The sequence below is a fragment of the Neorhizobium sp. P1_A6 genome (assembly GCF_056406795.1).
In genome coordinates this window covers 115,344-340,748 of record NZ_JBFTZM010000005.1, presented here as the reverse complement: position 1 = coordinate 340,748, position 225,405 = coordinate 115,344, and the positions used below count along the sequence as shown (strand labels likewise).

Below are 225,405 nucleotides of genomic sequence, written 5' to 3'. Positions count from 1 at the left end.
TGTTCTGGCAAGGGCCTTCGCTCGGCATCGATTACGGCGGCCAAGGCACACGAGCGATGATGCTCGTCTACGACCTTCCCTCGGTCAACAGCCTTTATGCGCGCTTCGGCGGCGTGTCCGGCTCCGCCTTTGTGGTCGCCGGCGTCGGCATGACGGTGCTGCGCAACAACAATGTGATCCTGGTACCGATTCGCACCGGCCTCGGCGCTCGCCTCGGCATCAACGTCGGTTATCTGAAGCTCACCCAGTCGCCGACCTGGAACCCTTTCTGAAATTTGCCATTATCCTCCCCGGACACCGGAGAGGATTTGATGTTTTTCACCGCAGCGCCCCATAATCCCGCCTTCTGCCTGAAGGGCGCTTGCCGGTTGAATACGGCCATGCTTAAACAGCCAGCGCATTTCCATCCAGACCGCGAAACGGCCGCATCGTGATTCAGTTTGCTCTTCTGTTCGGCTTGGGTTTCCTGAGCGCCGCACTTGCAGTGATGCTGATTGCCCCGGCGGTCCATAATCGCATCGTGCGCTACACCGAAAACCGTATCAAGGCGACGCTGCCAATCAGCCCGCAGGAAGTCCGCGCCCAGCGAGATATGGCCCGCGCCGTCTATGCCGCGGAGAACGCGCGTACCAAGCAGGAACTCGTCCAGGAAAGAGACAAGGCGGTCGCGCTGCAGATCAGGAGCGAAAGCCTTGCCGAGGAAACCAGGCAGCTGCTATCCGAAATCACCGACCTGCGTACCCAGATCGACACCATGGATGTCGAGGCCGCCGACGCCCGCTCGCGGCTGCGCCAGGAGGACAGCTATATCCAGCAGTTGAAGGCAGCGCTCGAAACCGCCGAGCAGACCATCGCTGCCAAGGATCAGGAGATCGAGAAGCTGCAGCAGCGCGAGCTTTTGATGATAGCCGACGCCGACAACTTCCGGATCGACCTTTCCACCCGCGACACCGAGGTGGAGAACCTGAAATTCCGGATCACCGCCTTGCGCGACGAACGGGACACGTTGCGCAACGACGTCCGGCTGCAGACCTCCCGCGCCAAGGACGCCGAGGCCCGGCTCGCCCAGGAAGAGCATCGCGTCCAGCGACTTGAGGACAAGCTTGCCAAGGAAATTGCCGACCGTGCCGACAGGGAGACGACGCTGGAGCGCCGGCTTGCAGAGATCGGTCGGTTGCGGGACAAGCTGAAAGGCGCCAATGCCGAAGCGCGGGATTCCAGTCGCGCCCTTCGCGATTCGGCCGTCGTCCGCCCGGTGATAAAGGCGGGGCCGAAAAAGAAGATTACTCCGGAGGACATCAACCTGCGTGAAATTCCGCATGCTCCGCCTCCGCGACAAGCCCGGATTTCCGGACAACCCGACGTCGATCCCGTCGTGGCCAGAATGGCTGAGGATGCCCGCAGTAGAGCAATGGCGCTCTCCGAGCGCCTGCAGAACGACAGCGGCAGCGACGAAGCGATTCGCCAGGAGCTCGCCGCGATCGCCGCCAGCATGGTGGCGATGACGGCGGCGTCCGAAGGTTCGTCCTCACCGATCCACAAGATCCTCTCCGGCAAATCCGGAAACGGCAACCGGGAAAGTCTGGCAGCGAAGTCGAAGAAGACGCTCGCTACCGCCCAGGACGCGAATACCTGAGACTTCTATAACCTGCCCTGAGCCATGGCGATCTCGTAGAGCGCGATCCCCGTCGCCGTCGCGGCATTGAGGCTGTCGAGACCTGGCGCCTGAGCGATGCGCGCCGATCGGATGCGGGCAAGCACCTCTGCCGGCAGCCCCTCGCCCTCCGTGCCGGTGATCAGCACCATCCGATCCGACGCCGGCACATCGCGGATTTCCACGAAGCCCGTCGGAGAAAGCCCCCAAACGGCAAAACCGTTCTCCATCAGCACCGCCAGGATATCGGACATCGTGCCGTGCCGCGTATAAGGCACCGAAAGCACCGACCCCACCGAGACGCGCAGCGCCTTGCGGTAGAGCGGATCGCAGCAACTCTCATCGAGCAGCACCGCATCGGCGCCGAAAGCTGCAGCATTGCGAAAGATCGAGCCGATATTGTCGTGATTGGAGATGCCGAAGGCGGCGACTACCAATGCCTTCTCCGGCAGCCTCGCAATCAGTTCGGAAGCGCTCCTCTCCTGCCGGCGGCGGCCAAGCGCCAGCACCCCGCGATGGAGGTGGAAACCGGCGATCTGATCGAGCACGGCAGTGGACGCCACATAGACCGGAATATCTGCCGGAAAACCTTCAAGGATCTCGGAAAGCCCCGCAACCCGGTTTTCAAGCAGCAGGATCTTCTCGGTCAGAAAATCGCCACCCGAACCATGCGCGGCGGCGAGCATCCTGAGCACCACCGTGCCCTCGGCTATGAACCGCCCTTCGCGTCCGGTCAGGTCCCGCTCGCGGATCGACCGGAATTCGGCGATCCGCGGGTCGTCCGCGTCTTCGATGCGAACCGGCGCCATTATTGCGGAACGGCCACCGTCACATCGGCAACGATGCGGCCGGCGGCGATATCGTAGATGAAAATCTTCTGGTCGCCGGTCAGCAGGCCGTAGAACAGGATCTGGCTGCCGGAGAGCGATACGCCCTGCACCACGAAGCCGGCAGGCAGTTCCGCGGTGGCAGCAAGCGGCTGGCCGGCCGGCACCGAGAACCCGCCTGTCGAGGCGATCGTCTCTGGCTTGGCAGGCCGCTGCGCGACCTTATAGACAATGGCGCCAAGGACCGCCATAAAGCAGACGAACAAGATCCCGCCCGAAACGAGTATCAGAAGCACCATTTTCCGGCGGATTCTCTCCATTGCCGGATCAAGCGGCTCTTCCTTTTCCTCGATCTCGGGTTGGGGCATGGGACGTCCTTGTTCTTGTCGAATGCTATCGGAATGATTGAATGAACGATCCCTTTAAAGAAGCCGAGCGCCCAAGGAAAGTCCTCACCGCCTCCGACGAGGCCGAAGGACGGCTGGACGCCTGGCTGACTTCGGTGCTCGAAGGCGAGTTTTCGCGAAACCGCATCAAGGCCCTGATCGAACAGGGCGCCGTCAGCCTGAACGGCAAACCGGTTCTCGAGCCGAAGAAGAAGATCAATGCCGGCGACACCGTCGAGATCGACCTTCCGGAACCCGAGGACCCTGAGCCCAAGGGCGAGGATATCCCGCTCGAAGTGCTCTACGAGGATGCCGACCTGATCGTCATCGCCAAGCCCGCCGGCCTCGTCGTCCATCCGGGCGCCGGCAACTGGACCGGCACGCTGGTCAATGCGCTGATCCATCATTGCGGCGCAAGCCTCTCCGGTATCGGCGGCGTTAAGCGTCCCGGCATCGTCCACCGGCTCGACAAGGATACGAGCGGCGTTATGGTCGCCGCCAAGAACGATATCGCCCATCGCCACCTCGCAGACCAGTTCGCCGACCATGGCCGCTCGGGTCCCCTGGAGCGCGCCTATCAGGCCGTCGTCTGGGGCCGTCCGCGCGGGCTGAAGGGCACGATCGACGCGCCGCTCGGACGCGCCGGAGACCGCACCAAGCGCGCCGTGCAGAAGGAAGACGCAAGCGACGCCCGCGAGGCCATCACCCATTACCAGGTGATCGAACGGTTCCACGAGAAGCCGGATGCGACCGCGCTCGCCGCGCTGATCGAATGCCGGCTGGAAACCGGCCGCACCCATCAGATACGCGTGCACATGGCCCATATCGGCCACCCGCTGATCGGCGACCAGGATTACTCCGCCGGCTTCAAGACCAAGGCTAACCTGCTGCCGGATTTCGCCAAGAGCGTCGTCAACCGCTTTCCACGTCAGGCGCTGCACGCCTTTCTGCTCGCCTTCGAACACCCCCGCACCGGCGAGGTAATGGAATTCAAAGCACCGATGCCGGACGACATGGCTGAACTTATCGAGGCGCTGAAGGCATGAAACGGGTGGCCTGACGGGCTGCCGGAGAGTATATACCTGACGACATCCACGAGGTATCCCAAGGTCCTCCATGAGCCAGCTCGCCGTCACAAAGCTCCTCGATACTGACCTGATCAAGGTCCGCGACGTCGTGTGTGGCGGTGAATGCCGGCACCGGAGCGGCGAGGAATGCTCGCATGCAACCAGCCTCGTCTTCCCCTATCGCGGCGTGTTCATGCGCCATGTCGGCCGCGACGACACCGTCGCCGAGGCCAACCAGGTGCTGTTCTTCAACTGCGACGAGGCCTACCAGATCAGCCATCCGGTCGAAGGCGGCGATTCCTGCCTCAGCATGGACGTGCCCGAGGCGATGCTGGAGGAACTGGTTCCGGCCGAGCACCGCAATCCCAAGGGATCGCGCATCGTCTTCAACATGCAGCGGCTCAGGATCGACGAGCGAGCCCAGGCGCTGGTGGCGCTGCTGCGTCACAGCCTGATGCGTGGCACCGCCGAGACGCTGGAAGCCGAAACGCTGGCCATGACGCTGGTGCGCCGCTCCGTCGGCGTGCGCACCGCCCGCGCCGCGACCGCCAGCGCCGGCCGCCAAAAGCTGGTGGATCGCGCCAAGCTCGCCCTCTCCTCCGATCTCGCCCGCCGCTGGACGCTTGCCGAGATCGCCCGGGAGGCCGGCGTCTCGCCAGTCTACCTGACCCAGGTTTTCCAGCAGGTTGAGGGCACGCCGCTCTACCGCTATCAGCTGCGTCTCCGGCTCGCCCGCGCACTCGACCTGCTCGGCACTTATGACGACCTGACGGAGCTCGGGCTGGACCTTGGCTTTTCGAGCCACAGCCACTTCTCCTCGGCTTTCCGGCAGGCCTATAGCCGGACGCCGGCAGAATTCCAGCGCTTTGCGGGCTTGAGATAACACGGCGCAAAGTCGCTAAAGATTCTGACAGCGCAAGACCGGCCAAAAGTGCTTTTCTTCTTCCCGTAAGGTCAACATCGGGAGATGCCATCATGAAAGAGAATACCTGCGCCGCCTGCGACTGCGAACTCGATGCAACGCGGATTGCGGTGAAGATCGGCGGCAAGACGGTCGAGGTCTGCTGCGAGGAATGCGCCGAAGCACTGCGCGAAGCGGAAGCTGCGACCCGCACGGCCCAGGCAGCCAGTAAGTAAAATGACAGCCAACACGTAAACGACCGACATCGAGACGGGCGCCAGACGCCCGCCTCCCAAACACCGGCCGTGCATCGGCCACACCCTTCTGGAGAAAGATCATGAAAAACGAGAACCGGGCGGTCTTCGACCGCGCATCGGAACGCTATCACCTTGTCCTGGAACTGCCGCCCGCAGCGGAGCACCAGCCACCCGCAGCGGACGTTCCATCGGCCAAGCCGTCGCTCCTGCACCGCTTGGTCGCCGTCATCGTCGGAACATTCCGCCGATACCGGAACCGGCTGGCGCTGCTCGAGTTGACCGATGATCAGCTGAAAGATATCGGCGTCTCCCGCAGCCAGGCTTATGGCGATATCAGCCGCTACCGCCGCAGCAGCGCGCACAGTCTGGAACGCAAATGCCTCTGACCCGGCAGAAATAGGTGAGGCAAAAAAAACGCCAAAAACCCCGCTTCCCAGCGGGTCCAGCGGAGCGCCGTATATTACGACATTGTAATGATATAACGCTTCTGTGATGACTTGAATCACTGTTCTGCCGTACTTATCTGTCACTTGGGTCGGTGCGGGGTCGAAAATGACCTGCGCCGCTTGGCTCGCCTTCAGCATGTACAGCAAGATCAAAAAGGGAGCCGATACATAGATCGGAAAGGGGTGCTTTATGGCCCGCAATACTCTGCCTTCCATTACTGCCGGTGAAGCCGGCCTCAACCGCTATCTCGACGAAATCCGCAAGTTTCCCATGCTGGAACCGCAGCAGGAATACATGCTGGCGAAACGGTATGCCGAACATGCCGACCGGGATGCGGCCCACAAGCTGGTCACCAGCCATCTTCGCCTAGTGGCAAAGATCGCCATGGGTTACCGCGGTTATGGCCTGCCGATCGGCGAAGTCGTTTCCGAGGGCAATGTCGGCCTGATGCAGGCCGTCAAGAAGTTCGATCCGGAACGCGGATTCCGCCTGGCAACATACGCAATGTGGTGGATCAAGGCCTCGATCCAGGAATATATCCTGCGGTCCTGGTCGCTCGTGAAAATGGGCACCACCGCCAACCAGAAGCGGCTGTTCTTCAACCTGCGCCGGTTGAAGGGCAAGATCCAGGCGATCGACGAAGGTGATCTGAAGCCCGACCAGGTGGCCGAAATCGCCACCAAGCTGAACGTCTCCGAAGAGGAGGTGGTTTCCATGAACCGCCGCCTTTCGGGCGACGCCTCGCTGAATGCGCCGATCCGCGCCACCGAAGGTGAATCCGGTCAGTGGCAGGATTGGCTGGTGGACGACCACGAAAGCCAGGAAGCCGTACTGATCGAGCAGGACGAACTCGACACGCGCCGCCGCATGCTGGCCAAGGCGCTGAGCGTGCTGAACGACCGCGAACGCCGCATCTTCGAGGCCCGTCGTCTCGCCGACGATCCTGTAACCCTCGAGGAACTGTCGTCCGAGTTCGATATCAGCCGCGAGCGAGTCCGGCAGATTGAAGTCCGCGCCTTCGAAAAGGTGCAGGAAGCGGTTCAGAAGGAAGCGCTCGCCCAGGCGAACGCTCTGCGCGTCGTCGACGCATAGTCCGCCGCGACGCTGACGATATAAAGGGGCTGCTTCGGCGGCCCCTTTTCTTTATCTTGAGCATCCATCTACTGGAAAGGGAGAAGCAGGGATGGCACCGCGCATCACACTCAGGGAACTTGCCGGCAGCTACGCCATTGCCAGGCTTGACGCTGCCGACCGTATTCCCGCATGGACCGACGGCGACGGTTTCGTCAGCATCAATCGCACCGACGACGAACTTTCGATCGCCTGCCGCGAGGAGCGCGTGCCTTCCGACATCAAACAGGATGGCGGCTGGACCTGCTATAAATTGCAGGGGCCTTTCGCATTCGGAGAAACCGGCATCGTGCTCTCGGTGATCCAACCGCTTTCGGAAAACGGCATCGGCATTTTCGTGGTCTCCACCTTCGACGGCGACTATCTGCTGATCAAGACGACCGACAGACCGAAGGTCCGCGAGCTGCTGCAGGCGGCCGGTCACACGCTTGTTTAGGTGATACAAAGCCACCTGAAACCTAATCTTTCTGGCATGGGAGGTTCGGCAACCGGATTTGCACGGATCAAGAGGCATCGCGACAGCAAAAAGCCGGCGATGTCACCACCGCCGGCTGCCGTATTCCTATTGGGTGACAGCTGTCACTGTCCGCTGGCGGTCGCTCCGAGCGTGCCCCATTCGCGGATAGCATCGTTGAAGGCGCGTTCCCCGTCCGGCCCCTTCTGGAGTGTCAGCAGCGCACGGCGCCCATTGCGATAGGCTATCGGAATGTCGATCCAGTTGCGGTTGCGCAGGAGTTCCAGATTGGTCGAGCGTGCGTCCGGGAAATCGTTGAGTGCGATCATGTGGAAATCGTCGGTGATCTTGGCAGGCACCGCGATCAGTGCGTTGCCGCGATCCTGCTCGCTCGACTTCATGGCGATACGCTGCACGCTTTCGATCGCGCCGCCTTCGAAATCCGGCGGCACGGCGAAAACGATCTCGATCAGGTGGCTTGCCGGCAGCGATGGGTCGCTATTGCGCTTGAAGGTCATCAGCGCCGTCAGTCCCCTGCCCGGCACGTTGATCCGCCCCTGAACGACAGGCTCCTGCCGGCCATTCGCACCGGCTTCGCGTTGAAGCGACCAGGACACCGTGCCGTCGATGGCCGTCGGTGCCGTCTGGCCGATCCGCTCCTCGTAGAGGAACATTTTTTGGCCTGCGAGCGCCGGAGCCTCCGCCGGGTTCGCCGGCGGGGTGGTGGCGGGCGGGGCGACGTTATTCGGCGTGGGCACCGCCGGTGGCGTTTGAGCCGGTGCCGCGCTGGTGCTGCCATTCGGAGTCCGCGGAGCCGCGGCCGGCGCACTCGGAGTGGGCGCTGGCTGCGCCGGAGGATTAGCGGGCGGCGCGTTGAGCTGGGCTACCGACTGCCCTTCGGCATTCTGCGCCAGGCCGGCGGTGACACCCGGTCCAGCATCGACCTCGCTTCCGTCGGCCATTAGCCGCTGCGTAAATTTGGTCCCGGCCGCCGATCCGTCCGCGGCGCGGGGCGTCGCAGGTGCCTGCGTATTGGCCGCACCGTTCGGGGACGGCGTTGCCGGGGTGGAAGGTGTCGAAGGGGTGCTGCGGTTGGGCTGCGGTGTGGCGGGCGCGGGTGCAGGCGCCGGCGTCTGCTGCGCTGTCTGGCTTCCCGGCAGGCTCGACTGGATTAGGCCATCGACCATGTCGTTCAGCGAGTCGCGGTTCAGCCAGATTGCATAACCACCGCCGCCGACAAGCGCCAGGCCGACGATCGCCAGCACGATCCCGGCATAGTTACGCTTGCGCACCGGGGTGACCCGATAAGGCCTTGCCGGCGCATGCATCAGGTCGTCCGCATCCGCGTCGGTGTGAAGCGTACTGCGCGCGCCGCCGCCTGAAGAGGACGACGTGTCCTTGTTGAAGCCGATCAGTTCCTCGAGATCACCCCACGGATCGTTTTCGACCGGTTTCGCGGGCGCGGCAGTGGCCTTCTGGGGCTGCTGCTGGTCAAGATATTCGGCGAATGGATCGATCCCGGCAGCCTCGTCCCCCTCTGCTGACGCTGCCGTACCCTTTTGCTGCGCGAGTTCGGGCACATCGGCGACCGACGGCATGCGGACATAAGCGGCCGCCACGTGGGTCTCCGGATCGAAATGGGCCGCGGCCGCGGCTGCGGTTCCGTGACCATGGCCAATCGGTTCGACAGGACCGGCCGTGACCAGTTCGGGCACATCGTTCCATGCCGCGGCAGCGACCGTTTGCGGGCTCGGCGCCGGCGGCTCGGGCGGAGCCGGCACCTCCCAGCCCCAATCCTCGTCTACCGGCTTGGCCGGTTCCGGCGGCTGATGCTCCTCGGCTGGCTGCTCGACCTCCATCCGGTCCTCGACCGGATGCTGATCTTCGAACGGATGCGGTTCGCTGTGCCATGACTCCACGAACTCCGGAGCGCTCTGCTGAACGGTCTGGTCGCCACGCGTCGGATAGGGGAAATCGTCCTCGGGCGTTTCGTTCCCGGCGGCATCGTTCTCAATGGTATCGACCGGTTCGGCGGCCACCGATTCGACATTGACCGGTTCCGGCACAACCGGCTCGGACGCCGGCAGCGGTGCCGCCGTCGGAAACTCGATCGTGCTCTCGTCGAAAGCCTGCGAAGCCTCGGGCGCCTGCTCGGTATGATCGTAAGGGTGAGTTTCGGATGACGGCGGTTCCGACGGTACGTCGTCCCGCCAATCGCCATATTGCTGGACGGCGGGCTCCTGCTGATCGGCAACTGGCGCTGCCTCTTCCTCCTCGTGGAGGACGGCCGGCTCGGAGACCGGAGGCTCAACGTAGGCGGGTTCTTGCGCAACCGGCTCCGGCTCGGCGGGCTCGGCCTGAACGACGGCTTGTCCCGGCTCTTCATAACCGTCTTCGTAAAAGACGGGCCGCTCTGCGCGAACGACGGGGGCTGATTCGGATGCGGCCGGCGTCTCTGCCGGCTCATGGCTTTCCGGCACCTGAGCCGGTTCGGCAGCGGACTGCTGGTCGTCCTGGTACTCGGAAACCCGCTCGACGGGAGGCGCCCCCTCGGCCGGCTGGGCATCCACAGCAGTTGCGTCGTCGGCTATCGGTCCCAGCGCTTCGGCATGTTCGCTCTCGACGTCGACAATAGCGGCTTCGAGCTTGTCGAGCTGCCGCCGCAGCATGTCTTCAGGCGGACGCGGCTTCATGTTCTCGAGTTGCCGCTGGACGGCGCCACGAGCCTTTTCATAAACCTTCGCACGCATCTCCGGCGTATTGTTCGCCAGACCGTCAACGGCGCGGCGGATCACCGCTACAAAATCAGCCATCAGCACTTTCTCATGTAAGCCGGCCCGAAGGCCGGCCGAATGGTAATCAATTCTTGACTTTAATCTTCAAACGGGTCGGTCACAAGTATGGTGTCGTCCCGCTCCGGGCTGGTGGAAAGTAGGGCAACCGGCGCACCGATCAATTCCTCGACCTGGCGGACATATTTGATCGCCTGGGCTGGCAGATCCGCCCAGGAACGTGCCCCGACCGTCGATTCCTTCCAGCCTTCGAGGGTGACATAGATCGGCTCGACGCGAGCCTGGGCGCCCTGGCTTGCCGGAAGATGGTCGATCTGCTCGCCGTCGAGCATGTAGCCGACGCAGATCTTCAGCTCGTCGAGACCATCGAGCACGTCGAGCTTGGTGAGCGCGATGCCGGTGATGCCGTTGGTGGCAACCGACTGGCGCACGAGCGCTGCGTCGAACCAGCCGCAACGGCGCTTGCGGCCCGTGACCGTACCGAATTCATGACCCTTCTCGCCAAGGAACTGGCCGATCTCGTCCTTGAGCTCGGTCGGGAACGGGCCTTCGCCGACGCGAGTCGTATAGGCCTTGGTGATGCCTAGGATGTAGCCGAGCGAGCCCGGCCCCATGCCGGAACCGGCAGACGCCTGGCCGGCCACCGTGTTCGACGAAGTGACGAACGGATAGGTGCCGTGGTCGATATCGAGCAGCGAGCCCTGGGCACCTTCGAAGAGGATGCGCGCGCCCTTGCGGCGCTGCTTGTCGAGCAGTTCCCAGACGGTTTCCCGGAAGGGTAGCACACGGTCGGCGATCGAGGTCAATTCCTGCATGATCGCCTCGTGCGAAACTTCCTTCTCTCCGAGACCCCGGCGCAACGCGTTATGGTGGGTGAGAATACGATCGACCTTGCCCGGCAGCGTCTCCATGTCGGCAAGGTCCATGACGCGGATCGCGCGGCGGCCGACCTTGTCTTCATATGCCGGGCCGATGCCGCGGCGGGTCGTGCCGATCTTGGTGCCGCTGTTGGAGGCGGCATCTTCGCGCATGCCGTCGAGCTCGCGGTGCAGCGACAGAATCAGCGTGGCGTTATCGGCGACGCGCAGGTTCTCAGGCGTGACCTTCACGCCCTGCGCGCCCAGCTTTTCGATTTCGGCCAGCAGCGCATGCGGGTCGAGGACAACGCCATTGCCGATCACGGCGATCTTGCCGGGACGGACGATACCCGAGGGCAGCAGCGAAAGCTTATAGCTGATGCCATCGATGACGAGCGTATGGCCCGCATTGTGACCGCCCTGGAAACGCACCACGATATCGGCACGTTCAGAAAGCCAATCGACGATCTTGCCCTTGCCTTCGTCACCCCATTGCGAACCAACCACGACTACGTTCGTCATCTGCGTTTCCTGTATTGCGGGCAAAGCCCCACGCGACCACACGCGCACCTTCCGTAGATCAATATTGATATACGGTCGATGCGCCAATTTGATTTTGCATGCACTGCCTTTGGCGGATGGAACCTGCTCAGAGGCATTGCAAACGGCCGCATCTATAAAGCCTCGTCAGACGGAAAGCGACCTGTTTGTCACTCGGCCGTGGTTTTTACGTGACAAAAGCGTGGACCGCACGCTATTTCCCGGGCCGCTACCCCTGAAACCACCGTCATTTTCGGCGCCGGAGACCATCTTGCATAAAAAGGCCTATCTCTCGCTCGTCATTGCAACCCTGGCCTGGGGCGGCAATGCGGTAGCGGGCAAGCTCGCCGTCGGCCATGTGAGCCCGATGATGCTGACCTTCTGGCGCTGGTTTTTCGCCGTCGCCATCATCTTCGCCGTCTCCGTGCCGCAACTCATCAAGGACTGGCCGGTCGTCAGGAAGAACCTGCCGATTCTCCTCTTCCTCGGCGTCGTCGGTTATGTCGTCTTCAACGGCGCGCTCTATACCGCCGTCAACTACACGACGGCGATCAACGTGACGGTCGAGCAGGCGGTCATCCCGATGCTGATCTTCGTTATCAACTTCGCCCTCTTCCGGATGAAGGTCTCCTGGGCGCAGATCCTTGGCTTCACCCTGACGCTCCTCGGCGGCATCATCACCGCCATCCACGGCGACTTGAGCGCGCTGGTAACGCTGACCGTCAACTTCGGCGACGCGATCATGATGATCGCCGTCGTTGCCTATGCAATCTACACGGTGGCGCTCAGATGGCGCCCGAAGATCGACTGGCGAACGCTGATGGCGGTCCCGGCTTTCTTCGCAATGGTCTTCTCGCTGCCGCTGGTATTCTGGGAATATTCGGCCGATCGCGTGATCTGGCCGGATGCGAAAGGCTGGGTCGTGGTGCTCTATACGGGCATCTTCGCCTCGCTGATCGCGCAGGTGCTCTACATCAAGGGCGTCGAGGAGATCGGCGGCAACCGGGCCGGGCTGTTCATCAATCTCGTGCCGGTGTTCGGCACATTGCTCTCGGTCGCCATCATCGGCGAGAGCCTGCAGCTTTTCCATATCGTCGCGCTGGCGCTCGCACTCGGCGGCATCGCCATCGCCGAATGGGGAAAACCCCACCTGGACCGGTAGTCTTGCTGGAAAAGTAAACCGCCGGCTCTTGCAAACGAGCCGGCGGTTTTCAGAGCCTCGATCGATGCCCCCTCGCCTGCAAAGGCACCAGGCGGCATGTCGGGCGCGCTTCCTTAGCTGGCCATGGCCAGCCGTCCGGGAGCGAACGATCGCTGATCGCGCCCGTTGTTTCGGCTCACTTCGAAGCGCGCCAGCAGTTCGGAAAGGCGGCTGCTTTCCTGCGCCAGAGTAGCGCCGGCCGCATTCATTTCTTCGACCATGGCGGCGTTCTGCTGGGTCATCTGGTCCATGTGGTTCACGGACGTGTTGATTTCCGAAAGGCCTAACGCCTGCTCGTTTGCCGCGATGGCGATCGCCTCCATATGCTGGTTGACCGCCGCGACAAGCTTGGCGATCTCCTTGAGACCGTCGCCGGTATCGTTGACGAGAACCACGCCCTGGTTGACGGCGGCTTCGGAATTGCCGATCAGCGTCTTGATCTCCTTGGCGGCCTTGGCCGAGCGCTGCGCCAGTTCGCGGACTTCCTGGGCAACGACTGCAAATCCCTTGCCCGCCTCGCCTGCGCGGGCGGCTTCCACGCCTGCGTTGAGGGCAAGCAGGTTGGTCTGGAACGCGATCTCGTCGATGACGCCGATGATCTGGCTGATCTGGTTCGACGCCATCTCGATCTTCTGCATCGCATTGACGGCATTGGAAACGACGGTGCTGGAGTTTTGGGCGCGGGAGCTCGCATCGCGGACGATTTCCCGTGCTTCGCTCGCCCTTTCGGAGGTCTGCTTCACGTTGGTTGTCACCTCTTCCAGCGCTGCCGCTGTCTGCTCCAGCGATGCGGCCTGCTGTTCCGTGCGCTTCGAAAGCTGGTCGGAAGCAGTCGAGATTTCGTCGCTGCCGCTGCGAACACCCTGGGCGGTCAGGTTCACGCCTTCGAGCGCTGTGCGCAACTGGCGGACCGAGCTGTTGAAGTCATGACGCAAGGATTCGAACTGCGCGGAAAATTGCCTGTCGATCTCACACAACAGATCGCCGGCGGCAAGACGCTGCAGGCCGGAGGCGAGTTCTGATGTGGCCTGGGTCAGCCGCTCCTCGGCTTCGGACTCTGCCCTGCGCTGGAATTCGGCGCGTTCGGCTTCCGCCGCCTTGCGTGAGCTTTCCGCATCCGCCTCGAGCTGGCGGTTCTGCTGCGCTGCCTCGCGGAAGATTTCCACCGCGCGTGCCATGTCGCCGATCTCGTCGGTGCGAGCAGCACCCGGGATTTCGACGGAAAGGTCGCCGCCGGCGAGCGTGCGCATCACACCCGTCAACCGGCTGATCGGGTTGGCGATCCGCACGATGACCGTGTAGATGCCGAGAAGCGAAAGCGCAAAAGCGATGAGGGTCGCAACGCTGTAGATGGTGATGGACTGCTTTGCGGAAGCAACCTCCTCCGCCGTCAGCCTCGTCATCTCGTCGAGCGCGGCGGAGGCCATATCGGCAATCGAAGCCTGTGCGGGCGCGGCGGGCTTGCGCCAGTCGTCGACCGCCATATCGAAGGGCTTGCCGGCTTGAAACGCCTTGAGGGCGCCATTGCGCTGTTCGGCATAAGGTCCGGCGAAATAAGTCGTTTGTGCCGTCCGGTAGAGCGTCTTGATTTTTTCAGGCGTCGTCTCCGCGTTGGAGAGCTGGGTAATGACATCCCATGCCGTTGCCACGCGTGCATCCTGAACCGCGATTTCCGTCAGCTTGTCAGCGGCAAGCGGCTGCTTGGCAATCAGAGCACTGACGAAGGTGGAGTTGGCGGTGCCGAGCTGCGTGCGCGCCGTCCAGGCAAGGGAGCGGATCTGTGTGAACATGATCATCCCCGGCCCGCGCGCATTGATGGTGGCCTCGACCTGATTGGCGGCCTTTTCGAGATCGGCCAGCATCGTATCGGCAAGTCCGAGCACGGCCTTGCCGAGTGCCGGATCGCGATCCTTGACTGCCTGCATCAGCGCGGTGTCGACAGTCGCACGATAACCCGCCCACTGCGTGTAGGCGTTGAGGACGGGAGAGATCGTGTTGCGCAGGCTCGCCTGTTCGACGTTGGCGGTCAGGGTCTTTACCGCCGAGAAGGCCTTGTCCATCGACTCGCGGCCGGTATCCATGTTCTTGCGGCTGGACGCGACCTCGGCAGGTTCCATCTTGATGGCCGAAGATATGCCGCCGCGCTCGCCGCGTAGTCCGATCAACGCATTGAAAAGTGCTTCGTCGAGCTGTGCTAGTTCCGAGAGCCGGGTGGAGTTCCGGTAGCGGTCTATCTCCTGAGACAGCATTTTGCCCACGAGACCCAAAATGCCGAGGCTCAAGACAACAAAAGCCAATATCAAAGTATGCTTGATCGAAATCCGCACCTGCATCGCTCCTTATTTCAACAACCGCCGCGGGGGTTGGCTGGTTCGGCGGCTTTCCGGACTTGGACGGGAAAGATGGCCTAACCTCGCGTAGAACGTTAAATATTCAATTAAATACAACGCGTTCCGGAAGCCTGCGGAATCATTTTGCAAACCTGCAGCATCGCAATTGCCGAATGGCGAAAACCCGCCTCCCCATGGAAGGAAGGCGGGCCGGTCCGTCGTGCTGCAACGGACGGGAGCGAGGAGAGTCGCTCCGGATCAGATATGATGATGGGTCGGAATGACCGCAGGACGTTCACGGATCGGGCTCTGCGCCTGATCGCCGGATAGCAATCTATCTTTCATCGCGCCTTCATGGCGCTCGGTTGCCACATTCTCGGACAGCACACGAACGAAACCGCCGACACCCGCTGCCCGCGATTCCTTGCCGACAATAAGCGCCGTCAGGACGATTGCGGAGATAATGAGCTTCTTGATCATGGCTCTGCACCCTTTTCTTCGGACGGCTTGGATGCCGTTTCTTGAATGGCTTCATCCTATCCAGACGCTATTTCGGGCCGCTTAAACCGAAAGATGCAATTTTAGTGAAATCAGCTTTTTTCCCAACTTGGCACAGAAGGCTCGAAACAGCGCACTCAAAAAGGCAGCAGACTAGGCGGAAATTGATGCTTTTCGAGATGTGCCCGATCTCCTACCCCTCAAAAACAAGATGCAGAAAGGCAGGACAGCATGGGCAAGCCATTTTACTGGAACGAACTCAACACACTCGATTTCGCCGGCCTTTCGCCCGACAAGACCATCGCCATCCTGCCGATCGCTTCCACCGAGCAGCACGGTCCTCACCTACCAATCGCAACCGATGTGGCAATCGCCAACGGCATGCTGGCCGAATTGAAGACGCAGCGCCCCGAAGACCTCGATTTCCTCGTTCTGCCAACCCAGGAAATCGGCAAGGCGAACGAACACGTCTACGGTCCCGGCTCGCTATCCTTCGGGCCGGAAATCCTGATCCCCGCCTGGACCGCGATCGGCGCCAAGGTGGCGGAAGCAGGCGTGAAGAAGCTCGTCTTCGTCAATTCGCATGGCGGCAATGTCGATATCATGAGCATCGTCGGCCGCGAGCTGCGTGTCCGCCACAAGATGGCGGTAATCGGCACGCAATGGGGCCGCTTCGGCAATCCGCCCGGCCTGATCAGCGAGCACGAGCAAAAATACGGTATCCATGGCGGCGAAGTCGAAACCTCGCTGATGTTACATTTCCGCCCCGAACTGGTGCGGATGGAGAACGCGCAGAACTTCGTCTCCAAGGCGGAAAGCCGCTCGAAATACATGCAGCCTGCCCCCCCGCACGTGCTGTCCTGGGTGGCCCATGACCTGAACCTCCACGGCGTCGTCGGCGACGCCTCGAAGGGCACCGCCGAAAAAGGCGCGGCTATCTGCCGCCATCAGGTCGCGGGCTTCATCGAGATGCTGCGGGAATTCGAAACATTCCCGCTCGACGAACTTTATTCCCGCTAACCCTCGTCGCGCTGCGCGTCCCGGCCATGCGGCTGGAGCGGCAGATGGCCCTTGGCCTGCAGCTCGGCGACCATCGCGGCAAGCTCCGATAGCAGGAATTCCACGAACAGACTGGTCGCCGTATCGAGCGTCGTGCGCGCACGGGCGAAAAGCTTCATCGGCTGATGGCGCGCATGCAGGTTGACGATCGGCCGGAAGATCAGCTCGCCCCGCCGACATTCCGGCAGCACGTCGAGCGGATTGAGCAACGTCAGCCCCGTGCCGGCCTTGACCAGCTTCTTCAGCATTTCCGAGGCATTGCTTTCCACCAGCGGCTCCACCGCGATCGACAGCGGCGATAGCGCCAGGTTGATGATGTTGCGCAAACTGGTGCCCGACTGTGCAAGCACCAGCGGTTCCTGCACGACATCCGCAAGATCGACCGGCCCCTCTTCCACCGCCAGCCGATGCCCCGGCGGCATCACCACCCCGATCGGTATGTCGAAATTGGCAAGCGTGCGGATGCCGGGCGTCGCCGGGATGTTGAAGCCAAGCCCGAAATCCACCTCCCCCGTAATCACCGGCTGCATCGTGTTCGACGGCCCGTCATTGCGCAGATGAACCCGCACGCGCGGATGCTGCGCGACGAAGCGGGCTATGATCTCGGGGAGCGGCCCTGCGGCGAGCCCGACGGTCGAGACCAGTGTCACCTTGCCGGCCTGCGGCATCTTGAGACCGCGGATCCGCGCTTCCATCCGCTCATAGGTCTTCAGCACCTCCCGGATGTGCTCGATACAGAGCTCGCCAGCTGCGGTCAGCTTCAGCCCACGCGGCATCCGCTCGAAGAGCGGCGCCCCGAACTCTTCTTCCAGAGCCAGAATCTGCCGGTTGATCGCCGACGACGCGACGTTCAGCCGGGCCGCCGCCTTGCGGATCGACCCGCAACGGGCGATCTCGTCGATATATTGAAGTTTTCGCGAGTGCAGCATTTTCTCCGAAGCCCCTCATTGCATGTTTTTTGATCATGCACCACAATTTGGCAGGTTAAAATTCGAGCGCTGCCCTAAAGGCATCAATGTGAACGAATTTTGATGCTTTTCAAAGAGCAACGCAACCGTACAAATGTCCATCATAAGCTGCTCTCACGATGCCGCACGGTTTAACAGGGGAACAAAGCGACATGTCCAAATCATTGATGATGAAGAGTTTTCTGGCCGCGCTCGGCCTTTCGGCGATGGCGCTCGCCGCTCAGCCGGCTGCAGCTCTCGACGAAGTCTCCTACGGCACCAACTGGCTCGCTCAGGCCGAACATGGTGGCTTCTACCAGGCGGTCGCCGACGGCACCTATGAAAAGCATGGCCTCAAGGTGAAGATCGTGCAGGGCGGGCCGAATGCCGCCAACCGCGCGCTTCTGATCGCCGGCAAGGTCGATTTCTACATGGGCGGTCCGCTCGGCGACATGGATGCCGTCAAGCAGGGCATCCCGCTGGTCAGTGTCGCCTCGATCTTCCAGAAGGACCCGCAGGTCCTGCTCGCCCATCCCGATGCCGGTGTCGAGACCTTCGCGGACCTGGCCAAGATGAAGACCATCTTCATGGGCAAGGAAGGCTACACCACCTATTTCGAGTGGATGAAGAAGAACTTCAAAGGCTTCAAGGACGAGCAGTTCAAGCCCTACACGTTCAACCCGGCCCCCTTCATCGCCGACAAGGCTTCCGCACAGCAGGGTTACCTGACCTCCGAACCCTATGAGATCGGAAAGCAGGCCGGCTGGACGCCGAAAGTGTTCCTGATCGCCGATGCCGGTTACGGCCCCTATTCGACGATGATCACCACCACGCAGACGATGATCGACAAGAAGTCGGATGTCGTGCAGCGTTTCGTCGACGCTTCGCTCGAAGGCTGGTACACTTATCTCTATGGTGACAACAAAGCCGCCAACGACTTGATCAAGAAGGACAATCCGGAAATGACGGATGGCCAGATCGCCTATTCCATCGCCAAGATGAAGGAATACGGCATCGTGGTTTCCGGCGACGCCGAAACCAAGGGCATCGGCTGCATTACCGACGAGCGCTACAAGAAGTTCTTCGAGTCCATGGTCTCGATCGGCGTCGAACCGGCCGACCTTGATTACAAGAAGGCCTATTCGACCAAGTTCGTCTGCAAGGGCGTCGGCATGGCGCTGAAAAAATAGTCTCGGAAGAGCACAATGGTTCATTCCCTCTTTGCTGTGCCTGTCACGGCAAAGAGGGAATTGCCGCCCTGTCCCGACGAAGTTCAAGGCCCGTAATGAGCATGTCCCAAGCCCCGCTGATACCCGCCCCCGGGGAGACACGCAGACGCCCGCTGGTCGTCATGCGCTCCGTCTCGAAAATGTTCTCCAGCGGCACGCTGGCGCTCTCCGACATGTCGCTGACGGTCGAGGGCGGCGAGTTCGTCAGCCTGCTCGGGCCTTCCGGCTGTGGCAAGTCGACGGCACTGCGCATCATCGCCGGGCTTGGCGACGTCTCGACCGGGACGATCGATTGGCCAAGTTCCCGCATCAATTCCAAAGGCCTGCCGGAAGGCGACATCTCCTTCGTCTTCCAGGAGCCGACGCTGATGCCGTGGCAGACGGTGTTCGGAAACGTCTACCTGCCGCTGAAACTGCGCGGTGTTTCCAAATCCGCCGCCCGCGATGAAATCATGAAGACGCTCGCGACCGTAGGCCTCCAGGATTTCGCCGACGCCTATCCGCGCGAACTGTCGGGCGGCATGAAGATGCGCGTTTCGATCGCCCGTGCGCTGGTCACCAAACCGAAGCTGCTTTTGATGGACGAGCCCTTTGCCGCGCTCGACGAAATCACCCGCCAGAAACTCAACGACGACGTGCTGCGGCTGTGGCGCGAGACAGGTATCACGGTGATCTTCGTCACCCATTCCGTATTCGAGTCCGCCTATCTTTCCAACCGCATCGTGGTGATGAAGGCGCGACCCGGCCGGGTGCATGCGGATTTCCCGCTGGTGACAAGCCTCGAGCGCGATGCACGTTACCGCACCTCGGAAGAATACCGCCAGGCCTGCGAAAAGGTCTCGACCATGCTCATCGAAGCAATCGGCGGGGAGGAACATTGATGGCCGACACCGATACCGCCCTGATGCCGCCAAAGCCGGGCTTACTCAGCCGCAACCGCGATACGCTGCTGCGCACCCTCGTCCCGATCTGCGTGGTGGTCTGCCTCGTCCTCCTCTGGCAGTTCATCATCACCGTCAACAGCATCCCGCAATACATCCTGCCGGGGCCGCTGGCGGTCGCGAACTCGCTCTACAACGACTGGGGCACGCTCTCGCCCGCTCTCTGGGTGACGACGCAGATCACCATGCAGGCGCTGGCGCTGGCGCTGATCGGCGGCGTCGGCATTGCCGTCTTTCTCATCCAGTCGAAATGGATCGAGACCGCCTTCTATCCGATCACGGTCATCCTGCAGGTAACTCCGATCGTGGCGATCGCGCCGCTGATCCTGATCTATGCCCCGACGACCCAGGTGGCGCTTTTGATCTGCGCCTTCCTCGTCGCCTTCTTCCCGATCCTGTCGAACATGGTCCAGGGCCTGAAGAGCGTCGACCATAACCTGCTCAACCTCTTCGATCTCTACGGTGCCTCGCGCTGGCAGACGCTGCTCTACCTGAAACTCCCCTCGTCGCTGCCCTATTTCATGACGGGCCTCAGGATCGGCGGCGGCCTGGCACTGATCGCGGCGGTCGTTGCGGAGTTCGCGGCAGGCTCGGCAGGCGCCGGTTCGGGCCTTGCCTTCCGGCTGCTGGAATCCCAGTATCGCCTCAACATTCCGCGCCTGTTTGCGGCATTGATTTTGTTGTCGCTGCTCGGCGTGGTGATTTTTGCGATCACCTCCTTCATCTCCTGGTTTTTCCTGCATCGCTGGCATGAAAGCAGCCTGAAAAGAGAAAACTGATGACTGCCTTCATGACGCTTCCCGACGCCCGCCGTTTCGCGCTCACCAATGCGACGCTGCCGGCGGTTCTGGTCAAGGGCCTGCCGGCTGTCGCAAAAGACGGCCTCATGGAGGCCGATCTCGTCATCGCGGACGGGAAGATCGAAGCGATCCTGCCAAGGGGTTTCGCACCCGCCGATCTGGTCTCCGCCGATATGCGCGGCGGCATGATCTGGCCCTGCTTTGTCGACATGCACACCCATCTCGATAAGGGCCATTTCTGGGACCGACGCCCCAACCCGGACGGCACGTTCGAAGGCGCATTGATGAATGTGCGCGAGGACCGGATCGCCAACTGGACGGCCGAAGACATCCGCGCCCGCTTCGAATTCTCGTTGAAAAGCGCCTATGCCCACGGCACCAAGCTCATCCGCACCCATCTGGATTCGATCCCACCGCAGCCGGATATCTCCTTTCCGTTGTTCGACGAGCTTCGCGCCGAATGGAAGGATAGGATTGCGCTGCAGGCAGTCGCCCTGCTGCCGCTGGAATGCGTGCTCGACGAAAGCGTCTTCGGCGGCATCGTCGCGACGGCGAGGCGTTATGGCGGACTACTCGGCGGCGCCACCCGCATTCTGCCGGATTTCGAACGGATCCTCGACACGCTCTTCGAGGCGGCCGCCGACAACGGCCTCGATATCGACCTGCATGTGGACGAGACGGAAGACAAACAGGTCCTCACGCTGGAAGCCATTGCCGAGGCAAAACTCCGCAACCGTTTCGAAGGCTCGGTGACCGTCGGCCATTGCTGCTCACTAGCCCGGCAGGACGGCGAGACCGCAAGCCGCGTCATCGACAAGGTGGCCAAAGCCGACATCTCGGTCGTCTCGCTGCCGATGTGCAATATGTACCTGCAGGACCGCCATGCCGGCCGCACGCCCCGCTGGCGCGGCGTCACGCTGTTCCACGAACTGACGGCGGCCAGTGTGAAAACCGCCGTTTCCTCCGACAATACCCGCGATCCGTTCTATGCCTATGGCGACATGGACCCGGTCGAAGTTTTCCGCGAGGCGGTCCGCATCCTGCATCTCGACCACCCGCTCGACACATCCGCCCGCGTCGTCACCTCGACGCCCGCCGAAATCCTTGGGCGGCCGGATATCGGCGTCATTGCCGAAGGTGGCCCCGCCGATCTCGTGCTGTTCAGCGCAAGGCGCTGGAGCGAATTCCTTTCCCGTCCGCAGGCCGACCGCATCGTGATGCGGAATGGCATGGGCATCGACCGTCGCCTGCCGGATTACCGTGACCTGGACCCGATTTTGGACAAGTGAACATGCCGGATTACGCACAGATCAAGAAAGAACTCGAAGGCCTCGCGGTCGAGGACAATCCGGCGCTGGTGCGCCAGAAGAGCCGCGATTTCTACTGGTACTCGCCGATCCTCAAGGAAGAACTCGAGAGCGTCACCGCCGATCTCGTCGTCTCGCCGAAAAGCGAGGAAGAGGTGATCCGGGTGTTGAAGGTGGCCTACGCGCATGGCGTGCCGGTCACCCCGCGCGGTGCCGGCACCGGCAATTACGGCCAGGCCATGCCGCTCTCCGGCGGTATCGTGCTCAACCTCATCAACATGAACAAGGTCAAGGAAATCCATCCGGGCCGCGTCATCGCCGAGCCCGGCATCGTGATCGCCGAACTCGACCGCCAGACAAAGGCCCATTCCGGCCAGGAACTGCGCTTCCATCCCTCCACCGCCCAGACGGCGACGATCGGCGGTTTCGTCGCTGGCGGTTCCGGCGGCGTCGGCTCGATCCACTGGGGCGGTTTGCGCGACCTCGGCAATATACTGCGGCTGCGCGTCATCACCATGGAGGCTGAGCCGCGCGTGCTCGACCTGACGGCCTGGGATCTGCAGAAGGTCACCCATGCCTATGGCACCAATGGCATCATCGTCGAGGTCGAGATGCCGCTCGCACCCGCATACGACTGGGTCGACGTGCTGGTCGGTTACGACGACTTCATGGATACGGTGCGCTTCGGCGATGCGCTGGCCCACAAGAACGGCCTGCTGATCAAGGAGATCGCCCCGATCGCGGCGCCGATCCCCTACGACTATTTCCCGCGCCACAAGCCGTTCCTGCGCGACCGCAACCAGTCGATCGTCGTGCTGATGATCGCACCGCATTCGATGGATGCCTTCACCGCCTTTGCCGAGCGCCAGAAGGGCGAAATCCTGTTCCGCTCCGACAAGGTCGAGAGCATGAAAGGCATCCCGCATGCCTATGAACTCGCCTGGAACCACACGACGCTGCGCGCCCTGAAGGTCGATCCCGGCTTTACCTATCTGCAGGTCCAGTATCCGGGACCGGACCATGTCGCCAAGGTCGAGAAGATGACAAAACTGTTCGGCGACGAAGTGCCGGGCCATCTGGAATTCATCAAGTTCGACGGCCGCATGCAGTGCTCCGGCCTGCCTCTCGTCCGCTACACGACCAAGGAGCGGCTGGAGGAGATCATGCAGATCCACCGCGACAACGGTTGCCCGATCTTCAACCCGCACCGCTATACGCTGGAAGAAGGCGGCATGAAGCAGACGGACACCGTCCAGCTCGCCTTCAAGAAGGAGACCGATCCGAAGGGGCTGCTCAACCCCGGCAAGATGATCGCCTGGGACAATCCCGATTTCGATTTTTCCGCCGGCAAGAACTACCTCTTCCCGGGCCTTGCGGCAGCAGGTGGCTGATGCGTGTCCTGCTCGTCCATTCGCATCCGGTCGAAGAAAGTTATGGCGCAGCGCTGCACAGGCAAGCTCGCGAAAGCCTGACCAAGGCCGGGCACGAGGTGGATGACTGCGACCTCTATGCCGAAGGTTTCGATCCGGTCATGTCGCGTCATGACCGGATGACCTATCACGACTACCCCAACAACCTGTCGCTGGTGAAACCCTATGTCGACCGGCTGCAGGCGGCGGAAGGGCTGGTGATCGTCACGCCGGTCTGGAATTTCGGCTGGCCGGCCATGCTGAAGGGTTATTTCGACCGCGTCTGGCTGCCGGGTATCACCTTCGAGCTGAAAGACGGCAAGCTGACGCGAAAACTGCATATCGACAAGGTGGCGGTGGTCACCACCTACGGCGCCACCCGCTGGCGCGCCTTCCTCGCCGGCGACCCGCCGCGAAAGCTGTCGAAACGCGTGCTGCGGGTGCAGACCAACCCTGCCCGGCCGGTGACGTTTCTGGCCCATTACGACATGAACAACTGCACGCCGCAGACACGCGCTGCGTTCCTCGACAAGGTCCGGCGCGAGATGGAGCGGTTCTGACAGTTAGATCGGCTTGCCGATGGCAATCCATTCGGTCATCGACGACATAAGCTCTTTCGTCGGGTAGTCTTGAATATCGTCATCGGAGAAGCCTGCCGCCAATTGCCTCTCGTAGTGCCATTCTTGAAAATCCGCGTAGGCATCCAAAATCTTTCGCGGCCCTATGACCTCGGCATCCGCTTCATTGACCAGCCAGTTACGAACTTTGCGAACTGCTTTTTGGAATTCGGCCTCGTGTACGTCGAGATCGCACCCAGCCAGATCCGAGATCGCAATCTGATGACGATATCGCTTTTCCTCCAAAATCAGGATTTTCTTGCCACTCCGTTCGTCCAAGTGGAACTGACGGCACCCATAGTCGATTCCGAGTTCGAACGGCATATTCATCCTGGCGTGTTCGCCAGCGGCGTTTGCCTGTGCTCTGCTCAGGTCGTGAATGGAGAATTTCGAGTTTCGGATCAGATCAATGATCTTTTCTAACCGATTTTCTCCACCGTCGATCCGCTCCGTTGCCAACCGAGGCGCAAAGCCAAGATATACGACACAGAACAGCATCGCTTGCAAAATTGGCTCGTAATCTTTGTCAAAAGGGCAGTTTATAAAAACGGATTTTTCGAAAGGCGGATTGGGCAAGTCTCATCCCTTCGGCGGAAACGGATCCCCGCCATAAGAATTTCGCTCTCTGATCCTACCCTCACGGTCATGGATGTAGAGTTCCGTTCTCTGGTTTCGCGCAAGATCACGGGCCTTTTCGATAGCCTCTTGCTGGGTACCAAACGTACCAGATGCTCGGGATGCGCCTGCTTTCCGAACGCTCCATTTGTCACCGTTCGGGACGACGTGCTGACCTTTCTTCGACATCACAGATCCTTCAACCCATCATTGCAAATCAATATATATTGTAGTTATCGGTCCAAGCAAATGAGTGGCCGAAAATTATGTGTAGGTACAAGCCATATTCGCGATATGTTTGCCCGCACTTGCGGAAACGGCGCGGACTTTGTCATGAGGCTACCTTCGCCGCAAAATCGAAGCCGCCGCCTCCACCATTGCGACCCGCGTGGCCGCATCCGGTTCGTCTGCGTCCGGCGTATTCCGCTCGGAGATGAACAGAAACCGATCCACCTGCGCCCCAGCGGCCGTTACCGTCCGATAGATTTCCCAGCGCTGATGGATTCTCGCCGCAACCCGGAGCGACGGTATATTTTCCGGGCTGACGATCGAGACGATCCGCTCGAAACCGAGGCCGCCGAGACCAAAATCACGGCAGGCGGCGGCCGCCTCAACGGCATAACCACGGCCGAGCCATTCGCGCCGGAGATGATAACCAATCTCCGGCTCCAGGCCGTGGGGCGTCGGCTGAAGGGTAATGCCGCAATCACCAATCAGCTCGCCGGCTGCCTTCTCGACGATACCCCAGAGACCGAAACCGTTTTTCGCATAACTCCGGAAAGCAAGCTTTTCGAACCATGCTTCGGTTTCTTCGAGGCTCTTGGCGCGCGGATAAAAGCGCATGCTCTCGGCATCGCCGAAGATGCGAAACAAGATCGGCAGGTCCACCCTGGTAATTTCCCGCAATACCAGCCTTTCCGTTTCAACAACGTCACGCATCCCAAGCCTCGATCGTCGCGATATGGCCCGCCACTCTTTACTTGAACACGCTTTTTTGCGCTATTTCCCTCGATCGCGAATCTTCATGTTCAGGGACAGACAGACAATGACCGAGGCTTCACCACTCGCCACTATCCTGCGTCCCTTGCATCCCCGCGATCCGAACGAACATCACCGGGTTGCAACCCCGCTCGAACTGCTGTTCGACCTCGTGTCGGTGATCGCGATCGCATCGGCCGCCGCCGGGTTGCATCATGCGATTGCCGAAAATCATGCGGCGCAGGGGGTGATGACCTTCATCATGGCCTTCTTCGCCATCTGGTGGGCCTGGATGAACTTCACCTGGTTCTCGTCTGCCTATGACAATGACGACGTCGTTTATCGGTTGCTGACCATGGTGCTGATGGGCGGTTCGCTGACGATCGCCGCCGGCATTCCGGCTCTCTTTACAGAGGCACCGGATTTCACGCTGGTGATCTATGGCTACGCCGTCATGCGCATCGCCATGATCATCCTGTGGCTGCGCGCGGCCTATCACGACCCGGGCTGCCGGCCCACTGCGCTCGGTTATGCGATCGGGATCTTCCTCGTCCAGCTTCTCTGGCTGAGCTTCCTCTTTCTGCAGCCCCTCACCTTCGGCGTATCCTATATCCTCTGGGCGCTCGCCGTAGTTCTTGAACTTGCGGTGCCCGCCGTCGCCGAACGGCTGACCGCCAACACGCCCTGGCATCGCCACCACATCGTCGAACGTTACGGCCTGCTCAACATCATCGTCCTCGGCGAGACGCTGCTCGCCGGTTCGACCGCACTTCGCCAGTTCGCCGGCGAGGTCAACATCATGCTGGTGCATACGGCGCTTTCGGCGCTGGTCATCGTCTTTTCACTCTGGTGGGTCTATTTCGCCCGCGAGGAACAACTGAGCAGCCATCATTTGAGGCGCTCGCTTCTCTGGGGCTACGGCCATTTCTTCATCTTCACATCGGGCGCCGCGGTTGGCGCCGGTTTTGCCGTGCTCGTCGACATCATCACCCACCATTCCGAAGTCTCCATCCTCGTTGGAGATTATGCAGTGGCGATCCCGGTCGCGATTTATCTGGCGAGCCTGTGGTTCGTACGCGACCGTTACGTCTGCATCGGCCCGGCGCGTTTCACGCTCGCCGTGTTTGCCGTCCTGACGCTGCTTGCGCCGGCAATCGGGCTTGGGCTCGAAGGCATTGCGGCCACGACTGCGCTCGGCGTCATCGTACGAAACCTGTTTGCCGGACGCGCCTATTTAGCGTCACCTACATCTCATCCCAACCATTAAACTTTTCCTTAAATTTTACCGGTTATTAATCTCTGGAAACCGAGAGATTAAGCGATGCGTATTGCGTTTTTCATCGCCCTCCTGACCGTGTCCCTGTCTGCCTGCGCATCTGCGCCGAGCCGGGTCACCAATGCCTGCGCGATCTTCGAGCAGCGCGACGGGCTGTTCAACAACTGGGCGCGCGACGCCAAGAAGGCCGAGCGAGAATTCGGCGTGCCTGTACCGATCCTGATGGCGACGATCTATGTGGAATCGGGCTTCCAGCCCTATGCCCGGCCGCCGCGCACCAAACTGCTAGGCTTCATCCCGTGGACCCGCGCCTCAACGGCCTATGGTTACGCCCAGGCGCTCGACGGCACCTGGCTGACCTACAAGCAGGATACTGGCCGCTGGAGCGCCAGCCGCACCGATTTCGGCGATGCTGTTCATTTCGTCGGCTGGTATCACAACCGCAGCCATCTCAAGAACGGCATTCCGCTTACCGATAGTTATAATCTCTACCTCGCCTACTACACCGGCCAGGCAGGATATGCGCGCGGCGAGTTCGGCAACGGGGTCAAGCAGACCGCCCAGAAATCCGCCGGCATGGCCGCCAAATACGAAGCTCAGCTGAGGAGCTGCGGCTACTGAGCCATAACTCAGCGGCGGAACTCAGCGGCTGACGACGATGCGGGTGTTCGACAGGCCGTATTGGCTGGTGAGCGTGAAGAACGTCGCAGCGTTTTCTGGATGCAGGCGGATGCAGCCATGCGAGGCCGGACGGCCGAGCCGCCTTGTCTCGAAGGTGGCGTGCACGGCATAACCGCCATTGTAGAACACCGCAAACGGCATCGGCGCGTTGTCGTATTTGCGCGAACGATGGTTCCTGGACAGCGACTTGGCGCCCCAGTTTCCTGTCGGCGTCGAATAGCCTGGCCGAGCGGTCGAGACCTTCCATTCGTAAACCACGACGCCGTCACGCTCGACGGTCATGGTCTGTGACGACAGGCTGACGCTGGCAACGAGACCTGCGGAAAAGGCAGCGGGCGCGAGAAATTGCGCAGACAGAAGTGCTAAGGCACCCATTACAACAGGACGCATGGAAAAACCCCCGAATAACCTTGATCAGAACCCCACGGCTCACTGATAGCCCAATCAGCTCAAGGAATATTTAAAGAGGGGCCGTGATTTTTCTGCAAATGAAAAAATGCAGCACTTTGCTTCGCAATAGAAACAATCATGTGATCAATAAAAAATAAATCCGCCTCGTCCGACCATGCTCGGCATCAAAGATATAAAGCCTTTATTTATTTGAAGGCGGCGTCAGAACACCTTCGCCGCCGTCACTTCCACTTCCACCAGGAATTCGGCCCGGGTAAAGCCGCCGACCACGATCAGCGTCGAGGCCGGTTTCGGGTCGAGCGTATAGCGGTCGCGCACCGCCATATAGGCCGGAAAATCCTCCCGGCTGGTGACGAAGCCGGAAATGCGGATGACGTCCGCATAGGTCATGCCCGCCTCCTCGAGGATCGCGCCGATCGCCTTGAAGCAAAGTTCGGCCTGGCCGGCTACATCCGGCGGGATCCTGTCCTCGGGCGAAATGCCGAGCTGGCCGGAGGTGACCAGCAGGCTTGCGCCCGGCGGCACCAGCAGGCCGTGATTGTAGCCGCCGAACGGCTTGCGGACGGAGGAAGGATTGAAGGTCTTAAACGCCATACCCAACGATACCCTTGATTTCGAGGAAGTCGTGAATGGCCCAATCGGCATATTCGCGGCCGTTGCCGGATTGCTTGAAGCCGCCGAAGGGCGCGAAGAGATCCCATTCGGGATAATTGATGAACACCGAACCGGCGCGTAGACGCGCCGCCACCCGGCGGGCATGAACGAGGTCGCCGGACTGGACATAGGCGGCAAGCCCATAGGGCGTGTCGTTGGCGATCTCGACCGCCTGCTCTTCTGTCTCATAAGGGAGGATCGACAGGACCGGCCCGAAGATCTCCTCTCGCGCGATGGTCATGTCGTTGCTGACGTTTCCGAACACGGTCGGGCGGATATAATAGCCGCGGTTGAGGTTTTCCGGCCGGCCGGGGCCGCCGGTGACCAGCGTCGCACCTTCCGCGATGCCCGCCTCGATCAGCCGCTGTATCTTGTCGAACTGGGTCTGGCTGACCACCGGGCCGAGATCGATGCCATCGGCGCGCGGATCGCCGGTCTTCAGTTTCTCGGCCGCAGCCTTCGCAATTCGAAGCGCCTCGTCATGGCGTTTGGCCGGCACCAGCATGCGGGTCGGCGCATCGCAGGATTGGCCGGAATTGCCAAAGCAGGCGGTCACGCCGTCCGCCACCGCCTTTTCGAATTCCGCATCAGCCAGGATGATATTGGGCGACTTGCCGCCGAGTTCCTGCGCCACCCGCTTCACGGTATCGGCGGCGGTTTTGGCGACGATCACGCCGGCGCGGGTGGAGCCGGTGAAGGACACCATGTCGACATCCGGATGGCCGGCCATCACTTGGCCCACGTCCGGTCCGGTGCCGTTGACGAGGTTGAAGACGCCCTTCGGCGTGCCCGCCGCCTCCATCACTTCCGCAAAGATGATGCCGCTGATCGGCGCGATCTCGGAGGGTTTGAGCACCATGGTGCAGCCGGCGGCGATCGCCGGTGCCACCTTGCAGACGATCTGGTTGAGCGGCCAGTTCCACGGCGTGATCAGCGCGCAAACGCCGATCGGCTCTTTCACGATGGTCGTCGTACCGCGCGTCTCCGTGAATTCGTAGGCTTCGAACGCCTCGATCGTCGCCTTGAGATGCCCCTGCCCGGCAGCGGCCTGCGCGTCCCTCGCAAAGCCGATCGGCGCACCCATTTCCTGGGAAACGGCTTGCGCGATATCCTCGTAGCGCTTTTCGTATTCGACAAGAATCCGACGGAGCAACGCCAGCCGCTCCTCCTTCGACCATTGCGAGAAGGCCGGGAAAGCAGCCTTGGCCGCCGCAACGGCCTTGTCCACATCCGCCTTGGAGCCGAGCGCGATGCGCGTATAGGCCTCTTCGGTGGACGGGTCGATGACATCCAGAGCGACCGGAATGGCCGGCCCCACCCAGACACCGTCGATGAAGAATTTCAGGTGGTTACTCATGGGAGACCTCCGGGCAGCCAGAAACGTGATCGAGCCACTATCGGCCATCGTTATTTGCCTCGCAAGCCCGAAGGAGGCGTTTGCATGTGGAGCTTTGCCCCTCATCCGGCTGCCGCCACCTTCTCCCCGTATGGACGGGGAGAAGAGATATGCCGCACCACCTTGCCCAGCCGAAACCCCGATCCAGAGGGACGGGGATCACGCGGCTTGCGTCCTTCTCCCCGTCAGAACGGGGAGAAGGTGGCGGCAGCCGGATGAGGGGCAATTCCATGCCCCGGAAGGCCGATTATTCCATCGCCACGCTGTGATCCACAGCCGGTGCCTTGGCCGGCTTGCGCAGCACGAACAGCAGCGGCATCACCGCAAGCGACATGATCATCAGCAGCTTGAAATCATCCACATAGGCGATGATCGTCGACTGCAGCGTGATGATGCTGTCGAGTGCGCTGGCGCCGGCAACCGTCGTCGGGTCCAGGCCCGCCGCAGCCTTTGCCTGGAAGGCGTGGTTGAACGGCGTCACGTAGCTGACGATGTCCGCATGATTGCGCTGGACATTTTCCACCAGCAGCGCCGAGACGACGGCGATGCCAACGCTGGAGCCGATATTACGCGACAGATTGTAGAGACCGGTCCCGTCGCCGCGCATATGCGCCGGCAAGGTCGCGAACGCGATCGTCGTCAGCGGCACGAACAGGAAGCCGAGGCCCGCACCCTGGATGAAACCGACATAGACGATCGTCCACTGCGAGACGTCAGGCGTCCAGCCCATCATGTCATACATCGCCCAGGCGGTGATCGCGAGGCCAAGGAAGATCAGGATGCGCGTATCCACCTTGCCGATCAGCCGTCCGACCAAGAACATGCACACCATCGTGCCGAGACCGCGCGGCCCCATGACGATGCCGGCGGTAATCACCGGATAGCCCATCAGCGATTGCAGGTACGGCGTCATCAGCGCAAGCGAGGCGAGATAGGTCACCCCGATCACGAAGATGAAGATCATGCTGACGGTAAAATTCTGGTCGAGGAAAAGGCGCGGATTGATGAACGACTTTTCCGTCGTGAACGTGTGCACCAGCAGCAGGTAGAAAGCGGCGGCGCAGACCAAGGCTTCGACGACGATCTCGCTCGAGGAGAACCAGTCGAGCTGCTGGCCGCGGTCGAGGAAGAGCTGCAGCGACGCGATAGCGAGACTGAGCATGCCGAAGCCGAACCAGTCGAGCTTCGCCTGCGCGTCGATCTTGGTCTCCTTGACGAAGACGCTGATGCCCATGAAGGCCAGGATGCCGATCGGCACGTTGATATAGAACACCCAGCGCCAGCTGATATTGTCAGTCAGCCAGCCTCCGATGACCGGGCCGAGCACGGGGCCTACCATGACCGAGACGCCGAACAGCGCCATCGCCGAACCGCGCTCCTCGACGGAATAGATGTCGAGCAGGATGCCCTGCGACAGCGGCACGAGCGCTGCGCCGAAAAAGCCCTGCAGCAGGCGGAAACCGACGATCTGCGGCAGCGACTGGGCCAACCCGCAAAGCACGGAGGCGGCGACGAAGCCGAAGATGGCGACGAGCAGCACGCGCTTGCGGCCGAACTTGGCGGCCAGGAAGCCGGACGGCGGCGTCATGATTGCCGCGGCGACGATATAGGAGGTCAGCACCCAGTTGATCTGGTCGGCGGAAGCCGAAACGCTGCCTTGGATATAGGGCAGCGCGACGTTGGCGATCGTCGTATCGAGCGCCTGCATGATGACGGCCAGAATGACGCAGGCGGTGATCGCACCACGATTGGCGACCACCGACGCTGCCGATGAAACGACGTTGCTCATGATCGTTTACTCGTGCGCGTAGGCGGTCGACTGGTTGAGGAGCTTCTGGGCGAATTCCGGCAGGCCGCGCTTGTGGCCGGTATCGACATCGACCACCGTGCTCATGCCGGCGCGAAGCGGCGGCTTGCCGGCCGTGTCATCGATCGTCACGCGCATCGGAATGCGCTGCACGACCTTGACCCAGTTGCCGGACGTGTTCTGCGCCGGGAGCAACGCGAAACTGGAGCCGGAGGCGGGGCTGACGCTCGCGACCTTGCCCGTCCACTGGACACCCGGATAGGTATCGACGCTGATCGTCACCGGCTGGCCGGGCTTGATATAGGTAAGCTCGGTTTCCTTCGGATTGGCGGCGATCCACATGTTCCTGGTCGAGACCAGCGAGAAGCCCTGCTGAGCGGCTTCGAGATAGCTGCCGACCTGCAGCGCGCTGACATTGGTGACGATGCCGTCGAACGGCGCCCGCGCGACCGTGTTGTTCAACTGGCGTTGCGCATCGTCGACCGCGGCCTGGGCTTCGAGATAGAGCGGGTTCTGTTCGATGGGTTGGTCGGCATTGCCGCCGAGCTGGGCAAGCGTCGCATCGGCCTGCGCCTTGGCGACCGCCACCTTCTGGTGGGCGGCGTCGAGATTGTGCTTGGCGTCATCCAATGCCGTCTGCGAGGCGGCCGAACCGGAGATCAGCCGTTCCTGACGTTCGACAACGGTCTGGAAATAAGGAATGTCGGCTTCCGCCTGAGCGATCTGTGCGAGCGATTCACGGTAGGAGGCCTGCAGGTTGAGGAGCTGGTTGCGTGCGGCCCCGAGCTTTGCCTTGGCCCCGTCAAGCGCGATGCGGAAACTGTCCGGCTTCAGCGTGAAGAGAACCTGGCCCTGGCTGACCTCCTGGTTCTCGTGCACGTCGACGGACGCCACGGTGCCGGCGACATCGGTCGTTACGCCGATCATGTCCGCCTGGAGATAGGCGTTGTCGGTCGACAGGATCTGGCCGCCTTCGACGTAATAATAACCGCCGATGACCAGCGCGATCGGCAGTAGCGCGAAGAGCACCGGGCGCTTGAGGCTCCGTCGCTTGCGCGCCCTGCTGTGTTCGGCGGCTGCCGGAGCGGGTGTTTCGAGAACGGTGACGTTGCTGTCTTCGGACGAACGGGCGGTGGTCTCAGTCATGGGAGGACTTCTTTTGAGCTTTGTCGGCCGGCGCGCGGCAGGCCGTAACGAGGTTGGATTTCATGTGTTCGAGTATTTCAAAGAGACGGGCGCGGTCGGCGTCCGAAATGTTCTCGAGCGCATCCTGGCGCGTCGCATCTCCAAGTTCGCGGCCGTCGTCGATTAGAGCCCTCGATTTTTCGGTCGTGTAGAGCAATGTGATCCGCCGGTCGGTCTCATGCGGGCGTCGCTCGATGAGGCCGCGTTCCGCAAGGTTGTCGAGCACCCGCATCACCGAGATCGGCGAAATTTCCAGAAGCTCGGCAAGCGCCTTCTGGTGAATGCCTTCGCAGCGGGAGAGATAGACAATCGTCTGCCACTGGGCGCGCGTCAGGCCGATATGCTTCGCGCGCTGCTCGAAGCGCTTTCGAAACAGGCGTGCGACGTCATTAAAAAGAAAGCCGAGAGTCGGGTTGTTGTTTGGCATGGCAAATACTAGTGCGCTGATGATAAGCATGTATATATTCTGAGGTCGATTGACAACCAAGAACCCTGCGACGTTCTGTCGCCGTCGGCATCACAGTTTCGTGCGCGGATCGCCTCGCTGCCTGCTGTAGGGCAAACTTGATTTTCCGGACATGTGGAAGCTTTCGGCGATCTCGCTATAGGCCGGCAAATCAATTGCGGGACGATCCCGCTGCTACATTAGGAGTTCGCTCACCAATGAAAGTGAGGGAATTCTAACAAACCTTAAATGTTCGCGAAGGCTGTCGAAATACATCGGCAACAATACTGCTTCATCCAACCTTAAAAGCTCGGCGTTATAGAATAAATCAGCCTCGCGACGACCGGCAAATCTCTCCGCATCGCTTGGATCGCGGACGCGACAGATCAACATCGATTTCAGAAAGCACCGGCCCGATGCAACGCAGCCTTCTCCCTCTCGCCCTTATCGGGCTACTTGCGCTGCCGATGCCCGGCGCCCAGGCGGCAGCACTCACCGACGACCTTCAAGGCCTTTCCAAGCAGCAGGTCGAGGACAGTGTCGAGTTCGCATTCGGCAATGCGCTGTTTTTCCTGTTCCATGAAGCCGGACATATGCTGGTTTCGGAATTCAACCTGCCGGTTCTTGGCCGCGAGGAAGATGCCGTCGACACGCTCTCCACGCTGCTCCTGCTGGAGGCGGATGGCGAGGTTTTCGATACGGCGCTGACCGACTCCGTCGACGGCTGGACGTTATCCGCCGAGGCCAGCGAGGCGGCTGAAGAGGAGCAGGCCCTGTGGGATGTCCACGCACTCGACCGCCAGCGCGCCTTCAGCATGGTCTGCATGATGGTCGGCAAGGGTGCGGAGAAATTCAAGGAATCAGCCGATAACCTGGAATTTCCGGAGGAGCGCCGCAAGCAGTGCGTCGGCGAATATCAGAAAGCCCGTGACAGCTGGTTCGGTGTCCTGAAACCGCATCAGCAGGCCGACGGACAGAACAACAAGTTCACGATCACCTACAAGAAGCCGAACAACAAGGAGCTCCAGGATTATGCGGACCTGACGAAGACGGCGAAGGTTCTGGATATCCTGGCGGAGCTTCTGTCCGGGCTCTACAAACTCGACGACGGCATCAAGCTGACGGCCGCCGAATGCGGCGAGTCGAATGCTTACTGGTCGCCAAGCGAACGGGAAGTGACCTACTGCTACGAGTTGATGCAATTGCACACGCAAACGGTTGCCAACTATTTCCGCAACGGCGAGAAGAGCAGCGACGACGAAGCGGAGGAGAAGACCTCCGAGACAAAGCCGGCCCCGACAAGAGTATTCGGAACGGCGACTGCCCGCCAATAGAAAAGCCGGCAAAACTTGAGATCAAAATGCCCGGCTCTCAATCGAGGAGCCGGGCGTTTTCATTTTGGCGTCAAGCACCGTAGGGCGCGAAGAACTTTTTGGCGGCCTCGATCTCGTTGGGACGGATCTCATGCCCGCCGCCATGCCATTCCAGCGTCACCGTGTCGCCCTGCGTCTTGAAGTAGTCCGCAAGGTCGGTGGTCTGGGCCACGGAGGCGATCGGATCATGCTGGCCGGCGGTGATCAGCACACGGCTCTGAAGCTTGCCCTTGCGGTCTTTTGGCGCGAACGGGATCAGCGGATGCATCAGCACGCCCGCGTCGAACAGGCCGGGCTTCTCGATCATGATATTGGCGAGAATGTTCGCACCGTTCGAAAACCCGAGGCCGAGCACGGTCGAGGAACCGTAACGTTCGCGGTTGGCGGCGACGAATTCGCTCATCCGCTCGGTCGCCCGGGCAAGATCCTCGCAATCATAGACACCTTCAGCCTTGCGGCGGAAGAAACGCGCCGCGCCGTGTTCGGAAATGTCGCCGCGCGGCGAGATCACCGTGGCGCCGGCCAAAAGACGGCCGCCGAATTCGAAGAACTGATTTTCATCGCCGCCGGTGCCGTGAAAGACGAACAGGATCGGCGCTCCGGATGCACCGGCGCGCGCCCGGTGCACATAACTGTCGTAACTCATGATGGTCTCCTTGGACGCGTCGCCTGATTAGGCGTCCAGCGGTTCGAGATGTTGTTCGAGCGTTGCCCGCAGATGTGCATGCTGTGCGGGCAGCTTCAGGGCTTCGCCGAGATGGGCGGTATCCTCGTCCCGATCGAAGCCGGGTTCGTTGGTGGCGATTTCGAACAGCACGCCGCCCGGCGTGCGGAAATAGATCGCCCAGAAGTAATCGCGGTCGATGACCGGGGTGACCTGGTAGCCGGTATCCATCAGCGCCTTGCGGACTTCGAGTTGCTTTGCGCGGTTCTCGACCGCAAAGGCGATGTGATGAACCGACCCGGCGCCGAGATTGGCGCGGGCAATGTTCGGCATGGTCTCGATATCGATGACATCGGCGCCGTTGCCGCCCGGCATGATCAGGCGGGTAACGCCATCCTTGGCGTCGGCTTGGCTGTAGCCCATGAATTTCAGGAGCTCGGCGGTAGCACCCTCATCGCGAAGACGAAGCGAAGCGGAGTGAAAGCCGCGGATCGCGTGATCTTCGGAGATGCCGTTGCCGACGAACTGCTTGCGGGCATCGTCCTTGACTTCGACGAGCGCGAACCCGTCGCCATCCGGACCGGCGAAATGCAGGCGGTTTTCACCGAATGCGCTATCGGCCTTGATGCCTTCCGCGCCGGCTTTGGACAGGCGGTCGGTCCAGAAACCGAACGAACCTTCCGGAACCGAGAAGAGTGTCGTTCCGACTTCGCCGGTGCCCTGACGGCCGCGGGCGATATGCGGGAACGGGAAATAGGTCATGACAGAGCCGGGAGAACCGACTTCGTCGCCGTAGTAGAGATGGTAGACATCCGGAGCGTCGAAGTTGACGGTCTTCTTGACCCGGCGAAGGCCGAGCGTGTCGGTGAAGAACTTGTTGTTGGTGCTGGCGCTGGCAGCCATCGACGTGACGTGGTGGAGGCCCTTGATCTGGTCGAGCATTTAAACCCCTTTTCTGCGGACCGCCTGTGCGGCCTGCTGTTCTGGGGTAAAGATGGTGGAAGGACCGGGGATTGGATAGACGCGACGATCCGAACGCATTGTTCACTCTGCGTAGACGACCATTGGTCAATCGTTCACAGAACTAGGTTCGTTCCGGCAGGCGCCAATCGACCGGATCCTTGCCGATCGACTGCAGATAAGCATTCGCCTTGGAAAATGGTCGCGAGCCCAGAAAGCCGTTATGCGCGGAAAGCGGCGACGGATGGGCCGACTTGATCACCAGATGGCGCTGCTGATCGACGAAGGCCGCCTTCTTCTGGGCATAGGAGCCCCACAGGATAAAGACGACACCGTCGCATTCGTCGTTAACCGCCCGGATCACCGCATCGGTGAACCGTTCCCAGCCCTTGCCCTGATGCGAGGCCGCCCTCGCCTCCTCGACCGTCAGCACGCTGTTCAGCAGCAGGACACCCTGCTCCGCCCAATGTTCGAGGCATCCGTGCCTGGCCGGTGGAATGCCGAGATCCGTCTCCATCTCCTTGTAGATGTTGACGAGCGACGGCGGGACGCGCACGCCCGGACGAACGCTGAAGCAAAGCCCGTGTGCCTGGCCGAAGCCGTGATAGGGGTCCTGGCCGAGGATGACGACCTTCACCTCGTCGAGCGGGGTCAGATCGAGCGCGCGGAAATATTCCGAGCCTTTCGGGAAGATGCGTTTGCCCGCTTCCTTTTCGGCGACGAGGAAGCGGCGCAATTCGCTCATATAGGGATTGGAAAACTCAGGCCCGAGCGCATGTTTCCAGCTTTCCTCGAGCTTGACCTCGCCTTCCGCCATGTCTTGGCCCTTCAGATCACATGATGGTTGGAACGGGAATGCCAGTCCCAGGCCGAACGGATGATATCGTTTAGGCTATATTTCGGTTCCCAGCCGAGAACCGCCCGCGCCTTGTCGTTATTGGCGACCAGCGAGGTGGAATCACCTTCGCGCCGGCCGGTATATTCCACCGGGAAAGGTTTTCCGGAAACCGCCGAAATCGCCGCGAGCAGTTCCTTCACCGTCGTGCCGGTGCCGGTGCCGAGATTGAGTTCGACCGTTTCGCCACCGGCGAGAAGGTAGTCGACTGCCCGGACGTGCGCGTCGGCCAGATCGAGCACGTGGATATAGTCGCGCACGCAAGTGCCGTCGCGGGTGTCGTAATCGTCGCCGAACACCTTGAAACCCTGGCGACGGCCAAGCGCCGCCTCGATCGCGAGCGGGATTGCGTGGGTCTCAGGCGTGTGCCACTCGCCGACCCGGCCCTCGAAATCGGCACCGGCCGCATTGAAGTAGCGCAGCATGACCGATTTCAGGTCCTTGTAGGTGCCGTAGTCCTTCAGCGCCTGCTCGACGATGAATTTGGTACGCCCGTACGGATTGATCGGCGCCTGTTTGTGGGTCTCGTCCATCGGCACGCGATCCGGCAGGCCGTAAGTGGCGCAGGTGGAGGAAAACACGAAGGCTTTCACACCCGCATCGATCGCCGCCGACAGCAGCGTCAGCGCGCCTATGACATTGTTGTCGTAGAAGGCCACCGGGTTCTTGACCGATTCCCCCACCTCGATCAGCGCCGCGAAATGCAGCACGGCGTCCGGCTTGTGTTTGGCAAACACTTCATCGAGCCGGGCGCGGTCACGGATATCGCCCTGTTCCAGTTCACCCCAGCGCACGAATTCCGCATGCCCATTGGAGAGATTGTCGAAGACAACAGGCTGATAACCTCGCTCGGCGAGCACCAGGCACGTATGGGAGCCGATATAGCCAGCCCCGCCGACCACGAGTACYTTTTTCCCTGACATCATTTCCCCTGCGGTTATTGAAGCCGGCGGCACTATAACCGGCGGCGATCGAAAAGCCAGCACTTGACCACAACAAGCCACATTGAAAAATATAGCACCTGGTGCTATATTCAACTATGCTTGGTCGGGTATTCAAAACGGCATGGTTTGCCAAGGCGGCAAAGAAAGCCCGGATATCGGACCGCGAGCTTTGCAAAGCCATTGCTCAGGTTGCCTCGGGTCAGGCGGATGACCTCGGCGGCGGCGTTTTCAAGAAGCGCCTCAACGACAACCGGCATCGGTCCATCATTCTGGCGAAAGCGGCCGAGTTCTGGGTCTATGCCTATCTGTTCGCCAAACAGGATCAGGCCAATATCGACGATGACGAACTGGCGGCGTTCCGCAAGCTGGCCGAACTTTATCGAAAGAAGACGCCCGGTGCTTTCGATGCGGAACTGAAAAGCGGCGCACTGGTGGAGATTTGCAATGGCAACTAACCGGAAATTTAAGAGCGATGCTTTCGAGGCGATCCATAACGCCGTGGAAGGCATGTACGAAGCCGGCACGATCGACAAGGAAACAATGCGGACCTTTGACGAGACCTGCCTTTCGGTACCGGTGGAACTTGGACCTGAGGAGATCAAGGCCTTGCGGGAGGGCAATCACGTCAGCCAGCCGGTCTTTGCCCGTTATCTAAACACCAGCGAATCGACCGTGCAGAAGTGGGAGACCGGCGCCAAGCGCCCCAGTGGGCCCGCGCTGAAACTTCTGGACATCGTGCGCAAACATGGTCTTCAGATGTTGGCCTAATTTTTCATTTAAGAGTTTTCATGCGTCTCCTTTTTCTCGCCCTCGGCTGGCTGTTCGTCGCAATCGGCATTGTCGGGGCTTTCCTGCCTGTCCTGCCCACCACTCCGTTTCTGCTGCTGGCAGTCGCCTGTTTTGCCCGCTCCTCGCCGCGGCTGGAGGCATGGTTGCTCGAGCACCCGAAATTCGGGCCTTCGCTGCGCAGTTGGCGGGAAAAGGGTGCGATCGCGCGGAAGGCGAAGATCGCAGCGATCTCGCTGATGGCGGTGAGTTATGCGGTGTTCTGGTTCGGCACCTCGCCGCCATTGTGGCGGGCGGCGCTGGTGGCCGCGGTCATGCTCGGCTCGGCGACCTTCATCGTCACCCGTCCGGACACCTGACCATCCAATCGTCAGCGGTGTCGCGACTGCGGCAATACGTAGGGGATGTGGGCAGCCGGCAGGCGGCCGACGGCACCGGTTATTCCATAGACGCTGGCGATGATCGCGTCGTTCACCGTTTCCGTGCAGGCGCCTTCCGCCACCACCCGGCCGTGGTTCAGCACCACGAGATGGTCGGCGAACTCGGCAGCCAGGTTGAGGTCGTGCAGGATGGCGAGCACGATCCCGCCGGCATTGGCGAAGTCGCGGGCGATTTCCAGCACCGAGATCTGGTGTCCGAGGTCGAGGCTCGCGGTCGGCTCGTCGAGGAACAGCGCCCTCGGCACGCCGTCTGCGACCGGCTGCGGCACCTGCGCAAGTGCGCGCGCAAACTGCACCCGCTGCTGCTCGCCACCCGACAGCGACGGATAGGGCCGGCTTTCGAAACCGCGCAGGCCCACGCGAGACAAGGCCAGGCGCGCCTGCTCGGTCGGATTGAGCGCCCCTTGCGCCACCGCGCCCATGCGGACGATTTCGAGCGCTGTGAACGGAAATGCAAGCTGCGTCGCCTGCGGCAGCACCGCCCGGCGCTTGGCAAGCTCGACCGGCTGGCAGAGATCGACGCTGGTACCGTGATAGCTGACGAAGCCGATATCGGGTTTCATCTCGCCGGAGATCACCTTCATAAGCGTCGATTTTCCGGCGCCGTTCGGGCCTATGACGACGGTGAATCGGCCCGGCTCGAGATCGATGCCGACATTGTCGAGCAGTTTACGGCCCGAGCGGGCGACGGTGACGTGCTCGGCGGAAATCATGGCATGTCCCTCATGTTGACGCCGTTTTTACCCAGCAGCAGGAAGAGGAAGACAGGCGCACCGAACAGGGCAGTGATAACGCCAATCGGCAGTTCCGCCGGAGCAGCCACCGTACGGGCAACGGCATCGGCCAGAAGCAGGAGCGCGCCGCCGCCGAGCGCCGAGCCCGGCAGCAGGAAGCGGTGCGACGGTCCCATGACGAGGYGCAGCAGATGCGGCACGACGATGCCGACGAAACCGATCGAGCCGGCGACAGCGACGGTCGAACCGCAGGCGGCGGCGACGGCGACGATGACGATCTTCTTCAGCCGCTGCACCGGTATCCCCATATGGAACGCGGCCGCATCGCCAAGCACCAGCGCGTCGAGCCCGCGCGCCACGAAGGGCATGATGAGCATCACCGCGCCGATGAAAGGCAGAATGGACAACACTCGGCCGAACGTGGCGCCGCCGAGCGAGCCGAGGCTCCAGAAGGTAATGTCGCGCAGCTGCCGGTCGTCGGCCATGACGATCATCAGGCCCATCAGCGCCGCCGAAAGCGCACCGATCGCAATGCCGGACAGGATCAGAGCCGTCGTCGACGTCCGCCCGTCGCGGGTGGCGATGAGATAGAGCGCCCAGGTGTTGAAGAGACCGCCGAAGAAGGCCATCAGCGGCAGGAACTGGTTGCCGAGCAGCATGGCGACCGGCGCCAGAATGCCGTTGCCGAGCACGATCGCCGCAACCGCGGCAAGTCCCGCGCCGGAAGTCACCCCGACGATGCCGGGATCGGCAAGCGGATTGCGGAACAGGCCCTGCATCATCGCGCCGGAGACGGCAAGCCCGGCGCCGACCAGCAGGCCGAGCGCGGTGCGCGGCAGGCGGACCGCTTCGAGGATCACCCGTTCCTGTGTAGACAGACTGGCGCTGTTGCCGGTCGCATAGGTCCAGAGATCGCGCAGGCCGACGCCGGTCGGGCCGATACCGAGCGAAAGCAGGCACGCGGCAAACAGCATAACCGCCAGGAGAAGAAGCATGACGACGCCCTGGCGGGTCCGGTCTCCATCCTCCGCCGGCCGGAACGGCATCGCCAGCGCCTTCATCATCAGTTGATCGCCCCGGGATAGATCCGGGCGGCGAGCGAGCGGGCAGCGTCCGGGGTGCGCGGGCCGAAACCGAGCAGCAGCAGGCCGTCCATGGTGACCAGCGCCTTGTTGGCGGCAGCCGGCGTCGTCTGCATCGACGGCATCGCGAAAACCTGTTCCGGCGTCATGACGTGATCGCCGCGCGACATGGCGAGCACGACATCCGGCTTGGCCGCGATGACGGCTTCGTCGGCGAGCGGCTTGTAGCCGTTGATCGTCGGCGCGGCATTGATACCGCCGGCCATTTCGATCACCGCACCCGCTTCCGTATCGGCACCGCCGGCCATGACGCGGTTATTGGTGAGCGACAGCACGAACAGGACCTTCTTCTTCGGACCGGGAATCTTGGCGACGTCAGCGGCGAGCTTCTTCAGCCCCTCTTCCGTCTTCACGGCAAGCGCCTCTGCCTTGTCGGAAAGCCCGACTGCCGCTCCCACGTCGCGGATCTTCCTGCCGATCGCATCCGCCTTCGGCGGTGTCGGGATGACCACCATCGGCACTTCGCTGGCTTTGAGGATTTCGATGACCGGCGGCGGGCCGGAATCCTGCTCCATCAGGATCAGATCGGGCTTTTGGCCGAGAATGCCTTCCGCAGACAAGGCGCGCATATAGCCGACGTCCGGCTTGGAGTTGGCCGCATCCGGATAGAAGCTCGTCGAGTCCCGTGCTACGATCCGGTCCTCGGCGCCAAGCGCATAGAGGATCTCGGTGATCGTGCCGCCGATGGAAACGATCCGCTTGGCCTCCGGATTGCCCTTGTCGGATGCAGCCGCGACGCCCGCGACGAGACCGGTGCCCAGGAGGACGGCTGTGAAAAGCCCCCTCAAGGTGAAGGAAGACCCCATGATACCCTGCTCCTTGTCTGCTCAAATCGAGGCGCAATATGCCTCGGGTCCGCCTGGCCGGCGGATATAACTTGAGTTGACTACGCAAGTTTTTTAGGCTTTTCAAGGGGACCGGCCGCAGATATCTTGAGCCGAAAGTGAAACTTTAAGTGAGGGACTATCCATGTACATCGCCATGAACCGATTCCGCGTCGTGCCGGGTTATGAAGAGGCGTTCGAAGCCATCTGGCGCGGCCGCCAGGGCCGCCTCGCGGAGCTGCCCGGTTATGTGGAGTTCCACATGCTCAAGGGCCCGAAGGCGGAGGATCACACCCTCTACGCATCCCATACCGTGTGGGAAACCTTCGAGGACTTCCAGGCCTGGACGAAGTCGGAACAGTTCCGCGCCGCCCATGCGAATGCCGGCAACAACCGCGGCAAGGTGGAATATCTCTCGGGTCCGCATTTCGAAGGTTTCGAAGTGATCATCCACGAAGACAAGAACGGCGTGCGCGCCGACGCTGCTGCCTGAGGTCCCGATGAACGCCGTTTCCGAAATCAGCCCGGACCGTCGCCAACGGGCTCTCACCGCTCTGGCGGAGAAGCCCGACGGCGTCGTCGAGGCGATCGCCGCCAATGCCGACGTGACGCCCGCCGAGATCCTCGAAATCCTGCCGAAAGGCGCGGCGATCATCGCCGACAAGGAGAGGTTCGCCGACATCTGGGCCGAGATGAGCACCTGGGGCGAAGTCCTGTTCATCGTCCATACCGAAGACATCGTGCTGGAGGCCGAAGGCACCCTGCCGATGGGTTCGGAGGGGCATGGCTGGTTCAACATTCACGGCGACAGCCCGATCGGCGGTCACATCAAGAAGGATAACTGCGCGTCGGTGACCCTCGTCGATCGTGCCTTCCACGGCCGTCGCTCCTGCTCGGTCTGGTTCATGAATGCCAAGGGTTCGGCGATGTTCAAGGTCTTCGTGAAGCGGGATGCCGCACGCGAACTGATCGCCGAGCAGCTTCAGAAGTTCGAAGCACTGCGCAACAGCTACGCTTGAGCAGTGGCCGCTCCGTGAGTTTTGGTGATTCGGACGAAAAATAACCGTTCGAATCACTTTTCAGCGGAACTTTTCCTTTTCTCGTGCATTTGCAGCGTCATGGCAGGCCTTGCGARGCAGGCTGGCGGCTGCGTTACGATCGTTTCAGCCCCCCGTACCGCCCCTTGAGGTGATTGTCATTGAATGAGGCGCCGCCGCGCCATAGGCGGACCGATCGCTTGGCCATGAGGCAGAGAAGAGCGATCCTTAGCGGCGCGGCGCGCCTCATCGACTTTTCCAGCCTCATCGAGGCTTGCTCATCGAGACTTGAAAGACGCGCTAGAGAGCCGGCACCCATTTCCAGAAAACGCCTTCCATACGCTCCGGATAATATTTGAACTCGCATTCGAAGCGGCGGCCGTAGGCTTCCGCCGCCTTCAAGGCTGCCTCGCTCACGGGGTTCATGCCCGTTCCAGGCGCAAACCAGTCTTCCATCAGGTCGTCCGGAATATAGACGCCGATCCTCAGCGGCAGGGCGGTCAGCGTCTTGTCGAGTTCTTCAGGCGGTATGGTTTCAGGCGGCATGACTTTTCCTCCTCCACGAAAAGACGAACGTCCCAAAGAACGTCCGTCTTTCCGCGAAGTTCCGGTCTCGGACCGGCAGCCCGATCTGGCGTCTCGGCAAATCGGGTATCTCGTCAGTGATGGGCGGCGTGGTCGGGCTTGCCCTTGCGCTTGGTCGAGGCGAAATCTTCAAGCTGCTTTTCGCTCATGGATTTCTCCATGCCCTTCGAAGCGCCCTTGAGTTCGCTCTTCTTCATATCGCCGCGTTTGGCCGCAAGCGCCGCGCCGGCTGCCTTCTGCTGTGCTTTGGATTTCGCTGGCATATCTGCCTCCTGAAGTTTGCACGCTTAATCAACAGTCAGCCGCGGCTTTGGTTCCCGCCTAGGCCACCGGCGGAACCTGTTGCGTTGCCAACGGTTGAGAGATGAGCCCGGATGGATGTCTGGAATGGCTCGACATCAGAGAAAGGAACCATCGCCATGGACGCCAAACGCCCAGCTGCCGACAGCGGCAAGACCCCAGCCGACGGCAACAAGACCAATGACGCGCTCCAGGAGCAATTGGACGACGAACAACTGGACACCACCAACCCGGAAGCGCTGAAGGAAGCCGCAAGGCTCGGCGGCAGCGACGCCTATCTGGTCGAGAGCGATCTTGAGGACCGGGACGGGCGCGAAGACGGCGACCAGCCGGACGGCCGCGCCAGCCCTATGGCGAATGCCGATAATCCCGAACGCTGAAGCGTCACGACAGTCGCAAAATGACCGAAAACGGAACCTCCGGGCATGCCTGGGTGTTCCTCTGCGCGAAGCCACATTTCGGAGATCCGTAATGAATGCTGAAGCGAATGCCGCGCAGAATCTGCCGAGGGAGAAGGCTACCCACCCGGTCGACACCATGCCGGGAATGGAGGTGAAGGCTGCGCCGACGCTTGCCGACGCGGATTCCGAAGCCTTTGTCGCCGAGGCGGTCGAGGATCTGGCCAAGTGCCATATCCCGTTCCTGCTGGCCGGCACGTTCGCCATCAGTGCCTATACGGGCATCACCCGTCAGACGAAGGATCTCGACATCTTCTGCAAGGCCGGCGACTACGCCCGCATCCTCGCCCATTTCAAGGACAAGGGTTATCATATCGAGGTCGAGGACGACCGCTGGCTCGGCAAGGTGAAGAAGGGCCGGCACTTCTTCGACGTCATCTTCGCCGCCTCGAACGGCACGATGCCGATCAGCGACGCGTGGTTTGAAAACGCCCGCCAGATCGAGATGAACGGCCACAAGGTGCGCATCATCGCGCCGACCGAACTCATCTGGTCGAAATGTTTCGTGCAGCTCCGCCACCGCTATGACGGCGGCGACATCGTCCATATGATCCTGCGCGCTCATGACCAGATCGATTGGGAACGGCTGCTGAGCCATATGGAAGTGCATTGGGAAGTGCTGCTGATCCACCTCCTGAACTTCCGCTGGATCTACCCGACCGAGCGCGACAAGGTGCCCGACTGGCTTCTGGACGAACTGCTCGACCGCCTGAAGGCGCAGCGCGAACTGCCGCTGCCGCAGATGAAGATCTGCCGCGGTCGCATGTTCAGCCGGGTGGATTTCGAGATCGACGTCAAGGAATGGGGTTTTGCAGACGTCGGCGGCGAAGGCGACCTTCGCGACGGCGTCGAAGAGGAAATGGCCGAAGGAGGCTTAGCGTGAGCAAAGCAACCGACGCGAAGAGCGTCACCGTCCAGACGGAAACAAAAAAGGCTGACAGCGACAAGGCATCGACGAAGAAGGCGAACGGCAAGCAGCGGATCGCAGCGATGGGCGACCTGCACATCAAGGAGCACGGTTCGGCGTCCTACAGGGAGTTGTTCAGCGAAATCTCGCAGGCTGCCGATATCCTGGTACTGACCGGCGACCTGACCGATCTCGGCAAACCGAAGGAGGCGGAAATACTGGCCGCCGATCTGCGCTCCTGCTCGATCCCGATCGTCGGCGTGCTCGGCAATCATGATTACGAATGCGGCTGCGTCGAGGAGGTCACCCATATCCTGAAGGATGCCGGCATCAACCTGCTGGAAGGCCAGGCCGTCGAGATCAATGGCGTCGGCTTTGCAGGCGCCAAGGGTTTCGCCGGCGGTTTCGGCCGCCACATGCTCGGCTCGTTCGGCGAGCCTGCCATTAAGGCCATGGTCACCGAAAGCGTCGAGGAAACCATGCGGCTCGAAAACGCGTTGCGCCAGGTTCGCTCGGAACGGGCCATGGTCATTCTGCACTACGCGCCGATCCGCGAGACCGTGATCGGTGAGCCGGAGGAGATTTATCCGTTTCTCGGCTCGTCGCGCCTTGCCGAGACTATCGACCGGTTTCCGGTGAAAGCTGTGGTTCATGGCCACGCGCATCGCGGCACCTACGAAGGCAGGACGCCGGGCGGCGCCCTTGTCTACAATGTCGCCTCGCATATCGAGAAGCCGACCGGAAAGCCGTATGCGCTGCTCGAGCTTTAGGCCGTTATCGCGACCAAACTCCTCTGGACAGGACACCGGGCGGGAGGCCTAATTGTTCATCTAGGCTCGCTGAGTGCCGGATCGCGTCGGCATTTTGAAAGGGGCAGCTGGCGGGTGGAGTAAATCTCCCGGACGATTTCGTCCTTGCCAGTCGAAACGTTCATGCAAAAGCAGGCGTAGCCATGGCTGTAGTTTATGGTCACATGCTCGCCCTCAGCCATGTCCTTGATCTTGTCCATGCCTTTGGCTTCGTAGCCGCCCTGAAGCATGATTAGCCATTCATTCTGGGCATCGATCAGCGTCCAGTTGCGCGGCGTCGGATTGACCAGCCAGCCGCAACGCGTTTCGGCAAGCGCCGCCGCCGGCACAAGCAAGCATGAAAAGCATATCGCAAATAGTTTCTTCATCATCGCCTCCCGTTCAACACAGGAATACGCTGCGGCGATCCACGCGTCCACGGCGATTTGCTACCGATATGCTCACACATGCAGTGCATGTCCCAGCGCCTTCAGCGCCGCCTCGGCAAACGCCTCCGACTGCGTCGGATGCGCATGAATCGTCCCCGCAATATCCTCCAGCCGCGCCCCCATCTCGATCGCCAGCCCGAAAGCAGCCGAGAGTTCGGAGATGCCAGCGCCGACAGCCTGGATTCCGAGCACAAGGTGGTTGTCCGCCCGCGCCACGATGCGGACAAACCCTTCCTCTGCCGATAGCGTCATCGCGCGTCCGTTGGCGGCGAACGGAAACTGACCGACCTTGATCTCGCGGCCCTGCGCCTTCGCCTCGTCCGGCGACAGGCCCACGGAGACGATTTCCGGATCGGTGAAGCAGACGGCGGGGATGGCCCGCCTGTCCCAGGAACGGCGCTTGCCAGAGACGATCTCCGCCACCATCTCGCCCTGCGCCATTGCCCGGTGCGCCAGCATCGGCTCGCCGGTGACGTCGCCGACCGCATAGATGCCGCGCATCGAGGTGCGGCACTGCTCATCGACCTTCAGGAACCTGCCGTCCATATCGAGTTCCAGCTCCTCGCGCCCCCAGCCTTCGGTGACCGGCTTTCGTCCGACCGTGACGAGGATCTTGTCGGCAGCGATGCGTTTCTCCTCGCCGGCACCGGTCTCCGCCAGCAGAGCCTCGCCATTCGAGGAAATGCCCTTGACCTTGGTGCCGAGCAAAACCTCGACGCCTAAAGCCGCGAGCCGCTTGGCGACCGGCTGGGTAAGCTGCGTATCGTAGAGCGGCAGGATGCGATCGAGCGCCTCGACGATCGTCACGCTCGCTCCGAGCTTGGCAAAGGCGAGCCCAAGTTCGAGGCCGATATAACCGGCGCCGACCACCGCCAGCCGCTGCGGCAGCTCGGTCAGGGACAGCGCGCCGGTGGAGGAAATGACCTTGCCCCCGAACGGCAGCATCGGCAATTCGACCGGCGCAGAACCGGTGGCGATGACGATATTTTCGGCGCGGATGACCTGCTCGCCCGTCTCGGTCTCCACCGCGACCGTCTTGCCATCCCGGAATTTTGCCCGGCCGACGACGATCTTGACGCCAGCCTTCTTCAGGAGGCCCGCGACGCCCAGCGTCAGCCGGCCGGTAATGCCGTCCTTCCAGGTCATGGTTTTGGCAAGGTCGATCGCCGGATTGTCGGCCTTGATGCCCATTGCATTTTTGCCCGCCGCCATCGCGACGGTCTTCGCGAAATCGTCGGCCGCATGGATGATTGCCTTGGAGGGAATGCAGCCGATATTGAGGCAGGTGCCGCCCGGCTTCGCCATCTCGACGATGACCGTGTCGACCCCCAGCTGGCCGGCCCGGATGGCGCAGACATAGCCTCCCGGACCGGCCCCGATGACGAGGAGCTTGCAGGTGATCTCTTTCATTGTTCTTGTTCCACCTCACTCCTCGACGAAGATTAGCGCCGGTGTTTCCATCAACGCCTTCAGGCGCTGCACGAAACTCGCGGCATCCCAGCCGTCGATCACCCGGTGGTCGAAGCTGGAGGACAGGTTCATCATCTTGCGCGGCACGAATTGCGCCCCGTCCCAATGCGGCCGAACGGCAAGCTTGTTGACGCCAATGATCGCCACTTCCGGATGGTTGATGACCGGCGTCGAGACGATGCCGCCCATCGCGCCGAGCGAACTGATGGTGATCGTCGAACCGGACAGTTCCTCGCGCAGCGCGGTACCGTTCTTGGCCGCTTCGCTTAAGCGTGCCACTTCCCGGGCGCAGTCGAAGATGTCGCGCGCCTCGGCGTGCCTGACGACCGGAACGACGAGGCCCGAGGGCGTCTGCGCCGCGATGCCGATATGCACGCCGCCATATTGGCGGATGATACCGGCCTCGTCGTCGTAAAGCGCGTTGATGCCGGGCTGCTCACTGATAGCTTTGACCATCGCCCGCATCAGGAAGGGCAAGATGGTGAGTTTCGGCCGGCCGGGCTTCTGGGTGCCGTTCATGCGGGTCCGCAACTCTTCCAGCGCGGTCATGTCGACCTCCTCCACATAGGTGATGTGGGGGATGCGGGATTTCGACAGCGCCATCTTTTCGGCGATGCGGCGGCGAAGGCCGACGACCTTGACCTCCTGAACCGCCCTGTTCGGCTGCAGCCCGACAGCGACAGCTCCGCCGCCTCCCTGGCTGTTCAGGAACGTGTCCAGATCCTCATGGGTAATGCGCCCAGCCGGGCCAGTGCCCGGCACTTGCCGAAGGTCGATGCCCGCCTCCTTCGCCCGAAGACGAACGGCCGGCGGCGCCAGCGGCTTTTCTCCCTCGGCACGGGGGACTCCGACATTCCTCGGAACAGATGAAGCCGCCGGCCTCTGCGGAATAACCTCCGGAGCAGGCTTCGGCCTTTCCACCACCGGCTCGGATTGCTTCTGCGGTTCGACTGACAAAGCTTCGGGCTGGGACAGCGGAAGCTCGATCTCCGGCTCCTCCTCGCCGTCGGCGCCGTCGCCCACGGTCCTGATCTTGAGGATGACGGTGCCGGTGGCGATCACGTCGCCGATCTCGCCGTGCCGAAAGGTCACCTCGCCTTCCACGGGCGACGGGATTTCGACGGTCGCCTTGCCGGTCATCACGGCCGCCAGCACCATGTCTTCGCGGACCAGATCGCCGACATTGACGTGCCATTCGACCAGTTCCGCTTCCGCGACGCCTTCGCCGACATCCGGCAGCTTGATGAGTTTTTCCGCCATGTCTCAGGCCTCCATCATGTCGCGCAGCGCCCGGCCGACGCGGGCCGGGCCTGGAAAATAATCCCATTCCTGCGCATGCGGATAAGGCGTGTCCCAGCCGGCAACCCGGGTGACCGGGGCCTCGAGGTTGTAAAAGCAATGCTCCTGCACCAGTGCCGCCAGTTCCGCGCCAAAGCCGGATGTGAGCGTCGCCTCGTGCACCACCATGCAGCGACCGGTCTTCTTCACCGAAGCGACAATGGTATCGAGGTCGAGCGGCATCAGGGTGCGCAGGTCGATCACCTCGGCGTCGATACCGGTCTCCTCGGCCGTCGCTTCCGCCACATGCACCATCGTGCCATAGGCGAGCACGGTCACCGCCGAACCCGGCCGCCGCACCACCGCCTTGCCAAGCGGCACGACATAGTGCTCTGCCGGCACCTCGCCGAGCGGATGGCCGGCCCAGGAGGTCACCGGCCGATCGTGATGGCCGTCGAACGGGCCGTTATAGAGCCGCTTCGGTTCGAGGAAGATCACCGGGTCGGGGTTCTCGATCGATGCGATCAGCAGGCCCTTGGCGTCATAGGGATTGGACGGCACCACCACCTGCAGGCCGCAGACATGAGTAAACAGCGCCTCTGGGCTCTGGCTGTGCGTCTGTCCCCCAAAGATGCCGCCGCCGGTCGGCATCCGCACGGTGATGCCGCAGGTGAAATCGCCGTTGGAGCGATAGCGCAGCCGCGCCGCTTCCTGGGTGAGTTGGTCGTAGGCCGGATACATGTAATCGGCGAACTGGATCTCGACACAGGGTTTCAGCCCGTAGGCCGCCATGCCGATCGCCACGCCGACGATGCCGGATTCGTTGATCGGCGCATCGAAGCAGCGCGTCTTGCCGTATTTCTGCTGCAGCCCCTGGGTGCCACGGAAGACGCCGCCGAAATAACCGACATCCTCACCGAACACGACCACATCGTCGTCGCGCTCCATGGAAACATCCATCGCGCTGCGGATCGCCTCGATCATCGTCATGCGCGGCATGGGCGGGCCTCCCGGAAAAGGTTGGCATCGAGATCGGAGGAAGCAAGCCCCCTTCTGGCCTGCCGGCCATCTCCCCCACAAGGGGGGAGACAACTCGTGGCACTGCCCCATTTTACATCAGGCGACAGCGAGGCCGGGTTAGCCCCTCCCCCTTGTGGGGAGGGGTTGGGGAGGGGTCTTTCAAGATCAAAAAGAACCATCATCACACCCCCGCCTGCTGCCGCTGCCGCTTCAGATGCGGCGGCATTTCGGCATAAACACCTTCGAACATATCCCGCATCGACGGCCGGCCGCCGGAATGCAGCGTGCCGTGGCGCTCCGCCTCCTTCTGGGCGGCGACGACTGTGTCGCGGATTTCGGCCTCCATCTGCTTGTGCCGCTCCTCGCTCCAGGTGCCGATACGGATCAGGTGGTTCTTCAGCCGGATCACCGGATCGCCAAGCGGCCAGGCCTCGGACTCCTCCTTCGGGCGATAGGCGGAGGGATCGTCTGAAGTGGAATGCGCGCCGACGCGGTAGGTGACGTATTCGACCAGCGTCGGGCCGATATTGCGCCGGCCCCGCTCCGCCGCCCATTTGGCGACCGCATGCACTGCGAGATAATCGTTGCCGTCGACGCGCAGCGACGGCAGCCCGTAGCCGAGGCCGCGGGCGGCAAAGGTGCCCGAGCCGCCACGCGCGACGCCTTGGAAGGTGGAGATGGCCCACTGGTTGTTGACGACATTGAGGACAACAGGCGCCCGGTAGGTGGAGGCGAAGACCAGCGCCGAATGAAAATCCGACTCGGCGGTCGATCCGTCACCGATCCAGGCCGCAGCGATCTTCGTGTCGTTCTTGATCGCGGATGCCATGGCCCAGCCGACGGCCTGCACATATTGCGTGGCGAGATTGCCCGAGATCGTGAAGAAGCCAAACTCCTTGGCCGAATACATGATCGGCAGCTGCCGCCCCTTCAGGGGATCGGCATCATTGGAATAGATCTGGTTCATCATCTCGACCATCGGATAGCCGCCGGCAATCAGCAGGCCGGCCTGACGATAGGTCGGAAAGTTCATGTCACCCGGGAGAAGCGCCTTGCGGAAGGCGCAGGAGACCGCCTCCTCGCCGAGATGCTGCATGTAGAAGGACGTCTTGCCCTGCCGCTGCGCCATCAGCATGCGGCTGTCGAAGACCCGCAGCAGCATCATGTGCTTGAGGCCCTCCATCAGTTCCTCGGGCGTCAGCGAGCCGGCCCAGGGGCCGACCGCCTCGCCCTCGCGGTCGAGCACGCGGATGATCGAATAGGCGAGGTCGCGGATCTCCTTCGGATCGACATCCACCTCCGGCCGCCGCACCGAGCCGGCCTTCGGGATCGGCACGTTGGAGAAATCCGGCTTGCCGCCCGGCCGCACTTCCGGCTCGGGCACATGCAGGCTCAGTCTCTGTCCATCCGTCATTCGTTTCTCCTCCCAAAGAACCGGTCAAAATCTGTCGTTCAACGCGGCGCCATCCGCAGCGCTCCGTCGAGACGGATCACTTCGCCGTTCAGCATCGGGTTTTCGATAATGTCGCGCACCAGCCGCGCGAATTCGGCCGGACGCCCGAGCCGCGGCGGAAACGGCACCGATTTGGCCAACGAGGCGCGTACCTCGTCGGAAAATCCGGCCATCATCGGCGTCTCGAATATGCCGGGCGCGATCGTCATCATCCGGATGCCGTCGCGGGCCAGTTCACGGGCGATCGGCAGCGTCATGCCGGCCACCGCCGCCTTGGAGGCGGAATAGGCGGCCTGGCCGATCTGCCCGTCATAGGCGGCAACCGAGGCGGTGGCCACAAACACGCCGCGCTCGCCCTCCTCGTTCGGCTCACTCCTGGCGATCGCCTGCGCCGCCAGCCGGATCACGTTGAACGTGCCGATCGTGTTGATCTCCAGCGCGCGGGCAAAATTTTCGAGCCCATGGACGCCTCCTCTGCCGAGCACTTTTTCCGACGGCGCGATGCCGGCGCAGCACACGGCGCCCCGGATCGGCCCGTTGGCGGCCTCCGCCTTGGCAACCGCATTTTCGACCGCTTCACCGTTTCGCACATCGGTCTTCACGAAGATCGTGCCCTTGCCGAGTTCCTCGGCTTTTGCCCGACCACTCGTCTCATCGAGGTCGAGCAAAGCAACGCAACCGCCCGCTTCGACAAACATTTTAGCGGTCGCGAGCCCAAGGCCGGAAGCGGCACCGGTCACCAGAAAATTTCCGCCTTCGATCCGCATCCCATCCTCCTCAGTTCGCCAGGCCGCGGGCGATAATGATCTTCTGGATGTCGGACGTCCCCTCGTAGATCTGGCAGACACGGACATCGCGATAAATGCGCTCGACGGGAAAATCGGTAATGTAGCCGTAGCCGCCAAGCGTCTGGATCGCCGCGGAGCAGACCTTTTCAGCCATCTCGGAGGCGAACAGTTTCGCCATGCAGGCTTCGTCGAGACACGGCGCGCCGCGATCCTTCAGCCGCGCCGCATGCAGGACCAGTTGCCGGGCCGCCTCGATCTGGGTCTTCGCATCCGCCAGCCGGAAAGCGACCGCCTGGTGCTCCAGCAAGAACTTGCCAAAAGTCTTGCGCTCCTTGGCATAGGTGAGCGCCACGTCGAAGGCAGCCTGCGCCATGCCGACGCATTGCGCCGCGATGCCGATCCGGCCCGCTTCCAGTCCCGACAGCGCGATCTTCAAACCGGCGCCTTCCGCCCCGATCCGCTGGCTTGCCGGAATGCGCAGGTTGTCGAACATCAGCGCGGCAGTATCGGACGCCTTCTGGCCGAGCTTGTCCTCGACCTTGGAAATCGAAAATCCGGGCACATCGGTCGAGGTGACGAAGGCGGAGATGCCGCGTTTTCCGGCGGCGGGATCGGTGACCGCAAAGATGATCACCGTGCCGGCGATCTTGCCGGACGTGATGAACATCTTGGAGCCGTTGACGACATAGTCGCTGCCGTCTCTCACGGCGCGGGTGCGGATGGCCGCGGCATCCGAGCCGGTATCGGCCTCGGTCAGCGCGAAGGCRCCGATATGACGGCCTTCGGCGAGCGGCCTGAGAAACCGTTCCTTCTGGTCGTCGGAAGCGTGCATGTCGAGGAGGGAGCAGACCGGGGAATTGTGGACGCTGACCAGCGTCGAAACCGAGCCATCGCCGGCGGCGATCTCCATCAGCGCGCAGGCATAGGCGACATAGGAACAGCCGACGCCGCCCCATTCCTCCGCCGTTCGCATGCCGAGAAATCCGAGCTCGCCGAGCTGTTTCAGCACGTCCGGCTCGATCGCGTGCGACTTGTCGCGCGCAGCAGCGCCGGGTTTCAGCACCTGCCGGGAAAACTCCGCGGCAGTCGAGCGGATAAGCTCTTCCTCCTCAGTCAGCATGCACTGATCTCCTCCCCGAAACCGCCTGCATGAGTGCTAAATTAGGACTGAACCGGGCCGGCGACTACTCCTTTGAACTTGTTATTTGTTACTCGCGCGCGCAATTTTATTGCGCCTGTGCCCCACAATGGAACTCGAAGCCTCTTCGGCCGTTTGCCGGTCTCTCTCAACCAGGGGCTGGTCAGCATGCCGGAACTGAATGCCGTCACCGAGTTTCGCGCGTTTCCAAAGACGTGGGGCGCCGAATATGTCGCCGCCGGCGAAGTGCGGTTCCGGCTTTGGGCACCCGGCCAGGAGACCGTGACGCTGAGGCTGAACGGCGAAGATACCGAGATGAGCCGCAGCGACGACGGCTGGTTCGAGTTGCTTGCAACCGGCATTACCCCCGGCGCCGAATATGCCTATGTCCTTGCCGATGGCATGGTGGTGCCCGACCCCGCCTCGCGGGGACAGAAGGACAGCGTCAACGGCCCGTCGCTGGTGATCGACCCGACCAGCTACACCTGGCAGCATCCGGAATGGCAGGGCCGGCCCTGGGAAGAAACGGTCGTCTACGAAATCCATATCGGCACGTTTACGGAAGAAGGCACTTTCCGCGCCGCGGTCGACAAGCTGCCTTATCTCGCAGACCTCGGCATCACCATGATCGAGGTCATGCCCGTCGCCCATTTCGGCGGCAATCGCGGCTGGGGTTATGACGGCGTGCTCCTCTATGCGCCTCATGCCGCCTATGGTCCGCCGGAGGATTTCAAGGCCTTCATCGATGCCGCACACGGGCACGGGCTGACGGTGGTACTCGATATCGTGCTCAACCATTTCGGCCCGGAGGGCAATTATCTGCCGCTTCTGGCGCCTGCCTTCTTCCACAGGCAAAAGATGACGCCCTGGGGTGCCGCGATCGCCTATGACGTCGAGCCGGTGCGGCGCTACATCACCGAATGCGCGCTCTACTGGCTGGAGGAATTCCATCTTGACGGATTGCGTTTCGACGCCATCGACCAGATCAACGATCCCTCCGAAAAACATGTACTGATCGAGATCGCCGAGCGTATCCGCGCCGAGATCCCCGAACGCGCCATCCACCTGACCACCGAGGACGCCCGCAACGTCACCTTCCTGCACCCCCGCGACGAGGACGGCAAGGCGCCGCTCTTCACCGCCGAATGGAACGACGACCTTCACAACGCCGCCCATGTCCTGGCGACCGGGGAGACGCATGCCTATTACAAGGACTTCGCCTGGGAGCCGGAAATGCTGGTGGCGCGGGTGCTGGCGGAAGGTTTCGCCTATCAGGGCGAAGTCTCGCCGCAGACCGGTAAAAAGCGCGGCGTATCGAGCCTCGATCAGCCGCCGGTCGCCTTCGTGGATTTCATCCAGAACCACGACCAGGTCGGCAATCGCGCCCAGGGCGAGAGGTTGATCGAGCTTGCAGGCCCCGACAAGGTGAAGCCGCTGCTCGCTATGCTGCTTCTATCGCCGCATATCCCGCTCCTCTTCATGGGCGAGGAATATGGCGAGACCAATCCCTTCCTGTTCTTCACCGATTTCCATGGCGATCTCGCGAAAGCCGTGCGCGATGGCCGCCGCAAGGAGTTCGAAGGGCATGCGGGCCACGAGGGAGAGACCGTCCCCGACCCCAATGCCAAAAAGACCTTCGATGCCTGCAGGCTCGACTGGAAGAAGCTGGAATCAGCGAACGGTAAGGACTGGCTGGAGTTTACCAAGGCGCTTCTGAAACTGCGGCGGGAGATCGTGATGCCCCTGCTCGGCTCCGCGGGCGGTCGCTCCGGCAAGGTGCTGAGGACCGACAAGGGCTTCCTCGCGGTCTCCTGGGTCTTCCCGAAAGGCACGCTCTCGATGGCGCTCAACCTTGGCGAAAAGGCGCAGGCGCTGCCGGACATGCCAGGCAGCGTGATCTTTGCATGGCCGGAACAGGCGAAGGACCTGCCCCCCAACTCCGTGCTCGTCCGTTTCGAAGCTGTCGGAGACGCCGCATGATGATCCCGACCGCCACCTATCGCATCCAGTTCCGCAACGGCATGACCTTCGATCGCGCCAGCGGACTGGTGCCCTATCTGAAGCGGCTCGGCATCAGCCACCTCTACGCCTCGCCCATCTTCACCGCCACGACCGGCTCCACCCATGGCTACGACGTGACCGACGCCAATGAGATCGACCCCGCGATCGGCGGCCACGACGGTTTCGAACGCATGGTGAGGGCGTTGAAGGCCGAGGGGCTCGGCCTGATCCTCGACATCGTTCCGAACCACATGGCTGCGTCGCTGGAAAATTCCTGGTGGCGCGATGTCGTCGAAAATGGCGAGAAGAGCCGATATGCTCGCCATTTCGATATCGACTGTACCAGGCGCCTGACATTGCCCTTCCTCGGCGACACGGTCGAAAAGGTACTGGAAGCCGGGGAGATTTCCCTCAAGGCCGATCCGAAAACCGGCAAGCCGGCACTGGCCTACTACGACACCTTTTATCCGCTGGCCTCGGCAAGTTACGCCGGGCGCGAGACGGAAGTGCTGAAGATCACCGACCGCGCCGCGATTGCCAGACTGCACGACCAGCAGCCCTACCGGCTGATGTCCTGGCGGGATGCGCCGCGTGAACTCTCCTATCGCCGTTTCTTCGAGATTACCGGACTTGCCGGCGTGCGGGTCGAGGATGGCGCAGTGTTCGACGACACGCACCGGCTGATCCTCGAACTCGTCCATGACGGCAAGGTGGACGGCCTGCGCGTCGACCACGTCGACGGCCTCGCTGATCCGAAGGGTTATCTCGAACGCCTGCGGCAGGAGGCCGGGCCGGATTGCTACATCACCGTCGAAAAGATCCTCGGAGAAGGCGAACAGATCCCGGCAGACTGGCCGATCTCCGGCACGACCGGTTACGAGTTCATCGCAGCCGTCAGCGATGCCCTGGTCGACGGCCGCAAGCTGGACGAACTGCGTGGCGGCTACGAAAGGATGACCGGCCAACCGGTCGACATGGAAGCCGAGCTGCGCGCCGCAAAGCTCCTGATGGCCGACAACAATTTCGCCGGCGAGGTCTCGACGCTGCTGAATATCGCCATGCAGATCCAGCCTACGGAGGACCGCGAATCCGCTCTGTCGGAGGCGGCGGTGAAGTCGGCGCTGCGGGAACTGCTCGTCGCCTTCCCGGTTTATCGCACCTATGGCACCCGGCAGGGCATTCCGCCGGAGGGCCGGGAGATGCTGGCGAAGGTTCTCGACAAGGTGCGCAACGGCCCAAACCCGCCGGAGCATACGGCGCTCGCCTTCCTCGAACGGATCCTGGTCGGCGATGTCGAGCAGGCGGCAGCCAGTCAGGCATCGATCTTCCGTACCCGATTCCAGCAGCTCACCGGCCCGCTGATGGCGAAATCCGTGGAGGACACCCTGTTCTTCCGGCAGCACATGGCGCTGGCTCTGAACGAGGTCGGAGCGGAACCGCTGCCCCGCAGCTTCTCGCTCGATCGCTTCCACGCGGAAATGCAGGTGCGGCTGGAAAGGCAGCCCGACGCCCTGTCTGGCACCTCGACACACGATACCAAGCGCGGCGAGGATGCCCGCGCCCGGCTTTATACAATCACCGAGGCCCCGGACCTCTGGGCCGATGCCGTCGATCGCTGGCGCAGGATCAACAGCCAAGCCGTCCGCGCGCTGGACGACGGACCCGCTCCGGAACCTGCGGTCGAATGGATGCTCTACCAGGCGCTCGCCGGCGCCTGGCCAAACGATCTCCACACCGAAGAAGCAGCAGGCCTCAAGGCGCTGGAGACACGTCTCCTCGGCTATGTCGAAAAGGCACTGCGCGAGGCGAAGCTGCGCACCAATTGGGACGCTCCAAATGGGACCTACGAGAAGGCGGTCCTGGAGTACGCCCGCACGCTTCTGTCACCCAGCAACCAGGCCTTCCTGACCGACTTCACCGATACCTTGCGCCCCTTCATCCGAGCAGGCCTGGTGAACAGCGTCACTCAGACGATCATCAAGCTGACGGCGCCGGGCGTACCCGACATCTATCAGGGCAGCGAGGGCCTCGACCTCAGCCTCGTCGATCCGGACAACCGCCGCGAGCCGGATTTCGGCGGGCTCCAGCAGCGACTTACGGAGAGGGAAAAGCTTGCCTCCACCGAGGAGGGAGAATGGCAGAGCGGCCGGCTGAAACAGCATGTCATCGCCACCCTGCTGCGCGTTCGCCAGGAGGCACCGACCTTGTTTCGGCGGGGAGAATATCTGCCGCTCGGAGCGTCGGGCAAGCGCGCTGACAACGTCATAGCCTTCGCCCGCGCCGACATGGACGACGCCTTCATCGTCATCGCCCCGCGGCTGGTGTTCAGCGCGCTGCATGCGGGCCTTGCCCCGTCTCGGTCCGAACGCTGGGCGGAAACGGAGATAACTCTGCCCGAAAGGCTGGGGCACCGCCGCTATCGCGATGTCTGCACCGGCAAGGTCGTCGATCCCAAGGATCGCATCGCTGTCAACTTGGTGTTCGCAGACCATCCCTTCGCGCTTCTCCTTGCGGAATGATCCGCTCGCACCTCGAACCAGCCTTTTACAAAGCGAAGACGCCGATCCTTGGGAGACGGCGCCTTATCAATATTCTTCGGCTTGGGGTTCACGGATACCGGTGGAAGCAAGGCTTCCGATTGGATTCATTGAAAAATCAAGCAAACCCGACAAGATTAAGCACAGCGATGACGATGACGACCGCGCCGACCAACCAAACGATGCTGTTCATGACTTTCTCCTTTTGATGTCGTGAAATTGAACGACGACAGGCGTAAAAGGTTCCGGTAAAAACATGCCCGGAACAAACGAGCCTGACGTGGGTTGAACGAACGTCTAGCGGGGTCCTGCCCCGCCAAATGGGTGGGGCAATATGGCCGATGAAACTTTACAGAACGGCATGACGGGCGGAGAAACAAACCCACCACGCGTCGTCATCGTCGGCGCCGGTTTCGGCGGGCTGGCGACTGCCGGAGCGCTCGGCAACAGCCCCATCGACGTGACCGTCATCGACCGGCGCAATCACAATCTTTTCCAGCCGCTCCTGTATCAGGTCGCGACCGCCGCACTGTCACCCGCCGACATATCGGAGCCGATCCGCCGCACGCTGGGGCGCTTCAAGAACATCAACGTCATGCTGGCGGAGGTCACCGGCGTCGATGCCGCAGCTAAGACCGTGACGCTCGATAACGGCACGTCGGTCTCTTACGACCGCCTCGTCATCGCCACCGGCTCGGACTACAACTATTTCGGCCATGACGACTGGCGCGCCTGGGCGCCGGGCCTGAAGACCATCCACGAGGCAAGGCTGATCCGCCAGCGACTGCTGCTCGCCTTCGAGAAGGCCGAGCTTTCCCATGATCCGGAAGAAAAGAAGGCGCTGCTCACCAGCGTTATCATCGGCGGCGGTCCGACCGGCGTCGAAATGGCAGGCGCGATCGCCGAACTCGGCCATTTCATGATCACCCGCGATTTCCGCAAGCTCGAGCCGGATCACATGCGGGTCATCCTCATCGAGGCCGGCCCGAAGATCCTCGCCACCTTTCCCGACAACCTCACCCAATACGCCCTGAAGGCCCTGGAGAAGGCCGGCGTCGAGGTGATGACGAATCTGGCCGTCGAATCCGTCACCAGGGACGAGGTCATCGCCGGCTCGCAGCGTTTCCGCACCAGCTGCGTCATCTGGGGTGCGGGTGTCAAAGCCTCGCCCGCAGCCAGATGGCTCGGCATCGAAGGCAAGGCGGGAGGGCGCATTCCGGTCGAACCGGACCTCTCCATCACCGGCTTTCCGGATATCTTTGCGATCGGCGACACGGCGCTGGGGCTTGCGGAAGATGGCAAGCCGCTGCCGGCGCTCGCCCAGGTCGCCAAGCAGCAGGGGCAATATCTCGGCAAGGCGCTGCGGGCGAGACTGCTGGACGGCAAGGCGCCCCAGCCTTTCCGGTTCCACAACCGTGGCAATACCGCCGTCATCGGCCGCGATGCCGCGATCTTCGATTTCGGCAAATGGACTCTCAAAGGTCGGGTCGCCTGGTTCCTCTGGGCGCTCGTCCATGTCTACCTGCTCGTCAATTTTGAAAAACGCCTGCTGGTTAGCGTACAATGGATCTGGCGTTACTTGACCCAGCAGCGCGGAGCGCGGCTGATCGATGAAAATGCCGCCACCTCGGTTCCGTCTTCCACGCAAAGGACAGAGACATGAACACCGCCAATCCGCAGCTCGAAGGCCTCTATCTCGCCGTTGCCGCGATCAACCGGCTTCTGGTCGAAAAGGGTGTCGTCTCCCATGCCGACATTCAGAGCGCCCTGCAGGCGGCCGAACGCACCGTGCTTGCCGACGACAAGCCGCTCGCAGTCTCGACGTCCCATCAGAAGGCGATCGCATTTCCGATCCGGCTGCTGCTTCTGGCAAACGAAGCGAACGAGCAAGGCACCAAGTTCTGTTTCGAGGATCTGGCACGGGAAGTCGGCCGCCGCACCTGAGAAAATGTACCCGCCAAACATGAACGGCGGCGTGAGCCCACGCCGCCGCTGTTGTCGTGGGAGGAGAGCTTAACTACAGGATGGGCTTGCCGCCGGTGACGGCGATCGTCGTGCCGGAAACGTAGCTGGAGAGCGGGTCGGCGAGCATGACATACGCCGTCGCAAGCTCGGCCGGCTGGCCGGGACGTTTCATCGGCACCTGCTTGCCGAATTCCTTCACCCGGTCTTCCGGCATGGTGGAGGGGATCAGCGGCGTCCAGATCGGCCCGGGCGCGACCGCATTGGCGCGTATGCCCTTTTCGGCCAGCAGCTGTGCGAGACCTGCCGTGAAATTCTGAATCGCGCCCTTGGTGGTCGCATAGGCGAGCAGCGTCGGGCTCGGACTGTCGGAATTGATCGAGGCCGTGTTGATGATGGCGCTACCCGGCTTCATGTAGGGAACCGTCGCCTTGGTGAGATAGAACATCGCATGGATGTTGACCTGGAAGGTCAGTTCCCATTCCTCGTCGCTGATGTCGCCGATGTCGGAAAACGTCGCCTGATGGGCAGCGTTGTTGACGAGGATATCGATCCCTCCGAACTCCTGGACCGCCTTGTCGATGATCGCCCGGCAATGCGCCGCGGTCTTGATATCGCCCGGCACCAGGACCGCCTTGCGCCCGGCCTCCTCGACCAAGCGTTTGGTATCCTCGGCATCCTCGTCTTCGTCCAGGTAGGAAATCAAGAGATCGGCGCCCTCGCGGGCATAAGCGATCGCCACGGCCCGACCGATGCCGCTGTCACCGCCGGTGATCACCGCCTTCTTGCCGGCCAGCCGGCCGGAACCGCGGTAGGAGAGTTCACCGTGATCCGGAACCGGATCCATGCGCCCGGTAAAGCCCGGCATCGGCTGCTGCTGTTCGGGAAACGGCGGAGTGGGATACTGGGCCATCAAAATCTTCCTTGTTGTCGAGGTCGCGAACTGATCGCCCCAACTGGCCTCGTCTGGAGTTGTTCCCAATCAAAATGCACAATCAAAAAAGAGAAAATGCGACGCGACCCCACCTTTCGGCTCACGCCCCAGGGGTGATTGCTCCGTCGCCCCGCCGCAGGCGTTTCAGCTGATTGACGATCCGCAGCGAGCTTGCAGCCCGCGCCGCCGAAAAATCCGAGCTCTTCGACAGGATTTGCAACATGTCCTCCGCCTCGTCTGCCGAGATGGTGCCCCGGGCGGCGAGGCCGTCGATCAGCATGAGCATCGCTCCCTCGACCGCGAGCGACCTTCGGCGCGTTTCCATTTCGATTTCATCGGCATCGGACATTGCAGGCTCCTTGAACTGTCACCTGCCGAATGGTTTGCAGAGAAGATTGTTCCTCATCTTCCGGCTCGGTTTTAACGCGAGCCCCGAAGTCCTTCCGTCGGTCAGCCGCCGTTCTCGCCGTCAACGGGCGATGATGGCTCCCGGTCGACCTTGCCGGGGCCTGCCTTGTAAAAATACTGGCTCGCGACCAGCCAACCCTTCAGCGGCCGCATCGGCGCAAGGCAGGTGATGAGCAGGAAAGGAAGCGAGATCAGCAGATGCACCCAGAATGGCGGCTGGAAACTGGTCTCGATCCAGACAGCAAGCGCAATGCTCGGAATGCAGCCGAAGCACATCACGAAAAAGGCGGGACCGTCTCCGGGATCAGCGAAGGAATAATCGAGGCCGCAGACCTCGCAGGCCGGACGCATCGACAGGAACCCGTTGAACAGATGCCCCTGGCCGCAACGCGGGCAACGGCCGCGCGGGCCGGTGCTATAGGGAGGAAGAGGCGCCCAGTTCGCGTCATGGGACATGGAAATCTGCCTTTCGTGACAGGAGACAAAATGTGTTTTCCGGATAGTTATCCGGCAGACCTTTATAACAAGTCGTTCCCTGCCGGGCACAATCTCGGCTTTTGAGGCTCGGCACGAAACTTCTGTCATCGATCTATGGCAGGCAGCTCCAAAACAATAGTCTGGCGTCGATCGAATCGTTGCCCTTCACCTTAGACGGAATTTCATGGCTTCAGAATTTTCAGGCCTCGGCATCGCCCATCAGGGTCATTTCACCCGGTTGAAGTGGCATCGCCTGCGCCGCAGCTTCAAGGACCCGCTGTTTTCCGCGCGCGTCATGGTGGAAGGTTTTCGCCTTGGAGCATCGACCGAACTCGACCTGCGCGTCCGCGCCGATGGCGGCTTCGTCGTGCTGCACGACGAGGAGCTCGACGGTGAAACCACCGGCCACGGCCTCATCCGTGATGCTTTGCCCGAAACTATCCGCGGCCTGTCGCTTCTGCAGGGCGGCCATCCGCCGATCCTCAGCGAGGATCTGGCGACGATGCTTCAAACAGCGCATCCGGACGCCCTGCTGCAGTTCGACATGAAGGACGACCTTGAGGCGATCGGCCGACGCGGCATGAATCATCTCGCCGATCATTTCGGCAATGCCGGCTCCTCGATCATCGTCAGCGGCGCCGATCTCGATCTTGTCGTCGCCATCAAGCAGAGACTGCCGGGCCTGAAGCGTGGCATCGACCCGACCGGCAAGCTCATGGAGATCTATCGCCATCAGGGCCTGAAGGCCGTCGAAACCGATCTGCGCGCCGATATCGCCGGCCCGACCGAGCCGGACACCATCTATCTGCACTGGCCGCTGGTGCTGCAGGCCGCCAAGGACGGGCTCGACCTGATCGGCCTCTGCCACGATGCCGGCAGGCTGGTGGATGCATGGACCTTCAACCTCAAGAACCCGGACGCCGGTTTCGACGAGGCAGAAGCCCGCAGCTTCTCCGCCCTGATGGCGCTGAAGCCGGATCAGATCACCACCGACGAACCGGTCGCCACGGAACGTGCCTGGGCGGCGATTTCCGGTTGAAGTTCATCAATCGTCCAACCCGAACGGATCGCGAAACACCCGCCGGCTGACCAGCTTCAGGCTGCGGTCCGGCTGGATGATGTAATTTTCCTCGACCCGCTGGCCGAGTTCGTTGCGGAACTCGTGCGGCACGACGCTGCCGATCGGCGACTTGGTGAGCTTGGTGCGCGGCTGGCCACGATAGGTGATGCTGCCGGGGATCGGCCGGATGCCCGGCCCGATGTCGATTGCTCCGGTGGTTCCGCCGCCGTCCGTGCTGCAGCCGGCAAGCGCGATCACGAGACCGGTTATGGCGATGATATTTCTCATGGGCTGATCCTTCCCGATGTCCCGCTGACGCGGTGGACTCACTGAACTTCGCGGATGTGCGGGAGGTTCCATACCACCCGGCGAGCCGATAAATCCTCTACCCATCGCCAAAATATCCGATACATCTGTGGGCCGCCAGTAACGCAATGGGGAGAATGACAGCCGTGACGAAAACCTTTGGAGCGATGTCGATCGCCGAGCTTTCCGCGCTCATCCAGATGGGCAAGGTCGATCCGATCGAGGTCACGGAATCGGTCCTCTCAGGTATCAAGGCCTATCCCGACAAGGCCGTGTTCATCTCGCTTCTTGAGGACCGCGCCCTCGCGGAAGCGCAAGGCTCCTCCAAGCGCCTTAAGGAAGGCCGCTCGCTCGGCCTGCTCGATGGCATTCCGATCGCCTGGAAGGACCTCTTCGACATCGAGGGCCTGCCGACCACCGCCGGCTCGAAAGTGCTGAAGAAGGCCGCGCCTGCGACGAAGGACGCAGCGATCGTCGATCTGCTGAAACAGGCCGGCATGGTCGCGGTCGGCCGCACCAACATGAGCGAATTCGCCTTTTCCGGCATCGGCATCAACCCGCATTACGGCACGCCACACAATCCGCATGGCAAGGATGCGCCGCGCATTCCCGGTGGCTCCTCCTCCGGTTCCGGCGTCGCGGTCGCAGCCGGCCTCGTGCCTGTCGCGATGGGCACCGATACCGGCGGTTCGATCCGTATCCCGGCTGGTTTCAACGGCATCGTCGGTTACAAGGCGACCCGCGGCCGTTATGCGATGAACGGCGTCTATCCGCTGGCGACCAGCCTCGATTCGCTCGGCCCGCTCTGCCGCACGGTGCAGGATGCGGTCTGGGTGGATGCCGCCATGCGCGGGCTCGCAGCACCGCAGACGGCCCGCCAACCGGCCCGACCGCTCGATATCGTGATCCCGACCAATATCGTCCTCGACGGCGCCGAGCCGGGCGTGGTGGCCGCCTTCGAAGCGGCGATCGAGCGCCTTGCAAAGGCCGGAGCCAGGATCACCCGCTTCGCCTTCCCGACCTTCGACGAACTCCCGAAGCTCATGGTCAAATACGGTCCGATGGTGACCGCCGAAGCCTTCGCCCTGCATCGCGAGAAGCTGTCGGGACCGGATGCCGAGGAGATGGACCACCGGGTGGTCGCCCGCACCCGCCTCGGAGAAAAGACCAGCCTGTCCGACTATATTGCCATCGTCGAAAACCGCGCCCGGATGATTGCCGAAACCGAGGCACTGGTCGGCGACTGCTTGGTCGCCATGCCATCGGTCGCCCATGTCGCCCCGCCGATCGCGCCACTGGAAAAGGACGATGAGCTGTTCTTCGCCACGAACGGCAGGACGCTGCGCAATACCGGCTTCGGCAACTTCCTCGACTGGTGCGGCGTCTCCATCCCGTGCGGCACCGGCGACGCCGGCATGCCGGTCGGCTTCCTCCTGTCGGCCAATGCCAATTGCGACGAAACACTGCTGCAGGCCGCCATGGCTTATGAGGAAATCATCAGAGGGTAGGAATGGCGGAGCCCGGATCGGCTCCAGCAGACATCAGCGCCCCCGCAAATTGCGCCCAGGTGCGCCGCATGGAAGAGTTGCCTCCCTGGACAGCTAACTAAGGAACCGTTTCCCCGTAACCGGGATCACGGCAGTTGCCTTTTGCTTGTTCCGATATCCTCGGGAGCCTAGCCTCTCCCCTGGATTTTGAGGAAAGTGGCGCACCATGCAACTCGATTTGAACGGCAAGACGGCATTGATCACGGGCGGCTCGAAGGGCATCGGCCTCGCCTGCGCCCAATCTCTCCTGTCCGAAGGCGCGCGCGTCGTCATCTGTTCGCGTTCCCAGGCGAATATCGATGCGGCTCTGGCAAAACTGCCCGGCGCGATCGGCTTTGCGGCCGATCTGATATCGGAAAACGAGGCGCTGTCGCTCGTCGACAAGATCGAAGCCGACGTGGGAGCGCTGGACATTCTCGTCAACTGCGCGGGCGCTGCGCGACGCACGCCGCCCCAGGACCTCAGCCCGGCCCACTGGCGGGCCGCGATGGACGCCAAATATTTCTCCTACATCAACGTCATAGACCCCGTGGTCAAACGGATGGCTGCCCGCCGGGCGGGCGTGATCGTCAATGTCATCGGCGGCGGCGGCAAGGTCGCATCACCGATCCACCTTCCGGGCGGGGCCGCCAATGCGGCGCTGATGCTGGCGACCGTCGGCCTTGCGAACGCCTATGCCGCCAGCGGATTGCGGATCATCGGCATCAATCCCGGCAATACCGAAACGGAACGGGTAACCGAGGGCCTTCGGGCAGAGGCGGCACTCCACGGCATCAGCGAGCAGGCGGCGCTCGAAAAGCTGGTCCAGCGCATCCCCCTCGGCCGTATGGCGACGCCTGACGAGATCGCCAACGTCGTCACCTTCCTGAGTTCGCCGAAGGCAAGCTACGTCACCGGCGTCGTGATCGGGATGGACGGCGCCCTCAACCCGATCGTCGTCTGACGGAACCTCTCGGACCCCGGCCGGCGTGCGCCACGCTGCCTTCCACTCATTTCCCTATTTCAGTCATTAAAGATGCAGGTCGATAACATGAGCAGCAATTCCGAGTTCCTTTGGTATATCCCGAACGATGTCAAAGCCGGCCATCGCGGCGATTCCTCCGCCGAGAACCACAACAGCCTGGAGACGCTGACCAGCCATGCCAAGGCGCTGGAGGAGCACGGCTGGAAAGGCGCGCTCGTCGGCACCGGCTGGGGCCGGCCGGATACGTTCACCATCGCAACCGCCCTTGCCGCCCGTACCACCACCTTCGAGCCGCTGGTCGCCATCCGCCCGGGTTATTGGCGGCCGGCCAATTTCGCCTCCGCCGCGGCCACGCTCGACCACCTGAGCGGCGGTCGAGTGCGGGTCAACATCGTCTCGGGCCAGGATAACCTCGCCGCCTATGGCGACAGCGAGGGCGATCAGGCGCATCGTTATGCGCGTACCAAGGAATTCATGCGGCTGGTCCGCCGGCTGTGGACCGAAGAAAACGTTACGTTCAGGGGCGAGCATTTCCGGGTCACCGGTTCCACGATCGAGCCTCGCCTCCAACCCCGCGGCGACCGCAGGCACCCGAAACTCTATTTCGGCGGCGCTTCGGAAGCCGCCGAACGGGTGGCCGCGACGGAAGCCGATATCCAGCTTTTCTGGGGTGAACCGCTCGACGGCGTGGGGGAGAGGATCGAACGGCTGAAGGCACTGAGCAGGCAGTTCGACCGCGACCTTCCTCCGCTTCAATTCGGATTGCGGATCACCACCCTCGTCCGCGACACGACCGAACAGGCCTGGGCAGATGCCGAGGCGAAGGTCGCCGAGATGGCCAAGGGCAAGGCCGGCAACTGGAACGACCACGGAAAGCCGGTCGCCGTTGGCCAGCGCCGGCTGCTCGAACTGCACGAGCGCGGCGATGTCCTCGACGACAACCTTTACACCGCACCCGGGAAATTCGGCGGCGGTGGCGCCGGCACCACCTGGCTCGTTGGTTCAGCGCAAGACGTCGCCCGTTCGCTGCGCAGATACGAGGATCTCGGCATCACCCATTTCGTGCTCTCCGACACGCCTTATCTCCAGGAGATCAAGCGGCAGGGCGACCAGTTGCTCCCGCTTTTGCGCCGCTGACGCGAAACGCCGGTTATTGCGGAACCAGTCGGTCTCTCCTCCGCCGTCAGGCCTCCAGACCAGCGTTATCTCATCGAAGACGACGGGCATTCTTCGACTGAAGCGGCGCCGCCGGGACTTCACCGACTGACAAAGAAAGCAACAGCTCCGGAACCATCGACCCGGAGCTTTTTTGATGTGGTGCGGGGCAGACACGCAGGCTTCCGAAGGTGGCAAGACAATTTCCGTGCGTCCCGGTCATACCTTTGGATAGGGGGAACAGTCCCCTTGTTCAATAGTCTCACCGCCTGCCTCGGCGTTAAAATTCCGATCATCGATACGAGCCGAGGGGCATCCTCCCATTTGCCTCCCTTCGACGTCGCGCCGACCCGAGATCAAGCACACTGAGAGTGAAGGAGACTTAAGGATGCACTCCCCACAGCCCGCGAAGGCCCAGTCCGCCCCCCCCTCGACAAGGCGCGACGACGTTTCAAGGTTTTGGGCGTCCGAGATCGACCTTGAAGGACTTGTCACCAGGCCGCCCATGGGCGATCCGGATCACTCCGGATCCGATCCGGCGCTCCGCCAGATCGCCGCCGGCGGCCTCACTCCCTGGCAGATGCGCAACGTGCAGACCTATGTCGACATGTATCTCCGCTCGACAATCCGCATCGAGGCCCTGGCAACTCTCTGCAACCTCAGCAGCGGCCACTTCCAGCGCGCCTTCAAGGCAAGCCTTGGCGAGACACCGCACAAATACGTCACCCGCATGCGCATGGAAACGGCCTGCCGGATGATGACCGACACCAACGAGCCGCTCTGCCAGATCGCCCTGGAATGCGGCATGACCGACCAGGCGCACCTCACCCACAGTTTCCGCCGCCTGTACGGAATTGCTCCTAATGCATGGCGAAAACAGATGCTGCGCGAAAGGTCTGGACAGAGCGGCCATGAGCCGGTCACTGTCGCGCTGAACTGACCAAATCGTTCGAATTTGCGGCGGCGCGGCTGCCAAGCCGATCAAAGGTGCCCCTGGCTGACGGCATTCCATCACAGGAGAATATCATGGCCCAGGAGCACCTGGATGCGGTAGAAGCGGCAATCGAAAACCTCGTGAAGCGCAGGCGCGAGCTCGTCGCAGCCCTTGTATCAAGCATCACGCAGACCCATACTGACGAGCTTCTGAGGGCGCAAAGCGCCTTGGAAGCGCTCTACCATGCAAAGGCCGACGAACAGCAGCGGATGCCATCCATCTAGGAAACTGGCGGCATCAAGAAAATCTGAACCAATGCCGGCTCTGCGCCAACGGCATCGGCGATAGGCCTCCCAGGCTAGTGATCCGGTTGATCGTGGCGATCAAATTCTTCGCACCCTGTTAAAATACCATAGGATTTATTCACCCGGTATTTCACGGAATATCTCAAAGATAGAGACCACCACAAAAGCTCCGCCAACCGATGACCCTGTATTCCCGTTTTCGCCAAGCTTTAATCATACCGCATATCAAGACGGCAATGCTCCGCACCCTCGCGGCTGCGATTGGAGCGATCGCGATTGTTTGGGTGTTGAGCCTGCTTGTTCCCCAACGTCCGTTCTGGGTAGAACTGACAGCCGTGGCGTTGATATCGGCCGCTGTTACATTTCCGCTTCAATTGGCGCTTTATCTGCGTAACGAAGCGCTTCGTGATACCCAAGAAGAGCTTCGGCAGGCGCTCGGTCGTGCCCCGGTCACAGGCACGATGCGCGCCGGCGAATTTGCGAATTCGGTCGAGCATGCGATAGAACGCAGACGCATAAGCAGCACGGAAAGCTCCGATGGTGTCTTGCTCGTTCTCAGGATTGATGATTTCGATGCGATCGATCGCCGTTACGGTCCACAATGGGCTGATACACTGCTTCAATCGATGGTCCGGATCGTATATTCTTCCGTGCGTTTTGGTGATCTCGTCGCCCGCCTTGCCTCGGACGAACTCGGCATCTATCTGCCCGGCACGTCAACGGAAAATGCCAGCAAGATCTGCGAGCGTATCCGCATGCAGGTAAGGGAAACCACGTTCACAGCCGGACAGGAGCGGCAGATATCGGTGACGGTGCGGCTTGGCGGCACCAGGGTCGAGCACCAAACCGACTTTCAGGCGCTGCGCGAGGCTGCCAACCGAGCCGCCATCGCGGAGGAGGAAGCCGGCTCGCCCCTGTTCCGGGAGCGGTTTTCTTGAGCGGGAAACCCTAGCGTCTGCCGCGCATATCCAGCCTTTCCGATCTTGAGGTCATGGATTTTCCTACCTCGCGTCGCCGTTACCCGTTTTCGTGGCCGCGACGCCGGCAGGGCTTAAGGCGCCGCAGCGCCAGACGCTATAGACCGGTTGGGTGTCCCAGTCATAATAGAAGGCCGCTCTCAGCCTTCCTTCATCCATCAGCTGTTCAAAGCTGCGGCGCACCGCACGAACCGCCACTTCCCGTGGGCGATCGTCGACCGGGCAGGAAAGTGCGGTGTTGGCAATGCCCCATTCGGTCACCCAGCACGGCTTGCCTTGACCTTCAGGCCGGCAGAAGTTGAGAAGCTTTCTGACATAGCGTGTCAGCGCCGCATCGTCCTTGCGTCCCGGATAGAGATGAATTCCATAGCCATCGACCAGCGCATCGATCCCTCGGGCCTGCAGGAGTGAAATGAACTCGCCGGGGTCGAGCCGTTCCATGCCGCGGCGGTCGGCCTCGCTTGTGCCGACATCGGAAAGCCCGGCCGAGATCAAAAGCGCCTCGCGGCTATGGACCGTCGCCCGCAACTCCTCCCGCGTGATGCGAACGGCACCGACATAGGCGTCAAGCCCGCGCCCGAACGCCGTGCGGTCTGCGACTTCCGAAACGTTGCGCGGCGTCCGTCGCCCGGGCTTTTCGTAGACGACGAGGTCGCCGTTGTAGGCGCTGTAGTTTATCTCGTTTCCGGGCTCAACGGCGTCGATGCGGATGCCCATGCCGTCGATGCGGCGAAGGGCCGAGCGCAACTGCGCCCGGTAAAGATCAAGGTCGAGATCCGAAAGCCGCTGAACATCCCAGACACGGCCGAAACCGGAGCGGGGACGTACCCCCGGGGGATAATAATCCCTGTTGCCGAGCTGGATCTCGAGAAGGACTTTCAGCCCCAGCCGGTCCGCGATTTCGAGCGCATCGATGCTCCTGTCCACCGGCATCGACAGCGAAAGCCGGACATGGGTGATGCCACTCGCCGCGATTTCCTTCAGGATGCGCTCCTGATCGGCACGAGAAAGCCAGGCGAGGTTTACCCGGTTGACGCCGATGCGATCGATAGCCACGTCGCGCGCGCCGGCCGGCGGCACCGGGGCAAACGCCCAGAGCACCGCCAGCGCACAGGCAAGGATCACGCGCATCTGCAGCGCCGCCTTCATCCGCTCATAGTCCGATCTGCCCCAGAGCACTGCGGAAATTCGCCTCGCACGCGGAATAACGGTCGATCACGGCCTGCGTGTCGATCTTGCCGAGGAAGTTGGCGAGATAGGCGCGCTTGTCCGTCTCCCTGTTCCAGGTGGAGGCCTCGATATAAGGGAAGCCGATGAATTCCAGCATTTCCCGCATCCGGTCGTCGACGGCGATCATCAGGGCAGGCGTGCCGGCCTGCATGCCGATGATACAACCATGGAAGCGGCGGCCGAAGCAGAGATCGCGCTCGGACATTGCCCCGCGCCACTGGTTCGTGTCGAAATAGACCAGCAACTCGTATTTCCGCTGCCATTTCTCCGAATGCTTGTATTCCGTGCCCCCGGTGATGCGCGCACTCGACCGGTCATAGGCGATGTCAGTGTCGCTGCCAGTCAGCGAAAGGTTGTAGGCAACAAGTTCGTCCTGCACGACATAGCTTGCGACACTGTCGGGCTTGAGCAGTGCGTGGGCGTCAACGATGGTGTCGGCGACGCTGCCGAGATAGCCGCCGAAGGCGATCTTCTGGGCTTCCGCCAGCGCCGGGTTGGCGAGCGCGGTCAGCGAACGTTTCATATCATTCGGCGAGAAATAGAGTGACGGGCAGCCCGTCGGCTTGACGAACTTCATCCCCTGCTCCCGCAGGAATTCGGCTGTGAAGTAACCTCGCGTGAGGAAGAAACTTTCCTTGTTCCGCAACACGTCCAGGAACTTGAGCGTACCGGCCGGCAGTTGATCCTTGAGGCCCTCTTTGCGCTGGATGCCGATGCCCATCACCACGATCGGCATCGTCAGCTTCGCGAAGATTTCCGCCTCGAGATCGGCGGAATAGCCGGGGCGCAGCAGATTGGCGGAGGCGAAGACGCATAGATCGAACTCGCGGTTCACCTGCTCGAAAATCTCGTTCGAGTCCCGATTGTTGGCCAGATGCCAGAACGGCAGATAGGTGACGTTATGGCCGCGCAGGCTCTCGGCCGCTCCCTCGCCGATCAGGTAGTTGCCGGTATTGGCGATCTTCCTGACCTGCGCGATCAGGTCCTTTTTTGTCCTCGTCTCATCGAAATAGGGCCGATGGATAACGGTCGTGCCGGAGACGTCCGCAATCGTCCGCTGCAGATAGGATGGAATGCCCGTAAGCAAGATACGCATGACTGTCCTCTGAACCGAAGGGTGATGGCTCGCGGGCCCTGGATAGGGCCTCGCTAAAGGCCGATGCCGATTTCGCGAAGCGTGGTGCGGAAGGCGCTCTCGCGATCGGAATACCGGTCGACGAGTTCGCTGGTGTTGAGCTGCGTCAGATGGTCGGCCACGAACTCGGCGCGATTCTCCGCCTTGTCGACCTCCATGATGTCGACAGCCGGCAGGCCAGTGAAGCCCAGCATCTCGCGCATGCGGTCGTCCACCGCCACCATCAGACTAGGAACGGCCGCCTGCATGGCGATGATCGAACCGTGAAAACGCCGGCCGAAATTGAAATCCATCGAGGAGGCCCAGCCGCGCCACTGGTTGTTGTCGAAGAAGGTGCGAACCTCGAACCGCTGCTTCTCCCGTTCAGTGCCGGGATAAGTCAGATCGCCGATCATCCGGCCCGACGCAGAATCATAGACACGGCCCTCGTCATTGGGCTCCACCTTCATATCGAAGTGAAGGAACTCGTCCTGCACGACGTATGGCGGTACGGTATCCTCAGGAGCGAGCGCATTCGCATCGAGGATCGCGTCCTGATTGCCGCCGAGATAACCCGAAAAAATGGTCTTCGCCTTACCGATCTTGACGCTCGGCAGCTTCTTCATCGACCGGCGCATGTTGTCCGGCATGAAATAGACGGAAGGGCAGCCGGTCGGGCGCACGAAGGAAAAACCCTGATCCTTCAGGAAGCCCGCGGACTCGTAGCCGCGTGTCAGGAAATAGTGCTCTCGCTCCTTCAGGACGGCCAGAAGCCGCTTCGTTCCTTCCGGAAGATTGTTTTCCAGGTCCTTGCGGTTCTGCAACCCGATGCCCAGCATGACGATCGGCATGTTGAGCCGGCTCAGCACATCCGCCTCGGCATCCGCGGAAAGCCCCTTGCGCAACAGGTTGGCGCAGGTGAAGACGCAGATATCGAAATTGGCGTTGAACTCATCGAATCCGCTGCCGCTCTTGCTCAGATTGTAAAGATGCCAGAAGGGAACCTGCTTGGCATGCGGCGCGAGCGCCCGCAGGGCGCCTTCGCCGATCAGGTAGTTCCCGGTATTGCTGATGTTGCGCAGCTCCTGCAGGAACTCCTCTTTCGTTTCCGGCTGCTTCTGCCGCTCCGAATAGGAGACGGACGAACCATGGGCGCCATTGGCAAGGCGCGTGTAGTGACCGGGAATACCCGTCACGAGAATTCGCGGGCGCATTCGACAAGACCTTTCTGTTTCAAAGGAGCGGCCCGGCAATCAGCCAGCTGCCGCGACCACGGGATTTGCCGCCGCCTGCTCGCGAAAGACCGCGGCGCGGGACAGTGACGAATTTTTCACGGACCGATCGCTCCACGCGATGAACTCCGAGAAGGAGGAAGTCCATGATCGGTGTGCGGCGGTTCTGATGCAGCCCTCCATGAGCGGCGCAAGTTTTCCGCGATTGCGCGCAACCTCTTCAATAATGCGTGCCATCTCCCTCACCATCTGAGGATCGGAAGCCGCGTTGATGAGTATGCCGTCCTCGCCGTCGCAAATGAGCTCGTCCACCGCGCCAACCGCGGTCGCGATGGGCACGCAGCCGAGTTGCTGTGCCTCGGCGATCATCAGCGGCGCGCCCTCCCACCGTGACGGCATGAGGAGAACATCGGCCCAGCCGAGCGCCTTGATGAGATCCTTGCTCGCAAAGACCGGCGGGCGCACGTCGACGCCGAGGTCCTTCAGCCGTTCACTCCAGGAGACCCTGGAATCGGCAAGAATTTCTCCCCCGATAGCCCGGGCGTCGAAGGCGACGTTGGCGGCCCGCAATTCCGCGAGCACCGCCGCCAGCCTGTCGATGCCCTTCTGCTGATCGAACCGGCCCATGTAGAGAATCCGCAAGCGGTCATCCTTGCGCTCGATCCGCCTGACGGCCAGAACCTCCGCCAGGGCTTTGGGCGGCACCGAAAAGCTCGCACCGTTCGCAACGGCGAAGACCTTCTCGTGCGGGACACCGTAGCTGTGCAGATAGATCTTGAGCTGTTCGGAACAGGTCAGGAAGGCATCGTAGCAATGTTCGTGGGCAATCGCTGCGAAGGGCTGACCGGCGGGCCTCTTGAAGGCCGTGTTGTCCACGACGTGCAGATAGCAGGCCGTGCGCGTGCCTTCGGAGCGCAGTCGCGCGATGAGGGGATGGACGGCCATCACGTGGTTGTTGATCACCAGGTCGAAACCGGAAAGCTGCCCTTTGAGCGCCTGCCAGTCGACAGAATGCTCCTCGGCGATGAAATCCTGTCCGAGGAAAGAACCCGAACCTCCCCAGGCCGGAATTCCCGCCTCCCAGAAATGGATGTAGTCGAAGCTGGAATCGAATTCGTCGATCACGTCCATCCGGGACGTGCCGAGCACGAAGAGGTGGGTCTCGTAACCGGCCGCCTTCAACTCCCGGGCCGCGGCATAGACGACCTTTTCAGCCCCGCCGAACGAGGCGTTCGGCACGAGCAGCGCCACGGTGCGCTTGCCCTCGTTGTGTCCGAGCGGCAGGACCGGCGATCCTCCGATCTCCTTGCGCAACGCCTTGTGGAGATCGGTATAGGGCACGAGCCGCGCCGGGCGCCAGGTCCACCGCCTGCCCGCCGTCTCGCGGAGGGGGCTCGAGGCAATCGCGTTGAGGCAATTGATCATCACCTGCTGAGGCGTGATGAGAGAGCGGCGCGGGAGGCTTCTTGGAAAAGGGAAGCGCACTTTCAGAACGGCCGATGTCGGCCATACCTGCTGGCTTGCGATCGAGGCGAACCAGTCCACGGCATTGTTCTGGACCACGTCCTGGACGATCCGGGTCGACAGGAAAACGAGATCGGCGGGGCCGATTTTTTGCGCGCCCGGCCCATGAATGACCGGCTCGATCTTGCGCTGGGCGGCATCGTTGGCGAGCTGGACGAAGACGACGTTGCTCACCTCGCTCAGACGCTCGAGATGAGCAAGCACGTTCGGCAGCATGCGCGAGCGTCGCAGAAGATCGAGCGCCGCGCCGCTTCCGGCGACCAGGAATGGTGGAAAATGTTCATTGTCCGGCTCGCCGATATTGCCCCAGAAGGCCGGAATGATGTCGTCGAGGCGAAGCATCGTCGGTGGCTTGGTGGGATCGGTGAAGAAGGAGATCGCTGTATCTTCCGTCCGCGCAAACAGGTAACGCGGGCAATCCTCGTGTTCGAAATCCACCAGCATCGGGCGCTGGAACAACGGCATGTGACGCTTGCGCAGGAAGCTGACCGACGTGGCGCGGTCGCGGTTCGCCTCCTTGAAGCGGCTTTCCGCCCTCAGCCTGTATTCGAAGACGGTGTCGTGGCAGGGGATGCCGACGAAACCGTGCTCGATGCACGACAGCCAGAATTCCCAATCCTCGAAACCGTTCTGCCGGTCGTCGTTGAAGCGGACGCCGTCCTTAAAAACCTCGATCGAGATCATCGATCCCGTATCGCAGATATTGTCGGTGATGCAGTGCACCAGCCGCGAATAGCGATTGCCGTAATGGGCGCGCCAGCTGACCGAAAATGTGTCGATATTCGTATAAACCCACCCGCAGCCGCTAGCGACGAGCTGCCGGTAAAGCGTTTCGATCGTGCCGGGAAGGATGCGGTTGTCGGCATCGAGGAAATAGACGGCCTTCGCCTCGGGAAAGTGCTCGATGACAAAATCGATGGCGCGATTGCGTGCGCCGCCCGGGCCGGCGTTACGGCCGAATATGACATGGATGCAAGGATGGGCCGCGGCGTAGAGCAGCAGCTGATCGAACGTCTCATGCCGCGGATCGCCGTCGACGGAGACGACGATGACGATCCGGCAGTTGCCGGGTTTCGAGGCAAGCACCGACTCGATCGCCTCAAGAGCAAGTGCCGCGTGACCGTAGAGAGGCATGGCCACGGCGATCAGGTCCGCTGGCTCCCTGTTACCGGACATCGGTGGCCTCCGTAAATTGCTTGACCATCCTGAAGCCCGACACTTTAAGCCAGGAGAAGTCGACGGAATCCGTCACTGCGCGGCTGAGGATCATCAGATCCATCGGGCCGCGTACCGGCTCGTCCAGCTGAATGTTGATATTGACGACCTCGCTGGAAGTGACTTCGCGCCATCCGCTGAAGAATGCCGACGGTCTGGCCGTGCCCTTTCGCGCGATCTCGGCGACTTCTGAACGCGCATTCGAATTTGCCGGCGCAAGCAGGAAGCTGACCGCCGCGGGCTTGCCTTCCGGATGATCGATAAAGGCCGTCACCGAAAAGGATATCGTTCCGGGCTCGACGGCGCGGCTGACCGCGCCGGCCGATATGCCGCTCGGCAATGGATGGCAGACGATGGCATGCTCATGCTCGAGGAATCGCACCGTCTGGAATTCCGGGACGATGGGCGTGACCGAAACGTCGGCGATCTGACTCAACGTAGCGACAGCCAAGCGATAGTCGACAGTGTACTGGCCTTCAAGCAGGTTGCTCGGCGCGATCATGTTGGGGGTTCTGGTGGGCTTGACCCCGGGCAACCCCGTGAACACCTTGAACGCCAGCGGGCGCAGGTCGAGATCCGGATGCGGAAGTTCCGAGCGCGCCGAATAACGCTCGCCGGCGATCGGATAGCCGAGCGAAAGGCCGATAGTCTCCGGCCCGGTCGCAGAGATCCGCAGCCGCAACGTGCGCGCAGCTCCCCCACAGGCGCGGGGCAGCGAGAAGAAATTCCAGTTCGGCACGAGCTGCGCATAGGGGACAGTCCACTCGGCAACCCCTTCGCCGCTCTCGAGATAGCTCAACGCGACGACAAGCTCTCCGCTGACTCTGGGCACCGAGTGAAGGTGAAGGGCAAACCCCGCCACGCCAAGGCTGGATACCGGCAGAAGTTGCTCGATAAAGGCTGCGGCAAGTAGCGGCCCGATGCCCTCGTCCTTCGGATCAGCATACGGATCGTGGGAGAAAATCTCCGAAACCGGCTCCCAGTTTCGCGCCTGGAACGCATCTTCGAGCGCCCGGTAGTTTTCCAGCAGTGTTTCTCGTTCCCTTCGCAGGATCGCAAGCTCCGAAGTGATCGAGGCGCTGTATCGCGCAAGCCGGCCGACGCTGCCTTCGGTCAGAGCCTGCAGAAGCGGGAGGCTTTCCGGCCTGTTTGCGGGATCAAGCCGGCGGATGGGAACGGCGGGGACCGTGCCCAATGGTCCAAGCAGCGCCAGACCCGCCTGCAGATCCGCCTCTCCCTCGTCCGAATAGGCGACGGCGACCAATGGAAAAGCATTCTGCAATGTCACCGGAGGAAGGCCATCGGCATCGAGGAAAACGACCTGATGCTCGATATCGCTTCCTTCGAAGCAGGACCGATCCCGGGCAGATGCCGCGATCAGCTTTCTCGTCACCAGTTGTTTCCCAATGCCGGAAGACGTCAAATTTAGCACGCACCGCCCCTGAAGAATTACCCTGCAACAAAGAACAAATATCCCGGATAACCAAACTTTATCAAAGTCATCCGGCGCCTTCGATGAGAAGCCTAACAACTAACATTGCAGCGCACAATAACAAAATTCAACCGATATAAAGAAATACACTCCAAATATACTTTAAAAATTGAAGTAATAATCATGAGGTCGCACCTTGAGTGCCTCGAAAAGACTTTCCGGTCAGCTTTTCAATGAGATTCTGTTGACGATTAAGGCATTCCGCCAGCCGGAAACGCCTCTCGACTGTCCGGCGCGCCGCAGCGCGCATCCCAAAATGACGTTCCGGATTCGCCAGGGCGCCGAGAATGGCCTCGGCGAGTGCATCCGTATCGAAGAACGGCACCAGAAGGCCATTTTTGCCGGAACGTATGACCTCCTGAACGGGCGCGGTATCCGATCCGATGACCAGCGCGCCACACGCCATCGCCTCCAGCACCGACCAGGACAAGACGAAGGGATAGGTCAGGTACAGATGCGCGGACGAGATCTGGTAGATCTGCCGTAAGACCGAATGCGGCACCGGGCCGGGAAAGACGATATTCTCCTGCGGTATGTCCAGCGACTTGAGGAGGTGATCCTTCCACGCCCCGCCGCCCGGCGGCGGCACGCCATAGCTGACACCGTCTCCTCCGACGAAGACGAACAGAGCATCGGCCCGTTGGCGCACGACCTTGGCGGCCGCCTCGAGAGCCTGCGGGAATCCGCGATACGGCTCGAGATCGCGCGCCACAAAGGTGACGATGGGAGGACCATCGGCACTCAGCACGCGTCCATCCGGAAGCGTAGCCGAAGCTGTCGGGTCGGGTCGAAACCGCGCCGTATCGATCCCCTCGTGACACACCGAAATGCGCCCCCGGGCGTCGGCAGGATAGAGACTTCTCTGCCAATGGGTGGGGCTGATGCCGGCCTCGATGGCCTCGAGGGACAGGAGTTGCGCGACATTGCGCAGCCGCAGCCTCTTGCGCGTCTCCAGATCGGGCCGATCGTCGGGGGAGAACCCGATATCTGCCCCTTCCGACCGGTAGAAGAACTCGCAATACCCCAATGCGGGCACCTGCGGGAGCACATCCTTCAGGAACATCATGCTTCCCCAGCCGATATGGCCGACGACGACATCGGGAACCATCCCCTGCCGCACCATGGCATCGAGCGTCTCGGCGACGCGATGACCGATTCGCGCATGGTGATCGGGAGTCCCCATATGTCGGGCCATATGGGGATCTGCACGCGGCCCCGCTTCCGCTCGATGTCGAACGACTCGAACGGAAGGGATCTTCTGATCTATGGTCTCGGTGATGAGGCTGACCTCGTTGCCCTGCTGTGCGAGTTGGGCGGCCAAGGCAGCGAACTGACCGAAACCCCGTCGGTGAACAAACGCCACGTGCATCGCGTCTATTCCCCCACGGCCAAGGGCACGCCCTCACCCACCATTCAAACGCCGTACCGTGGGGTACTGCCCCAAGCCAGCTCGAGCTGATGCAAAGTCTGGAATGCCGTTTCAAGCATCCGTTGCTCCTGGTCGCCACGATTCACCGCGCGCTCATAAGCCATCGCTGCGTCACGGAGATTTGCCCTGAGCTGCCGCCCCTTCTCCGTCAGCTTGATGCGTGCGGACCGCTTGTCGCGCTGGGAGGCAACCCGATCGATGTAGTCACCATCGCCAAGCTGTTTCAGATAATAGGAAACGTTGGAGCCGACATAATGCCCCCGATCCAGGAGTTCGGCGACCGAGAGTTCCGAATCGCCGATTGCCAGCAGAATCATCGCCTGTGCCGGCCCGATATCGTCGACCCGAAGCTTGGTCAGCTCCGCACGGATCAGGCCCGAGAACCGCCGGCTTGCCCGCTCCATGAGGCGAGCGAGCTCGAAATATGTAACCTGTTGGAGGTCCCCCAACTCTGCATCCTGAGGATGCTTGGGGTCTGTCTGTGCCGTCTGGCCCATTTGAACTGTCAGTTCGCCGTTCAGATCAACAGGCAAATTAAGCACAACTTCTTCTTTCATCCCACTCTCCATTTCAGGAAAATACTTCAAAAATTGAAGTAATATTCAACTACGCCCATTCCCCCCAATTGCCATGAGCTTGCATAAGCCCTCCGTTATGTGCCAGATTGGAGGAAGCAATACTATCCTTCGGTTTAGCTATAACGAAATACGTCCTCCGACTGATTGATCTAACGTTAACTTGAGGCAAATTGCCATGCGCGATACTGTTCAAAATGGGACAACAATCAAGGGGCAAATCCGGGGAGGTCGAAAACAAAGCAGCCCAGGGTTGCTGGTATCACAAGCAAAACGTGTATTTCTGTCGGGATTGTTTTATGCCGCGGCACTGAGCGTGTGCCTGAATTTGTTACAACTGACGATGCCTCTGTTCATGCTGCAGGTCCATGACCGGGTGCTCAACAGTCAGAGCATGGACACGCTTGGAATGCTCATCATTCTGGCCGTCGGCGCCCTTGTCGTGCTCGGTGTCCTGGAATTCATCCGTGCCCTCTCGTTCCAGGCCATGGGAGGTGCGCTTGTGCGCCGACTGAACATGCCCGTCCTGGCCGCCGCCGTTCAGGCCTCGGTCGACCAGGGCCTGTCGCGCGCCACCCAGTCGCTTCGGGACATCTCGGAATTGCGAAGTTTCCTGACCTCGTCAGCAGTCACTGCGCCCCTCGATGCGGCGTGGTCGCCGATTTTCCTTGGCGCCCTTTTCCTTTTGCATCCGCTTTTTGGTCTTATCGGAGCCGTTTCCGCCGCTCTGCTCCTCTGCGGCGGGCTGATTACGGACATTTTGACCCGCCAACTCACCAAGGAGGCGAATCAAACGAATATCGAGGCGGTGTCCAAGATCGGTGCTTCGCTGCGACATGCCGAGGCAATCGAGGCAATGGGCATGCTGCCGGCCCTGGCGGCCCGTTGGCGCGCCCTGCAACTGGAGGCCCTCAGCGCCTTTGAAACGAGCGGGCGCAGGAGCAAGGCGATGTCGTCCATTACCCGCAGCCTGCGCTATTCCATCCAGATCATTACCCTATCGGCCGGTGCATTTCTGGTGCTGCAGCAGGAAATCACGCCCGGCGCGATGATGGCATCGAGCATCCTGGTTGGGCGCCTCCTGATTCCCTTCGATTCGCTCATCGACAATTGGCGGCAGTGGGTGCTGGCGGCCGGGGCCTGGCATCGTCTGGAGGCCATCCTCACGGCGGACGTTGCGATCCGCCAGACGATGCCGACGCCGCATTCGTCGGGCGACATCGTGGTCGACAAGCTCATTTACGCAGCCCCCGGCCTGGATGTGCCGATCATCAAGGGCATTTCTTTCTCCCTCTCTCCGGGCGAGGTTCTGGGCGTGATCGGCCCTTCCGCCGCGGGCAAATCGACACTTGCGCGCCTGCTGGTCGGCGTTCTGCGCCCCACATCCGGCGGTGTCTTCCTCGACGGCAACAATACCTATCTCTGGGAGCGCAGCTCGTTCGGCCAGATAGTCGGATACCTGCCGCAATCCGTCTCGCTTCTGGAAGGCACTATTCGGGAAAACATCGGGCGAATGGCGGACAGCGATCCATACAAGGTACTGGAGGCGGCGCGGCTGGCCGACATTCATGAAATGGTCGGGCGCCTGCCGCTCGGCTACGATACGCCGGTCGGCGACGGACATCTGACCCTTTCCGGAGGGCAGCGGCAGCGTATCGCGTTGGCGCGCTGCCTCTACAACCAACCTCGCCTCATCGTGCTCGACGAACCGAACGCGAATCTGGATGCGATCGGCGAGCGAGCCCTTATCCGCGCGATCCAGCGCGCCCGCGAGAGTGGCGCCATCGTCATCATTATCGCTCACAGGCCGGCCATCATGCAGGTCGCCGACAAGCTGCTCGTGCTTGAAAACGGCCGCATCACCCAGTTCGGACCGCGTACGTCCGTGGTTCCGGCCACGATGCCGGGCGAAACAGCCCGGGAGGTAGCCGCAATATGACCGGGCACAAACCCCTCATGATTGAGAAAAAGCAGCTCGCGATCCGCGCCGATCTCTCCGAGCGCCAAATCCAGCGATATCAACCGGCCTTGCCGAATGCCGGCCCATCGAACCTGGAGTTCGACCAGTTTGACAGCCGTTCACCGCTGCGCGGTCTCGTCATTGCGGGGCTCGCCACGATCCTCGTGTCCTTCGGCGGATTTTTTGCCTGGGGGTTTTCGGTCGAACTCAGCAGCGCGACGGTCGCCAACGGCACGGTCATCGTCGATTCGAAACGAAAAACTATCAGCCATTTCGAAGGCGGCGTGATGAACCGATTGCTGGTCCAGGAGGGCGACAAGGTTACCGTCGGTCAGCCCCTGATCGAACTGGAGGATACGCGCGCCCGTTCCAGCCTCCGGTCGCTTCAGGCCCGGCGCATTGGCCTGATCGCCAAACTGGCTCGACTGAAAGCTGAACAGAATGACGCGCCGCAAGTCAGTTTTCCAAGCGATTTCGGCGACGCCTGGGGTGTTACGATCGACGACTCCGTCAGGGCGGAGACGATATTTTTTGAAAAGCGGCGCGAGACCAAGCTCGGACGCGTCGAGGTCCAGAGAAAGACGATCGAGGAACACCTCGAACTGGCAGCGTCATACGACATCCAGATCGAGGCGACCGACCGGCAAATCGGCTTCATCAAGGAGCACCGCGCGGCGATGGACTCATTGGTGAAGATAGGCGCCGCACCGCGTACCCAGATCATCGAGATCGACTCCAGGCTCAGTGAGCTTGCGAGGCAACGGGGCGAACTCGTCGGCAACAAGGCCCAGTCCGAAAAGGCCGCAGCCGGCGCGCAGCTTGCGCTGACTGGGATCGAAAGCGACTTTCAGTCGACGATCGCCGGCGAAATCGCCACCGCACGGGTCGATCTCGCCGACGTCGAACAACAGATCACCGCTTCGAAGGACGTGCTGCGGCGCCTTGAGATCCGCTCTCCGCAGGATGGCATCATCAGCAACATCTTGGTGCGCACCCCCGGCAGCGCGGTCACGCCCGGCCAACCGTTGCTTGAGATCGTTCCGGAGAATGAGCCGCTGCTGGTCGAGATGCGCGTCAATCCTCGCGACATCGACAGCATCGCCGTCGGCTCACATACCCAGGTCCGGCTGACGGCCTATAATCAACGGTCCCGCCTGCCGATGGAAGGTACGGTCATTTATGTCGCCGCGGACCAGTCGGTCGACGAGAAATCAAACAGTGCGTTTTTCGTCGCGCGCGCCAAACTCGACCCGGCATCGCTCAAGGCAAACCCTGATGTGCGCCTCTATCCCGGCATGCCGGCAGAAGTGCTGATCATCCACCAGCCACGCCGCGCGATCGACTACATCACCTCCCCCGTCCTCGAAAGTTTCAATCGCGCTTTCAGGGAAGATTAGTATCTGAATGGAAAGAAATGCTGCACAGCAGAAATTGTTTCGAATATTGAATTGGTTTCAAAGTAAAATACGGAAATTTTAATTTATATAACTGGAGATTATTGGGGTAATGTGCCGGTAATATTCAATTCAGGAAATATATTTCCCAACATCTGGCATTTTGTCTCGAGACATGCTTGCGCTTCCGTTTTTTGCAGTGCACATTTCAAGCGCGAAATCGTCGCACCCGCGCCGACAACGCACTCGTACAAACCTGAAGAGGAGAGGCAGATGGCCACATTGGAAGGCGGAGCATACGACGATGCCCTGTTCGGTTCCCGCTTCAACGACTTCATCCGCGCCCATGGGGGCGATGATTTCGTAAACGGCGGTAACGGGCACGACATCGTGTTCGGCGGTGAAGGTGACGACATCCTGTTCGGCGGAAAGGGACATGATACCCTGTTCGGCGACGAGGGCGACGACTTGCTGAACGGTGGAGATGGCAACGACAATCTTGTCGGCGGCTGGGGTGATGATCTTCTTTACGGCGACAAGGGCAACGACACCCTGCTCGGCGGACATGGCAATGATCTTTTATCCGGCGGCAAGGGTGCTGACATCCTCTACGGCGGCGACGGCAACGACATCATCGATGGCGGCGCTGGCAACGATATCCTGGTCGGCGGTGCTGGCCATGACGTCTTCGTGTTCGGCGGCGGCGGCGGCAATGACGTCATTCTCGACTTCACCGCTGGCGAGGATATCCTGCAGATCTCGAAGGGCATCAATGGCCTCGACGTGACCTCGCCGGACGATCTGGCCTCGCGCGTCACCCAGGTCGGCGGCAATGTCGTCGTCGATCTCGGCCATGGCGATACGCTGACATTGGTCAATGTCGACGCTGACGACATTCATGCCAATCCCGAGAACTACTTCACCGTTCACTGAGCATGATTTCTGCGCGCCCTGCCTCCTCCCGCGGGGCGCGCAACTCCGATTCAGAGGGGCCGCGTGTGACGTTCGACGAAGCGATAGACGACGCCACGGGCGTTTTTAGAAACGCAAAAATCTTTCGGCTCGGCGCGGATTTGGCAATCCTTGTCTGGGATCTCCCCTCGCCCCTTCCCGCAACCACCAAGTGCCTGTTGTCGATGGATCGGTCACCGGTACCGCTGGTCAGCATGATGCTTCCACTCGGCCACGGAAGACAGCGCATGTTCTGGGCGATGCGACCGGAACAACAGCCGGTAAACGCGGACATCTGCACGGAACACGGCGACATCGTTGAAACCGTCGTGATGCAGCCGGCGCACATGCTCACGCCCCTCGATGTGGAAGCGCTGTTTACGGATCTTGCGCCGGGTTCCCGCATCAAGTTCGTCAACAACCTACTGACCGTCTGGCGAAGCGCCTTCCGCATCGCTGGCGACCATCTTTTCCATATGATCGTTGAAGACGCCCTTCATGCGCTCGTGCCCGAACCGCAGGCCGCCAGCATCGTCTGCCAGGTTGCCCAAGGACGCCATCTGATCGAGACGGCGATCAATCCGGACCTCGGCGACATTATAGCGATCTATGCGATCGGCGCGACTTCGATCGCACGCATGGCCGTAAAGCCTGTCCTCGGACGCCGAGCGAAAAGCGGTCTTCAACCGTGCCATTTCATCGCAGAGGCGCCTTTTCCCTCTCCTCCGTTTCTCATCGTCCTCCTGAGCAAGAATGGTGCCGCAATCCGCCAGCTTGCTGACGACAAGCCTCGCCATCCCAGCCTTCAGAACTGGTGGAGCAAAAACCGTGAGGCGGTGGAGCTGCGCGAAATGATCGTCCGTTGCCTCGCCGCCCTGCCGGAAGGCAGCGTCGCGACGGCGATCGACCTTCAGGTCAACGCCCCGCTGCCTGCAACCCGGGTTGCCAAGTCGTCGATGCACCCGTCCGGGGAGGTCGATCTCGCCCTGGCGCTCGACGACGGCCTTCTGGCAGGCGGCTGGTTCCATGCGCTGTCATCCGCCTTCGCCGGCATCGACTACGTGAGGGAGGACGGCACGGCCGTACCGCTTGACGCAAACAGCTACAAATTCCCGGCATGGGCGGAAGGCAAGGACGAGAAGAGCAAGACCGATGTGACCGGCTTCGTTGCCTGGATCCCGCTGCCGGAATCCACCGGTCCGCTCCTGCAGCCGCGATTTCAGTTGCGCCTTGCTTCGGGAGCGGTCAGGCCGCTGATACCGAAGCCGCAGCCTTTCGAGCCCGCAACGCAACGAAACCATGTCCTGCGCGCCGTGCCGCCGCAGCATGCGGTCGACAGTGCCTTCCGCACGATCCTCGCGCCCGCCCTGCAGGACATAGAACGGCGATTGGGAAAGACCATAGAGGTCGACACCACGAAGGACTACAGCCTGCCCGAAACCACACCCCTCGTTTCGATTGTCATCCCCCTCTACAAGGTCCTCGATTTCCTGCGCTTCCAACTGTCGGGAATGGCCACCGATCCGTGGCTCGTCGCCAATGCCGAGATCATCTTCGTCCTCGATTCACCGGAAATCCAGGATGAGACGGAGCACCTGCTGGGCGGCCTGCACCTTCTGCACGGACTGCCGATGAAGCTGGTCGTCATGAACCGCAACAGCGGCTACGCACGGGCCTGCAATGCCGGCGCACGTTTTGCCCGCGGCGCCATTCTGGTCATGCTCAACTCGGATGTCGTGCCAAAGGGACCAGGTTGGCTTCAGATACTGTCGCGGCCGCTGCTGGAAAACAGCAGGCTGGGCGCCATCGGCCCCAAACTACTCTTCGAAGACGGATCGCTGCAGCATGCCGGCCTGTATTTTGGCCGCGACCAGCGCGGGATCTGGTTGAACCACCATTTCAACAAGGGCATGCCCGGCGACTATGCGCCCGCCCAACAAGCCCGCGAGGTTCCCGGCGTCACCGGCGCCTGCCTCGTGACCCGCAGGGCCACCTACGAGCGCGTCGGCGGCTTCACCGAGGACTACGTGATCGGCGACTACGAGGACAGTGACCTCTGCCTCAAGATCCGCCGTCTCGGGCTCCAGATCGCCTATGAGCCGGCCGCCTGTCTGTATCATTTCGAGCGCCGATCGATCCGCCGCAGCGAGGACTATATGCGCGGCGTTGCTAGCCAATACAATTCGTGGCTGCACACGCAACGCTGGGAAGACGACATCACCGACTTGATGGCCAACCCATTCGGCAGAGATCAAGATCACCCCGCCACCACGAATGGGAGAGACCGGGAAAGGAACGCAGCGTGACACAGATAGCACTCGTGCGCCCTCCCAAGCCGGCTCGGCTGGTCGATGAGGACCGCGTTCGCTGGCTGCTTGAAGCCGTTCGGGGCAACCGTTTTCTGCCGCAGCCCGAACCCACCAATGTCTTCGTGGGCGACGGTGATTTTCGTGCGATAGGCGCGGAATTTCTCGGGCACTTCATCCGTATCGGCGGCCTGCGCGAAGAGGCCCGCGTGCTCGACATCGGCTGCGGTATCGGCCGGATGGCCGTGCCGCTTACCCAGTATCTCGATCCGCAAACGAGCCGCTACGACGGCATCGATCCGGTCGAGGGCGGCATCGACTGGTGCCAGCGGACGATCACGCCCGCCTACTCCAATTTCGCCTTCCAGCGCCTGGATATCGCGCACGAACTCTACAACCCGAACGGCAAGGTCAGCGGCAGGGCCCTGAGACTACCCTTTCCGGATCAACATTTCGACTTCGTCATCATGACGTCGGTGGTCACTCACCTGCCTCCTGCCGAAGTCCTCGTTTACCTCGCTGAGGTTCGCAGGGTCCTGTCAGTCGGCGGGCGAATGTTCATGACAGCCTTCGTGGTCGACCGGATCGCGGCGGCAGACGAGCACGGGCGGCGCGATCCGCGCCTTGCGTTCCGCCGCTATGGCGAAAGCCCGTGCTGGTTCGTACCCAACCAGGCGCCGCTTGCGGCGGTCGGCTTCGAAGACGGCTTTCTGGACAAGGCGCTCGAACGGGCCGGCCTCTCCGTCGCCTTGAAATCGCTTGGCCATTGGCGCGGCACCAAAGCGGCTCACCATCAGGATTTCATTGTGGCGAAGCGCCGGGGAAATGGCCGATGAGCAAGCGCATTCTGGTCGCTGCCCACAACCATCCGTCCCTCCACCCGGGCGGAACCGAGATATTCGCTCACGACCTGTTTCGCGCCTATCAGCGCGAGGGCCACGAAGCTCTGTTTCTCGGTGCCACGAACCACATTCATCGCGAAGCAAGACCTGGCACGAGCTTCCAGAGCATCGGCTCAGCAGGAGACGAAATCCTGTTGTGGTCCGGACATTTCGACCGCTTCTTCATGAGCCAGATCGACCTCTACGGTGTCGTGCCTGACATAGCGGATCTGCTGCGCGATTTCCGGCCGGATGTGGTCCATCTCCACCACATGCTGCTGCTTGGCGCCGAGTTCCCCCACATCGTCCGCCGCACCCTGCCCGACTGCCAGATCGTCATGACGCTCCATGACTACTACCCCATCTGCCACCATGACGGCCTGATGGTGCGCACTGGCAGCAAGGAGCTTTGTCATCAGTCCAGCCCGGACCGCTGCCATGCCTGCTTCAAGGATATTCCGCTCGATCGCTTTGCCTTGCGCGAACGCCACCTGAAGGCCCTGTTGAGCACGGTCGACCACTTCGTCTCGCCAAGCGCCTTTTTGCGGGATCGCTATGTGCAATGGGGACTGGACGAAGATACGATCAGCGTCATTCCCAATGGCATTCCTGCCCGCAAAGCCGGCCTGCGAAGAGATCTGCTTCAGGGCGGGAAGCCGGTCTTCGGATATTTCGGCAATCTCAACCCCTGGAAAGGGGTGACCGTATTGCTCGAGGCGGCGCGTCAGCTTCTGGCCGACGGCATGGATTTCGAACTTCGCGTCCATGGCGGCGCGCCTTTCCAGAGCGAGACGTTCGTCGAGGAGATCAATCGGCGCTTTGCCGAAACATCAGGATCCGTGCAGGCCCGAGGCCCCTATCGACGCGAAGATATCGGCGATCTGGTGGCCGCGGTTGATTGCACCGTCGTTCCGTCCGTCTGGTGGGAGAACGCACCGTTGGTCATTCAGGAAGCCCAGGCGCAAGGCCGTCCGGTCATCGCCAGCAATATCGGCGGAATGGCTGAAATGGTCGAGCATGGCGTCAACGGCCTGACCGTCCCACCCAATGATGCCCGTGCGCTCGCCGCGGCGATGCGTGACATCCTGGAAGACCCGAAACTGCTGCACCTGTTTGCGCAAAACGCCCGCAAGCCCGACGACATCGATACGACTGCCCGCCGCTATCTCAAGTGGATGGAGACGGCACAGGTTCAGGCATTGGAGAGCGCATGACCAGTCCCGCCGAACGACCGGATGCCGCATCCGAACAGGACAACGTCAAGCCGATGAACGGCCGTGTGGACGCCGTCGACATGGGTACGATCTTCGGCTGGGCATTCGACCCGATGGCGCCGGACCAGCGTCTGACCATCCGTGTCTTACTCGATGGCAAGGTGATCGCAGAGACTGTTGCCGATCGCAACCGTCCAGACCTGCGACGCAACGGTATCGGCGATGGCAAGCACGCATTCGAAATCGCGCTGCCCGATCCCCTCCATTCGCGGGCCAACGATATCGTCGTCATGGCGCGCAATGGAAGCGGTTCCGAACAGGCGCTTCGCGTTCCGCAGCCGAACGAACAGGCAGCCGAAGCCCTGATCGCCGCGCCGCTGGCAAAAGTGCTCGACAAGCTTGATGTGCTGATGGCGTCGCAGCGGCAGTTGCAGGTCTCGCAGCGCTCCCTGCAGCGCACACCGGAAATCGATGCGGACAAGCCCGAAACCACCGACCTGACTGAAATCGGCAACGCCGTCGAAAACCTCAAGGTGGAGGTCAGCCAACGGCTGAATGACCTCGATGTCCACCTGATGCGGCTGGACGGGGTCGTGGCTGGGATGGAGAAGAACCTGAACGCATTGAAGAAGCGGGCGAACGCCGAATTCAAACCCATGCTGTTGCTGCTGTTCGTTCTCGTTGGATTTGCCGCGGGCGCCGGCCTTGCGCTGATTTTCAGGATCTGACCGAGGGAGCGCAAGGCATGCTGGTTACGGAACAATCCCCCACGGTTACCAACCCTCCGGTCACCGGCCCCCTGGTCACCAAACCAACGCCCGCCAAGCAGGGGGCGAGCAGGGCGATGCGCTCCGGAAGGGTTATCGGTTGCCGCGTCGACGAGGCAACCCTGCTCATTATAGGCCTCGGCCAAGTCCCGGCCGGCGACGTGACGGTTGGCGTCGGCGAAAATCAGGCCGATACGCGAAATGCATTTGTCTCGGAATGGCGATTGGCCGCATCCTCACCGCGGGCCAAGCACGGCTTTGCGGCGCTCCTTCCGGCAGGGGACACGGACCTTGCCATGACCACGATACGCTTCGGAGAGACGGAGAAGGAGACGGGCACGCCCTACATCTTTGCGCCCCGTCTTGCCTCAACGGAGGAAGCGGCCGCCCTCATGCTCGAGTCCGCCGGATCTCAGTCGGCCGCCGTCATAAACCGGCTCGTAGACGCTCTGATGACCGGCAATCTCAGCCGCCGCAGGCTTCTCACCATAACCACGCTTTTACAGGCGACCCACGCCACTGATGGCTTCGTCGAAGTGATCGGCGAGAGCCATGATGGCGTGACATTCCTGCAGGGCTGGAGCCGCGGCATGGCACCGGGGCCTTGCCGGATGTCCCTGATCGGAAGGGCAATGCCGGTGGTCGCGGAATGCGGTATTGCCACGTTTACACGTCCCGACGCTCCCGATGGCGCCGCTGGTTTTGTCGGCCTTCTCGAGACGGACGAGGCTACCCGCGCTACCGACATTGAAGGTCTGATCTTTCGAGGGCGCGCCGGTTGGAGGCATGTTGCGGTCCACCCTCGAAAGCGCATCGCCGATCCGCAGGAAACCCCCGAACATATCCGGTCGGTCCTGATGCGCACCCACAGCACGCCGGACGTGCTCCTGTCCCTGCGGGCCGCCGCCAACAGTTTCGAGGGCAAGGAAACCGTCTCCGGCCTGTCCTATCCCGTCCGGATGGGGATAGACAGTATATTCGAGGCCGATGCGGGAAATCTCCTCATCTCCGGCTGGCTGTATGACCCCGATGGCCACGTCGCGACAGTTAAGCTGCGCCGACGCAATGCTGCAATCCGCCTCGACGAACACTGGACGCGCTTCGATCGCCCCGACGTCGCGGACAGTTTCAACGACCAGACGCACCTTGTGCCGGGTCTGCGGGGAGATCAGCGCGCCCACGGCTTCGTTGCCCACGCCCAGTTACCGGGCGAAGATCCAGGCGCGTCCCTTTATTTCGAGCTGACGCTGCAGGATTCGCGCCGTGCGTTTCTGCCGGTCAAACCGACGCGCCTTTCGGCACGTTCGGCGGCATTGCGCCAGATCGGCTCGATCGATCCCGTCAACAGCGCGCTGCCGGCGATCGTCGATACACACGTTGTTCCGTTCCTGACACGATCATCAGGAAGATCAGCGCCGGCCATCGAAACGATCATCGACGCTGGATTCTTCGATGAGGAAAACGGTCTGCCGATCATCATCGGCGTAGGCGAGAGCGAGGAGGACATCTCCCCGCTGCTTGCCCTGCTCGCACTCGATCCGGAAACCCGGGGCGCGCCAATCGTGATTGCCATGCCTGCCGAGCGGTTTCGCAGGCAGGCCGCCCGCCTCAAGGAACTCGCGCGTTTCTATCGCCTTTCGGTCAGGTTGGTATCGACGAAGGGAACGGGCGACGTCTACGACATGCTGGAAGCGGGCACGCAGGCGCTTTCCTGTGAAACGGTCGTGTCGCTCTCCGCCTCACTGATCCCGCACGGGAGAGGCTGGTATGGCAAGCTCGTCGCTGCTGCTTCCACGATGAAAGGAAGCATCATCTCGCCCGTCCTGGCTTACGAAGACCATTCTGTTCGCTGGGCGGGAAGTTGGATCGACGACGGCAATGACGACCAGCCGGTCGTGGGCCGCTACGCCGGATATCCGCTCAAAGCGGTTACCGACATGAACGTGACTCACATCGCAGCGGCCTCGCTCGAATGCTGCATCATGCCCCGCGACGCCCTGTCGGGCGCTGGCAGCTTCTGCGGTGGCTATCTCGGTGCGCAGGAAAAGGGTGTGGATCTAGGCCTCCGCCTCAGCCGGTCCGGATTCGACTCCTATTTGCTGCCGTCCGTGCAGATGTGGGGCTGCGACGACGCCCGCGCCGGCGATAGTCCTGCGATGGCGGCCTTGGTGGAAGAGATTGACCGGAAGATCTTCAAGAGCCAATGGCTGCCTATCCTCACCGTTGAAAAGCACCTGGAAAAGAGGCCCGCATGAACGAGCAGCTTCGCGTCCTTGTCGTCTCGCATGCGCATCCATCGGTCTCGCTCGGCGGGGCGGAAATCGCGTCCCACAACCTGCATCTCGGCCTGAAAGCATTGCCGAACGTGGAATCGGTTTATCTCGCTCGGATCGGTCACCCGGTGCCGCGACACGCCGCATCTGCGCTGATGAGCCTGCGCCTCGTCGAGGACGAATTGCTGTTCCACACGGACGATTACGACCACTTCTTCCTGTCGAACGGCGATACCCGGGCGATCAGCCAGGACCTTTTGCGTTTTGCGCGCGATCTGAGGCCCCATGTCATCCATTTCCATCATGTTCTCGGTATCGGCCTCGAAGCACTCTATGCTTTGCGAGAAGCGTTTCCGCACGCCGCCATCATCGTCACGTTCCATGAATATCTGTCGATCTGCCACAATCACGGGCAGATGGTGAAACGGCCTTCCGGCCAGCTCTGCGAAACCGCCTCCCCCGTTGCTTGCCACGGCTGCTTTCCCGAGATCCCCGTCTCGCGTTTCCTGAAGCGGGAACTGTTCGCCCGCGGCATGCTCGGCCTTGCCGACGCTTTCATCTCCCCCAGCCGGTTCCTGGCGGATCGCTACGCCGCATGGGGCATCGAAAGAGACAAGATCAGCGTGATCGAAAACGGCATCGCCATGGAAACAGCGGCGCCCGCGCGCGAGGTTCAAGGTCCCAAGCCGCGCCGCAATCGCTTTGCCTATTTCGGACAAATGACTCCATTCAAGGGCGCCGATATCCTGATCGACGCCGTCTCGCGTATCCCGAAGGAGATATGGGGCGAAGACTCCTGCCTGATGATCTTCGGCGGCAATCTTGAGCGACAGCCGGTCGAATTCCAGGAACGGATCAAGAAGCTCATCGCCGACGCCGGCAACCGCGTTCGCTTCTACGGCGCCTACCAGAACGCGGACGTGCCACGTCTCATGCGTTCCGTCGACTGGGTGGTTCTGCCGTCCGTCTGGTGGGAAAACTCGCCCGTTGTCATCCAGGAAGCTCTGCTCCACCGCAGGCCGATGATCTGCTCCGATATCGGCGGAATGGCCGAAAAGGTGCGTGACGGAAAGGATGGCCTGCACTTTCGCGCCGGCAGCAGCCAGGATCTCGCGGATCGCATCGTCGAGGTGCTGGGCGATGGCAAAATCTGGGAGCGGCTGCGCGTTTCCATGCGCCAACCCGCCGACCGCGCCGCCTGCGCGCGGGAACACGTCAAGCTCTATCGCACATTGCTGCGGCGGAAACTCGATGCCGCGATCGCCGAGAGCCCCAAGCTTCTGTCGCCCGCGCTTTAAGACGCTCGCCTCAGGAAACGCCAAGAGGACCGTCCTTCTTCGCGACGGCCGCCTTGTCCGGGCAGACTCGGCAACATTCGGATCACGAATGCAAGGCACCGGCCGCTCTGAGCCGGGCGATACGGCCGTCCAGTTCCTCCAGCCGACGGCCGAAGCCGAGATTGTCCGGCTGATACGCCATGGCGTCCGCAAGCATGGCCCGCGCCGCCACAAGCTCACCGTCGCGAATATGGCGATTGGCCCGGTGGTAGAGGAAGTTTGCCTGCTCGACAGGAGAGAAATTTGGGCCAAAGCGCGCGTGAAACCTGTCGGCCCAGGCCCGATGCCGAGCTATCGCCGTCATGGCGATCTGATAGGGCCGCATTGGCGCGGTCACGCGCGCTGCGCGGGCGAGACCGCGCAGACCCGGAAGATCGTCTCCGCGGCAGGCCTCGATCACCGAGAGCGCGCGCGCCGTCCCGGTAAAGGCGCGAACGGTGCCATGGCCGGTCATATGGACCGGCACCAGTTGGGTCCTTTCCTGTAGCGCCGTGATCCGAACCGCGTGCTGGTGATCGACGGTGTGAAACGGATCGAAGAACAGATAGGCCCGGCCGGCCGCGTGATCAGGCGCGATCCCCATATTGGCGTGGAGATCGGGCGAGAAATGGCGCGTAAACCTGCCGTCGAAAGGAACGGCTTTCGGATCGATTGAGACTTGCGGGCAGAAGGCGACAGCCACTGTGGCATTGAAGCGCCTCCGATAGCGCAATGCCGCATAGCCGCCTTGCGAATGCCCGTAGAGGATCCGCTCCGATGTCGCATGAAGGATAGGCGCGGCCGCCTCGACGGCCTTGACGACGCTCGCCGCTGGAAACCAGTTCGGTCGCCTGCTGATGAAGCCGAGCGCCGAAATGCCGGCCTTCTCACACAATCGCTGCCCCCAGAAACGACTGCCGTTCGCCCTCATCTCCATTTCGTTAAATGTGACGAGAAGATAGGGAGACGACCCGGAATGATGTATCACCTCTAGGTTTTCATCCGAAAATATGATCATACGGTCACCATCAAGCAATTACAGAATAAAAATAATTCAATTTTTGAACTATATTTATTCCATCGCGCGATTTTCGTAAAATGTTGCTTAACAACAATAACATATTTACACGCTCTATAGGAATATCTATTTGTTAATCTCCTATTCTTGGCTATGGGAATTTTATCCGGTTCGGAAAATACCAACCGCACCCTGCGTTCACACAAGATGTTTCTCGCCTGCATGCGTTCCCCTGGAGAAGACGAGACCGGCTTCGTTGCAACGGCACAAAAACGAAAAAGCTCTTTGAGATGGCCTAGCGGTCTGAGTGCGAGGAAGACATGCAATTTGAACGAACGAAAATCCCCGACGTCGTGCTGGTGACGCCCCAAAAAAATGGAGACCATCGCGGATATTTTTCAGAGACTTTTCGGTCTGACCTCTTTGGTCAAAACATCGGTGCCTTCAATTTCGTCCAGGATAACCAGTCGCTTTCGGTAGACGCTGGAACGGTGAGAGGACTGCACTTTCAGGCTGAACCTCACGCCCAAGGAAAGCTGGTCCGGTGCATCGCCGGTTCCATCCTCGACATCGCAGTCGACATCCGGAAAGGCTCACCAACTTTTGGGCAATATGTCCAGGCGGAACTGACCGCCGAGAACGGTTGCCAGGTCTGGCTTCCGGCCGGGTTTGCGCATGGGTTCTGCACTCTTCAGCCCAACAGCATCATCTCTTACAAGGTAACGGACTACTACAGCCGCGACCATGACCGTGGAATATTATGGAACGACCCGGAGCTCGACATCAGGTGGCCCGTGACAGCAGAAAGCGCCGTGCTTTCGCAGAGAGATCGGATGCAACCGCGTCTCGCGGAGCTTGAGACGACGTCATTCACAATAGCTGATGGCAGCTAGGGGACATACAATGCGCGTCCTTGTTACCGGCGGAGCCGGGTTCATCGGATCGGCTGTCGTGCGTCATCTGGTTCTCGTCAGAAACTACGACGTCTTGACCGTAGACAAGCTGACTTATGCCGGCAACGTGGCGTCGCTCGCCACCGTCGAGAACAATCCGCGGCATCGTTTCCTTCAGGCAGACATTTGCAATCGAGCGGCGATGCAGGAGGCGTTCGACAGTTTCAAACCCGACCGAGTCATGCATCTGGCGGCGGAGAGCCATGTGGACCGCTCTATAACTGGCGCCCGCGACTTCGTCGAAACCAACGTCGTCGGCTCATTTACCTTGCTGGAGGCAGCCCGGCACTACTGGCAGGATCTCTTCGGCAAAGCGAAAACAGACTTTCGCTTTCTCCACGTCTCAACCGACGAGGTTTATGGCTCTCTCGGCGAAGACGGATTGTTCACCGAAGAAACCCCCTACGATCCCTCTTCTCCCTATTCAGCGTCCAAAGCAGCCTCTGATCACCTGGCCAAAGCGTGGGGCCGCACCTATGGCATGCCGGTTATTGTCTCCAACTGCTCGAACAATTACGGCCCTTATCACTTCCCTGAAAAACTGATCCCGCTGATTGTGCTGAATGCTCTAGAGAGCAAATCGCTGCCAGTTTACGGCAACGGCGCCAATATCCGCGACTGGCTATTTGTCGAGGACCACGCAAGGGCGCTGGACCTCATCGCCGAACGCGGCAGGATTGGCGAAACATACAATATCGGCGGCCGCAACGAGCGGAGCAACATAGAGGTGGTCAAGCGCATCTGCTCGATCATGGATACCCTCCGGCCGCAGAAAGCCCCACACGAGCGACTGATCACATATGTCAGGGACCGGCCAGGGCATGACGCACGTTACGCAATCGACGCCACGAAGCTCGAGGTGGAACTGGGTTGGGAGGCGGAAGAAAACTTCGATACCGGGATCGAAAAGACGGTCAAGTGGTACCTAGAAAACAAATGGTGGTGGGCGCCGCTTCGTCAGGGATACGGCGGTGGCCGGCTCGGCCTCCTTAACCGATCCGGAGGCAAATGATGGCACGGCGGTATGTGGTCACCGGACGTGGCGGGCAGGTCGCGCAGTCTCTGATCGAGCGAGCCGAGCGCCACGGCGAGATAGAGATTATTCCGCTCGCAAGACCCAATCTCGACCTTGCCGATATCGGAACGATCGAAAAAGCTCTTGTGGAAGCGAGACCTGAACTGATCATCTCCGCAGCCGCCTATACTGCCGTCGACCAAGCGGAAAGCGACGCCGCCAAAGCTTTTGTCGTCAATAGTGCGGCCATAGATGAGATCGGTCGCGTCGCGACCAAGCTCAACGTGCCGATTATTCACTTGTCGACGGACTATGTCTTCGACGGCAGCAAGACTTCGCCTTATTATGAGAGTGACCCCGTCGCGCCCCTCAATGTTTATGGTCAATCGAAGCTTGAGGGCGAACGTCGTCTGGTCGCGTCGGGAGCAGATTACGTCATCCTCAGGACCGCATGGGTCTACAGCCCCTTTAACAAGAACTTTTTGCGCACGATGTTACATCTTGCCGGAAGTCGTGGCGAGCTCGCTGTCGTCGCCGATCAATACGGCAATCCGACATCTGCACTCGATATCGCCGATGCCATATTAACGGTTGCCGACAATTTGCTGTCGTCACGGGACGGACGCCTCCGCGGTATATTCCACTTGGCGGGAAGCGGTGAGGCCAGCTGGGCAGACTTTGCTTCCGAGATCTTCCGCATATCCGTCGAGATGGGTGGCCCGTCAGCGATCGTCCATCCGATCCCGACTGCGCAATATCCGACACCGGCTCGCAGGCCAAACAATTCGAGGCTGGATTGCAGCAAACTCGAAAGGGTTCACGGTGTCCGTCTGCCCAACTGGAAAATCGCGACTGCGACTACATTGCAAAGGCTCTTGGCCTGCGATGCGCCGGAAAAACAGGCCGGCATGGAAAAGGCATCCGAGGAGAGTTGTCGATGAAGGGTATCATTCTGGCTGGCGGCAACGGGACGCGTCTGCATCCGATGACGCTTGTCACGTCGAAACAGCTGATGCCCGTCTACGACAAGCCGATGATCTATTATCCGCTCTCAACGTTGATGCTGGCCGGAATACGCGACATCCTCATCATATCCACACCGCATGATCTGCCCGATTTTCGCAACCTGTTAGGTGACGGTTCGGCTTGGGGAATCTCGCTCTCCTATGCAGAACAGCCTTCGCCTGCAGGTCTTGCTCAAGCTTATATCATCGGTGCCGATTTTGTCGGATCGGATCAGTCCTGCCTCATCCTCGGTGACAACATTTTCTACGGCCATGGCATCACCGAGCTTTTTGAAAGTGCGGCGGCGCGCAACGATGGTGCGACGGTGTTCGCCTATCATGTCCACGATCCGGAACGTTATGGCGTCGTGGAGTTCGACAAGGCAATGAAAGCGATCTCGATCGTCGAAAAGCCGACGGTACCGAAATCCAACTGGGCGGTGACCGGGCTCTATTTTTACGACAAGGACGTGGTCGACATTGCCGCAAACCTCAAGCCGTCGCTGCGGGGTGAGCTGGAGATCACCGATGTCAACCGGGTCTACCTCGAACGTGGCAAGTTGAACGTCGAACAGATGGGCCGCGGTTTTGCGTGGCTCGACACCGGCACGCCCGAGAGTTTGTTGGAAGCAGGGAATTTTGTCGGCACCCTGCAGAAGCGGCAGGGCATCAAGATCAACAGCCCTGAAGAGGTCGCCTGGCGCAGAGGCTTTATAGATGACAACCAGCTGGAGGCCGTCGGCAAGAAGCTGGGCAAAAGCGAATATGGCAGATATCTACAAACGCTTTGTAGGTAAGTTTGGTATTCGTAACATCAATTTACCAGATGCATCGAGATCACGCTGGATCCAGTCAGACCTTGCCGACCCGCACACGCGCAGGCGAGGCATCATGCAGCCTGCGCCAAGCGCGGCGAAATTGCCTTGCCGATGAAAATCCGGCCCGTTCGGCAACGCTTTCCATATCCAGCCTCGAGCCGACAACGAGCTCCCTGGCGAGGGCTATGCGCATGCGGTTGACATAGTCGATCACGCTCATGCCGGCATGCTCGTTGAAAAGCCTCGACAGGTTGCGGGGACTTGTCGCGGCGACCTGCGCCAGCGTTTCCAACGACCAGTCGCGCGACGGGTCCGAACCGACCGCATCCTGGGCGCGATGAATGGCAGGATGAATATGATTGCGCCCTTCGAGCCAAGGCGAGAGCTGCGGATCGGCGCCTGCTCGGCGCAGATAGATGACGAGATTGCGGGCAACCGCCAATGCCGTCGCATGACTTACGTCGCGCGCAATAACGGCCAGCATCAGGTCGATGCCCGCCGTGACACCTGCGCTCGTCAATCTCTCTCCGTCTTCAACATAAAGCCGGTTTTCCCGGACACGCGCCGTTGGCGCAAAACGGGTCAGGTCGGCGAGCAGGCTATAATGCGTGGTGCATTCATGGCCTTCTAGCAAACCGGCGCGCGCGGCAAGCAGCGCACCGGAGCAGATCGTTGCGAGACGAATGCCAGGCCGCACGCTTCGCCTCAACCATTCGACGATTTCGGTTTCCAGCGGGGCATCGGTGTTTCTTGTGTCAATGATCGCACCCAGCGGCTCGTCAACCGCGCCCGACACGACGACGAGAGTTCCATCTGGAAGATCCGCAGGCAAAGGATTGATTCCGGTCAGGCCGAGTCCGGTCGAACTGAGAATGTCGGCGGACGGTCCGATATAGGTGATGGAGAATCGAACCGCTGCCTGCTCCAGGTTGGCTCTTCGCAACACCTCCATTGGTCCGGCGATGTCCAGCAACAGAGTGCGCGGCGGCACAACCACATAGACAGGGACGCTCCGCCGCCGTTCTTCTTCTGTCATGCTGCGGCGCGCTTCGGAGCTTGAGCCAGCGCCTCCTCGACGGTCGCAATCCGGGCGAAGCGATCGGCCAGCACCAATTCGGTGCGGGCACGGATTTCCGCAGCGCTCCATTCGCGGCCCGTAACATCCGTCATCGGAAAGGTTAGCGTCGCCTCGCCGACATAGTCGACCGCATAGCCGAGATCGGAAGCATGCCGGGTCGTGGTTTCGCAGCATTGCTCGGTGCGGATACCGGAAACAATGAGGCTACGGATGCCATGCCCCGTGAGCCAGACATCAAGTCCGCTGCCGACAAGCGCGCTATGCCGGCGCTTGCGGAAGACGGCGTCCGCGTCGATGCGGAGCGGCGCAAACGGGCGAACGAGGCCGGAGGCTTCGGAAAATGCTCCGGAATCCTCGACGTGAAAAATCTGGATGACGGGAAAGCCGGACGCTTTTGCACCATCGATCAGGGCCTGTTGGCGTTCGACATAAAGCGCGACGCCCTCCTCACGGAAGTAGGGGCGATGACGGAAGGATTCCTGAGCGTCGATGACAAGAAGTGCGGTGCTGGCGGACATTTTTGTTATCTCCAATGATGAGTATGAAGATAGTTCTAGCGCCTCATTCATAAATGATAATGTCCGTTGTGGACAGATAGCGGACATATCACGCCAACGCGTTGTTTGGCCTGTGAGCTTTCTCCGGCGACTATGGGTTTCCACTCGGTGCACCCTCGGCCCAGGTTCCAATTAACATCGTCATAAACCGCTCGGCCGCCGGAGAGAGGGTGCCTCCACGACGGCGAACGATCCCTCCTGATCATCGACAGGATTCTCGACGTGATCGAGAGCAAGCTCATCAAATGGCGGCCAAACGCGGCGGAAGAGCGGCCGGCGTGATGCTTTGGAGGCCGGCTCATGCCGGCCTATCTCCAATATGCAACTGCTACCCCAAGAGGCGTTCGGAAAAGCCAGGATCGACCGTTGCATCATGACGCGTCACCTTGGCGACCACGATCCGGAAACCGTTCCCGCGCCAGAAACCGTCGGGCTCAAGGCTACCGCGATAGGTGCAGCAGGCCTTTAGCTTGCCGCTGGAGAAACAGCCGCCGCGCAACACTCTGCGGACGGACGGTGCAGCGTCCGTCGTCTCGCGACCGTCGTCCGCATAGGGATATTTGAAACTCGGCGTCCCCATATCCTCACCCCAGAGCGTTGTGCCCCATTCCCAGACCTGACCGGCCATTTCGTAGCACCCGTAGGGGGAACGCCCCTTGGGAAAGAGGCCGACCGTGCAGGTATTGTTGAAACCCGCTTCCTCGGAATTTGCGGCATCGTCGACCCAGGTATTGCCCCAGGGATAAACGATGATTTCGTCGCCCACATCCGGCTGATCGCCCCGCGCAGCGCGCTCCCATTCCGGTTCCGTCGGCAGACGAATGGTCTCGTCTGCCCCGATCCGGCCTCCGGCACGCCAGCGCGCCGTCAGCCAGTCGCAATAGGCTCGCGCATCCCGCCAGGTCAGGTCCGCGGCCGGCGCATTGCGGCGATCCTCGGCAAAGCCGTCCGGGCTGCGCCATAACCGTCCGGTTTCCACGACAAAAGCGCTATAGGCGGCGTTCGTCACAGGATAGAGACCTATACGGAAGGCATCGACAGACACCTGATGCGGCGGCGCAGAGTTGGGATGAGTGTTGGAACCGAAGGTGAAGGTACCGCCCGGCACATCCGCCAGCGCATCAAGATCGCGCGGATCACCCCAGACCGACAGTTTGCGGCCCGCCTTTTCGCGCTCCGGCGCGGACAATGCGCCATCCCGGACAATTGCCAGAAGGTGATTTGCGACGAGATCCCGCAGCGAGCCAGGTTCCGTCAGCAGATCGGCCGCAAGGAGCGCACCGCGCCGTACCTCGTCGCCGTTACCCTCGATGAGAGCTTCGATCAGTGCGCTTGCCCGTTCCGAGCCGGATAGTCGCAGAGCAAGACTCCTGAGCACCGGTGTCCAGAGATCGGGGCGTTGACGGAAAGGCTGGACGGCTTCTTCTGCAGACCGCGAGGCGAGATGGCGTGCGGCAAGCAGCTGGCGCACACGCGTGACCGGCAGAACTGTGGGATCGTCAAGCTTCCCAGTCAGCGCGTCGAACGCCAGCCCGGAGAGGAACGCCGCCGTCCCGACATCGCCGCATACTTTTATAAGCCAATCATCAGTAATCGCTTCGGCAGTCTCGCCGGCATTCTCGCCATTGATCGCCATGGCGAACTGAGCCGGATTGGCCGCGGCATCTCCCAGCGCTATGCCTGTCGCATCGAGATCAAGCCCGGCGAGCCGCCTGGCTGCATCACGGCGCTGGACCTTCAGCAGCGGCAGGAGGTCATAACGCACGAAGCCCGATGGAAGCGCCCACCCCTTGACGACGGAAATCTCGCCGAGTGCCAGCAGGCGAATGCGTGGATGGAGCGCCTGAAAGAGCAGAGCTTCGCTCAGAAGTGCAAGGCCGTCGGCACCCGCGGCGTCGATACCATCGAGCATAACCAGCAAGGTCGCATCCGAATTCGCCCATGCCTCGGCAGACAGGAGGGCCTCGTTCTCCGGCAACGCCGCTTCCATCAATTCCGTGAACGTTTTGCCGGCTGTCACCGACACATAAAGCGGCAGGACGTCTTCCAGCCCCCAGCTTTCATCATGCACGGCACCGAGATCGTTACGCGACAGAGGTGCCATCACAGGCCTCTCGCCCGCGAGCCTGAAGGCGAGATGGCGCGCGAAGCTCGTCTTGCCGCTGCCCGTTTCGCCCGCCAGCAGCAGCGCGGGATGGTCGCGGGCCATTTCCAATGCCGAAAAATAAACGACCGGTTCCGGCTCCGCCTGCTCCTTCAGCTTGCGCAGGCCCTTGGCGGCCTTGTCCTCGAAGCTGAAATTGACGAGCAGCGGGATATAGCCGGCCTGCAGATCGGCCACCGAACCGTCCGGCAGCGACAGCAACGGTGCCTGTCCGAATTCATGAGCCTTCGAGAACAGCGTGTCACGCATCACGGTCGGTACGGTCATTGATCGGCCCCCATCAGAACAATTTTGCGACATCCGGGTTATGGAAACGCTGGATTTCGATTGCGTAGCCGGCCGGGTCCTCGAAGAAGAAGTGTTCGCAATAGGTGCCGCGCAGCATATCCGACAAGCCTTTCACCCCGGCTTCCTTCATGCGCTTGTGCCAGCCTTCGACATCCTGCGCGACGATGGTCAAGAGGACCGCGCTCTTTTCCTGATGTTTCAGGTGGCCGCGGTTGCCGTCGACAATGCCGAAATAGCACTTACCGGCGATGCGATAGATGCGCGCCAGGCCCTGGTCCAGCACCAGTTCGAAGCCGAGCACCTTCTCGTAGAAGGAAGCGACGGCATGGATGTCTTCGTAGTAGAAGAAGGTGATCGAATAGTCTTTTTCCATCGTCTTATCCTTGGATCTGCGAATGTTGGGCTCAGCGAATGTTGAGCGTGCCCTTGTGATCGATCGATAGTCCGCCGATGCCTTTACGCGCCGCAAAGACATCGATGGGATGAACGAGATAAAGCCAGGGCGGGTTCTGATGAAGTCGGGTCAGGCAGCGCGCATAGGCCAGTTCCCGGCCGGCGTCATCGACTGCGTGGTTGGCCGCTGCGATCAGCGCCTCGGTCTCCGGGTCGTCGTAACCCTGCCACCACACGGCTTTCGTCTTGGCTGAAATCTTGTCGTTCAGGATACGGTAGGTGCTGTGCGGCGAGGAATCGAAGATCGCCATGTCGCCCATTTCCTTGCGGCCGATCTGGCGCGCATATTCCGGCCGGTCGAGCTCCGTCTCGACCTTGACCTCGAGCCCCACCGCCTCCAGCGAAGCCGCCACGAAACGGCTCACCTCCGGCGAACGTTCGGGCATGAAGGTCGGCGTACGCAACTGGATTGGTCCGCCCACATCGACATCATCCAGCAGCCGTTTCGCCTCTTCCGCGTCGTAGCCGATGGGAGAGAGGTTCGCCTTGCCGGCTCCGAGATGGAAGGGGCTGACGATGGTCGAGGACGGCACGGCAAGACCATGGAAAATCTCTTCGGCAATCGCTGCGGTATTCACTGCATGGTTGACAGCAAGTCGCGCCTGCGCCGAGCGGAAGACGCCCTGGCTGCAATTCAGATAGTACATGACCGACAACGTATTGATCGCCCTGCCCCAATCAAAGGCAGTGTCCAGCACGAGGCGGCCTTCCACCCGTTCCAGATTGAGCGCTGCATCGATACTGCCGTCCCTGAGCTGAGCATAACGCGCTTCCGCATGTTTTTCCGCCAGCGCCACGATGCGCTGCGGTCCGGCTTCGCCGTTCACCCGCTCCAGTATGGCGCGCTTCGACTGTTCGAATTCCACCATCCGATAACGCCCCGTACCGAGGATGGGCCGACCGTCGGCATTGAAACGGCAGATGTAGAATTCGGAAAAGATGTCGAGAATATCGGCGATAGGATCGGGATTTTCGACACGTACGACATCCGGGCCTTCCGCCGTGATGCGCGCATCCTTGAGGTAGCGCGCATAGGACCATTTCATGCCGAACGTATCGACGGCTTCCAGGATGCCATCGAGGAAGCCGATGATGTCTTCCGCCACGCAGGGCTTACTGTCATGGAAGATCGCGCCTTCGCGGATATGGAAACGCCATTCGCGGCCGTCAGCCGAGTGGGTCCAGCGGTCAAACAGCCCCGGCCGCACGAAACCGTTGTGCCATTTCAGCAGCGGTTCGAAAACGAGGTTCTTCAGCGTCAGCACGCTGGTATCGTCGGTGACCCGCGTTGGCGGCAGGAAATCCACTTTTTCCAGACTGATGGTAAGCGTGCTCACGGGCAACCTCAATCGAGTTCGTTGCGGCGACGCGGATTGAACCAATCCGCCAGACTATCGCCGATCAGGTTGAACGACAGAACGGCCAACAGGATCGCCATGCCGGGAGCAAGAGCCACCCAAGCGGCGCTGCGGACGAATTGCAGGTTGGCGGAAACGTCAGCACCCCATTCGGCCAGCGGAGGCTGGGCACCGAGACCCAGAAAGCCGAGGCTGGCGGTTTGCAGGATGGCACTGCCGAGCGCCAGCGTCGATTGCACCAGCAAAGGCCCTAGCCCGTTGACGAAGATGTAGCGCAGCAGGATTCGATGGGTCGGCAGACCAAGTGAAACTGCGGCCTCCACATAGGGTTTGACGGAAATGCTCAGCGCCTGACTGCGCGCGACCCGCGCGAACTGAGGCGCCAGCGTGATGGCAACAGCAAGCATGGCATTCTGGAGGCTCGGTCCGAAAGCCGCAGCAAGAGCAATCGCCAGGACCAGCGCCGGGAAAGCCAGAATAGCATCGACGATACGCATGATGATGCTGTCGGGCCAACCTCCCACGAAGCCTGCCAGCATCCCGAAGAAGACGCCGATCACGAAGGCGATGGCGACCACGCCGACGCCGATGGTCAGCGTCGCTCGGCCACCATACATGATGCGGGTCAGTACATCGCGGCCGAAAGCGTCGGTACCAAGCCAGTGAGCAAGTGTCGGCGCGTCCAGCTTGTGGAGGATATCGAGCTTGGTCGGCGTATAGGGCGAGACCAGTGGACCGATGGTGATCAGGCCAACGAGGGCGACTAAGATGACGAGGCCGACCACCGCCAGCTTATTGCGTCGCAAGAAGATCAGCAGTTCACGCATGATCACCCCATCTTCCGGCGAATGCGCGGATCGAGGACTCCATAGAGCAGGTCCACGATGATCGATGTGAGGACGAACATCAGGGCGAAGACCAACGTCGTGCCTTGAATGACCGGATAGTCACGGTTCTTGATCGCTTCGAACATGTAGCGGCCGATGCCGGGCCAGGCAAAGATCGTCTCGGTCAGGATCGCACCGCCGAGCATTTCCGCAAATTTCAAGCCGATGACTGTGATCGCCGGCAGCAGCGAATTGCGCAGGCCGTGGTTCAGCACGACACTCGAACGCCGCACCCCCTTGGCCCTGGCGGTGCGGATGAAGTCCTCACCCATCACGTCGAGCATGGTATTGCGCACGAAGCGGCCGAGCGTGGCGGCGAGAAACGAGGCGAGCACCGCAGTCGGCAGAATGAGGTGTTGAACCGCACTCCATGCCGCCGCGAAATTACCGGTAATGACGCCGTCGAGAATGGCGAAACCGGTCACAGTTTCTACCGTCAAAAAGGAACTCATCCGTCCCGATACCGGCAGCCAGCCAAGATAGGTCGCAAAGATCAGCTGCAGGATAAGTGCCAGCAGGAAAGCAGGCATCGACACGCCGATCAGCGAGACGACCCGGGTAACGTGGTCGAAGATGGAGTTGGGCCGAACGGCCGACAGCACCCCGATCGGAATGCCAAAGATGATGGCGACAATGACGGCCAGAACCGAAAGCTCGATCGTCGCCGGCAGGCGCGTCAGGATTTCGCCTGCCACGGGCAAGCCCGACTTCAGGGAAAAACCAAGATCACCCTTCAACAGACCAAATACGTAGTTGGCAAATTGCAGGACCACAGGCTGATCGAGATCGAGTTGGGCACGCAGCGCGTCGATCTGCTCCTTCGTCGCACCCGGACCGAGCAGCGTCACGGCCGGATCGCCGGGTATCAACCGGACCAGTGAAAAGACAATCACCAACACGATGCACATGACGGGTATCAGCGCGATCAGGCGGCGTATGATGAAACTCGCCATGCTCTCCAACTCATTGCAAAGCCGCCCGCACCGGCGGATAGACACCTTCCCGTCGTGCCAGAACAGGGAAAGCAAGGAGGCAGGCAGCCCGAAGACTGCCCGTCTTAGTCTTGGGAGAAGACGATCACTTCTTGGAGACGGACCAATATTCGTTGAGTGGGGGCGCGCTGTTGACCACAAGGCCCTCCACATTGGCACGCTGGAAAACGATCAGCTTGGGGCTGAACAGATAGGCGCCCGGGACTTTCTTGGCGATCTCTTCCTGCGCCTGGAAGTAAAGCTGCTTGCGGGCTTCCAGGTCGGAGGTCTGCTGAGCCTTCAGGATGAGATCGTCGAGCACCTTATCCTCCGGCATGCGGAAGGTCATGGCCGTGTTGGCGAGCGACGAGAGGTAACCGATGGTGATGTGGGCATCCGGGTCGTTGTACCACGGCTGGCGTCCGTCGAGCGCAACGTCGAACTGGCCGGAAGTCTGCAGCGCCCGCAGCGCCGGGAACTCGGTCTGCTGGATTGTGGCGTTAATGCCGATATCGGCAAGGTTCGCCTGCACGAAGGTGGCAACGGCACCCCAGAGCGGCCCCTGGAAGCTGTAGAGCTTCAGGTCAAGGCTCGACGGATCGACCTTGGCCTCCGCCAGCAGCTTCTTGGCGAGCGCCGGATCGTATTTCGGAGCCAGTTCCTTCATCTTCGGGTTAAAGGCCCAACTGTTCGTGGTCAGCGGACCATAGACGCGTTCGGCCGTGCCGCCGAAAACGCCCTTCAGCAGGCCGTCGTAGTCGATCGCATGCGTAATCGCCTGGCGTACCTTGACGTTGGCGAACGGGCCGTCCTTCTTGTTGTTGTTGAATTCGAGCTGACGAATGATCTGGCTCGACGTCTCGAGGATCTTGATATCCTTGTTCTTCTTCAGCGCCTCGATGTCCTCGGCGGCGATTGCAGACAGCTGGCCCTGCTGCTGGACGATATCGACACCGCCGCTCTCAAGCTCCAGACGGCGGGTGGAGGCGTCCGGAATGACGCGATAGATGATCTTCGAAAGTTTTGGGGCACCACGGAAATAGTCCGGATTGGCTTCCAGAACGACATTCGTATCGGCCTGCGCCCCTTTGAAGACGAACGGACCGGTACCGACCGGATTGGCGGCAAACTTGTCGCCGAATTTCTGCACGGCCGCGGGGCTGACGATGGCCGATTGCGGCTGCGCCAGAATGGACAGGAAGGCCGGGTAAGCAGCGGAAAGCGTGATCTTCACCTCGGTCGGGGATACGACGGCGATATCCTTGATCAGGTCGAACGTCGCCTTGACGTAGGAATTGGTAGCCTTGGTGCGCTCCAGCGAAAACTTCACCGCTGCCGCATCGAAAGGTGTGCCGTCCTGGAACTTGACACCATCCCGCAACTTGAAGGTAAATTCCTTGCCGTCGGCGGAAATGGTCCAGTTCGTCGCCAGACGTCCTTCGAGCTGCTTGAATTCCGGCGACGTCCAGGCGACCAGCGTATCGAAGACGTTGAGGATGATTTCGCTGCCGACAGGCTCCGCCTTGTTGCCGCCGGGCTCAAGGCCGACCGGATCGGAAGGAACCGCAACAACAAGCGTCTTCGACCGATCTTGAGCCTGCGCGTATGTGCCTGCCGATATCAGCGGCACGGCGACCACCGCTGCCGCAAAACCCTTCCAGATATTCATGCTACGACCCTTCTCTGGCCATGAGCTCTTTGGAACCCGTTCCCGTATATCGCATCAATCAGCGCCTGCATCCAACTGATATACTACGAGATATATCAATCGAATTTGAGCCTGTAAAGTCGAAGTGGCGCTGCTTTAGACAAAGAATATCTGCGCATATTTTTTGTGCCGAATGAGCGGTCCCCTCTCTACAACCGGCCACAATAGGAGAATTTCACGCCAAAAACGCTCGCCGTTTGAGCATCCTTCAATCAGAAAGGATCGGCACCCGTAATCACGGGACGCGTCGTATCTGAAACCCATGCGGACCACGATCCGGGATACATCGCCGCCGGTAGTCCGATGGCGGCAAGCGCAAGCACGGTGTGTGCGGCCGACATGCCGGCACCGCAATAAACGCCGACGTCGCAAAAGCCGTCGACGCCGAGAGCGCGGTACATTTCCCTCAGCGTAGCGCTGTCGGCGAAGTTGCCGTAGTCGGTAACGTTATCTGGGGCAGGCGCGCTGATCGCATGCGGAATATGGCCCCGCGCAGGCTGACCCTCCGCAACGGGACCACCGATGTAATTAGGCCGAATGCGCGCATCGAGAAGGATGCCCTCTTTCCCGAAGCGAAGAGCATCGCTCGCGTCAAACTCAGGCATGTGCCCCGGCGACAATACAATCGTGCTCGGCTGGACAGCGGTAACGGCGTCCGTCGTCGGGAGCCCGGCCGATACCCAGGCCGGAAACCCACCGTCTAATACGCGAACATCCGGCAGGCCCGCCCATTTCAGCACCCACCAGGCGCGGGCAGCCGTCATGCTGCGGTCCCCGTCATAGATGACGATCGTGCTTTCCGGCCGCAGCCCCCATCGGCGCGCCTTTTCCTGCAGGATATCGATCTCGGGAAGCGGGCGCTGCCCACCCTCCGCGGAGGGTGGCGATTGAAAATCAGAATAGGCTTCCGTATCGACCGCGCCTTCGATCCGCTGCCCCTTGAAGGACAGCTGGCCGGTATAAGGGTTGATCGAATGGACTGCCAGAACCGTCACATCCGCGCCGGATTTGCGCAACCCGTCTAGGTCGAACGGCGTGAGAAGAACTGATTTGCGAATGTCATCGGCCATGACACCATCTCCCGGAAATGGTCACTCCTTGAAATTATCCTCCTTCATTCGAACCTCCTTGGCAAGATGAAATATCTTACGTAATATCTTACGGTCACTTGACAGATATGGCCGTAGTGGAACGTGCCAGCCATCGCGCGGAGGTCGTGTATCTGGGAGAGATCGTCGAAGTAGGCTCGCGCGTGCAGATCTTCAGCAGCCCGCGGTCGTGAAGCAGAACTGACATCTCAAACGCCAGAAACGGCCCGTTAAAGCGAGATGCCTGGCTGCGGATTGGCGACCATCGCCGCAAACAGCCCCTTGCGGGTATTCTCGTTGTGCTCGATCATCGCAAGCCGGGCCTTCTCGCCGTCACGCTGCCTGAGAACCGCCACGATATGATGGTGGTCGTTAATCGTCTCCGGATTAATGTCGCGGATTCGTGTTCCCATGTAGAAAAGCCGGGCGCATTCCTCCAAGTGACTCATCACCAGCGAATGCAGACGCGGATTGCGCGACCCCTGAGCAATCGCAGAATGAAACATCTCGTTCGACGTCACGAACGTTTTGGTGCTGACATCTTCACCGACGACGTAACTGGCATCCGCCAACCGATCGAGCGCATCGAGTTCGTCTTCAGTCAGGCTTTGGGCGGCCAGAGCCGCTGCGGTCCCTTCGAGAACGCCCCGAACTGCAAAAAGGTCGTCCATATCCTTCAGGGTCACCGGAGTAACCCGATAGCCGCGACGGGGAAAAGCCTCCATCAACCCTTCGACGCAAAGCCGCGCGAGCGCTTCCCGCACCGGCGTCTTGCTCATCTGCAGCTGATCAGCCAGTTCCGGCTCGGAAACGTCCACACCAGGCGGAAGTACACCCGTTATTACGCGCTCACGTAATATCGCATAGGCCTGCTCCGTCAGCGATTTCCCACGCTTTTCAGATGAAACCGCCGACCTGCCAGTCCTGTTCACATCTCTCTCCATACCCCCGCGGGCCCCAACGCCTCTGCCTGGCCATGGATTTGTCTCCAGTGCCGAAAAGACGGGCGATGATTTCTAACATGGAATTCGATTGCGCCAATCCCGACCAGCATGTTTCGATACATGCCACGTCAGTAGTATACTACGTGGCATATCTATTTTGCGCAACACGCCCCTCTGGCGCCGAAATCGCTGCACGCTTTCGCGATCTGCATTAGCCGAATGTGCTGGTCCACTTGCCGCTGGCATGTGATTGGGCCATGGCGTGGACCACTCTCTCGATTTGGATGCCGTCCGAGAAATCCACGAGCCTCGCGGGTTTGCCACTCAGCGCGTTCAGGATCTCGTTGGCCTCGATAACCTTGAGTTCGTTAAAGCCAAGGCCATGGCCGGGTGCGGGTACGAAATGATTGTACGGAGTGTGGATGGGCGCGATCAGGACGGTCCGGAAACCCTGTATTTCTGCTTCGTCCGAGCGTTGGTACAGTTGGAATTCGTTGGCCCGCTCCTGATCGAAAAGAATGGACCCCTCTGTTCCAAGGATCTGAAGTGCAATCCGTCCCTTGCGCCCCCAGGCAGACCGATTGACGATCAACGTTCCTGTTAGCCCTTCCCGAAAACGCATCAGCGCAGAGGCGATATCAAAAGTCTCCACCTTCTTATCAACACCGTGAGCATCCTTCAGCGTCTCGTAGGGACGCGCCGCATCGGCCATGACCTCCACGGGAAGACCGCACAGGCGCTGCAGCAGAGACAAGGGGTGCACGGCAAAATCGTCGAGTGCCCCATGGCCGGACTCGGCCCGATGCTTGAGCGAATGCAGCATGTCCGGCGCTGCCATGAAGTCCTCGTCCATCTCGACGCGGATATTGGTGACACGCCCGATCCGCCCGTTCTTCACCAGCGTTTCGATCTGCCTGAATGCCGGGCTCTGAATGTAGTTGTAACCAAGAACGCAAAGACGATCGGTGCGCTCTGCAGCCATCAGCATGGCCTCGGCGTCTTGCAGCCCAGTGGACATGGGCTTTTCGCACCAGACATGCTTTCCCGCATCGAGCGCCGCAGTCGCCATATCTTTGTGGAACTGGTTCGGCGAGGTGATTGAAACGATCTGAACGTCGGGATCATCGATCACGGCACGCCAGTCACCCGAGGATTTCTCAAAACCGAATTCGGTTGCGCGCTGTTTCGCAAGGGTCTCATTGACCTCGCCGAGATGAACGAGGCGCGGTCGGATGTCCGTGCCGAAAGTGGCCGCGACCGAGTTCCACGCCAAGGCATGGCACTTCCCCATATACCCGGTACCAATCAGTCCAATGCCAAGTGTGTTCACGTTAAATCCTCGCCTAGAGTATTTCGGCGAGGCTGACGGATTGCCCCGACGCGAGTGACCGTGTCGCCGCTTCCGCCAACGCAAGCGCATTGACGCCGTCATCCAGCGAAACCGGCAGTGCCGATCCGGACGTGATGGCATCGACAAACGCATTCCATTCAATGGAATAGGCGCGCATATAGCGCTCGAGGAAGAAGAATTCCGGCTTGGCGCCCGTCACTCCGTCCCGGGTGGACTTGGTGATGGTGTTCTCCAGGATGTTGCCGGCGGACAGCAGCCCATCGGAGCCCAGCAGCTCGATGCGTTGATCGTATCCGTAGACCGCGCGACGGCTGTTCTTGATGACGGCGATGCGGCCATCGGCGAACTTGAGCGTGACGGCGGCGGTGTCGACATCGCCCGCCGCACCGATCTCGGGATCGACGATCGAGCTTCCGATGGCCGTCACCGTCTCGGGCGCGCCGCCGAAGATCCAGCAGGCCATGTCGAAGTCGTGGATCATCATATCCCGGAACAGGCCGCCGGAAACCTTGATGTAGGACACCGGAGGCGGTGCCGGATCGAAGGAGGTAATCGACAGCAATTCCGTCTTGCCGATGTCACCTCGGTCCGCGGCAGCCTTGAGCGCCGCGAAGTTCGGATCGAAGCGGCGATTGAAACCGATCATGACCGGTCTGCCCGTGGCAGCCGCCGCGATCTGGCAGGCGCGGGCCCGTTCGAGGCTGAGATCGACGGGCTTCTCGCACAGCACCGCCTTGCCGGCCTTCGTCGCCGCCTCTATCAAGTCCGAATGGGTGTCCGTCGATGTGGCGATAAGCACAGCGTCGATGGCGGGACCGTTGATGATGTCGAGGCTGGAAGCAGCCTCGGCTCCATACTGAGACGCGAGCTTTGTGGCGGCGTCCGTGTTGACATCCGAAACCGCGACCAGCGCACTTCCGGGATTGGACGTGATCGCTTTGGCGTGGACATTTCCAATCCGCCCCGCGCCGAGAAGACCAACTTTCAGCATTTTCGTTCCTTCTGACATGTGATCGCACGGGCCTGACAAACGGCCGCGCAACGAGGAGAGTGTTAAAGGGTAAAGGCTTGGCGGAAGCGGCTCAGCGCCAGCTCATCGTCCTCGGCCGGCCAGGCCTCAAGCCCGATGACGCCGGTGTAGCCCATGGCGTTCAGCGCGCGGGCGATGGCCGGGTAATTGATCTCTCCGGTGCCGGGCTCCATGCGGCCGGGCACATCCGCCACCTGGATTTCGCCGATGAATGGCAGCGCCCGACGGCAGAGCTCGATGAGATTCCCTTCGCCGATCTGGGCGTGGTAAAGATCGAGATTGAGCTTCAGCGACGGACGATTGATCGCAGAGACCAGGGCGATCGTGTCGGCGGCCTTGGCGAAAGGCGTTTTCGGGTGATCGACCGCTTCGTTGAGGTTCTCAAGAACGAACGTCACGCCTTCTTCCTCACCGAGATCCGCGATGCGATTGAGGGTGTCGCGTGCCTTCAGCCACATCGCGCCAGTGACGCCCTCCGACTTGAGCACCGGCAGCCCCTGCCCGTCGAGACCCGTCCCGTGCAAGTTGAGCCGGGGGCAACCGAGTTCCTTGGCAACGGTGATAGACAGACGCGCCGTCCTGATGAGTTCATCGGCGCCCTCATCGTCCGCGAGCGTGCCGGTGATGTACCCCGTCATCGACGAGAACGTCGCGCCGGACCGGGCAAGAGCAGGAATATCATGCTTGGTCCAGTCCCAGATCTCGGCGACGAAGCCAAGCTCGGTGATCCGCTTCAGCCGCTCCGTGAACGGCAAAGAGCGGAAAACCATTTCTGCACAGACAGCCAGCGTGAAGGGCCCCGGATGTGCATGCTCTTCTGTCATCATTACAATCCCGTTTCGTGAATTAGATGGTGCCGCCGAGCTCGTTGGAGAGCGCCTGCAACTCTTTGCCCCCGGCCATCATGTTTTGAAGCTCATCGATGGAAATCTCGCTCTTGGCATAGGTGCCCAGCGTCTTGCCGCGATTGAGGATGGTGAAGCGGTTGCCGACCGCGAAAGCGTGGCGCACATTGTGCGTGATGAAGATGACCCCAAGGCCCTTCTGCTGCACATGGTTGATGTATTTGAGAACCATGGACGTCTGTGCCACGCCCAGCGCAGATGTGGGCTCGTCGAGGATGAGAACCTTCGCCCCGAAATAGACCGCACGCGCGATCGCCACGCATTGCCGTTCGCYGCCGGATAAGGTTCCGACCGCCTGGTTCGGATCCCGAACATCGATCCCGATCTTGTGCATCTCCTCCCGGGTCACGGCATCGCAATGTTTGAAGTCGATGTAGCGGAAGGGCGGGATACCCTTGCGTGGCTCGCGCCCCATGAAGAAGTTGCGCGTTACGGACATGAGCGGAATCATGGCCAGATCCTGGTAGACGGTGGCGATGCCGGCATCGAGCGCATCACGCGGGCTGGAGAACGTGACAGGCTTTCCATCGACGAGCAGCTCGCCACCGGAAGGCTTGACCACGCCGGACAGCGTCTTGATCAGCGTCGACTTGCCGGCGCCATTGTCTCCGAGCAGGCAGAGAACTTCGCCTTCCAGCACCTTCATCGAGATCCCGGAGAGCGCAATGACGGAGCCATAGTGCTTCACGATGTCCCTGGCTTCGATGATCGGGGCCGGCGAATTGGATTGGATGTCGGCCATGCTCAGCGCTCCCCTGTAACCTTACGGCGAATGAAGTTGTTGAAGAGGACGGCAAGCAGCAGCATGGTGCCGAGAAAGACCTGAAACCAGTCGGAGTCGAACTTCGTATAGGTGAGGCCGATGGAGACGAGGCCGAAGATGATCGCTCCGAAAAAGGCGCCTATGGCCGAGCCGTAACCGCCTGTCAGAAGGCTTCCTCCGATGACGGCTGCGATGATGGCTTCGAACTCCTTCTGGAAACCGCGTCGCGCGTCCGTCGATCCGGCATCCAGCACCGTGATGATGGCGACGAGAGCAGCGGCGCATGCGGTCAAGGCAAAAAGCCCAGTCTTGACGCGATCGACGGGTACACCGGAGTTTCGAGCGGCATTGGCATCACCTCCGACGGCAAAGATCCAGTTTCCGACCCGGGTGCGCAGCAGGACCCACGTCGCAACGCCGGCAACCCCGACGAACCAGACCACGGAGACAGGCACGCCCGCGACCTTCGGCATGCCATTGTCGAATTTCTCGATCAGGTTGTTTTCGGCAAGCCAGGCAAAGAAACCCTGGAAGGCGAGGCCTGAAAACAGGCCGGCAATGGAGGTGTCTCCAACGGCTTCGCTGATACCGCGAAGCTGCGTAGATCCGCCGGTCGCCCATTTGAGGCCGACCAGTGTCAGTCCGCGCAGGATGAACAGGAAAGCCAGGGTGACAATGAACGAGGGAAGCCGGGTGCGGATGACGATCTGACCGTTCACCGCGCCCAGCAGAGCTGCGAAGAGCAAGGTAAATAGGATCGCGATCCAAAGTGGCTGGCCAAAATTGACCAGCAGGCCACCGAAAATCAGGCCGGCGAAGGCCACCATCGAGCCGATGGAAAGATCGAACTCTCCGCCGATCATCAGCATGGACGCCGCAATGGCAAGAATCCCCAGCTGGGATGCCGGCGCCAGGATGGTCATCATTCCCGACAACGAAAACATCGAGGCATCGGCGGTAAAGAAGAAAAAGATCACCACCATGACGAGGCCCGCGACTGCGCCAAGTTCAGGGCGCCGCATCAGGCTTGTCAGGACACTGACCTTCTTGAGGCGCTCGTCAGATTTTATCGATGCGGCTGGAGTTTTGCTAATTTCAGTCATGGTTCCTCCCGTGGGCGTCGCACGCCACAGCCATGCAGACAACGCGTAGGGTTGGTCGGCAGCCCCTCCTGCTGAAGGAGCGGCCGACACGTGCTAACGCGACAGAGGGTGGATCAGCGGATGCCCTTCGCCGACAGTTCGACGACCTGAGCCGCCTTATCCTTGGTGATCAGATTCGGACCCGATGGAACGTTGCCGCCGGGGATGAGGCCATATTTCGCATTATTGGCCAGAAAGACGGTCGACAAATAGCCCTGCAGGAACTGTTGCTGGTCGATCGCGAAGGCAGCTTCGCCGGCAGCAACAGCTTTCAGGAAATTGGCCGAAAGATCGAAGGTCGCCACATTGATCTTGCCGGTCTTGCCAGCGTCCTTGACCGCTGCGAGCGCAGGTTCACCGGCGGTGCTTGCGCCGAGAGCCATGATGGTATCGATGGCATTGTTGGCGCTCAGTGACGCCTTGACCTTGGCGCGAACTTCGGCCGGATCATTGGACACCGGCAACACGGTAACGGTACCGCCGAAGCCATCCGAGAAGCCCTTGCAACGCAGGTCGAGCGAGACGTTACCGACCTCCTGGTTGACGCAGATGCCGGTCTTGCCACCCATCTGTTTCAGCTTTTCACCGGCAGCCTTGCCTGCGCCGTACTCGTCTTGACCGACATGCAGCAAAGCACCGAGTTTCTTGGAAACATCGGACCCGGAGTTAATGGAAATCACCGGAATACCGGAAGCCACCGCCTTTTCGATCGAGCGTCCGAGAGCCGAAGCATCCGGGATCGACACGATCAGCCCGTCCGGCTTCTGGTTCACCGCAGCGTCGATCAGCTGGCTCATAGCCACCATGTCGAATGTCTCAGGCGCGCGATAATCGACCTGAACGCCGGCATCTTTGGCGCCGGCTGTCACGCCATTCTTGACCACCGACCAAAAGGGATCGTTTGCTTGGCCATGCGTGACGGCGATGATCTTGATATCTTTTGCGTATGCGAGACTGTCAGCACCCGCAACGGCTGCAACGATCGAAACGCCGAGCGCGAGTTTCTTGATAAGCGATTTCATGCTCTTTCCTCCCATTGACGCGGCTAGGCCTGCGTCGCTCCTCTATCCGACGTGGACCTCCCCCCGCCGTTTCCATTGCTAGGCCGCAATAGATTTTGCTACCGGTAGCAACCGTAAAATTCATATCAGTTAGCCTCAATATGTCAACTCAATAATTCCAATTTTTGGCACAACGGAATATCCATTCCACGCGATAAGTCAGGGTGAGGTCAGTATGGCGAAGCGAGTAACAGCGGAAGATGTGGCGCGATCTGCAGGTGTCTCGAAGTGGACCGTCATTCGCGCGTTTACGCCGGGGGCTTCGATCGCCGAAAAAAGTCGATTGAGGGTTCTGGAGGCCGCGGAGAGCCTGAACTACCGGCCGAACTTGCTGGCACGCAGCTTGGCGACCAACCTGACACACCAGGTCGCGATCCTGGTCGATGATTTCAAGAACCCACACAAACTGCCAGTTCTCGAGATTTTGACTTGGCAACTTCAGTCAGAAGGCTTGTTGACGGTCCTTATCAACATCAATGAACATTTCGACCACGTGCAGGCGCTGTTGGATGCCGGCCAGCGTCAAGTCGATGCCATCATCTTGTTCGGCACGGCGTTCCGACCAGAGATGCTGGAGGACGATCGGATACAGGGCGGGGCCCCGCTTTACGTTTTGGCCCGCGATAGCCAGATACCGAATGTCCCCGCGATCACATGCGATACGCCGCTGGCGATGCGAGAACTATGCGAGTATTTTTATTCTAAAGGATATCGACGTCCCGCTTTTCTGTCCGGCGCCAAAACCCTTTCCACCGCGTTGGGCCGACGCCGCGCGTTCAACGCTTTCTGGGAAGCCCATGGCGCTAAGTCTGTGCTTGGTGTTTCGGCAGCATCCTACAGTTCAGGACACGGATTTGAGGCCGCAAGGATCTTGTTTCAGGAGACCCCACGCGAGCAATGGCCGGATCTTCTCATGTGTGAAAACGATGCTCTGGCCTTCGGCGCGATCGATTACGTCCGCAGTACCCTGAAACTCCGTATTCCGGATGATATTGCGATTGCCGGTTTCGACAATACTCCCCTCGCCGCCTCCCCTGCCTATGACCTGACGACATACGAGCAGCCCGCTATCGAAATGGTAGCGGCAATCCTGTCTATGATACTCGGGAGAGAGCCACGAGAAAACAAAGCCTTCAGGGGGAAACTTATCCCAAGATCAACTGCTTAGCATTCGACAAATACGACCCCGCGACAGGATCGGAATGGCGGCCTCGAAGGGGCCGGCGATCCCCGCTCGGTCAGTTCGCCGACGGTCTGTGCCATGCCGGCAGGTGGAGGGAAGTTCAGTCGAAAAAGCCCGTATCCTCTTCCCTGAGATATTTCCTGGCCCCTTCAGGGTCGATATCGAGGCCCAGACCCGGCGCTTCCAGTAGGTCCACCATGCTGTCCTTGACGATCTGCGGTGGCAAGCCGATCACCAGGTCCTCCCACCAGGGGTCGGAGGCGGTCGGATATTCGAAAGCGACGTAATTTGCCGGCAACGTGGCGCAGACATTGATCAACGCGCCAAGCCCCAGCAGGCCGTTGGCGGTGCCGTGCGGTGCCATTAGGATCGAGTGCATGTAGGCGTGCTCGGCGACCCATTTGAGCTCGGCAATGCCGCCAATATCGGCTGGATCGGGGCCGATGACGCGTACCGCCTGCGTCTCGATCAGTTCCTTGAAATTGTGCCGCAGGTAGATCTGTTCCCCAGTGTGAATAGGCGTCGAGGTTGAGGTTGTCAGCTCCCGATAGGCCTGCGGATTGACCCACGGCACGTAGTCGCCGGTCAGCATGTCCTCGAGCCACATCAAATTGTACTTCTCGACCGCGCGAGCGAACTTGATCGCATCGGGCAGCATCCAGCCCGGGCCGCAGTCGAGCGCCAGGCTGACCTTGTCGCCCAGCACTTCCTTCATCGCGATCACGCAGTCGAGCATGTGATTGAAACCACGCTCGCTGATCACGCCCTGATCCATGGCACCGTGATAACCAGCCTTCTTCTGCGTCACGCCGTAGTGGAAGTCCTCGACGGTGTCCTTCATGTTGGAGTGGAACGAGATTCCTTGCTTGACCATGAAGAAGTTCTGCGGCTGCTCCATCATCCATTTGACGTCAGCGGCGTAATCCTCCGGCCGGTCGCCCGTGCGTGTCCGGCGGACCGAACCATTGTAGACGCGCACCTTGTCCCGCACCTTGCCGCCGAGCAGTTTATAGACGGGCACGCCCGCGGCCTTGCCGGCAATATCCCAAAGCGCATGCTCAATAGCGCTCACCGCCGCGCCGTACGGCTTGAAAGAGCCGCGTTGGCGAATCTTCAGCATGACTCTCTCGACGTCGGTGGGATCCTCGCCGATCAGCGCCTCGCGGAAATGCAGCACCCAGGGCTTGAGGTAGGGCTTGGTAAATTCGACTTCACCCAAGCCATAGAGGCCTTCGTCCGTAACGATGCGGACGATCGGATGTCTGCCGATAACGGCGCAGCGGAGATCGGTGATCTTCATCTTCGTTCCTTTTAGCCTCAGCTCCAGGTGCGATCCCAGGAATACTCATCGTCCCAGTGGTCCGTAGGCTGCCAGATGCCGGCGACACCCGGCTGCAGATGCTGCGAGATCACCTCGTCGACAACGTCGTCAATCCCCAGGCCCGGCTTGTCCGAAACGGTGATGAAGCCGTCCTTCACCAACGGCTTGGGAAGGCCGGTGACGATATCGTCCCACCAGTCGACATCGGCGGAATGGTATTCGAGCGCCATGAAATTTTCGGTCGCGGTGGCGACATGCGCAGCGGCCATTGCTGCGATCGGACTTTCCGCCATGTGGATGGCCATGGCGACACCACGGTCCTGCGCCATATCGCCGATCTTCTTGGTCTCAAGAATACCCCCACTGGTGAGCAGGTCCGGGTGGATCACGGAGACGCCGCCGCTGTTAAGCAGAGGCTCGAAGCCTTCCTTGAGGTATATGTCCTCACCAGTGCAGATTGGCACCGTGGTGGCGTCCTGCAGTTGTCGGTATTGCTCGGTATACTGCCATGGGATCACATCCTCGAGCCAGGCGGGCACGTATTTTTCAATTCGCCTGGCAAGGCGAATGCCGTTCTGCATCGATATATGGCCGATATGGTCGATCGCAAGCGGCACATCCATGCCGATGACCTCACGAACCTCGGCAATGTATTGCTCCAGGAAGTCGAGGCCCTTGTCGGAAAAGTGGAGGCCGGTGAACGGGTGCGGGACGTTATGCAAATCGTATACAGCGTTGCGGAGGCGCCGCTCCTCCATGGTCTTCAGCGGACCGCGGCCGGGGTGGTGGCGGTACCCTTCAAGTGAGCCGGCAGGAGACACGACCGCACCGGGCACATCCGCGATCTGCATCAATCCCAAATCCATCTTGAGGAAGGTGAATCCGAGCTCCATGCGCTGCTTGAGGCGTTTACCGGTCTCGGTACCGCTCGGCACGGTAGCGTCGGTATCGCAATAGACGCGCACCTTCTCCCGAAACCGGCCGCCGAGCATCTGGTAGACAGGGACGCCATAGGCCTTGCCGGCAAGATCCCACAAGGCGATTTCGACCGCCGACACGCCGCCGCCTTGCCGGCCGTGCCCGCCGAACTGCTTGATCCGTCGAAACAGGCGATCGATGTCGCAAGGGTTCTCGCCAAGCAACCGGCTCTTCAGCATCAGCGCGTAGGTGGCGCTGGCACCGTCGCGCACCTCGCCAAGCCCGACAATGCCCTGATTAGTGTAAATCTTAAGCAGCACCGAGGTGAACGGCGCGCCGACAATTTCGGCTACCCGCATGTCGGTGATGCGAAGGTCGGACGGCTTGGAACGCGTGTTCACCCGGTTGAGCGCCTCGTCGGCTCCATTTGCTTCTGGCATGATTTATCCTCGTTCTGGTCGGCGGTGCTCGTCGTCACGCACGCTGAGGCGGCGTAGAGCGTTGTTAGCTAGTGCAGCTCTATCTCGTGATTTTGAAGGTAGTCGCGGTTCATTTCGACGCCGAGACCAGGCCTAGGCGTAAGCTTGAGGCTGCCGTTCGAAACATCGAGTGGTCTGTCGATGAGGTGATCGTATTTGCCCAGGTTCCACTCTGACGTTTCAAGTTTGTAGAAATTGGGAACGGTCATCATCACCTGCGCTCCCGCAACCACGTTGATCGGCCCTGCGGCGTCATGCGGCGAGACCGGGATGTAGTAGGCTTCGCATAGGGCGGAAATCTTCTTGAGTTCGGTAATGCCGCCGGTCCAGGTGACGTCCGGCATGATGTAGTCGGCGAGCTTGTTTTCGAGCACCGGCACGAAATCCCACTTCGTGTGGCCGCGCTCGCCCCACGAGATGGCGGCGCTGACCTTCTCACGGACCTGCTTGAGAGCGCTGAGGCTCTCCGGTGGACAGGGCTCCTCGAACCAGTCGATCTGACCAGCTTCCTCGAGGCTCCGACAAAGGCGAATGGCGGTGGGAACGTCGAACCGGCCATGCGCATCGATGAGGATGTCCACATCAGAGCCGGCCGTTTCGCGGATCAGAGCAGTGAGTTCGGCGGCTTCGCGCTCATCCTTGCGGGTCATGCTGCCATCGAGGTAGCCGTCCCGTTGTTCGCGAGACTGTCCATCGGCAGTGCGGCCCTGGTGGGGGAAAGGATCGAACTTGAGCGCAGTGTGGCCGGACTCGACGATGTCCCGAATTTCCCGGACCACAGCCTCTTTGCTGGTAAACTTGGCCTGGTTGGGATGGGTGTAGAGCGCGATTTCATCACGTACCGGTCCGCCCAACAACTCGTAAATCGGCTGACCTAGAACTTTGCCTCGGATGTCCCAAAGGGCTATGTCGATGGCACTTACGCATTCGACTGCGGCGCCACGACTGCCCATGTAGGTGAAGCTGCGGAATATCTTGTGCCACAGATACTCGATACGTGCCGGGTCCTCGCCTGTCAAAGCGGCACCGATCTGCCGCAGGATCGTGCAGAGGGCGCGATTGGCGAGCTTTGTCGTGGTGGTGATCTCTCCCCAGCCGCTCACCCCCTCGTCGGTCGTCACTTCGACGAACAGATACTCTCCCCAATAAGACGCATCGGATCTGATTAGCCACGGCCGAACGCTGGTGATTTTCATCTCAACTGCCTTTATCTGAAGTGGTCGTCATGACGTTGTTCAAGGCTATGAATTCTATCCTGCCCAAGCGGCGCTACGCGCACGCATGTGTTCGAGGATGTGCCGCCCGGAGCCTTCGACATGGCGTGCGATGAGTTCGGCCGCCTCGTTCGCATTTCCCGCTTTTACATGCGCGATGAGCTCGCGATGTTCGCTAAGGATCGCGGCACGCCGGGCAAGCGTGAAGTTGAAACGCCGGCTCACGGCTCGAAGCACTTCGCGATGCTTCCACCAAAGCTCGGCGGCATGGTGGTTGTAGTGCTTCTGGTACATTACGGTGTGAAAGGCGGTGTCCAACTCGCTGTGCCTGAACGTATCGGCAAAGTCGTTCTCTTCAATCAGGCCTTGGATGCGTTCGAGTTCAGCAATGTCCTCGACGGTGGCCATATTCACGAACCATCGCGTCAGTGCCGGCTCGATCAGGACTCCTATCTCGTAGATGTCCCGAACAAAATCCTGATCTATAGGCCGGACGCGCGCTCCACGGTTGGGAACGAAGGTTACGAAGCCCTCCCCGCGCAACAGTTGCAGAGCCTCGCGCACGGGGTTGGTTGAGGTACCGTGGCGCCGGGCAAGATCGGTGACCACAAGCCGCTCGTTGGCAGCGAGCCGCCCTTCGATAATGTCGTCCCTGATCAGTTGATAAAGCGACGCGCCTTCGCTGGAGGCCCCGATGGCGTCGATCCCTTCGGGTGGCTGCGCTTTAAAATCACTCGTAACGGCCAAAGCTATCCCCAATCAATACACAGATTGCTCGGATATCACGCAAGGCTTCCATAAACAATGTACGATTTCTTTAGTTGACAGGTAATCTGTGATCTGAAAACGTATGATATGGTCGAAGGGATACATTAGGTGGAAAGTCCCACGGCCGGGGAGCAAAGACCGCTCGCTTCACACAGAGCGGCATGGGAGAAATCTGGGAGGATACCTATGACGAGTACTTCACTCGGCGGTGCTGTCGTGCGCGGCACTGTGTCCACTGCTTTGCTGGTATCGTTGATGTCTGCGTCTGCGCTGGGTGCGCCGGTCGACTTGAGCAAGTGGTCGCCGCAATATGTGCGCTCCATTGCCGGTACACAGGATTTTGACACGGCGGCCGACTGCGCCAAAGTCACCCCGCTCGACTACAAGGGGCGACTGACATTCTGGTATCAGGGTGTGTTCGAGGGCGACCCCGACCTGCTGCGCCAGTATTACAAGGACTTCTTTGCGACCTTCCGCAAAACCTATCCGAACATCCAGCTCGAGGATCAAGCCCTCACCTACAACGACCTGCTGGACAAGTTCCGGACCGCGCTCCTTGGCAATGCGGCGCCCATGGCGGTCCGCCTACAAATCCTGGGCGGCACCGAATTCGCCTCGAAGGGCTATCTGCGGCCGCTCAAACCCGAGGATATCGGGTATGCGACCGATGATTTCTGGCCCGGTGCAATGAAGGCCGTAACCTGGGAGGGCGTGACCTACGGTATCCCGACCAATAATGAGACGATGGCGTTCATCTGGAACGCCGACATCTTCAAGCGCGCGGGCCTCGATCCGGACAAGGCTCCGGCAACATGGGACGATGTCGTCAAATATTCCAAGCAGATCCACGACAAGCTCGGCATTGCCGGTTACGGCCTGGTGGCGCGCAAGAATGCCGGCAATACACCGTACCGTTTCATGCCGCAGCTGTGGGCCTATGGCGGCGGCGTTTTTGACGAGGCCAACGCGAACCCGACTTACAAGCAGGTCGAGCTGAACAGCGCGCAGAGCAAGGCGGCGCTGCAAGCCTCCTATGATATGTATGTTCGCGACAAGTCGGTTCCGGTTTCGGCACTCACCAATCAGCAAGCGGATAATCAGCCGCTCTTCCTCGCTGGCCAGCTCGCCATGATGGTCTCGCACCCGTCCGACTATAACGTCATGCTCGACTTGCAGAAGAAGACGACGGGTACCGACAAGGACAAGGCGCAGACCGTCATCGACAACATGCGCTACGGTCTGATACCGACTGGCCCGAACGGCAAGCGTGCCGTCGTGTTTGGCGGCTCGAACATTCACATCCTCAAGCCCGAATATGTCGAAGGCGGCAAGGTAGACGAGCCGGCTGCAAAGGCTATCGGCTGCATGTGGGCGAGCCCCGAATGGTCGCTGAAGATGGCCTATGCCGGCTCAAACCCGGGAAATCTCAACGGCTTCAAGACCAAATGGATGAAGGAGCGCTTGGACAGCATCAAGTTCCTTGATGTCACGACTTCCATGCTGCCTTACGGCATCCCGTTCCCGGCGCTGCCGCAGTCGCCGGAAATCATGAACATCATCGTCCCGGACATGCTGCAGAATGCGCTGACCGGCACCATGACCGTTGACCAAGCAGCGGAAGACGCAGCCAAGAAGGTGAAAAACCTGACGGCCGGCGGACTTTAGTCCATGCCTGACGATCTGACCGGCCGCGCTGAGGCTGCGGCCGGTTTTTTCCGAAAAATGGGGGCATGGCACCGTGACGATCTTGACTGGCAAGGCCGAGACCAGCCGTAGACTGCGACCCGAAGGGCCCGGTCTGCTGCGAAAGGTTTGGGAATATCGCGCCGACTACGCCTATGTGCTCCCTGCAATCGCCGTGATGCTCATCGTCATAGCCTATCCGATCTACTACACGATCGAGCTTTCGTTCTTCAATACACCGCCTGGCCTACAGCTCCGGGACAAGATTTTCGTCGGCCTTAACAACTACACCGCGATCCTCACAAGTCCGGTGTTCTGGACGGTCACCCGGAACACGCTTATCTGGACAGCGGGATCCACTTTGATCTCATTTGTCCTCGGGTTTGCCAGCGCACTGGCGCTCCATCGTGACTTTGTCGGCCGTGGCATCTTGCGAGCCATCCTGATCATTCCCTGGGTCATCAGCGCGGTCGCCGCGTCCTATATCTGGAAATGGATCTACCATTCGGACTTTGGGATTATCGGCGCGGTACTGGTCGGCCTGGGATTGGCCGACCGACCGCCGAATTTCATCGACAGCGTCAACACGGTGCTGCCCTCCCTGATCGTCGTCAATATCTGGCGGGAGTTTCCGTTTGCCATGATCATGATGATGGCTGGCCTGCAAACAGTACCCGATCAGTTGCTGCGCGCGGCAAAAGTCGACGGAGCCAATGCATGGCAGCGGTTCTGGCACGTCACCTTCCCGCACCTGAGAAACGTCTCGACCGTGACGATCCTTCTCCTGGCAGTGGCCAACTTCAATTCCTTCATTATCCCCTGGATCATGACCGGCGGCGGGCCGTCGAACGCATCGCATATCTGGATCACCCACATTTATGAGCTCGCCTTCGGCCGCCAGCGCTGGGGAGTGGCATCGGCCTATTCAGTGCTGCTGTTCCTGATCCTGATGTCGCTCGGCTACTTCTACGTCCGTGCGCTAAGCGGCAACGAGCGGAAGGATGGGAGCGCATGAGCACGATTGCTGAGACTGCTCCCCGAAGCCAGGCCCGTCGCCGTGTGCGCATCGACGGATGGCGGTGGGGTGGACGCATCTTCCTCGCGTTCATGCTGCTTTACACTGCGCTGCCGATGATCTGGATGCTGATCACCTCGATCAAGTCCGGCTTCGCAGCCATGCAATTCCCGCCGCAATGGTGGCCTGACCAACCGACCCTTGCCAGCTACGAGAAGCTCCTCGACCCGCAAAACAGCGTAGGCCAGGACTTCCTCCGTTTCTTCTGGAACAGCCTTTTCGTCTCCACGACCACGACTATCCTTTCGGTGATCGTGGCAGTTCCTGCGGCCTACGCGTTTTCGCGCTTCACCTTCCCGGGTCGGAACTTTCTGTTCTTCGCCGTCTTGCTTCGCAACATGTTCCCGGCGGTGATCTTCCTCGTGCCGCTGTTCATCCTGATGCGCGCGATCGGCTTGGTGAACACGCATGGGTCGCTCATTCTCACCTACCTCACATTCGGCCTGCCGCTGGCAATCTGGCTCCTCAAGGGCTTCTACGACAATATCCCTGTGCAGCTCGAGCAGGCGGCGCGCATCGACGGGGCAACGCGGTTCCAGGCCTTTGTCCTGATCGTGATGCCGCTCTCGACGCCGGGCATCATCGCCACGGCGATCTATTCCTTCATCGGTGCGTGGAACGAATACATCTACGCCTACACATTCCTCTCCAAGAATGAGCAGTTGACACTGCCGGTCGGCATCCAGCGCTTCTTCTCGGAAAATACCACGGACTTTCCGGGCCTGATGGCGGCGAGCTTCATGATGAGCGTGCCCGTCGTGGTCCTGTTCCTCCTCCTCCAACGATATTTCGTACGCGCCCTCACGGAAGGCGCAGTCAAGCACTAGGGAGTTGCCGGTGGCCCACGTGGTCCTCAATGATCTCGTCAAGACCTATGGCAGCTTCAAAGCTGTCAACAATGTTTCGCTGACGGTCAACGACGGCGAATTCGTTGCGCTCGTCGGCCCTTCGGGCTGCGGCAAGACAACCACCCTCAATCTTGTGGCGGGGCTCATCCCCATCACATCTGGCGACATCGTCATCGGCGAGCGGGTGGTCAACGACCTCGACCCCAAGGACCGGGACATCGCAATGGTGTTCCAGAACTACGCGCTCTATCCGCAGAAATCGGTCTACAAAAACCTGGCGTTCCCGCTGCAGATGCGCAAACTGCCAAGGGACGAGATCGACAAGAAGGTCAGGGAAGCAGCGCGCGTGCTCGACATGACCCAGCTGCTCGAGCGCAAGCCACGCGAACTTTCGGGCGGGCAACAGCAGCGCGTGGCGCTCGGCCGTGCCCTCGTCCGCGATCCGGCGGTATTCCTGATGGATGAACCACTCTCCAACCTCGACGCGAAGCTGCGCGTGCAGATGCGTTCGGAGATCAAGCGTTTCCATCAGGACCTCAAGGCAACGATCATCTATGTGACGCACGACCAGCTCGAAGCCGTGACCATGGCGGACAGAATGGCGGTGATGAACGGCGGTTACCTTCAGCAATACGCTTCACCGGCGCAGGTGTTTGCACATCCGGTGAACATGTTCGTCGCCAGCTTTGTCGGCAGCCCGGCGATGAGCCTTGTTCCGCTGGAGGCATCAACGGCGAGCGGCGACACTGTGTTGACAAGCGCGGAGGGCTGGCGCCTCGAGCTCTCGCCACACAACGCCCGGAAGGTCGCGACGGCAACCACCAAGAAAGTCGTGCTCGGCGCACGCCACTCGACGATCAAGCTGCACAAGAGTGCGGTGCCAGGAAGCGTTCCTGCCAAGGCCTACACGGTGGAGCCGACCGGAGACGTCACCTTCGTACAGGCGTTCCTGTCTGGCGCCATCGTCAACGTCAGCGTGCCGCCGACCATTGCCGTCGCGCCCGACGAACCGATCTGGCTCGAGTTCGACCAGGAGCGGATGCATCTGTTCGACGGCGAAACAGAAATGGCCCTCATGGCCAGCTGAGACAGGCCAGATACGTGTGAAACAGGGTGTAGATGACTACGAAGCTTAAAATCACCGCTATCAAGCCCTATCCGGTATGGATCGGAATACGCAACCAGATGCTCGTCAAGGTCGAGACCGACAACGGCATCTTCGGATGGGGCGAGAGCGGCTTGAGCGGTCGCGAGAAGGCCGTGGCCGGTGCGATCGAGCACTATCGCGAGTTTCTCATCGGCCGCGACCCGATGCAGATTGGTCGGATCTGGCAAGAAGTTTATCGCAGCCAATATTTCGAAGGCGGGCGCGTTCTGCAGGCGGCGATTTCCGCCATCGACATTGCCCTTCACGACATCAAAGGCAAGGCGCTGGGGGTGCCGGTCTACGAACTGCTGGGCGGTAAGCAGCGCGACCGCATTCCTACCTTCGCTTCGACCGGTGACGAGGCCGAGGGCGATATTGCCATCGAACGAGCCCGCGAACTACGCGCGCAGGGGTGGCAGGCGATCCGTTTCTTCCCCATCGGGCAAAACAACAAGGACATTTTTGAGCCCCGCGAGTCGATCGGCGCTACCGCGAATATGCTAAACAAGGCGCGAGAAGCGCTTGGCGATGACGTCGTCCTCGGCATCGACTATCACCATCGGCTGTCGGTGGCAGAGGCGGCGAGCTTCTGCAACAAACTCGGCCGGGGCGTGCTTGATTTCCTCGAGGAGCCAATACGGGACGAGACACCGGAAGCTTACGAATCCCTGCGCACGATGACCGACATCCCGTTCGCCATCGGCGAGGAATTTGCCAGCAAGTGGCAGTTCCTGCCCTACATCGAGCGCGGCATCCATCAGTTCAACCGGCTCGATGTTTGCAATGTGGGCGGGCTCACCGAAGCAATGAAGGTCGCTGGTTGGAGCGAGGCGCACTATGTGGACCTGATGCCGCACAATCCCCTCGGCCCGGTCTGCACGGCCGCGACCATCCATCTCGCCGCCGCGGTACCGAATTTCGCTTGGCTCGAGACCAGGGCGCCCGAAGCAAAGCTGGGCTTCGATAATTCCGACTTCTTCCCCGTGCAACCGCGGCTCGACGGCCCCGACTATCCGGTCAGCGATCTGCCGGGGCTCGGCGTCGAGGTCAACGAAGAGGCGGTCAAGGCGGAGAGCTTTCGTTTCTGGGAAGCGCCTCACCTGAAGCGCCGCGACGGTTCTGTCACAAACTGGTAGTTTCATCCACCGGAGCCTAAAATGACGCAGACACCCGATATTACGCGACCGTCCAAGGACCTGATCGACGCACTGAAGGAAATCGGCGCCGCGACGGTTGCCGGCACGCTTGGCCACATGGGCTTCCGCAATCCGCACATGGTTGGTCCCGTGCCGCAGAATCGCGGGAAGTCGATCGTCGGGCCGGCCCTGACGCTTCAATTCATGCCGCAGCGGCCGGATCTCTTCAACGAAGGAGAATATGCCGATCCGGAGACGCAGTTGCACCGGCATGTGCTCTATCACGCGCAGGAGGGCGATGTAGTCGTGGTCGATGCGCGTGGCGATATGAGTTCGGGCGTCTTCGGCGATATGATGTCGACCTATTTCAAAGGCAGAGGCGGCGCTGGCATCGTGATCGACGGGTGCATGCGCGATCGGCCCAATGTCGAGAAACTGGATCTCCCCCTTTGGCTGCGCGGCTGGACGCCCAACTACCATGTCCAGACCAGCATCTACCCCAATGCCGTCAACGTTCCGATTGCCTGCGGCGGCGTCACGGTCATTCCCGGCGACATCATCGTCGCCGATGACGACGGGGTGGTGGTGCTTCCGGTTTCAATGGCCTCGAAGGTAATCGAAGAGGCACAAAAACATCACGAATGGGAAGAATTCTCGCGCGAGAAGCTTATGGAGGGTGGGTCGTTGCAGCGCTACTATCCGCTGCATGACGATGCCCGCGGAGAGTACGAAGAGTGGCGCAAAACAAACCGCTTGGGACCAACTTAGCCAATGGATTACCCCAGGCGGGCGGCGAATTTTCCGGGGTGTCACCAGGCCCGGCCATGCGCATCGGCCATTCGGAAAGTAATCTCGTGTTGGCGCAAAGATCGAACGCAGAGCTGGATGATCTCCCCTAAGCTCGACAGGCTTTTACCGGAGCGGCCGCCGAGGCCGGTATCAAGGTTCGGGATCAGTGAAACACCATCTTCGTCCGCTTCCGTACAGATCCCGTGGGTTTGGCAATATCTGTGGAAAGGGTATCTCCCATCACCTATAGTTGCCCCTTCAAAGGAGGTGGATATGACATATCACAATCCTTTCCCAGCTCGCGCAATGACGATGGGAGACATTTCTCTCCTCAGACACGCAGTCATTGTCGCGGCCGAAAGCTCGGAACGTAGTGCGGAAGCGGTCGCGCCCATCGTGTACGATCTCTACTGCCGCGGGCTTAAAGATCCGGAGAAACTTGCCGAGGCCGCGGGCTTGCTCGCCGCGTCTCGTTCCTTGAACTGACCATTACCCAGGGCGGGGCGGCGGCCGGAACCTGTCATTGCACAGGCCGGTCGCAACTCCCAGCGGAACCTTATAGCCCCACAAGGCGGCGGCCCTTTCGTGCCAACCGATATCCTTGGTTAACCGCCTAAACGAGCGAGTTCGGTGAGATAGAAGTTCAGGGACCCCGGCGTCGCCTGCCGCTAACCGTTTACCGCAGCGGCAAGGACGACAACACGAGGCAACGTGCAAAAGGACAGCCGCATCCTGCGGCCGCCTGCGGTCACGGCCTCGCGGCGAGCAAGATCGACATTTATATGCTCGTAACCCAGAATTTCCCCATCAAGCGGGTACGCGGCTTTGTAGGCCGCCTCCTTCGCGCTGTAGAGAACGCGCGTCGCAAAACGCGCTTCGACCCCCGAGAGGACATCCCCGGAAGTCAGTACAAGGGCGGCGACGTCGTCCGGCAGCGGTTCGGCCGGCTCGACATCAATGCCGAGCGAGGGCACGTGAACGCTTCTGGCAATGGCTGCGACCGCCATTTCCGCATCATGCGCGAGAGAGCCGACGAAGCCCCGGGGCCAGAGCGGTGCTCCGGCGGGGGAACGCCCTATGGGGCCCTCTTCCGCATCTTCAAGCGCCAGTAGACATCGGACAAGCGAGCGGGCGGTACCGCTCGCTCGCCGGGCCGCAGGTTGCCTGGAGGTAATGGCGGCCACTTCGTCAGGCAGGAGCAAGGCTTCGTCATTTGGGCCGATCATGCGACAACCGAGCCGGACAGTCGGCGGGGCAAGCCGCTTCATCTCCGTCAATAGCGCAGCTTCTGCCGCTCCGCCGTTCATTTGCCCGCAACCGACTTGAGAAAACCGCCAGGCTTTGCGGGATTGCCGCGCCAGATCGAGTTCGGCTGAAGGATTTCGCCTTTCATCACAAAGCAATCAACGTCGGCGAGTGCTCCATCTCCCATGGTTACGCCGTAATGAATGAAGGCCGCGGGGCCGAGGGTGCAACCGTTGCCGATGCGGATGAAATCCGACTTGAACGCGCCTTCCTCCAGCGAGTGTGCCTGAATGACGCAGCCTTCGTTGAGCGTCGCGTCGTCGCCGATCTCCACCAGCGATCTTTCTGTTAGGTTCGCGCCGCCATCGTAGACGCGCCTGCCAATCTTGACCCCTAACGCTCGCAGTATCATTGGACGGAACGGCGTGCCGGCGAAGAGCTGCACAACCGGCGAATCCGACAGCTTCCAGTGACGCTCGTGACGCCAGAAGGCGACATCGTAGATGGTGTTCATCTGCGGCTGAAGCTTTCGGAAGCGCAGGCTCGCCCACTCCAAGAAGATATGGAACGGAATGGCAAACGCTGCCGTCAGTACGACCGCGACGAACAGAGCCATCTGGGCCCACTCCGTGTAATAGTTCAGCGCCCGGTCCCAAATCGCCAATGTAATGAACAACACTGTCCATTGCGTGGCGATAAACATCAGGGCGGTCGTGAGATTGTGCCTGTTCTTGTGCGGGAGACAGCCGCGGCGTTCGGCGTCGCTGACACCTTGAATGAGTTCTTTATCGCGCTTGACAATTCGCGGGATCTCGAAAGGCGGCGAACCGAGCAGGCCCACGTTTTCGCGTAACGGTCCATCGATTGGTACCATCACTTTTGTGCCAAGCAGCACGTTATCCCCGGTCCGGCTATCCGGCGGATAGAAGATGTTGTTCCCGAAGTAATTGCGCTCGCCGACCTTGGTGTGCTCCAGCCTGAAGGCAGAAGCCGACTTGTGGACGTTGATCATGTAGAGCCCGTCCGAAACCATCGTTCCGGAACCGATCTCGCAGAACAGCGGATTGTCTTGCTGCTGATTGCTGCCGAAGTTCGAGCCGGTTTGCACCACCTTGTTAAGTTTCCAGCCAAGTGCCCGCATGTAGTGGACGATGGCGGAGCTGTCGCCGAATATCAGGTTGAGAAAGCGAGCATTGGTGGAAGCCTCGACGATAGACTGCAACCAGAAATGAAAGCCATAGAGTCGGTAGGTGCGCCCGGGCTTCAGCATTAAGCTGAACAGGCGCGGCAGCACGAGCGCGACGAAAAGCAGCGCGCTGGTGAGAGCAAAGAGCGTCACGGTCGTGCCGACGGCGACGATACCGATAGACTCCTGATAGTCGTCGCTGACATTTTGCCAGTAGCTGTGGAACCACAGAGGGAACGGGGTGACAACAGCGAAAAGTGTGATGAGCTGTACAGCCTCGTAACTAAAGCGTCGCATCTTCGAAAGGCTAAGGGTCGGGGCTTTGCAGTAATCCGCCGTGGTCGGTATCGCCGGGGATCCGTGCCAGTGGGCATCGTCTGGAATGTGCTCTCCTCGCTGCAGCGAGGACGCATGGCCGAGCTGTGCTCGCTCCCCAACGGATGTATCAATATCAATCACCGAACCTACGCCGACGAAGGCGTCGCGGCCGATGGAGATCGATCCCGTATGAATATAGCCGGCCTGAGCGCGATAGCCGAGGATCATGGATTCCTTGCGCAGTATGGCGTTGTCCCCGATGGAGATCAGGTCGGTGCAGACCGGGATCGTGCGGGACTCGATGGTAGCGTTGCGGCCGAGACGGGCACCGAGCAAGCGAAGATAGAGGTTGTAAAGCGGACTGCCGCGAAAGAGGACGACCGGCGCTGTACGTATGAGCGTCTTGACCACCCAGAAGCGGTAGTAGCGAAGACCCCAAATCGGAAAGCTCTCTGCTTTCCAGCGGCCGACGAGCAGCCACTTCATCGCAACGGCAAAGCCTGACATACCGAAAAAAACCGCTGCCGACAATATTGCACAGCGCAGGTAGAGCTGAACCGGGTCGTCGAGCGTGTCATAGACCCAGTTGAGCCCATAGTTCAGCATCCAAAGATCGAAATAGCCGAAGAGGCAATAAAAGGCGATCTGCGCGGCGCCGCTGGTCCAGTAGGCGAGGTTCGAGGCGCGGTGATTGAGGACAGGCTCCTCCACGGGTATCGCCTTGTCCTCAGGGCCGCGCAGGTGTCGCGCCAGAGCGGCGACCGTCGGATTGAGATAGATGTCCCGCATCGAAGCGCCTGACCACTCCTGGCGTGCACGCAGGCGGGCACAGAAGCGCGCCATCAGCAATGAGTTCGCGCCGAGATCATCAAAAAAATGATCCTCAACGGAGATGTCGTCCATCATCAGCACTTCGCCCAGCGCCACCACCAGATAGCTCTCGTCATCGGTGGAGGGGAGGACTTCCTTGCGCCCTGTGCTGAGCCGGAGGCCCATCGGCTTTGGCAGCCTCCCCGTATCCACCTTATCGGAGACTGTCATTGGCAATGCCACAAGCTCCTCAAGGAATGAGGGTACCATGTACTCCGGTAGGCGCCGGCGCAGTTCTTTAGCAAGATGGGCGCGAGAAAGAGTTCCGGTACCGGATTTTAGCGCATAATAACCAACCAGCTCCAGGCGGCCGGGCTCGACCTCCCAAGTGGTGACGGCGGCCTGCGCTATATCGGGCTGGTCGAGCAAGGCCGTCTCGATTTCACCCAGCTCGATGCGATAGCCGCGAATCTTCACCTGTGTATCGATTCGGCCGTGATATTCGATTTCGCCGTCTGTATTTATGCAGCCAAGATCGCCGGTACGGTAGATGCGTTTTGAGGGATTATTAGGCAGATCGAGAAAGTCAGGAATGAATTTCTGTGCCGTCAGATCCGGCCGATTGAGGTAGCCGACTGCAAGGCCGATGCCGGCAATGCCGATTTCTCCAAATTCCCCGGCCGCCGCCAATCGCGGCGCTTCGGCATCAAGGATCACGATAGAATAAGAGGGCAGCGGCGACCCGATGGTCACGCGGCGCTCGGGCGTCAGGTAGCCCATGGTCGCGGTCACCGTCGCTTCAGTCGGGCCGTATGTATTAAGGATGCGGCGGCCCGGTTTCGACCAGCGGGTCACGAGATTCTGCGGACAGGCTTCGCCGCCCACGAGTATGGTGTGCAAGCTCGGCACATCGCTTTCCAAGGACGACAGCAGCGTCGGCGAGCAGGCCATGCAGGTAATGGCGTTAGCGCGAAGGAAGTCGCCGAGTTCCTCGCCTACCAGCGTCATGCGGCCGGGCGCGGGGACGATCGTGGCACCGGCGACAAATGGCACCCAGATCTCTTCGGTGGAGAAGTCGAAGGCGATCGTCATGCCCTGATAGACACGGTCGCCCGGTCGATAGCCATATGCTGCGGCGGCAACGTCAACGAAATTGCAGATGCTTTGGTGGCGCACCGCCACGCCCTTGGGTCGGCCGGTCGTCCCGGATGTATAGAGGATATAGCAGATATCGTCGTCGGATCCGACGATATTGAGCGGGCTGTCCGATTGACGGGCGGTCTCCGGACAGTTGGCCGCAATCACGATATGTGGAACGGAAAGCGCCGCCGCGCGCGCCACATGCTCGGCCATTGTGACGACGAAACGAACATCAGCGTCCTCGATAATCAAAGACATGCGCTCTTCGGGGAAGGCAGCTGCAAGCGGTACGAAGGCCGCCCCTAACTTCATGACAGCGAGGATCGCTATATACGTCTCGGCCGACCGCTCGAGCAGCAGGGCTACCCGGTCTCCGGGCTTGACGCCGCGCAGGGCGAGTAAGCGCGCAAGGCGGTTCGCCTCAGCGTCAATTTCAATGTAGGTCCACATGCGCCCGCCGTCTATAACGGCTGGCATCGCGCCGTAGCGCTCGGCACAGCGCTCGAACAGGCTGGAGAGCCGTTCGCCTGGCAGGGAAACGTTCCGTGGATCAGGGCCACATAGGATCTGCGGCACCGCACCGCGCTCCGTCACCTCCGAATGGCCCGAATTGAGACCGCGCACATGGATCCCCGCGTCGTTCATGTCTAATATCCTGCTTGTACTGTATCCAGCGACGTGACGTTGGCGATCTCGCTTCCTTGCCGATGCAGGGATCGCCTGTGGCGCCGGCGTACAGTTTGCGGCCGTCGTCATTGTTAGCTTCGCGCGCCTTACGCGAGATTTCGTGAAAAGAAAAGCAGCTTTGTTGGGCGCGTCAAAGCAGGTCCCACTGCTATGAAACGAACTGCGTCAAGAGCGCTCCCTGGACTGAGACTGCCGCCCAGCAGACAGATGCTGCGCAAGTGAAGATCGGGGCCTTGCCCGCCAGCGCCCGCCGGTTGAGACGTTCGCTGTGTTGCACGAGCCGGGACCGGAAGATCTCCCTGAGTTTCGCCACTTCTCCCGCGCCGAAGACATGGCTGGTCGCAAGCAGAGACTGAGACGAGGAAATCGCGGAACCCAGACGCCGCAGACCTGAGATATCCGCTAACCGGCGGAAATGTCGACGCCATTCCGAGAATGCGCCGCTGAGACTGGTTTCGCTGGACTGAATGGTAGCGGGAGGCAGAATTGAACTGCCGACCTCAGGGTTATGAATCCTGCGCTCTCACCAACTGAGCTACCCCGCCACAGGGACTGCGGAAGTTCCGGCGTGGCCGGTTCCGCTTTGGTCGTGCGGCTTATAAGTCCCCCGTCACCAAAGTGTCAAGCAGGGTCTGGGCAAAAACCGACGGCAATTTCGTGAGCCCCGGTTAGTGCACGTTTCAGGCAGCGACGGGTGTCGAAAGCAGAGCCTTCAGGGCGATTTCGGCCTCGGCTGCGCGTTCCGAACGCTCGATGAAACCGCCGCCATAGACGCGCGCATCCGCACCTTCGGCCGAATAGAGCACGCAGGCCTGGCCCGGAGCGACGCCGGCCTCGCCGATCGCCAGATCAACATAGACGCCGTGTTCGTCGGAATGGAGGACCGCCGGCGTCGGCGGACGGGTCGAGCGCACCTTGGCGAAACAGGCAAATCCGCCCTTGGTATCCTCGCCAAGCGCACCGTCGCCGATCCAGTTGACGTCGCGCAGATAGACGCGATGGGTATCCAGCGCTTCCTTCGGCCCGACGATCACCCGGCGCGAGCGAGCATCGAGATAAACGACGTAGAGCGGCTCGCCGGTGGCGATGCCGATGCCGCGGCGCTGGCCGATCGTATAATGCACGATGCCTTCGTGGCGGCCGAGCACGCGCCCGTCCATATGCACGATATCGCCGGCGAGTGCCGCGTTCGGCTTCACCTTGCTGATGATATCGGCATATTTGCCCTGCGGCACGAAACAGATATCCTGGCTGTCGGCCTTCTTGGCGACAACAAGGCCCATCTCCTCGGCCAGCTCGCGCACCTGCGCCTTCGACATGYCGCCGAGCGGGAAGCGCAGGTAGTCGATCTGCTCCTGGGTCGTTGCGAACAGGAACCAGCTCTGGTCGCGATCGCTGTCGATCGGACGGAACAGCGCGCGGCGGTTCGGATTGCCCGGCGACGGATTGGCGGACGAGCGGATATAGTGGCCGGTGGCCAGCGCATCAGCCCCCAGTTCTTTGGCCGTCGCCAACAGATCGGCGAACTTGACCGTCTGGTTGCAGGCAACGCAGGGGATCGGCGTCTCGCCCATCGCATAGGCTTCGGCGAACGGGTTGATCACCGTTTCACGGAACCGCTTCTCGTAATCGAGCACGTAATGCGGGATTCCGAGGGTTTCGGAAACACGGCGCGCGTCGTCGATGTCCTGGCCGGCGCAGCACGAGCCGGCGCGGTGCACGGCCGCCCCATGGTCATAGAGCTGCAGCGTGATGCCGAGCACGTCATAACCCTGGCGTTTGAGCAGACCTGCGACGACGGAGGAATCCACTCCCCCCGACATGGCAACGACAACACGTGTGTCTTCCGGCCTCTTGTCAAAATCCAGCGTGTTCACGGAACTCTCTCGGTATCTCGAAGCCACCCGTCCAGATGATTGAAGCGGCGTGTTGAAGACCTGCGGCGGGATCGGCCGTCGAAGGCGATTATTGCCGGATATAGAAAGGATTTGTGGCCTGCGCAAGGAGGAGCGCGAATCGGCTCATCGGCCGGGCAGTTTTTCAAGCCGGGCCCAGAGGCTCCTGGTCATCCGCCCGAACTCCGTCTCGGGCACCAAGCTGCCGACGACGAAGATGCCGGCAAACAGCGTGCAGAGGGCGATGAGGCCGAAATAGAGCCTGACAAGAGTGCCGTGCTCCGCATAACGCAGGAACAGGCCACCATCGCCGAACAGGAAAATTTCCTGCCCGGCCATTGCCGAGGCAACCGCATAGGCCAGGTATCCGATGCCGCCAAGGAAGATCGCCCAGTTCAGTACCATCGCCCGTCTCCGCGCCTAGGCGGGCTATTCTAGGCCGCCGGCATGAACAAACGGTCAAGACCGCAATCACGACTGCAGCACGCCATGCCGTACCGCCTTCCCGGCAGCCGTCCTGACGCTGCTGGCCGCACCTTCCGCCCGCACCCGCGGGAGGCTTGCCGGATATTCGCGCTGAATGAAGTCGATGATCTTCTCGCGGACCTCGCATCTGAGATCGAAGGTTCTCGGAGCATTGGAGGCCGAGACGAGAATGCGGATCTCCATGACATTTTCCCGAAAATCCGTCACCTGCACGGCAACCACCCGCTTGTCCCAGAGTTTTGACGCTGCGGCAATTTCCTCGACCTTGCGGCGCACCGCACTCACCGGAACCGAATAGTCGAGATAGATCATCACCGTGCCGATCAGCGCCGTACTGTCGCGCGTCCAGTTCTGGAACGGCTTTTCCATGAAATAGCTGAGCGGCAGGATCATCCGCCGCCAGTCCCACAGTTTCACCACCACATAGGTGGAGGTGATCTCCTCGACATTGCCCCATTCGCCCTCAACGATCAGTGCGTCGTCGATGCGGATCGGCTGGGTGATGGCGAGCTGGATGCCGGCAAAGATGTTCTTCAGCACCGGTTGCAGCGCAAGGCCCAGCACGACGCCGGCGACCCCGGCCGATGCGAGCAGGCTGACCCCATATTGCTGCACGGCCGGGAAGGTCATCAGCATCGCGGCGATGGTGATCGCCACGATCATGAAGCTCGCAATCCGCTCAGCGATCCGCGACTGGGTGACATGGGTGCGGGCGAGCAGATTGTCTTCCGCATCGAGCTTGAAGCGGCGCAGATAGACGATCATCCATACATGCAGGGCGATCTTCACCATCCAGCCGACGACGATGATGAAGCCGAGCAGCAGCAGGTGACGTATCACCTCCGCCTGCCCGGCACTCAGCGGGGCAATGGTCGCGCCGAGCGACAGCGTCCAGGTGAGGATCGCCAGCCGCATCGGCCGCCGCGTGCGCGATACCAGCGACCGCCAGAACAGGTCCTTGTTCTCGACCAGCCGCGTCAGAAAGCGAAATCCAAAACGCTGGATCGCAAGCCCGATCAGAAATGCAATGGCCATGACACCGCAGCTGACAAGCCAGTCCGGCAACCAGGCCGTATCATTCCGGAATTCCTGAATGAAGCGTTCCATACCTCCTCAGCTAGGGTGCGATGCAGCATCGGAAAGAGCGGCCGCAAAAATTTCATGATTTGAGAGTCTTCTTGGCCTGGGGTGATTTGTGGCAACAGGGCGATCAGGACGGAGAGACAATGCAATTCGACCTCATGCGCTTTGTCGACGCGCAAGCGCCGGTCTATGGGCGCGTCATCGGCGAGCTGCGCGATGGCAAAAAGCGCTCCCACTGGATGTGGTACATCTTCCCGCAGGTGGAGGGGCTTGGCTTCTCGATCATGTCCCAGCGCTTCGCGATCGGCTCGAGAGCCGAGGCGACAGCCTATCTCGAACATCCCCTGCTGGGACCCCGGCTCACCGAATGCACCGAAGCGATGCTGTCCCATCCGGATCTTTCCGCACACGTGATCCTCGGCTCGCCGGACGATATCAAATTCAAGAGTTCGATGACGCTGTTCGAGGCCGTCAGCAAAAAGGGCTCGCCTTTCGGCAAAGCCCTTTCGCAGTTCTTTGATGGCGAGCGCGACGAAAAGACCGTCGCGCTGCTTCGAAGTTAGGCGGCCGCCTGGATCGCCGAGAGCTGCCAGTCGTTGGCGGGCTTGCGCACGAAGGTCCAGACTTCGACGGTTTCGGTCACCGCGTTCGGATCGCCTTCGGCGACTGCGCCGGTCTTGCGGTCCTTCATGTAGTCGACGCTCGAATAGCGCATCGCGACGGTCGCATAGTCCTGGCCGTTTTCGCGCCAGGCTTCGGCGAGGTCGCCCTGCAGCAGCTTCACGTCCTTCACCTCGTTCTTGACGCCTTTGGTAGCGTTCTCGCCGAGTTCTTCCGCCAGATAGGACATCGCCTCCGGCGTGGTGAGGCTGCGCAGCTTGGCATAGTCCTCTTCGCCATAGGCAGACTGGACGTTGGTCAACAGCTTCTCGAACTGGTCGAGGTCGCGGTTGGTGATGCCGATCTCGTCGGTTTCCGGACCGGCCTGACGCGGAGCGGCATTTTGGCCGCCGCCAAAACCGCCCTGCCCGCTGCCACCCAGCGACCCGATCTTCGGGATCTGGAAGGACGAGGTGTTCTGGCTCGGCGCATCATAGGCGTTGCGCTGCTGGCCAAACCCGGTGTTCATGCCCCCTGCCGGGCCGCCGGCCGTCTGCTGACGGCGGGCGAACCAACGGAAAGCCAGCATGGCGAGACCGCCGATCAGCGCGATCTGCAGCAGCATGCCAAGCATGCCGGCCATGCCGCCAAAACCGGTACCCATGAACATGCCGATCAGGCCGCCAAGAGCGAGACCGCCGAGCAGGCCGCCGAACATACCCCCGAAGAGGCCGCGACGAGGCTGCTGCGCTGCCTGCTGACCAAAGCCGTTCTGTGGCGTCGTGGCGTTCTGCTGCGTGTTGGGCGTCATCGACCGGTTGATGCCGGTCGGCGCCGTGGGCGCGGTATTTGTGGTCGCCGGAGCCGAGAATGTGCGCGTGCCGCGGCTGCCAAAACCGCCGCCGCTGGCGCGGCGCGCCTCAGCCAAATCCACGGCGGTCAAGGAAACCGCCATCCCGATCGCCAGGATCGCGAACAGGTTCTTGAAACGCCGAAGCTTCGATAACATCGTTTTCTCCTCATAAACCGCTCTATCGCGGTGTTCCCGGTCTATATAGCGACGGATGGTCCCGGATTTTAGATCCGCCATCCGTTTTTCCCGTCGAAGTAGATAACCAAGTTTGAAACGGGAGCCAAGCTCCAAAAATACAGCTCAAGGGTGTAATTTTCATATTGACCTGCGACATCCCGGCGCGGGCCTTCTTGCCCCGAGAGATTGTCCTTGCATCCCGCATTGCGCGGCATGCGGAATGCCATTACCTTTTGGCAAGGCACACAAATGCAAAGGAGGTTGCCTATGACACCGCGGGACGCCTGATCCGGCACTATCAAGACTTCTGCCTTTCAAAGGGCATCGATTTCGAAACCTTTGAATCCGTAAGGCCGCATGACGCCACCACGCTCTTCTGCAGCGCTGGCATGCAGCGGTACAAACTCCTCTTCTCCGATCCTTCCCATGAGGGAACCGTCGCAAACAGCCAGGCATGCCTGCGTCTGGGCGATCTGGACGAAATCGGAGACGGAACCCACTTCCTTCACTTCACCATGCTTGGCCTCTTCTCCTTCCGGGAGATGAGCGTTGGCGGTGCCATCGATTTCTGGCTCGAGTTCTTGGCGACGCTCGGTCTTGTGCCGGATCACGTCACCATCCATCCCGATCGCCTGGCCGACTGGACGCCGCTTTACCGCGGACGCCTTCCGATCGTCCCCGATCCGGAATGTACCTGGAGCGATGGCAGCATTACGGGATACAGTACCGAGTTCTACAAGGATGGGGTGGAAATCGGAAATATCGTCAATCCGCTTGGAACCTGCATCGATGTCGGCTTCGGCGCCGATCGTCTCGACATGCTCATCAACGGCACGCCGCCGGAGGATGTGCGCGAAACGCTCGGCAGTGCGATCATGAAGATCATCGAAAGCGGCTACCATCCGGGAAACAGGCAACAGGGTTACGTCCTGCGCAAACTGCTCCGCCGCCTTCATCGGATGGGCGGCACGCTCGACCATCCCTTCTTCATCGAGGAGGGCGAGCGCCAGGACCGGCTTCGGGCCAGATATCTCCACCTGCGGGAAAGGCATCCCGGCATGAGCCCAGAGTGGTGGTTCGACACCCATGGCATCGAGCTCTCCGACATGCAGGATATGCCGGACGGATAAATGACGAAGGCCTCCGGCGGTGTTTGCCGGAGGCCTTCGTATTGCTCGGAAAACCCTCACGACCATGACGGTCGTGAACAGCTTTCGTGACCTCAGTCGACGTTGAACGCCAGCGGCTTGGCCTGGCGGACTGCCGGATTGGCGGTCAGTTTCGCCAGCACGTCGGCCGGAACCGGACCATCGACATAAAGGAGAGCGATCGCATCGCCGCCTTCCTTGTCGCGGCCGAGATGGAAGTTGGCGATGTTGACGCCGGCATTGCCGAGCGTCGTGCCGATGAAGCCGATCATGCCGGGAACGTCGGTATTGGCGATGTAGACCATGTTGGCGCCGACATCCGCATCGAGGTTGATGCCCTTGATCTGGATGAAGCGCGGCTTGCCGTCGGAGAAGACGGTGCCGGCAACCGAACGGGTCATCGTGTCGGTGGTGACGGTAAGCTTGATATAGCCGTCGAAGACGCCCGACTTGTCGCGCTTGGCTTCGGAAAGGATGATGCCCTTTTCCTTGATCATGATCGGCGCCGAAACCATGTTGACGTCGGAGACCTGCGAACGGATGAGACCGGCGAGCAGCGCGCTCGTCAGCGCCTTGGTGTTCATGCCGGCCGTCGAGCCGTCATAGAGGATCTCGATTTCCTTAATCGCATCCTCGGTGACCTGGCCGACGAATGCGCCGAGCACGTCCGCCAGACGGATGAACGGCTTCAGCCGCGGCGCTTCCTCCGCCGTGATCGACGGCATGTTGATGGCGTTCGAGACCGCACCCTTGATCAGGTAGTCCGACATCTGCTCGGCGACCTGCAGCGCGACGTTTTCCTGCGCTTCCGTGGTCGATGCACCGAGATGCGGGGTGCAGACGACGTTTTCGAGGCCGAACAGCGGGCTTTCGGTGGCGGGCTCGACTTCGAACACGTCGAAGCCAGCACCGGCGACATGGCCGGACTTGATGGCTTCGGCAAGCGCTGCCTCATCGACGAGGCCGCCACGGGCGCAGTTGATGATGCGAACGCCCGGTTTGGTCTTGGCAAGCGCCTCCTTGCCGAGAATGCCGCGGGTCTTGTCGGTCATCGGCACGTGCAGGGTAATGAAGTCGGCGTGGGCCAGAAGCTCGTCGAGCTCGACCTTGGTGACGCCCATTTCCTCGGCGCGCTCGGCCGACAGGAAGGGGTCATAGGCAAGAACATGCATGCCGATGCCGATCGCCTTCTTGCAGACAATGCCGCCGATATTGCCGGCGCCGATGACGCCGAGCGTCTTGCCGGTGATCTCGACGCCCATGAAGCGCGACTTTTCCCACTTGCCGGCCTGGGTCGAGGCATCGGCTGCCGGAAGCTGTCGGGCAACGGCGAACATCAGGGCGATGGCGTGCTCGGCCGTGGTGATCGAGTTGCCGAACGGCGTATTCATGACGATGATACCGCGCCGCGAGGCGGCCGGGATATCGACATTGTCGACGCCGATGCCGGCGCGGCCGATGACCTTGAGATTGGTCGCGGCTGCGATCAGCTTTTCGGTCGCCTTGGTGGCGGAACGGATCGCAAGGCCATCATAATTGCCGATGATCTCGGCAAGTTTTTCCTTGTCCTTGCCGAGCTTCGGCTGGAAATCGACTTCGACGCCGCGATCGCGAAAGATCTGGACGGCGGTTTCCGACAGTTCGTCGGATACGAGAACGCGAGGTGCCATCAGTAGGCCTCCTGAAAAAGTTTCTGTCGTGAATGAGGAAATGGGCTCCGCTTCATCAGCGGAGCCGGATACGCGACCTGCTTTAAGCGGCGGCCTTGGAAAGCGCAGCCTTCTGCGTTTCGAAAGCGTAGGTGAGCCAAGGCATCAGAGCCTTCATGTCGGCTTCTTCGATCGTCGCGCCGGCCCAGATGCGAAGACCGGAGGGCGCATCCCGATAGGCACCGATGTCGAGCGCGACGCCTTCCTTTTCGAGGATGGACACCATGCCCTTGGCAAAGGCTTCCTGCGCGTCGGTATCGAGAGCGGCGACATCGGCGTCGGCGATCTTGAGGCAAACGGAGGTGTTGGAGCGCGTTGCCGGGTCGACGGCGAGGTTGTCGATCCAGGCATTGGCGGCCACGAAATCGTGGATGACCTTTGCGTTGGCATCGGCGCGCGCGATCAGGCCTTTGAGGCTGCCGACCGACTTTGCCCAGTTGAGCGCGTCGATATAGTCCTCGACGCAGAGCATCGACGGCGTGTTGATCGTCTCGCCGACGAAGATGCCTTCGATCAGCTTGCCGCCAGAGGTGAGGCGGAAGATCTTCGGCAGCGGCCAGGCAGGCACGTAGGTCTGCAGGCGCTCGACGGCGCGGGGGCTGAGGATCAGCATGCCATGGCCGCCCTCGCCGCCCAGAACCTTCTGCCAGGAGAAGGTGACGACGTCGAGCTTGGCAAAGTCCATGTCCTGGGCGAATGCCGCCGAGGTGGCGTCGCAGATGGTCAGGCCCTTGCGGTCTGCCGGGATGAAGTCCGCGTTCGGGACCCGGACGCCGGAGGTTGTGCCGTTCCAAGTGAAGACCACGTCGCGGTCGAAATCGACCGTGGAAAGGTCCGGAAGCAGGCCGTAGCCGGCTTCGATCTTGCGCGCGTCCTTGAGCTTCAGCTGCTTGACGACGTCGGTGACCCAGCCGGCGCCAAAGCTTTCCCAGGACAGCATGTCGACGCCGCGCTCGCCGAGCAGCGACCAGAGCGCCATTTCGACGGCGCCGGTATCGGAGGCCGGCACGATGCCGATGCGGTAATCCGCCGGCACGCCCAGAATTTCACGGGTGAGGTCGATGGCCTGCTTGAGCTTTGCCTTGCCGACCTTGGCACGGTGCGAACGACCGAGAGGGGCATCGGAAAGCGCTTCGAGCGACCAACCGGGGCGCTTCGAGCAAGGGCCAGAAGAAAAGTGGGTATTGTTCGGACGCAGGTCCGGTTTTGCGGCGTTTGCCATATGGCTATCCTTCCAGATAGATGGCCTCTCGTTGGGGAGAGGTGTCCCGCCGCTGTGGTTATGCCTGAGCGCCTTCACAGTCAAGCGGGTAATGTCGCCCACGGACAGATTTCTGCCGCAGCTTTGCCGCCGCAAACGCAAAAAGCCGCCCGGAGGCGGCTTTCGCTTGGAGATGGATAAACCTTACTTGTAGACGATCGGCTGCGGCGGGGGCTCGTAAGCCGGCGGCGTGTCGCAGCCGCCAAAGATGTAGCGGGCACCGACGCGGGCTTCATGCGAATAGAAACCCTTGTCCTTGCCCGGGCCGCCGCCCGTTGAGTAACCGAACATGTCGCCGCCGGCAACCTGACGGAAGCGGTAGCCGACATCGGCCTTGACGTTGCAGGTGATGTCGATTGACGCGCCGGCCATGAGCGCGTAGGTGAAGCGCCAGCTCTTTTCGCCGCCATGGCTCACTTCCGCGTCGCAACCGCCGCCAGCGTCGTCGCAGGACGTGTTGCGCAGGTTCGACCACTTGACGTAGGTGCCGCCGATACCGGCACCGACATAAGGCGTGAAGTAGCCATAGGTGCCCAGATCGACATAGGCGTTCGCCATCAGCGAGTAGGCATGCAGGGCAGCGAGGTCCGTTGACGTGCAGGCGGGGCCAGAGCCGCAACTTCCATGAGTAGAACCCCGGAATTTGCTGTCGAACATATAGTCGAGGGTGACGTCGGTGCGCAGGTAGCTGTTGATCTGGTAACCGACACCGCCCCCGAGCGTGAAAGCATCACGCAGATCGGAACGGTCGAATTCGGCGATCGCCACACCAGGTGTACCGGTACCCTGGTAGAAGTCCGTGCCGCGCGACTTTTTGAAGGAATAACCGACGTCACCGCGAAGGTACCAGCCGGTCGCTTCCTGAACGGTCACTTCGGGCGCATCCTGATAGGGCTCCGGCTGCGGCTGATAAAGATCGGCAGAAGTGGCGGCGCTCGCCGTCAGTGTCAGCGCAAACACGCTGGCCAGCAACTTTCTCATGGGTTCATCTCCAAAGCTCGTATCGCGTATGGCATGCAAGGCGGGCAGCCAACGGGTTGATCCGCTAGGGATGATGATCGACAAAGGTTAAGTCTCGCTTAACCATGCTCGTTTACCGCGCGTTTTCCTAAAACCGCCGGCAACTCTACAATTAAACTTATGTTGAAAGAGTTGGACAAGGCGCTCGCGCCGAACGGATTCCTCTTTTGTAGGCTGACCGAGCAAGGCAGGCCAAATCCACGCTAGCCGCCAAACTATTGACTTCACTTACTTTAGTAGAATCGGCGTTAGCAAAAGGTAATTTAAGCTTAGATAAACAATTAATTCTTTATAAACTATAGATGCATACTTTTAGCATATTCGGATCTGGGAAATACCGGGGGATCTGCAGGGGCCGAATGAGTGGAGGGCGTTTGCCGATGCGTTTCAATCGGGGACTCCTTGTTCACCGAACAAGCAATTTCAATCAAAATTGCCGCGATGAAATATCCTGATGCTCTTCCGGAGAAGATCGACCACGTATAGCTGCGACGCGAGGCGCCGCAAAAGAAAGAACTGTCCATGAGCAATGTCAAAACATTCGGCATAGCATTCCGACTGGCTGTCGGGTTCGGCTTTTTGCTTCTCCTGATGATCGGCCTGACTTTCTACTCCACCAGCCAGGTTGCGACGATCGACAACAACCTCGCAACCGTCAATGACGTCAACAGCGTCAAGCAGCGCTTTGCCATCAACTATCGCGGCAGCGTGCACGACCGCGCGATCGCGATCCGCGATGTGACGCTCGTCACGTCCGATGCCGAACGCAAGGAAGCCGAAGCGCTCATCGGCAAGCTCGCGGCCTCCTATGCGGAAAACGAAAAACGCATGGCGGACATGGTCGGCGCCCCCTCCGGTGCAACGGGTCAGGAAAAGGTAATATTGGCTGAAATCGCCGACATTCAGTCGAAGACCAATCCGCTGGTCGCCCAGATCATTTCACTGCAGCAGAAAGGTGATGGTGAGGCGGCGCGCAAGATCCTGCTGGAGCAGGCCCGTCCCCTCTTCGTCTCCTGGCTCGGAGCGATCAACAAGTTCATCGACTATCAGGAGGCGCTCAACAAATCGATCGGCGGCGATGTCCGCAACGCTGCGAGCGGCTTTAGAAACCTTGCGCTGGCCGCCCTCGGCATAGCCGCGCTGCTTTCGATCATTGTCGCCTTCTTGACTGCCCGCTCGATCATCGGACCACTCTCCAAGCTGCAGCAATCGCTGAAGGCCATGGCGGCGGGCAGCCTCGAAGGCGACCGGACGATCGAGGCACGCGGCGACGAGATCGGCATGCTCGCCCGCGCCGTGGCCGCCCTGAGGGATGCCATCTCCGTCAACGCGGAACGCGCAGCCGATGCCGAGGCGAAACGGACCGTCGGCGAACGTCAGAGGCTGGAACAGGAAGCGACCGAGCGCAACGCGGTCGCCGAACAAACGAGCCAGGCAGTCCGCCAACTCGCCGACGCCCTACAGGCTCTGGCAAACGGCGACCTGACGCGGGAGATCAACACACCGTTCATTCCCTCGCTTGATCAGTTGAGGGCCGACTTCAACGCCGCGGTGGCGAAACTTCGCGAAGCGATGCAGAAGGTCGCCGCAAATGCGAGTGCGATCGCCGCCGGTGCCCAGGAAATCCGCTCAGCCTCCGACGACCTTGCCAAACGCACCGAACAGCAGGCGGCCTCTGTCGAAGAAACCGCTGCAGCCCTGGAAGAGATCACCACCACGGTTTCCGACTCCAGCCACCGCGCCCAGGAGGCTGGCAACCTCGTGCGCATGACCAAGGAAAATGCCGAGCGTTCCGGCCGGGTCGTCCGCGATGCCGTCGACGCGATGGGCAAGATTGATTCGTCTGCCGTCGAGATCGGCAACATCATCGGCGTCATCGATGAGATCGCTTTCCAGACCAATCTGCTTGCACTGAACGCCGGCGTCGAGGCCGCCCGTGCCGGCGAGGCCGGCAAGGGTTTCGCGGTGGTGGCGCAGGAAGTGCGGGAACTCGCCCAGCGTTCCGCCAAGGCGGCAAAAGAGATCAAGGAACTGATCCACACCTCCAACGACCACGTGAAGAACGGCGTGGCGCTGGTGGGAGAAACCGGCAAGGCCCTGGAACAGATCGTCGTTCAGGTCCAGCAGGTCAACGGCAATGTCGAGGCTATCGTGGAAGCCTCGAAGGAACAGTCGACCGGCCTCAAGGAAATCAACACGTCGGTCAACACGATGGATCAGGGAACGCAGCAGAATGCGGCCATGGTCGAGGAAACAACCGCAGCGGCGCATAGCCTTGCCCGGGATGCGGAGGGCCTGTTCCAGCTCCTGTCGCAGTTCCATATCGGCGGCGGCGCTGTGACCGGAACCTCGTCACATCGCGGCTCGCCCGCACTCGCATCCGGCACCAGCCGCCCGACCACATCGCCTGCCCGCAGGATGGTCGCGAAAGTCGCGCAGTCATTCCAGGGCAATGCCGCCGCTGCAAAGCAGGATTGGGAAGATTTCTAAAGGCAGCAAGGACGGGGATTTCCGGCGATCCGGAGCTCCCCGTAAAAAATAAAGGCCACCCGCGAAAACCGTGGGTGGCCTTTTTCATTGAGACTATGTCTGTCAGGCCGCGGTGCGGACGTTGGCGATGGCGCCGACCAACCCGTCGACGATGCGCTCGATCTGCCCCCGGTCATCGCCTTCCGCCATCACCCGGATCAACGGTTCGGTGCCGGACGGGCGGATCACCAGGCGGCCCTTGGCGGCGAGCTCGGCTTCCGCATCGGCGATCGCCTGGCGGACGATCTGGTCCTCCAGCGGCTTGCCGCCCTGGAAACGGACGTTCTTCAGAAGCTGCGGCACGGGATCGAAACGGCGGCAGATCTCGCTGACCGGCCGGCCAAGGCGCTTTGCCCGCGCCAGGACCTGCAGGCCGGCGACGAGGCCGTCACCGGTCGTGCCGAAATCGGAGAGTACGATATGGCCGGACTGTTCGCCGCCGACATTGAAATCATGTGTGCGCATATGCTCGACGACATAACGGTCACCGACCTTGGTGCGTGCCAGATCGAGGCCCTTGCCGTTGAGGAAACGTTCGAGCCCGAGATTGGACATCACCGTCGCGACGATGCCGCCGCCTTTCAGCTTCTGATCCTCGGCCCAGCTCTCGGCAATCACAGCCATCAGCTGGTCGCCGTCGACGATCTCGCCGCGCTCGTCGACGATGATGACGCGGTCGGCATCGCCATCGAGCGCGATGCCGATGTCGGCGCGCACTTCATGCACCTTCTTCTGCAGTGCTTCCGGGCTGGTCGAGCCGCAGTCGAGATTGATATTCGTACCATTGGGCTCGTTGCCGATGGTCACAACCTCCGCGCCGAGTTCCCAGAGCGCCAGCGGAGCAACCTTGTAGGCCGCGCCATTGGCGCAGTCGATCGCGACCCGCAGGCCATGCAGGGTAACGTCGCGCGGCAGCGTGCGCTTGACGTGTTCGATATAGCGGTAGATGTCGCCCTCGACGCGCTTTGCCCGGCCAATGTCGCCGGACTTGGCGAGCTGCGAATGCAGGTCGCTGTCGAGCAGGTCCTCGATGCGCATCTCCAGCTCGTCGGACAGCTTGTAACCGTCCGGACCGAACAGCTTGATGCCGTTGTCCTCATAGGGATTGTGCGAGGCGGAGATCATCACGCCGACATCGGCACGCAGCGACCGGGTGAGCATGGCAACAGCCGGCGTCGGGATCGGCCCGAGCAGGAAGACGTCGAGGCCGGCAGCGGTGAAACCCGCCACCATGGCGTTTTCCAGCATGTAGCCCGAGAGGCRTGTATCCTTGCCGATCACCACCCGGTGGCGATGATTGCCGTTGCGAAAAATCGTGCCGACGGCGATGCCGACGCGCATCGCAAGATCCGGCGTCATCGGGTGGATGTTGGACTGTCCGCGAATGCCATCGGTGCCAAAATAGCGGCGTGTCATGTAAGCTCCTTCGTCATCGCGCCTGAGCGTCGCGGTCTTAAGCAGGGAATCGAACCCTGCAATATGTTAGACGGCAAAACCGGCCTGAAGCTTGGCTCATGCCATAGTTTAACGGCACAAGCACATAAATTAGCGTCAAAATCGATTATATCCCGTTACTAATAAATAAACCCTTCCAAGCAAAAGCCGCCATGGATCGCTCCACGGCGGCTTTTGATGTTAGTAGCAAAGGCTCAGTGCGGCTGCGGTTCCAGACCGCTTTCCGGTTCGCCGCCCTTGGGCTCGTCCTTCTTTGAGCCGGCGCTCGGCACGGCCGAACCACGGGTCGGAGGCGCATCGTCGCCGAGATCGCGCGACGGCTTCTGGCCCTTGATCAGCGCCTTGATTTCCTCGCCCGACAGCGTCTCGTATTCGAGCAGGCCTTCGGCGATCGCCACGAACTCGTCGTGCTTGGTCGTGAGAATTTCACGCGCCTGGGTATAGGCCTCGTCGATCAGGCGGCGCACTTCGTTGTCGATCTTCTGGGCGGTTGCTTCCGAAACGTTCTTCGACTGCGAGACCGAGTGACCGAGGAAGACTTCCTGCTGGTTCTCGCCATAGGCGACCTGGCCGAGTTCGTCGGAGAAACCCCACTGGGTGACCATGGCGCGGGCAAGCTTGGTGGCCTGCTCGATGTCAGAGGAAGCACCGGAGGTGATATTCTCCTTGCCGAAGGTGAGCTCTTCCGCGATACGGCCGCCCATCATGATGCAGAGGCGCGACACCATCCACTTGTAGCTCATCGAGTAACGGTCGCCTTCCGGCAGCTGCATGACCATGCCTAGCGCACGGCCGCGCGGGATGATCGTTGCCTTGTGCAGCGGATCGGCGACGGCGACATGCAGCGCGGTGATGGCGTGACCGGCTTCGTGATAGGCGGTCAGCTTCTTTTCCGCTTCGGTCATGGCCGACGAGCGGCGCTCGGCGCCCATCATGATCTTGTCCTTGGCGTCTTCGAACTCGCTCATGGTGACCATGCGCTTGTTGCGGCGCGCGGCCATCAGGGCTGCTTCGTTGACGAGGTTCATGAGGTCCGCGCCGGAGAAGCCGGGCGTTCCACGGGCAAGAACCTTGAGGTCGACATTCGGTGCCAGCGGCACGTTGCGGGCGTGAACCTTGAGGATGCGCTCGCGGCCGACGATATCCGGGTTCGGCACGACGACCTGGCGGTCGAAACGGCCGGGACGCAGCAGCGCCGGGTCGAGAACGTCCGGACGGTTGGTCGCGGCGATCAGGATGATGCCTTCATTGGCTTCGAAACCGTCCATCTCGACGAGCAGCTGGTTGAGGGTCTGTTCGCGTTCGTCGTTACCGCCGCCAAGACCGGCGCCACGATGACGGCCGACCGCGTCGATTTCGTCGATGAAGATGATGCAGGGTGCGTTCTTCTTCGCCTGCTCGAACATGTCGCGCACGCGGCTTGCGCCTACGCCGACGAACATTTCGACGAAGTCAGAACCGGAGATGGTGAAGAAGGGAACGTTGGCTTCGCCGGCGATGGCACGGGCGAGCAGTGTCTTACCGGTACCCGGAGGGCCGACAAGCAGTACGCCGCGCGGAATACGACCGCCGAGACGCTGGAATTTCTGCGGGTCGCGGAGGAATTCGACGATTTCTTCGAGGTCCTGCTTGGCTTCGTCGACACCGGCAACGTCTTCAAACGTCACGCGGCCATGCGCCTCGGTCAAAAGCTTGGCCTTGGACTTGCCAAAGCCCATCGCGCCGCGCGAACCGCCCTGCATCTGCCGCATGAAGAACAGCCAGACGCCAAGAATGAGCAGCATCGGCAGCAGCGTGCCGAGATAGCTGAGGAAACCGGAGGATCCGTCCGTTTCCGGGCGTGCGACGATGGTGACGTTTTTCGCCTGCAGCCGATCCATCAGCGAATCGTCGATGACGGGCGAATAGGTCTGAAATCCTGATCCGTTCTCGGTGTAGGTGCCGAGCACCCGATTGCCCGTGACGACGACATCCCGCACCCGCCCCGAATCCACATCCCGCAGGAACTGCGAATATGGGACCTCACGCGAGCTGGTCTGCGACGGCGCCGTCTGGAACATGCTGAACAATGCGACCAGCAGGAGGGCTATGATGACCCAGAGGGCGATATTACGAAAGTTTGGGTTCATTGAACTCCCCGGACTGCGACGGCCTGCTTCTTGAAGCGGCCGCCTTGCTTGCCGCATAACATAGGGTTGCGGCAAGTCCTTGCCAAGGCGAACAGGAGCCGCCGTCTACCTTTTCCGCGAGGAATCCTTAACTGGCAGCCGGGGAAAACCGTCGCATCCGAGCAAAACCGCAAACTCGATACCGAGATTAAGCTCGAACTGCGGCAAAAAGCGGTCGAAAGGCGCAAGCAGAGGTTGGACGATACTTCGTTCGGCCACGTCTTTGTTCTGCTGATCCTCCGTCAAAAGGAGGGCATTTGTTTCGATGAAGGGCATCGCCGCCACAGCGCGCATGGCGATCGCGGGCGGCACGCCGGGAAACAGCGCCAATGCTTCGTCGCGATCCGGCGCGGTTGCGCCGACGACGATCTCGTCCGGGCCGGCATTCGTGATGCGGTAGCGACCGTCCCAGATTGCCGTATCGCCGGGGGCAACGTGCAGCGGCAGTATGCCGCGGTTTTCACGGACGATATAAAGCCCGTCGCGGCGCTGGTCGAAGATCACCCGGCCGGCGGTGATCCGGCCAGGCTGGCCACCGTCGAGAAAGGCCATGATCCGGTCCATGCTGTCGCTGCCGAGTGCGTGCGCCCTCCCCCCGAGCACCGCGGCGAGCAATGACAGTGCGTGACGCCGCACGGCCGGCTCTCCTTGAAGCCCCGCAGTATCGAGATGCGCCAGAACACCCTGGCGGATCGTCACATGCTCGCGGACAAGACGCGCCGCCTCGTCGGAAAGCGTCGTGCGCCGCGCCGCGGCCACATCCTGGGCGGCAGCATCGAACGGGCTTTCCTGCGTCAGCCGCCCGCGGACCCGCACCCGTTCGTAATGCGGATCGAGATTGCTCGGATCGTCGATCCAGCCCTGCCCTTCTCTGGTCAGGAAGTCACGGATATCGGCCCGGCGGCTGTTGAGGAACGGCCGGAGCAGCCACCGGTGGCGATCGAGGAGCACGGCCTGCGCCATGCCGGCAAGGCCCGAATTTTCCTCGCCCCCGCTGCGGGCGGCGCGCATCGCGATGGTTTCCGCCTGGTCGTCGAGCGTATGACCGGTGAGAATGGCGGTCGCATCGATCTGGTCGGCAATCTCGACCAGTAGCCGGTAGCGAGCCTCACGGGCCGCGTCGGAAATGCCGGTCGCAGGCTTTTCTCCCTCCCAGCGGCGGATGAAATGGGGAATGCCAAGCCTGCCGCAAAGGGCAGCGACGGTGCGCGCCTCGTCTGCGGAGCCAGGTCTCAGCGCATGATCGATCGTCGCCGCGAAGAGCGACAGGCCGGAGCCGGGAGAATTGAATTTCGAGAGGGCGACCAACAGCCCGCTGGAATCGCTGCCGCCGGAAATGGCGACGAGAAGGCGCGCGGGTTTGGCGATATCGGCGATCAGCCGCTCGGCCGCCTGTTCCGGCGACAGGATTTTCGGGCCCGTGGTCACGGGAGGATCAGCAGGCGAGGCGCTTCTGTTCGCTGCCCACCTTGGCGAGCACGGCCTTGGGCGCGCTCGGATAACGCCGGGTGACTTCCTTGAGGGTTGCGCAGGCGGTGTCGGTGTTGTCGAGCGCGGCAAGCGACATGCCGAGCTTCAGCAGCATTTCCGGCGCCTTCGGCGACTTGCCGTAGGTCTGGTGGGCGTTGAGGAAGGTCTTGGCGGCGTCGTTGTATTTCCCCTGGGAATACTGAGATTCGCCGAGCCAGAAGCTCGCATCCGCCACCTTGGCGCCCTTCGGATAGGCGGCCAGATAACCGTTGAATTCTTTCTCTGCGAGCGGATAGTCGCCTGCGAGAACGTGGTTATAGGCGGTCTGATAGGCATCGTTCTCGCTGCCCAGCGAGGCGGTCTGCTGCGGATCGGGCCTGCCCGTCGATGCCGGCGGCGTCTTGCCGGAAATCTGCGGGCCGGTATCGACGCCCGGAAGCCCGGCAGCATTGTTGGCCCGGTCGTTGCGGCTGGCGCCACGCGGATTGCCGTTCTGGTCCATATCCATCGACCCGAGCGTCGTCGGTGGCGGAGCGCGGCCGGGCGCGGTCGCCCCGCCGACGCCCTGACCGGACGGCGATTCGATGATCCGTGCGACATCGTCGGAGGACTGGGCGGGAGCAGTCGTCTGCGGCAACGGGGGCTGGGCGGCGGGAGCGCGGTTGGACGCCACGGCCGGTTTCCCGGTCGCGTCGTCCACTTCGGTGCGCTTCTTCTTTTCCAGGTCCTGGAAGCGGAATTCGTTGTCTTCCTGCGTCTTGCGCAACTGCTCCTGCATCTGCAGCAGCTGAAAACTCATTTCCTCGATCCGGCCGTTCAACTGCCGGACTTCTTCCTGGAGCTGCTGGATACGGACGGCATCATTGCTCTGCGCCAGAATGACCGGGGGCGGAGTGGTTTCCCGCGGCTGTTCTGCAGCAGGCTGATTGCCGCCCTGGAAGAGTTTCGGCAATGCGAAAGCCCCAGCCGGGGCGCTCGTCGCCATCAGCCCCAGCATCGCTGCCAAGACAAGTTTCTTCATCTTTGTCCGTCCTGCTCTTTAGTCTGCGCCGGATTGGCGCGAGAGGAGATTTTTTCCAACTGCCGGCAAAAAGCAACCGAGCTCCCGGTCAAAAATCCCGGAAAACAGGGCTAAACTATGGAAAAAACAAAAAGGCGGCCCGAAGACCGCCTTTTATTTTCGAGCTGTTGCTCGGATTACATACCGGCGCCGCCGAGAACGGTGACGGCGCGACGGTTCTGCGACCAGCAGGAGATGTCGTCGCAGACGGCAACCGGGCGTTCCTTGCCGTAGGAGATGGTCTTCATGCGATTCGCCGGAACGCCACGCGATGCGAGATATTCCTTGGTGGCGGCCGCACGGCGTGCACCGAGCGCGAGGTTGTATTCGCGCGTGCCGCGTTCGTCGGCATGGCCTTCGACGGTGATCGCGTATTTCGGATAGCGGCCCAGCCACTGGGCCTGACGGTCGAGTGTCTGCTGTGCGTCGGCGCGGATCGAAGTGCTATCCGTGTCGAAGAAGATGCGGTCGCCGACATTGACGGTGAAGTCCTGGGTCGAACCGGGCGTTGCAGCGCCGGCGCCGTTGAGGCCGAGCTCACCGGCATTGTTCGGCAGGTTCTTCTTGTTGGCGCAGCCGGCAAGCGCAAGCGCCACAGTCAGGGCGATAACGGCAGGATTGCGGGCGAGGATCTGCATGCGGCTCATCGCCGAAGTATCGGTGCGGCTCATGGCCGGTCTCTCCTTGATCAGTAACTTTCAGAGTTTCCAGATTCTAACCGGGTTCGGTTAACCATGCTCAAATTCTTATGGTTAACAAAATATTCCCGGTGTCCCTTTTCGTTCATTTTCAGCAGATTGGGGCGGGAAAGAGGCGGAATCCCGCCTCTTTCATCAAGGCGCCCTATTCGAGCAGCGGCGACCAGGCCGGATCCGAACCGTAGGAAGGCGTCTTGACCTGCAGCTCGTTATAGCCGGTCAGGTCGATGGAATAGAGCTGCGGGCCGCCGGCGCCGGCATTCTGGCGGAAGAACATCAGCACGCGGCCGTTCGGCGCCCAGGTCGGACCTTCGTTGTGGAAGCCGCTCGTCAGGATGCGCTCACCGGATCCGTCCGGCTTCATCACGCCGATCGAGAACTTGCCGCCCGACTGCTTGGTGAAGGCGATCAGATCGCCGCGCGGCGACCAGACCGGCGTCGAATAGGAACCGTCGCCAAAGGAGATGCGGGTCTGGCCGGAACCGTCGGCATTCATCACGTAGATCTGCGGACGTCCGCCGCGGTCGCTTTCGAAGGCGATGCGGCCGCCGTCAGGCGCATAGGAGGGCGAGGTGTCGATCGCCGCCGTGGAAGTGAGCCGCGTCGTGGTGCGCGAGCGTAGGTCCATCGTATAGATATTGGAATTGCCTTCCTGCTGCAGGCTCATGATCACCTTCTGGCCGTCCGGAGAGAACCGCGGCGAGAACGTCATGCCCGGGAAATTGCCGACCACTTCGCGCTGCCCGGTCTCCAGCTGCAGCAGGTAGACCCGCGGCTGGTTACCTTCGAACGACATGTAGGTGACTTCCTGCCGGCTCGGCGAGAAGCGCGGCGTCAGCACGATATCCTTGGTGTTGGTCAGCATGCGGACGTTGAAGCCGTCCTGGTCCATGATCGCCAGCTGGCGCTGGCGGGCGGTCTTCGGCCCGCTTTCGGAAACGAACACGACGCGGGTGTCGAAATAGCCGTTTTCGCCGGTGATCTGCTTGTAGATCGCATCGGCGATGATATGCGCGACGCGGCGCCAGTTTTCCGGCTGGGTGAAGAACTGCTGACCGGTCATCTGGCTGCCGGCAAACGTATCCCACAGGCGGAACTCGGCGCGCAGGCGGCCGTCGCCTTCGCGGGTGATACGGCCCGTCACCAGCGCCTGCGCATTGATGACCTTCCAGTCCTCGAAGCGCGGTGCTTTATTGGGATCGGCGATCTTTTCGATGAAGGCGCTTTTGTTGATCGGCGCGAAAAGCCCGGAGCGCTGCAGGTCCGCGGCGATCACCTGGGAAATCTGGGCGCCGAGTTCGTTGTTCGACAGGAAATCCGTCACCGCGATCGGCAGCGGCTGAATATTGCCCTTGTTGATGTTGATCTCGACGACAGCGTTGGCCGGGGTCGCGGCCATCAATGCCGTCAACATCCCCGCGGCCACCATCACGGCGCGAAAAAAAGAACTCTTGATCATTGAAACAAGCCTTTCAGCTTAATACGAGAGTTTCGGGGCAGGTTCCGTTTCATCTGTTTCTGCATCGGTTCCATACCTGCCCGGCTCACAATGCAAACTCCGACGGATCGAAGTTCAGCACCAAAACATTCCAACCTTTTTCGCCCTCATACTTTGCGGCGGGCAAATTCTTGAGCGGAGCGGATTTCATCAGGGCGCGGCGCGTGCTGCCCTCGACCGCACGCCGAGTTCCCTCAGGACCACCGGTGGCGGTCACTTCCGGCTCGCCGACGATATTGCCGGACTGATCGAGCTGCACCCGGATCTTCACACGGACTTCCGAGACGCCGGTCAGGCCGCCGACCAGCGCCCAGTTGCCCTGGATCTGTCCCTTGACGTTGTCGATCTCGCTGGAGCTCAACGCGGTACCGATGGTCTTCGTAGCACCGAGGCTGGCGACCTCCTTCGAACGCTTGGCGCCGCCGCCGGATGCCTCCTGCTTGTTCAGCAGGGCTGCGATCTGGTCGGCGTTGAAATCGCTCGCCATCGAAGACGACGACTTGGCGGTTTCCTGCTGCTTGCCTTCCTTCTTGTCGGAAGGTTTGACGGATGCGGTCGCCTTGTTGTCAGTCTTCGCCGTCTCAGCTGCCTTAGCCGTAACCGGCTTCGTCTCGGCCGGCTTTTCAGCCGGTTTCTCGACGGGCTTGGCCTGTTCCTTCGGCGGTTCGAGCTTCGGCGGCTGGGGCCTCGAAGCCGGCGCCGGAACCGATTGCGGCAACTCGCCTGTCTCGGACGTGTTCTCGCTCTGCAAAGGCGCGGGCGTCGGCTTGGTAGCCTCCGGCTTTGGCGGCGTCGGCTCAGGCTTCGGCGGGGTAGGTTCCGGCTTCGGCGGTGTGATCTCCGGCTTGGGCTGCGGCAGGGCAGCCATCTCGGTCGGCTTCGGCGCCGTCTCTTCCTTGACGATGTCCTTGACCTGGTTCTGTTCAGGCGTCGGGGTCGGCGTCGGCCGTTCCACCGGCTTCGGAGCCGCCGTGGTTTCGGTCGGCTGCGGCTTGGTGGTCGGCGTCGGCGGCGTCTTCAGGTCGACATTGTTCTCGCCGGCATTCTGGGCGTTGTCGACGATCTTCTGGTTTTTGGTTTCCTTCGGAGAAGGCTTCTGGCTGGGGGGCGCCTTCTTGTCACCCTGCTGGGTCTGGGTGATCGATTCGACCGGGACGATGTCGACGGGAAGCGCTTCCACGTCGGCCACGTCGAAAGACGCGGGCGCGCTCAGCGAAACAAGCGCCAAGCCGAGAACCAGCGAGTGGAGGACCAGCGATGTGCCGAGACTGACCTTCATGGCGCCGCGATCACTTCTCCTGTTCCTGCAGGGTCACGAGGCCGATATTCTTGTACCCGGCAGAAGAGATGCGGGCCATGACCTTCATGACGACGCCGTAGGCCGCGGTCGTATCGCCGCGCACGTAGATGCGCTCGTTATAGCCGGTCGTTGCGATCGCCTGCAGCTTCGGCACGATCTCGTCGAGGCCGATCGGAGTTTCCTGGAGGAAGATTTCGCCTTTCGGATTGACCGAGACGGTAATCGGCTGGGTATCGGCGTTCATCGCCTTCGCCTGCGTTTCCGGCAGGTCGATCGGCACGCCGACGGTCATCATCGGTGCCGCCACCATGAAGATGATGAGCAGAACGAGCATGACGTCGACGAGCGGCGTCACGTTGATTTCGCTGATCGCACCGCCGCGACGTCCGCCGCGCCTGCGACGACCGCCACCTGATGCCCTTGCTCCTCCGGCCGACATGCCCATGAGACGTTACTCCTTGAGAGCCCGAAAGGCTTTTACTGCGCCGCCTGGCGCGGCTGCAGCTTCTCGTCGATCTGGCGCGACAGGATGGCGGAAAACTCGTCCGCGAAACCTTCCATGCGGCCCGAAAGCTTGCCGGCATCGGCGGTGAACTTGTTGTAGGCGATGACCGCCGGAATAGCGGCGACAAGGCCGATCGCGGTGGCGAGCAGCGCTTCGGCGATACCGGGCGCGACGACCGCGAGATTGGTGGACTTCGAACCGGCGATCGCCTGGAACGACGTCATGATGCCGATGACCGTGCCGAAGAGGCCGATGAACGGGCCGGCCGAGCCGATCGTCGCGAGCGAGCCGAGGCGCGCCTCATAGGTTTCCGCCTCGCGCGACATGGTGACGTCCATCGCCCGGTCGATACGCATCTGCAGGCCGATCGGCGATCGCGCACCGCGCTCGAAGCTCTTCTTCCACTCGCGCATGGCGGCGACGAAAATCGCTGCAAGACCGGTATTCGTCCGCTCCGACAGCGTGCGGTAAAGCTCTTCCAGCGACTGGCCGGACCAAAAAACCTGTTCGAACTGGTCGAACTGGCGCTTGGCTTTGCCGAAGCTGATATATTTGTCGATCACGATCGCCCAGGTCCAGACCGATGCGCCGATAAGGCCGATCATCACCAGCTTGACGACCAGACCGGCCTGCATGAACAGCGACCAGAGGCTCACTTCGCTCGCCGCCGCCGCCAAACCTACGTGTTCCATCTACTATCCCCGAATCCAAACGCCCGGCTTTAGGGACCGGGCGGTTCAAAAGCGCGCTCAGGCGAGTATGTCTTTGATCGCTGGATGCGCTTAGCCCTAACCCCAAGATACCCTGAGCTCCAAGCTTGGCTTCTCGCTTTCAATTTTGGTCAAAGGAAGGCGTGCGTTGCACAAATTCCTCAATGCTCAGTAAGACACCATTATCGTTAACGAATGGTTTAGAGCGGCCTTGCAATTGCCAGTTCGCAGATCACTTCAAGTTGGAACAAGGAAAACCGGTGACTTGCAACTTAGTTTTTTCTCATTCAGGGAGTAGCACACCTGTGGAAGCGGATTTTTGGGGAATGACCATGTGGCGTGCGGTGACGATAGCCTTGACGATGTTGATCGCCACGTCGGCGCACGCCGGCTCGTTCGATTGCAAGGGCGTCCCCTCGCCCGATGAACGGATAGTCTGCAACGACCCGCTCCTTTCGGCATTGGACACGGTGCTTCCCAGGGTCCAGGAAAAGGCCGAAAAGGACAACAAGGCGGAGACCCGTAAGACGCTGCGTGACTTCACCAGCGACCGCTCAGCCTGCGGCTCCGACCGATCCTGCGTTCTCAGCACCTATATAGCGATCCTTGGGAAACTCGGCGGCGACAACAGCATTCCCGCGGACGTTACCGCCAATATAATCGCGGCAGGACGGGCCAAACCCTCGCCGACCCTGCCGCAGAAGATCGGCCAATGCGCCGTCACCAACGTGACTGCCGTCCATCCGCGGGTCGGCCAGGATCCCGTCAAGGACGAGGATTACAACTCCGGAACCGGCATCGAATATGCCAACAAAGGCTACCAGGTTTCCTATGCCCGCGAGGAGGCGTTGATCGCCTCCAAGCCCGGCGACAAAGTGACCATGTGCCTGATTTCCACTCCCAAACGCTGCCCGGCGGGCGACGACCGGGGCCGGGAATATTTCGTCACCAACGCACGCACCGGACAGAGCTGGGCAATGGCCGATTCGCAGCATGCCTGCGGCGGCCCGTAGGTCCCGTCTAAACCAGATTGACCTGCCCGGCCGGGCGCCCGAGGAACTTCTCCGCCACGCTCTCCGGCAGCCGGCGCGGACGCCCGTGCCTGTTGATGACCGCGATCACCACCTTCGCGGCGATCAGCAGCGTTTCTCCGCGGCGAATCTCCTGGTTGAGCACCATCTTGGCGCCGCCCGCCTTTTCCGTCACCGTCTGGATGATCAGGATGTCGTCCATGCGGGCCGGCTGCTTGAAGTCGATCTCCATACGGTGGACGACGAAGACCAGCCCTTCTTCGTCGGCAGAAAGCAGCGCGCTCTGCTCGCAGCCGAGGCAGCGCAGATAGTCGGTGCGGCCGCGCTCCAGGAAATGCAGATAACGGGCGTGGTAGACGAGGCCGGAAAAATCCGTGTCTTCATAATAGACGCGCTGGGCCAGCCGATGGCCACCTTCCATCAACTCGCCCGATAACAAAAAATTGTATTCCTTCATGGCCTTGCCTTGGAAATTTCCGCTACTCCACTGGATAAGCGCGCAATGCCGCCCCAGTTTTGACGTGCTGTCACATATCCTCCCTATCAGGAAATAAGTCGAAAACCAGCGGAGAGTAACTCATGAAGATTGCAGTCCTGGGCGGCGACGGCTTCGTCGGCTGGCCGACATCGCTTCACCTGTCGGACGCCGGCCACGAGATCCACATCCTCGACAACCTCTCCCGCCGCTGGATCGACACCGAGCTCGGCGTCCAGTCGCTGACGCCGATGGACAGCATCCAGGAACGCACCCGCATCTGGCATGCCGAAACCGGCCGCCGCATCCATTTCCACCTGATCGACCTCGCCAGGGATTACGAGCTCCTGAAGGACTGGCTTTCGAAACATCGCCCCGACGCCATCGTCCACTTCGCCGAACAGCGGGCCGCGCCCTATTCGATGAAGAGCGACCGGCACAAGAACTACACCGTCAGCAACAATGTAAACGCCACCCATAACCTTTTGAATGCGCTGGTCGAACTCGATCTCGACGCGCATCTCGTGCATCTCGGTACGATGGGCGTCTACGGCTATTCGACGGTCGGCGCCGCCATTCCGGAAGGTTACCTGCCGGTCGGCATCGAAACGGCCGACGGCCGCACCGTTTCCCAGGAGATCCTTTATCCGAGCAATCCCGGCTCGATCTACCACATGACCAAATGCCTCGATCAGCAACTCTTCCAGTTCTACGCGAAGAACGACGGATTGCGGATTACCGACCTGCATCAGGGCATCGTCTGGGGCACCCACACCGAACAGACCCGCCGGCACACGCAATTGATCAATAGATTCGACTATGACGGGGATTACGGGACGGTCTTGAATCGTTTTCTCATCCAGGCGGCGATCGGTTATCCGCTCACCGTCCACGGTACCGGCGGCCAGACCCGCGCCTTCATCCACATCCAGGATTCGGTCCGCTGCATCGAGATCGCCCTGAGCAACCCGCCCGCCCGCAGCAGCCGCGTCGAGATCTTCAACCAGATGACCGAGACCCATCGGGTGCGCGATCTTGCCGAGATGATCTCGAAAATGACCGGTTCGAGGATCGCCTGGCTGCCGAACCCGCGCAAGGAAGCGCCGGAAAACGAGCTGGTGGTGAGGAACGAAAAATTCCTCGGCCTCGGCCTCGAACCGACCACGCTCGGCGAAGGACTGCTGGGCGAGATCGTCGACGTCGCGAAGAAATACGCCTACCGCGTTGATAGATCACGCGTTCCAGCCGTCTCCGCCTGGACGAGAGACATTGCTGCGAAGGTGGAACATGACCCGGAGGGTGTGAGGTTGAAGTCGGTGTCGTGAAGAAATGAGGTTTGCGCCGCATCGCCCGTCGGGGCCTTCCCTATCAAACAGGCCTGCTGTGCGGATAGTCGGAAGGTTGTGCCGTATGGCCCCCTCATCCGCCTGCCGGCACCTTCTCCCCGAGAGGAGAAGAGATTCGCGGATGGGCCGCGACCCCATCTGCCGGCGCATTTGGTTGAAGGAAATGCGCGTGGCATACCTCTTCTCCCCACCGGGGAGAAGGTGCAGGCAGGCGGATGAGGGGGGCTGCGGAACAACAGCGTTGATCCTACGGAAGTCTGCCTCATGACCAACGCCTTCGCCACCCTCGTCACCAATGCCGACTATGCCATGGGCGCCACCGCGCTGGCCCGCTCCATCCGCCGCACCGGCACTGAGGCCGATATCGTCGTCCTCCACACCGGCGGCGTCGAGCGCACCGCGCTGGCCCCGCTCGAAACCCTCGGCTGCAGGTTGGTCGAGGTCGAACATCTGCCCCTCTCCGAAGCCTTCAACGACCGGCATGCGCGAAGAAACCTGCACGGCGCCGCGCCCTTCACCAAAGGCCGCAAGCCGGACTTTCACACGCCGCTCGACAATTTCTGCAAGCTTCGACTCTGGCAGCTCATCGAATACGAAACCTGCGTCTTTATCGATGCCGACGCGCTGGCGCTGAAGCCGATCGACAAGCTGTTTGCCTATCCGGAATTCTCGGCCGCCCCGAACGTCTACGAAAGCCTTGCGGACTTCAACCGCCTGAACTCCGGCGTCTTCGTCGCCAAACCGTCTGCCGAGACATTTTACAGGATGCTCGCGACGCTCGACCAGCCGGACGCCTTCTGGCGGCGCACCGACCAGACGTTTCTGGAAACCTTCTTCCCGGATTGGCACGGCCTGCCGGTCTTCATGAACATGCTGCAATACGTCTGGTTCAACATGCCCGACCTCTGGAACTGGGAGAGCATCGGCGTGCTGCATTACCAGTATGAAAAGCCGTGGGAGAAGGATCATCCGAAAGCCGACCGGCTGCGGCCGCTGATCGACCTCTGGCAGGCGTTTTACGACGGCCGCGAGATCCCGGCCCTCTCCACGCTGCCGAAACCGGGAGAAGAGCATTGAAGGTCCTGATCTCCGGCGGAACAGGTTTGGTCGGCCGCTACATCGTCGAAGGTCTGCTTGATGCCGGCTATCCGGTCATTGTCGGAGGGCGCAATCCGCCAGCGCCCGGCTTCTTTTCCAAACCCGTCGAGTTCGTGTCCCTTTCGCTCGATCCCGCCCTCGACCAGATCGACGCCTTCGACGAGGCCTATTTCTTTGTCCATGCCGCCTTCGACCATCTGCCCGGAAAATACCGCGGCGGCGAAGGCGATGATCCCGATCGCTTCCAGCGGCTGAACCTCGACGGTACCGTGAAGCTGTTCGAGACCGCCAGGAAGGCGGGCACCCGCCGGGCTGTCCTCCTCTCGAGCAGGGCTGTCTATGACGGCCAACCAACCGGAACGGTGCTTGACGAAAATCTCGCTTTAAAGCCGGAGGGACTCTACGGCGAGATCAAACTCTGGACCGAGGGAGCACTGGCAGAACTTTCGGCCCCCGGTTTTGCCACCTCGTCTCTCCGGCTCACCGGCGTCTACGGCAATCTGCGGCCCAACAAATGGGACGCGCTCTTTGCGGATTACTTGGCCGGCCGGCCGGTTCCGTCGCGTGCGGGAACGGAGATCCACGGCAGCGATGTCGCCGCGGCCGTTCGCCTCATGCTGGAAACAGAGACCGGTAAGATCGCCGGCCACGCCTTTAACGCATCGGACGTTCTGACCGATACGCCTGAAATCCTCAGCCATCTGCCGGTATCTCATCACAACCTGCCGCCCCCGGCAGATCGCGGCATCGTCAACGTCATGTCGACGGACAAACTGAGGGCACTCGGCTGGCAGCCGGGCGGCGCGCCGCTCCTGCGGCAGACGATCGCGGATCTTGCAGCCACTCTCAATGCGACTGCGTGAAGCGCCGCATCTTTGCCTCGTTCTTTGCCTTTTCGATCGCCTTCTTATGCTCCTCGGCCCATTTCTGGCCCGCATCGCCGCCCCAGAGCAGCCAGGCGATGTAGCCGGTGGACGGATTGTCGTCGTCGCCAAAATTCTCGGCCCGCTTGTCCGCCTTGTGGCGGGAGAAATAGCTCACCATCCGCCGCACCGTCTTTTCCGAGAGCGATCTTCGGTTCTTGAGGTCGCGGGCTCGCGCCACTCCGACCATCGTGCCGCCGCGGCGGTACTGGGAGCGGAGCTTCAAGCCTTTTTCGGCGGCCTGCGCCACCTCGGCGGGCGGGATGTGATCCGGGATTTCGCTATCCATGGGTCTTCCTCAGCTCGGACTGACTCTGGAGAACGCGGATGAGGAACGCGGGCTCATCGGCATCCGCCTTGCGCTTGATCGTCTTGCCCTTGGCCTCGGCCCGCCCCCAGCTCCACGCAACCTCGTTTCCGATCTCGATCTTCGGCATGGCATTCTCCTTTCGCAGGAGAAACGGAAAGCAATGCGCAGATGTTCCAGCCGGAAGGCGGGCGAGCGGAAGGGCACGCCGACCCGCACCAGCCGACGATCACCGGGCCAGCGCTGAAGTCCGGCCGAATGCGGAAAAGATCGACTTAAGATTTCAGGTCGAGGTCGCCGTCGCGCCAGACGAGGTGGCGCGGACTGGCCGGCAGGTTCTCGATTTCCTCGGCGATGAAGTAGGGCGGGATGTCGAGCGCCCTCAGCGCCACGGTTGTCGCCGGGACCCATTTGAATTCCAGATCGTGCTCGTCCTTGATCCGGTGGACGATGTCCGTCGGATGAAAGGGAAACGTCTCCGGGATGTCCATCAGGTAATAATAACCGAGTTCGTGCCAGTCGCGGTCTTCATAGTGGAAGAAATTCTCGACCGACCAGAGCAGCCGCCCGACCGTTACCTCGACGCCGATCTCCTCGACCATCTCGCGTCTCAGCGTCTCTTCCGAGGTTTCGCCGATCTCCGCCCGCCCGCCCGGAAAGGTCCAGAAGGCCTCGTCCACAGCACGGTGCACCAGCACATGACCATCCCGGAATCCAAGTCCCGCAATTCGCATCTGGAAAATGCGCTTGCTCTTGGTCTTGATGCGGATGCGGGTTCGGCCTGCCATGCGATTATCCCAGATCGATCACGTTGATTTCGGGCGGCGCGCCGAAGCGGACGGGCAGGCCGGAACAGCCGAGCCCGCCCGATATGATGATATTGCGGCCGCTTTCCTGCACATGCCCGTAGAGATAACGACTGCCGTAGCGGGAAGGAACGATCGGCGCCCAACCGAACAGCCGCACCTGCCCGCCATGCATGTGACCGGAGAGGGTGAGCGATATGCGATCCGGTACGGTTGGAAAGATGTCCGGCTCATGCGCCATCAGGATGACCGGGGCATCATCTGTTATCTGCGCCAATGTGGCCGGAAGGTCATCCTTGCCGCGCGTCCAATGGCGGGTTTTCTCGTCCGGAAGAAGGGCAATCTGGTCTTCGATGCCGGCGAGCCAGAAAGGCCTGCCATCCTTCTCGAATCTAGCCGCCCGATTGCTGTAGACGGGAATGCCCGCCGCTTCCAGCGCCTTGCGGCCAAACGGGATGCCCTCGCCGCTCGCCTGAACCTCGCTGTCCTGCCACCAGTCGTGATTGCCGAGGATGGCATGGGTACCGAGCGGCGCCTTCAGGCTCGAAAGCGCGCCGGCCCAGGCATCCGGCGGCACATGATCGGTGATGAAGCGCATGCCGGAAACATAATCGCCGAGCAGCAGAATGACGTCCGGTTCAAGCGCATTGGCGGCTTCGCAGATCGAGGCGATCCTCTCGACGGGCATCCAGGGCTTGCAGGCATGGAAATCCGCAAGCGCGACGATCCGAAGCTTCAGCCCCGGCGTCCAGCCGGGCGGCGTCAGCGCATTCCGGGCGACCCTCAGCCGCACCAGCGGCTCGGCCACCGCATAGCCGGCCAGCGCCAGAAACGCCGCAACACCGCCCGTAAGAGACGTCAGGAACCCGCGGCGGGAAATCAATCAATCATCCTCGGTGAACATGCGGAACTGCGCCGCCTCGAGATCCTTGGGCGGCTGAAGTCCGAGATGTTTCCACGCATTTGCGGTCAAAACGCGGCCCCGCGGCGTGCGCTGGATGAAACCCTGCTGGATCATGTAGGGCTCGATGATGTCTTCGATCGCATCGCGCGGTTCCGACAGGCCGGCGGCGATCGTCTCGATGCCGACCGGTCCGCCACCGAAATTGACGGCGATCATGTTGAGGTAGCGTTTGTCGAGCTGATCGAGGCCCATATTGTCGACCAGCAGACGGGTCAGAGCCTCGTCGGCGATCTCCTTCGTCACCGCCTCGGCCCTCGCCACTTCGGCGAAATCGCGCACCCGGCGCAAGAGCCGCCCGGCGATGCGCGGCGTGCCACGGGCCCGCCTTGCGATCTCGCGGGCGCCTGCATCGGTCATCGAAAGGCTCATCAGCCGCGCACCGCGCCGGACGATCAATTCCAGCTCATCAACCGTATAGAAAGACAACCGGATGGGAATGCCGAACCGGTCGCGCAGCGGCGTGGTGAGCAGACCGGCCCGGGTGGTGGCGGCAACCAGCGTGAACTTCGAAAGGTCGATCTTCACCGATCGCGCCGACGGACCTTCACCGATGATCAGGTCGAGCTGGAAATCCTCCATCGCCGGATAGAGGATTTCCTCGACTGCCGGGTTAAGCCGGTGGATTTCGTCGATAAAGAGCACGTCCCGCTCTTCGAGATTGGTGAGCAGGGCCGCAAGATCGCCAGCCTTGGCGATGACCGGGCCGGATGTCGAGCGGAAATTGACGCCGAGTTCCTTCGCCATGATCTGCGCCAGCGTCGTCTTGCCGAGGCCCGGCGGACCGACGAACAGCACGTGATCCAGCGCCTCGCCACGGTTCTTCGCCGCCTCGATGAACACCTTCAGGTTGGCGCGCGCCTCCGCCTGGCCGGTGAACTCGTCCAGCGACTGAGGGCGCAGCGTCGTATCCAGGTCTTCGCCCCGCTTTTCCGGCGTTATCAGGCGGGCGGGTTCACTCATGCGAGAAGTTCCATTCCGGGTACATATCGTGCAGCAGTTTTGTCGAAAGTCACCGTTTTTGAACAGCCAATTCTTTTTGCGAGCTCAGCGATCAAATAGTCTGCGACGTCGAACTTGCCGAAGCCATCGGCCAAAAACATGGTCTCTATGAAATCCGAATCCTCAAAGACGAGCTCTCGGCTTTCCAATAGTCCTCGAAACACGGACGCAATCTCTTGGTTCTTATAGCCGTAACTTTTCCGCATGACCCAACATGCTTCGGCGAAAACGAAGAGCGAGATATAAGCCGGATTTTCTGCCGATCTTGAACGAAAGAACTCAACTGCGCTTTCGTACTGTTTCGGGTCGTCCGTCATCAGAAACCGGAGGAGTACGTTCGTATCGATGCCAATCACGCATGATCCTCCGATCATCATCTGCCGCCGCTTGCGCCGCGGCGTCGCTCATTTCTTCGACGGTCAAGTGGACGCCGTTGGGAGCATGGCCGAGAATACCCGCAAACTCCATGACGCTCCGCGTCTTGGCCCTTAATTTGACTTCACCATTTTCAATGATGAAGTCCATTTGATCACCGGGACTAAGATTGAGATATTTCCTGATTTCTATTGGAATTGTCGTCTGACCTTTAGAGGTCAATTTTGCGCCGTAGCCCATGAGCACCTCCATTCCTTACATTTTTATCTTAGTAAGGATTCTGGAAAAAGCAAGGAATCACCGAGCCAGTTCCTTCAGCCCCAGCCGGATAAGTCTGGCGCTATCGCCCCCCTCTCCACCGTTCTTGAGCGCTGCTGCAACCGCATTCGCGGCCTGGTCGCGCGAATAACCGAGATTGGTGAGCGCCGAGACCGCATCGGCGACCGGCGCTGCGGCAACCCCCTCGCCAAGCTCCTGCTTGAGCCCGATATTGACCGAAGCCTCGCCGGCAAAGGCGGGCGCCTTGTTCTTGAGTTCGGTGACGATACGCACGGCGACCTTCGGCCCGACGCCGGGCGCACGCGAAACCGTCGTCTTGTCCTGAAGGGCAATGGCGTTGGCGAGTTCAGACGGCGTCAGGGTCGAGAGCACCGCGAGCGCCACCTTGGCGCCGACGCCTTGCACGCTCTGCAGCAGGTTGAACCATTCCCGCTCCAGCGCGCTCAGGAAGCCGAAAAGCTTGAACTGATCCTCACGGACATAGGTCTCGATGAACAACACCACCGCTTCGCCGACCGAACCCATCTTCGACAGCACCCGCGATGAGCAGAAGACCTCGTAACAGACGCCATGAACGTCGACGAGCACATAGTCGTCGCCGATCTCGTCGATAGTGCCTTTGAGCTTGCCGATCATGAAAGATGTCCGTCAGGGATGGGTTTCGGGGGAGATGATGTCTAGCGAAGGAAAATAGGCGCGGTAACGGGCTGCATCACGGGTCAGGAGACGATGGGAACGGACCACGGCATGGGCGCCGATCAGGAAATCCGGCAGCGTTCGCTCACGAAGTCCGCCGGACCTGCGGTAAGAAAAATGCGCCTTACCCGCCTGAAATGCCGCATCATAAGACAAGGTCTCGCGCTTCATACCGAGCCAGCCGAATGCTAGGGTGATCTCGAGTTCACTCAGCGGCGATGCCGACAGTTCTGACCAGATGACCGGATTGAGGATAAGTTCCCCCTCTTCCGCGCATCGTTTCAATGCACCGAGCGACCACATTCGCGCCGGAGTGGCAGGCCCCAGCATATCGATCAGCACATTCGTATCAACGACGGTCGAGGTCATCGCGCGGTCCCCGAAGCCAGTCGATGTACTCATCGGTCGTCATGCCGCCGAGATCCCAGGTGCCTTTGACGCTGTCCGCCCATTCTTCGAAGCTCTTGTAGTCCTGCTTGCTGTCGTCGAGCCTGACAAGCCTCACGCCGTCATCAGACACGACAAAATCCACCTCCGATCCCGGTCCGATCTTCAATCGGTCGCGGATTTCCTTTGGGATCGTAACCTGGCCTTTTTCGGTGACGCGCATGGTAATACCTCTGAGGTATTACTTATCGGCCAAACCAGAACAAGTCAAGAACAAACTAGCCGGCGAGTGCGGCGCGCATGCGCTGGCCACCGCGGTTATGGGCGTGGCAGATGGCGATCGCCAGCGCGTCGGCAGCGTCGTTGCCTTTGAACTCCGCCTTCGGCATCAGGATCTTAAGCATCATGTGGATCTGCTGCTTTTCGCCGTGGCCGACACCGATGACCGACTTCTTGACGGCGTTCGGCGCATATTCGGCAACCGGCAGCCCGGCCCGTGCCGGCACCAGCATGACCACGCCCCTCGCCTGGCCGAGCTTCAGCGTCGCGACCGCATCCTTGTTGACGAAAGTCTGTTCCACGGCCGCCTCGTGCGGCTGGTAGGCATGCACCACTTCCGCCAATCCGTCGTGCAATTGGCAGAGACGGGAGGCGAGATCCAGGTCGCCGTCGGAGGTCACGGTGCCCGAGGCGACGAATTTCAGGCTGTTGCCGAGCGTCTCGATAATGCCCCAGCCGGTGCGTCGAAGCCCCGGATCGATGCCGATGATGCGAATCGTGCCTGTCATGCCCATACCCTATCCTGATGCCCCAACCAGTGCCACGATAATGTGAACAAACCGAAAACGCGAACGCTGCGCCGTTAACCTACGGGTAACCATATCGGGAAGGTTTGCTCCCTTTCGGGTCGCCGGTCGGCAACGCCCCGGCGCCTCGCGCGTTGCAAATCGCGGCTTGAACGCAATGTGAGGAGGCAGCCATGATAGGCAAATATCATTCCCTTTCCGTCAAGGTGATCGGGCTTGTGCTGACACAGAATGGGATTCTCGCCGGGCTCCTCTTTTATGTCGCCGACGGACTGACGCCTTTCGAAATGCTGGGCATCGCCGCGTCGCTGATAACGCTGACCCTCGTCACCATCTCGCTTGCCGGCGCGCTCATCAATCCGTTGCGGACAATCGCGGGAACCGTCTCGGAGATCGCCGCCGGCAAGACGGCGGTGCCACGCGAGCATCTGGCCCGCACAGATGAAATCGGATCCATCTCACGGGCGCTGGAGCGGCTCTGCCGCGACCATCTCACCCGCCTTGTCGAAGACGAAGAAGAGCGCGAGCGGCAGGAGACGGCTGCGGCTGAAACCCGCATGCGCGACCTCGAGGCCGCCGGAGACGAGGCACACGATCTGAAGACCGTGGTGGAAGCGCTCGACGGCGGCCTGCGGCGCCTAGCGGTCGGCGACCTTACCGTCAGGATCGATATGCCGTTCCCCGACCGATACGAGGGCCTGCGCGCCGATTTCAACCACGCCCTGACAATCCTGGAAGACGTGCTCGGAATGATCGGCAGCGGCGCCCACGACCTTTACACGGACTGCGCCGAGACCCGGGCCGACATGGCGGCAACCGCTGAAGCCGGTGGCCGCCTGACGGCAGCCATCGCCAAGACCGCCGCGGATGTCGGTTCGCTTGCCGAAACGCTCAAGGCGAGAAAGCTGCAGGCACAGCACGCGGCCGACATCGCCCACAATGCCCGGCTCGACCTGCGCCCGCCGAAGGAGATGATGCAAACGGCAACGGTGGCGATGGAAGCAATCCGCAAGGCATCGCTCAAGATCGAGCCCGCCGCAGCCAACATCCGGGAGATCGCCTTCCAGGCCAATATGCTCGCTCTCAATGCCGGCGTCGAAGCGGCTCATTCGGGGGAGGCCGAGGTCGATTTCAAGACCGTGGCCGAGGAAATCCGCGGACTTGCAGAGCGCGCCGTCGAGGCCGCCAAGGAGATCTCCGGCCTGTCGCGCAAGTCGGCGGAAGCGGCCGAACTCGGCGGCAAGTCCGTCGAGAAGGCCGGTGGAGAGCTGGATGCGATGACGATCTATGCGGACGCCGTTGATCGTCACGTGGCGGCGCTCGCGGCAAGCTCCGGCAAGGAGCTAGAAGCGATCACAGCCGTCAGGACCACGATGACGACGCTTGCCAAGGCGAGCCGAGACCAGATAGGGGCGCTCGATGCGTTGACGGCGAAGCTCGGCCGCATGAACCACGAGATCGGTACGATCGACCACCATGCGGGACGTTTCACGCCCGTCACCATCCTCAACGCGGGAGGAGTGGCTGTACCGGAAAGCCTCAAACCCGCAAAACCCGGTTCGCACCTGCGGCTGGTCAAATCCTGATGTCGGAGGGGTCGTCCGTCACGCCCCTTTCGACCGGCGCTTTTCTGTCAACCTCGGGGTCGTATTTCTGGACGCGACTGCCTAGATAAGTGGAACACTCTGTCAGTTATACCGCCTCCAGGACGTGCCGATGATCCCCTTTTCCATTCTCGATCTTTCACCCGTCGGTGAAGGTTATTCCGTGAGCGATGCGCTCGACCAGTCCCGCCGCCTGGCGATCAAGGCCGAGGAGCAGGGTTACAAACGCGTCTGGCTCGCCGAACATCACGGCATGCCGGGTATTGCCAGCGCCGCAACCGCGATTGTCATTGGCCATGTGGGTGCGGCGACCAAGACCATCCGCGTCGGCTCCGGTGGGATCATGCTGCCCAATCATTCGCCGCTGGTCATCGCCGAACAGTTCGGCACGCTGGAAGCCCTGTTGCCCGGCCGCGTCGATCTCGGTCTCGGCCGGGCGCCGGGAACCGACATGCGCACCGCAAGCGCGCTCCGCCGCAATCTCGATGCCGGCGCCGAAAGTTTCCCGCATGACATCCTCGAGCTGCAGCGCCTGCTCGGCACGCCGGAAAAGGATCAGGGACTGCTCGCCACGCCGGGCATGGATTCGCATGTGCCGATCTGGCTGCTCGGATCGAGCGTCTACAGCGCTCATCTCGCGGCCGCCCTCGGCCTGCCCTATGCATTTGCCTCGCATTTTGCGCCCGACATGCTGATGGAAGCGATCTCGATCTACCGCGACCGTTTCCAGCCGTCGCTCCAACTCGACAAACCCTACATGATGGTCGGCGTCATGGGCGTCGCAGCGGAAACGGATGCCGAAGCGCAGCGCCACTTCACATCGTCGCAGCAGCAGTTCGTCAACCTGCGCAAGAACGTCCGCACCCGTTTTCCCAAGCCGCTCGACAGCATGGAAGGTTTCTGGACGCCGATGGAAAAGATGAACGTCGAGCACACGCTGCGTTACGCGGCGGTCGGCTCGGTTGCGACGGTCGAGGCAAAGCTCAGAGATTTCCTGCGGGAAACCGGCGCCGACGAACTGATCATCTCGATGCCGATCCATGATGTCGACGCACGACTGCGCTCGGTCGAATTGTTTGCGACCTTGCCGATGATGGAGAAGCAGCCCATCCCCGCCTAGGAAGCGGGCGTCACAAGAGGTTCACCGACCAGAGTTAGCTTTTGTTAATCCTGGAAAATGCGGAGTACCGAAACGTGACAGACGCCATCGCTTCCAAACCCAGTGCTTCTTCGTCCTACCATCCTCTGGAAAGCCCGAGTTCACTCGGAAAATGGTTCATCCCACTGTTCGGCCTCGTGCTGATCGGCGGCCTGGGTTATGTCGGTTACGCGCTGGCGAACGATCTTTCGGTCGCCAGCTCGGTTCCTTGGGCGCTGCTCGGCCTTGCGCTTTTGATCGCGCTCGGCTTCGAGTTCGTCAACGGCTTCCACGATACCGCCAATGCCGTGGCAACCGTCATCTACACCCGCTCCATGCCGGCGGAACTGGCGGTCGTCTGGTCGGGCTTCTTCAATTTCCTCGGCGTGCTGCTCTCGAGTGGCGCGGTCGCCTTCGGCATCCTGGCGCTGCTGCCGGTGGAACTGATCCTGCAGGTCGGCTCCGGCTCCGGCCTCGCCATGGTCTTCGCGCTCCTTATCGCCGCCATCATCTGGAACCTCGGCACTTGGTATCTCGGCCTGCCCTCCTCCAGCTCGCACACGCTGATCGGCTCGATCATCGGCGTCGGCCTGGCGAACCAGTTCCTGGCGCCGCAGGGCACCGCCACCAGCGGCGTCGACTGGTCGCAGGCGAGCAATATCGGCCTGTCGCTGCTGATCTCTCCCCTGATCGGCTTCGGGCTTGCGGCGATCCTGCTTCTGGTCATGAAGGTGCTCGTCCGCAACAAGGCGCTTTACGAAGAGCCGAAGGGCAACAAGCCGCCACCCTTGTGGATCCGCAGCCTGCTGATCTTCACCTGCACCGGCGTCAGCTTCGCGCACGGCTCCAACGACGGCCAGAAAGGCATGGGCCTGATCATGCTCATCCTGATCGGCCTTGTACCGACCGCCTTTGCACTCAACCGCACCCCCGATGCGCAATATCTGCATGCCTACGAACAGGCCTCGACGAATGTCGAGATGGCGCTGCAGAAATACGTCAAGCCGGGGGTCACCGTCGCCGACGCCCGGGCGGAAGTCGCCAACGCGGTCAAGAACAAGACCTGGAACGACACGACGACGCTGGCGCTGCAGCGGTTCATCCACGCCTCAAGCGAGCAGATCTCGAAATTCCCGACGCTCGAAGCGGTACCGACCTCGCTGGTCGGCAACATCCGCAACGACGTCTATCTGATCGGCGAGGCGCTGAAGCTGATCGACAAGAACAAGCTGCTGCCGATGCAGGGCACCGACCTCGACGCCGTCAAGGCCTACCATCAGGCCGTCGACAACGCCACGAAGTTCATTCCGCTCTGGGTCAAGGTCGCCGTCGCGCTGGCGCTCGGTCTCGGCACCATGGTCGGCTGGAAACGCATCGTCGTGACGGTCGGCGAGAAGATCGGCAAGACCCACCTGACCTATGGCCAGGGTGCTTCGGCGGAAGTCGTCGCGATGGTGACGATTGGTGCTGCCGACCATCTCGGCCTGCCGGTCTCCACCACCCATGTGCTCTCGTCGGGCGTGGCGGGCACCATGGCGGCGAACGGGTCGGGACTGCAGTGGTCGACGGTGCGCAACATGTTGCTCGCCTGGGTGCTGACGCTGCCGGCCTCGATCGCTATCGCGTTCGTACTCTACGTGGCCCTGCGCCAGATCTTCTGAGCGTGAGCCCTGAAATGCAAACGGCACCCCGATCGGGTGCCGTTTTTGTATCGAGATCGGCTCTAAATTCAGGCCGAAAGCTTGGCCATGACTTCTTCGGAAACCTCGAAGTTCGAATAGACGCTCTGCACGTCGTCGTCGTCTTCCAGGTTGTCGATGAGCTTCAGCAGCGACTGCGCTTTCTCCTCGTCCACCTCGATCGTGTTCTGCGGCCGCCAGATCACCTTGACCGTCTCGGCCTGGCCGAGCGTCGCTTCGAGCGCCTTCGACACTTCGCCGAGGCTTTCGAAAGCGCAAATGATCGTGTGACCGTCCTCATCGGTGGTCACGTCGTCGGCACCGGCCTCTATCGCCGCTTCCATCACCTTGTCCGCATCGCCGACGCTCGCCTTGTAGGTGATTTCGCCCACATGGTCGAAGGAGAAGGAAACCGAGCCGGTTTCGCCGAGCACGCCGCCGGCCTTGGTGAAGATCGAGCGGACGTTGGAGGCCGTGCGGTTGCGGTTGTCGGTCAGCGCCTCGACGATGACGGCGGTGCCGCCCGGGCCGTAACCCTCGTAGCGAACGGAATCGTAGTTTTCCGCATCCGCGCCGGCAGCCTTCTTGATCGCCCGGTCGATATTGTCCTTCGGCATCGACTGCGCCTTGGCGTTCTGGATCGCCAGGCGAAGCGCCGCGTTCATGGTCGGATCAGGCAAACCCGTCTTGGCGGCAACGGTGATTTCACGCGCAAGCTTGGAAAACATCTTCGACCGGATCGAATCCTGCTTGCCCTTGCGGTGCATGATGTTTTTGAACTGTGAATGGCCAGCCATGGCACCCCTGACACTTTAACTTGTTCTGGAATGGCGCCTTATAATTTCGAAGCCGGAGCCGTTCAAGGGCATTTCCTAGGTAAGGCGAGGCTTTTCCTGATGCTGCACAGCCAACAAGACCAGGAACAAAGCCAAAGCCTTGCTGTTTGTTCACGCAGACGAACAACGAGGAGACAATCGATGGCAAGCCTTACCGAAGCCCGCGAAGCGCCCGAACGCCAACTATGGGACGAGATCAACAACATCCATGCCGGCATGCTCGGCATCGAGGGCTCGCATATGCACTTCCAGCCGATGGCGCCGAATGCCGATCCAAAATCGAGCACGATCTGGTTTTTCACCAAGGCCGACACGGATCTGGTGCGCGCGCTCCGCGCCGGCAGCCGCGCGCATTTCTGCGTGGTCGGCAAGAACCATGACTACCACGCCTGCCTGTCCGGCACGCTGGAAGTGCGCAACGACCGCGCCAAGATCGACGAATACTGGAGCGCCGTGACATCGGCCTGGTACGAGCGCGGCAAGGAAGACCCGCTGCTGACGCTGCTTGCCTTCAAGGTCGACGACGCGGAAATCTGGGCCTCCACCGACAGTACGCTGAAATTCGGCTGGGAGATCGCCAAGGCCAACCTGAAGGACGAGAAGATGCCGGATGTCGGCGTCAAGCAGCACCTCGCCTTCCCGCAGCTCCACTGAACGCGAACAAGGCCGCTGGGGCGATCACAGCCCCTGCGGCACCAGTATCGTCGGCTTTTTCGGCAGGCTGCGCATCGACACCCGGATCGTCTTATCCTTGGCATAGGCGATGTCGAACTTGGCGTCGAACATGGCAATGAAATTGTCGAGCGGCGGCCCCCAGCGGTGCATCGGCAGGATGAGCGAAGACCGCAGCCGCTGCACGACCCGGCTCATGCTGTCCGCGCCCATCGTCAGGCCGCCGTCGACCGGCACCATCAGGATGTCGAGGCGGCCGATCTCGGTATACTGGGCCTCATTCAGCTCGAAATGCAGGTGGCCGAGATGGCCGATGCAGAGGCCGGCAACCTCGAAGATGAAGATCGAATTGCCGTTTTCCTCGATGCCGCCGCCCCAGTTGCGAATATCCGACATGACATTGCGGATGTAGACATCCCCGACCATCAGGCGATGCTGGACCTTCTCGCCCGGCACATCGCTCCAGCCGTGCAGGACGTGCTTGATCCCGGGATCGGGGCTCAGCGTAAAATGCGTGGAATGCGCCTTGTTCATCGTTGCCACGTCCGGCAGCCGCGAGGGCCGATAGGCGCCGCTATAGTCGGTGGCGATGCCGACCCCCTCGGGGGTCTCGATGAAATAGGTGGAATGGCCGACAAAGGTGATCTTCACCTCTTCCCGGTCGGCAAGCGCCAGGCTCTTCTTGGCCTGGGCGAGCTGCACGCCGGACGGGTTGAAGCTCGCAAAGGTGACACCGGGCAGCTTCTGCGCGATCGCCTGGCACTGGCTGACGGGCAGGCCATCCTGAGCGAACGCGGCCAAGGCGGAGAGAAGGAGGCCGGAAAGACCGAGTGCGAGAGCCCGTAGCATCATGCTAATCCCAAAGAACTGCGTTCATGCTCATTCCCGGCGAAAACATGCGGCAATGCGAAAGGCCGGTCCAGCCGCAATCGCCAGGGCCTGTCTCACAATTCTGTCATTGGCCGAGGTCATGGAGTTGATTATTGAAAAGCTGCGGCAGCGCGCCGACATAAGCTCGCCGGCACCCGATCGGAAGAGCTAGAGGATATTTTCATGAAGCATGACATTGGGATCAAGACGAAGGACGGCACGGCCAAAGCCGCCGTCATCAAGCCTTCTAACGGTGCTGCCACCGACAAGGGCGTCATCCTCTACATGGACGCCTTCGGCCCCCGCGAAGCGCTCTACTGGATGGGCCAGCGCATCGCCGATGCCGGCTATACCGTGCTCGTTCCGGACCTATTCTATCGCTCGGGCGCCTACGGTCCATTCGACGCGAAAACGGCCTTCAGCGAGGAAGCCACCAGGGCCCAGCTGATGGCCCTGATGCGTGCCACGCCCCAGCCGCTCACCGCCGAGGACGGAGAAACCTTCATCGAAGCGTTGACCTCCGAAGGCGCAACCGGCGCGATCGGCACCGTGGGTTACTGCATGGGCGGCGGCCGGGCGATCACCGCCGCGGCCTACTATCCGGAACGCATCAAGGCAGCCGCCAGCTTCCATGGCGGCAATCTCGCAAGCGACGCCGAAGACAGCCCGCACAGGCTGGCGGACCGGATCAAGGCGCGCGTTTATGTCGGCGTCGCCGGCGTCGACAACAGCTTTCCGCCGGAGCAGTCGGCTCGGCTCGCCGAAGCATTTCGCACCGGCGGCGTCGACCATATCGTCGAGAACTATGTCGGCATGGCGCATGGCTGGACGGTGCCGGACCACAGCATCTACGACAAGGACGGTTCCGAGCGCCACTTCAAGCGCCTGCTGACGCTGTTCGAAGAGTCCCTCTGAACGCCTCCCTCCGAAACGACAAAGGGGCGGCTTCGGGCCGCCCCTGATCTCATTGAAATCTCGCAATTCCGGTTGGCAACGCTGTGCCTTGCCTACTTCCGGCGCTCGAAATTGCTGCTGTTGGCCAGTTTCGGCTTGTCCTTCTTCTTGAAAGGCTTGTCGTCTTTCTTGAAGGGCTGGGCGTCCTTGCGGAACGGCTTCGCATCCTTGGCGAAGGGCTTTCCGTCGCGTGCCTCGGCTGCCTTGGGGCCGCCAGGGCCAGCCGCGTTGGAGGTGTTCTTCCTCGGCTTGCCCTTCGCCCAGTCGTCGCCACGAGGCTCCTTCGGACGATCGTCATAGGACTTCTTGACATAAGGCTTGGCCGGCGCGGGACGGCTGAGGTCCGGCGCACTGGTCAACCGGGTAACGCGGATGCCGCGCTCCAGCGCCTTGTCCTTGCCGACCGCCTGCATGAAGGCGTCGGCGTGGTCGGCAGCGATCTCGACGAAGGTTTCGTCCTGCTGCATCTTGATTGCGCCGATTTCCCGCTTGGTGACGTTGCCGTTGCGGCAGAGCATCGGGATCAGCCAGCGCGGCTCGGCATTCTGCTTGCGGCCGACCGACAGGGAGAACCACACGGCCGGGCCGAACTCGTCGCGCGACGGGCGCGGGGTCATCGGGAAGTCGCCCTCGCCGCCGGCGCGCTCGCGCGGCTTGCGGGCATCCTGCTGCACGGAGATCTCGATCAGATCCTCCGGCGCCGAATATTTGGTGCGGTAGAGACTGACGAACGCGGCCGCCAGCTTTTCCGCGCCATGGCTCTCGACCAGCTTGGCGACGAGATCCTGTTCTTCCTCGCGCGGATTTTCGCTAAAGATCGGATCGGCCAGCAGACGCTCGTCGTCGCGCCGCATCACCTCTTCGGCGGACGGCGGGCGTGCCCAGGTGGCGGAAATGCCGGCGCCGCCGAGCAGGCGCTCGGCCTTGCGGCGTGCGTTGACCGGCACGATCAGGGCGCTGATGCCCTTGCGACCGGCGCGTCCGGTGCGGCCGCTGCGATGGAGCAGCGTTTCCGGGTTGGTCGGCAGGTCGGCATGGATGACGAGATCGAGACCCGGCAGGTCGATGCCGCGGGCGGCGACGTCGGTCGCGATGCAGACGCGGGCACGGCCATCGCGCATCGCCTGCAGCGCATGGGTCCGCTCGTTCTGCGTCAGTTCGCCGGAGAGGGCCACGACGGCGAAATTGCGGTTGTTAAACCGCGCCGTCAGATGATTGACGGCAGCGCGGGTCGAGCAGAACACGATCGCGTTGGTCGACTCGTAATAACGAAGCACGTTGATGATCGCATTTTCGCGATCGGCCGATGCGACGGCGAGCGCGCGGTATTCGATATCGACATGCTGCTTTTCCTCAGCGGAGGTCGCGATGCGCACCGCATCGCGCTGGTAGCTTTTGGCAAGCTTGGCGATCGCGGCCGGAACAGTTGCCGAGAACATCAGAGTGCGGCGGTCGTCGGGCGCCGATTCCAGGATGAATTCCAGATCCTCACGGAAACCGAGATCGAGCATCTCGTCCGCTTCGTCGAGCACGGCGACCTTGAGGGCCGACATGTCGAGCGCGTTGCGGCGGATATGGTCGCAGAGACGGCCGGGCGTGCCGACGACGATATGGGCGCCGCGCTCCAGCGCGCGCCGTTCGCTGCGGATGTCCATGCCGCCGACGCAGCTGGTGATGACCGCGCCGGTCATCTCGTAGAGCCATTCCAGCTCGCGGGTGACCTGCATCGCCAGTTCGCGGGTGGGCGCAATGACGAGCGCCAAAGGCTGCCGCGCCGGGCCGAATTTTTCCGCGTCGCCGAGCAGGGTCGGCGCGATCGCAAGCCCGAAGGCAACGGTCTTGCCCGAGCCGGTCTGCGCCGAAACCAGCGCATCGGAATGGATGAGAGCCGGGTCGAGCATGGATTTCTGGACGGGGGTCAGCGTTACATAGCCCCGTTTCGCCAACGCCTTGGCGATCGCCGGGACGGCGCCGTTGTAATCGGTCATCTAAATCTGTCTTTCGGATTGTCGCGCACGAAGCGCTGTGGCTGCAACACTCGCAGCCGAACTTGCGCCGTTCCTACTTATTTGCAGCGCAAATGTCAAAGAGCATGTCGGCGCGAGGTCCCGATCAAGGCCGCTATTGACGCCAAAAGCTTAATATCTGACGCAAATCTCCCTTAAGTGGGAATACCCAAGCGGAGAAGGCCATGTCCGACATTTTAAAAAAGCAGGCCGAACTGCAGGCTCAGGCCGATACGATCGTCAGCGCCCTCGGCCTCGAGGATGCCTTGCGTTTGGCTGGAAATCCGGTGTGTCCGACCTGAAACATCTGAAGACGCTGCTGCCCCGCTTGACCGACGAGGTGCGGAAAACCATCCTCGCCATCAAGGCCGACCTTGCTGCAACCGCGCCGAAAGGCGGCAAGCCGGCCCCGAGCGCGCTTGTGTACGAGGCGGTGCTGGATGGCGGCGTCGATACGCTCGCGGGCTTCGAGGACTGGCTGTCGCGCCGACCGTAGGCGGCATTACCGCCAGAACGACGGGATGGTTTCCGCGAGCCGCGGCCCGATCCGGAGCGGCTCGATCTTCTCAGCGAGGCCCGTCGCATCGGAAATCTCGATGCCGAGGCCGCAGATGGTCGCGGGGCCGGTCGCCGCCTCGAAACGGCCCTTCGGCATTTTCGAGATGAAGCGGTTGAGCGGCTCTTCCTTGTCCATGCCGAGCGATGAATCGTAATCGCCGCACATACCGGCATCCGACATGTAGCCGGTGCCGCCGTTGAGGATGTGGCAATCGGCGGTCGGCACATGCGTATGGGTGCCGACCACGAGGCTGGCGCGGCCGTCGACGAAATGCCCGAAGCACTGCTTTTCGCTGGTCGCTTCCGCGTGAAAATCGAAGATGATCGCGTCCGCCTGCTCCTTCAATGGAGCCGCGGCAAGGATCGTTTCGGCGCTCTTGAAGGGATCGTCGAGCTCGGGATGCATGAACACCCGGCCCATGATGTTGGCGACCAGAATGCGCGCGCCATTGCGGGCGTAAAAAATGCCGGATCCCTTGCCCGGCGTGCCGGCGGGATAGTTGGCGGGCCGCAGGAATTGCTCGTGGCGGCCGGCGAAACTCACCGCCTCCTTCTGGTCCCAGACATGGTTGCCGGTCGTCACCACGTCGGCGCCGGCATTGATCGTCTCGAGAAAGATATCCTCGGTAATACCGAAGCCGCCGGCGGCATTCTCGCCGTTGACGATGACGAAATCGAGATTGAGGTCGGCGACGAGGCCGGGCAGTTTTTCCCAGACCGCCACGCGGCCGGTCTTGCCCACCATGTCACCCAGGAACAAAAGGCGCATTCTTATCCAATCTGTGCGCGGCCGATGTCTTCGAAGGGCCGGTAACCGCTCTCCGTCAGGACAGCGTCTAGTCTGATATCGTGAGGTTCAACGGGAACTGATGCCACTTCCTGGCAGTCGAAGGCAATCCCGATCAGCGTCGGGTTCAGGCCTTTTTGCTGCAGGCGGTGGATCGCCCGGTCGTAATAACCGCCGCCATAGCCGATCCGGTGCCCTCCGGCATCGAAGGCCGAGAGCGGCACCAGCATCACCTGCGGCTCGAGTTCCGCCGCATCCGGCCCCGGGCCGAACGTGCCGAACACGCCCGGCACCAATTCGGCGCCGCGCACCAGTTCGCGGAAGATGATCGTCTTCTTGTCGAGAATGACCGGCACGCAGAGCCGCGCGCTACGGTCCCTGAGATGTGCCATCAGCGGCCGCACGTCGACTTCCGAGCGGATCGGCAGGAAGCCCGAAACGATCGCGCCGGGCTCGATACGGATTGCCTCTGCCCCGTGCGATGCGATGACAAGGCTCTTCTCGATGCGCTCGACCGGGGGAATGGCATCCCGTGCGGCAAGCCGCGCGGCACGAAGCTCCGCCTTGGTCTTCAGGACGTCCGTCATACCTTGTCCGACCGCCTGACCAGCAGCTTGTCGATGCGGCGGCCGTCGAGATCGATCACCTCAAAGGTCCAGCCGTTCTTGGTGAAGCTCTCGCCAAGTTCAGGCAGGCGTTTCATCTCGTCGAGCACGAAGCCCGCGACAGTCTCGTAGCCTGGGTCGTCCCCGAGCGAAAACCCCATCTGGTCGGAGAATTCGTCGACCGGCATCCAGCCGGCGATCAGGAACGAACCGTCGTCCCGCGCAACGATCGCAGGTTCTTCGTCGTTTTCCTCCTGGAACACGCCGGTGATCGCCTCGAGGATGTCGCCCGAGGTGATGATGCCTTCGAAATGGCCGTATTCGTCGTAGACGAGCACCATATGGGCCGGCGCGCGGCGCAGCGCCTGGATGACGTCGAGCGCGCCGGTGAGGTCCGACACGACGGGCGCCTCGCGCATGATGCCGCGGATATCCAGCATCTTGCCGCCGGCGATGAAATCGTAAGCGTCCTTGACGAACAGCGTGCCGAGGATTTCGTCGGAACTGCCGTTGCGGATCGGCAGGCGGGAACGCTGCGTGGCGCGCAGCTGTTCGCGGATCTCATCCGAATTGTCTTCGATGTCGATGACCTCGACATCGCGCCGCGGCGTCATCAGGCCGCGCGCGGTGCGGTCGGCAAGCCGCATGACGCCAGAGATCATCGCGGATTCCTCCGTCTCGATCACGCCGGCGCTCTGCGCTTCGGCAAGCACGGTGCGGATTTCCTCGTCGGTGACCCGGTCACCCGACTCGCCCCTCTGGCCAAGCAGGCTGAGGACGATTCGGCCGGAAATATCGAGGAACCAGACGATCGGCGCGCCGACCGTCGCCAGCAGTTTCATGGCGGGCGCGACACGGGCGGCAACCGCCTCCGGCGCCCGCAGTGCGATCTGCTTCGGCACCAGTTCGCCGACGATCAGCGACAGATAAGTGATGATGACAACGACGGTGCCGACGCCCAGCCAGTCGGCGAGATTGTCCGCCATGCCCTGCGCCTCGAACCAGGTGGTCAATCGCGCGCCGAGCGTGGCGCCCGAGAATGCACCGGACAGCACGCCGACCAGCGTGATGCCGATTTGGACGGAGGAGAGGAAGCGGCCGGGATCTTCCGCAAGCCGCATGGCTGTGGCGGCACCGCGATTGCCTTGCTCGGCCATGATCCGCAACCGCACGGGGCGGGAGGAGACGACGGCAAGTTCCGACATCGCGAGGACACCGTTCAAAACGGTGAGGGCGATGACGATGAGTATTTCGGTTAACAAGAGAAGCTCTTTAATTGGAACAATATGCCTGCACGCAAAACGAACGTGCCGCCCCAGGGAGCGGCCCGCATCCATACGACCGCGCCGGAGCGCTTCGTCGGCGATGCTTCACGCACAGTTCGGAAAACCGGGACCGGTTCTCGGAGCTATGCACCTTCACTCGCATGCGTAAATCATAGGGTCGTCATGCGGGCATTGCAATGGTTGGAACAAAATGAAGGGTTTGCACCGCGGAAGCCGTGACCCGTCCCCCCGACGCCGCAGCTATTGAAGGCTGACCGTCAGTTCGGCGCGAGTGCCGGCAAGAGAGGGCACATAATGGATCGTCGAACCGAGCGTCGCGGCCATGGATTTGACAATGCGGCTGCCGAGCCCGGTTCCTTTCGGCACGTCGCCCTCGCGCCAGCCGATCCCGTCATCCTCGACGGCGAGAAGCGCATTGCCCTCGTCTTGACGCTTGAGCAGCACCCGCACTTCGCCCTCGGTGCCGGCCGGATAGGCATATTTCAGCGCGTTGGTAAGCAGTTCCGTGACGATCATGCCGACGGAGACGGCGCGATCGGAGGTCAGCGACAAAGGTTCGGCATCGAGGCGGATCGACGGTCCCCCATCGCCGTTGACGGAGCCCTGGACCTCACGCACCAGCGTGCCCAGATATTTGTCCATCTCCACATGCCGGACGTCGTCGGATGTGTAGAGGCTGCGATGCATGCCGGCGATCGCGCTGATGCGCGCCTGCGTCTCGGAAAGAGCGGCCTTCACGTCGTCGCTCTTGCTGCTGGATACCTGCAGGCGGATGAGTGCCGCGACCAGCGCCAGGCTGTTGGCCACGCGGTGATTAACCTCGGCGAGCAGAACCTCGGCGCGTTCCTTGCCCAGGCGGATCTCCTGCTCGGCCTTTTCCTTGGCCTGCCGCAATTCGGCATTGGCGATGCCCTGCGCGATCGCGCTTTCCATCAGCGGCCAGAACTCCTCGCCGACCGTCTTGATGACATAGTCGGACGCGCCGCTCTTCAGCGCATCGATGGCGATCGTCGCGTCGCTGGAACCGGTGACGTAGATCACCGGGATGACCGAGTCCTGGTCTTTCAGCTTGTGAAGGATGTCGAGCCCGGTTCCGGTCTTCAGGTAATGATCGAGGACGATCGCGTCGATGCCGCCCTTTTCCACCGCCGCCATTGCCGACGCCGCGTCAACGGCATGGACCACCTGATAGCCGGCACGCATAAAATGGCGCTCCGCCAATCTGGCAAGCGCGAGATCGTCATCGACATAAAGTATGGTTTGCGGCATCGCGTCTCGTTATTGTCCGGGTATCTGCATCACGGCAAAGAACAGCCCGAGCTGTCGGATGGCATGCGCAAAACTGTCGTAGTCCACCGGTTTGGTGATGTAGACGTTGGCGCCGAGATCATAGCAGCGCTGAATCTCCCGCTCATCGTCCGTGGTCGTCAGGATGACCACCGGCAAACGCTTGGAGTGTGGGTTGGACTTCACCTTCTCCAGGATGTCAACACCCGACATGTCCGGCAGGTTGAGGTCGAGGAGGATCAGCAGATGGCGATCCTGATTTGGGTCTCCGGAACGATCCGCGCCGAGGATAAAATCGAGAGCTGCATTGCCGTTCGTGAAGGGAACGATCTCGTTGTTGACGCCAGCACGACGGACGTTCTTCTCGATCAGGCGCGCATGGCCTTCATCGTCTTCGATCATCACGATGGTGACTTCTTTACCGGCAGCCTTCATGACCCGTAACTCCTGACATAGTGGGACAGATCCGTGGGCAACCGGATGACGAACGTCGTCCCACCGCCCAATGTGGACGTCACCGTAATTTCACCGCCTAAATTTCTAACTAATGAGCGCACATGCGCAAGACCGATACCCTCGCCCTGCTGGTCCTGAACGCCCGAGCGGCGGAAAAGCTCGAAAACCCTCTCGTGATCCTCCTGGGCGATACCCCGGCCATTGTCTGAAACCTCGATCCTGATCGCAGCGCGGCCAAGCGGCATGGCCTTGACCGACAGGGTCAACGGCCGATCCGGATGTTTGTATTTCACCGCATTGTCGAAGAGATTGCCGAAAATCTGTTCCAGCGAAAATCGGTCGGTAACAAGGCCCCGAGCCTGAGCGACCGAAATATTCACCCCTCCGCCCGCTTCGCTGACCTGGTGATAGATGCTGGCGGCGGTCGCCTCGAGGAGTTCCCCGAGATCGATCCTCTCCGGCTTCAGTTCGCGCCGCCCGTCGCGGGAAATCTTCAGGATGGCGTTGATCAGCCCGTCCATCTTCTTGGTGGACGAGCGGATGAAGGCGATGGCCTCCGGCAGATCCTGCTCGACCGCGACACGGGCATCGTTCACATCAGTTTCAGACAGCGGCGTCCCGTCGGCCAGCACATAGGTGCTGATCGACTTGAGGCTCGCGTCGAGTTCGCTGGTGAAACCCATGATGTTGACCAGCGGCGCACGCAGGTCGTGCGAGACGATATAGGCATACCGCTGGATTTCGCGGTTCGCCTGGATCAGGTCCTCGGAGCGCTCGTTGACGCGCTCCTCGAGACCGGCATTGAGCTCCTCGACCTCGGAGCGGGCCCGTCGCAGTTCGCGGACGTGCTGCCCGACGATCATGATCGCGCCGCCGATGACGAGGATGATCATCAGGCCGCCGCCAATGGTGATCCATTGTAGCGCCGTTGCCGAATCATTGAGGTCGTCGACCCCGGTCCCGATCCGCCCGTCCGTGTCACGGAGCAGCGTGCCAAGGATTGTCGTGATGCCCTCCATCAACTGCCGGCCATAGGCGCCCCGGATGACCTCGATCGCCCCGATGGCATTCCCCTTCTGCACCATCTCCACCGTCGACTGCATCTCGGCGAGCTTGTCGTCGATCAGCGGGTCGAGTTCGGCAAATGGAACATGCACGGCGTCCAGTTTGCCAGCAGCCGTCTTCAGTCGCTCGCGCAATCGCGGAATGACCGCACTGGCAGTCGTATAGGGGATCAGGAATTCAGCATCCTGCGTCAGCACAAAACCACGCTGGCCGGATTCGGCTGCCCGGAGGAAAAGCTGCATGTCCGCGGCAGCACTTCGAAGTTCGCGCAGCTTCACCACGTCCTCGAAATAGACCTGCGTTGTCCGTGCCAGGAAGAAGGACGACAGCACGATCGCCAACAGGATGGCGCCCCCGACCAGAAGCATCAGCAGCGAAGATCGGGCGAAGGTGGATTTCAAAAAGGGCATCGATACGGCCGGCAAGTGAACGGGACGGCAAGAACTTGGGGGTGCGGCCCCCGTTGTCAAGCAAAGGCCGAAGAATAGGTTGGTGCACGTCGGGAAGATCCACCTCGTTTGAAAAGAGGATTAAGAGCCTCGTCCAGACCGCGATCACGCCGCGCCAAGTCCACCATATGGTGGATAAATTGGAGAATTCTTATATAGATCTCGCCCGGCATTCGCAGTTGTCGCCGCCGGATGAACAATCACCAGCCAAGCCGATCAGTCCGGACCCGATTTCGCCCGTCCTGCACGTGACAAGCAGATGCGAGAATAGATCATCCGGTCAATATGCGAATCGCGGATATTCAATAAGGATGACCGCGCGGGAAAGACCCCCCAACCAGCAGTCCCGCCTCTCGGCTGCAGTCCGGAATGCAGCTGAGTGTTTAAGCCAGGCGGTCTTTGCCTTGCATGCGGCTGCGACTTCACTGTCGCCGGAAGCCGGAAACAATCAGGTCAAAAAGGGAGAAGTGCGATCCGCGGCAACCGATGGATGTTTACGATCCTGGGTGCCTACAAACGTAGGTGGGCGCCGTGTGTCCAAGCCCACGGGCCTGGCCAGGGACAGCTCCCTTTGGATCGAGTATGGCCCCAGGGATTGTGGTTCCTGTCGTGAGGCGCAGATCGCATCGGCAATATATGTGTGATTGCCGGTCCGCACCAGTGGCGGCAAGCCTTTATTATCGACTTCGTTCAGTTCACCGGAGCGGGCGTGCGGCCGTTGAGCTTGGCGGTCAGCCCGTCGAGCCGCGAGGCGAGCTCGCCGAGCGCCGAGACCACGTGCTGCTCGTTGCGCTGCTGGGTTTCAAGCGCGCCGTCGCGGTTGGATTTGAGTGCCGCGACCTCGGTCTCGAGCAGACCGAGCTTGCGGGTCATCTCCGAAAGTTCGTCCATGATCATGATGCCGGCCATTACGGTGATGCGCAGATCGCCGATCTCGCCGAACTGGCTTTTGAGGTGCCCTACGTAGCGGTCGAATCGATCGGCAAGTTCGGTCAGGTGGCTTTCCTGTCCTTCCTCGCAGGCCATGCGATAGGCCTTGCCGTCGATCATCACCGTTACCTGGGCCATGGCATTCCCTTTTGATTCTGGCGCATCAGCGATCGAGCACGGCGCGGATGGTTTCCATCGCCGTCACGAGACGCCTCGAGACTTCCCGGTTTACTTCTTCCAGTCGATTGGCGCGGAATTGCGACTGGTCGAGCTCCTGCGCGAGCCGAGCCCGGTCCGCGTGCACCCGGCGGACCTCGCCCTCCACATCCTGAGTCTCGCGCTGGCGCTCGATGCGCGCATCGACGGCGCTCTCAAGACCGCCGATCGCCGCCTTAAGTTCCGAAATCACCATGTCGATCGTCTTTTCCGACGGCATGCGAAGCTTCCTGTCGATACACGAAATGAGCCGAATCGATACGATCGACCTCTCCAACAAGGCCGGAAGACTATTCACCGCCTGCAAGCCGGTCAATCAATCGAGACCCTTCAAACATGTCCTAACTGTGGATCGTCAACTATGTTTCTGCCCCTCGTCACATGCTGCACAGAATTCCGGCAGCTGCGGGAAAGTTCGTCATGATGGCCTCGGCGCGACGGCGCTTTTGTTGACTTGCGCGTTGCACCTGCTAAGGATCACCCGCTCTTAGGTGGTCCCTGGGCCACTCTTCAAGTGGTCCCACGCGGACCGTGACCGACACCCGTAAAAAGCGGATTAGCCATGACCTCTCTCGACAAACATAACCGGATGGMGAACGCGATCCGATTCCTCGCCATGGATGCTGTAGAGAAGGCCAATTCCGGCCATCCCGGCCTGCCGATGGGCGCTGCCGACATCGCGACGGTTCTGTTCACCCGCTACCTGAAATTCGATCCGAAGAACTCGCTCTGGCCGGACCGCGACCGTTTCGTGCTGTCCGCCGGCCACGGTTCCATGCTGCTTTATTCGCTGCTGTTCCTCACCGGTTACGAGGACATGACGATGGAGGACATCAAGCAGTTCCGCCAGCTCGGCTCCAAGACCGCCGGCCATCCGGAATACGGCCATGCGTCGGGCATCGAGACCACCACCGGCCCGCTCGGCCAGGGCATTGCCAATGCCGTCGGCATGGCGATCGCCGAGCGCAAGCTGGAAGAGGAGTTCGGCTCCGACCTGCAGAACCATTTCACCTACGCGCTCTGCGGCGACGGCTGCCTGATGGAAGGCATCAGCCAGGAAGCGATCGCGCTTGCCGGCCACCTGAAGCTCAACAAGCTCGTGCTCTTCTGGGACAACAACTCGATCACCATCGACGGCGCCGTCTCGCTGTCGGATTCGACCGACCAGGTGATGCGCTTCAAGTCCGCCCACTGGAACACGATCGAGATCGACGGCCATGACGTCGACCAGATTTCGGCTGCGATCGAAGCCGCCCAGAAGTCCGACCGCCCGACCTTCATCGCCTGCAAAACCATCATCGGCTTCGGCGCCCCCAACAAGCAGGGCACCCACAAGGTCCACGGCTCGCCGCTCGGCGTCGAGGAAATCGCGGCCGCCCGCAAGGCGCTGAACTGGGAAGCCGAAGCCTTCACCGTTCCGGCCGACGTTCTCGATGCCTGGCGCCTTGCCGGCCTGCGCTCGACGACGGTCCGCAAGGACTGGGAAGATCGCCTCGCCGCCACCGCTGCCGAGAAGAAGGCCGAGTTCGTGCGCCGTTTCGCCGGCGACCTGCCGGGCAATTTCGACAGCGCCATCGACGCCTTCAAGAAGAAGATCGCCGAGAACAACCCGACGGTCGCCACCCGCAAGGCATCCGAGGACGCGCTTGAGGTCATCAACGGTATCGTCATCGAAACGCTCGGCGGTTCGGCCGACCTGACGCCGTCGAACAACACCAAGACCAGCCAGATGAAGTCGATCACCCCGACCGATTTCTCCGGCCGTTACATGCACTGGGGCATCCGCGAACACGCCATGGCCGCCGCCATGAACGGCATCTCCCTGCATGGCGGCCTGATCCCCTATTCCGGCGGCTTCCTGATCTTCTCGGACTATTGCCGTCCGTCGGTCCGCCTCGCAGCCCTGATGGGCATCCGCGTCGTGCACGTCTGGACGCATGATTCGATCGGCGTCGGCGAAGACGGCCCGACCCATCAGCCGGTCGAACAGGTCGCAGCGCTGCGCGCCATCCCGAACCTCTTGATCTTCCGCCCGGCCGACGAAACCGAGACGGCGGAATGCTGGCAGCTGGCGCTCAAGGAAAAGCACCGCCCGTCCGGCCTGGCGCTGACCCGCCAGAACCTGGCGCCGGCCCGCAAGACCTATGAGGAGAAGAACCTCTGCGCCCAGGGCGCCTACGAACTGGTCTCCGCGGCCGACGCCAAGGTGACGATCTTCGCCTCCGGTTCGGAAGTCGAGCTGGCGCTGAAGGCGCAAGCCGTCCTCGACGGCAAGGGCATCGCCACCCGCGTCGTTTCCGTCCCCTGCGTCGAACTCTTCTTCGACCAGCCGGAATCCTACCAGACCGCGGTCGTCGGCAACTCGCCGGTCAAGATTGCGGTCGAAGCCGGCGTGCGCGAAGGCTGGGATCACTTCATCGGTCCGAAGGGCAGCTTCATCGGCATGAAGTCCTTCGGGGCCTCCGGCCCTGCCAAGGACCTCTTCAAGCACTTCGGCATCACCGCGGAAGCGGTTGTTGCCGCAGCCGAAAAAGAGCTCGCCTGATCCAACTGAAATTTTCAAGACAAGCTAAAAGCGGGAGTATGTAAAATGACTGTCAAGGTTGCCATCAACGGTTTCGGCCGCATCGGCCGCAACGTGCTGCGCGCGATCGTCGAATCCGGTCGCACCGATATCGAGGTCGTCGCCATCAACGACCTCGGCCCGGTCGAGACCAACGCCCACCTGCTGCGTTACGACTCGATCCACGGCAAATTCCCGGCAAGCGTCGAAGTCAGCGGCGACACGATCATCGTCGGCGGCGGCAAGCCGATCAAGGTGACGGCGATCAAGGACCCGGCGACCCTGCCGCACCGCGAACTCGGCGTCGATATCGCGCTCGAATGCACGGGCATCTTCACCGCCCGCGACAAGGCCGCGGCCCACCTGACCGCCGGCGCCAAGCGCGTCATCGTCTCGGCGCCTGCCGACGGCGCCGACCTCACCGTCGTCTTCGGCGTCAACCACGATCAGCTGACCCGGGAACACCTGGTCATCTCCAACGCGTCCTGCACCACCAACTGCCTGGTTCCGGTCGTCAAGGTCCTCGACGACGCCGTCGGCATCGACCACGGCTTCATGACCACGATCCATTCCTACACCGGCGACCAGCCGACGCTCGACACGATGCACAAGGACCTCTATCGCGCCCGTGCAGCCGCCCTCTCGATGATCCCGACCTCCACCGGCGCCGCCAAGGCCGTCGGCCTGGTGCTTCCGCACCTCAAGGGCAGGCTCGACGGCACCTCGATCCGCGTGCCGACACCGAACGTCTCGGTCGTCGACTTCAAGTTCGTCGCCAAGAAGACGACCACGGTTGCCGAAGTCAACGAAGCGATCAAGTCCGCCTCCAACGGCGCCCTGAAGGGCATCCTCGGCTACACCGAAGAACCGCTCGTCAGCCGCGACTTCAACCACGACAGCCATTCCTCGATCTTCGCGATCGACCAGACCAAGGTGCTCGAAGGCAACTTCGTCCGCATCCTCTCCTGGTACGACAACGAATGGGGCTTCTCCAACCGCATGGCCGACACGTCGGTCGCGCTTGCCAAGCTCATCTGAAGCCTGACGCAGCCGCCTTCGGGCGGCGCCTGCAAGATATGGACCTCCTCCCGCAAGGGAGGGGGTTTTTGTTTGTGGGGATAGTGGCGACGGGAGGGCACCGGCTCCACAAAAAGGGCGACGGGAGTAAAGGTGAGCAGCAGGGAAGTGCGCATGGCTTCATTGGGGCCGGATGCGGACAAGCATGTTTCACGTCAGAAATGAGTTAAGCAGCCATTTGTCCTCATTTTTTTCCGCCGTGTCCGTTAAAAGGCGTGCAGTTTTGCGATTTTCGAGAGGTTACCGACATGCAGGATCAGCGGATCGGTCGCGGCTGTGGCAACGGTCACGTCGCCAACATCCTTTTCGAGTGCGCATTCGACATTCTCGACCGCGAACGCGCCCTTTCGGCCCATAACGATCCGATGCTCCTTCTGCCATGCCCAGCCCTCGGGCTTGATGAAAGCAACCCGCTCGGGGAGTGCCCACTCGGCGCCTGGCGCGGCCGCCGGTTTCCGGTAGCTGACCTGACGACTATAGATGCCCCTGCCGTCGAGTTTTGAACGCAGACGGACATGCATCGATATTCGGCCAAGCAGGCGGTTCGGCTCGTTAATCTCGACACAGAACGGGCATTCGAACCTCGTCGCGATCTCGGGCGACAACTCAGTGCTCAGGCAATAAACAAAAATGTCGTCGGCTCGGACCGAAGCGCGGAATCGCCAGCCAGGCGGCATCTCAACGACATCGCCATTCTCTTTGGTGAGCACTAGGCCCCCATCGGGCTCATAGCGCAGCTTGCCATCGTCCGGGTCGCCGCGCACCAACTCGTCTTCGTAAGCGCGGAAGTAGCTCAAGGGGCGCGCGAAGATCTGGCCCCTGTCGATCAACGCGCGGGCGTAGGCCTCCTCTGCAAGATACTTATAGAGCGACATCGTACCATCGCCGAAACTTCACACTGTGGGCTGCCGGCCAGCCATCGATCGCAAGCGCCAGAACAAAGCTCATAATTTGATGAACCGCGGAGCAAGCCGGGCAACCAGCTCGGCGCCGCACTCGGAAAGGCCGAACAGGCTGAGGACCGGACAGGAAAGCTGGGCGACCACCTCATGCCAATTAACGGCAAGGACCGGCACATCCCAAGTACCGATGGTGGTGCGTTGATCGGCACGCGCATGCCGACCGGGTGACCAATAGGTATCCCCGAAGTCATCGATCTCGCGCCCGGCCAAGCCGCGCCAAGTACATCGAAAGGCGACGCGGCTGCCGCCGTATCGTTCGGCCATGATCCGAGCGTGCGTTACCAGCTCGGCTGTTTCGCGAATCACAGTTTCAGGGCTGAGCCAAGTACCGGCCGGACGCCCCTTCCCCTCGACAGTCCGTTGGCGATCTTCGCGATAGGGTCGGATAATAGTTGCCCGGCCATCAACGGCGTAGCGCCAATAGTCGGGTAGGCTCGTATCGAAGTCTCCGTCACCAACGAGATTGCTCTCCAGCACGTCGACACCGCTACCATCGTCGAACTCTGGGTGCAGCGCGGCCGCGATCTCAGGCCGCGTGAAGGGGTAGAACATGCTCCATCCGGTCCAGACTGTCTGGCGGACGTCGCGGTTCACCTGTTCGAGAACATGCTGCACCTCACGCGCCGGTATCTCGATACCGGTATCGGACAGGATTAAATAGCTCAACTGGCAATGATTGGCACCGATATCGACCAGCCAGCGCAACGCGACCGCCTTATCGACGATCGCTCGCCAGCGCGACCCGCTCTCATCATGCCAGTTCTTCAATCGATCTTCCATCGCGGGCGCGGATGGTTCTGAGCTGGCCTGGACGGCACGGGCAATATCCGCGAGCAGACTGTCGCGGTCGAAGAGAACGCAGCGCCGGATCAACAATTGCCAGTCCTCGATGCCTATCGCCGCTTCGCTTTTCGGTCCGGGTTTACGGACATAGTAGGTGCCCGCCCGGATCCCTTGCGGCTGGCCCTTCGGATCGTGTGGACCATCAGCCTTGGCTCCGACCGGTGTCGATCCGTGCGAGGGCACGCGCACGACCGGATAAATGAGGCCGGCGCTCGACTGAACGAGTTGGACATCGCACTGGAAGGCGGGTGTCAGGTATCGGGTGACGATTCGGCCGAATGTGTCCCTGTTATATCCTGAAAGGTCCGTCGGCCGATAAGGCCCGATGCTTTCATCATCGCGAAATCCGAAGACGAGATAGCCGCCGCCATGGTTGGCGAGCGCGGCGATATGCCGTGCGAGCTTGGCTTGCGCGACCTTGTCACCAAGGTCGATCCAGTCCTTGAGCTCAATATCGAGCGTCTCGCGCGGATAGTCGACCAAGTCCGTTAGATCACTGCGCTCATCGGTGGTCTTCGCCATCGCCTCACCATCCGGCACCACTAAAATCAGCCCTGCGCCATTGTTCCCTTACGTCATACATTCTTGGAGAATTTCGCTCCAGTGGCAGCTTTTGGAAAATCTTGCCTAACCTTGGAATGACCAAGTTGGAGGCGCATAGCTGCCGTCCCTCCACAACAATTCAAGAATCGCTTCAAACGAGGCGGTAATTGAACCTTCCTTCCGAGGAAACCAAACAAGAGTCCTGAACTACGACGCGCTACCGCCAAATTTTTCCACCCTCCAATTTCCCCACCCCTCCAACCCATGCCTACAATCCCCTCGCTTCCGTCGCCGGAGTGTTTCGCGAGACGTTCGCGGGCAGGCGGGGGCCGGCGCTTTCATCAGAACCGTAACGTGCGGGGATGGTGGAAGAGGTGAAAGCCATGGAGTGCAAGTCGAAAGACGACCATTCCTATCAAGCCTCCCCCGGACAGCCATGTCCGGTTCGGTTGAGCCGTGCAAGTGGCAGGCCTGTCCCGAAAGGATGGGCGAGAACGAAGCCACGCAGCGAGGCGAGATGATCACCTGTAGGGGCCGGAAGCCTCGAAAAGACGCCGAAGGCCACGCGAATGCGGAGCCACCTACTTAAAATCTATTGAGGTTCCGCATTCGTGTGGGCTCTCCGATAATCCAGCGCCCCCAAAAGTGGGTACCGGTTTTGGGACAGGACGCTGGGCAGAAAAGTGAAAAGCCGCCGGCACCAAGGCACTGGTCCGTCTTTTTTATCCCCTGCCCTTCTCTTGCCGGAATTGTTCCCGCCTAATCGATCAGTCGATTCGCCTGGCCCTCGGCCGGGATCTGCCCCATTCTTGCATGGCCGCGTTGCGGCGTGGCACAGTTCCGTTCCGGGGCTGCGGACGGGGATGGTGTCGGCGAGAGGTGCGAAGGAAGGGACTTATAGGTGGAGGCTTTTTATATCGTCCTGCTGGTCGGCACGGTCCTGGTGCTGGCGGCTGCCCTTTCGAGCCTCCTCGCCTTCCGCTTCGGCGCTCCCCTCCTGCTGATCTTCCTGTCGATCGGCCTGCTCGCCGGCGTCGACGGCCTCGGCATCCGGTTCGAGAACTATTCCTTCACCTTCATGCTGGGATCGCTGGCGCTGGCGATCGTGCTGTTCGATTCCGGCTTCATGACCCCTATCCACTCGTTCCGCCTTGCCGCGGCTCCGGCGATCACGCTTGCGTCGGTTGGGGTGCTGCTGACGACCGGCATCTTCGCCCTCGGGGCGATGATCCTTCTCAATTTCAACTGGCTCGAAGGCCTGCTGCTCGGCTCGATCGTCGCCTCGACGGATGCCGCCGCCGTCTTCTTCCTGCTGCGCGTCAGCGGCATCAACATCCGCGACAAGGTGCGCTCGACGCTCGAAGTCGAGTCCGGCACCAACGATCCGATGGCGATCTTCCTGACGATTGCGCTCGCCGAGCTTCTGGCGACCGGCCAGGGCCTTTCCGGCCTCGACCTGCATTTCCTTTTCCTGTTCGTCGAGGAAATGGGGCTCGGCGTCATCTGCGGCCTGTTCGGCGGCATGATGATCGTCTGGGTGCTGAACCGCTTCACATCGGACCGGGGCCTGGCGCCGATCTTCGTGCTGACGCTGGCGCTTCTGGTCTTTTCCTTCACCGGCGCGATGGGCGGCAGCGGCTTCCTGGCGGTCTATGTCGCCGGCATCTATTCCGGCAATCGCAAGATGTTCGCGAAACCCCAGATCATCCGCTTCAACGAAGGGCTGACCTGGCTTGCGCAGATCATCATGTTCCTGGTGCTCGGCCTGCTCGCCACGCCCTCGCAATTCCCGGCCATCCTTCTGCCGGCGATCGGGCTGGCGCTCTTCCTGATCTTCGTCGCTCGGCCGATCGCCGTGTGGCTCAGCCTGCTGCCCTATGATTTCACCCAGCAGGAGACCAGCTTCCTCGCCTGGGTCGGCCTGCGCGGCGCGGTCTCCATTCTGCTCGCGATCATGCCGGTCTTGAGCGGCGTCGAAAACGGCCAGCTTTTCTTCAACACCACCTTCATCATCGTGCTGGTCTCCCTGCTCGTCCAGGGCTGGACGATCAAGCCGGTCGCCCACAAGCTCGGCCTCATCATTCCGCCGCGCATCGGCGCCGTCGACAAGATCGAGCTCGACCTGCCGGGCACCGCCCATCACGAGCTGATCTCCTACCGCGTCATGAAGGACAGCCCGATCCTGCAGGGCGAACGCATCCCCCGCTGGGCCATGCCATCGCTGGTCATCCGCGATGGCCGCAGCATGCGTTACCAATATGCCGGCCGGCTGAAGGAGAACGACCAGGTCTACCTGTTCATCTCGCCCGCCTATTCGAAGCTGCTGGACCGCATCTTCGCAAGCCAGGTGCCGGTCGACGAGGACGACGCGGAATTTTTCGGCGCGTTCGCGATCTCGCCGACGAGGCCCGCCAAGGAACTCGATGCCGCCTACGGCCCCGGCCTGCTTTCTGCCAACGAACAGAACATGACCGTCGGCGACCTGGTGACCTCGCGGCTCGGCGGCCGCGCGGATTATGCCGACCGCATCCGCTTCGGCTCGATCATCCTGATTGTGCGCGAACTCGACGAGCACGAACATGTGCGCAGCATCGGCATTTCGCTGGAGCCCGTGGAGCCGGCGACCAATCTGCCGATCTTCATCAACATGCGCGAGATCGCCCACCGCGTCCGCGATCTGATCCGCAAATACCGCGGCAAGCACCTCCCCGTGAAACCGGGCGCCGTGCCGCCCGAAGGTTCGGCGTAGAGTAGCGAAAGCTCAAATAAAATCCTCCACCCGCTGCATTATCGCGGTAGAATCGGCGTGCGGCGTATCCGCGACAGACGGAATATCGATGGCTGCAACCAATCGTCTTGCGTCGACGGTCAGGCATAGTAAGGTCCGCTACGAACTTTCCGAGTAAATGGATTAGCATCATGCCGGCCTTCAAAACCCTTGACGACCTCACCGATATCGCAGGCAAGCGCGTGCTCGTGCGCGTCGATCTCAACGTTCCCGTTGCTGCCGACGGCAAGGTCACCGACGCGACCCGCATCGAGCGCGTCGCCCCGACCATTCTGGAACTCTCGAAGAAGGGCGCCAAGGTCATCCTGCTTGCCCATTTCGGTCGTCCGAAGGGTGAACCGGTCGCCGACATGTCGCTGTCGCTGATCGTCTCTGCCGTCAACCAGGTCCTCGGCCACAAGATCCTCTTCGCCTCCGACTGCATCGGTCCGGAAGCCGAACAGGCGATCGCCGGCATGAAGAACGGCGATATCCTGCTGCTCGAAAACACCCGTTTCCACAAGGGCGAGGAAAAGAACGACCCGGGCTTCACCGAGGCGCTCGCCAAGAACGGCGATATCTTCGTCAACGACGCCTTCTCCGCAGCCCACCGCGCCCATGCCTCGACCGAGGGCCTCGCCCATCACCTGCCCGCCTATGCCGGCCGTACCATGCAGGAAGAACTCGAAGCGCTGGAAAAGGGCCTCGGCAATCCGGCCCGCCCGGTCGTTGCGATCGTCGGCGGCGCCAAGGTGTCCACCAAGATCGACCTGCTGCAGAACCTCGTGAAACGGGTCGACGCGCTGGTGATCGGCGGCGGCATGGCCAACACGTTCATCGCGGCACAGGGCATCAATGTCGGCAAGTCGCTCTGCGAGCACGACCTTGCCGACACCGCCCGCAAGATCATGGCAGAAGCCGAAGCCTCCAACTGCGCCATCGTGCTGCCGGTCGACGGCGTCGTCGCCCGCGAGTTCAAGGCAGGTGCCGCCAACGAAGTCATTGATATAGACAAGATCCCGGCTGACGCCATGATGCTCGACGTCGGACCGAAGTCGGTAGCAGCCGTCAACGAATGGATCTCCAAGGCCTCGACGCTCGTCTGGAACGGCCCGCTCGGCGCTTTCGAGATCGAGCCTTTCGACAAGGCGACGGTCGCTGCCGCAAGGCATGCCGCAGCCCAGACCAGGGCCGGCAAGCTCACCTCGGTCGCAGGCGGCGGCGATACGGTCGCAGCCCTCAACCACGCAGGCGCTGCCGACGACTTCTCCTATGTCTCGACTGCCGGCGGCGCATTCCTGGAATGGATGGAAGGCAAGGATCTGCCAGGCGTCTCGGTGCTGATCAAGGCCGCCTGATCTGTCATTTTCCGAAACGGAGCGCGTGCCATATAGGGCGGCGCGCTCCCGAGTTAACTGGTTTAAAAAATTTTAGATGTTTTAAACGATTGAAAGCATTTCAATCGTTTCAATAGCTTACCGTAGGATTTCCCTTTAAAATAACTTCTGTTATCCGCATTTCATGAGCTTTGGGAGAACCGAAAATGACTGAACGTCTTGAAGACATCGCCGTGAAGATGGTCGCCGACGGCAAGGGCCTCCTGGCAGCCGACGAATCGACCTCCACCATCAAGAAGCGCTTCGACAGCATCAATCTCGAATCGACCGAAACGAGCCGCCGCGACTACCGGGAAATGCTGTTCCGCTCCGACGACGCCATGAAGAAGTGCATCTCGGGCGTCATCCTCTACGAGGAAACCCTCTACCAGAAGGCCGCTGACGGCACCCCTTTTGTCGATATCATCAAGGCCGCCGGGTCGATCCCGGGTATCAAGGTCGATACCGGCGCCAAGCCGATGGCCGCGTTCCCGGGCGAAACCATCACCGAGGGCCTCGACGGCCTCGGCGAGCGGCTCGCCAAATATTATGAAGCCGGTGCCCGTTTCGCCAAATGGCGCGGCGTGATCGCCATCTCCACCGAGCAGAAGCTGCCGACCTGGGGCTCGATCAAGGCCAATTCGCAGGCGCTCGCCCGCTACGCAGCGCTCTGCCAGCAGGCCGGCATCGTGCCGATCGTCGAGCCGGAAGTGCTGATGGATGGCGAACCGGCGACCCACAGCATCGATACCTGCGCCGAAGTGACCGAATGGGTCCTGCGCACCGTCTTCGCCGACCTCTATGACGCCCGCGTCAAGCTGGAAGGCATGATCCTGAAGCCGAACATGGTCATCGACGGCAAGAAGGCCCGCAAGGCCTCGGTCGAGGAAGTGGCCGAGCGCACCGTCAAGGTTCTGAAGGCAACCGTTCCGCCCGCGGTTCCGGGCATCGCCTTCCTCTCCGGCGGTCAGTCGTCGGAAGAAGCGACCGCCCATCTTTCGGCGATGAACTCCGGTTACGACCTGCCCTGGGGGCTGACCTTTTCCTACGGCCGCGCACTTCAAGACCAGGCCCTCAAGGCCTGGGGCGGCAAGTCCGAGAATGTCGCAGCCGGCCAGCGCGCCTTCACCCATCGCGCCGAGATGAACAGCCTCGCCGCCAAGGGAAGCTGGAAGAAAGATCTCGAAAAGGCTGCTTGAGGAGCGCCTTTTCAAGGAGGAGGAAGAAGGCCGCTTCGGCAACGGAGCGGCCTTTCTGTTGTGTCGCCACCTCAAAATCCAATTGAACCGAAAGGGCGAAGCGGCGTTCATTGCGTGAATGGAGGTTGCCATGATGGAAATGGAAACCAGGGTCCGCAGGCTTTTTGACGAGTACGGCCGGACCAGCAATGATGCCCTCAAGGATGCGGCGTCGGTGAATATCGCGGGCATCGCAGCGTTCTTCGCCGCCTATTTCGTCGGCTCGACACCGCAGGCTGTGTTCGGCGGAGCCAATGATGCGGCATTCCGCGAAGTGATCCCGCAGGGCTTTGCCCGATATCGCGAGGTCGGCGGCAAGCGTATGGACATAACCGGCGTGAAGATCACCTGCCTCAACGATCTTCATGCGCTTGCCGAAATCGGCTGGGATTTTTCCTATGTCAACAAGGCGGGCGAGGCTGGCAATGTGCGGTTCACCAATTTTTATTTGGTGACTGTCGCCGACGGCACCCCCAGGATTTTCGCCTATATCACCGGCGACGAGGAGAAAGCGATGCGGGATCACGGCCTTGCCTGAGCCGACGATGCTGGCCGGTTTCATTTCCGTGATGATGCCGATCAAAAACATTGGCTGGTCATGGCGGTTGATGAAGTTTTAAATCCGGCATCGCCCCCGGAGAATTTCGCCATGCCGACCGCCGATTTCGTCACCGTCGATGTTTTCACGAGCGAACGTTTCGCCGGCAATCCGCTCGCCGTGGTGCCGGATGCGCGTGGGCTCACCGACCGGCAGATGCAGAACATCGCCATCGAATTCGGTTACGCCGAAAGCACCTTCGTCCTGCCGCCCGAAAACCCTGAAAACAGCGCACGGGTACGCATCTTCACCCCGACGATGGAAATCCCCTTTGCCGGCCACCCCAATGTCGGCACCGCCTATGTGCTTGGCCAGCGCGCCGACCTTTTCGGCAAGCCGGTCGCCGATACGCTCCGTTTCGAGGAGATTGCCGGGCTGGTCGAAGTCCGGTTGCTGCGGGAGGCATCCGGTGTGATCGGCGCTACGATCCGCGCACCGCGGCCGCTGGAAATCGGCTCGGAGATCGAGCCTGGCCTGATCGCCGGCTGCATTTCGATCGATGCGAAACATGTGCGCACCACCGCCCACAAGCCGGTCTTCGCCTCCGTCGGCCTCGCCTTCGCCATTGCCGAACTGGATGGCCTCGAAGCACTTGCCGCCGCCCGGCCGAACATCACCGTCTTCCACGAGGCAGCCGCAAAGCACGAGGGTCCCGAAGGCGACTTCCCCATCTTCCTTTATGTCCGCAACCCGGAAAAGCACTGGAACTTCCGCGCCCGCATGTTCGCGCCGCTCGACAACATCATGGAGGATCCAGCGACCGGCAGCGCGTCTGCCGCCCTCTCCGCCTTCCTGGTGACGCGTGCACCGGAGACGGATGCCAGGGTGCATCTGACGATCGAGCAGGGTGTCGAGATGGGCCGCCGCAGCATCATCGAACTCGATGTAGCGAAGGCGGCCGGAACCGTCACCGACGTCACCATCACCGGCCGCTGCGTGTCCGTCATGCGCGGCTCGATCGATGTCTAGAGCCTTTCCGGGTTAAAGGCTCTAGAGCGTGGTGAATTCGCGCAGGATCAGCGCAATGCTCCAGACCGCGAAGGCGACGACGGCGAGCCTCCAGAAATCGCTCCGGCGCCTTAAGCCTGGAAGATTGAGCGGCTTGATGATCTGTACCAGCATGGCGAGGATCAGAAGAACCGCGATTGGCTTTGTCATTTAAGCTTTGCCGATCTCATCCGCCACAGGCTGGACATTTTTGCGCTCCACCACAGATAGATGCGGAGGGATTCGGGGAATAGATAGTCCGCTTCGCTTTCGTTAACGCCCGGTTCATTCGCATGCAACAATGCTTGCCTGCGGTCCCGTGATTGATCGCATTCGCGCAAAGAGCTGACAGTAGCAAAGATGAGACGAAACCTCCTTCCAATCCTCGCCCTCCTTTGCGGTACGCTTCTCCTTTTCCTCGGCAATGGCCTGCAGAGCCTGCTTCTGCCGGTGCGGGGCGCGCAGGAAGGTTATTCCAACGAAGTGCTTGGCTTGCTCGGCACCACATGGGCCTCCGGCTTCGTGATCGGCTGCTTCGTGGCGCCGAACGTGGTGCGCCGCATCGGCCACGTCCGCGCCTTTTCCGGCTTCCTGTCGCTGATCTGCCTGAACGTGCTGCTGACCGGGCTGATGGTCGACCAGAACACCTGGCTGGTCCTGCGCGCCATCACCGGTTTCTGCACCGCCGGCACCTCGATGATCATCGAAAGCTGGCTGAACGAGCGCGCCACCAGCGAAAGCCGCGGAACTATCTTTTCGTTCTATATCTCGATCACTCTTTTCGGCGTCGTCGGCGGCCAGTTGATGGTGCCGTTCGCGGATATTTCGACACCGACGCTGTTCATGATCTGCGGCATTTTCTACAGCCTCGCAGCGCTGCCCACCACTCTATCCAAGGCCGCCTCGCCGCAACCGCTGAAACGCGCCCGCCTGGATCTGCGCGGCCTCTTCCGCAACTCGCCCATCTCCTGCATCGGCATCCTGCTGATCGGCACCGCCAACGGCGCCTACGGCACGCTCGGCGCCGTCTTCGCCACCCGCGCCGGCCTCGACCAGGGCGCGGTGGCGGCGATGGTCAGCATCACCCTCTTCGCCGGTGCGATCATGCAGTTTCCGGCAGGCCGGCTGTCCGACAGGATGGACCGCCGCCACGTCCTTGCCGGCCTTTCGGCCGCGGCAGCACTGGCGGGCCTGGCGATCCTGGTCATCCACCCGACCGGCACCTATCAGATCGTCGTGCTGGTAGCGATCTATGGCGCCGCCGCCAACGCGCTCTATCCGATCGCGGTCGCGCATGCCAACGACTTTGCCGCTCCCGAGGACTTCGTAAAAGTCTCGGGCGGCCTGCTTCTGCTTTATGGGATCGGAACCATCATCGGCCCGACGCTCGGCGGCCCGGTAATGACCTGGGCCGGTCCGCATGCGCTGTTTGCGGTGACGACCGGGGCGCATCTTCTGGTGGCCGCCTATGCTATCATTCGCAGCCGCCAGCGGGCGCCGGTTCCGATCGCCGAGCGCGACGCCTACACGACGGCGCCGGCTTCGACCTCGCCGCTTGCCACGCCCGAGAGCCTGTCGCTCGACCCGCGCGCCAAGACCGGCGGCTCGACGCCGGATAGTGTCAGGCCGGAAACCAGTGCCGGAAAGGAGGCATCATGAGCTTCATCGACGACGAACGACCGAAGAAATCCACCACCCACGAACTCGGCAGCGACCTCTCCATGCTGTCCGTGGACGAGCTCGAATCGCGAATCGATCTGCTGCGGCAGGAGATCGCCCGGCTGGAGGCCGAGAAGGAGGCGAAGGCTGCAGGCCGGCGCGCGGCCGACAGTCTGTTCCGTTCCTGAACGCCGGGCTCCAACGGAAACTTTAAGTATTTCTCCTTAGTTTTAAGAGTATATTAATCATCATCGGAGAATATGGAGACGTTCAGGTTTCCTGGACTCAGACAGTTTCACCATTCGGCGAATGGTCTGATTTCTCCCTGTTTTACCTTGAGAGCCGCCTTTCCGCGGCTCTTCTTTTTTAGGGCGGCGCCGGCCCGGCTCAGGCTCTTTGCCTTCGACACCCTCCCGGCACCGGTTTCAACCGGCTTTCCCACAGAAACAAACTGCTGTATTGGACGCCAAAATGCGTCTCATTTCAGGAACATGGCCGTTGTTTACCACTTCTTGTGGGTATTAACCTTTCCTTAAGAAACGCCTTGCGGATTTCCATTATAAGTATCATGTTCAGGTCAGTCAGAACGGCATGGGAACTTTTATCCGCCGTTGTCATTGCCTGAATGTGATTGCGTTGAGCAGGATGATTTCGATGTCCGAACAGGGATTGAATACCGTAAGTTTTGCAGGCCGTGCCGCTGCGTCTTCGCAGTTCAAGGCGCTCTACTCCGAAGGTATGTCGCTGGTCGAGGAGACCGCGAGCTATCTCGACGGTACGGGCCGCGCTGCTTCGAAGGTTCTGCCGCGCATGGCATCGGTTCTCTATGCGGCCGAGTCCATGCGGCTGACCACCCGCCTCATGCAGATGGCCTCCTGGCTGCTTCTGCAGCGCGCCGTCAACAATGGCGAGATGAGCCGCGAACAGGTCATGTCGGAAAAGAGCAAGGTCCGCCTCGACGGCTTCAACGTCGACCGCAATGCTCCGGGCTGGCTCGACCTGCCGGAAGGTTTCCGCGATCTCGTCGAACGTTCGCTGCGGCTCCAGAACCGCGTCGCCATTCTCGACCGCGAGATCTACCGCCCGGCCGACCCGGCGGTTCTGCCGGACAACGAAAACAGCGTCCGCGCCCAGCTCAACCTGCTGCGCACCGCCTTCGGCAACTGATCGCCGTCGCGCTATTTGATAGGATCAAACGAAGGGCCGACGCCAAGCGTAGGCCCTTTTCATTTCTGTCAACGCCTTCGAATGTTCGGGTCCATCTCGGCACGCTCCACTGCCTCGATGACGGCATCGAGGGCATCGGCCGTGAGGTGGCTCCGCTGTGCGGCCGCTTTCAGCCAATCATGTTTATCGGTTGGCATCGGCAGAAGGCTCTCCGCATAGGCATCGATCTCGTCCCGGCTCGTCAGCCGCGCCTTCTGGCCCAAGAAGCTTTCATAAAGCTTCAGGTGAGCATCGAACGAGTTCCAATTGTTCTTTCGAAGCCTGTATTCCGACACCCATTTGACCAGCCCGTCGAATGACCCCTGGCTCTCGCCGCCCTGGATGCCGCGGCGCATGATATTCGCCACGCACTCGTCTTCACTCAGATCAAGCCAGATCAAAGTCGTTGTCCTCGGCAGGGCGATGCCGACGTAGAGGCCGTAGACGCCTTCGATCAGCCAGGCTTCACCCGCTGCGATCGACCGGACATCCTCGTGCACGACGGCCCGGTCGCGTGCAATCCCGTAGCGACCCGGTTCCCAATGCACGTCGTCGAGGTGAACGAGCGACAGGCCGAGCGGCTCTGCCAGCCTTAGTGCCAGCCAGGTCTTGCCGGACCCGCCATTCCCCATGATCACGATCCGCCGGGATGCGGCCGGAATATCGGATTGCTCTTGCAACGGCTCCTCCCCCGCCAGAACACCGCTAACGAAAAAAGCCCGGCTTCCGCCAGGCTCTTCGAAACTCTTCCGTCAAGAAGCGTAAATTAGAGGCCGAGGCCGCCGAAACGCTTGTTGAACTTGGAAACGCGGCCGCCGCGGTCCAGCATCTGCTGGTTGCCGCCCGTCCAAGCCGGATGGGACTTGGGGTCGATTTCCAGGTTCATGGTTGCGCCTTCCGAACCCCAGGTAGAGCGGGTTTCGTACTCGGTGCCGTCGGTCATGACCACTTTGATCACGTGATACTGCGGATGGATGCCAGCCTTCATGTCGATATTCCTGCTCTGCGAGGTCCATTTGTCGCAATTGCGAGCGAGAGGCCTCTTTAATAAATGAAGCCGCAGACCGGTCTGGTCACGGCTTCCCAATTCGATGCGGAGCCTATACAGGAAGGTCGCCGGAAGTACAAGTACCCGCAAGGCCGAGAAATGAGCCTTTCGAGCCTATGGAGATGACGTGGCAGACGCCCGAGAAAACCAGCCGAGAGGCAAAGCCTTAAGACCGCTCGCAAGGCTCCTTCCCTATCTTGCACGGTATCGTTCGATGGTCGCCGCGGCAATCGTTTTCCTGGCGCTCGCCGCAGCTACGACGCTCGCTCTGCCGCTTGCCGTGCGCCGCATGGTCGATCACGGTTTTGCCTCGTCCGACGGTCATTTCATCAACAACTATTTCGGCATGCTGCTGGCCTTGGCGGCCCTCCTCGCCGTCGCAAGCGCCATGCGCTACTATTACGTCATCACGATAGGCGAACGGGTCGTCGCCGACCTGCGCCGCGAGGTTTTCTCGCATGTGACGTCGCTGTCGCCGTCCTTCTTCGACGTCAACCAGTCCGGCGAGATCGTCTCGCGGTTGACCGCCGACACGACCCAGATCAAGTCCGCCTTCGGCTCCTCGGCCTCGCAGGCTCTGCGCAATACCATCCTCTGTCTCGGCGCGATGGCTATGATGATCTATACCAGCCCGCGCCTCTCCGCGCTGGTGCTCGGCGCCATCCCGCTGATCGTCTTTCCGCTGGTCGGTTTCGGTCGCTCGGTCAGAAAACGCTCCCGCGCCGCCCAGGACACGCTTGCCCAGACCTCCGCCTTCGCATCAGAAGTGATCGGCGCGACCCGTACCGTACAGGCTTTCGGCGGCGAGGCGACCGCAAACGGCCGTTACGGCGGCACGGTGGAAAGCGCCTATGACGCCGCTCGCACCGCCATCAAGGCCCGCGCGCTTTTGACCGGCTTCGGCATCCTGCTTGTTTTCGGCAGCATCGTCGGCGTGCTCTGGTACGGCGCCCAGAGCGTGCTGGCCGGCACCATGACCGCCGGCACGCTCGGCCAATTCGTGCTCTATTCGGTGATCGCGGCAAGTTCGCTCGGCCAGCTGTCCGAAGTCTGGGGCGAGCTTTCCGCAGCCGGCGGCGCCGCCGAGCGCCTGACCGAACTGCTGCAGGAAGTCCCGGCCATCCGCGACACCGAAAACCCTGTCGCACTCCCCTCCCCGCCGCGCGGCGAAGTGGAGTTCGAGACGGTCTCCTTCGCCTATCCCGCCCGCGTCAGCGCCATCACATTGAATTCCCTGTCCTTCAAGGTGAAATCCGGCGAGACGGTGGCGATCGTCGGGCCGTCCGGTGCCGGCAAGAGCACGATCTTCTCGCTGCTGCTGCGCTTTTATGATCCCTCCGCCGGGTCGGTGAAGCTCGACGGCATCGACCTGCGCCAGGCAAGGCTCGCCGAACTGCGTTCCCGCCTCGCCATCGTGCCCCAGGACGTGACCATCTTCGCCGCCTCCATCCACGATAACATCGCCTTCAGCGCTCCGGATGCCAGCCGCGAGGCTGTCCGCGCCGCGGCAAAAGCCGCCCAGGCAGATGAGTTCATCTCGCGGCTCGACAACGGCTACGACACCATGGCCGGCGAGCGCGGCATCACCCTTTCCGGTGGCCAGCGCCAGCGCATCGCCATCGCCCGCGCAATTCTCAAGGACGCTCCGGTCCTGCTGCTCGATGAGGCGACTTCGGCACTCGACGCGGAAAGTGAAACGCTGGTCCAGAAGGCGCTCGACGGACTGATGAAGAACCGCACCACTTTGGTCATCGCGCATCGGCTGGCGACCGTTCTCAAAGCCGACCGCATCCTCGTGCTGGAAGACGGGCGGATCGTCGAAGAAGGCACCCATCAAAGCCTGATCACCGAGGGCGGCCTCTATGCCAAGCTTGCACGGCTGCAGTTCCACGATATCGAACGGCAGAGCGCCACGGCGCTCTGATCCTTCACGCCAACGTGTTTCACTTGGCTTAAGCTGGAAGTGAACCGGGCGCGCCGAGTGCCTACCTGCTGTAGAACCGCTAGTATCGCAGATACCATTGCCGCCAGAAGCTTGAGATCATGAATTTCAGTCAATTGCCGCCCAGCCCAACCCTCGACGATTGCCTCGACAAGATACAGTCCCAAACCTTTCGCTTCTTCTGGGATGGTGCCCATCCCGAATCAGGGCTGCCGTTCGACAAGTGCTTCGTTTCGGGCGCGCCTTCTCCCGGCATCGTATCGGTCAGCGGCGTCGGCTTTGGGGTGCTTGCTATCATCGTCGCCTGCGAACGCCAGTGGATCACCCGTTCGCAGGCACTGGCACGCATATCGACCATCATCGATCATCTGAGGCACTCCCCAACTTTCCGCGGGGCATTCGCGCATTTCATCGACGGCTCGACGAACGACGTCATCCGCTTCTCCGGACGGGACGACGGCGGCGACCTCGTCGAAACGACGCTGCTGATGCAAGGCCTGATCTGCGCGCGGGAATATTTCGCCGGTGGGACCGCTCGGGAAGCGAAATTGCGGGTGGATATCACGCGATTGTTCGACGAGGTGGAATGGAACTGGTTCACCCGCGGCAAGGATGAAGCCCTCTACTGGCACTGGAGCCCGAACTACGACTGGGCCATGAACCTGCCGATCCGCGGCTGGAACGAGGCCTTGTCCTGTTATGTCCTGGCGGCCGGCTCCAACACCCATCCGATCAAGCCGGAGAGCTACCATGCGGGCTGGGCCCGGTCTGGCGCCATGCGCAACGGCGCGACTTACCTCGGAACCGAACTTCCGCTTGGCGAGCCCTATGGTGGTCCGCTCTTCATCTCGCATTATTCGTTCTGCACGCTGGACCCGAGAGGCCTTAGCGACCGCTATTGCAGCGACTACCACAGCCAGGCCGTGGCCCATACGCGCATCAACCACGATTATTGCCTGGCCGTGCCCGATTACGCGAATGCCGGCGTCTGGGGCCTCAGCGCATCCGACGGACCGCAAGGATATGGCGCCCATTCGCCGACATTCGATCGCGGCGTCATCGCCCCGACCGCCGCCCTGTCGAGTTTCCCCTTCCTGCCCGCCGAGGCAGAAAGCGCCATGCGCGCATTGCTTCGGTATGGCGATGGCAAGCTGCTCGGTGCATTCGGCTTCGTCGATGCCTTCGCCCCGAAGGCAGACTGGGTGGCCGGCACATATCTTGCCATCGACCAGGGCCCGATCATCGCGATGATCGAGAATTATCGATCCGGCCTGCTGTGGCGCCTGTTCATGAACGCGCCCGAGGTGCGTCGCGGCCTGGAGCGGCTGGGCTTCACGTCGACCACCCATTCCATCGCGGCGGAAAATACCTAGTCCAGGCGCCTGAACGTCCACTTCACCACGTAGTCGCCGTTGCGCTTCACCTTGGTCTTGGTCCGCACCTCGACCGGCCCGCCGAGAGCAGCCTCCGCCTCTTCGAACGCCTGGCGCGCCTCGGCCATCGCCTTGTGATAGACGCTGTTGTCGCGTTTCGGGCTTTCCGCGACCTCCTTCAGAAGGACGCTCATATCCGGCTTGTCTTCGGCCATCCCTTGGGTTCTTCCCCGCCGCCTGGATTTAGCGGCCTTCAATGAATACGAAAATGACCAGGCTTACCGCTCGGTGAGCTTCAGCTCGATGCGGCGGTTCTGGGAGCGGGCGTCGGGCGTATCGCCTTGGGCGAGCGGCTGGAACTCGCCGAAGCCGGCAGCGACGAGCCGGTTGGCCGGCACGCCCTTGGAGATCAGGTATTTGACCACCGACGTGGCACGGGCCGAGGAAAGCTCCCAGTTGTCGCGATAACGGCCGGTGCCGGTAAGCGGCGAATTGTCGGTGTGACCATCGACGCGCAGCACCCAGTTGATCTCGGCCGGTATTTCCTTGGCAAGATCCAGCAGCGCCGCCGCAAGCTTGTCCATCTCGACCCGACCGGCCGGATCGAGCTCGTTGCCGCCGACCGGAAAGAGCACCTCCGACTGGAACACGAAACGGTCTCCAACGATACGGATGTTCTCGCGGTCGGAGAGAATCTCCCGCAACCGGCCAAAGAAATCCGAGCGGTAGCGGTTCAGTTCCTGGACGCGCTGCGCCAGCGCGACGTTAAGGCGCCGGCCGAGATCGGAGATCTGTGCCTGCGACGAGGCATCCTTTGCTTCCGAGGCCTGCAACGCCTGTTCGACTGCCGCAATCTGGGCCCGCAGCGCCGCGATCTGCTGGTTGAGCAGCTCGACCTGGCTTGCGGCGCGGGCACTCAACTGTTGTTCCTGGTTGAGCTGGTTGGTGAGGTCGCCGATGCGGGCATTGGCGGCGCTGCTATTGCCGGTGCCCTGGCTCAGAAGCTGCTGCAGGCGCGAGCGGTCGGCCTCGGCGGTGGCGAGCGACGACTGCAGGTTGGCAAGCTGATCCTCGACATCCTGGTTATTGCCTTTTTCGAGCGCCAGCAGTTCCGTCAGCTCGGCGATCTGGCTGTTCAGCCGGTTCAGCACCTCGTCGCGGCCGGTGATTTCACGGCTGAGCAGGAACTGCGCCAGCACGAACACCGTGAGCAGGAACATGATGGCGAGCAGCAGCGTGGACAGCGCATCCACGAAACCCGGCCAATAGTCGACGCCCCGCTCCCGGCGGCGGCTCTTGCCAAGCGCCATCGCTTACTTCCCCCCGATCTTGTCGGAAAGCCGATCGAGCGTGCGGCGCAAAGCCTTCGATTCCTCCTGCTGCGCCTCGATCCAGTCGCGCAACATCTGCTGTTCGTTGCGCATGTTCTTGACGAGGCCCTGGATGCCTTCGGCAAGATTGGCCATGGCCGACAGCGACCGCTCGTTCTGATGGGCGTCGACAGGGCCCTTGGTCTGGGCGGATGCGAGTGCACGCAGCTGCTCCGTCAGCGCCCTCAAATCTTCCGAAGAGCCGCTCGCCAGGGTTTCGGCGACGACCGGCGGCATGTCCGATCCGAGATCGGTCACCGAAGACAGCCAGTTTTCGAGTTCCGTGTAGAAGCGATTCTGGGCGCGGCCGGCCTGCAGGTCGAGGAAGCCCAGGATCAGTGATCCGGAAAGGCCGAGCAGCGAGGACGAAAACGCCGTGCCCATGCCGGTCAAAGGCTGGGCAAGGCCGCTCTTGATGGCGGCGAGCACGTCGTTGGAACTGCCGGAATTCGGGTCGAGCGCCCCGATCACGTTGCTGATCGAGCCGATGGTCTGGATGAGGCCCCAGAACGTGCCGAGAAGGCCGAGAAAAACGAGCAGGCCGATGAGATAACGCGAGGTGTCGCGTGATTCGTCGAGGCGCGTGCCGATCGTGTCGAGGATGGAGCGGAAGGCATTGGTGGACAGCGCCATTCTGCGGCGGCTGCCGATCAGGGTGCGCATCGGCGCCAGAAGGCGCGGTTCGCGACCGACCTTGTCGGCGTTACCGGCGGCGCGGAAGGAATTGAACCAGCGCACTTCCGGCATCAGGGCGATCACCTGGTTGAAAACCAGAATCACGCCGATCAGGAGAACGCCGAGAATGAGGCCGTTCAGGCCCGGATTGGTCTGGAAGGCATGCGCAGCCTGGCGGTAGAGGATCGACGCGACGAAACCGACGATGATCAGGAAGATCAGCATCGTCCATAAAAACGATGCGGGATTGGACAGTTTATAGGCATAACCGCCGCGGTTCGTTTCAGACGCGTCCAAATCGTCCACTGTCGCATTCGCCATAATAAGCCTTCGCCTCCGGTAGTCTGCCGGCCCGGAGGCTAGTTGAAAAATGCGACGAATTGAAGTGCAGAAGCTTAGGAAAACAGTCAGCTATTCAGTACTGCAGCGCTAAGCTGGGCGGTGGCGCAAAAATGCCTCAGCGGGTCGGAATGGGCCGGTTGACCACGTCGATCAGCGCCTTCTGGATCAGCTCGTTGCCGGCCACGACATTGCCGCTGCCGAAGATATCGGTGGTGCCCTTCATGTCGGAGACGAACCCGCCGGCCTCGCGGATGAGGATCAGGCCGGCCGCCATGTCCCACGGCGAAAGCTCGGTTTCCCAGAAACCGTCGAGCCTGCCGGCGGCGACATAGGCAAGGTCGAGAGCCGCCGCGCCGAAGCGGCGCATGCCGGCCACTTCGCCCATGACGTGGCGCAGTTCGACGAGGAACTTGCCGTGATTGCCGCGGCCGAGATGCGGCATGCCGCAGCCGATCACGCAGTCGGACAGCACCCGGCGGGCAGCGACGCGGATGCGGCGATCGTTCATGAAGGCGCCGCCGCCCTTTTCGGCGGTGAACAGCTCGTCCGTCGCCGGGTTGAACACGACGCCGGCAACCACTTCGCCGTTACGCTCGAGCGCAACGGAGACTGCGAACTGCGGAATGCCATGCAGGAAGTTGGTGGTGCCGTCGAGCGGATCGACGATCCAGCGATGCGCGCCGTCGGTGCCCTTCAGCTCTTCGCTTTCCTCACCGAGGAAACCGTAGGTCGGACGCGATTTCAGCAGCTCGTCGCGGACGATCTTTTCCGCCTTCAGATCCGCCTGAGACACGAAATCACTGGGGCCCTTCACCGAAACCTGCAGGTTCTGCACCTCGCCGAAATCCCTGGAGAGCGACTTGCCTGCCTTGAGGGCAGCCTGAACCATGACGTTGAGAAGGGCGGAGCGGGCCATGCGGGAAATCCTTGGGGGTTGTCCCGACTTGTCGTCTGGACGGGACGGCGTTTTATGAGCGATTTTTTGATTGGCGGCTTCAAGACCATAAAACAGCGCGAAATTCAAGTCGTCCGCCGAAACGCGGGCATTGCCGCCGCTGACCGCGTCTGCAAAACTGGGTCCATCTTGTCCCGGCTGTATCACGGAGGAAGCAGGATGAAGGCTACGCTGCCGCTGACCTTGAGCCTCGCGCTGCTTGCCACCATGGCCGCGGCATCGCTCGCAGCCTGGTTCATAATAACGCCAGGTGCAGACCTTGCCATGCATTTCCGCCTCGACGGCACGCCCGACCGTTATGCGCCGGCCCCCTTCGCGCTGTCGATCATCCCGGCCGCCGCACTCGTCTCGACGGCGATCTTTGCGCTGACCCGACGCTTCGACCGCAGGGCTGCCGATAAGCCGGTACTCTATATGGCCCTCTGGATCTTCGTGATTGTCGTTTTGGCGGGAGGTCACGCGATGATCGTCGGCCACGCTTTGTCGGCGAATTGATCGGGCCGGCTATTTGCCGCACCGTCTCCCGGCGCTTCGCTTTGGCTCAGCGCGTTCGGCCCTGCAATCGATTCACTGGATCGATTGCTCCGGCTTTGCCGGAGCAGGCCTCACCCACGCCGGAACTTGTTCGCCGCGTCGATCGCCTGGCGCTGAGTTTCCTCGTTGATCCCGAGATAGAAGTCTTCAAGCTCAGGGTCCTGCAGGCCGGCGCGGCGTGACAGCACGTACCATTTTGCCGCCTCGACCGGATTGGGCCGGGTGCCGAGCGCGTTGATATAGAGATGGGCGAGCTTGTTCTGGGCCACGACATTGCCGCGATGGGCCGCGATCCGTAGCCATTCGAAACCCTTTTCGTAGTTGCGCTCTCCAGCGATGCCGTTGACCATCCAGAGGCCCATGTCGAGCTGCGCGGTGTCGAAACCGGCATCTGCGGCACGCTCCAGCCATTCGCGGGCCCGCGCCTTCTTTTCCGCCGGCAGGTCCTTCAGCGCCACATAGACTTGCGCCACCGCATATTGGCTATCGGCAACGCCTTGCCTTGCAGATTTTTCGTAGAAGGGCAGTGCCAGACGCAGGCCTTTGTCGCCGGGATTTTCGGAAACCAGGATCTGCGCCCAGTTGAACTGCGCCGAGGCATTGCCGGCCTCTGCCGCCTTGCGCATGAAATCGTCGGCTTGCCGCTTGTCGCGTGGCACATCCCGGCCGGTCATCAGCAGCAGCGCATACTGGAACATCGCAGCTGGATCGCCGCCTTCCGCCGCCTTCTGATACCAGTATGCCGCTGTCTTCGCATCCCGCTTGATGCCGAGCCCCTTGGTCATCATCTCCGCGACCAGGGTTTGGGCCGCTGCATCGCCGGCTCCGGCCCGGGTCAGCGCCTTGTCGAGCGCCGTCAGGTATAACCCGCGCTGGTAGGCCCCGTAGGCATCGTCGACGGTACCGGTATAGGCTTTTTCAGGCGGCGCGGGCGGCAGGGCTGCGCCCATCCGCTGGTAAAGTTCGACGCCGCCCGAGGGAACGATCCCGCTCGGCTGGCCATCTGGCTCCTTGGTTCCCTTTGCTGAGCCCGGAACCGGCTGGATCTCGACCCGACCCTTTTTCATCGGCTGGAAATTGGGCTCCACCGGCCGGGTCACGGCCCTGGAATTCGCCTGCGCCAGCGCAAGGCAAGGCATTGCCGCCGAAGCGATGAACGTCGCCAGCAGCCCTTTGAGAATCACGCGGGAAAGGCGGTTCGACGGCATGGGCTCCATCAAGCCCCAAACCGTGGCGCTTTTTCGTCCAGAATTGCGTTGACTTCGGCGACCGCGGCGCCGGGGCCCTGGGGGTTGGAAAATACCGCTTCCCTGAGCGCCACGAACTCCGCGCCGGTCTCCGCGACGGCAAGCGCCGAGGAGGTATCGGTGCCGCCCATGACGATGCAGGGGATCTCGATCATCGATGCCCACCATTCGCCGAGCGCGAGGTTTTTCGGATGTGCTTCCGGCTTGATATCACCGTCGAGCTTGCCGAAGAAGATATAGTCGGGACGATGTTCGCCGATCGCAAGCGCCTGATGCCGGTCGCCCGCCCCGCCGGTGCCAACGATCATCTTCGGCACGAATTTCTCGATCGCCTCCCCCAGCTCGGTGAGGTCTCCGCCAAGATGCAGGCCATCCGCCTTGATGCGCCCGGCCACTCGGCTGTCCCCGGAGATCAGAGCGGCAGCACCCGCCGCCTGGATCAGTTCGACCAGTGCCTCCGCGCGCTTCTGGAACGCCTGGTCGTCGAGGCCATATTGCGGCACGATCACCGAGGCGACATCGCCGCCGGCAAGCGCTGCTTCGAGATCCCTGGCCTGCTGATCGGCATCGTCATATTGCGGCACGATCAGCACCAGGCGGCAGCGGTCTTCCTGTCCGGTCATGTTTCTTCCCGTTCGGCGGATCGGTTTATGAAATCCGCACTCGTTTTCTGTCCGCAAATTCGATAGACCGGACCGCCTGCCGGATCAACCATTCCCTCATCACCCGCCTGAGTCTTCATGCCCGATACGCTTAGCTTCGCGTTCTTCACCTTCGCCATCCCCGCCGTTCTGCTTGTCGGCCTCTCGAAAGGAGGCATTGGCGGCGCTATCGGGTTGCTCGGCGTGCCGCTGATGTCGCTCGCCGTGGACCCGGTCAAGGCGGCGGCGATCTTCCTGCCGATCCTGATCGTCATGGACATCGTCGCATTATGGTCCTGGCGGAACTTCAACGATCCCAGAACGCTGCTGATGATCCTGCCCGGCGGCATCATCGGCATCGCGCTCGGCTGGGCGACCTCGGCCTATGTCTCCGACAATGCGCTGCGCCTCGTCATCGCCGCGGCGACACTCCTGTTTACCGTGCGTTATTTCTGGCAGGTCTACGGTCCTCGCTCCAACCGGCCGGCGGCTCCCCTGCCGCACCGCCCGGCCGCCGCCACGTTCTGGGGCGCCTTGTCCGGTTACGCGAGCTTCGTCGCCCATGCCGGCGGACCGCCTTTCCAGATCTACGTCCTGCCGATGCGGCTCGATCCGAAATCCTACACCGGCGCCAGCATCCGCTTTTTCGCGATCGTCAACGCCGTCAAGGTCATCCCTTATTTCCTGCTGGGCGCGCTCGACGCGGAGAACCTCACCATATCCGCAACCCTGCTGCCGGTGGCCCTGATCGCGACCATGCTCGGCGCGGCCATCGTCAAGCATCTGAAGGCGGAGACCTTCTATCCGATGACTTACGGTCTGGCATTCTGTGCGGGATTGAAACTGCTGTGGGACGGCCTGCCGTTCTGACCCGGCAATGCAGGCGCGGCGTCGCTAAAAAAGCAACGCAAAATAAGGCAATCCATATTGTTGCGATGCACAATAAATCTTGCCGTCACCGGGCGTTTACCGTAAGTTCAACGCATGACAACCGTTGACCCCTTTGCAGCCATAGCTGATCCTAACCGGCGGTATCTGCTGGAGGAATTGCGGCGCGCTCCGAAAACCGTAAACGAACTTGCGCAAGGCCTGCCGATCAGCCGGCCCGCGGTATCGCAGCACTTGAAGGCGCTTCTGGACAGCAATCTGGTGAATGTGACKGCGGAAGGCACGCGGCGCATCTATTCCGTCAACAGCAAGGGCTTCGACAGGCTGAACCTGTGGCTTGATCAATTCTGGTCGTGACGACCGGGGCTTTTAAATCTTTTTGGATTTTGTGGTCCCCTGCACCACGACCAGAACCTTGTCATTGATATTTCTGGATTATTTTGCCGCCTTCATTATGCGCCTCTAACTGATGAAACAATGGGCGAGCGGCGGGTTCTCCTACTGAGGAACTAATGACGCGTGGATGCCTTTATGCGCTGCATTTGGTCCTTGATGCGCAGCTTACGCCGCTTGAGATCGGCTATTTCACGGTCGTCGGCGGAGGGTGACGCGAGAATTGCCTGGAGCTCCTCCTCCAAAGCACCATGCTTCTTTTCAAGCGATGCGATATGAGCCTGGACGGTCATGTGGCATGTTCCTTCCTTAGTACCTACCACGGCATTCCCTAATGCCGAGGCTTCAGGTTTACGAAGGAAGTGTGACACGATCGGCTGGCTTTGTCGAAGGTGAAATCATGGTTTCAAGGAGGCAAATTCGTGACCTTGTCTAACTTCCCGTTAACGCGGTTTGGTGGTAGAGGCTTGCGGAGAATGCCGGCGACCGCTGAAATGCCGGGCGTGAGAATGGGGACTGGAATATGGCAGATCAGGAACAGGCGGATGTCCGGCTGGTGCTCGCGAAACTTCGACAGGAACACGAGGATTACGACGCCGCCATCAATGCCATGATCCAGGTCGGCTGCGACGCTCTTCGCGTGCAGCGCATGAAAAAGAAGAAACTGTCGCTGAAGGACAAGATGACTCAGCTCGAAGATCAGATTGTTCCCGACATTATCGCGTAAGGGTCCCGCCATGTCTGAAAGACCTGCCGTCGCCATCATCATGGGTAGCCAGTCCGACTGGGAAACCATGAAGAACGCCGCCGATACGCTGGAAGCGCTCGATATCGGCTACGAGGCCCGTATCATCTCGGCGCACCGCACGCCGGAGCGGATGATGCAGTTCGCCAAGGGCGCCCGCGCCGAAGGGTTCCAGGTCATCATCGCCGGTGCCGGCGGTGCGGCACACCTGCCCGGCATGACCGCCGCCATGACGCCGCTGCCGGTTTTCGGCGTGCCGGTCCAGTCGAAGGCGCTGTCCGGCCAGGACAGCCTGCTGTCAATCGTCCAGATGCCGGCCGGCATTCCGGTCGGCACTCTCGCCATCGGCCGGGCCGGCGCCATTAACGCCGCCCTTCTGGCAGCCGCGGTTCTCGCCCTCAACGATGACGAGATTGCCGACCGGCTCGACGAATGGCGCGCCCGCCAGAGTGCGGCGGTTGCCGACTACCCAATCGACGAGGCTCCATGACTGTCCACACGATCGGCATCATCGGCGGCGGCCAGCTCGGCCGCATGCTGGCCATGGCCGCGGCCCGGCTGAACTTCCGCACGATCGTGCTCGAACCGCAGGTCGACTGCCCGGCAGCCCAGGTCGCCAACGCCCAGATCACCGCGGCTTATGACGATCCGGCAGCGCTCGCCGAACTCGCCAGCCGCTGCGACGTCGTCACCTACGAATTCGAAAACGTGCCGGTCACCGCCGCCGAGGCGCTGCAGCGCTCGGTGCCGGTCTATCCGCCGGCCAAGGCACTCGACATCTCCCAGGACCGGCTGACCGAAAAGCGCTTCCTGAATTCCTGCGGCATCGAGACCGCCCGATTCCATGCCGTCGACAGCCAGTCCGACCTCGAAAAGGCGCTCGCCGATTTCGGCGGCCAGGGCGTCCTGAAGACCCGCCGGATGGGTTATGACGGCAAGGGCCAGCGCGTCTTCCGCTCCGCCGAGGATAAACCCGCCGGCGCCTATGATGCGCTCGGCGGCGTGCCGCTGATTCTGGAAAGTTTCGTGCCCTTCGAACGCGAAGTGTCGATCATCGCCGCCCGCGCCAAGGACGGCACGGTTGCCTGCTACGATCCGGCTGAGAACATACACCGCGACGGCATTCTCCACACCTCGACCCTGCCCGCCAGGATTACCGAAGCGACGGCGAAGACCGCCCGCGAATCGGCCGAGAAGCTGCTCGCGGCGCTGGATTATGTGGGCGTCATCGGCATGGAGTTCTTCGTGATGGCGGATGGCACGCTGATCGCCAACGAGATCGCCCCGCGCGTCCACAATTCCGGCCACTGGACCGAAGCCACCTGCGTCGTGTCGCAGTTCGAGCAGCATATCCGTGCTGTCGCGGGCCTGGCGCTCGGCAACCCCGTCCGCCATTCCGACTGCGTGATGACCAACCTCATCGGCGACGACATTCTGGACGTACCCGCCTGGCTCTCCCGCGATGAGGTTCTGGTCCATCTCTACGGCAAGACGGAATCCCGACCGGGCCGGAAAATGGGCCATGTAACCGAATTGAAGGGCCCGAAAACGTCGTCACAAGGTTGACATGCAGATTGGCTCGGGTTATCTGCACGCCCAACTGAGAGCGCGCCCCTCGAAGAATCTTGGCGGCGCGCTTTTGATTGATAGACATGCGGCTTCGCGCCCACAGACTGCTGGACCAGGAAAATGAAGATCAAGAACTCGCTTAAGGCGCTGAAGGCTCGTCACCGCGATAACCGTCTGGTTCGCCGCAAGGGCCGCGTTTACATCATCAACAAGATGAACCCGCGCTTCAAGGCTCGTCAGGGCTGATATCGGCGTTCGGTTCCGGTCTTTGACCGCAGCCGATCAAATTGTCGGTAACACGACAAATCGGGTTTGACCTTCGGCGCAGGCGGATTACGTTATTCGCATGCGCTATTTTCGTTTCAGTACCCTGATTTTCGCCGCGAGCCTTGCCGCTTCGTCCGCTCTTGCTCAGACCGCGACACCCAAGCCGCCCGCAGCCCCGCCTGCCGCCGCTCCCGTCGTTCCGGCCGTCGCCCAGAAACCGGGCCGGCCCGTGGATGCTTTGTTCGATGCCCTGAAGCGCGAACGCAATCCGGAAAAGGCACGCGGTATCGCCAGCCAGATCATTGCCGACTTGAACGATTCGGGCAGCGCCACCGTCAACCTGCTGATGCAGTGGTCTGCAACCGCCATCAAGGAAAAGCGCAATGCCGCGGCACTTGATTTCCTCGATCAGGTGACGGTCCTCGATCCCGCCTTCGCCGAGGGCTGGAACCGCCGCGCCACGTTGCATTACACGATGGGCGACGCCCGCAAATCCATGGCCGACATCGCCGAAGTGCTGAAGCGCGAGCCGCGCCATTTCGGAGCGCTTGCCGGCATGGCCGGTATCCTGACGGAAGCTGGCAAGGACGAGCTTGCGCTGAAGGCATGGCAGGATTATCTGGCCATCTACCCCGCCGACCGCGATGCCCAGGAAGTGGTGACCAAGCTTTCCGAAAAGCTCGCCGGCAACAGGACCTGAGCCCTACGGCAGCCCGTCGATGATGATCTTGCCCCTTGCCATCGCCGGCATTGTTGCCACCGCTTTCTGCTTCACCGCCTGGAAGGCGAAGGCGATCGAGATCGCGTTCCCGAACACCGGCGAACTGATCGATGTCGGCGGCTTTTCCATGAACTCGCTGCATATGCCGAAACCGGCAGGCGCCGACTTGCCGGCGATCGTCTTCATCCATGGCGCAAGCGGCAATTTCCGCGATCAGGAGGCGGCCTTCCGAGGGGCGCTCGAAGGCCGCGCCGAAATGCTCTTCGTCGACCGGCCGGGCCATGGTTATTCCGAACGCGGAGGTCCTGAAAACGGTTTCCCGGACGGCCAGGCGGCGGCGATCGCAAGGCTGATGGAAAAGCGCGGCATCGACAAGGCGATCATATCGGGCCATTCCTTCGGCGGTGCGATCGCCGCGAGCTTCGCCCTTTACCATCCGGAAAAGACCGCCGGCCTGCTCTTTCTGGCGCCTGCCACCCATCCCTGGCCCGGCCGGATCGACTGGTACTACAATCTCACCGCCCGCCCGGTTATCGGCCGGTTGTTCAGCCATCTTCTCGCCCTGCCGGCCGGCCTCGTGGTGATGAAAACCGCCACTCGCTCGGTCTTTCATCCCAACCCCTGCCCCGAGACCTATCTTCGCGACGGGGCGCCGTATCTGGTCCTGCGCCCGAAAGTGTTTCGCAGCAATGCTATCGATGTCGCCAATCTCAACGGCTACGTCACGCGCGTCGCGCCGAGATACAGCGAGATCACCACACCAACGGTGATTATTACCGGCGACAGCGACGCGATCGTTGCGGAGGAAATCCACTCACGCGGGCTTGCCGATGATATCGCCGGCTCCGAACTCGTCTCGATCCGCAATCTCGGTCATAAGCCTGACTACGTGGCAACCGACGTCGTGATCACCGCGATCGAAAAGCTTTCCGGTCTCCCCCGCGACCTGAAGGCCGCGGCCCGCATCGCGGAAGCCCGCATCGCGCCGGCGGCGGAAGACTCGGCCCCGGAAATGGATCTCTCGATCGAAAAAACCTGAGCCCGGCTCCGATAAGCCAGCCACAAGCAAGCTGCCCGTCCCAACGTCCGAGTAAACGGAATCGGAGAGACGAGATGGAAATCGGCAGCATTGGCAGGGACTATTCCGCACGGTCCGCGAAGCCGGATAGCGCGACGAACGCCGCACCGGCATCGTCCGATCCGTCCAGCACCAAGGACGCGCCTTACGATCGCCTCGTCCATGGCCTGACGTCACTGAACAAGGCGACGGACGAGGCGGAAGAGCAGGCAAAGGCCCGCGCCAAACAGAAGCTCGACGACGCCAAGCAGCAACTCGAGTTCATGCGGCGCTGGGGGTTCGATCCGGAAGTGGTCGCCAAGCAGGCGGCCCAACTCGGCGTCATGGTCGCCGGCGCTGCACGAGAGTTCACCGAGGCGCTGACCGGAGCCGGCAACGGCGCCACATCCTCCGTTTCCGCCAATGCTCCGTCCGGAGCAGAGACGGCCGATCCTATGCTCGATGCGAGCGAGGAGGCTGCGGCCGCAGATACGACGGACGACGCGTCGGCGGAGGGCGACGAGCCGGTATCGTACGCCGAGCAGGCCTATCTCGAGGAGATGGACGAGACACCGCGGGAGGCGCCAAAACTGTCGCTGGACGACATCAAGACCGCGATGGAATTCAGCACGGTGGCCCGCCAGATCAAGGCACTTCTGGAAGAGGCCGCCCGCAGGCTGCGCGAACAGAACAGCACGGCCACTGTCCCCGGCACCCAGAACCTCGACGCCTCGGTCGACACGCTGACCGGCACGATCTCCGCCCTGCCAACGGTCGGCATCACCATCTGACCAATGGAAGTGCGCAATAAAAAACCGCCGGATCGCTCCGGCGGTTTTCGTTTGCCTGGATGATACGCCTCAGATGCCGCTCTGGCCGTCCGAGCCGATATAGGCGATGCGCAGCATGTTGGTGGCGCCGGGCGTGCCGAGCGGCACGCCGGCCGAGATGATGATCCGGTCGCCGGGCTTGCCGAAACCTTCCGACACGACGATCCGGCAAGCACGGTTGACCATGTCGTCGAGGTCGGTCGCGTCGCTGGTGACGACGCAATGCATGCCCCAGCCGACCGAAAGCCGCCGTGCCGTCTGGACGATCGGCGACAGCGCGATGATCGGCACCTGCGGGCGCTCGCGGGATGCGCGCAGGCCGGTCGTGCCCGACGAGGTGTAGGTGACGATAGCCGCCAGCTTCAAGGTTTCGGCGATCTGGCGGGCGGCCAGCGAAATGGCGTCAGCGCCGGTCGCTTCCGGTGTCGCACGCTGGGCATAGATGATGCTCGGATAGAGCGGATCCTGCTCGACCGTGCTGGCGATCGACGCCATCATCGAGACCGCCTCGACCGGATACTGGCCGGAGGCCGATTCGGCGGAAAGCATGATCGCATCGGCGCCTTCGAAAACGGCGATCGATACGTCCGACACTTCGGCGCGGGTCGGAACCGGGGCGGTGATCATCGATTCCAGCATCTGAGTGGCGACGACGACCGGCTTGCCGGCGCGCCGACACAAGCGGGTCAGCTGCTTCTGGATGCCCGGAACGGCTTCGATCGGCATTTCCACGCCGAGATCGCCGCGCGCCACCATCACCGCATCGGAAAGCTCGATGATTTCGTCGATGCGCTCCAGCGCCTGGGGCTTTTCGATCTTCGACATGATGCCGACACGGCCGCGGGCGATCTTGCGCACTTCGGCAAGGTCGTCGGGACGCTGGACGAAGGAAAGCGCCACCCAGTCGACATCGTCGGTCGCCAGAACCGCATCGAGGTCGATGCGATCCTTTTCGGTCAGCGCGCCGACGCCGAGCAGGGTATCGGGCAGGCTGACGCCCTTACGGTCGGAAATGCTGGTGCCGGCGACGACCTTGCAGACGATGCTCTTGCCGTCGGACTTCTCGGCCTTCAGCGCCAGCTTGCCGTCGTCGATCAGCAGGCGATGGCCCACTTTCACAGATTCGAGAATTTCCGGATGCGGCAGGAATACGCGGGTCTCGTCGCCGGGTTCGTCACGGCTGTCGAGCGTGAAGGTCTGTCCGGGGGTCAGCGTCACCTTGCCGGCCGCGAACTTGCCAACGCGCAGCTTCGGCCCCTGAAGGTCGGCGAGAATGCCGATCGGCCGGCCGCTGCGCTCTTCGACGGATCGGATGCGCTTGATCAGCGTGCGCATCAGGTCGTGGCTCGCATGGCTCATGTTGATGCGGAAGAGATCGGCCCCCGCTTCGTGCAGCTTCTGGATCATCTCCTCTTCGGACGAAGCGGGGCCGAGGGTGGCGAGGATCTTTACTTTGCGGTTGCGCCTCATCAGTTGTGGCCTTCTTGTGTGCCAGGCGTATCCGAAAGCTGGACCATCCAACTTCCCTGACGGCCCGTGTCATATTCCTTGAAGCCCATGCGCTGGAAGCCACGGGCAAAACAATCGTTGACGCCGACGATCTTGAACTCGTTCTCCGCGACGCACATGTTCACATTGCCGGTCCATCGGCCTCCCCGAGCTGCATCCTCGGCATAAAGATAATAGTAGCGCGACTGCAGTTCGCCTTCGATCAGCGTTGCGCAGGTGGAGGCCGGAACCTGCCACCAGCCTTCCGTGGTCCAGCCTTCGGTGGCGCGGTAGCCAATCGCCACGCCAACGAGGTTCTGCGTGGCGTTGCAAACGCGGAAATCCGCATGCGCGGCAGTCGCCGCGAAAAGCGGAATACCGGAGGCGACCATGGCGGCAAGCGCCGGAGCGGAAACGAGGGAGCGAAGATAAGCTTTTGGGGATTTTTTCGACACGGTTTCCGTCAGGACTCCATGGTTATTCGTGAAGCACTTTCTTCGCGCGGCGGAGTCGGAAAGTCAACGTAACTCTAATCGATTAGTCCGTCTCACGACCTCAACCCATGCTGATCGCGATGCCAGCACGGCTTGCGTCGCGACTTTCCCCATGTCATCAACACCCGTCTCTCGACCCACCTTTCGCAACCACTTCATTTTCGACGGCGATGCAGGACTTCATTCCTTTCGAGATCATAGAAGGCGATTATGACAGCGGCATGGTGCTGCTCGCCGACCATGCGATGAACCGCCTGCCCGCTTCCCATGGCAGCCTCGGTCTTCCGGAGAGCGCCTTCCATCGCCATATCGCCTTCGACATCGGCGTCGAGGGGCTGACCCGCCAGCTGGCGGCGATGCTGAACGTGCCGGCCGTGCTCGGCTGTTTCTCCCGCCTGCTGATCGATCCGAACCGCGGCGAGGACGATCCGACCCTGATCATGAAGATTTCCGACGGGGCGATCATCCCCGGGAATCATCCGATCACGCAGGAAGAATGGGATTTCCGCCTCGATACCTATCACCGGCCCTATCATCGGGCCGTCGAGCGCACCATCGCCAAGGCAGGCAGCCCGGGCCGCGCGCCGCTCGTCCTGTCGCTGCATTCCTTCACGCCGTTCTGGAAGGGCGTCGCCCGCCCCTGGCACGCGGCCGTGCTCTGGGACAGCGACGATCGCGCCGTGAAGCCTCTCCTGCACCTGCTTGGCGAACCCGGCGACATCGTCGTCGGCGACAACGAACCCTATGACGGTGCGCTTAAAGGTGACACCATGTACCGGCACTGCATGGTGTCGGGAATTCCACACGCGCTTCTCGAGGTCCGCCAGGACCTGATCGGCGACGAGACCGGCATCACCGCCTGGGCGGAAAGGCTGGCGCCGGTCTTCAAGAGGCTCAACACCGACCCCACATTGCATGAATACAGGATCTTTCCCTCGCGCACCGGCCCCTATCCGGTCTGACGCGACGACACCCGGAGATGCGCCATGAGCGAACTCACGCCAATAGAATTGACCAGAGAACAGCAGACCGAATTCGAGGCCGCCGCTTTCCGCCGTCTCGTCCAGCACCTGCGCGAGCGCACCGACGTGCAGAATATCGACCTGATGAACCTCGCCGGCTTCTGCCGCAACTGCCTGTCGAACTGGTATCGCGATGCCGCCAACGGTGCCGGCATCGACCTCTCCAAGGACGCCTCCCGCGAGATTGTCTATGGCATGCCCTACGAGGATTGGAAAAATCTGCACCAGGCGGAAGCCTCGGATGCACAAAAAGCCGCATTCGACGTGAACAAGCCCGTCCATGGCTGATCGATTTGCCGATTGCGCTTGACCTTGCGGCGGCTTTTCGGCAGTTGACGACCATTCATTGAAATCTACACGATCAGGAGGCCCCGATGTCTGATGCTCATGGCGTCGCCCGCGACCAGCTTCGCGCATTTATCGAGCGTATCGAACGACTGGAAGAAGAAAAGAAGACCATCGCCGACGACATCAAGGATGTCTACGGCGAAGCCAAGGGCATGGGCTACGACACCAAGATCATGAAGAAGGTCATCGCCCTTCGCAAGAAGGACGATCAGGAGCGCATGGAAGAGGATCTGATCCTCGATACCTATCTCCAGGCACTCGGCATGATCGAAGCCCCAGCCGACCAGGATGCCGCCTGATCTTTCGCAAGACATGCAGGCCAGGCACCAAGCATGAAAAAACCCGCCATTTCGGCGGGTTTTTTATGGTCTTCGATCAGTCCGGCGATCAGTTGTTCGGGCCGCTGAAACGGTTCGGGTCGATCGCTACCGTGGCGGCAACCGGCCTGAAGCCGCCGCCGGAATAACCTGCCGAGTATTCGTTGTTGAGGGTGCGGCTGACGACGCGCGGTGCCTTCATCGAGGCCGCGGCGCCGGCGCGATTGTTGTTGAGAGCCCATTTCGCCAGCACGTCGCCCGTCAGCGCGCCGCCGCTTGCAGCCTGCGGTGCAGACGTACGGCCGCCCTTCGCTGGGATCGGAAGTGCGCTTGTCGAAGCGGAGACCGGGCTGCGTGGCGTATCGAAACCGTCACCGAACTGCGCGCCCTTGTTAGAATGGATCACTTTCGGAGAAACCGACGCCGTTTCGACGGGCTTCTGGACCGGCATCGGAGCCGCCGCCATTGCCGCAGCAGGCTGGGCCGGTGCCGGCTGGGTCGGTGCTGGTTGAGTCGGAGCCGGCTGAGCCGAGGCAACCGGCGCGGGTGGCGCTGCCGCCGGACGCGGTTCGACGCTCTGTGCAAGCGCCGCAACGAGGGCCGGCGTCAGCTCCTGCTGTTCCTCCGCCTTGGCAGCGGGCGCCGCAGCGGCAATGTTCGGACGCTGGCCGGGAAGCGGTACGGACGCGGCATCCTCTTGAGCGCGCATCGGGCCAACGGATGCGGTCATCACGCCGCTTTCCGCGTCACCCTTGAAGCCACGCGGTCCGAGCAGCGTCGGGACCGGAATAGTATAGGCGGAAAGATCGGCGAAGGTTTCGCCGCCGGGCTGGGCGGGAGCCGACGCCTGCAGGGCGAGCGCTTCCTGGGCCGGATTACGCGCCGGAGAATAGAGCGCCGTCGCAAGCCCGCCCGCATCCGAACGGAAAGCGGGGCGCGAAAGCGGTACGGGCGCTGCAATCGTCTGCGCCTGTGCCGGAGCCTGGGCTTGAGCCTGCGTCTGGCCTGTCAAAGGCGAAGCCGAGGCAACCGCGACGGGCGCTTCGCCCTCGTCGTCGTCTGCAGCGGGCTTGGCAGCCGGAGCCCCACGCTTCGCCACGGCCGGAGCCGTGTTTTCCGCGTTGTCCTCCTCCTCGTCGGCACCACCGCCGCCGAACAGGAAGGCCAGCAGGTTCGGCTGCCGCTTGCGTTCCGAGCCGTCGCCGCGGATGCCGGCACCGGCGGTGCTGGCGATCTGGATCGAATCGGAACCGACGCGCCGCTTGTAATCCGCCATCGCCGCTTCGTAGCCGGGAAGCGGCTTGCCGTCGGCGGGAAGATGGATCGTGTTGCCGTTCGGGAATATCTGCACCAGCTCCTGGCGCGTCATCCGCGGCCAGGCGCGCACGCCGCCGACATCGAGATGCACGAAGGGCGAACCCGAAGTCGGATAATAGCCGACGCCGCCGACCTGCATCTGCATGGCGAGCCCGCGCAGCGTCGAAAGCTTCACGCCCGGAATGTAGAAGTCCATGGCCTTGCCGAGCATGTGCTGGCTGTTCTTGGCGACACCGGTGTAGCGCGAACGGGTGCGCAGCATGTTGTTGGTGGTGGGAGAACGATAGGCCGAAACCACATGGATATAGTCGGAAGCGCCGGAACGGCGGTAGACTTCCCAGACGAGATCGAAGAGCCGCGGGTCCATCCTGGCCGGCTCGTTGCGGCGCCAGTCGCGCAGGAACTGGTTGATCTGGGCGAGGCCCTTGGGATCGAACTTGCCATTGCGCTTGAAGGTGATGACGGCTTTTTCGCCGGTATGGACGAAATAGAGTTTGAGGCTCTTTTCCTGTGCGGCGGCATCACTTGCGGAGACCGAAAGCACGGGCAGAGCCATCAGCACCAACAGGGCGACGGCCGTAACGCATTTGGTGAGGCCGGCAAAAAGCCCGACTTTGCCGCCGCGCCTCTTCTCACCCGAAGGCGTTTCTTTTGCATACTGATCCGGCAAAACGATCCCCGTCCTGTCGACAACGTCCCACGTTGCCTCAAATGACTGTCAATTGCGGTGACACGATGGCAAATGTGCCACACATGTACAAGCTTCTCCCGTATAGTCAACAATTGACTAATCAGAGATTGACAGACGTTGGCAGGACATCCTTGCGCGAAGGTTAACACTCGCTAATACATTAGTAATTACGCGGCTTCCCTCAGGGGATCATCAGGATCGATGCCGTAATCCTTGAGTTTACGATAAAGCGTCGAGCGTCCGATGCCGAGCTTGCGGGCAACCTGGCTCATCTGGCCGCGATAGAACTTCAGCGCGAAGCGGATCAGCTCCTCCTCGACATCGGCAAGCTTCCTCACTTCGCCCGTGTCGTCGGTACTGACGATGACGTTTTCCTGGGGATAAGCGGCGGCGAGCATCGCCTTCGCATCCGGCCTGCCGACCCGCCCCTTGTCGTTATTGGCAAATACCGGCGAATCGGCGAGCGCCTCGCGCATGGCGTGATCGGACAAGACACCCGGCGCGGGCATGACGGCAGTCGCCGCCAGTTCCGCCTGCCGGAATTCCGGGATCTGCGCAGCGATCTGCGGAAAATCGTCTTCGGTAAGTTCGTCGCCCTCGGCAAGCACCACCGCCCGGAACACGGCGTTTTCGAGCTGGCGGATATTGCCCGGCCAGTCGTAGGCTGTCAGAAGCGCGAGCGCCCCGGCGCCGACCGACAGCGTCCTGTTGAGCTTCTGCTCGGTCGAGAACCGTTCGGCAAAGACGCGGGCGAGATGCGGAATGTCTTCCTTGCGGCGGCGCAGCGCCGGAATGGTGATCGGGAAGACGTTGAGGCGATAATAGAGGTCCTCGCGGAAGCGGCCGGCGCGGACTTCCTCGATCAGGTCCTTGTTGGTCGCTGAAATCAGCCGGACGTTGACCTTCTGGACCTTGGAGGCACCGACGGTCTCGACTTCGCCCTGCTGCACGGCGCGCAACAGCTTCACCTGCACGTCGAGCGGCAAATCGCCGATCTCGTCGAGGAAAAGCGTGCCGCCATCGGCTTCGACGAATTTGCCGGTATGTTTTTCAGAAGCGCCTGTGAAGGCGCCCTTCTCGTGGCCGAAGAGGATGCTTTCCACGAGATTGTGCGGAATGGCGCCGCAATTGACGGTAATGAAAGGCTTGCCGGCCCGGTCGCTGTTCGACTGGATAGCTCGTGCGATCATTTCCTTGCCGACGCCGGATTCACCTTCCAGCACCACCGGGATGTTGGAATGGGCGGCGCGCTGGGCGAGGTCGATGACCCGCAGCATGTCGGGGCTTGCCGAGATGATATCGCCGAAACCGACGGCGCCGGCGCGATGGCGGCGGCCGACGCGGGCCTTCGATTCCTTCTGGTCGAGCTTCAGCGCATTGGAAATCGAGGCGCCGATCCGTTCCGGCGACACCGGCTTGACGACGAAATCGAAGGCACCGGCGCGCATCGCCTGCACCACGTATTCGATGCTGCCCTGTCCCGTCTGGACGATGACGGGCGTTTCGACGCCGAGTTCCCGGATCGCCGCGAGGAAGGTGAGGCCGTCCATTTCCGGCATCATCAGATCGAGCACGATGACATTGATGTCGGTCGCGGTGCGCTTCAGGAACTCCAGCGCCACCAAGCCGTTCTCGGCGAGATGGGCGACATGGCCGTAACGTTCCACCGCATTTTTCAACAGGCGACGCTGAATAGGATCGTCATCGACAACGAGGATTTGCGCAATCATGCTCGGCTCCCAGCAATGGTCATCATGGCCCTTTTAGGCTGTTATGCCGCTGGTTGTGTCAGAAAGCCTTGAACATCCCCTTTTGAGAAAAGCTTGCATTTTAACGGCCGGCAAGGAAAACAGACGCAACAGGTTGAGAAGGAAAAAAGCGATGAGAATGTCCGCCCCCGCCCTCCCCGAAATTCTGGCCGCAACCGCCGCAGGCGCTGCCGCCTCCGACCCGGCCCTCGGCCTCCTGCCGGTCTGGAAGCTCTCGGACCTCTATGAGGCCAAGGACGCCCCGGCCTTCACCGCCGACATGGAAAAGGCAAACAAGCTCTCGATCGCCTTCGAGGAAAAATGGAAGGGCCGGCTTGCCGAAGCCGCGGCCAAAACCGGCGCCGGCGGCATCGGTGAAGCGCTTCAGGAATACGAGGCGCTCGACGATCTGCTCGGCAAGATCGGCTCCTTCGCCGGCCTCACCTATTTCTCCGATACGTCGAGCCCGGCCAACGGCAAGTTCTACGGCGATGTGCAGGCCAAGCTGACCGACCTCTCCTCGCACCTGCTGTTCTTCGCCCTGGAGCTCAACCGGATCGACGACGCGGTGATGGACGCCTGCATGGATCGCGACCCGGCCGCCGGCCACTACCGCCCCTGGCTCGTCGACCTCAGGAAGGACAAGCCCTTCCAGCTCGAAGACAAGCTCGAACAGCTCTTCCTCGAAAAGTCGATGACTTCTGCTGCCGCCTTCAACCGCCTCTTCGACGAGACCATGGCCGAGCTCCGCTTCGAGGTCGACGGCGAGCAATTACCGCTGGAGGTCGCCCTCAACATGCTGCAGGAGCCTCAGCCGGAGATCCGCGCAAAGGCAGCCGCAGCCCTGTCGAAAACGTTCGGCGAAAACCTGCGTGTCTTCACGCTGATCACCAATACGCTCGCCAAGGACAAGGAAATCTCCGACCGCTGGCGCGGCTTCGAGGACATCGCCGACAGTCGCCATCTCGCCAACCGTGTCGAACGCGAAGTCGTCGATGCGCTCGCCGAAGCCGTAAAGCAGGCATACCCGCGCCTCTCGCATCGCTACTACGCGATGAAGGCGAAATGGCTCGGCGTGGAGCAGCTGAATTTCTGGGACCGCAACGCGCCGCTGCCGGAAACCCCGAATGCGCTGATCTCCTGGACCGAGGCTAAGGAGACCGTGCTTGACGCCTATCGCGGCTTCGCGCCCGAAATGGCCGATATCGCTGGCCGCTTCTTCGAGGAGGAATGGATCGATGCGCCGGTGCGTCCCGGCAAGGCGCCGGGCGCCTTCGCGCACCCGACCGTGCCGTCTGCCCACCCCTACGTGCTCGTCAACTACATGGGCAAGCCGCGCGACGTCATGACGCTCGCCCACGAACTCGGCCACGGCGTGCACCAGGTGTTGGCCGGCGACCAGGGCGCCCTGATGTGCCAGACGCCGCTGACGCTTGCCGAAACCGCTTCCGTCTTCGGCGAAATGCTGACCTTCCGCGCGCTGCTCGAAAAGACCACGGACAAACGCGAGCGCAAGGCCATGCTCGCCCAGAAGGTCGAGGACATGATCAACACGGTCGTGCGCCAGATCGCCT

Annotated in this window: 217 protein-coding genes, 1 tRNA gene, 1 other RNA gene and 4 pseudogenes (2 of these 223 running past the window's edge); 98 read left to right on the top strand and 125 right to left on the bottom strand. The window is 61.4% G+C overall.

Going from position 1 to position 225,405, the window contains the following annotated elements; genetic code table 11:
- Together AC1D3C_RS13365 and AC1D3C_RS13360 are read left to right on the top strand one after the other, a co-directional pair.
- Positions 1–272, top strand: the end of a protein-coding gene (locus AC1D3C_RS13365; RefSeq protein WP_157885158.1) for a DUF1134 domain-containing protein. The gene continues 322 nt to the left of window position 1, outside the view; only the last 272 of its 594 coding nucleotides appear in the window; its start codon lies beyond the left edge, outside the window; it ends in the stop codon at positions 270–272.
- Between the two features lie 158 nt (positions 273–430).
- Positions 431–1,636, top strand: a complete 1,206-nt coding sequence (locus AC1D3C_RS13360; protein WP_477483216.1) for a hypothetical protein — start codon at positions 431–433, stop codon at positions 1,634–1,636.
- Between the two features lie 5 nt (positions 1,637–1,641).
- Here AC1D3C_RS13360 and AC1D3C_RS13355 read toward each other — a convergent pair whose 3' ends face one another.
- Both AC1D3C_RS13355 and AC1D3C_RS13350 read right to left on the bottom strand, forming a co-directional pair.
- Entirely contained in the window at positions 1,642–2,463 is an 822-nt protein-coding gene (locus AC1D3C_RS13355; RefSeq protein WP_247038034.1) for a TrmH family RNA methyltransferase, read from the bottom strand.
- A complete protein-coding gene (locus AC1D3C_RS13350) occupies positions 2,463–2,849 on the bottom strand; it encodes a hypothetical protein (protein ID WP_038544630.1) in 387 nt (128 codons plus the stop codon). Before AC1D3C_RS13350 ends, AC1D3C_RS13355 begins: the two co-directional genes overlap by 1 nt.
- Positions 2,850–2,890: 41 nt before the next feature.
- Here AC1D3C_RS13350 and AC1D3C_RS13345 point away from each other — a divergent pair, with 41 nt between their 5' ends.
- The 6 genes from AC1D3C_RS13345 to AC1D3C_RS13320 all read left to right on the top strand — a co-directional run bounded on the left by AC1D3C_RS13345 (position 2,891) and on the right by AC1D3C_RS13320 (position 7,106).
- Positions 2,891–3,913 (top strand): RluA family pseudouridine synthase, encoded by a 1,023-nt coding sequence (locus tag AC1D3C_RS13345; protein WP_247038038.1) that lies wholly within the window; start codon positions 2,891–2,893, stop codon positions 3,911–3,913.
- Positions 3,914–3,983: 70 nt separating this feature from the next.
- Entirely contained in the window at positions 3,984–4,817 is an 834-nt protein-coding gene (locus tag AC1D3C_RS13340) for a helix-turn-helix domain-containing protein (RefSeq protein ID WP_477483215.1), read from the top strand.
- Between the two features lie 92 nt (positions 4,818–4,909).
- On the top strand, positions 4,910–5,071 hold the full coding sequence (locus AC1D3C_RS13335; protein WP_247039799.1) for a hypothetical protein: 162 nt from the start codon (positions 4,910–4,912) through the stop codon (positions 5,069–5,071).
- A 101-nt stretch (positions 5,072–5,172) separates the two neighbouring features.
- The gene (locus AC1D3C_RS13330; RefSeq protein WP_247139055.1) at positions 5,173–5,478 is read left to right on the top strand and encodes a DUF1127 domain-containing protein; all 306 of its coding nucleotides are present in this window, start codon (positions 5,173–5,175) and stop codon (positions 5,476–5,478) included.
- A gap of 250 nt (positions 5,479–5,728) precedes the next feature.
- Positions 5,729–6,631: an RNA polymerase sigma factor RpoH gene (gene rpoH, locus AC1D3C_RS13325; RefSeq protein WP_046666717.1), complete on the top strand. Its 903-nt coding sequence runs from the start codon at positions 5,729–5,731 to the stop codon at positions 6,629–6,631.
- Positions 6,632–6,722: 91 nt separating this feature from the next.
- Complete coding sequence (locus AC1D3C_RS13320; protein ID WP_477483214.1) at positions 6,723–7,106, top strand: ACT domain-containing protein; 384 nt, start codon at positions 6,723–6,725, stop codon at positions 7,104–7,106.
- Positions 7,107–7,249: 143 nt separating this feature from the next.
- Here AC1D3C_RS13320 and AC1D3C_RS13315 read toward each other — a convergent pair whose 3' ends face one another.
- Positions 7,250–9,937 carry a hypothetical protein gene (locus tag AC1D3C_RS13315; protein ID WP_477483213.1) on the bottom strand — a complete coding sequence of 896 codons (2,688 nt, stop codon included), beginning with the start codon at positions 9,935–9,937 and terminating at the stop codon, positions 7,250–7,252.
- 59 nt (positions 9,938–9,996) lie between these two features.
- On the bottom strand, positions 9,997–11,295 hold the full coding sequence (locus tag AC1D3C_RS13310) for an adenylosuccinate synthase (RefSeq protein WP_038544646.1): 1,299 nt from the start codon (positions 11,293–11,295) through the stop codon (positions 9,997–9,999).
- A gap of 289 nt (positions 11,296–11,584) precedes the next feature.
- On the opposite strand from AC1D3C_RS13310, the gene AC1D3C_RS13305 reads away from it, so the two are divergent.
- Positions 11,585–12,475, top strand: a complete 891-nt coding sequence (locus AC1D3C_RS13305; protein ID WP_477483212.1) for a DMT family transporter — start codon at positions 11,585–11,587, stop codon at positions 12,473–12,475.
- Positions 12,476–12,588: 113 nt separating this feature from the next.
- Here the strand turns inward: AC1D3C_RS13305 and AC1D3C_RS13300 are convergent, their stop codons facing one another.
- Entirely contained in the window at positions 12,589–14,763 is a 2,175-nt protein-coding gene (locus AC1D3C_RS13300; protein WP_477483211.1) for a methyl-accepting chemotaxis protein, read from the bottom strand.
- Between the two features lie 339 nt (positions 14,764–15,102).
- Entirely contained in the window at positions 15,103–15,324 is a 222-nt protein-coding gene (locus AC1D3C_RS13295) for a hypothetical protein (RefSeq protein WP_477483210.1), read from the bottom strand.
- 249 nt (positions 15,325–15,573) lie between these two features.
- On the opposite strand from AC1D3C_RS13295, the gene AC1D3C_RS13290 reads away from it, so the two are divergent.
- Complete coding sequence (locus AC1D3C_RS13290) at positions 15,574–16,362, top strand: creatininase family protein (protein ID WP_477483209.1); 789 nt, start codon at positions 15,574–15,576, stop codon at positions 16,360–16,362.
- Here AC1D3C_RS13290 and AC1D3C_RS13285 read toward each other — a convergent pair.
- Entirely contained in the window at positions 16,359–17,330 is a 972-nt protein-coding gene (locus AC1D3C_RS13285) for a LysR family transcriptional regulator (protein WP_477483208.1), read from the bottom strand. The two genes, AC1D3C_RS13290 and AC1D3C_RS13285, sit on opposite strands and share 4 nt — an antisense overlap.
- Positions 17,331–17,521: 191 nt before the next feature.
- Here AC1D3C_RS13285 and AC1D3C_RS13280 point away from each other — a divergent pair, with 191 nt between their 5' ends.
- The 6 genes from AC1D3C_RS13280 to AC1D3C_RS13255 all read left to right on the top strand — a co-directional run bounded on the left by AC1D3C_RS13280 (position 17,522) and on the right by AC1D3C_RS13255 (position 23,594).
- Entirely contained in the window at positions 17,522–18,538 is a 1,017-nt protein-coding gene (locus AC1D3C_RS13280; protein ID WP_038544656.1) for an ABC transporter substrate-binding protein, read from the top strand.
- A 95-nt stretch (positions 18,539–18,633) separates the two neighbouring features.
- The gene (locus tag AC1D3C_RS13275; RefSeq protein ID WP_046635064.1) at positions 18,634–19,458 is read left to right on the top strand and encodes an ABC transporter ATP-binding protein; all 825 of its coding nucleotides are present in this window, start codon (positions 18,634–18,636) and stop codon (positions 19,456–19,458) included.
- On the top strand, positions 19,458–20,297 hold the full coding sequence (locus AC1D3C_RS13270; protein WP_477483207.1) for an ABC transporter permease: 840 nt from the start codon (positions 19,458–19,460) through the stop codon (positions 20,295–20,297). Before AC1D3C_RS13275 ends, AC1D3C_RS13270 begins: the two co-directional genes overlap by 1 nt.
- Positions 20,297–21,607 carry a cytosine deaminase gene (locus tag AC1D3C_RS13265; protein ID WP_477483206.1) on the top strand — a complete coding sequence of 437 codons (1,311 nt, stop codon included), beginning with the start codon at positions 20,297–20,299 and terminating at the stop codon, positions 21,605–21,607. The genes AC1D3C_RS13270 and AC1D3C_RS13265 overlap by 1 nt, the downstream gene beginning before the upstream one ends.
- Positions 21,608–21,609: 2 nt before the next feature.
- A complete protein-coding gene (locus AC1D3C_RS13260) occupies positions 21,610–23,016 on the top strand; it encodes an FAD-binding oxidoreductase (protein WP_477483205.1) in 1,407 nt (468 codons plus the stop codon).
- Positions 23,016–23,594 (top strand): NAD(P)H-dependent oxidoreductase, encoded by a 579-nt coding sequence (locus tag AC1D3C_RS13255; RefSeq protein WP_477483204.1) that lies wholly within the window; start codon positions 23,016–23,018, stop codon positions 23,592–23,594. Before AC1D3C_RS13260 ends, AC1D3C_RS13255 begins: the two co-directional genes overlap by 1 nt.
- Before the next feature lie 3 nt (positions 23,595–23,597).
- Here AC1D3C_RS13255 and AC1D3C_RS13250 read toward each other — a convergent pair whose 3' ends face one another.
- The 3 genes from AC1D3C_RS13250 to AC1D3C_RS13240 form a co-directional block, all read right to left on the bottom strand.
- Complete coding sequence (locus AC1D3C_RS13250; protein ID WP_477483203.1) at positions 23,598–24,227, bottom strand: hypothetical protein; 630 nt, start codon at positions 24,225–24,227, stop codon at positions 23,598–23,600.
- Positions 24,228–24,230: 3 nt separating this feature from the next.
- Positions 24,231–24,455 (bottom strand): DUF2188 domain-containing protein, encoded by a 225-nt coding sequence (locus tag AC1D3C_RS13245; protein ID WP_247137084.1) that lies wholly within the window; start codon positions 24,453–24,455, stop codon positions 24,231–24,233.
- Positions 24,456–24,605: 150 nt separating this feature from the next.
- Positions 24,606–25,205, bottom strand: coding sequence for a GNAT family N-acetyltransferase (locus tag AC1D3C_RS13240; protein WP_477483202.1), 600 nt, complete (start codon positions 25,203–25,205; stop codon positions 24,606–24,608).
- Between the two features lie 106 nt (positions 25,206–25,311).
- Here AC1D3C_RS13240 and AC1D3C_RS13235 point away from each other — a divergent pair, with 106 nt between their 5' ends.
- Complete coding sequence (locus AC1D3C_RS13235) at positions 25,312–26,511, top strand: low temperature requirement protein A (protein ID WP_477483201.1); 1,200 nt, start codon at positions 25,312–25,314, stop codon at positions 26,509–26,511.
- 54 nt (positions 26,512–26,565) lie between these two features.
- Complete coding sequence (locus AC1D3C_RS13230; protein WP_038544669.1) at positions 26,566–27,141, top strand: transglycosylase SLT domain-containing protein; 576 nt, start codon at positions 26,566–26,568, stop codon at positions 27,139–27,141.
- A 21-nt stretch (positions 27,142–27,162) separates the two neighbouring features.
- On the opposite strand, the gene AC1D3C_RS13225 is transcribed toward AC1D3C_RS13230, so the two are convergent.
- From AC1D3C_RS13225 to AC1D3C_RS13200, 6 genes are all read right to left on the bottom strand, one after another.
- Positions 27,163–27,591 carry a L,D-transpeptidase gene (locus AC1D3C_RS13225; RefSeq protein WP_477483200.1) on the bottom strand — a complete coding sequence of 143 codons (429 nt, stop codon included), beginning with the start codon at positions 27,589–27,591 and terminating at the stop codon, positions 27,163–27,165.
- Positions 27,592–27,813: 222 nt separating this feature from the next.
- Positions 27,814–28,206 (bottom strand): RidA family protein, encoded by a 393-nt coding sequence (locus AC1D3C_RS13220; RefSeq protein ID WP_477483199.1) that lies wholly within the window; start codon positions 28,204–28,206, stop codon positions 27,814–27,816.
- Positions 28,196–29,623 carry an aldehyde dehydrogenase family protein gene (locus AC1D3C_RS13215; RefSeq protein ID WP_477483198.1) on the bottom strand — a complete coding sequence of 476 codons (1,428 nt, stop codon included), beginning with the start codon at positions 29,621–29,623 and terminating at the stop codon, positions 28,196–28,198. The genes AC1D3C_RS13220 and AC1D3C_RS13215 overlap by 11 nt, the downstream gene beginning before the upstream one ends.
- Positions 29,624–29,909: 286 nt before the next feature.
- Positions 29,910–31,451, bottom strand: coding sequence for a DHA2 family efflux MFS transporter permease subunit (locus tag AC1D3C_RS13210; RefSeq protein ID WP_477483197.1), 1,542 nt, complete (start codon positions 31,449–31,451; stop codon positions 29,910–29,912).
- Between the two features lie 6 nt (positions 31,452–31,457).
- Positions 31,458–32,615 (bottom strand): HlyD family secretion protein, encoded by a 1,158-nt coding sequence (locus AC1D3C_RS13205; RefSeq protein WP_038544679.1) that lies wholly within the window; start codon positions 32,613–32,615, stop codon positions 31,458–31,460.
- Complete coding sequence (locus tag AC1D3C_RS13200; RefSeq protein WP_247137078.1) at positions 32,608–33,111, bottom strand: MarR family winged helix-turn-helix transcriptional regulator; 504 nt, start codon at positions 33,109–33,111, stop codon at positions 32,608–32,610. Before AC1D3C_RS13200 ends, AC1D3C_RS13205 begins: the two co-directional genes overlap by 8 nt.
- A 404-nt stretch (positions 33,112–33,515) precedes the next feature.
- Here AC1D3C_RS13200 and AC1D3C_RS13195 point away from each other — a divergent pair, with 404 nt between their 5' ends.
- Positions 33,516–34,433 carry a DUF4344 domain-containing metallopeptidase gene (locus AC1D3C_RS13195; protein WP_477483196.1) on the top strand — a complete coding sequence of 306 codons (918 nt, stop codon included), beginning with the start codon at positions 33,516–33,518 and terminating at the stop codon, positions 34,431–34,433.
- A gap of 70 nt (positions 34,434–34,503) precedes the next feature.
- Here AC1D3C_RS13195 and AC1D3C_RS13190 read toward each other — a convergent pair whose 3' ends face one another.
- From AC1D3C_RS13190 to galE, 4 genes are all read right to left on the bottom strand, one after another.
- The gene (locus AC1D3C_RS13190) at positions 34,504–35,118 is read right to left on the bottom strand and encodes an alpha/beta hydrolase (protein WP_477483195.1); all 615 of its coding nucleotides are present in this window, start codon (positions 35,116–35,118) and stop codon (positions 34,504–34,506) included.
- Positions 35,119–35,145: 27 nt separating this feature from the next.
- A complete protein-coding gene (locus tag AC1D3C_RS13185; protein ID WP_477483194.1) occupies positions 35,146–36,078 on the bottom strand; it encodes a VOC family protein in 933 nt (310 codons plus the stop codon).
- 142 nt (positions 36,079–36,220) lie between these two features.
- On the bottom strand, positions 36,221–36,913 hold the full coding sequence (gene ung, locus AC1D3C_RS13180; protein WP_477483193.1) for a uracil-DNA glycosylase: 693 nt from the start codon (positions 36,911–36,913) through the stop codon (positions 36,221–36,223).
- Positions 36,914–36,924: 11 nt separating this feature from the next.
- A complete protein-coding gene (gene galE / locus AC1D3C_RS13175) occupies positions 36,925–37,914 on the bottom strand; it encodes a UDP-glucose 4-epimerase GalE (RefSeq protein WP_477483192.1) in 990 nt (329 codons plus the stop codon).
- Between the two features lie 116 nt (positions 37,915–38,030).
- Here galE and AC1D3C_RS13170 point away from each other — a divergent pair, with 116 nt between their 5' ends.
- The 3 genes from AC1D3C_RS13170 to AC1D3C_RS13160 are packed head-to-tail and all read left to right on the top strand — an operon-like array spanning position 38,031 to position 39,080.
- Positions 38,031–38,390 (top strand): type II toxin-antitoxin system RelE/ParE family toxin, encoded by a 360-nt coding sequence (locus AC1D3C_RS13170; protein WP_247137092.1) that lies wholly within the window; start codon positions 38,031–38,033, stop codon positions 38,388–38,390.
- Entirely contained in the window at positions 38,380–38,703 is a 324-nt protein-coding gene (locus AC1D3C_RS13165) for a helix-turn-helix domain-containing protein (protein WP_247037887.1), read from the top strand. The genes AC1D3C_RS13170 and AC1D3C_RS13165 overlap by 11 nt, the downstream gene beginning before the upstream one ends.
- A 20-nt stretch (positions 38,704–38,723) precedes the next feature.
- The gene (locus tag AC1D3C_RS13160; protein WP_105414712.1) at positions 38,724–39,080 is read left to right on the top strand and encodes a YbaN family protein; all 357 of its coding nucleotides are present in this window, start codon (positions 38,724–38,726) and stop codon (positions 39,078–39,080) included.
- Between the two features lie 11 nt (positions 39,081–39,091).
- Here the strand turns inward: AC1D3C_RS13160 and AC1D3C_RS13155 are convergent, their stop codons facing one another.
- From AC1D3C_RS13155 to AC1D3C_RS13145, 3 genes are read right to left on the bottom strand one after another with little or no spacing between them, the layout of a single operon-like run.
- Complete coding sequence (locus tag AC1D3C_RS13155; RefSeq protein ID WP_477483191.1) at positions 39,092–39,874, bottom strand: heme ABC transporter ATP-binding protein; 783 nt, start codon at positions 39,872–39,874, stop codon at positions 39,092–39,094.
- Entirely contained in the window at positions 39,871–40,959 is a 1,089-nt protein-coding gene (locus AC1D3C_RS13150; RefSeq protein WP_477483190.1) for a FecCD family ABC transporter permease, read from the bottom strand. Before AC1D3C_RS13150 ends, AC1D3C_RS13155 begins: the two co-directional genes overlap by 4 nt.
- Positions 40,959–41,843, bottom strand: coding sequence for a heme/hemin ABC transporter substrate-binding protein (locus AC1D3C_RS13145; protein WP_477483189.1), 885 nt, complete (start codon positions 41,841–41,843; stop codon positions 40,959–40,961). Before AC1D3C_RS13145 ends, AC1D3C_RS13150 begins: the two co-directional genes overlap by 1 nt.
- A 163-nt stretch (positions 41,844–42,006) precedes the next feature.
- Here AC1D3C_RS13145 and hmuQ point away from each other — a divergent pair, with 163 nt between their 5' ends.
- Positions 42,007–42,354: a heme-degrading protein HmuQ gene (hmuQ, locus tag AC1D3C_RS13140; protein ID WP_037076909.1), complete on the top strand. Its 348-nt coding sequence runs from the start codon at positions 42,007–42,009 to the stop codon at positions 42,352–42,354.
- Between the two features lie 7 nt (positions 42,355–42,361).
- Entirely contained in the window at positions 42,362–42,880 is a 519-nt protein-coding gene (gene hutX, locus AC1D3C_RS13135) for a heme utilization cystosolic carrier protein HutX (protein WP_477483188.1), read from the top strand.
- A 318-nt stretch (positions 42,881–43,198) separates the two neighbouring features.
- On the opposite strand, the gene AC1D3C_RS13130 is transcribed toward hutX, so the two are convergent.
- On the bottom strand, positions 43,199–43,444 hold the full coding sequence (locus AC1D3C_RS13130; RefSeq protein WP_247138380.1) for a hypothetical protein: 246 nt from the start codon (positions 43,442–43,444) through the stop codon (positions 43,199–43,201).
- A gap of 113 nt (positions 43,445–43,557) precedes the next feature.
- On the bottom strand, positions 43,558–43,746 hold the full coding sequence (locus AC1D3C_RS13125) for a DUF3008 family protein (protein ID WP_038544703.1): 189 nt from the start codon (positions 43,744–43,746) through the stop codon (positions 43,558–43,560).
- Between the two features lie 156 nt (positions 43,747–43,902).
- Between AC1D3C_RS13125 and AC1D3C_RS13120 the strand changes: the two genes are divergently transcribed.
- The 3 genes from AC1D3C_RS13120 (at position 43,903) to AC1D3C_RS13110 (ending at position 45,918) form a co-directional block, all read left to right on the top strand.
- Positions 43,903–44,163: a hypothetical protein gene (locus tag AC1D3C_RS13120; RefSeq protein ID WP_477483187.1), complete on the top strand. Its 261-nt coding sequence runs from the start codon at positions 43,903–43,905 to the stop codon at positions 44,161–44,163.
- A gap of 166 nt (positions 44,164–44,329) precedes the next feature.
- Positions 44,330–45,124, top strand: coding sequence for a nucleotidyltransferase family protein (locus tag AC1D3C_RS13115; RefSeq protein ID WP_038549547.1), 795 nt, complete (start codon positions 44,330–44,332; stop codon positions 45,122–45,124).
- Between the two features lie 107 nt (positions 45,125–45,231).
- Positions 45,232–45,918 carry a metallophosphoesterase family protein gene (locus AC1D3C_RS13110; RefSeq protein ID WP_477483255.1) on the top strand — a complete coding sequence of 229 codons (687 nt, stop codon included), beginning with the start codon at positions 45,232–45,234 and terminating at the stop codon, positions 45,916–45,918.
- Positions 45,919–45,974: 56 nt separating this feature from the next.
- Here AC1D3C_RS13110 and AC1D3C_RS13105 read toward each other — a convergent pair whose 3' ends face one another.
- From AC1D3C_RS13105 to AC1D3C_RS13075, 7 genes are all read right to left on the bottom strand, one after another.
- On the bottom strand, positions 45,975–46,328 hold the full coding sequence (locus AC1D3C_RS13105; RefSeq protein ID WP_437179026.1) for a DUF4087 domain-containing protein: 354 nt from the start codon (positions 46,326–46,328) through the stop codon (positions 45,975–45,977).
- A 69-nt stretch (positions 46,329–46,397) separates the two neighbouring features.
- Entirely contained in the window at positions 46,398–47,795 is a 1,398-nt protein-coding gene (lpdA, locus tag AC1D3C_RS13100) for a dihydrolipoyl dehydrogenase (RefSeq protein WP_477483186.1), read from the bottom strand.
- A gap of 15 nt (positions 47,796–47,810) precedes the next feature.
- The gene (locus AC1D3C_RS13095) at positions 47,811–49,115 is read right to left on the bottom strand and encodes a dihydrolipoamide acetyltransferase family protein (RefSeq protein WP_477483185.1); all 1,305 of its coding nucleotides are present in this window, start codon (positions 49,113–49,115) and stop codon (positions 47,811–47,813) included.
- 3 nt (positions 49,116–49,118) lie between these two features.
- A complete protein-coding gene (locus AC1D3C_RS13090; protein ID WP_038544714.1) occupies positions 49,119–50,132 on the bottom strand; it encodes an alpha-ketoacid dehydrogenase subunit beta in 1,014 nt (337 codons plus the stop codon).
- A 202-nt stretch (positions 50,133–50,334) separates the two neighbouring features.
- Positions 50,335–51,567: a thiamine pyrophosphate-dependent enzyme gene (locus tag AC1D3C_RS13085; RefSeq protein WP_477483184.1), complete on the bottom strand. Its 1,233-nt coding sequence runs from the start codon at positions 51,565–51,567 to the stop codon at positions 50,335–50,337.
- Between the two features lie 38 nt (positions 51,568–51,605).
- Positions 51,606–52,373 (bottom strand): SDR family NAD(P)-dependent oxidoreductase, encoded by a 768-nt coding sequence (locus tag AC1D3C_RS13080; RefSeq protein ID WP_477483183.1) that lies wholly within the window; start codon positions 52,371–52,373, stop codon positions 51,606–51,608.
- A gap of 10 nt (positions 52,374–52,383) precedes the next feature.
- Positions 52,384–53,514 (bottom strand): acyl-CoA dehydrogenase family protein, encoded by a 1,131-nt coding sequence (locus tag AC1D3C_RS13075; protein WP_477483182.1) that lies wholly within the window; start codon positions 53,512–53,514, stop codon positions 52,384–52,386.
- Between the two features lie 186 nt (positions 53,515–53,700).
- Here AC1D3C_RS13075 and treZ point away from each other — a divergent pair, with 186 nt between their 5' ends.
- From treZ to AC1D3C_RS13055, 4 genes are all read left to right on the top strand, one after another.
- Entirely contained in the window at positions 53,701–55,512 is a 1,812-nt protein-coding gene (treZ, locus tag AC1D3C_RS13070; RefSeq protein ID WP_477483181.1) for a malto-oligosyltrehalose trehalohydrolase, read from the top strand.
- The gene (gene treY / locus AC1D3C_RS13065; protein ID WP_477483180.1) at positions 55,509–58,052 is read left to right on the top strand and encodes a malto-oligosyltrehalose synthase; all 2,544 of its coding nucleotides are present in this window, start codon (positions 55,509–55,511) and stop codon (positions 58,050–58,052) included. Before treZ ends, treY begins: the two co-directional genes overlap by 4 nt.
- Before the next feature lie 352 nt (positions 58,053–58,404).
- The gene (locus AC1D3C_RS13060) at positions 58,405–59,733 is read left to right on the top strand and encodes an NAD(P)/FAD-dependent oxidoreductase (protein WP_477483179.1); all 1,329 of its coding nucleotides are present in this window, start codon (positions 58,405–58,407) and stop codon (positions 59,731–59,733) included.
- The gene (locus AC1D3C_RS13055; protein ID WP_038544725.1) at positions 59,730–60,014 is read left to right on the top strand and encodes a hypothetical protein; all 285 of its coding nucleotides are present in this window, start codon (positions 59,730–59,732) and stop codon (positions 60,012–60,014) included. Before AC1D3C_RS13060 ends, AC1D3C_RS13055 begins: the two co-directional genes overlap by 4 nt.
- Positions 60,015–60,087: 73 nt before the next feature.
- On the opposite strand, the gene AC1D3C_RS13050 is transcribed toward AC1D3C_RS13055, so the two are convergent.
- The 3 genes from AC1D3C_RS13050 to AC1D3C_RS13040 all read right to left on the bottom strand — a co-directional run bounded on the left by AC1D3C_RS13050 (position 60,088) and on the right by AC1D3C_RS13040 (position 61,830).
- Positions 60,088–60,945 (bottom strand): SDR family oxidoreductase, encoded by an 858-nt coding sequence (locus AC1D3C_RS13050; RefSeq protein ID WP_477483178.1) that lies wholly within the window; start codon positions 60,943–60,945, stop codon positions 60,088–60,090.
- Positions 60,946–61,066: 121 nt separating this feature from the next.
- Positions 61,067–61,315 (bottom strand): hypothetical protein, encoded by a 249-nt coding sequence (locus AC1D3C_RS13045; RefSeq protein ID WP_038544728.1) that lies wholly within the window; start codon positions 61,313–61,315, stop codon positions 61,067–61,069.
- 101 nt (positions 61,316–61,416) lie between these two features.
- Positions 61,417–61,830 (bottom strand): DUF983 domain-containing protein, encoded by a 414-nt coding sequence (locus AC1D3C_RS13040; RefSeq protein WP_247032366.1) that lies wholly within the window; start codon positions 61,828–61,830, stop codon positions 61,417–61,419.
- Positions 61,831–62,035: 205 nt separating this feature from the next.
- Here AC1D3C_RS13040 and AC1D3C_RS13035 point away from each other — a divergent pair, with 205 nt between their 5' ends.
- Positions 62,036–62,890 (top strand): glycerophosphodiester phosphodiesterase, encoded by an 855-nt coding sequence (locus tag AC1D3C_RS13035; RefSeq protein WP_477483177.1) that lies wholly within the window; start codon positions 62,036–62,038, stop codon positions 62,888–62,890.
- A 6-nt stretch (positions 62,891–62,896) separates the two neighbouring features.
- On the opposite strand, the gene AC1D3C_RS13030 is transcribed toward AC1D3C_RS13035, so the two are convergent.
- The gene (locus AC1D3C_RS13030; protein ID WP_038589106.1) at positions 62,897–63,199 is read right to left on the bottom strand and encodes a hypothetical protein; all 303 of its coding nucleotides are present in this window, start codon (positions 63,197–63,199) and stop codon (positions 62,897–62,899) included.
- 164 nt (positions 63,200–63,363) lie between these two features.
- Between AC1D3C_RS13030 and AC1D3C_RS13025 the strand changes: the two genes are divergently transcribed.
- The 6 genes from AC1D3C_RS13025 (at position 63,364) to AC1D3C_RS13000 (ending at position 69,060) form a co-directional block, all read left to right on the top strand.
- Positions 63,364–64,725 (top strand): amidase, encoded by a 1,362-nt coding sequence (locus AC1D3C_RS13025; protein ID WP_477483176.1) that lies wholly within the window; start codon positions 63,364–63,366, stop codon positions 64,723–64,725.
- A 205-nt stretch (positions 64,726–64,930) separates the two neighbouring features.
- Positions 64,931–65,707 (top strand): SDR family oxidoreductase, encoded by a 777-nt coding sequence (locus AC1D3C_RS13020; RefSeq protein ID WP_477483175.1) that lies wholly within the window; start codon positions 64,931–64,933, stop codon positions 65,705–65,707.
- A gap of 87 nt (positions 65,708–65,794) precedes the next feature.
- A complete protein-coding gene (locus AC1D3C_RS13015; protein ID WP_477483174.1) occupies positions 65,795–66,865 on the top strand; it encodes an LLM class flavin-dependent oxidoreductase in 1,071 nt (356 codons plus the stop codon).
- 406 nt (positions 66,866–67,271) lie between these two features.
- Entirely contained in the window at positions 67,272–67,823 is a 552-nt protein-coding gene (locus tag AC1D3C_RS13010) for a helix-turn-helix domain-containing protein (protein ID WP_477483173.1), read from the top strand.
- An 86-nt stretch (positions 67,824–67,909) separates the two neighbouring features.
- Positions 67,910–68,101 carry a hypothetical protein gene (locus tag AC1D3C_RS13005; RefSeq protein WP_038544740.1) on the top strand — a complete coding sequence of 64 codons (192 nt, stop codon included), beginning with the start codon at positions 67,910–67,912 and terminating at the stop codon, positions 68,099–68,101.
- A gap of 200 nt (positions 68,102–68,301) precedes the next feature.
- Positions 68,302–69,060: a GGDEF domain-containing protein gene (locus AC1D3C_RS13000; protein ID WP_477483172.1), complete on the top strand. Its 759-nt coding sequence runs from the start codon at positions 68,302–68,304 to the stop codon at positions 69,058–69,060.
- A gap of 63 nt (positions 69,061–69,123) precedes the next feature.
- On the opposite strand, the gene AC1D3C_RS12995 is transcribed toward AC1D3C_RS13000, so the two are convergent.
- The 7 genes from AC1D3C_RS12995 to AC1D3C_RS12965 form a co-directional block, all read right to left on the bottom strand.
- Positions 69,124–70,230: a glycoside hydrolase gene (locus tag AC1D3C_RS12995; RefSeq protein ID WP_477483254.1), complete on the bottom strand. Its 1,107-nt coding sequence runs from the start codon at positions 70,228–70,230 to the stop codon at positions 69,124–69,126.
- A gap of 22 nt (positions 70,231–70,252) precedes the next feature.
- A complete protein-coding gene (locus AC1D3C_RS12990) occupies positions 70,253–71,425 on the bottom strand; it encodes a polysaccharide pyruvyl transferase family protein (RefSeq protein ID WP_477483171.1) in 1,173 nt (390 codons plus the stop codon).
- A gap of 53 nt (positions 71,426–71,478) precedes the next feature.
- Entirely contained in the window at positions 71,479–72,657 is a 1,179-nt protein-coding gene (locus AC1D3C_RS12985; RefSeq protein ID WP_038589119.1) for a polysaccharide pyruvyl transferase family protein, read from the bottom strand.
- A 39-nt stretch (positions 72,658–72,696) separates the two neighbouring features.
- On the bottom strand, positions 72,697–75,375 hold the full coding sequence (locus tag AC1D3C_RS12980; protein ID WP_477483170.1) for a glycosyltransferase: 2,679 nt from the start codon (positions 75,373–75,375) through the stop codon (positions 72,697–72,699).
- Complete coding sequence (locus AC1D3C_RS12975; RefSeq protein ID WP_038544750.1) at positions 75,365–76,846, bottom strand: DUF6212 domain-containing protein; 1,482 nt, start codon at positions 76,844–76,846, stop codon at positions 75,365–75,367. The genes AC1D3C_RS12980 and AC1D3C_RS12975 overlap by 11 nt, the downstream gene beginning before the upstream one ends.
- 181 nt (positions 76,847–77,027) lie before the next feature.
- On the bottom strand, positions 77,028–78,275 hold the full coding sequence (locus AC1D3C_RS12970; RefSeq protein WP_477483169.1) for a glycosyltransferase family 4 protein: 1,248 nt from the start codon (positions 78,273–78,275) through the stop codon (positions 77,028–77,030).
- A 44-nt stretch (positions 78,276–78,319) separates the two neighbouring features.
- Positions 78,320–78,832: a MarR family winged helix-turn-helix transcriptional regulator gene (locus tag AC1D3C_RS12965; protein WP_046600977.1), complete on the bottom strand. Its 513-nt coding sequence runs from the start codon at positions 78,830–78,832 to the stop codon at positions 78,320–78,322.
- 256 nt (positions 78,833–79,088) lie between these two features.
- Between AC1D3C_RS12965 and AC1D3C_RS12960 the strand changes: the two genes are divergently transcribed.
- From AC1D3C_RS12960 to AC1D3C_RS12920, 9 genes are all read left to right on the top strand, one after another.
- A complete protein-coding gene (locus AC1D3C_RS12960) occupies positions 79,089–80,849 on the top strand; it encodes a type I secretion system permease/ATPase (RefSeq protein ID WP_038544756.1) in 1,761 nt (586 codons plus the stop codon).
- 17 nt (positions 80,850–80,866) lie between these two features.
- Complete coding sequence (locus AC1D3C_RS12955) at positions 80,867–82,267, top strand: HlyD family type I secretion periplasmic adaptor subunit (RefSeq protein ID WP_477483168.1); 1,401 nt, start codon at positions 80,867–80,869, stop codon at positions 82,265–82,267.
- 270 nt (positions 82,268–82,537) lie between these two features.
- Positions 82,538–83,197, top strand: coding sequence for a calcium-binding protein (locus AC1D3C_RS12950; RefSeq protein WP_038544758.1), 660 nt, complete (start codon positions 82,538–82,540; stop codon positions 83,195–83,197).
- A gap of 65 nt (positions 83,198–83,262) precedes the next feature.
- Positions 83,263–85,521, top strand: coding sequence for a glycosyltransferase family 2 protein (locus AC1D3C_RS12945; RefSeq protein ID WP_477483167.1), 2,259 nt, complete (start codon positions 83,263–83,265; stop codon positions 85,519–85,521).
- A complete protein-coding gene (locus AC1D3C_RS12940) occupies positions 85,518–86,357 on the top strand; it encodes a class I SAM-dependent methyltransferase (RefSeq protein WP_477483166.1) in 840 nt (279 codons plus the stop codon). Before AC1D3C_RS12945 ends, AC1D3C_RS12940 begins: the two co-directional genes overlap by 4 nt.
- Positions 86,354–87,616, top strand: a complete 1,263-nt coding sequence (locus AC1D3C_RS12935) for a glycosyltransferase family 4 protein (protein WP_477483165.1) — start codon at positions 86,354–86,356, stop codon at positions 87,614–87,616. Before AC1D3C_RS12940 ends, AC1D3C_RS12935 begins: the two co-directional genes overlap by 4 nt.
- On the top strand, positions 87,613–88,344 hold the full coding sequence (locus tag AC1D3C_RS12930; RefSeq protein WP_038544765.1) for a hypothetical protein: 732 nt from the start codon (positions 87,613–87,615) through the stop codon (positions 88,342–88,344). The genes AC1D3C_RS12935 and AC1D3C_RS12930 overlap by 4 nt, the downstream gene beginning before the upstream one ends.
- A gap of 17 nt (positions 88,345–88,361) precedes the next feature.
- On the top strand, positions 88,362–90,638 hold the full coding sequence (locus AC1D3C_RS12925; protein ID WP_477483164.1) for a hypothetical protein: 2,277 nt from the start codon (positions 88,362–88,364) through the stop codon (positions 90,636–90,638).
- Positions 90,635–91,954, top strand: a complete 1,320-nt coding sequence (locus tag AC1D3C_RS12920; protein ID WP_477483163.1) for a glycosyltransferase family 4 protein — start codon at positions 90,635–90,637, stop codon at positions 91,952–91,954. The genes AC1D3C_RS12925 and AC1D3C_RS12920 overlap by 4 nt, the downstream gene beginning before the upstream one ends.
- An 82-nt stretch (positions 91,955–92,036) precedes the next feature.
- Here AC1D3C_RS12920 and AC1D3C_RS12915 read toward each other — a convergent pair whose 3' ends face one another.
- Entirely contained in the window at positions 92,037–92,990 is a 954-nt protein-coding gene (locus AC1D3C_RS12915) for a hypothetical protein (RefSeq protein ID WP_477483162.1), read from the bottom strand.
- 320 nt (positions 92,991–93,310) lie between these two features.
- On the opposite strand from AC1D3C_RS12915, the gene rfbC reads away from it, so the two are divergent.
- The 4 genes from rfbC to rfbA are packed head-to-tail and all read left to right on the top strand — an operon-like array spanning position 93,311 to position 96,759.
- Positions 93,311–93,883 (top strand): dTDP-4-dehydrorhamnose 3,5-epimerase, encoded by a 573-nt coding sequence (rfbC, locus tag AC1D3C_RS12910; RefSeq protein ID WP_477483161.1) that lies wholly within the window; start codon positions 93,311–93,313, stop codon positions 93,881–93,883.
- 10 nt (positions 93,884–93,893) lie between these two features.
- Positions 93,894–94,955, top strand: a complete 1,062-nt coding sequence (gene rfbB / locus AC1D3C_RS12905) for a dTDP-glucose 4,6-dehydratase (protein WP_477483160.1) — start codon at positions 93,894–93,896, stop codon at positions 94,953–94,955.
- Entirely contained in the window at positions 94,952–95,899 is a 948-nt protein-coding gene (gene rfbD, locus AC1D3C_RS12900) for a dTDP-4-dehydrorhamnose reductase (protein ID WP_477483159.1), read from the top strand. Before rfbB ends, rfbD begins: the two co-directional genes overlap by 4 nt.
- The gene (gene rfbA / locus AC1D3C_RS12895; protein ID WP_038544776.1) at positions 95,896–96,759 is read left to right on the top strand and encodes a glucose-1-phosphate thymidylyltransferase RfbA; all 864 of its coding nucleotides are present in this window, start codon (positions 95,896–95,898) and stop codon (positions 96,757–96,759) included. Before rfbD ends, rfbA begins: the two co-directional genes overlap by 4 nt.
- A 55-nt stretch (positions 96,760–96,814) precedes the next feature.
- Here rfbA and AC1D3C_RS12890 read toward each other — a convergent pair whose 3' ends face one another.
- The 17 genes and pseudogenes from AC1D3C_RS12890 to AC1D3C_RS12810 all read right to left on the bottom strand — a co-directional run bounded on the left by AC1D3C_RS12890 (position 96,815) and on the right by AC1D3C_RS12810 (position 114,489).
- Positions 96,815–97,816 (bottom strand): GlxA family transcriptional regulator, encoded by a 1,002-nt coding sequence (locus AC1D3C_RS12890; protein WP_477483253.1) that lies wholly within the window; start codon positions 97,814–97,816, stop codon positions 96,815–96,817.
- On the bottom strand, positions 97,813–98,376 hold the full coding sequence (locus AC1D3C_RS12885; protein ID WP_038544779.1) for an isochorismatase family protein: 564 nt from the start codon (positions 98,374–98,376) through the stop codon (positions 97,813–97,815). The genes AC1D3C_RS12890 and AC1D3C_RS12885 overlap by 4 nt, the downstream gene beginning before the upstream one ends.
- Positions 98,377–98,506: 130 nt before the next feature.
- A pseudogene (locus tag AC1D3C_RS12880) lies at positions 98,507–98,611 on the bottom strand (LysR family transcriptional regulator); the annotation flags it as partial.
- A gap of 132 nt (positions 98,612–98,743) precedes the next feature.
- Complete coding sequence (locus tag AC1D3C_RS12875) at positions 98,744–100,846, bottom strand: SUMF1/EgtB/PvdO family nonheme iron enzyme (RefSeq protein ID WP_477483158.1); 2,103 nt, start codon at positions 100,844–100,846, stop codon at positions 98,744–98,746.
- A 13-nt stretch (positions 100,847–100,859) separates the two neighbouring features.
- Positions 100,860–101,240, bottom strand: a complete 381-nt coding sequence (locus AC1D3C_RS12870) for a VOC family protein (RefSeq protein WP_477483157.1) — start codon at positions 101,238–101,240, stop codon at positions 100,860–100,862.
- A 31-nt stretch (positions 101,241–101,271) separates the two neighbouring features.
- Entirely contained in the window at positions 101,272–102,657 is a 1,386-nt protein-coding gene (locus AC1D3C_RS12865) for an ABC transporter substrate-binding protein (protein WP_477483156.1), read from the bottom strand.
- A gap of 8 nt (positions 102,658–102,665) precedes the next feature.
- A complete protein-coding gene (locus AC1D3C_RS12860; protein WP_477483252.1) occupies positions 102,666–103,505 on the bottom strand; it encodes an ABC transporter permease in 840 nt (279 codons plus the stop codon).
- A 2-nt stretch (positions 103,506–103,507) separates the two neighbouring features.
- Positions 103,508–104,518, bottom strand: a complete 1,011-nt coding sequence (locus AC1D3C_RS12855; RefSeq protein ID WP_477483155.1) for an ABC transporter permease — start codon at positions 104,516–104,518, stop codon at positions 103,508–103,510.
- A gap of 124 nt (positions 104,519–104,642) precedes the next feature.
- Positions 104,643–106,205, bottom strand: a complete 1,563-nt coding sequence (locus tag AC1D3C_RS12850) for an ABC transporter substrate-binding protein (protein WP_477483154.1) — start codon at positions 106,203–106,205, stop codon at positions 104,643–104,645.
- A gap of 251 nt (positions 106,206–106,456) precedes the next feature.
- On the bottom strand, positions 106,457–107,314 hold the full coding sequence (locus AC1D3C_RS12845; protein WP_477483153.1) for a sulfurtransferase: 858 nt from the start codon (positions 107,312–107,314) through the stop codon (positions 106,457–106,459).
- A gap of 248 nt (positions 107,315–107,562) precedes the next feature.
- Entirely contained in the window at positions 107,563–108,264 is a 702-nt protein-coding gene (locus tag AC1D3C_RS12840) for a GntR family transcriptional regulator (RefSeq protein ID WP_477483152.1), read from the bottom strand.
- Between the two features lie 223 nt (positions 108,265–108,487).
- Positions 108,488–109,606 carry a Gfo/Idh/MocA family protein gene (locus AC1D3C_RS12835; protein ID WP_477483151.1) on the bottom strand — a complete coding sequence of 373 codons (1,119 nt, stop codon included), beginning with the start codon at positions 109,604–109,606 and terminating at the stop codon, positions 108,488–108,490.
- A gap of 13 nt (positions 109,607–109,619) precedes the next feature.
- Positions 109,620–110,618 (bottom strand): inositol 2-dehydrogenase, encoded by a 999-nt coding sequence (gene iolG / locus AC1D3C_RS12830; protein ID WP_477483150.1) that lies wholly within the window; start codon positions 110,616–110,618, stop codon positions 109,620–109,622.
- A 62-nt stretch (positions 110,619–110,680) separates the two neighbouring features.
- Entirely contained in the window at positions 110,681–111,484 is an 804-nt protein-coding gene (locus AC1D3C_RS12825) for a TIM barrel protein (RefSeq protein ID WP_173426755.1), read from the bottom strand.
- A gap of 19 nt (positions 111,485–111,503) precedes the next feature.
- A complete protein-coding gene (locus AC1D3C_RS12820) occupies positions 111,504–112,304 on the bottom strand; it encodes an ATP-binding cassette domain-containing protein (RefSeq protein ID WP_477483149.1) in 801 nt (266 codons plus the stop codon).
- A 2-nt stretch (positions 112,305–112,306) separates the two neighbouring features.
- On the bottom strand, positions 112,307–113,428 hold the full coding sequence (locus AC1D3C_RS12815; protein ID WP_247135818.1) for an ABC transporter permease: 1,122 nt from the start codon (positions 113,426–113,428) through the stop codon (positions 112,307–112,309).
- A gap of 113 nt (positions 113,429–113,541) precedes the next feature.
- On the bottom strand, positions 113,542–114,489 hold the full coding sequence (locus AC1D3C_RS12810; RefSeq protein ID WP_477483148.1) for a sugar ABC transporter substrate-binding protein: 948 nt from the start codon (positions 114,487–114,489) through the stop codon (positions 113,542–113,544).
- Positions 114,490–114,703: 214 nt separating this feature from the next.
- Here AC1D3C_RS12810 and AC1D3C_RS12805 point away from each other — a divergent pair, with 214 nt between their 5' ends.
- Positions 114,704–115,696 (top strand): LacI family DNA-binding transcriptional regulator, encoded by a 993-nt coding sequence (locus tag AC1D3C_RS12805; protein ID WP_477483147.1) that lies wholly within the window; start codon positions 114,704–114,706, stop codon positions 115,694–115,696.
- 115 nt (positions 115,697–115,811) lie between these two features.
- On the opposite strand, the gene AC1D3C_RS12800 is transcribed toward AC1D3C_RS12805, so the two are convergent.
- The 4 genes from AC1D3C_RS12800 to AC1D3C_RS12785 form a co-directional block, all read right to left on the bottom strand.
- Positions 115,812–117,011 (bottom strand): mandelate racemase/muconate lactonizing enzyme family protein, encoded by a 1,200-nt coding sequence (locus tag AC1D3C_RS12800; protein WP_477483146.1) that lies wholly within the window; start codon positions 117,009–117,011, stop codon positions 115,812–115,814.
- Between the two features lie 17 nt (positions 117,012–117,028).
- Positions 117,029–118,390 (bottom strand): mandelate racemase/muconate lactonizing enzyme family protein, encoded by a 1,362-nt coding sequence (locus tag AC1D3C_RS12795; RefSeq protein ID WP_477483145.1) that lies wholly within the window; start codon positions 118,388–118,390, stop codon positions 117,029–117,031.
- A 68-nt stretch (positions 118,391–118,458) separates the two neighbouring features.
- The gene (locus tag AC1D3C_RS12790; protein ID WP_477483144.1) at positions 118,459–119,625 is read right to left on the bottom strand and encodes a mandelate racemase/muconate lactonizing enzyme family protein; all 1,167 of its coding nucleotides are present in this window, start codon (positions 119,623–119,625) and stop codon (positions 118,459–118,461) included.
- A gap of 54 nt (positions 119,626–119,679) precedes the next feature.
- Positions 119,680–120,390, bottom strand: coding sequence for a GntR family transcriptional regulator (locus AC1D3C_RS12785; RefSeq protein WP_247032247.1), 711 nt, complete (start codon positions 120,388–120,390; stop codon positions 119,680–119,682).
- 207 nt (positions 120,391–120,597) lie between these two features.
- On the opposite strand from AC1D3C_RS12785, the gene AC1D3C_RS12780 reads away from it, so the two are divergent.
- From AC1D3C_RS12780 to AC1D3C_RS12750, 7 genes are all read left to right on the top strand, one after another.
- On the top strand, positions 120,598–122,076 hold the full coding sequence (locus AC1D3C_RS12780) for an ABC transporter substrate-binding protein (protein ID WP_247032239.1): 1,479 nt from the start codon (positions 120,598–120,600) through the stop codon (positions 122,074–122,076).
- 73 nt (positions 122,077–122,149) lie between these two features.
- Complete coding sequence (locus tag AC1D3C_RS12775) at positions 122,150–123,109, top strand: carbohydrate ABC transporter permease (protein ID WP_477483143.1); 960 nt, start codon at positions 122,150–122,152, stop codon at positions 123,107–123,109.
- On the top strand, positions 123,106–123,996 hold the full coding sequence (locus tag AC1D3C_RS12770; RefSeq protein ID WP_038544815.1) for a carbohydrate ABC transporter permease: 891 nt from the start codon (positions 123,106–123,108) through the stop codon (positions 123,994–123,996). The genes AC1D3C_RS12775 and AC1D3C_RS12770 overlap by 4 nt, the downstream gene beginning before the upstream one ends.
- 10 nt (positions 123,997–124,006) lie before the next feature.
- Positions 124,007–125,104, top strand: a complete 1,098-nt coding sequence (locus tag AC1D3C_RS12765; protein WP_477483142.1) for an ABC transporter ATP-binding protein — start codon at positions 124,007–124,009, stop codon at positions 125,102–125,104.
- Positions 125,105–125,136: 32 nt separating this feature from the next.
- Positions 125,137–126,300, top strand: a complete 1,164-nt coding sequence (locus tag AC1D3C_RS12760; protein WP_477483141.1) for a mandelate racemase/muconate lactonizing enzyme family protein — start codon at positions 125,137–125,139, stop codon at positions 126,298–126,300.
- 21 nt (positions 126,301–126,321) lie between these two features.
- Positions 126,322–127,068, top strand: coding sequence for a ribonuclease activity regulator RraA (locus AC1D3C_RS12755; protein WP_247135828.1), 747 nt, complete (start codon positions 126,322–126,324; stop codon positions 127,066–127,068).
- A 294-nt stretch (positions 127,069–127,362) separates the two neighbouring features.
- The gene (locus AC1D3C_RS12750; protein ID WP_038544821.1) at positions 127,363–127,575 is read left to right on the top strand and encodes a hypothetical protein; all 213 of its coding nucleotides are present in this window, start codon (positions 127,363–127,365) and stop codon (positions 127,573–127,575) included.
- Positions 127,576–127,757: 182 nt separating this feature from the next.
- Here the strand turns inward: AC1D3C_RS12750 and AC1D3C_RS12745 are convergent, their stop codons facing one another.
- The 6 genes from AC1D3C_RS12745 to AC1D3C_RS12720 form a co-directional block, all read right to left on the bottom strand.
- On the bottom strand, positions 127,758–128,315 hold the full coding sequence (locus AC1D3C_RS12745) for a 4'-phosphopantetheinyl transferase superfamily protein (protein ID WP_477483251.1): 558 nt from the start codon (positions 128,313–128,315) through the stop codon (positions 127,758–127,760).
- A 77-nt stretch (positions 128,316–128,392) separates the two neighbouring features.
- Entirely contained in the window at positions 128,393–132,433 is a 4,041-nt protein-coding gene (locus tag AC1D3C_RS12740; protein WP_477483140.1) for a Pls/PosA family non-ribosomal peptide synthetase, read from the bottom strand.
- Positions 132,434–132,943: 510 nt separating this feature from the next.
- Positions 132,944–133,020: transfer RNA gene (locus AC1D3C_RS12735), tRNA-Met, on the bottom strand.
- 135 nt (positions 133,021–133,155) lie between these two features.
- Positions 133,156–134,352 (bottom strand): tRNA 2-thiouridine(34) synthase MnmA, encoded by a 1,197-nt coding sequence (gene mnmA / locus AC1D3C_RS12730; RefSeq protein WP_477483139.1) that lies wholly within the window; start codon positions 134,350–134,352, stop codon positions 133,156–133,158.
- 144 nt (positions 134,353–134,496) lie between these two features.
- Entirely contained in the window at positions 134,497–134,775 is a 279-nt protein-coding gene (locus AC1D3C_RS12725) for a hypothetical protein (RefSeq protein WP_477483138.1), read from the bottom strand.
- 66 nt (positions 134,776–134,841) lie between these two features.
- Positions 134,842–135,963 (bottom strand): mechanosensitive ion channel family protein, encoded by a 1,122-nt coding sequence (locus AC1D3C_RS12720; RefSeq protein WP_477483137.1) that lies wholly within the window; start codon positions 135,961–135,963, stop codon positions 134,842–134,844.
- 119 nt (positions 135,964–136,082) lie between these two features.
- On the opposite strand from AC1D3C_RS12720, the gene AC1D3C_RS12715 reads away from it, so the two are divergent.
- Complete coding sequence (locus tag AC1D3C_RS12715) at positions 136,083–136,502, top strand: DUF1810 domain-containing protein (RefSeq protein ID WP_247135832.1); 420 nt, start codon at positions 136,083–136,085, stop codon at positions 136,500–136,502.
- On the opposite strand, the gene AC1D3C_RS12710 is transcribed toward AC1D3C_RS12715, so the two are convergent.
- Entirely contained in the window at positions 136,499–137,548 is a 1,050-nt protein-coding gene (locus AC1D3C_RS12710; RefSeq protein ID WP_477483136.1) for a Tim44 domain-containing protein, read from the bottom strand. The genes AC1D3C_RS12715 and AC1D3C_RS12710 overlap by 4 nt on opposite strands.
- A 254-nt stretch (positions 137,549–137,802) precedes the next feature.
- Here AC1D3C_RS12710 and AC1D3C_RS12705 point away from each other — a divergent pair, with 254 nt between their 5' ends.
- Positions 137,803–138,699 carry an alanine--tRNA ligase-related protein gene (locus AC1D3C_RS12705; protein WP_477483135.1) on the top strand — a complete coding sequence of 299 codons (897 nt, stop codon included), beginning with the start codon at positions 137,803–137,805 and terminating at the stop codon, positions 138,697–138,699.
- Positions 138,700–138,791: 92 nt separating this feature from the next.
- Here the strand turns inward: AC1D3C_RS12705 and serA are convergent, their stop codons facing one another.
- The 3 genes from serA to AC1D3C_RS12690 all read right to left on the bottom strand — a co-directional run bounded on the left by serA (position 138,792) and on the right by AC1D3C_RS12690 (position 142,668).
- Positions 138,792–140,387, bottom strand: a complete 1,596-nt coding sequence (gene serA / locus AC1D3C_RS12700; RefSeq protein WP_247032217.1) for a phosphoglycerate dehydrogenase — start codon at positions 140,385–140,387, stop codon at positions 138,792–138,794.
- Positions 140,388–140,469: 82 nt separating this feature from the next.
- Positions 140,470–141,648, bottom strand: coding sequence for a phosphoserine transaminase (locus AC1D3C_RS12695; protein WP_038544839.1), 1,179 nt, complete (start codon positions 141,646–141,648; stop codon positions 140,470–140,472).
- 183 nt (positions 141,649–141,831) lie between these two features.
- Positions 141,832–142,668: an outer membrane protein gene (locus AC1D3C_RS12690; protein ID WP_038544842.1), complete on the bottom strand. Its 837-nt coding sequence runs from the start codon at positions 142,666–142,668 to the stop codon at positions 141,832–141,834.
- Positions 142,669–143,229: 561 nt separating this feature from the next.
- Here AC1D3C_RS12690 and AC1D3C_RS12685 point away from each other — a divergent pair.
- Positions 143,230–145,197, top strand: coding sequence for a HAMP domain-containing methyl-accepting chemotaxis protein (locus AC1D3C_RS12685; protein WP_477483134.1), 1,968 nt, complete (start codon positions 143,230–143,232; stop codon positions 145,195–145,197).
- 102 nt (positions 145,198–145,299) lie between these two features.
- On the opposite strand, the gene glmM is transcribed toward AC1D3C_RS12685, so the two are convergent.
- The 9 genes from glmM to tolQ all read right to left on the bottom strand — a co-directional run bounded on the left by glmM (position 145,300) and on the right by tolQ (position 156,082).
- Complete coding sequence (gene glmM, locus AC1D3C_RS12680) at positions 145,300–146,652, bottom strand: phosphoglucosamine mutase (protein WP_477483133.1); 1,353 nt, start codon at positions 146,650–146,652, stop codon at positions 145,300–145,302.
- 233 nt (positions 146,653–146,885) lie between these two features.
- Positions 146,886–148,820 carry an ATP-dependent zinc metalloprotease FtsH gene (gene ftsH, locus AC1D3C_RS12675; protein ID WP_038544850.1) on the bottom strand — a complete coding sequence of 645 codons (1,935 nt, stop codon included), beginning with the start codon at positions 148,818–148,820 and terminating at the stop codon, positions 146,886–146,888.
- A 105-nt stretch (positions 148,821–148,925) separates the two neighbouring features.
- Positions 148,926–150,287: a tRNA lysidine(34) synthetase TilS gene (tilS, locus tag AC1D3C_RS12670; RefSeq protein WP_477483132.1), complete on the bottom strand. Its 1,362-nt coding sequence runs from the start codon at positions 150,285–150,287 to the stop codon at positions 148,926–148,928.
- A gap of 7 nt (positions 150,288–150,294) precedes the next feature.
- A complete protein-coding gene (gene ybgF, locus AC1D3C_RS12665; protein WP_038544856.1) occupies positions 150,295–151,350 on the bottom strand; it encodes a tol-pal system protein YbgF in 1,056 nt (351 codons plus the stop codon).
- Between the two features lie 176 nt (positions 151,351–151,526).
- Positions 151,527–152,060, bottom strand: coding sequence for a peptidoglycan-associated lipoprotein Pal (pal, locus tag AC1D3C_RS12660; RefSeq protein ID WP_038544859.1), 534 nt, complete (start codon positions 152,058–152,060; stop codon positions 151,527–151,529).
- Positions 152,061–152,232: 172 nt separating this feature from the next.
- Positions 152,233–153,546, bottom strand: a complete 1,314-nt coding sequence (gene tolB, locus AC1D3C_RS12655) for a Tol-Pal system beta propeller repeat protein TolB (RefSeq protein WP_038589291.1) — start codon at positions 153,544–153,546, stop codon at positions 152,233–152,235.
- 85 nt (positions 153,547–153,631) lie between these two features.
- The gene (locus AC1D3C_RS12650) at positions 153,632–154,864 is read right to left on the bottom strand and encodes a hypothetical protein (protein WP_477483131.1); all 1,233 of its coding nucleotides are present in this window, start codon (positions 154,862–154,864) and stop codon (positions 153,632–153,634) included.
- 10 nt (positions 154,865–154,874) lie between these two features.
- Positions 154,875–155,330 (bottom strand): protein TolR, encoded by a 456-nt coding sequence (gene tolR / locus AC1D3C_RS12645; RefSeq protein WP_038544868.1) that lies wholly within the window; start codon positions 155,328–155,330, stop codon positions 154,875–154,877.
- Positions 155,331–155,362: 32 nt separating this feature from the next.
- Entirely contained in the window at positions 155,363–156,082 is a 720-nt protein-coding gene (tolQ, locus tag AC1D3C_RS12640; protein ID WP_038544871.1) for a protein TolQ, read from the bottom strand.
- A gap of 344 nt (positions 156,083–156,426) precedes the next feature.
- On the opposite strand from tolQ, the gene AC1D3C_RS12635 reads away from it, so the two are divergent.
- A complete protein-coding gene (locus AC1D3C_RS12635) occupies positions 156,427–157,113 on the top strand; it encodes a lysozyme inhibitor LprI family protein (protein WP_051899797.1) in 687 nt (228 codons plus the stop codon).
- A gap of 7 nt (positions 157,114–157,120) precedes the next feature.
- On the opposite strand, the gene ybgC is transcribed toward AC1D3C_RS12635, so the two are convergent.
- The gene (gene ybgC, locus AC1D3C_RS12630) at positions 157,121–157,588 is read right to left on the bottom strand and encodes a tol-pal system-associated acyl-CoA thioesterase (RefSeq protein WP_477483130.1); all 468 of its coding nucleotides are present in this window, start codon (positions 157,586–157,588) and stop codon (positions 157,121–157,123) included.
- 122 nt (positions 157,589–157,710) lie between these two features.
- Here ybgC and AC1D3C_RS12625 point away from each other — a divergent pair, with 122 nt between their 5' ends.
- From AC1D3C_RS12625 to AC1D3C_RS12615, 3 genes are all read left to right on the top strand, one after another.
- Positions 157,711–158,931: an NAD-dependent epimerase/dehydratase family protein gene (locus tag AC1D3C_RS12625; protein WP_477483129.1), complete on the top strand. Its 1,221-nt coding sequence runs from the start codon at positions 157,711–157,713 to the stop codon at positions 158,929–158,931.
- Between the two features lie 285 nt (positions 158,932–159,216).
- A complete protein-coding gene (locus AC1D3C_RS12620) occupies positions 159,217–160,029 on the top strand; it encodes a glycosyltransferase (protein ID WP_477483128.1) in 813 nt (270 codons plus the stop codon).
- Positions 160,026–160,913, top strand: coding sequence for an NAD-dependent epimerase/dehydratase family protein (locus AC1D3C_RS12615; protein WP_477483127.1), 888 nt, complete (start codon positions 160,026–160,028; stop codon positions 160,911–160,913). Before AC1D3C_RS12620 ends, AC1D3C_RS12615 begins: the two co-directional genes overlap by 4 nt.
- On the opposite strand, the gene AC1D3C_RS12610 is transcribed toward AC1D3C_RS12615, so the two are convergent.
- The 11 genes from AC1D3C_RS12610 to ruvC form a co-directional block, all read right to left on the bottom strand.
- Positions 160,897–161,262, bottom strand: a complete 366-nt coding sequence (locus AC1D3C_RS12610; RefSeq protein ID WP_477483126.1) for a hypothetical protein — start codon at positions 161,260–161,262, stop codon at positions 160,897–160,899. The genes AC1D3C_RS12615 and AC1D3C_RS12610 overlap by 17 nt on opposite strands.
- The gene (locus tag AC1D3C_RS12605) at positions 161,255–161,410 is read right to left on the bottom strand and encodes a hypothetical protein (RefSeq protein WP_477483125.1); all 156 of its coding nucleotides are present in this window, start codon (positions 161,408–161,410) and stop codon (positions 161,255–161,257) included. The genes AC1D3C_RS12610 and AC1D3C_RS12605 overlap by 8 nt, the downstream gene beginning before the upstream one ends.
- Positions 161,411–161,555: 145 nt before the next feature.
- The gene (locus AC1D3C_RS12600) at positions 161,556–162,068 is read right to left on the bottom strand and encodes an NUDIX hydrolase (protein WP_477483124.1); all 513 of its coding nucleotides are present in this window, start codon (positions 162,066–162,068) and stop codon (positions 161,556–161,558) included.
- 4 nt (positions 162,069–162,072) lie between these two features.
- Entirely contained in the window at positions 162,073–162,969 is an 897-nt protein-coding gene (locus tag AC1D3C_RS12595; protein ID WP_477483123.1) for a metallophosphoesterase, read from the bottom strand.
- Positions 162,970–164,010 (bottom strand): Holliday junction branch migration DNA helicase RuvB, encoded by a 1,041-nt coding sequence (ruvB, locus tag AC1D3C_RS12590; protein WP_038544892.1) that lies wholly within the window; start codon positions 164,008–164,010, stop codon positions 162,970–162,972.
- Entirely contained in the window at positions 164,007–164,366 is a 360-nt protein-coding gene (locus tag AC1D3C_RS12585) for a PIN domain-containing protein (RefSeq protein WP_477483122.1), read from the bottom strand. The genes ruvB and AC1D3C_RS12585 overlap by 4 nt, the downstream gene beginning before the upstream one ends.
- Positions 164,329–164,664, bottom strand: coding sequence for an AbrB/MazE/SpoVT family DNA-binding domain-containing protein (locus AC1D3C_RS12580; RefSeq protein WP_247032166.1), 336 nt, complete (start codon positions 164,662–164,664; stop codon positions 164,329–164,331). Before AC1D3C_RS12580 ends, AC1D3C_RS12585 begins: the two co-directional genes overlap by 38 nt.
- Before the next feature lie 57 nt (positions 164,665–164,721).
- On the bottom strand, positions 164,722–165,339 hold the full coding sequence (ruvA, locus tag AC1D3C_RS12575) for a Holliday junction branch migration protein RuvA (protein WP_477483121.1): 618 nt from the start codon (positions 165,337–165,339) through the stop codon (positions 164,722–164,724).
- 12 nt (positions 165,340–165,351) lie between these two features.
- The gene (locus tag AC1D3C_RS12570) at positions 165,352–165,768 is read right to left on the bottom strand and encodes a type II toxin-antitoxin system VapC family toxin (RefSeq protein WP_477483120.1); all 417 of its coding nucleotides are present in this window, start codon (positions 165,766–165,768) and stop codon (positions 165,352–165,354) included.
- Positions 165,749–166,009 carry an AbrB/MazE/SpoVT family DNA-binding domain-containing protein gene (locus tag AC1D3C_RS12565; protein ID WP_038589327.1) on the bottom strand — a complete coding sequence of 87 codons (261 nt, stop codon included), beginning with the start codon at positions 166,007–166,009 and terminating at the stop codon, positions 165,749–165,751. The genes AC1D3C_RS12570 and AC1D3C_RS12565 overlap by 20 nt, the downstream gene beginning before the upstream one ends.
- A gap of 55 nt (positions 166,010–166,064) precedes the next feature.
- The gene (gene ruvC / locus AC1D3C_RS12560) at positions 166,065–166,574 is read right to left on the bottom strand and encodes a crossover junction endodeoxyribonuclease RuvC (protein ID WP_038549578.1); all 510 of its coding nucleotides are present in this window, start codon (positions 166,572–166,574) and stop codon (positions 166,065–166,067) included.
- Between the two features lie 191 nt (positions 166,575–166,765).
- Here ruvC and AC1D3C_RS12555 point away from each other — a divergent pair, with 191 nt between their 5' ends.
- From AC1D3C_RS12555 to AC1D3C_RS12545, 3 genes are all read left to right on the top strand, one after another.
- Positions 166,766–168,178 (top strand): methyl-accepting chemotaxis protein, encoded by a 1,413-nt coding sequence (locus AC1D3C_RS12555; protein WP_477483119.1) that lies wholly within the window; start codon positions 166,766–166,768, stop codon positions 168,176–168,178.
- A 130-nt stretch (positions 168,179–168,308) separates the two neighbouring features.
- Positions 168,309–169,316, top strand: coding sequence for an LLM class flavin-dependent oxidoreductase (locus tag AC1D3C_RS12550; RefSeq protein ID WP_477483118.1), 1,008 nt, complete (start codon positions 168,309–168,311; stop codon positions 169,314–169,316).
- A gap of 86 nt (positions 169,317–169,402) precedes the next feature.
- On the top strand, positions 169,403–170,995 hold the full coding sequence (locus AC1D3C_RS12545) for an inorganic phosphate transporter (RefSeq protein ID WP_477483250.1): 1,593 nt from the start codon (positions 169,403–169,405) through the stop codon (positions 170,993–170,995).
- A gap of 68 nt (positions 170,996–171,063) precedes the next feature.
- Here AC1D3C_RS12545 and AC1D3C_RS12540 read toward each other — a convergent pair whose 3' ends face one another.
- On the bottom strand, positions 171,064–171,810 hold the full coding sequence (locus AC1D3C_RS12540; protein WP_105400236.1) for a YebC/PmpR family DNA-binding transcriptional regulator: 747 nt from the start codon (positions 171,808–171,810) through the stop codon (positions 171,064–171,066).
- A gap of 180 nt (positions 171,811–171,990) precedes the next feature.
- On the opposite strand from AC1D3C_RS12540, the gene AC1D3C_RS12535 reads away from it, so the two are divergent.
- Complete coding sequence (locus AC1D3C_RS12535) at positions 171,991–172,503, top strand: pyridoxamine 5'-phosphate oxidase family protein (RefSeq protein ID WP_477483117.1); 513 nt, start codon at positions 171,991–171,993, stop codon at positions 172,501–172,503.
- Positions 172,504–172,527: 24 nt separating this feature from the next.
- On the opposite strand, the gene AC1D3C_RS12530 is transcribed toward AC1D3C_RS12535, so the two are convergent.
- Positions 172,528–173,373, bottom strand: coding sequence for an MBL fold metallo-hydrolase (locus tag AC1D3C_RS12530; RefSeq protein WP_477483116.1), 846 nt, complete (start codon positions 173,371–173,373; stop codon positions 172,528–172,530).
- A 201-nt stretch (positions 173,374–173,574) separates the two neighbouring features.
- Between AC1D3C_RS12530 and AC1D3C_RS12525 the strand changes: the two genes are divergently transcribed.
- Positions 173,575–174,306: a dienelactone hydrolase family protein gene (locus AC1D3C_RS12525; RefSeq protein ID WP_477483115.1), complete on the top strand. Its 732-nt coding sequence runs from the start codon at positions 173,575–173,577 to the stop codon at positions 174,304–174,306.
- 92 nt (positions 174,307–174,398) lie between these two features.
- On the opposite strand, the gene AC1D3C_RS12520 is transcribed toward AC1D3C_RS12525, so the two are convergent.
- On the bottom strand, positions 174,399–176,333 hold the full coding sequence (locus AC1D3C_RS12520) for a DEAD/DEAH box helicase (RefSeq protein ID WP_477483114.1): 1,935 nt from the start codon (positions 176,331–176,333) through the stop codon (positions 174,399–174,401).
- A gap of 307 nt (positions 176,334–176,640) precedes the next feature.
- Here AC1D3C_RS12520 and AC1D3C_RS12515 point away from each other — a divergent pair, with 307 nt between their 5' ends.
- Positions 176,641–176,847 (top strand): hypothetical protein, encoded by a 207-nt coding sequence (locus AC1D3C_RS12515; RefSeq protein WP_477483113.1) that lies wholly within the window; start codon positions 176,641–176,643, stop codon positions 176,845–176,847.
- 6 nt (positions 176,848–176,853) lie between these two features.
- On the opposite strand, the gene AC1D3C_RS12510 is transcribed toward AC1D3C_RS12515, so the two are convergent.
- The 9 genes from AC1D3C_RS12510 to AC1D3C_RS12470 all read right to left on the bottom strand — a co-directional run bounded on the left by AC1D3C_RS12510 (position 176,854) and on the right by AC1D3C_RS12470 (position 184,210).
- On the bottom strand, positions 176,854–177,678 hold the full coding sequence (locus tag AC1D3C_RS12510; protein ID WP_477483112.1) for a TIGR00282 family metallophosphoesterase: 825 nt from the start codon (positions 177,676–177,678) through the stop codon (positions 176,854–176,856).
- 2 nt (positions 177,679–177,680) lie between these two features.
- On the bottom strand, positions 177,681–178,283 hold the full coding sequence (locus AC1D3C_RS12505; protein ID WP_477483111.1) for a 5-formyltetrahydrofolate cyclo-ligase: 603 nt from the start codon (positions 178,281–178,283) through the stop codon (positions 177,681–177,683).
- Complete coding sequence (locus AC1D3C_RS12500) at positions 178,280–179,563, bottom strand: hemolysin family protein (RefSeq protein WP_477483110.1); 1,284 nt, start codon at positions 179,561–179,563, stop codon at positions 178,280–178,282. Before AC1D3C_RS12500 ends, AC1D3C_RS12505 begins: the two co-directional genes overlap by 4 nt.
- A gap of 264 nt (positions 179,564–179,827) precedes the next feature.
- The gene (locus tag AC1D3C_RS12495) at positions 179,828–180,856 is read right to left on the bottom strand and encodes a sensor histidine kinase (protein ID WP_477483109.1); all 1,029 of its coding nucleotides are present in this window, start codon (positions 180,854–180,856) and stop codon (positions 179,828–179,830) included.
- Positions 180,857–180,865: 9 nt separating this feature from the next.
- Positions 180,866–181,309, bottom strand: a complete 444-nt coding sequence (locus tag AC1D3C_RS12490) for a response regulator (RefSeq protein ID WP_477483108.1) — start codon at positions 181,307–181,309, stop codon at positions 180,866–180,868.
- Positions 181,306–182,805 carry a sensor histidine kinase gene (locus AC1D3C_RS12485; protein WP_477483107.1) on the bottom strand — a complete coding sequence of 500 codons (1,500 nt, stop codon included), beginning with the start codon at positions 182,803–182,805 and terminating at the stop codon, positions 181,306–181,308. The genes AC1D3C_RS12490 and AC1D3C_RS12485 overlap by 4 nt, the downstream gene beginning before the upstream one ends.
- A 506-nt stretch (positions 182,806–183,311) precedes the next feature.
- A non-coding RNA gene (gene ssrS / locus AC1D3C_RS12480) (6S RNA) lies at positions 183,312–183,470 on the bottom strand.
- A 64-nt stretch (positions 183,471–183,534) separates the two neighbouring features.
- A complete protein-coding gene (locus tag AC1D3C_RS12475) occupies positions 183,535–183,912 on the bottom strand; it encodes a cell division protein ZapA (protein WP_038544939.1) in 378 nt (125 codons plus the stop codon).
- 25 nt (positions 183,913–183,937) lie between these two features.
- Positions 183,938–184,210 carry a DUF4164 domain-containing protein gene (locus AC1D3C_RS12470; protein WP_038544942.1) on the bottom strand — a complete coding sequence of 91 codons (273 nt, stop codon included), beginning with the start codon at positions 184,208–184,210 and terminating at the stop codon, positions 183,938–183,940.
- A gap of 342 nt (positions 184,211–184,552) precedes the next feature.
- On the opposite strand from AC1D3C_RS12470, the gene tkt reads away from it, so the two are divergent.
- Positions 184,553–186,535, top strand: coding sequence for a transketolase (tkt, locus tag AC1D3C_RS12465; RefSeq protein WP_477483106.1), 1,983 nt, complete (start codon positions 184,553–184,555; stop codon positions 186,533–186,535).
- A gap of 45 nt (positions 186,536–186,580) precedes the next feature.
- Positions 186,581–187,591 carry a type I glyceraldehyde-3-phosphate dehydrogenase gene (gap, locus tag AC1D3C_RS12460; RefSeq protein WP_247036151.1) on the top strand — a complete coding sequence of 337 codons (1,011 nt, stop codon included), beginning with the start codon at positions 186,581–186,583 and terminating at the stop codon, positions 187,589–187,591.
- 245 nt (positions 187,592–187,836) lie between these two features.
- On the opposite strand, the gene AC1D3C_RS12455 is transcribed toward gap, so the two are convergent.
- Together AC1D3C_RS12455 and AC1D3C_RS12450 are read right to left on the bottom strand one after the other, a co-directional pair.
- Positions 187,837–188,505: a hypothetical protein gene (locus tag AC1D3C_RS12455; RefSeq protein ID WP_477483105.1), complete on the bottom strand. Its 669-nt coding sequence runs from the start codon at positions 188,503–188,505 to the stop codon at positions 187,837–187,839.
- Positions 188,506–188,574: 69 nt separating this feature from the next.
- Complete coding sequence (locus AC1D3C_RS12450; RefSeq protein ID WP_477483104.1) at positions 188,575–189,957, bottom strand: AlbA family DNA-binding domain-containing protein; 1,383 nt, start codon at positions 189,955–189,957, stop codon at positions 188,575–188,577.
- 922 nt (positions 189,958–190,879) lie between these two features.
- Between AC1D3C_RS12450 and AC1D3C_RS12445 the strand changes: the two genes are divergently transcribed.
- The 5 genes from AC1D3C_RS12445 (at position 190,880) to AC1D3C_RS12425 (ending at position 196,926) form a co-directional block, all read left to right on the top strand.
- Positions 190,880–192,727 carry a potassium/proton antiporter gene (locus AC1D3C_RS12445; RefSeq protein ID WP_477483103.1) on the top strand — a complete coding sequence of 616 codons (1,848 nt, stop codon included), beginning with the start codon at positions 190,880–190,882 and terminating at the stop codon, positions 192,725–192,727.
- A gap of 170 nt (positions 192,728–192,897) precedes the next feature.
- Entirely contained in the window at positions 192,898–194,103 is a 1,206-nt protein-coding gene (locus tag AC1D3C_RS12440) for a phosphoglycerate kinase (RefSeq protein WP_477483102.1), read from the top strand.
- Between the two features lie 185 nt (positions 194,104–194,288).
- Positions 194,289–195,320, top strand: coding sequence for a class I fructose-bisphosphate aldolase (locus tag AC1D3C_RS12435; protein ID WP_247137434.1), 1,032 nt, complete (start codon positions 194,289–194,291; stop codon positions 195,318–195,320).
- Positions 195,321–195,450: 130 nt separating this feature from the next.
- Entirely contained in the window at positions 195,451–195,897 is a 447-nt protein-coding gene (locus AC1D3C_RS12430) for a hypothetical protein (RefSeq protein WP_247137433.1), read from the top strand.
- Positions 195,898–196,008: 111 nt separating this feature from the next.
- Positions 196,009–196,926 carry a PhzF family phenazine biosynthesis protein gene (locus tag AC1D3C_RS12425; protein ID WP_477483101.1) on the top strand — a complete coding sequence of 306 codons (918 nt, stop codon included), beginning with the start codon at positions 196,009–196,011 and terminating at the stop codon, positions 196,924–196,926.
- Positions 196,927–196,947: 21 nt separating this feature from the next.
- Here AC1D3C_RS12425 and AC1D3C_RS12420 read toward each other — a convergent pair whose 3' ends face one another.
- Positions 196,948–197,115, bottom strand: a complete 168-nt coding sequence (locus tag AC1D3C_RS12420; RefSeq protein WP_167551677.1) for a hypothetical protein — start codon at positions 197,113–197,115, stop codon at positions 196,948–196,950.
- Positions 197,116–197,304: 189 nt separating this feature from the next.
- Between AC1D3C_RS12420 and AC1D3C_RS12415 the strand changes: the two genes are divergently transcribed.
- The 3 genes from AC1D3C_RS12415 to rcdA all read left to right on the top strand — a co-directional run bounded on the left by AC1D3C_RS12415 (position 197,305) and on the right by rcdA (position 199,770).
- Positions 197,305–198,603: an MFS transporter gene (locus AC1D3C_RS12415; protein ID WP_477483100.1), complete on the top strand. Its 1,299-nt coding sequence runs from the start codon at positions 197,305–197,307 to the stop codon at positions 198,601–198,603.
- The gene (locus AC1D3C_RS12410; protein ID WP_477483099.1) at positions 198,600–198,791 is read left to right on the top strand and encodes a DUF1192 domain-containing protein; all 192 of its coding nucleotides are present in this window, start codon (positions 198,600–198,602) and stop codon (positions 198,789–198,791) included. The genes AC1D3C_RS12415 and AC1D3C_RS12410 overlap by 4 nt, the downstream gene beginning before the upstream one ends.
- A 466-nt stretch (positions 198,792–199,257) precedes the next feature.
- Positions 199,258–199,770 (top strand): protease adaptor protein RcdA, encoded by a 513-nt coding sequence (rcdA, locus tag AC1D3C_RS12405; protein WP_037077074.1) that lies wholly within the window; start codon positions 199,258–199,260, stop codon positions 199,768–199,770.
- Positions 199,771–199,838: 68 nt separating this feature from the next.
- Here the strand turns inward: rcdA and AC1D3C_RS12400 are convergent, their stop codons facing one another.
- Entirely contained in the window at positions 199,839–200,489 is a 651-nt protein-coding gene (locus AC1D3C_RS12400; RefSeq protein ID WP_477483098.1) for a P-loop NTPase family protein, read from the bottom strand.
- Positions 200,490–200,575: 86 nt separating this feature from the next.
- Complete coding sequence (gene rpmE / locus AC1D3C_RS12395) at positions 200,576–200,797, bottom strand: 50S ribosomal protein L31 (protein ID WP_007775493.1); 222 nt, start codon at positions 200,795–200,797, stop codon at positions 200,576–200,578.
- A gap of 187 nt (positions 200,798–200,984) precedes the next feature.
- Between rpmE and AC1D3C_RS12390 the strand changes: the two genes are divergently transcribed.
- Together AC1D3C_RS12390 and AC1D3C_RS12385 are read left to right on the top strand one after the other, a co-directional pair.
- Positions 200,985–202,781, top strand: coding sequence for an ABC transporter transmembrane domain-containing protein (locus tag AC1D3C_RS12390; protein ID WP_477483097.1), 1,797 nt, complete (start codon positions 200,985–200,987; stop codon positions 202,779–202,781).
- 119 nt (positions 202,782–202,900) lie between these two features.
- Positions 202,901–204,172, top strand: coding sequence for a glucoamylase family protein (locus AC1D3C_RS12385; protein WP_477483096.1), 1,272 nt, complete (start codon positions 202,901–202,903; stop codon positions 204,170–204,172).
- Here the strand turns inward: AC1D3C_RS12385 and AC1D3C_RS12380 are convergent.
- From AC1D3C_RS12380 to AC1D3C_RS12365, 4 genes are all read right to left on the bottom strand, one after another.
- Entirely contained in the window at positions 204,169–204,387 is a 219-nt protein-coding gene (locus tag AC1D3C_RS12380; RefSeq protein WP_477483095.1) for a hypothetical protein, read from the bottom strand. The two genes, AC1D3C_RS12385 and AC1D3C_RS12380, sit on opposite strands and share 4 nt — an antisense overlap.
- Before the next feature lie 63 nt (positions 204,388–204,450).
- Positions 204,451–205,482, bottom strand: a complete 1,032-nt coding sequence (locus tag AC1D3C_RS12375; protein ID WP_247036111.1) for a peptidoglycan -binding protein — start codon at positions 205,480–205,482, stop codon at positions 204,451–204,453.
- A 3-nt stretch (positions 205,483–205,485) separates the two neighbouring features.
- Positions 205,486–206,538 (bottom strand): flagellar motor protein MotA, encoded by a 1,053-nt coding sequence (locus AC1D3C_RS12370; RefSeq protein WP_477483094.1) that lies wholly within the window; start codon positions 206,536–206,538, stop codon positions 205,486–205,488.
- A 136-nt stretch (positions 206,539–206,674) separates the two neighbouring features.
- Positions 206,675–207,475, bottom strand: coding sequence for an inositol monophosphatase family protein (locus AC1D3C_RS12365; RefSeq protein WP_247036107.1), 801 nt, complete (start codon positions 207,473–207,475; stop codon positions 206,675–206,677).
- Between the two features lie 198 nt (positions 207,476–207,673).
- Here AC1D3C_RS12365 and AC1D3C_RS12360 point away from each other — a divergent pair, with 198 nt between their 5' ends.
- Positions 207,674–208,009 (top strand): hypothetical protein, encoded by a 336-nt coding sequence (locus tag AC1D3C_RS12360; protein WP_477483093.1) that lies wholly within the window; start codon positions 207,674–207,676, stop codon positions 208,007–208,009.
- A 110-nt stretch (positions 208,010–208,119) separates the two neighbouring features.
- On the opposite strand, the gene AC1D3C_RS12355 is transcribed toward AC1D3C_RS12360, so the two are convergent.
- Complete coding sequence (locus AC1D3C_RS12355; protein ID WP_477483249.1) at positions 208,120–209,265, bottom strand: tetratricopeptide repeat protein; 1,146 nt, start codon at positions 209,263–209,265, stop codon at positions 208,120–208,122.
- The gene (locus tag AC1D3C_RS12350; RefSeq protein WP_477483092.1) at positions 209,265–209,918 is read right to left on the bottom strand and encodes a thiamine phosphate synthase; all 654 of its coding nucleotides are present in this window, start codon (positions 209,916–209,918) and stop codon (positions 209,265–209,267) included. Before AC1D3C_RS12350 ends, AC1D3C_RS12355 begins: the two co-directional genes overlap by 1 nt.
- Before the next feature lie 117 nt (positions 209,919–210,035).
- On the opposite strand from AC1D3C_RS12350, the gene AC1D3C_RS12345 reads away from it, so the two are divergent.
- Both AC1D3C_RS12345 and AC1D3C_RS12340 read left to right on the top strand, forming a co-directional pair.
- Positions 210,036–210,806, top strand: a complete 771-nt coding sequence (locus AC1D3C_RS12345) for a sulfite exporter TauE/SafE family protein (RefSeq protein ID WP_247036100.1) — start codon at positions 210,036–210,038, stop codon at positions 210,804–210,806.
- A gap of 114 nt (positions 210,807–210,920) precedes the next feature.
- A complete protein-coding gene (locus tag AC1D3C_RS12340; protein WP_038544997.1) occupies positions 210,921–211,181 on the top strand; it encodes an ArsR/SmtB family transcription factor in 261 nt (86 codons plus the stop codon).
- Between the two features lie 152 nt (positions 211,182–211,333).
- Here the strand turns inward: AC1D3C_RS12340 and AC1D3C_RS12335 are convergent, their stop codons facing one another.
- The gene (locus AC1D3C_RS12335; RefSeq protein ID WP_038544999.1) at positions 211,334–211,510 is read right to left on the bottom strand and encodes a YdcH family protein; all 177 of its coding nucleotides are present in this window, start codon (positions 211,508–211,510) and stop codon (positions 211,334–211,336) included.
- A gap of 230 nt (positions 211,511–211,740) precedes the next feature.
- On the opposite strand from AC1D3C_RS12335, the gene AC1D3C_RS12330 reads away from it, so the two are divergent.
- The 7 genes from AC1D3C_RS12330 to AC1D3C_RS12300 all read left to right on the top strand — a co-directional run bounded on the left by AC1D3C_RS12330 (position 211,741) and on the right by AC1D3C_RS12300 (position 216,367).
- On the top strand, positions 211,741–211,944 hold the full coding sequence (locus AC1D3C_RS12330) for a YdcH family protein (RefSeq protein WP_037077103.1): 204 nt from the start codon (positions 211,741–211,743) through the stop codon (positions 211,942–211,944).
- A gap of 10 nt (positions 211,945–211,954) precedes the next feature.
- Positions 211,955–212,452, top strand: coding sequence for a 5-(carboxyamino)imidazole ribonucleotide mutase (purE, locus tag AC1D3C_RS12325; RefSeq protein WP_007757842.1), 498 nt, complete (start codon positions 211,955–211,957; stop codon positions 212,450–212,452).
- Positions 212,449–213,528 (top strand): 5-(carboxyamino)imidazole ribonucleotide synthase, encoded by a 1,080-nt coding sequence (locus AC1D3C_RS12320; RefSeq protein WP_477483091.1) that lies wholly within the window; start codon positions 212,449–212,451, stop codon positions 213,526–213,528. Before purE ends, AC1D3C_RS12320 begins: the two co-directional genes overlap by 4 nt.
- A 123-nt stretch (positions 213,529–213,651) precedes the next feature.
- Positions 213,652–213,777 (top strand): type B 50S ribosomal protein L36, encoded by a 126-nt coding sequence (gene ykgO, locus AC1D3C_RS12315; protein ID WP_007607121.1) that lies wholly within the window; start codon positions 213,652–213,654, stop codon positions 213,775–213,777.
- 100 nt (positions 213,778–213,877) lie between these two features.
- Positions 213,878–214,498, top strand: coding sequence for a hypothetical protein (locus AC1D3C_RS12310; protein ID WP_477483090.1), 621 nt, complete (start codon positions 213,878–213,880; stop codon positions 214,496–214,498).
- Positions 214,499–214,517: 19 nt separating this feature from the next.
- Positions 214,518–215,558 (top strand): alpha/beta fold hydrolase, encoded by a 1,041-nt coding sequence (locus tag AC1D3C_RS12305; protein WP_477483089.1) that lies wholly within the window; start codon positions 214,518–214,520, stop codon positions 215,556–215,558.
- Positions 215,559–215,632: 74 nt separating this feature from the next.
- Positions 215,633–216,367, top strand: a complete 735-nt coding sequence (locus AC1D3C_RS12300; protein WP_477483088.1) for a hypothetical protein — start codon at positions 215,633–215,635, stop codon at positions 216,365–216,367.
- A gap of 69 nt (positions 216,368–216,436) precedes the next feature.
- Here the strand turns inward: AC1D3C_RS12300 and pyk are convergent, their stop codons facing one another.
- The gene (pyk, locus tag AC1D3C_RS12295) at positions 216,437–217,876 is read right to left on the bottom strand and encodes a pyruvate kinase (RefSeq protein ID WP_038545015.1); all 1,440 of its coding nucleotides are present in this window, start codon (positions 217,874–217,876) and stop codon (positions 216,437–216,439) included.
- A pseudogene (locus AC1D3C_RS12290) lies at positions 217,876–218,268 on the bottom strand (DUF1036 domain-containing protein); the annotation flags it as partial. The pseudogene AC1D3C_RS12290 and the gene pyk, both read right to left, overlap by 1 nt.
- A 290-nt stretch (positions 218,269–218,558) precedes the next feature.
- Between AC1D3C_RS12290 and AC1D3C_RS12285 the strand changes: the two are divergent.
- From AC1D3C_RS12285 to AC1D3C_RS12275, 3 genes are all read left to right on the top strand, one after another.
- The gene (locus AC1D3C_RS12285; RefSeq protein WP_477483087.1) at positions 218,559–219,350 is read left to right on the top strand and encodes an N-formylglutamate amidohydrolase; all 792 of its coding nucleotides are present in this window, start codon (positions 218,559–218,561) and stop codon (positions 219,348–219,350) included.
- A gap of 24 nt (positions 219,351–219,374) precedes the next feature.
- Positions 219,375–219,698, top strand: a complete 324-nt coding sequence (locus tag AC1D3C_RS12280; protein ID WP_477483086.1) for a DUF1244 domain-containing protein — start codon at positions 219,375–219,377, stop codon at positions 219,696–219,698.
- Positions 219,699–219,784: 86 nt separating this feature from the next.
- Positions 219,785–220,057, top strand: a complete 273-nt coding sequence (locus AC1D3C_RS12275) for a DUF2312 domain-containing protein (protein ID WP_007752220.1) — start codon at positions 219,785–219,787, stop codon at positions 220,055–220,057.
- A gap of 88 nt (positions 220,058–220,145) precedes the next feature.
- On the opposite strand, the gene AC1D3C_RS12270 is transcribed toward AC1D3C_RS12275, so the two are convergent.
- The 3 genes and pseudogenes from AC1D3C_RS12270 to AC1D3C_RS12260 form a co-directional block, all read right to left on the bottom strand.
- Entirely contained in the window at positions 220,146–222,062 is a 1,917-nt protein-coding gene (locus AC1D3C_RS12270) for a peptidoglycan L,D-endopeptidase MepK (RefSeq protein ID WP_477483085.1), read from the bottom strand.
- A gap of 188 nt (positions 222,063–222,250) precedes the next feature.
- Positions 222,251–222,427 (bottom strand): annotated as a pseudogene (locus AC1D3C_RS12265) (helix-turn-helix domain-containing protein); the annotation flags it as partial.
- A gap of 197 nt (positions 222,428–222,624) precedes the next feature.
- Positions 222,625–223,813 (bottom strand): annotated as a pseudogene (locus AC1D3C_RS12260) (sigma-54-dependent transcriptional regulator); the annotation flags it as partial.
- A 151-nt stretch (positions 223,814–223,964) separates the two neighbouring features.
- On the opposite strand from AC1D3C_RS12260, the gene AC1D3C_RS12255 reads away from it, so the two are divergent.
- Positions 223,965–225,405, top strand: partial view of a M3 family oligoendopeptidase gene (locus AC1D3C_RS12255; protein ID WP_477483084.1) — the 5' portion only. Its footprint extends 416 nt past the window's final position; only the first 1,441 of its 1,857 coding nucleotides appear in the window; it begins with the start codon at positions 223,965–223,967; the stop codon falls past the right edge of the window.

Excerpts from the sequence above, each read along its gene's own strand:
- AC1D3C_RS13355 (WP_247038034.1), bottom strand. The coding sequence starts at position 2,463 with ATGGCGCCGGTTCGCATCGAAGACGCGGACGACCCGCGGATCGCCGAA.
- AC1D3C_RS13350 (WP_038544630.1), bottom strand. The coding sequence starts at position 2,849 with ATGCCCCAACCCGAGATCGAGGAAAAGGAAGAGCCGCTTGATCCGGCA.
- AC1D3C_RS13345 (WP_247038038.1), top strand. The coding sequence starts at position 2,891 with ATGAACGATCCCTTTAAAGAAGCCGAGCGCCCAAGGAAAGTCCTCACC.
- AC1D3C_RS13340 (WP_477483215.1), top strand. The coding sequence starts at position 3,984 with ATGAGCCAGCTCGCCGTCACAAAGCTCCTCGATACTGACCTGATCAAG.
- AC1D3C_RS13335 (WP_247039799.1), top strand. The coding sequence starts at position 4,910 with ATGAAAGAGAATACCTGCGCCGCCTGCGACTGCGAACTCGATGCAACG.
- AC1D3C_RS13330 (WP_247139055.1), top strand. The coding sequence starts at position 5,173 with ATGAAAAACGAGAACCGGGCGGTCTTCGACCGCGCATCGGAACGCTAT.
- rpoH (WP_046666717.1), top strand. The coding sequence starts at position 5,729 with ATGGCCCGCAATACTCTGCCTTCCATTACTGCCGGTGAAGCCGGCCTC.
- AC1D3C_RS13320 (WP_477483214.1), top strand. The coding sequence starts at position 6,723 with ATGGCACCGCGCATCACACTCAGGGAACTTGCCGGCAGCTACGCCATT.
- AC1D3C_RS13315 (WP_477483213.1), bottom strand. The coding sequence starts at position 9,937 with ATGGCTGATTTTGTAGCGGTGATCCGCCGCGCCGTTGACGGTCTGGCG.
- AC1D3C_RS13310 (WP_038544646.1), bottom strand. The coding sequence starts at position 11,295 with ATGACGAACGTAGTCGTGGTTGGTTCGCAATGGGGTGACGAAGGCAAG.
- AC1D3C_RS13300 (WP_477483211.1), bottom strand. The coding sequence starts at position 14,763 with ATGCTGTCTCAGGAGATAGACCGCTACCGGAACTCCACCCGGCTCTCG.
- AC1D3C_RS13295 (WP_477483210.1), bottom strand. The coding sequence starts at position 15,324 with ATGATCAAGAAGCTCATTATCTCCGCAATCGTCCTGACGGCGCTTATT.
- AC1D3C_RS13290 (WP_477483209.1), top strand. The coding sequence starts at position 15,574 with ATGGGCAAGCCATTTTACTGGAACGAACTCAACACACTCGATTTCGCC.
- AC1D3C_RS13285 (WP_477483208.1), bottom strand. The coding sequence starts at position 17,330 with ATGCTGCACTCGCGAAAACTTCAATATATCGACGAGATCGCCCGTTGC.
- AC1D3C_RS13280 (WP_038544656.1), top strand. The coding sequence starts at position 17,522 with ATGTCCAAATCATTGATGATGAAGAGTTTTCTGGCCGCGCTCGGCCTT.
- AC1D3C_RS13275 (WP_046635064.1), top strand. The coding sequence starts at position 18,634 with ATGAGCATGTCCCAAGCCCCGCTGATACCCGCCCCCGGGGAGACACGC.
- AC1D3C_RS13270 (WP_477483207.1), top strand. The coding sequence starts at position 19,458 with ATGGCCGACACCGATACCGCCCTGATGCCGCCAAAGCCGGGCTTACTC.
- AC1D3C_RS13265 (WP_477483206.1), top strand. The coding sequence starts at position 20,297 with ATGACTGCCTTCATGACGCTTCCCGACGCCCGCCGTTTCGCGCTCACC.
- AC1D3C_RS13260 (WP_477483205.1), top strand. The coding sequence starts at position 21,610 with ATGCCGGATTACGCACAGATCAAGAAAGAACTCGAAGGCCTCGCGGTC.
- AC1D3C_RS13255 (WP_477483204.1), top strand. The coding sequence starts at position 23,016 with ATGCGTGTCCTGCTCGTCCATTCGCATCCGGTCGAAGAAAGTTATGGC.
- AC1D3C_RS13245 (WP_247137084.1), bottom strand. The coding sequence starts at position 24,455 with ATGTCGAAGAAAGGTCAGCACGTCGTCCCGAACGGTGACAAATGGAGC.
- AC1D3C_RS13240 (WP_477483202.1), bottom strand. The coding sequence starts at position 25,205 with ATGCGTGACGTTGTTGAAACGGAAAGGCTGGTATTGCGGGAAATTACC.
- AC1D3C_RS13235 (WP_477483201.1), top strand. The coding sequence starts at position 25,312 with ATGACCGAGGCTTCACCACTCGCCACTATCCTGCGTCCCTTGCATCCC.
- AC1D3C_RS13230 (WP_038544669.1), top strand. The coding sequence starts at position 26,566 with ATGCGTATTGCGTTTTTCATCGCCCTCCTGACCGTGTCCCTGTCTGCC.
- AC1D3C_RS13225 (WP_477483200.1), bottom strand. The coding sequence starts at position 27,591 with ATGCGTCCTGTTGTAATGGGTGCCTTAGCACTTCTGTCTGCGCAATTT.
- AC1D3C_RS13220 (WP_477483199.1), bottom strand. The coding sequence starts at position 28,206 with ATGGCGTTTAAGACCTTCAATCCTTCCTCCGTCCGCAAGCCGTTCGGC.
- AC1D3C_RS13215 (WP_477483198.1), bottom strand. The coding sequence starts at position 29,623 with ATGAGTAACCACCTGAAATTCTTCATCGACGGTGTCTGGGTGGGGCCG.
- AC1D3C_RS13210 (WP_477483197.1), bottom strand. The coding sequence starts at position 31,451 with ATGAGCAACGTCGTTTCATCGGCAGCGTCGGTGGTCGCCAATCGTGGT.
- AC1D3C_RS13205 (WP_038544679.1), bottom strand. The coding sequence starts at position 32,615 with ATGACTGAGACCACCGCCCGTTCGTCCGAAGACAGCAACGTCACCGTT.
- AC1D3C_RS13200 (WP_247137078.1), bottom strand. The coding sequence starts at position 33,111 with ATGCTTATCATCAGCGCACTAGTATTTGCCATGCCAAACAACAACCCG.
- AC1D3C_RS13195 (WP_477483196.1), top strand. The coding sequence starts at position 33,516 with ATGCAACGCAGCCTTCTCCCTCTCGCCCTTATCGGGCTACTTGCGCTG.
- AC1D3C_RS13190 (WP_477483195.1), bottom strand. The coding sequence starts at position 35,118 with ATGAGTTACGACAGTTATGTGCACCGGGCGCGCGCCGGTGCATCCGGA.
- AC1D3C_RS13185 (WP_477483194.1), bottom strand. The coding sequence starts at position 36,078 with ATGCTCGACCAGATCAAGGGCCTCCACCACGTCACGTCGATGGCTGCC.
- ung (WP_477483193.1), bottom strand. The coding sequence starts at position 36,913 with ATGGCGGAAGGCGAGGTCAAGCTCGAGGAAAGCTGGAAACATGCGCTC.
- AC1D3C_RS13170 (WP_247137092.1), top strand. The coding sequence starts at position 38,031 with ATGCTTGGTCGGGTATTCAAAACGGCATGGTTTGCCAAGGCGGCAAAG.
- AC1D3C_RS13165 (WP_247037887.1), top strand. The coding sequence starts at position 38,380 with ATGGCAACTAACCGGAAATTTAAGAGCGATGCTTTCGAGGCGATCCAT.
- AC1D3C_RS13160 (WP_105414712.1), top strand. The coding sequence starts at position 38,724 with ATGCGTCTCCTTTTTCTCGCCCTCGGCTGGCTGTTCGTCGCAATCGGC.
- AC1D3C_RS13155 (WP_477483191.1), bottom strand. The coding sequence starts at position 39,874 with ATGATTTCCGCCGAGCACGTCACCGTCGCCCGCTCGGGCCGTAAACTG.
- AC1D3C_RS13145 (WP_477483189.1), bottom strand. The coding sequence starts at position 41,843 with ATGGGGTCTTCCTTCACCTTGAGGGGGCTTTTCACAGCCGTCCTCCTG.
- hmuQ (WP_037076909.1), top strand. The coding sequence starts at position 42,007 with ATGTACATCGCCATGAACCGATTCCGCGTCGTGCCGGGTTATGAAGAG.
- hutX (WP_477483188.1), top strand. The coding sequence starts at position 42,362 with ATGAACGCCGTTTCCGAAATCAGCCCGGACCGTCGCCAACGGGCTCTC.
- AC1D3C_RS13130 (WP_247138380.1), bottom strand. The coding sequence starts at position 43,444 with ATGCCGCCTGAAACCATACCGCCTGAAGAACTCGACAAGACGCTGACC.
- AC1D3C_RS13125 (WP_038544703.1), bottom strand. The coding sequence starts at position 43,746 with ATGCCAGCGAAATCCAAAGCACAGCAGAAGGCAGCCGGCGCGGCGCTT.
- AC1D3C_RS13120 (WP_477483187.1), top strand. The coding sequence starts at position 43,903 with ATGGACGCCAAACGCCCAGCTGCCGACAGCGGCAAGACCCCAGCCGAC.
- AC1D3C_RS13115 (WP_038549547.1), top strand. The coding sequence starts at position 44,330 with ATGGAGGTGAAGGCTGCGCCGACGCTTGCCGACGCGGATTCCGAAGCC.
- AC1D3C_RS13110 (WP_477483255.1), top strand. The coding sequence starts at position 45,232 with ATGGGCGACCTGCACATCAAGGAGCACGGTTCGGCGTCCTACAGGGAG.
- AC1D3C_RS13105 (WP_437179026.1), bottom strand. The coding sequence starts at position 46,328 with ATGATGAAGAAACTATTTGCGATATGCTTTTCATGCTTGCTTGTGCCG.
- lpdA (WP_477483186.1), bottom strand. The coding sequence starts at position 47,795 with ATGAAAGAGATCACCTGCAAGCTCCTCGTCATCGGGGCCGGTCCGGGA.
- AC1D3C_RS13095 (WP_477483185.1), bottom strand. The coding sequence starts at position 49,115 with ATGGCGGAAAAACTCATCAAGCTGCCGGATGTCGGCGAAGGCGTCGCG.
- AC1D3C_RS13090 (WP_038544714.1), bottom strand. The coding sequence starts at position 50,132 with ATGCCGCGCATGACGATGATCGAGGCGATCCGCAGCGCGATGGATGTT.
- AC1D3C_RS13085 (WP_477483184.1), bottom strand. The coding sequence starts at position 51,567 with ATGACGGATGGACAGAGACTGAGCCTGCATGTGCCCGAGCCGGAAGTG.
- AC1D3C_RS13080 (WP_477483183.1), bottom strand. The coding sequence starts at position 52,373 with ATGCGGATCGAAGGCGGAAATTTTCTGGTGACCGGTGCCGCTTCCGGC.
- treZ (WP_477483181.1), top strand. The coding sequence starts at position 53,701 with ATGCCGGAACTGAATGCCGTCACCGAGTTTCGCGCGTTTCCAAAGACG.
- treY (WP_477483180.1), top strand. The coding sequence starts at position 55,509 with ATGATGATCCCGACCGCCACCTATCGCATCCAGTTCCGCAACGGCATG.
- AC1D3C_RS13060 (WP_477483179.1), top strand. The coding sequence starts at position 58,405 with ATGGCCGATGAAACTTTACAGAACGGCATGACGGGCGGAGAAACAAAC.
- AC1D3C_RS13055 (WP_038544725.1), top strand. The coding sequence starts at position 59,730 with ATGAACACCGCCAATCCGCAGCTCGAAGGCCTCTATCTCGCCGTTGCC.
- AC1D3C_RS13050 (WP_477483178.1), bottom strand. The coding sequence starts at position 60,945 with ATGGCCCAGTATCCCACTCCGCCGTTTCCCGAACAGCAGCAGCCGATG.
- AC1D3C_RS13045 (WP_038544728.1), bottom strand. The coding sequence starts at position 61,315 with ATGTCCGATGCCGATGAAATCGAAATGGAAACGCGCCGAAGGTCGCTC.
- AC1D3C_RS13040 (WP_247032366.1), bottom strand. The coding sequence starts at position 61,830 with ATGTCCCATGACGCGAACTGGGCGCCTCTTCCTCCCTATAGCACCGGC.
- AC1D3C_RS13035 (WP_477483177.1), top strand. The coding sequence starts at position 62,036 with ATGGCTTCAGAATTTTCAGGCCTCGGCATCGCCCATCAGGGTCATTTC.
- AC1D3C_RS13030 (WP_038589106.1), bottom strand. The coding sequence starts at position 63,199 with ATGAGAAATATCATCGCCATAACCGGTCTCGTGATCGCGCTTGCCGGC.
- AC1D3C_RS13020 (WP_477483175.1), top strand. The coding sequence starts at position 64,931 with ATGCAACTCGATTTGAACGGCAAGACGGCATTGATCACGGGCGGCTCG.
- AC1D3C_RS13015 (WP_477483174.1), top strand. The coding sequence starts at position 65,795 with ATGAGCAGCAATTCCGAGTTCCTTTGGTATATCCCGAACGATGTCAAA.
- AC1D3C_RS13010 (WP_477483173.1), top strand. The coding sequence starts at position 67,272 with ATGCACTCCCCACAGCCCGCGAAGGCCCAGTCCGCCCCCCCCTCGACA.
- AC1D3C_RS13005 (WP_038544740.1), top strand. The coding sequence starts at position 67,910 with ATGGCCCAGGAGCACCTGGATGCGGTAGAAGCGGCAATCGAAAACCTC.
- AC1D3C_RS13000 (WP_477483172.1), top strand. The coding sequence starts at position 68,302 with ATGACCCTGTATTCCCGTTTTCGCCAAGCTTTAATCATACCGCATATC.
- AC1D3C_RS12995 (WP_477483254.1), bottom strand. The coding sequence starts at position 70,230 with ATGCGCGTGATCCTTGCCTGTGCGCTGGCGGTGCTCTGGGCGTTTGCC.
- AC1D3C_RS12990 (WP_477483171.1), bottom strand. The coding sequence starts at position 71,425 with ATGCGTATCTTGCTTACGGGCATTCCATCCTATCTGCAGCGGACGATT.
- AC1D3C_RS12985 (WP_038589119.1), bottom strand. The coding sequence starts at position 72,657 with ATGCGCCCGCGAATTCTCGTGACGGGTATTCCCGGTCACTACACGCGC.
- AC1D3C_RS12980 (WP_477483170.1), bottom strand. The coding sequence starts at position 75,375 with ATGTCCGGTAACAGGGAGCCAGCGGACCTGATCGCCGTGGCCATGCCT.
- AC1D3C_RS12970 (WP_477483169.1), bottom strand. The coding sequence starts at position 78,275 with ATGCACGTGGCGTTTGTTCACCGACGGGGTTTCGGTCAGTTCGCTGCC.
- AC1D3C_RS12965 (WP_046600977.1), bottom strand. The coding sequence starts at position 78,832 with ATGGGCCAGACGGCACAGACAGACCCCAAGCATCCTCAGGATGCAGAG.
- AC1D3C_RS12960 (WP_038544756.1), top strand. The coding sequence starts at position 79,089 with ATGCGCGATACTGTTCAAAATGGGACAACAATCAAGGGGCAAATCCGG.
- AC1D3C_RS12955 (WP_477483168.1), top strand. The coding sequence starts at position 80,867 with ATGATTGAGAAAAAGCAGCTCGCGATCCGCGCCGATCTCTCCGAGCGC.
- AC1D3C_RS12950 (WP_038544758.1), top strand. The coding sequence starts at position 82,538 with ATGGCCACATTGGAAGGCGGAGCATACGACGATGCCCTGTTCGGTTCC.
- AC1D3C_RS12935 (WP_477483165.1), top strand. The coding sequence starts at position 86,354 with ATGAGCAAGCGCATTCTGGTCGCTGCCCACAACCATCCGTCCCTCCAC.
- AC1D3C_RS12930 (WP_038544765.1), top strand. The coding sequence starts at position 87,613 with ATGACCAGTCCCGCCGAACGACCGGATGCCGCATCCGAACAGGACAAC.
- AC1D3C_RS12925 (WP_477483164.1), top strand. The coding sequence starts at position 88,362 with ATGCTGGTTACGGAACAATCCCCCACGGTTACCAACCCTCCGGTCACC.
- AC1D3C_RS12920 (WP_477483163.1), top strand. The coding sequence starts at position 90,635 with ATGAACGAGCAGCTTCGCGTCCTTGTCGTCTCGCATGCGCATCCATCG.
- AC1D3C_RS12915 (WP_477483162.1), bottom strand. The coding sequence starts at position 92,990 with ATGATCATATTTTCGGATGAAAACCTAGAGGTGATACATCATTCCGGG.
- rfbC (WP_477483161.1), top strand. The coding sequence starts at position 93,311 with ATGCAATTTGAACGAACGAAAATCCCCGACGTCGTGCTGGTGACGCCC.
- rfbB (WP_477483160.1), top strand. The coding sequence starts at position 93,894 with ATGCGCGTCCTTGTTACCGGCGGAGCCGGGTTCATCGGATCGGCTGTC.
- rfbD (WP_477483159.1), top strand. The coding sequence starts at position 94,952 with ATGATGGCACGGCGGTATGTGGTCACCGGACGTGGCGGGCAGGTCGCG.
- rfbA (WP_038544776.1), top strand. The coding sequence starts at position 95,896 with ATGAAGGGTATCATTCTGGCTGGCGGCAACGGGACGCGTCTGCATCCG.
- AC1D3C_RS12890 (WP_477483253.1), bottom strand. The coding sequence starts at position 97,816 with ATGACAGAAGAAGAACGGCGGCGGAGCGTCCCTGTCTATGTGGTTGTG.
- AC1D3C_RS12885 (WP_038544779.1), bottom strand. The coding sequence starts at position 98,376 with ATGTCCGCCAGCACCGCACTTCTTGTCATCGACGCTCAGGAATCCTTC.
- AC1D3C_RS12875 (WP_477483158.1), bottom strand. The coding sequence starts at position 100,846 with ATGACCGTACCGACCGTGATGCGTGACACGCTGTTCTCGAAGGCTCAT.
- AC1D3C_RS12870 (WP_477483157.1), bottom strand. The coding sequence starts at position 101,240 with ATGGAAAAAGACTATTCGATCACCTTCTTCTACTACGAAGACATCCAT.
- AC1D3C_RS12860 (WP_477483252.1), bottom strand. The coding sequence starts at position 103,505 with ATGCGTGAACTGCTGATCTTCTTGCGACGCAATAAGCTGGCGGTGGTC.
- AC1D3C_RS12855 (WP_477483155.1), bottom strand. The coding sequence starts at position 104,518 with ATGGCGAGTTTCATCATACGCCGCCTGATCGCGCTGATACCCGTCATG.
- AC1D3C_RS12850 (WP_477483154.1), bottom strand. The coding sequence starts at position 106,205 with ATGAATATCTGGAAGGGTTTTGCGGCAGCGGTGGTCGCCGTGCCGCTG.
- AC1D3C_RS12845 (WP_477483153.1), bottom strand. The coding sequence starts at position 107,314 with ATGGCCGATGACATTCGCAAATCAGTTCTTCTCACGCCGTTCGACCTA.
- iolG (WP_477483150.1), bottom strand. The coding sequence starts at position 110,618 with ATGCTGAAAGTTGGTCTTCTCGGCGCGGGGCGGATTGGAAATGTCCAC.
- AC1D3C_RS12825 (WP_173426755.1), bottom strand. The coding sequence starts at position 111,484 with ATGATGACAGAAGAGCATGCACATCCGGGGCCCTTCACGCTGGCTGTC.
- AC1D3C_RS12815 (WP_247135818.1), bottom strand. The coding sequence starts at position 113,428 with ATGACTGAAATTAGCAAAACTCCAGCCGCATCGATAAAATCTGACGAG.
- AC1D3C_RS12810 (WP_477483148.1), bottom strand. The coding sequence starts at position 114,489 with ATGAAATCGCTTATCAAGAAACTCGCGCTCGGCGTTTCGATCGTTGCA.
- AC1D3C_RS12805 (WP_477483147.1), top strand. The coding sequence starts at position 114,704 with ATGGCGAAGCGAGTAACAGCGGAAGATGTGGCGCGATCTGCAGGTGTC.
- AC1D3C_RS12800 (WP_477483146.1), bottom strand. The coding sequence starts at position 117,011 with ATGAAGATCACCGATCTCCGCTGCGCCGTTATCGGCAGACATCCGATC.
- AC1D3C_RS12795 (WP_477483145.1), bottom strand. The coding sequence starts at position 118,390 with ATGCCAGAAGCAAATGGAGCCGACGAGGCGCTCAACCGGGTGAACACG.
- AC1D3C_RS12790 (WP_477483144.1), bottom strand. The coding sequence starts at position 119,625 with ATGAAAATCACCAGCGTTCGGCCGTGGCTAATCAGATCCGATGCGTCT.
- AC1D3C_RS12780 (WP_247032239.1), top strand. The coding sequence starts at position 120,598 with ATGACGAGTACTTCACTCGGCGGTGCTGTCGTGCGCGGCACTGTGTCC.
- AC1D3C_RS12770 (WP_038544815.1), top strand. The coding sequence starts at position 123,106 with ATGAGCACGATTGCTGAGACTGCTCCCCGAAGCCAGGCCCGTCGCCGT.
- AC1D3C_RS12760 (WP_477483141.1), top strand. The coding sequence starts at position 125,137 with ATGACTACGAAGCTTAAAATCACCGCTATCAAGCCCTATCCGGTATGG.
- AC1D3C_RS12755 (WP_247135828.1), top strand. The coding sequence starts at position 126,322 with ATGACGCAGACACCCGATATTACGCGACCGTCCAAGGACCTGATCGAC.
- AC1D3C_RS12750 (WP_038544821.1), top strand. The coding sequence starts at position 127,363 with ATGACATATCACAATCCTTTCCCAGCTCGCGCAATGACGATGGGAGAC.
- AC1D3C_RS12745 (WP_477483251.1), bottom strand. The coding sequence starts at position 128,315 with ATGATCGGCCCAAATGACGAAGCCTTGCTCCTGCCTGACGAAGTGGCC.
- AC1D3C_RS12740 (WP_477483140.1), bottom strand. The coding sequence starts at position 132,433 with ATGAACGACGCGGGGATCCATGTGCGCGGTCTCAATTCGGGCCATTCG.
- AC1D3C_RS12725 (WP_477483138.1), bottom strand. The coding sequence starts at position 134,775 with ATGGTACTGAACTGGGCGATCTTCCTTGGCGGCATCGGATACCTGGCC.
- AC1D3C_RS12720 (WP_477483137.1), bottom strand. The coding sequence starts at position 135,963 with ATGGAACGCTTCATTCAGGAATTCCGGAATGATACGGCCTGGTTGCCG.
- AC1D3C_RS12715 (WP_247135832.1), top strand. The coding sequence starts at position 136,083 with ATGCAATTCGACCTCATGCGCTTTGTCGACGCGCAAGCGCCGGTCTAT.
- AC1D3C_RS12710 (WP_477483136.1), bottom strand. The coding sequence starts at position 137,548 with ATGTTATCGAAGCTTCGGCGTTTCAAGAACCTGTTCGCGATCCTGGCG.
- serA (WP_247032217.1), bottom strand. The coding sequence starts at position 140,387 with ATGGCACCTCGCGTTCTCGTATCCGACGAACTGTCGGAAACCGCCGTC.
- AC1D3C_RS12695 (WP_038544839.1), bottom strand. The coding sequence starts at position 141,648 with ATGGCAAACGCCGCAAAACCGGACCTGCGTCCGAACAATACCCACTTT.
- AC1D3C_RS12690 (WP_038544842.1), bottom strand. The coding sequence starts at position 142,668 with ATGAGAAAGTTGCTGGCCAGCGTGTTTGCGCTGACACTGACGGCGAGC.
- AC1D3C_RS12685 (WP_477483134.1), top strand. The coding sequence starts at position 143,230 with ATGAGCAATGTCAAAACATTCGGCATAGCATTCCGACTGGCTGTCGGG.
- ftsH (WP_038544850.1), bottom strand. The coding sequence starts at position 148,820 with ATGAACCCAAACTTTCGTAATATCGCCCTCTGGGTCATCATAGCCCTC.
- ybgF (WP_038544856.1), bottom strand. The coding sequence starts at position 151,350 with ATGAAGAAACTTGTCTTGGCAGCGATGCTGGGGCTGATGGCGACGAGC.
- pal (WP_038544859.1), bottom strand. The coding sequence starts at position 152,060 with ATGAGCCGCACCGATACTTCGGCGATGAGCCGCATGCAGATCCTCGCC.
- tolB (WP_038589291.1), bottom strand. The coding sequence starts at position 153,546 with ATGATCAAGAGTTCTTTTTTTCGCGCCGTGATGGTGGCCGCGGGGATG.
- AC1D3C_RS12650 (WP_477483131.1), bottom strand. The coding sequence starts at position 154,864 with ATGAAGGTCAGTCTCGGCACATCGCTGGTCCTCCACTCGCTGGTTCTC.
- tolR (WP_038544868.1), bottom strand. The coding sequence starts at position 155,330 with ATGGGCATGTCGGCCGGAGGAGCAAGGGCATCAGGTGGCGGTCGTCGC.
- tolQ (WP_038544871.1), bottom strand. The coding sequence starts at position 156,082 with ATGGAACACGTAGGTTTGGCGGCGGCGGCGAGCGAAGTGAGCCTCTGG.
- AC1D3C_RS12635 (WP_051899797.1), top strand. The coding sequence starts at position 156,427 with ATGACCATGTGGCGTGCGGTGACGATAGCCTTGACGATGTTGATCGCC.
- ybgC (WP_477483130.1), bottom strand. The coding sequence starts at position 157,588 with ATGAAGGAATACAATTTTTTGTTATCGGGCGAGTTGATGGAAGGTGGC.
- AC1D3C_RS12625 (WP_477483129.1), top strand. The coding sequence starts at position 157,711 with ATGAAGATTGCAGTCCTGGGCGGCGACGGCTTCGTCGGCTGGCCGACA.
- AC1D3C_RS12620 (WP_477483128.1), top strand. The coding sequence starts at position 159,217 with ATGACCAACGCCTTCGCCACCCTCGTCACCAATGCCGACTATGCCATG.
- AC1D3C_RS12610 (WP_477483126.1), bottom strand. The coding sequence starts at position 161,262 with ATGGATAGCGAAATCCCGGATCACATCCCGCCCGCCGAGGTGGCGCAG.
- AC1D3C_RS12605 (WP_477483125.1), bottom strand. The coding sequence starts at position 161,410 with ATGCCGAAGATCGAGATCGGAAACGAGGTTGCGTGGAGCTGGGGGCGG.
- AC1D3C_RS12600 (WP_477483124.1), bottom strand. The coding sequence starts at position 162,068 with ATGGCAGGCCGAACCCGCATCCGCATCAAGACCAAGAGCAAGCGCATT.
- ruvB (WP_038544892.1), bottom strand. The coding sequence starts at position 164,010 with ATGAGTGAACCCGCCCGCCTGATAACGCCGGAAAAGCGGGGCGAAGAC.
- AC1D3C_RS12585 (WP_477483122.1), bottom strand. The coding sequence starts at position 164,366 with ATGACGGACGACCCGAAACAGTACGAAAGCGCAGTTGAGTTCTTTCGT.
- AC1D3C_RS12580 (WP_247032166.1), bottom strand. The coding sequence starts at position 164,664 with ATGGGCTACGGCGCAAAATTGACCTCTAAAGGTCAGACGACAATTCCA.
- ruvA (WP_477483121.1), bottom strand. The coding sequence starts at position 165,339 with ATGATCGGCAAGCTCAAAGGCACTATCGACGAGATCGGCGACGACTAT.
- AC1D3C_RS12570 (WP_477483120.1), bottom strand. The coding sequence starts at position 165,768 with ATGACCTCGACCGTCGTTGATACGAATGTGCTGATCGATATGCTGGGG.
- AC1D3C_RS12565 (WP_038589327.1), bottom strand. The coding sequence starts at position 166,009 with ATGCGCGTCACCGAAAAAGGCCAGGTTACGATCCCAAAGGAAATCCGC.
- ruvC (WP_038549578.1), bottom strand. The coding sequence starts at position 166,574 with ATGACAGGCACGATTCGCATCATCGGCATCGATCCGGGGCTTCGACGC.
- AC1D3C_RS12555 (WP_477483119.1), top strand. The coding sequence starts at position 166,766 with ATGATAGGCAAATATCATTCCCTTTCCGTCAAGGTGATCGGGCTTGTG.
- AC1D3C_RS12550 (WP_477483118.1), top strand. The coding sequence starts at position 168,309 with ATGATCCCCTTTTCCATTCTCGATCTTTCACCCGTCGGTGAAGGTTAT.
- AC1D3C_RS12540 (WP_105400236.1), bottom strand. The coding sequence starts at position 171,810 with ATGGCTGGCCATTCACAGTTCAAAAACATCATGCACCGCAAGGGCAAG.
- AC1D3C_RS12535 (WP_477483117.1), top strand. The coding sequence starts at position 171,991 with ATGGCAAGCCTTACCGAAGCCCGCGAAGCGCCCGAACGCCAACTATGG.
- AC1D3C_RS12530 (WP_477483116.1), bottom strand. The coding sequence starts at position 173,373 with ATGATGCTACGGGCTCTCGCACTCGGTCTTTCCGGCCTCCTTCTCTCC.
- AC1D3C_RS12525 (WP_477483115.1), top strand. The coding sequence starts at position 173,575 with ATGAAGCATGACATTGGGATCAAGACGAAGGACGGCACGGCCAAAGCC.
- AC1D3C_RS12520 (WP_477483114.1), bottom strand. The coding sequence starts at position 176,333 with ATGACCGATTACAACGGCGCCGTCCCGGCGATCGCCAAGGCGTTGGCG.
- AC1D3C_RS12510 (WP_477483112.1), bottom strand. The coding sequence starts at position 177,678 with ATGCGCCTTTTGTTCCTGGGTGACATGGTGGGCAAGACCGGCCGCGTG.
- AC1D3C_RS12505 (WP_477483111.1), bottom strand. The coding sequence starts at position 178,283 with ATGACGGACGTCCTGAAGACCAAGGCGGAGCTTCGTGCCGCGCGGCTT.
- AC1D3C_RS12495 (WP_477483109.1), bottom strand. The coding sequence starts at position 180,856 with ATGCCGCAAACCATACTTTATGTCGATGACGATCTCGCGCTTGCCAGA.
- AC1D3C_RS12490 (WP_477483108.1), bottom strand. The coding sequence starts at position 181,309 with ATGAAGGCTGCCGGTAAAGAAGTCACCATCGTGATGATCGAAGACGAT.
- AC1D3C_RS12485 (WP_477483107.1), bottom strand. The coding sequence starts at position 182,805 with ATGCCCTTTTTGAAATCCACCTTCGCCCGATCTTCGCTGCTGATGCTT.
- AC1D3C_RS12475 (WP_038544939.1), bottom strand. The coding sequence starts at position 183,912 with ATGGCCCAGGTAACGGTGATGATCGACGGCAAGGCCTATCGCATGGCC.
- AC1D3C_RS12470 (WP_038544942.1), bottom strand. The coding sequence starts at position 184,210 with ATGCCGTCGGAAAAGACGATCGACATGGTGATTTCGGAACTTAAGGCG.
- gap (WP_247036151.1), top strand. The coding sequence starts at position 186,581 with ATGACTGTCAAGGTTGCCATCAACGGTTTCGGCCGCATCGGCCGCAAC.
- AC1D3C_RS12455 (WP_477483105.1), bottom strand. The coding sequence starts at position 188,505 with ATGTCGCTCTATAAGTATCTTGCAGAGGAGGCCTACGCCCGCGCGTTG.
- AC1D3C_RS12450 (WP_477483104.1), bottom strand. The coding sequence starts at position 189,957 with ATGGCGAAGACCACCGATGAGCGCAGTGATCTAACGGACTTGGTCGAC.
- AC1D3C_RS12440 (WP_477483102.1), top strand. The coding sequence starts at position 192,898 with ATGCCGGCCTTCAAAACCCTTGACGACCTCACCGATATCGCAGGCAAG.
- AC1D3C_RS12435 (WP_247137434.1), top strand. The coding sequence starts at position 194,289 with ATGACTGAACGTCTTGAAGACATCGCCGTGAAGATGGTCGCCGACGGC.
- AC1D3C_RS12430 (WP_247137433.1), top strand. The coding sequence starts at position 195,451 with ATGATGGAAATGGAAACCAGGGTCCGCAGGCTTTTTGACGAGTACGGC.
- AC1D3C_RS12425 (WP_477483101.1), top strand. The coding sequence starts at position 196,009 with ATGCCGACCGCCGATTTCGTCACCGTCGATGTTTTCACGAGCGAACGT.
- AC1D3C_RS12420 (WP_167551677.1), bottom strand. The coding sequence starts at position 197,115 with ATGACAAAGCCAATCGCGGTTCTTCTGATCCTCGCCATGCTGGTACAG.
- AC1D3C_RS12415 (WP_477483100.1), top strand. The coding sequence starts at position 197,305 with ATGAGACGAAACCTCCTTCCAATCCTCGCCCTCCTTTGCGGTACGCTT.
- AC1D3C_RS12410 (WP_477483099.1), top strand. The coding sequence starts at position 198,600 with ATGAGCTTCATCGACGACGAACGACCGAAGAAATCCACCACCCACGAA.
- rcdA (WP_037077074.1), top strand. The coding sequence starts at position 199,258 with ATGTCCGAACAGGGATTGAATACCGTAAGTTTTGCAGGCCGTGCCGCT.
- rpmE (WP_007775493.1), bottom strand. The coding sequence starts at position 200,797 with ATGAAGGCTGGCATCCATCCGCAGTATCACGTGATCAAAGTGGTCATG.
- AC1D3C_RS12385 (WP_477483096.1), top strand. The coding sequence starts at position 202,901 with ATGAATTTCAGTCAATTGCCGCCCAGCCCAACCCTCGACGATTGCCTC.
- AC1D3C_RS12380 (WP_477483095.1), bottom strand. The coding sequence starts at position 204,387 with ATGGCCGAAGACAAGCCGGATATGAGCGTCCTTCTGAAGGAGGTCGCG.
- AC1D3C_RS12375 (WP_247036111.1), bottom strand. The coding sequence starts at position 205,482 with ATGGCGCTTGGCAAGAGCCGCCGCCGGGAGCGGGGCGTCGACTATTGG.
- AC1D3C_RS12370 (WP_477483094.1), bottom strand. The coding sequence starts at position 206,538 with ATGGCGAATGCGACAGTGGACGATTTGGACGCGTCTGAAACGAACCGC.
- AC1D3C_RS12365 (WP_247036107.1), bottom strand. The coding sequence starts at position 207,475 with ATGGCCCGCTCCGCCCTTCTCAACGTCATGGTTCAGGCTGCCCTCAAG.
- AC1D3C_RS12360 (WP_477483093.1), top strand. The coding sequence starts at position 207,674 with ATGAAGGCTACGCTGCCGCTGACCTTGAGCCTCGCGCTGCTTGCCACC.
- AC1D3C_RS12355 (WP_477483249.1), bottom strand. The coding sequence starts at position 209,265 with ATGGAGCCCATGCCGTCGAACCGCCTTTCCCGCGTGATTCTCAAAGGG.
- AC1D3C_RS12350 (WP_477483092.1), bottom strand. The coding sequence starts at position 209,918 with ATGACCGGACAGGAAGACCGCTGCCGCCTGGTGCTGATCGTGCCGCAA.
- AC1D3C_RS12345 (WP_247036100.1), top strand. The coding sequence starts at position 210,036 with ATGCCCGATACGCTTAGCTTCGCGTTCTTCACCTTCGCCATCCCCGCC.
- AC1D3C_RS12335 (WP_038544999.1), bottom strand. The coding sequence starts at position 211,510 with ATGACCGTCCAGGCTCATATCGCATCGCTTGAAAAGAAGCATGGTGCT.
- AC1D3C_RS12330 (WP_037077103.1), top strand. The coding sequence starts at position 211,741 with ATGGCAGATCAGGAACAGGCGGATGTCCGGCTGGTGCTCGCGAAACTT.
- purE (WP_007757842.1), top strand. The coding sequence starts at position 211,955 with ATGTCTGAAAGACCTGCCGTCGCCATCATCATGGGTAGCCAGTCCGAC.
- AC1D3C_RS12320 (WP_477483091.1), top strand. The coding sequence starts at position 212,449 with ATGACTGTCCACACGATCGGCATCATCGGCGGCGGCCAGCTCGGCCGC.
- ykgO (WP_007607121.1), top strand. The coding sequence starts at position 213,652 with ATGAAGATCAAGAACTCGCTTAAGGCGCTGAAGGCTCGTCACCGCGAT.
- AC1D3C_RS12310 (WP_477483090.1), top strand. The coding sequence starts at position 213,878 with ATGCGCTATTTTCGTTTCAGTACCCTGATTTTCGCCGCGAGCCTTGCC.
- AC1D3C_RS12305 (WP_477483089.1), top strand. The coding sequence starts at position 214,518 with ATGATGATCTTGCCCCTTGCCATCGCCGGCATTGTTGCCACCGCTTTC.
- AC1D3C_RS12300 (WP_477483088.1), top strand. The coding sequence starts at position 215,633 with ATGGAAATCGGCAGCATTGGCAGGGACTATTCCGCACGGTCCGCGAAG.
- pyk (WP_038545015.1), bottom strand. The coding sequence starts at position 217,876 with ATGAGGCGCAACCGCAAAGTAAAGATCCTCGCCACCCTCGGCCCCGCT.
- AC1D3C_RS12285 (WP_477483087.1), top strand. The coding sequence starts at position 218,559 with ATGCAGGACTTCATTCCTTTCGAGATCATAGAAGGCGATTATGACAGC.
- AC1D3C_RS12280 (WP_477483086.1), top strand. The coding sequence starts at position 219,375 with ATGAGCGAACTCACGCCAATAGAATTGACCAGAGAACAGCAGACCGAA.
- AC1D3C_RS12275 (WP_007752220.1), top strand. The coding sequence starts at position 219,785 with ATGTCTGATGCTCATGGCGTCGCCCGCGACCAGCTTCGCGCATTTATC.